Origin of the sequence: Cedecea neteri, from assembly GCF_000758325.1 — a bacterium.
GTDB lineage: Bacteria > Pseudomonadota > Gammaproteobacteria > Enterobacterales > Enterobacteriaceae > Cedecea > Cedecea neteri_B.
Genome location: NZ_CP009459.1, coordinates 2,751,647 through 2,977,149, shown reverse-complemented (window position 1 = coordinate 2,977,149; position 225,503 = coordinate 2,751,647). Strand labels below are relative to the sequence as shown.

The 225,503-nt window shown below is 55.1% G+C and carries 227 protein-coding genes, 3 tRNA genes, 1 other RNA gene, 1 pseudogene and 1 other annotated feature (2 of these 233 running past the window's edge); of the genes and pseudogenes, 114 read left to right on the top strand and 118 right to left on the bottom strand.

The window, feature by feature from the left end:
• Positions 1–321: the 5' portion of an oxidoreductase gene (locus LH86_RS14095; protein WP_039302441.1), read on the bottom strand. 720 nt of this gene lie to the left of the window's left edge; only the first 321 of its 1,041 coding nucleotides appear in the window; it begins with the start codon at positions 319–321; the stop codon falls past the left edge of the window.
• Between the two features lie 356 nt (positions 322–677).
• Here LH86_RS14095 and ydgT point away from each other — a divergent pair, with 356 nt between their 5' ends.
• From ydgT to gstA, 11 genes are all read left to right on the top strand, one after another.
• The gene (ydgT, locus tag LH86_RS14090) at positions 678–893 is read left to right on the top strand and encodes a transcription modulator YdgT (protein ID WP_039306197.1); all 216 of its coding nucleotides are present in this window, start codon (positions 678–680) and stop codon (positions 891–893) included.
• Positions 894–970: 77 nt separating this feature from the next.
• On the top strand, positions 971–1,411 hold the full coding sequence (locus LH86_RS14085) for a DUF2569 family protein (protein WP_039302439.1): 441 nt from the start codon (positions 971–973) through the stop codon (positions 1,409–1,411).
• A gap of 77 nt (positions 1,412–1,488) precedes the next feature.
• Positions 1,489–2,070: an electron transport complex subunit RsxA gene (gene rsxA / locus LH86_RS14080; protein WP_008456422.1), complete on the top strand. Its 582-nt coding sequence runs from the start codon at positions 1,489–1,491 to the stop codon at positions 2,068–2,070.
• Positions 2,070–2,648, top strand: a complete 579-nt coding sequence (gene rsxB / locus LH86_RS14075; RefSeq protein ID WP_008456423.1) for an electron transport complex subunit RsxB — start codon at positions 2,070–2,072, stop codon at positions 2,646–2,648. The genes rsxA and rsxB overlap by 1 nt, the downstream gene beginning before the upstream one ends.
• Positions 2,641–4,812 carry an electron transport complex subunit RsxC gene (rsxC, locus tag LH86_RS14070; protein ID WP_039302435.1) on the top strand — a complete coding sequence of 724 codons (2,172 nt, stop codon included), beginning with the start codon at positions 2,641–2,643 and terminating at the stop codon, positions 4,810–4,812. The genes rsxB and rsxC overlap by 8 nt, the downstream gene beginning before the upstream one ends.
• Positions 4,813–5,865: an electron transport complex subunit RsxD gene (gene rsxD, locus LH86_RS14065; protein WP_039302432.1), complete on the top strand. Its 1,053-nt coding sequence runs from the start codon at positions 4,813–4,815 to the stop codon at positions 5,863–5,865.
• A gap of 9 nt (positions 5,866–5,874) precedes the next feature.
• A complete protein-coding gene (gene rsxG / locus LH86_RS14060; RefSeq protein WP_039302429.1) occupies positions 5,875–6,501 on the top strand; it encodes an electron transport complex subunit RsxG in 627 nt (208 codons plus the stop codon).
• Entirely contained in the window at positions 6,498–7,187 is a 690-nt protein-coding gene (locus tag LH86_RS14055; RefSeq protein ID WP_008456427.1) for an electron transport complex subunit E, read from the top strand. Before rsxG ends, LH86_RS14055 begins: the two co-directional genes overlap by 4 nt.
• Positions 7,187–7,822, top strand: coding sequence for an endonuclease III (nth, locus tag LH86_RS14050; protein WP_008456428.1), 636 nt, complete (start codon positions 7,187–7,189; stop codon positions 7,820–7,822). Before LH86_RS14055 ends, nth begins: the two co-directional genes overlap by 1 nt.
• Positions 7,823–8,428: 606 nt before the next feature.
• Positions 8,429–9,934: a dipeptide/tripeptide permease DtpA gene (dtpA, locus tag LH86_RS14045; protein WP_039302426.1), complete on the top strand. Its 1,506-nt coding sequence runs from the start codon at positions 8,429–8,431 to the stop codon at positions 9,932–9,934.
• Positions 9,935–10,043: 109 nt separating this feature from the next.
• Positions 10,044–10,646 carry a glutathione transferase GstA gene (gene gstA, locus LH86_RS14040; RefSeq protein ID WP_039302425.1) on the top strand — a complete coding sequence of 201 codons (603 nt, stop codon included), beginning with the start codon at positions 10,044–10,046 and terminating at the stop codon, positions 10,644–10,646.
• 46 nt (positions 10,647–10,692) lie between these two features.
• Here gstA and pdxY read toward each other — a convergent pair whose 3' ends face one another.
• From pdxY to anmK, 5 genes are all read right to left on the bottom strand, one after another.
• Positions 10,693–11,553, bottom strand: a complete 861-nt coding sequence (gene pdxY / locus LH86_RS14035) for a pyridoxal kinase PdxY (RefSeq protein WP_039302424.1) — start codon at positions 11,551–11,553, stop codon at positions 10,693–10,695.
• Between the two features lie 78 nt (positions 11,554–11,631).
• Positions 11,632–12,906, bottom strand: a complete 1,275-nt coding sequence (tyrS, locus tag LH86_RS14030) for a tyrosine--tRNA ligase (protein WP_039302415.1) — start codon at positions 12,904–12,906, stop codon at positions 11,632–11,634.
• 138 nt (positions 12,907–13,044) lie between these two features.
• Positions 13,045–13,701: a pyridoxamine 5'-phosphate oxidase gene (gene pdxH / locus LH86_RS14025; RefSeq protein ID WP_039302412.1), complete on the bottom strand. Its 657-nt coding sequence runs from the start codon at positions 13,699–13,701 to the stop codon at positions 13,045–13,047.
• A gap of 57 nt (positions 13,702–13,758) precedes the next feature.
• A complete protein-coding gene (gene mliC, locus LH86_RS14020) occupies positions 13,759–14,082 on the bottom strand; it encodes a C-type lysozyme inhibitor (RefSeq protein ID WP_039302410.1) in 324 nt (107 codons plus the stop codon).
• Positions 14,083–14,173: 91 nt separating this feature from the next.
• Positions 14,174–15,298, bottom strand: a complete 1,125-nt coding sequence (gene anmK / locus LH86_RS14015) for an anhydro-N-acetylmuramic acid kinase (RefSeq protein ID WP_039302407.1) — start codon at positions 15,296–15,298, stop codon at positions 14,174–14,176.
• Positions 15,299–15,590: 292 nt separating this feature from the next.
• Here anmK and LH86_RS14010 point away from each other — a divergent pair, with 292 nt between their 5' ends.
• Positions 15,591–16,055 (top strand): glycine zipper 2TM domain-containing protein, encoded by a 465-nt coding sequence (locus LH86_RS14010; RefSeq protein WP_008456437.1) that lies wholly within the window; start codon positions 15,591–15,593, stop codon positions 16,053–16,055.
• A gap of 41 nt (positions 16,056–16,096) precedes the next feature.
• On the opposite strand, the gene LH86_RS14005 is transcribed toward LH86_RS14010, so the two are convergent.
• From LH86_RS14005 to slyA, 8 genes and pseudogenes are all read right to left on the bottom strand, one after another.
• A complete protein-coding gene (locus LH86_RS14005) occupies positions 16,097–16,993 on the bottom strand; it encodes a transporter substrate-binding domain-containing protein (RefSeq protein ID WP_039302406.1) in 897 nt (298 codons plus the stop codon).
• A 1-nt stretch (position 16,994) separates the two neighbouring features.
• Positions 16,995–17,768, bottom strand: coding sequence for an amino acid ABC transporter ATP-binding protein (locus LH86_RS14000; RefSeq protein ID WP_039302403.1), 774 nt, complete (start codon positions 17,766–17,768; stop codon positions 16,995–16,997).
• A complete protein-coding gene (locus LH86_RS13995) occupies positions 17,752–18,678 on the bottom strand; it encodes an amino acid ABC transporter permease (RefSeq protein ID WP_039302400.1) in 927 nt (308 codons plus the stop codon). Before LH86_RS13995 ends, LH86_RS14000 begins: the two co-directional genes overlap by 17 nt.
• A gap of 9 nt (positions 18,679–18,687) precedes the next feature.
• On the bottom strand, positions 18,688–19,197 hold the full coding sequence (locus LH86_RS13990) for a GNAT family N-acetyltransferase (RefSeq protein ID WP_039302397.1): 510 nt from the start codon (positions 19,195–19,197) through the stop codon (positions 18,688–18,690).
• Between the two features lie 10 nt (positions 19,198–19,207).
• A pseudogene (locus tag LH86_RS22825) lies at positions 19,208–21,474 on the bottom strand (NtaA/DmoA family FMN-dependent monooxygenase).
• A 47-nt stretch (positions 21,475–21,521) separates the two neighbouring features.
• Positions 21,522–22,643, bottom strand: coding sequence for an amidohydrolase (locus tag LH86_RS13975; RefSeq protein WP_039302388.1), 1,122 nt, complete (start codon positions 22,641–22,643; stop codon positions 21,522–21,524).
• Entirely contained in the window at positions 22,640–23,641 is a 1,002-nt protein-coding gene (locus tag LH86_RS13970; protein WP_039302385.1) for an MsnO8 family LLM class oxidoreductase, read from the bottom strand. Before LH86_RS13970 ends, LH86_RS13975 begins: the two co-directional genes overlap by 4 nt.
• A gap of 218 nt (positions 23,642–23,859) precedes the next feature.
• Positions 23,860–24,306 (bottom strand): transcriptional regulator SlyA, encoded by a 447-nt coding sequence (gene slyA, locus LH86_RS13965; protein WP_039302383.1) that lies wholly within the window; start codon positions 24,304–24,306, stop codon positions 23,860–23,862.
• 176 nt (positions 24,307–24,482) lie between these two features.
• On the opposite strand from slyA, the gene LH86_RS13960 reads away from it, so the two are divergent.
• The 3 genes from LH86_RS13960 to LH86_RS13950 are packed head-to-tail and all read left to right on the top strand — an operon-like array spanning position 24,483 to position 27,602.
• The gene (locus LH86_RS13960; protein ID WP_039302379.1) at positions 24,483–24,719 is read left to right on the top strand and encodes a DUF1656 domain-containing protein; all 237 of its coding nucleotides are present in this window, start codon (positions 24,483–24,485) and stop codon (positions 24,717–24,719) included.
• Between the two features lie 4 nt (positions 24,720–24,723).
• Positions 24,724–25,581 (top strand): HlyD family secretion protein, encoded by an 858-nt coding sequence (locus LH86_RS13955; protein ID WP_039302375.1) that lies wholly within the window; start codon positions 24,724–24,726, stop codon positions 25,579–25,581.
• Positions 25,581–27,602: an FUSC family protein gene (locus tag LH86_RS13950; protein ID WP_039302372.1), complete on the top strand. Its 2,022-nt coding sequence runs from the start codon at positions 25,581–25,583 to the stop codon at positions 27,600–27,602. Before LH86_RS13955 ends, LH86_RS13950 begins: the two co-directional genes overlap by 1 nt.
• 3 nt (positions 27,603–27,605) lie before the next feature.
• On the opposite strand, the gene LH86_RS13945 is transcribed toward LH86_RS13950, so the two are convergent.
• Positions 27,606–28,502, bottom strand: a complete 897-nt coding sequence (locus tag LH86_RS13945; RefSeq protein WP_039302368.1) for an aldo/keto reductase — start codon at positions 28,500–28,502, stop codon at positions 27,606–27,608.
• 55 nt (positions 28,503–28,557) lie between these two features.
• The gene (locus tag LH86_RS22125) at positions 28,558–28,797 is read right to left on the bottom strand and encodes a DUF1289 domain-containing protein (protein ID WP_008456463.1); all 240 of its coding nucleotides are present in this window, start codon (positions 28,795–28,797) and stop codon (positions 28,558–28,560) included.
• A 236-nt stretch (positions 28,798–29,033) separates the two neighbouring features.
• Between LH86_RS22125 and LH86_RS13940 the strand changes: the two genes are divergently transcribed.
• The 5 genes from LH86_RS13940 (at position 29,034) to rnt (ending at position 32,694) form a co-directional block, all read left to right on the top strand.
• Positions 29,034–29,606 (top strand): phosphoethanolamine transferase domain-containing protein, encoded by a 573-nt coding sequence (locus LH86_RS13940; protein ID WP_231562692.1) that lies wholly within the window; start codon positions 29,034–29,036, stop codon positions 29,604–29,606.
• A 71-nt stretch (positions 29,607–29,677) separates the two neighbouring features.
• Complete coding sequence (locus LH86_RS13935) at positions 29,678–30,277, top strand: TetR/AcrR family transcriptional regulator (protein ID WP_039302366.1); 600 nt, start codon at positions 29,678–29,680, stop codon at positions 30,275–30,277.
• Between the two features lie 53 nt (positions 30,278–30,330).
• Entirely contained in the window at positions 30,331–31,428 is a 1,098-nt protein-coding gene (locus tag LH86_RS13930; protein WP_039302363.1) for an alkene reductase, read from the top strand.
• A gap of 88 nt (positions 31,429–31,516) precedes the next feature.
• Positions 31,517–31,924 (top strand): lactoylglutathione lyase, encoded by a 408-nt coding sequence (gene gloA, locus LH86_RS13925; RefSeq protein ID WP_039292495.1) that lies wholly within the window; start codon positions 31,517–31,519, stop codon positions 31,922–31,924.
• Positions 31,925–32,034: 110 nt separating this feature from the next.
• The gene (gene rnt, locus LH86_RS13920; protein ID WP_008456473.1) at positions 32,035–32,694 is read left to right on the top strand and encodes a ribonuclease T; all 660 of its coding nucleotides are present in this window, start codon (positions 32,035–32,037) and stop codon (positions 32,692–32,694) included.
• A 41-nt stretch (positions 32,695–32,735) separates the two neighbouring features.
• On the opposite strand, the gene LH86_RS13915 is transcribed toward rnt, so the two are convergent.
• Positions 32,736–33,080, bottom strand: a complete 345-nt coding sequence (locus LH86_RS13915) for a Grx4 family monothiol glutaredoxin (RefSeq protein ID WP_008456474.1) — start codon at positions 33,078–33,080, stop codon at positions 32,736–32,738.
• A 360-nt stretch (positions 33,081–33,440) separates the two neighbouring features.
• On the opposite strand from LH86_RS13915, the gene LH86_RS13910 reads away from it, so the two are divergent.
• Positions 33,441–34,289 carry a C40 family peptidase gene (locus LH86_RS13910; protein ID WP_039302360.1) on the top strand — a complete coding sequence of 283 codons (849 nt, stop codon included), beginning with the start codon at positions 33,441–33,443 and terminating at the stop codon, positions 34,287–34,289.
• Positions 34,290–34,625: 336 nt separating this feature from the next.
• Positions 34,626–35,207: a superoxide dismutase [Fe] gene (gene sodB / locus LH86_RS13905; protein WP_039302357.1), complete on the top strand. Its 582-nt coding sequence runs from the start codon at positions 34,626–34,628 to the stop codon at positions 35,205–35,207.
• A gap of 90 nt (positions 35,208–35,297) precedes the next feature.
• Here sodB and LH86_RS22600 read toward each other — a convergent pair whose 3' ends face one another.
• Positions 35,298–35,387, bottom strand: coding sequence for a YnhF family membrane protein (locus LH86_RS22600; protein ID WP_008456477.1), 90 nt, complete (start codon positions 35,385–35,387; stop codon positions 35,298–35,300).
• A gap of 292 nt (positions 35,388–35,679) precedes the next feature.
• Here LH86_RS22600 and purR point away from each other — a divergent pair, with 292 nt between their 5' ends.
• Entirely contained in the window at positions 35,680–36,705 is a 1,026-nt protein-coding gene (purR, locus tag LH86_RS13895; RefSeq protein ID WP_039292484.1) for an HTH-type transcriptional repressor PurR, read from the top strand.
• Here the strand turns inward: purR and punR are convergent.
• Positions 36,702–37,640, bottom strand: a complete 939-nt coding sequence (gene punR / locus LH86_RS13890; protein WP_039302354.1) for a DNA-binding transcriptional activator PunR — start codon at positions 37,638–37,640, stop codon at positions 36,702–36,704. The genes purR and punR overlap by 4 nt on opposite strands.
• 114 nt (positions 37,641–37,754) lie before the next feature.
• On the opposite strand from punR, the gene punC reads away from it, so the two are divergent.
• From punC to LH86_RS13875, 3 genes are all read left to right on the top strand, one after another.
• Positions 37,755–38,957: a purine nucleoside transporter PunC gene (punC, locus tag LH86_RS13885; RefSeq protein ID WP_039302351.1), complete on the top strand. Its 1,203-nt coding sequence runs from the start codon at positions 37,755–37,757 to the stop codon at positions 38,955–38,957.
• Between the two features lie 296 nt (positions 38,958–39,253).
• The gene (gene cfa, locus LH86_RS13880; RefSeq protein WP_039302349.1) at positions 39,254–40,402 is read left to right on the top strand and encodes a cyclopropane fatty acyl phospholipid synthase; all 1,149 of its coding nucleotides are present in this window, start codon (positions 39,254–39,256) and stop codon (positions 40,400–40,402) included.
• Between the two features lie 226 nt (positions 40,403–40,628).
• Positions 40,629–42,020 (top strand): glycoside hydrolase family 1 protein, encoded by a 1,392-nt coding sequence (locus LH86_RS13875; protein WP_039302346.1) that lies wholly within the window; start codon positions 40,629–40,631, stop codon positions 42,018–42,020.
• Between the two features lie 57 nt (positions 42,021–42,077).
• On the opposite strand, the gene LH86_RS13870 is transcribed toward LH86_RS13875, so the two are convergent.
• Positions 42,078–42,722 carry a riboflavin synthase gene (locus LH86_RS13870; protein ID WP_039302343.1) on the bottom strand — a complete coding sequence of 215 codons (645 nt, stop codon included), beginning with the start codon at positions 42,720–42,722 and terminating at the stop codon, positions 42,078–42,080.
• Between the two features lie 237 nt (positions 42,723–42,959).
• On the opposite strand from LH86_RS13870, the gene mdtK reads away from it, so the two are divergent.
• The 4 genes from mdtK to LH86_RS22595 all read left to right on the top strand — a co-directional run bounded on the left by mdtK (position 42,960) and on the right by LH86_RS22595 (position 44,999).
• Positions 42,960–44,333: an MdtK family multidrug efflux MATE transporter gene (mdtK, locus tag LH86_RS13865; protein WP_039302340.1), complete on the top strand. Its 1,374-nt coding sequence runs from the start codon at positions 42,960–42,962 to the stop codon at positions 44,331–44,333.
• Positions 44,334–44,487: 154 nt separating this feature from the next.
• A tRNA-Val gene (locus LH86_RS13860) sits at positions 44,488–44,564 on the top strand.
• Between the two features lie 17 nt (positions 44,565–44,581).
• Positions 44,582–44,658 (top strand) — tRNA-Val (locus LH86_RS13855).
• Positions 44,659–44,858: 200 nt separating this feature from the next.
• Positions 44,859–44,999: a hypothetical protein gene (locus tag LH86_RS22595; RefSeq protein ID WP_096754119.1), complete on the top strand. Its 141-nt coding sequence runs from the start codon at positions 44,859–44,861 to the stop codon at positions 44,997–44,999.
• A 34-nt stretch (positions 45,000–45,033) separates the two neighbouring features.
• On the opposite strand, the gene LH86_RS22820 is transcribed toward LH86_RS22595, so the two are convergent.
• Both LH86_RS22820 and LH86_RS13845 read right to left on the bottom strand, forming a co-directional pair.
• A complete protein-coding gene (locus tag LH86_RS22820; RefSeq protein ID WP_231562736.1) occupies positions 45,034–45,249 on the bottom strand; it encodes a Rid family hydrolase in 216 nt (71 codons plus the stop codon).
• 246 nt (positions 45,250–45,495) lie between these two features.
• A complete protein-coding gene (locus tag LH86_RS13845; RefSeq protein WP_039302336.1) occupies positions 45,496–46,428 on the bottom strand; it encodes an alpha/beta hydrolase in 933 nt (310 codons plus the stop codon).
• Positions 46,429–46,500: 72 nt separating this feature from the next.
• Between LH86_RS13845 and LH86_RS13840 the strand changes: the two genes are divergently transcribed.
• Positions 46,501–47,424 carry a LysR family transcriptional regulator gene (locus tag LH86_RS13840; protein WP_052045584.1) on the top strand — a complete coding sequence of 308 codons (924 nt, stop codon included), beginning with the start codon at positions 46,501–46,503 and terminating at the stop codon, positions 47,422–47,424.
• 36 nt (positions 47,425–47,460) lie between these two features.
• On the opposite strand, the gene LH86_RS13835 is transcribed toward LH86_RS13840, so the two are convergent.
• Complete coding sequence (locus tag LH86_RS13835; protein ID WP_039306188.1) at positions 47,461–48,561, bottom strand: FAD-dependent oxidoreductase; 1,101 nt, start codon at positions 48,559–48,561, stop codon at positions 47,461–47,463.
• 216 nt (positions 48,562–48,777) lie between these two features.
• On the opposite strand from LH86_RS13835, the gene LH86_RS13830 reads away from it, so the two are divergent.
• From LH86_RS13830 to LH86_RS13820, 3 genes are all read left to right on the top strand, one after another.
• Positions 48,778–48,854: transfer RNA gene (locus tag LH86_RS13830), tRNA-Val, on the top strand.
• 371 nt (positions 48,855–49,225) lie between these two features.
• Positions 49,226–50,638, top strand: coding sequence for a pyruvate kinase PykF (gene pykF / locus LH86_RS13825; protein WP_039302333.1), 1,413 nt, complete (start codon positions 49,226–49,228; stop codon positions 50,636–50,638).
• A 308-nt stretch (positions 50,639–50,946) separates the two neighbouring features.
• Positions 50,947–51,183, top strand: a complete 237-nt coding sequence (locus tag LH86_RS13820) for a major outer membrane lipoprotein (RefSeq protein ID WP_008456504.1) — start codon at positions 50,947–50,949, stop codon at positions 51,181–51,183.
• A 66-nt stretch (positions 51,184–51,249) separates the two neighbouring features.
• Here LH86_RS13820 and ldtE read toward each other — a convergent pair whose 3' ends face one another.
• The 7 genes from ldtE to sufA all read right to left on the bottom strand — a co-directional run bounded on the left by ldtE (position 51,250) and on the right by sufA (position 57,879).
• A complete protein-coding gene (ldtE, locus tag LH86_RS13815; protein ID WP_039302331.1) occupies positions 51,250–52,248 on the bottom strand; it encodes a L,D-transpeptidase LdtE in 999 nt (332 codons plus the stop codon).
• Positions 52,249–52,357: 109 nt separating this feature from the next.
• Positions 52,358–52,774 (bottom strand): cysteine desulfuration protein SufE, encoded by a 417-nt coding sequence (gene sufE, locus LH86_RS13810; RefSeq protein WP_039302329.1) that lies wholly within the window; start codon positions 52,772–52,774, stop codon positions 52,358–52,360.
• A gap of 11 nt (positions 52,775–52,785) precedes the next feature.
• Entirely contained in the window at positions 52,786–54,006 is a 1,221-nt protein-coding gene (gene sufS / locus LH86_RS13805) for a cysteine desulfurase SufS (protein WP_039302327.1), read from the bottom strand.
• On the bottom strand, positions 54,003–55,283 hold the full coding sequence (sufD, locus tag LH86_RS13800; RefSeq protein WP_039302325.1) for a Fe-S cluster assembly protein SufD: 1,281 nt from the start codon (positions 55,281–55,283) through the stop codon (positions 54,003–54,005). The genes sufS and sufD overlap by 4 nt, the downstream gene beginning before the upstream one ends.
• Positions 55,258–56,004 (bottom strand): Fe-S cluster assembly ATPase SufC, encoded by a 747-nt coding sequence (gene sufC, locus LH86_RS13795; protein WP_008456510.1) that lies wholly within the window; start codon positions 56,002–56,004, stop codon positions 55,258–55,260. The genes sufD and sufC overlap by 26 nt, the downstream gene beginning before the upstream one ends.
• 16 nt (positions 56,005–56,020) lie before the next feature.
• The gene (gene sufB, locus LH86_RS13790; RefSeq protein ID WP_008456512.1) at positions 56,021–57,502 is read right to left on the bottom strand and encodes a Fe-S cluster assembly protein SufB; all 1,482 of its coding nucleotides are present in this window, start codon (positions 57,500–57,502) and stop codon (positions 56,021–56,023) included.
• Between the two features lie 8 nt (positions 57,503–57,510).
• A complete protein-coding gene (gene sufA / locus LH86_RS13785) occupies positions 57,511–57,879 on the bottom strand; it encodes a Fe-S cluster assembly scaffold SufA (protein ID WP_039302323.1) in 369 nt (122 codons plus the stop codon).
• 385 nt (positions 57,880–58,264) lie between these two features.
• Here sufA and LH86_RS13780 point away from each other — a divergent pair, with 385 nt between their 5' ends.
• Positions 58,265–59,905, top strand: a complete 1,641-nt coding sequence (locus tag LH86_RS13780; RefSeq protein WP_039302321.1) for an ABC1 kinase family protein — start codon at positions 58,265–58,267, stop codon at positions 59,903–59,905.
• A 42-nt stretch (positions 59,906–59,947) separates the two neighbouring features.
• Here the strand turns inward: LH86_RS13780 and LH86_RS13775 are convergent, their stop codons facing one another.
• The 3 genes from LH86_RS13775 to LH86_RS13765 all read right to left on the bottom strand — a co-directional run bounded on the left by LH86_RS13775 (position 59,948) and on the right by LH86_RS13765 (position 64,381).
• Positions 59,948–60,772 carry a CPBP family intramembrane glutamic endopeptidase gene (locus LH86_RS13775; protein WP_039302318.1) on the bottom strand — a complete coding sequence of 275 codons (825 nt, stop codon included), beginning with the start codon at positions 60,770–60,772 and terminating at the stop codon, positions 59,948–59,950.
• A gap of 145 nt (positions 60,773–60,917) precedes the next feature.
• Positions 60,918–61,328: a 1,4-dihydroxy-2-naphthoyl-CoA hydrolase gene (menI, locus tag LH86_RS13770; protein WP_008456522.1), complete on the bottom strand. Its 411-nt coding sequence runs from the start codon at positions 61,326–61,328 to the stop codon at positions 60,918–60,920.
• The gene (locus LH86_RS13765; protein WP_039302315.1) at positions 61,325–64,381 is read right to left on the bottom strand and encodes an FAD-binding and (Fe-S)-binding domain-containing protein; all 3,057 of its coding nucleotides are present in this window, start codon (positions 64,379–64,381) and stop codon (positions 61,325–61,327) included. The genes menI and LH86_RS13765 overlap by 4 nt, the downstream gene beginning before the upstream one ends.
• Positions 64,382–64,584: 203 nt before the next feature.
• On the opposite strand from LH86_RS13765, the gene ydiK reads away from it, so the two are divergent.
• Entirely contained in the window at positions 64,585–65,703 is a 1,119-nt protein-coding gene (ydiK, locus tag LH86_RS13760) for an AI-2E family transporter YdiK (RefSeq protein WP_039302312.1), read from the top strand.
• An 890-nt stretch (positions 65,704–66,593) separates the two neighbouring features.
• Positions 66,594–66,700, top strand: an RNA gene (gene rprA, locus LH86_RS22120) — antisense sRNA RprA.
• Here rprA and LH86_RS13755 read toward each other — a convergent pair.
• Positions 66,697–67,464 carry an alpha/beta hydrolase gene (locus LH86_RS13755; protein WP_052045583.1) on the bottom strand — a complete coding sequence of 256 codons (768 nt, stop codon included), beginning with the start codon at positions 67,462–67,464 and terminating at the stop codon, positions 66,697–66,699. The two genes, rprA and LH86_RS13755, sit on opposite strands and share 4 nt — an antisense overlap.
• Before the next feature lie 143 nt (positions 67,465–67,607).
• Positions 67,608–69,770 carry a TonB-dependent siderophore receptor gene (locus LH86_RS13750; protein WP_039302309.1) on the bottom strand — a complete coding sequence of 721 codons (2,163 nt, stop codon included), beginning with the start codon at positions 69,768–69,770 and terminating at the stop codon, positions 67,608–67,610.
• Between the two features lie 151 nt (positions 69,771–69,921).
• Between LH86_RS13750 and LH86_RS13745 the strand changes: the two genes are divergently transcribed.
• Positions 69,922–71,484, top strand: a complete 1,563-nt coding sequence (locus LH86_RS13745) for an alpha/beta hydrolase-fold protein (RefSeq protein WP_039302306.1) — start codon at positions 69,922–69,924, stop codon at positions 71,482–71,484.
• 81 nt (positions 71,485–71,565) lie between these two features.
• Here LH86_RS13745 and ppsA read toward each other — a convergent pair whose 3' ends face one another.
• Positions 71,566–73,944, bottom strand: a complete 2,379-nt coding sequence (ppsA, locus tag LH86_RS13740) for a phosphoenolpyruvate synthase (RefSeq protein WP_008456532.1) — start codon at positions 73,942–73,944, stop codon at positions 71,566–71,568.
• A gap of 327 nt (positions 73,945–74,271) precedes the next feature.
• On the opposite strand from ppsA, the gene LH86_RS13735 reads away from it, so the two are divergent.
• The 8 genes from LH86_RS13735 to LH86_RS13700 all read left to right on the top strand — a co-directional run bounded on the left by LH86_RS13735 (position 74,272) and on the right by LH86_RS13700 (position 82,383).
• On the top strand, positions 74,272–75,105 hold the full coding sequence (locus LH86_RS13735) for a pyruvate, water dikinase regulatory protein (protein ID WP_039302302.1): 834 nt from the start codon (positions 74,272–74,274) through the stop codon (positions 75,103–75,105).
• Positions 75,106–75,275: 170 nt separating this feature from the next.
• Complete coding sequence (gene aroH / locus LH86_RS13730; protein WP_039302299.1) at positions 75,276–76,322, top strand: 3-deoxy-7-phosphoheptulonate synthase AroH; 1,047 nt, start codon at positions 75,276–75,278, stop codon at positions 76,320–76,322.
• Between the two features lie 187 nt (positions 76,323–76,509).
• Positions 76,510–76,674: a hemin uptake protein HemP gene (hemP, locus tag LH86_RS13725; RefSeq protein ID WP_039302296.1), complete on the top strand. Its 165-nt coding sequence runs from the start codon at positions 76,510–76,512 to the stop codon at positions 76,672–76,674.
• A 103-nt stretch (positions 76,675–76,777) separates the two neighbouring features.
• A complete protein-coding gene (locus LH86_RS13720) occupies positions 76,778–78,757 on the top strand; it encodes a TonB-dependent hemoglobin/transferrin/lactoferrin family receptor (RefSeq protein ID WP_039302293.1) in 1,980 nt (659 codons plus the stop codon).
• An 11-nt stretch (positions 78,758–78,768) separates the two neighbouring features.
• Positions 78,769–79,800 carry a hemin-degrading factor gene (locus LH86_RS13715; protein WP_039302290.1) on the top strand — a complete coding sequence of 344 codons (1,032 nt, stop codon included), beginning with the start codon at positions 78,769–78,771 and terminating at the stop codon, positions 79,798–79,800.
• The gene (locus LH86_RS13710; protein ID WP_039302287.1) at positions 79,797–80,612 is read left to right on the top strand and encodes a heme/hemin ABC transporter substrate-binding protein; all 816 of its coding nucleotides are present in this window, start codon (positions 79,797–79,799) and stop codon (positions 80,610–80,612) included. The genes LH86_RS13715 and LH86_RS13710 overlap by 4 nt, the downstream gene beginning before the upstream one ends.
• A gap of 35 nt (positions 80,613–80,647) precedes the next feature.
• Positions 80,648–81,607 (top strand): FecCD family ABC transporter permease, encoded by a 960-nt coding sequence (locus tag LH86_RS13705; protein ID WP_052045582.1) that lies wholly within the window; start codon positions 80,648–80,650, stop codon positions 81,605–81,607.
• Positions 81,604–82,383 (top strand): heme ABC transporter ATP-binding protein, encoded by a 780-nt coding sequence (locus tag LH86_RS13700; protein WP_039302282.1) that lies wholly within the window; start codon positions 81,604–81,606, stop codon positions 82,381–82,383. Before LH86_RS13705 ends, LH86_RS13700 begins: the two co-directional genes overlap by 4 nt.
• Here the strand turns inward: LH86_RS13700 and selO are convergent, their stop codons facing one another.
• The 18 genes from selO to LH86_RS13615 form a co-directional block, all read right to left on the bottom strand.
• A complete protein-coding gene (gene selO / locus LH86_RS13695; protein WP_039302279.1) occupies positions 82,384–83,829 on the bottom strand; it encodes a protein adenylyltransferase SelO in 1,446 nt (481 codons plus the stop codon).
• 64 nt (positions 83,830–83,893) lie between these two features.
• The gene (locus LH86_RS13690; protein ID WP_039302277.1) at positions 83,894–84,625 is read right to left on the bottom strand and encodes an EAL domain-containing protein; all 732 of its coding nucleotides are present in this window, start codon (positions 84,623–84,625) and stop codon (positions 83,894–83,896) included.
• A gap of 168 nt (positions 84,626–84,793) precedes the next feature.
• Positions 84,794–85,768, bottom strand: coding sequence for a LacI family DNA-binding transcriptional regulator (locus LH86_RS13685; RefSeq protein WP_039302274.1), 975 nt, complete (start codon positions 85,766–85,768; stop codon positions 84,794–84,796).
• A gap of 126 nt (positions 85,769–85,894) precedes the next feature.
• Entirely contained in the window at positions 85,895–86,356 is a 462-nt protein-coding gene (locus tag LH86_RS13680) for a C40 family peptidase (RefSeq protein WP_008456552.1), read from the bottom strand.
• A 76-nt stretch (positions 86,357–86,432) separates the two neighbouring features.
• On the bottom strand, positions 86,433–87,179 hold the full coding sequence (gene btuD / locus LH86_RS13675) for a vitamin B12 ABC transporter ATP-binding protein BtuD (RefSeq protein ID WP_039302270.1): 747 nt from the start codon (positions 87,177–87,179) through the stop codon (positions 86,433–86,435).
• Position 87,180: 1 nt separating this feature from the next.
• A complete protein-coding gene (locus LH86_RS13670) occupies positions 87,181–87,732 on the bottom strand; it encodes a glutathione peroxidase (RefSeq protein ID WP_039302267.1) in 552 nt (183 codons plus the stop codon).
• A gap of 26 nt (positions 87,733–87,758) precedes the next feature.
• Positions 87,759–88,739, bottom strand: a complete 981-nt coding sequence (btuC, locus tag LH86_RS13665) for a vitamin B12 ABC transporter permease BtuC (RefSeq protein WP_039302265.1) — start codon at positions 88,737–88,739, stop codon at positions 87,759–87,761.
• 102 nt (positions 88,740–88,841) lie between these two features.
• On the bottom strand, positions 88,842–89,801 hold the full coding sequence (locus LH86_RS13660) for a helix-turn-helix domain-containing GNAT family N-acetyltransferase (protein WP_039302262.1): 960 nt from the start codon (positions 89,799–89,801) through the stop codon (positions 88,842–88,844).
• A 134-nt stretch (positions 89,802–89,935) separates the two neighbouring features.
• Positions 89,936–90,235 carry an integration host factor subunit alpha gene (gene ihfA, locus LH86_RS13655; RefSeq protein WP_001229265.1) on the bottom strand — a complete coding sequence of 100 codons (300 nt, stop codon included), beginning with the start codon at positions 90,233–90,235 and terminating at the stop codon, positions 89,936–89,938.
• A gap of 4 nt (positions 90,236–90,239) precedes the next feature.
• A complete protein-coding gene (gene pheT / locus LH86_RS13650; protein ID WP_039302260.1) occupies positions 90,240–92,627 on the bottom strand; it encodes a phenylalanine--tRNA ligase subunit beta in 2,388 nt (795 codons plus the stop codon).
• Positions 92,628–92,641: 14 nt separating this feature from the next.
• Entirely contained in the window at positions 92,642–93,625 is a 984-nt protein-coding gene (gene pheS / locus LH86_RS13645; protein WP_039302257.1) for a phenylalanine--tRNA ligase subunit alpha, read from the bottom strand.
• Between the two features lie 60 nt (positions 93,626–93,685).
• Positions 93,686–93,809, bottom strand: a sequence feature (Phe leader region).
• On the bottom strand, positions 93,760–93,804 hold the full coding sequence (gene pheM, locus LH86_RS22590) for a pheST operon leader peptide PheM (RefSeq protein WP_106120997.1): 45 nt from the start codon (positions 93,802–93,804) through the stop codon (positions 93,760–93,762). Its footprint overlaps the feature before it by 45 nt.
• A 240-nt stretch (positions 93,810–94,049) precedes the next feature.
• Positions 94,050–94,406 carry a 50S ribosomal protein L20 gene (gene rplT / locus LH86_RS13640; protein WP_000124850.1) on the bottom strand — a complete coding sequence of 119 codons (357 nt, stop codon included), beginning with the start codon at positions 94,404–94,406 and terminating at the stop codon, positions 94,050–94,052.
• Between the two features lie 44 nt (positions 94,407–94,450).
• Positions 94,451–94,648, bottom strand: a complete 198-nt coding sequence (rpmI, locus tag LH86_RS13635; protein ID WP_006118955.1) for a 50S ribosomal protein L35 — start codon at positions 94,646–94,648, stop codon at positions 94,451–94,453.
• Between the two features lie 91 nt (positions 94,649–94,739).
• Positions 94,740–95,282, bottom strand: a complete 543-nt coding sequence (infC, locus tag LH86_RS13630; RefSeq protein WP_071530481.1) for a translation initiation factor IF-3 — start codon at positions 95,280–95,282, stop codon at positions 94,740–94,742.
• A 3-nt stretch (positions 95,283–95,285) separates the two neighbouring features.
• The gene (gene thrS / locus LH86_RS13625; RefSeq protein WP_039302254.1) at positions 95,286–97,214 is read right to left on the bottom strand and encodes a threonine--tRNA ligase; all 1,929 of its coding nucleotides are present in this window, start codon (positions 97,212–97,214) and stop codon (positions 95,286–95,288) included.
• A 258-nt stretch (positions 97,215–97,472) separates the two neighbouring features.
• Positions 97,473–97,727: a hypothetical protein gene (locus LH86_RS13620; RefSeq protein WP_039302251.1), complete on the bottom strand. Its 255-nt coding sequence runs from the start codon at positions 97,725–97,727 to the stop codon at positions 97,473–97,475.
• Between the two features lie 124 nt (positions 97,728–97,851).
• The gene (locus LH86_RS13615; RefSeq protein WP_039302248.1) at positions 97,852–98,610 is read right to left on the bottom strand and encodes a DUF481 domain-containing protein; all 759 of its coding nucleotides are present in this window, start codon (positions 98,608–98,610) and stop codon (positions 97,852–97,854) included.
• A 291-nt stretch (positions 98,611–98,901) separates the two neighbouring features.
• Here LH86_RS13615 and pfkB point away from each other — a divergent pair, with 291 nt between their 5' ends.
• The 3 genes from pfkB (at position 98,902) to LH86_RS13600 (ending at position 101,171) form a co-directional block, all read left to right on the top strand.
• Positions 98,902–99,831, top strand: coding sequence for a 6-phosphofructokinase II (gene pfkB, locus LH86_RS13610; RefSeq protein ID WP_039302245.1), 930 nt, complete (start codon positions 98,902–98,904; stop codon positions 99,829–99,831).
• Positions 99,832–99,930: 99 nt separating this feature from the next.
• Entirely contained in the window at positions 99,931–100,212 is a 282-nt protein-coding gene (ghoS, locus tag LH86_RS13605; protein WP_039302242.1) for a type V toxin-antitoxin system endoribonuclease antitoxin GhoS, read from the top strand.
• A gap of 98 nt (positions 100,213–100,310) precedes the next feature.
• Entirely contained in the window at positions 100,311–101,171 is an 861-nt protein-coding gene (locus LH86_RS13600; RefSeq protein WP_039302239.1) for a fructosamine kinase family protein, read from the top strand.
• Positions 101,172–101,207: 36 nt separating this feature from the next.
• On the opposite strand, the gene LH86_RS13595 is transcribed toward LH86_RS13600, so the two are convergent.
• Positions 101,208–101,744: a YniB family protein gene (locus LH86_RS13595; protein ID WP_039302235.1), complete on the bottom strand. Its 537-nt coding sequence runs from the start codon at positions 101,742–101,744 to the stop codon at positions 101,208–101,210.
• Between the two features lie 168 nt (positions 101,745–101,912).
• Here LH86_RS13595 and hxpB point away from each other — a divergent pair, with 168 nt between their 5' ends.
• From hxpB to LH86_RS13580, 3 genes are all read left to right on the top strand, one after another.
• Entirely contained in the window at positions 101,913–102,581 is a 669-nt protein-coding gene (gene hxpB / locus LH86_RS13590; RefSeq protein ID WP_039302232.1) for a hexitol phosphatase HxpB, read from the top strand.
• A 121-nt stretch (positions 102,582–102,702) separates the two neighbouring features.
• The gene (locus LH86_RS13585; RefSeq protein WP_039302229.1) at positions 102,703–103,293 is read left to right on the top strand and encodes a metal-dependent hydrolase; all 591 of its coding nucleotides are present in this window, start codon (positions 102,703–102,705) and stop codon (positions 103,291–103,293) included.
• Between the two features lie 132 nt (positions 103,294–103,425).
• The gene (locus LH86_RS13580; RefSeq protein WP_039302228.1) at positions 103,426–104,817 is read left to right on the top strand and encodes an L-cystine transporter; all 1,392 of its coding nucleotides are present in this window, start codon (positions 103,426–103,428) and stop codon (positions 104,815–104,817) included.
• A gap of 45 nt (positions 104,818–104,862) precedes the next feature.
• Here LH86_RS13580 and cedA read toward each other — a convergent pair whose 3' ends face one another.
• A complete protein-coding gene (gene cedA / locus LH86_RS13575; RefSeq protein ID WP_008456606.1) occupies positions 104,863–105,099 on the bottom strand; it encodes a cell division activator CedA in 237 nt (78 codons plus the stop codon).
• Positions 105,100–105,249: 150 nt separating this feature from the next.
• Positions 105,250–105,591: an osmotically-inducible lipoprotein OsmE gene (gene osmE / locus LH86_RS13570; protein ID WP_008456607.1), complete on the bottom strand. Its 342-nt coding sequence runs from the start codon at positions 105,589–105,591 to the stop codon at positions 105,250–105,252.
• Positions 105,592–105,858: 267 nt separating this feature from the next.
• On the opposite strand from osmE, the gene nadE reads away from it, so the two are divergent.
• From nadE to cho, 3 genes are all read left to right on the top strand, one after another.
• A complete protein-coding gene (gene nadE / locus LH86_RS13565) occupies positions 105,859–106,686 on the top strand; it encodes an ammonia-dependent NAD(+) synthetase (RefSeq protein ID WP_039302225.1) in 828 nt (275 codons plus the stop codon).
• A 66-nt stretch (positions 106,687–106,752) separates the two neighbouring features.
• The gene (yddG, locus tag LH86_RS13560; protein ID WP_039302223.1) at positions 106,753–107,643 is read left to right on the top strand and encodes an aromatic amino acid DMT transporter YddG; all 891 of its coding nucleotides are present in this window, start codon (positions 106,753–106,755) and stop codon (positions 107,641–107,643) included.
• Positions 107,644–107,709: 66 nt separating this feature from the next.
• A complete protein-coding gene (gene cho / locus LH86_RS13555) occupies positions 107,710–108,573 on the top strand; it encodes an excinuclease Cho (protein ID WP_039302220.1) in 864 nt (287 codons plus the stop codon).
• Between the two features lie 29 nt (positions 108,574–108,602).
• Here cho and hutH read toward each other — a convergent pair whose 3' ends face one another.
• The 8 genes from hutH to LH86_RS13515 form a co-directional block, all read right to left on the bottom strand.
• Entirely contained in the window at positions 108,603–110,147 is a 1,545-nt protein-coding gene (gene hutH, locus LH86_RS13550) for a histidine ammonia-lyase (protein WP_039302218.1), read from the bottom strand.
• A gap of 262 nt (positions 110,148–110,409) precedes the next feature.
• A complete protein-coding gene (gene ves, locus LH86_RS13545) occupies positions 110,410–110,955 on the bottom strand; it encodes an environmental stress-induced protein Ves (RefSeq protein ID WP_008456615.1) in 546 nt (181 codons plus the stop codon).
• A gap of 474 nt (positions 110,956–111,429) precedes the next feature.
• Positions 111,430–111,915, bottom strand: coding sequence for an ATP-independent periplasmic protein-refolding chaperone Spy (spy, locus tag LH86_RS13540; protein WP_039302215.1), 486 nt, complete (start codon positions 111,913–111,915; stop codon positions 111,430–111,432).
• Positions 111,916–112,249: 334 nt separating this feature from the next.
• A complete protein-coding gene (gene astE / locus LH86_RS13535) occupies positions 112,250–113,215 on the bottom strand; it encodes a succinylglutamate desuccinylase (protein ID WP_039302212.1) in 966 nt (321 codons plus the stop codon).
• Between the two features lie 10 nt (positions 113,216–113,225).
• Positions 113,226–114,557: an N-succinylarginine dihydrolase gene (gene astB / locus LH86_RS13530; RefSeq protein ID WP_039302209.1), complete on the bottom strand. Its 1,332-nt coding sequence runs from the start codon at positions 114,555–114,557 to the stop codon at positions 113,226–113,228.
• Positions 114,554–116,032 carry a succinylglutamate-semialdehyde dehydrogenase gene (gene astD / locus LH86_RS13525; protein ID WP_039302206.1) on the bottom strand — a complete coding sequence of 493 codons (1,479 nt, stop codon included), beginning with the start codon at positions 116,030–116,032 and terminating at the stop codon, positions 114,554–114,556. The genes astB and astD overlap by 4 nt, the downstream gene beginning before the upstream one ends.
• Positions 116,029–117,063, bottom strand: a complete 1,035-nt coding sequence (gene astA, locus LH86_RS13520) for an arginine N-succinyltransferase (RefSeq protein ID WP_039302203.1) — start codon at positions 117,061–117,063, stop codon at positions 116,029–116,031. The genes astD and astA overlap by 4 nt, the downstream gene beginning before the upstream one ends.
• Positions 117,060–118,280: an aspartate aminotransferase family protein gene (locus LH86_RS13515; protein ID WP_039302201.1), complete on the bottom strand. Its 1,221-nt coding sequence runs from the start codon at positions 118,278–118,280 to the stop codon at positions 117,060–117,062. The genes astA and LH86_RS13515 overlap by 4 nt, the downstream gene beginning before the upstream one ends.
• A 444-nt stretch (positions 118,281–118,724) precedes the next feature.
• Here LH86_RS13515 and xthA point away from each other — a divergent pair, with 444 nt between their 5' ends.
• Positions 118,725–119,531: an exodeoxyribonuclease III gene (gene xthA, locus LH86_RS13510; RefSeq protein WP_039302198.1), complete on the top strand. Its 807-nt coding sequence runs from the start codon at positions 118,725–118,727 to the stop codon at positions 119,529–119,531.
• 78 nt (positions 119,532–119,609) lie between these two features.
• Positions 119,610–120,278, top strand: a complete 669-nt coding sequence (locus tag LH86_RS13505; protein WP_039302195.1) for a TVP38/TMEM64 family protein — start codon at positions 119,610–119,612, stop codon at positions 120,276–120,278.
• Positions 120,279–120,308: 30 nt separating this feature from the next.
• On the opposite strand, the gene LH86_RS13500 is transcribed toward LH86_RS13505, so the two are convergent.
• Positions 120,309–120,737: an organic hydroperoxide resistance protein gene (locus LH86_RS13500; protein WP_039302192.1), complete on the bottom strand. Its 429-nt coding sequence runs from the start codon at positions 120,735–120,737 to the stop codon at positions 120,309–120,311.
• Between the two features lie 184 nt (positions 120,738–120,921).
• Between LH86_RS13500 and LH86_RS13495 the strand changes: the two genes are divergently transcribed.
• The 5 genes from LH86_RS13495 (at position 120,922) to LH86_RS13475 (ending at position 126,385) form a co-directional block, all read left to right on the top strand.
• A complete protein-coding gene (locus LH86_RS13495; RefSeq protein ID WP_231562691.1) occupies positions 120,922–121,608 on the top strand; it encodes a TVP38/TMEM64 family protein in 687 nt (228 codons plus the stop codon).
• Between the two features lie 51 nt (positions 121,609–121,659).
• Positions 121,660–122,817: an ABC transporter substrate-binding protein gene (locus LH86_RS13490; protein ID WP_081943013.1), complete on the top strand. Its 1,158-nt coding sequence runs from the start codon at positions 121,660–121,662 to the stop codon at positions 122,815–122,817.
• Complete coding sequence (locus LH86_RS13485) at positions 122,814–124,388, top strand: ABC transporter permease (RefSeq protein WP_052045581.1); 1,575 nt, start codon at positions 122,814–122,816, stop codon at positions 124,386–124,388. Before LH86_RS13490 ends, LH86_RS13485 begins: the two co-directional genes overlap by 4 nt.
• Positions 124,388–125,011 (top strand): ATP-binding cassette domain-containing protein, encoded by a 624-nt coding sequence (locus LH86_RS13480; protein WP_039302187.1) that lies wholly within the window; start codon positions 124,388–124,390, stop codon positions 125,009–125,011. Before LH86_RS13485 ends, LH86_RS13480 begins: the two co-directional genes overlap by 1 nt.
• A gap of 84 nt (positions 125,012–125,095) precedes the next feature.
• A complete protein-coding gene (locus tag LH86_RS13475) occupies positions 125,096–126,385 on the top strand; it encodes a sulfurtransferase (protein ID WP_039302184.1) in 1,290 nt (429 codons plus the stop codon).
• A 181-nt stretch (positions 126,386–126,566) separates the two neighbouring features.
• Here LH86_RS13475 and LH86_RS13470 read toward each other — a convergent pair whose 3' ends face one another.
• Positions 126,567–127,193: a CDP-alcohol phosphatidyltransferase family protein gene (locus LH86_RS13470; RefSeq protein ID WP_039302180.1), complete on the bottom strand. Its 627-nt coding sequence runs from the start codon at positions 127,191–127,193 to the stop codon at positions 126,567–126,569.
• Entirely contained in the window at positions 127,194–127,760 is a 567-nt protein-coding gene (locus tag LH86_RS13465) for a carboxymuconolactone decarboxylase family protein (protein WP_039302177.1), read from the bottom strand.
• Positions 127,761–127,830: 70 nt separating this feature from the next.
• On the opposite strand from LH86_RS13465, the gene LH86_RS13460 reads away from it, so the two are divergent.
• The gene (locus LH86_RS13460; protein ID WP_039302174.1) at positions 127,831–128,241 is read left to right on the top strand and encodes a pyrimidine (deoxy)nucleoside triphosphate diphosphatase; all 411 of its coding nucleotides are present in this window, start codon (positions 127,831–127,833) and stop codon (positions 128,239–128,241) included.
• Here LH86_RS13460 and LH86_RS13455 read toward each other — a convergent pair.
• The 3 genes from LH86_RS13455 to selD are packed head-to-tail and all read right to left on the bottom strand — an operon-like array spanning position 128,207 to position 131,447.
• Positions 128,207–128,452, bottom strand: coding sequence for a YnjH family protein (locus tag LH86_RS13455; RefSeq protein ID WP_231560128.1), 246 nt, complete (start codon positions 128,450–128,452; stop codon positions 128,207–128,209). The two genes, LH86_RS13460 and LH86_RS13455, sit on opposite strands and share 35 nt — an antisense overlap.
• Entirely contained in the window at positions 128,409–130,403 is a 1,995-nt protein-coding gene (locus tag LH86_RS13450; protein ID WP_039302172.1) for a DNA topoisomerase III, read from the bottom strand. The genes LH86_RS13455 and LH86_RS13450 overlap by 44 nt, the downstream gene beginning before the upstream one ends.
• 3 nt (positions 130,404–130,406) lie before the next feature.
• Complete coding sequence (gene selD / locus LH86_RS13445; RefSeq protein ID WP_039302169.1) at positions 130,407–131,447, bottom strand: selenide, water dikinase SelD; 1,041 nt, start codon at positions 131,445–131,447, stop codon at positions 130,407–130,409.
• Positions 131,448–131,676: 229 nt separating this feature from the next.
• Between selD and phoC the strand changes: the two genes are divergently transcribed.
• Positions 131,677–132,426 carry an acid phosphatase PhoC gene (gene phoC, locus LH86_RS13440; protein ID WP_039302167.1) on the top strand — a complete coding sequence of 250 codons (750 nt, stop codon included), beginning with the start codon at positions 131,677–131,679 and terminating at the stop codon, positions 132,424–132,426.
• 46 nt (positions 132,427–132,472) lie between these two features.
• Here the strand turns inward: phoC and LH86_RS13435 are convergent, their stop codons facing one another.
• A complete protein-coding gene (locus tag LH86_RS13435) occupies positions 132,473–133,024 on the bottom strand; it encodes an NAD(P)H nitroreductase (RefSeq protein WP_039302165.1) in 552 nt (183 codons plus the stop codon).
• 232 nt (positions 133,025–133,256) lie between these two features.
• Between LH86_RS13435 and sppA the strand changes: the two genes are divergently transcribed.
• From sppA to LH86_RS13415, 4 genes are all read left to right on the top strand, one after another.
• Positions 133,257–135,107 carry a signal peptide peptidase SppA gene (sppA, locus tag LH86_RS13430; RefSeq protein WP_039302162.1) on the top strand — a complete coding sequence of 617 codons (1,851 nt, stop codon included), beginning with the start codon at positions 133,257–133,259 and terminating at the stop codon, positions 135,105–135,107.
• A gap of 97 nt (positions 135,108–135,204) precedes the next feature.
• Positions 135,205–136,221, top strand: a complete 1,017-nt coding sequence (gene ansA, locus LH86_RS13425; RefSeq protein WP_039302159.1) for an asparaginase — start codon at positions 135,205–135,207, stop codon at positions 136,219–136,221.
• 9 nt (positions 136,222–136,230) lie between these two features.
• A complete protein-coding gene (gene pncA, locus LH86_RS13420) occupies positions 136,231–136,866 on the top strand; it encodes a bifunctional nicotinamidase/pyrazinamidase (protein ID WP_039302156.1) in 636 nt (211 codons plus the stop codon).
• A 205-nt stretch (positions 136,867–137,071) separates the two neighbouring features.
• Positions 137,072–138,346 carry a glycoside hydrolase family 18 protein gene (locus LH86_RS13415; RefSeq protein WP_039302153.1) on the top strand — a complete coding sequence of 425 codons (1,275 nt, stop codon included), beginning with the start codon at positions 137,072–137,074 and terminating at the stop codon, positions 138,344–138,346.
• 48 nt (positions 138,347–138,394) lie between these two features.
• On the opposite strand, the gene LH86_RS13410 is transcribed toward LH86_RS13415, so the two are convergent.
• Together LH86_RS13410 and msrB are read right to left on the bottom strand one after the other, a co-directional pair.
• Complete coding sequence (locus tag LH86_RS13410) at positions 138,395–138,676, bottom strand: YeaC family protein (protein WP_039292230.1); 282 nt, start codon at positions 138,674–138,676, stop codon at positions 138,395–138,397.
• A 39-nt stretch (positions 138,677–138,715) separates the two neighbouring features.
• On the bottom strand, positions 138,716–139,129 hold the full coding sequence (gene msrB / locus LH86_RS13405; protein WP_039302150.1) for a peptide-methionine (R)-S-oxide reductase MsrB: 414 nt from the start codon (positions 139,127–139,129) through the stop codon (positions 138,716–138,718).
• A 344-nt stretch (positions 139,130–139,473) separates the two neighbouring features.
• On the opposite strand from msrB, the gene gapA reads away from it, so the two are divergent.
• Both gapA and LH86_RS13395 read left to right on the top strand, forming a co-directional pair.
• The gene (gapA, locus tag LH86_RS13400) at positions 139,474–140,469 is read left to right on the top strand and encodes a glyceraldehyde-3-phosphate dehydrogenase (RefSeq protein ID WP_008456666.1); all 996 of its coding nucleotides are present in this window, start codon (positions 139,474–139,476) and stop codon (positions 140,467–140,469) included.
• Positions 140,470–140,552: 83 nt separating this feature from the next.
• Positions 140,553–141,443: a D-hexose-6-phosphate mutarotase gene (locus LH86_RS13395; protein ID WP_039302147.1), complete on the top strand. Its 891-nt coding sequence runs from the start codon at positions 140,553–140,555 to the stop codon at positions 141,441–141,443.
• A gap of 98 nt (positions 141,444–141,541) precedes the next feature.
• Here LH86_RS13395 and LH86_RS13390 read toward each other — a convergent pair whose 3' ends face one another.
• A complete protein-coding gene (locus LH86_RS13390) occupies positions 141,542–142,288 on the bottom strand; it encodes a MipA/OmpV family protein (RefSeq protein ID WP_039302144.1) in 747 nt (248 codons plus the stop codon).
• A gap of 424 nt (positions 142,289–142,712) precedes the next feature.
• Here LH86_RS13390 and yeaG point away from each other — a divergent pair, with 424 nt between their 5' ends.
• Both yeaG and LH86_RS13380 read left to right on the top strand, forming a co-directional pair.
• Positions 142,713–144,647: a protein kinase YeaG gene (yeaG, locus tag LH86_RS13385; protein ID WP_008456669.1), complete on the top strand. Its 1,935-nt coding sequence runs from the start codon at positions 142,713–142,715 to the stop codon at positions 144,645–144,647.
• Positions 144,648–144,718: 71 nt separating this feature from the next.
• Positions 144,719–146,002 carry a YeaH/YhbH family protein gene (locus LH86_RS13380; protein WP_039302141.1) on the top strand — a complete coding sequence of 428 codons (1,284 nt, stop codon included), beginning with the start codon at positions 144,719–144,721 and terminating at the stop codon, positions 146,000–146,002.
• A gap of 99 nt (positions 146,003–146,101) precedes the next feature.
• Here LH86_RS13380 and LH86_RS13375 read toward each other — a convergent pair whose 3' ends face one another.
• The 3 genes from LH86_RS13375 to LH86_RS13365 all read right to left on the bottom strand — a co-directional run bounded on the left by LH86_RS13375 (position 146,102) and on the right by LH86_RS13365 (position 149,285).
• Entirely contained in the window at positions 146,102–146,851 is a 750-nt protein-coding gene (locus tag LH86_RS13375) for an SDR family oxidoreductase (protein WP_039306177.1), read from the bottom strand.
• Between the two features lie 385 nt (positions 146,852–147,236).
• Positions 147,237–147,965 carry a MerR family transcriptional regulator gene (locus LH86_RS13370; protein WP_039302138.1) on the bottom strand — a complete coding sequence of 243 codons (729 nt, stop codon included), beginning with the start codon at positions 147,963–147,965 and terminating at the stop codon, positions 147,237–147,239.
• Positions 147,966–148,094: 129 nt separating this feature from the next.
• Positions 148,095–149,285 carry a diguanylate phosphodiesterase gene (locus LH86_RS13365; RefSeq protein ID WP_039302135.1) on the bottom strand — a complete coding sequence of 397 codons (1,191 nt, stop codon included), beginning with the start codon at positions 149,283–149,285 and terminating at the stop codon, positions 148,095–148,097.
• A 307-nt stretch (positions 149,286–149,592) separates the two neighbouring features.
• Here LH86_RS13365 and ycgZ point away from each other — a divergent pair, with 307 nt between their 5' ends.
• The 3 genes from ycgZ (at position 149,593) to LH86_RS13350 (ending at position 150,597) form a co-directional block, all read left to right on the top strand.
• Positions 149,593–149,844 (top strand): regulatory protein YcgZ, encoded by a 252-nt coding sequence (gene ycgZ, locus LH86_RS13360; protein WP_039292160.1) that lies wholly within the window; start codon positions 149,593–149,595, stop codon positions 149,842–149,844.
• Between the two features lie 158 nt (positions 149,845–150,002).
• Positions 150,003–150,281: a hypothetical protein gene (locus LH86_RS13355; RefSeq protein ID WP_039292158.1), complete on the top strand. Its 279-nt coding sequence runs from the start codon at positions 150,003–150,005 to the stop codon at positions 150,279–150,281.
• 37 nt (positions 150,282–150,318) lie between these two features.
• Complete coding sequence (locus LH86_RS13350; RefSeq protein ID WP_039296691.1) at positions 150,319–150,597, top strand: biofilm development regulator YmgB/AriR family protein; 279 nt, start codon at positions 150,319–150,321, stop codon at positions 150,595–150,597.
• A 53-nt stretch (positions 150,598–150,650) separates the two neighbouring features.
• Here the strand turns inward: LH86_RS13350 and LH86_RS13345 are convergent, their stop codons facing one another.
• Positions 150,651–151,076 carry a GNAT family N-acetyltransferase gene (locus LH86_RS13345; protein ID WP_039302132.1) on the bottom strand — a complete coding sequence of 142 codons (426 nt, stop codon included), beginning with the start codon at positions 151,074–151,076 and terminating at the stop codon, positions 150,651–150,653.
• Positions 151,077–151,180: 104 nt separating this feature from the next.
• On the opposite strand from LH86_RS13345, the gene LH86_RS13340 reads away from it, so the two are divergent.
• A complete protein-coding gene (locus LH86_RS13340; RefSeq protein WP_231562690.1) occupies positions 151,181–151,627 on the top strand; it encodes an NUDIX hydrolase in 447 nt (148 codons plus the stop codon).
• Here the strand turns inward: LH86_RS13340 and LH86_RS13335 are convergent.
• Positions 151,624–152,427: a phosphotransferase family protein gene (locus LH86_RS13335; RefSeq protein ID WP_039306171.1), complete on the bottom strand. Its 804-nt coding sequence runs from the start codon at positions 152,425–152,427 to the stop codon at positions 151,624–151,626. The two genes, LH86_RS13340 and LH86_RS13335, sit on opposite strands and share 4 nt — an antisense overlap.
• Before the next feature lie 93 nt (positions 152,428–152,520).
• Here LH86_RS13335 and LH86_RS13330 point away from each other — a divergent pair, with 93 nt between their 5' ends.
• On the top strand, positions 152,521–153,024 hold the full coding sequence (locus LH86_RS13330; protein ID WP_039302129.1) for a YbaK/prolyl-tRNA synthetase associated domain-containing protein: 504 nt from the start codon (positions 152,521–152,523) through the stop codon (positions 153,022–153,024).
• On the opposite strand, the gene yoaI is transcribed toward LH86_RS13330, so the two are convergent.
• The gene (yoaI, locus tag LH86_RS22815; RefSeq protein ID WP_231562689.1) at positions 153,025–153,129 is read right to left on the bottom strand and encodes a small membrane protein YoaI; all 105 of its coding nucleotides are present in this window, start codon (positions 153,127–153,129) and stop codon (positions 153,025–153,027) included.
• Between the two features lie 149 nt (positions 153,130–153,278).
• Here yoaI and LH86_RS13325 point away from each other — a divergent pair, with 149 nt between their 5' ends.
• Complete coding sequence (locus LH86_RS13325) at positions 153,279–153,725, top strand: DUF441 domain-containing protein (RefSeq protein WP_039296685.1); 447 nt, start codon at positions 153,279–153,281, stop codon at positions 153,723–153,725.
• Here the strand turns inward: LH86_RS13325 and LH86_RS13320 are convergent.
• The 4 genes from LH86_RS13320 to LH86_RS13305 are packed head-to-tail and all read right to left on the bottom strand — an operon-like array spanning position 153,706 to position 156,824.
• Positions 153,706–154,401 carry an amino acid ABC transporter permease gene (locus LH86_RS13320; protein WP_039302127.1) on the bottom strand — a complete coding sequence of 232 codons (696 nt, stop codon included), beginning with the start codon at positions 154,399–154,401 and terminating at the stop codon, positions 153,706–153,708. The two genes, LH86_RS13325 and LH86_RS13320, sit on opposite strands and share 20 nt — an antisense overlap.
• The gene (locus LH86_RS13315; protein ID WP_039302125.1) at positions 154,398–155,150 is read right to left on the bottom strand and encodes an amino acid ABC transporter permease; all 753 of its coding nucleotides are present in this window, start codon (positions 155,148–155,150) and stop codon (positions 154,398–154,400) included. Before LH86_RS13315 ends, LH86_RS13320 begins: the two co-directional genes overlap by 4 nt.
• Entirely contained in the window at positions 155,147–155,965 is an 819-nt protein-coding gene (locus LH86_RS13310; protein ID WP_039302123.1) for an amino acid ABC transporter ATP-binding protein, read from the bottom strand. The genes LH86_RS13315 and LH86_RS13310 overlap by 4 nt, the downstream gene beginning before the upstream one ends.
• Before the next feature lies 1 nt (position 155,966).
• On the bottom strand, positions 155,967–156,824 hold the full coding sequence (locus LH86_RS13305; protein ID WP_039302120.1) for an ABC transporter substrate-binding protein: 858 nt from the start codon (positions 156,822–156,824) through the stop codon (positions 155,967–155,969).
• 294 nt (positions 156,825–157,118) lie between these two features.
• Here LH86_RS13305 and LH86_RS13300 point away from each other — a divergent pair, with 294 nt between their 5' ends.
• Positions 157,119–158,654 carry a methyl-accepting chemotaxis protein gene (locus tag LH86_RS13300; RefSeq protein ID WP_039302117.1) on the top strand — a complete coding sequence of 512 codons (1,536 nt, stop codon included), beginning with the start codon at positions 157,119–157,121 and terminating at the stop codon, positions 158,652–158,654.
• Here LH86_RS13300 and LH86_RS13295 read toward each other — a convergent pair.
• Entirely contained in the window at positions 158,644–159,444 is an 801-nt protein-coding gene (locus tag LH86_RS13295) for an AraC family transcriptional regulator (protein ID WP_039302114.1), read from the bottom strand. The two genes, LH86_RS13300 and LH86_RS13295, sit on opposite strands and share 11 nt — an antisense overlap.
• Positions 159,445–159,542: 98 nt before the next feature.
• On the opposite strand from LH86_RS13295, the gene LH86_RS13290 reads away from it, so the two are divergent.
• On the top strand, positions 159,543–160,745 hold the full coding sequence (locus LH86_RS13290; protein WP_039302111.1) for a CynX/NimT family MFS transporter: 1,203 nt from the start codon (positions 159,543–159,545) through the stop codon (positions 160,743–160,745).
• 22 nt (positions 160,746–160,767) lie between these two features.
• Positions 160,768–161,508 (top strand): class I SAM-dependent methyltransferase, encoded by a 741-nt coding sequence (locus LH86_RS13285; RefSeq protein ID WP_039302108.1) that lies wholly within the window; start codon positions 160,768–160,770, stop codon positions 161,506–161,508.
• 704 nt (positions 161,509–162,212) lie between these two features.
• Here LH86_RS13285 and LH86_RS13280 read toward each other — a convergent pair.
• Complete coding sequence (locus LH86_RS13280) at positions 162,213–162,920, bottom strand: CTP synthase (RefSeq protein ID WP_039306168.1); 708 nt, start codon at positions 162,918–162,920, stop codon at positions 162,213–162,215.
• A 162-nt stretch (positions 162,921–163,082) separates the two neighbouring features.
• On the opposite strand from LH86_RS13280, the gene LH86_RS13275 reads away from it, so the two are divergent.
• Together LH86_RS13275 and LH86_RS13270 are read left to right on the top strand one after the other, a co-directional pair.
• On the top strand, positions 163,083–163,586 hold the full coding sequence (locus LH86_RS13275; RefSeq protein ID WP_039302105.1) for a DUF523 domain-containing protein: 504 nt from the start codon (positions 163,083–163,085) through the stop codon (positions 163,584–163,586).
• Positions 163,583–163,936, top strand: coding sequence for a DUF488 domain-containing protein (locus LH86_RS13270; RefSeq protein ID WP_039302103.1), 354 nt, complete (start codon positions 163,583–163,585; stop codon positions 163,934–163,936). Before LH86_RS13275 ends, LH86_RS13270 begins: the two co-directional genes overlap by 4 nt.
• Here the strand turns inward: LH86_RS13270 and LH86_RS13265 are convergent.
• Positions 163,930–164,235: a hypothetical protein gene (locus tag LH86_RS13265; protein ID WP_008456716.1), complete on the bottom strand. Its 306-nt coding sequence runs from the start codon at positions 164,233–164,235 to the stop codon at positions 163,930–163,932. The genes LH86_RS13270 and LH86_RS13265 overlap by 7 nt on opposite strands.
• A 93-nt stretch (positions 164,236–164,328) precedes the next feature.
• Positions 164,329–165,207, bottom strand: coding sequence for a LysR family transcriptional regulator (locus tag LH86_RS13260; protein ID WP_039302100.1), 879 nt, complete (start codon positions 165,205–165,207; stop codon positions 164,329–164,331).
• Positions 165,208–165,339: 132 nt separating this feature from the next.
• Here LH86_RS13260 and LH86_RS13255 point away from each other — a divergent pair, with 132 nt between their 5' ends.
• Positions 165,340–166,188, top strand: coding sequence for a Vmh family MBL fold metallo-hydrolase (locus LH86_RS13255; RefSeq protein WP_039302097.1), 849 nt, complete (start codon positions 165,340–165,342; stop codon positions 166,186–166,188).
• An 81-nt stretch (positions 166,189–166,269) separates the two neighbouring features.
• On the opposite strand, the gene LH86_RS13250 is transcribed toward LH86_RS13255, so the two are convergent.
• From LH86_RS13250 to LH86_RS22110, 6 genes are all read right to left on the bottom strand, one after another.
• The gene (locus LH86_RS13250) at positions 166,270–167,379 is read right to left on the bottom strand and encodes an SDR family oxidoreductase (protein ID WP_008456721.1); all 1,110 of its coding nucleotides are present in this window, start codon (positions 167,377–167,379) and stop codon (positions 166,270–166,272) included.
• A 360-nt stretch (positions 167,380–167,739) separates the two neighbouring features.
• The gene (locus LH86_RS22115) at positions 167,740–167,898 is read right to left on the bottom strand and encodes a YqaE/Pmp3 family membrane protein (RefSeq protein WP_008456722.1); all 159 of its coding nucleotides are present in this window, start codon (positions 167,896–167,898) and stop codon (positions 167,740–167,742) included.
• A 338-nt stretch (positions 167,899–168,236) separates the two neighbouring features.
• Entirely contained in the window at positions 168,237–168,590 is a 354-nt protein-coding gene (locus LH86_RS13240) for a DUF1304 domain-containing protein (protein WP_197061682.1), read from the bottom strand.
• 40 nt (positions 168,591–168,630) lie between these two features.
• Entirely contained in the window at positions 168,631–168,846 is a 216-nt protein-coding gene (gene fumD / locus LH86_RS13235; protein WP_039302094.1) for a fumarate hydratase FumD, read from the bottom strand.
• Between the two features lie 99 nt (positions 168,847–168,945).
• The gene (locus LH86_RS13230; protein WP_039302091.1) at positions 168,946–169,377 is read right to left on the bottom strand and encodes an ASCH domain-containing protein; all 432 of its coding nucleotides are present in this window, start codon (positions 169,375–169,377) and stop codon (positions 168,946–168,948) included.
• A gap of 70 nt (positions 169,378–169,447) precedes the next feature.
• On the bottom strand, positions 169,448–169,789 hold the full coding sequence (locus tag LH86_RS22110) for an antibiotic biosynthesis monooxygenase family protein (protein ID WP_071842833.1): 342 nt from the start codon (positions 169,787–169,789) through the stop codon (positions 169,448–169,450).
• A gap of 115 nt (positions 169,790–169,904) precedes the next feature.
• On the opposite strand from LH86_RS22110, the gene LH86_RS13225 reads away from it, so the two are divergent.
• On the top strand, positions 169,905–170,219 hold the full coding sequence (locus LH86_RS13225) for a hypothetical protein (protein WP_039302088.1): 315 nt from the start codon (positions 169,905–169,907) through the stop codon (positions 170,217–170,219).
• Between the two features lie 67 nt (positions 170,220–170,286).
• Here the strand turns inward: LH86_RS13225 and LH86_RS13220 are convergent, their stop codons facing one another.
• Together LH86_RS13220 and LH86_RS13215 are read right to left on the bottom strand one after the other, a co-directional pair.
• Positions 170,287–170,559 carry a hypothetical protein gene (locus LH86_RS13220; protein ID WP_039302085.1) on the bottom strand — a complete coding sequence of 91 codons (273 nt, stop codon included), beginning with the start codon at positions 170,557–170,559 and terminating at the stop codon, positions 170,287–170,289.
• A gap of 141 nt (positions 170,560–170,700) precedes the next feature.
• Positions 170,701–170,898 (bottom strand): hypothetical protein, encoded by a 198-nt coding sequence (locus LH86_RS13215; RefSeq protein ID WP_039302082.1) that lies wholly within the window; start codon positions 170,896–170,898, stop codon positions 170,701–170,703.
• A gap of 252 nt (positions 170,899–171,150) precedes the next feature.
• Between LH86_RS13215 and LH86_RS13210 the strand changes: the two genes are divergently transcribed.
• Complete coding sequence (locus tag LH86_RS13210) at positions 171,151–171,396, top strand: DUF7661 family protein (protein WP_039302080.1); 246 nt, start codon at positions 171,151–171,153, stop codon at positions 171,394–171,396.
• A 250-nt stretch (positions 171,397–171,646) separates the two neighbouring features.
• On the opposite strand, the gene LH86_RS13205 is transcribed toward LH86_RS13210, so the two are convergent.
• Positions 171,647–172,006 carry a DUF4406 domain-containing protein gene (locus LH86_RS13205; RefSeq protein WP_039302077.1) on the bottom strand — a complete coding sequence of 120 codons (360 nt, stop codon included), beginning with the start codon at positions 172,004–172,006 and terminating at the stop codon, positions 171,647–171,649.
• 10 nt (positions 172,007–172,016) lie between these two features.
• Positions 172,017–172,601 (bottom strand): GDP-mannose pyrophosphatase, encoded by a 585-nt coding sequence (locus tag LH86_RS13200; protein WP_039302074.1) that lies wholly within the window; start codon positions 172,599–172,601, stop codon positions 172,017–172,019.
• A gap of 106 nt (positions 172,602–172,707) precedes the next feature.
• Between LH86_RS13200 and LH86_RS13195 the strand changes: the two genes are divergently transcribed.
• Positions 172,708–173,463 carry a DeoR/GlpR family DNA-binding transcription regulator gene (locus tag LH86_RS13195; protein ID WP_039302070.1) on the top strand — a complete coding sequence of 252 codons (756 nt, stop codon included), beginning with the start codon at positions 172,708–172,710 and terminating at the stop codon, positions 173,461–173,463.
• Positions 173,464–173,538: 75 nt separating this feature from the next.
• On the opposite strand, the gene LH86_RS13190 is transcribed toward LH86_RS13195, so the two are convergent.
• Complete coding sequence (locus LH86_RS13190; protein ID WP_039302067.1) at positions 173,539–174,447, bottom strand: LysR family transcriptional regulator; 909 nt, start codon at positions 174,445–174,447, stop codon at positions 173,539–173,541.
• Between the two features lie 103 nt (positions 174,448–174,550).
• Between LH86_RS13190 and LH86_RS13185 the strand changes: the two genes are divergently transcribed.
• The 3 genes from LH86_RS13185 (at position 174,551) to LH86_RS13180 (ending at position 176,642) form a co-directional block, all read left to right on the top strand.
• Entirely contained in the window at positions 174,551–175,741 is a 1,191-nt protein-coding gene (locus LH86_RS13185) for an MFS transporter (protein ID WP_039302064.1), read from the top strand.
• A gap of 69 nt (positions 175,742–175,810) precedes the next feature.
• Positions 175,811–176,017, top strand: a complete 207-nt coding sequence (locus LH86_RS22585) for a hypothetical protein (protein WP_156107026.1) — start codon at positions 175,811–175,813, stop codon at positions 176,015–176,017.
• Between the two features lie 79 nt (positions 176,018–176,096).
• Entirely contained in the window at positions 176,097–176,642 is a 546-nt protein-coding gene (locus LH86_RS13180; protein WP_039302061.1) for a cysteine hydrolase family protein, read from the top strand.
• 113 nt (positions 176,643–176,755) lie between these two features.
• Here LH86_RS13180 and LH86_RS13175 read toward each other — a convergent pair whose 3' ends face one another.
• Entirely contained in the window at positions 176,756–176,965 is a 210-nt protein-coding gene (locus LH86_RS13175; RefSeq protein ID WP_039302059.1) for a DUF6434 domain-containing protein, read from the bottom strand.
• A 339-nt stretch (positions 176,966–177,304) separates the two neighbouring features.
• Between LH86_RS13175 and LH86_RS13170 the strand changes: the two genes are divergently transcribed.
• Positions 177,305–178,930, top strand: coding sequence for an ABC-F family ATP-binding cassette domain-containing protein (locus tag LH86_RS13170; protein ID WP_039302056.1), 1,626 nt, complete (start codon positions 177,305–177,307; stop codon positions 178,928–178,930).
• Between the two features lie 352 nt (positions 178,931–179,282).
• Positions 179,283–180,212: an acyltransferase family protein gene (locus LH86_RS13165; RefSeq protein ID WP_071842832.1), complete on the top strand. Its 930-nt coding sequence runs from the start codon at positions 179,283–179,285 to the stop codon at positions 180,210–180,212.
• 169 nt (positions 180,213–180,381) lie between these two features.
• Here the strand turns inward: LH86_RS13165 and icd are convergent, their stop codons facing one another.
• Positions 180,382–181,632, bottom strand: a complete 1,251-nt coding sequence (gene icd, locus LH86_RS13160; protein WP_039292075.1) for an NADP-dependent isocitrate dehydrogenase — start codon at positions 181,630–181,632, stop codon at positions 180,382–180,384.
• 107 nt (positions 181,633–181,739) lie between these two features.
• Between icd and rluE the strand changes: the two genes are divergently transcribed.
• The 9 genes from rluE (at position 181,740) to LH86_RS13115 (ending at position 190,125) form a co-directional block, all read left to right on the top strand.
• Positions 181,740–182,405 carry a 23S rRNA pseudouridine(2457) synthase RluE gene (rluE, locus tag LH86_RS13155; RefSeq protein WP_071842867.1) on the top strand — a complete coding sequence of 222 codons (666 nt, stop codon included), beginning with the start codon at positions 181,740–181,742 and terminating at the stop codon, positions 182,403–182,405.
• Complete coding sequence (locus tag LH86_RS13150) at positions 182,402–182,731, top strand: lysozyme inhibitor LprI family protein (RefSeq protein WP_039302047.1); 330 nt, start codon at positions 182,402–182,404, stop codon at positions 182,729–182,731. The genes rluE and LH86_RS13150 overlap by 4 nt, the downstream gene beginning before the upstream one ends.
• Positions 182,732–182,744: 13 nt before the next feature.
• The gene (locus LH86_RS13145; protein ID WP_039302044.1) at positions 182,745–183,218 is read left to right on the top strand and encodes an NUDIX hydrolase; all 474 of its coding nucleotides are present in this window, start codon (positions 182,745–182,747) and stop codon (positions 183,216–183,218) included.
• A 41-nt stretch (positions 183,219–183,259) separates the two neighbouring features.
• A complete protein-coding gene (mnmA, locus tag LH86_RS13140; protein WP_039302041.1) occupies positions 183,260–184,369 on the top strand; it encodes a tRNA 2-thiouridine(34) synthase MnmA in 1,110 nt (369 codons plus the stop codon).
• Positions 184,370–184,391: 22 nt separating this feature from the next.
• Entirely contained in the window at positions 184,392–185,021 is a 630-nt protein-coding gene (hflD, locus tag LH86_RS13135) for a high frequency lysogenization protein HflD (RefSeq protein WP_039302036.1), read from the top strand.
• 16 nt (positions 185,022–185,037) lie between these two features.
• A complete protein-coding gene (purB, locus tag LH86_RS13130) occupies positions 185,038–186,408 on the top strand; it encodes an adenylosuccinate lyase (protein ID WP_039302033.1) in 1,371 nt (456 codons plus the stop codon).
• A 380-nt stretch (positions 186,409–186,788) separates the two neighbouring features.
• Positions 186,789–187,460, top strand: coding sequence for a two-component system response regulator PhoP (gene phoP / locus LH86_RS13125; RefSeq protein WP_039302030.1), 672 nt, complete (start codon positions 186,789–186,791; stop codon positions 187,458–187,460).
• Entirely contained in the window at positions 187,461–188,930 is a 1,470-nt protein-coding gene (gene phoQ, locus LH86_RS13120; RefSeq protein ID WP_039302027.1) for a two-component system sensor histidine kinase PhoQ, read from the top strand.
• 73 nt (positions 188,931–189,003) lie between these two features.
• Complete coding sequence (locus LH86_RS13115; protein ID WP_039302024.1) at positions 189,004–190,125, top strand: cupin domain-containing protein; 1,122 nt, start codon at positions 189,004–189,006, stop codon at positions 190,123–190,125.
• A gap of 66 nt (positions 190,126–190,191) precedes the next feature.
• Here the strand turns inward: LH86_RS13115 and LH86_RS13110 are convergent, their stop codons facing one another.
• The 3 genes from LH86_RS13110 to LH86_RS13100 are packed head-to-tail and all read right to left on the bottom strand — an operon-like array spanning position 190,192 to position 193,901.
• Complete coding sequence (locus tag LH86_RS13110; RefSeq protein WP_039302021.1) at positions 190,192–191,220, bottom strand: ABC transporter ATP-binding protein; 1,029 nt, start codon at positions 191,218–191,220, stop codon at positions 190,192–190,194.
• The gene (locus tag LH86_RS13105; RefSeq protein ID WP_039302018.1) at positions 191,208–192,920 is read right to left on the bottom strand and encodes an ABC transporter permease; all 1,713 of its coding nucleotides are present in this window, start codon (positions 192,918–192,920) and stop codon (positions 191,208–191,210) included. The genes LH86_RS13110 and LH86_RS13105 overlap by 13 nt, the downstream gene beginning before the upstream one ends.
• A gap of 3 nt (positions 192,921–192,923) precedes the next feature.
• Entirely contained in the window at positions 192,924–193,901 is a 978-nt protein-coding gene (locus LH86_RS13100) for an ABC transporter substrate-binding protein (protein WP_039302014.1), read from the bottom strand.
• Positions 193,902–194,403: 502 nt separating this feature from the next.
• Here LH86_RS13100 and LH86_RS13095 point away from each other — a divergent pair.
• Together LH86_RS13095 and LH86_RS13090 are read left to right on the top strand one after the other, a co-directional pair.
• A complete protein-coding gene (locus LH86_RS13095; RefSeq protein WP_039302011.1) occupies positions 194,404–195,255 on the top strand; it encodes a hypothetical protein in 852 nt (283 codons plus the stop codon).
• A gap of 371 nt (positions 195,256–195,626) precedes the next feature.
• Positions 195,627–198,053 carry a DUF3772 domain-containing protein gene (locus LH86_RS13090; RefSeq protein WP_039306163.1) on the top strand — a complete coding sequence of 809 codons (2,427 nt, stop codon included), beginning with the start codon at positions 195,627–195,629 and terminating at the stop codon, positions 198,051–198,053.
• A 93-nt stretch (positions 198,054–198,146) separates the two neighbouring features.
• On the opposite strand, the gene LH86_RS13085 is transcribed toward LH86_RS13090, so the two are convergent.
• Together LH86_RS13085 and LH86_RS13080 are read right to left on the bottom strand one after the other, a co-directional pair.
• Positions 198,147–198,677 carry a hypothetical protein gene (locus tag LH86_RS13085; protein WP_039302009.1) on the bottom strand — a complete coding sequence of 177 codons (531 nt, stop codon included), beginning with the start codon at positions 198,675–198,677 and terminating at the stop codon, positions 198,147–198,149.
• 320 nt (positions 198,678–198,997) lie between these two features.
• Entirely contained in the window at positions 198,998–199,234 is a 237-nt protein-coding gene (locus LH86_RS13080) for a hypothetical protein (RefSeq protein ID WP_039302005.1), read from the bottom strand.
• A 126-nt stretch (positions 199,235–199,360) separates the two neighbouring features.
• Here LH86_RS13080 and LH86_RS13075 point away from each other — a divergent pair, with 126 nt between their 5' ends.
• Positions 199,361–199,738 (top strand): hypothetical protein, encoded by a 378-nt coding sequence (locus LH86_RS13075; RefSeq protein WP_039302003.1) that lies wholly within the window; start codon positions 199,361–199,363, stop codon positions 199,736–199,738.
• A gap of 1,009 nt (positions 199,739–200,747) precedes the next feature.
• Entirely contained in the window at positions 200,748–201,938 is a 1,191-nt protein-coding gene (locus LH86_RS13070) for a hypothetical protein (RefSeq protein ID WP_197061681.1), read from the top strand.
• Between the two features lie 513 nt (positions 201,939–202,451).
• Here the strand turns inward: LH86_RS13070 and pepT are convergent.
• Positions 202,452–203,678: a peptidase T gene (pepT, locus tag LH86_RS13065; protein WP_039301999.1), complete on the bottom strand. Its 1,227-nt coding sequence runs from the start codon at positions 203,676–203,678 to the stop codon at positions 202,452–202,454.
• A gap of 284 nt (positions 203,679–203,962) precedes the next feature.
• Between pepT and potA the strand changes: the two genes are divergently transcribed.
• Genes potA through potD form a run of 4 tightly spaced genes read left to right on the top strand, consistent with a single transcriptional unit; the run spans position 203,963 to position 207,771 of the window.
• Positions 203,963–205,099, top strand: coding sequence for a spermidine/putrescine ABC transporter ATP-binding protein PotA (gene potA / locus LH86_RS13060; protein ID WP_039301996.1), 1,137 nt, complete (start codon positions 203,963–203,965; stop codon positions 205,097–205,099).
• Positions 205,083–205,940 (top strand): spermidine/putrescine ABC transporter permease PotB, encoded by an 858-nt coding sequence (gene potB, locus LH86_RS13055; RefSeq protein WP_039301993.1) that lies wholly within the window; start codon positions 205,083–205,085, stop codon positions 205,938–205,940. The genes potA and potB overlap by 17 nt, the downstream gene beginning before the upstream one ends.
• A complete protein-coding gene (gene potC / locus LH86_RS13050; protein ID WP_008453392.1) occupies positions 205,937–206,728 on the top strand; it encodes a spermidine/putrescine ABC transporter permease PotC in 792 nt (263 codons plus the stop codon). The genes potB and potC overlap by 4 nt, the downstream gene beginning before the upstream one ends.
• Complete coding sequence (gene potD / locus LH86_RS13045; protein WP_039301991.1) at positions 206,725–207,771, top strand: spermidine/putrescine ABC transporter substrate-binding protein PotD; 1,047 nt, start codon at positions 206,725–206,727, stop codon at positions 207,769–207,771. Before potC ends, potD begins: the two co-directional genes overlap by 4 nt.
• Positions 207,772–207,941: 170 nt before the next feature.
• Here potD and cobB read toward each other — a convergent pair whose 3' ends face one another.
• From cobB to lolC, 5 genes are all read right to left on the bottom strand, one after another.
• Positions 207,942–208,763, bottom strand: a complete 822-nt coding sequence (gene cobB / locus LH86_RS13040; RefSeq protein WP_039301989.1) for a Sir2 family NAD+-dependent deacetylase — start codon at positions 208,761–208,763, stop codon at positions 207,942–207,944.
• Positions 208,764–208,766: 3 nt separating this feature from the next.
• Complete coding sequence (gene nagK, locus LH86_RS13035; protein ID WP_039292009.1) at positions 208,767–209,678, bottom strand: N-acetylglucosamine kinase; 912 nt, start codon at positions 209,676–209,678, stop codon at positions 208,767–208,769.
• Positions 209,679–209,771: 93 nt separating this feature from the next.
• The gene (lolE, locus tag LH86_RS13030; RefSeq protein WP_039301986.1) at positions 209,772–211,016 is read right to left on the bottom strand and encodes a lipoprotein-releasing ABC transporter permease subunit LolE; all 1,245 of its coding nucleotides are present in this window, start codon (positions 211,014–211,016) and stop codon (positions 209,772–209,774) included.
• Positions 211,016–211,720 (bottom strand): lipoprotein-releasing ABC transporter ATP-binding protein LolD, encoded by a 705-nt coding sequence (gene lolD / locus LH86_RS13025; protein WP_039292004.1) that lies wholly within the window; start codon positions 211,718–211,720, stop codon positions 211,016–211,018. Before lolD ends, lolE begins: the two co-directional genes overlap by 1 nt.
• The gene (gene lolC, locus LH86_RS13020; RefSeq protein ID WP_039292001.1) at positions 211,713–212,912 is read right to left on the bottom strand and encodes a lipoprotein-releasing ABC transporter permease subunit LolC; all 1,200 of its coding nucleotides are present in this window, start codon (positions 212,910–212,912) and stop codon (positions 211,713–211,715) included. The genes lolD and lolC overlap by 8 nt, the downstream gene beginning before the upstream one ends.
• Positions 212,913–213,146: 234 nt before the next feature.
• Here lolC and LH86_RS13015 point away from each other — a divergent pair, with 234 nt between their 5' ends.
• Entirely contained in the window at positions 213,147–214,211 is a 1,065-nt protein-coding gene (locus LH86_RS13015) for an acyltransferase family protein (protein ID WP_039301984.1), read from the top strand.
• Between the two features lie 41 nt (positions 214,212–214,252).
• Here LH86_RS13015 and melB read toward each other — a convergent pair whose 3' ends face one another.
• A complete protein-coding gene (gene melB, locus LH86_RS13010) occupies positions 214,253–215,683 on the bottom strand; it encodes a melibiose:sodium transporter MelB (protein ID WP_039301982.1) in 1,431 nt (476 codons plus the stop codon).
• An 84-nt stretch (positions 215,684–215,767) separates the two neighbouring features.
• Positions 215,768–217,123, bottom strand: a complete 1,356-nt coding sequence (gene melA / locus LH86_RS13005) for an alpha-galactosidase (RefSeq protein WP_156107069.1) — start codon at positions 217,121–217,123, stop codon at positions 215,768–215,770.
• Between the two features lie 248 nt (positions 217,124–217,371).
• Between melA and melR the strand changes: the two genes are divergently transcribed.
• The 3 genes from melR to ldtC all read left to right on the top strand — a co-directional run bounded on the left by melR (position 217,372) and on the right by ldtC (position 222,986).
• On the top strand, positions 217,372–218,298 hold the full coding sequence (melR, locus tag LH86_RS13000; RefSeq protein ID WP_039301974.1) for a transcriptional regulator MelR: 927 nt from the start codon (positions 217,372–217,374) through the stop codon (positions 218,296–218,298).
• A 116-nt stretch (positions 218,299–218,414) separates the two neighbouring features.
• Entirely contained in the window at positions 218,415–221,861 is a 3,447-nt protein-coding gene (gene mfd / locus LH86_RS12995) for a transcription-repair coupling factor (protein ID WP_039301971.1), read from the top strand.
• 150 nt (positions 221,862–222,011) lie between these two features.
• Positions 222,012–222,986: a L,D-transpeptidase LdtC gene (ldtC, locus tag LH86_RS12990; protein WP_039301968.1), complete on the top strand. Its 975-nt coding sequence runs from the start codon at positions 222,012–222,014 to the stop codon at positions 222,984–222,986.
• A gap of 105 nt (positions 222,987–223,091) precedes the next feature.
• Here ldtC and bhsA read toward each other — a convergent pair whose 3' ends face one another.
• Positions 223,092–223,349 carry a multiple stress resistance protein BhsA gene (bhsA, locus tag LH86_RS12985; RefSeq protein WP_008453418.1) on the bottom strand — a complete coding sequence of 86 codons (258 nt, stop codon included), beginning with the start codon at positions 223,347–223,349 and terminating at the stop codon, positions 223,092–223,094.
• A 247-nt stretch (positions 223,350–223,596) separates the two neighbouring features.
• Between bhsA and LH86_RS12980 the strand changes: the two genes are divergently transcribed.
• Complete coding sequence (locus LH86_RS12980) at positions 223,597–224,232, top strand: TetR/AcrR family transcriptional regulator (protein ID WP_039301964.1); 636 nt, start codon at positions 223,597–223,599, stop codon at positions 224,230–224,232.
• Between the two features lie 30 nt (positions 224,233–224,262).
• Here LH86_RS12980 and LH86_RS12975 read toward each other — a convergent pair whose 3' ends face one another.
• Together LH86_RS12975 and LH86_RS12970 are read right to left on the bottom strand one after the other, a co-directional pair.
• Positions 224,263–225,153, bottom strand: coding sequence for a siderophore-interacting protein (locus tag LH86_RS12975; RefSeq protein ID WP_039301960.1), 891 nt, complete (start codon positions 225,151–225,153; stop codon positions 224,263–224,265).
• A 15-nt stretch (positions 225,154–225,168) separates the two neighbouring features.
• Positions 225,169–225,503, bottom strand: partial view of an MFS transporter gene (locus LH86_RS12970; protein ID WP_039301955.1) — the 3' portion only. It continues 877 nt past the right edge of the window; only the last 335 of its 1,212 coding nucleotides appear in the window; its start codon lies off the right edge, out of view; it ends in the stop codon at positions 225,169–225,171.

Genomic DNA, 225,503 nt, shown 5'->3' with positions numbered 1-225,503 from the left:
CAGCTCCCGCGCCTGAGATAGCGTGACGGTAAAAGGCTTATCAACGACAACGTGTTTCCCGGCTTCAAGCGCCGCTTTGGCCAGCGGGAAGTGGGTATCATTCGGGGTAGGAATAACAATCAGATCGATGGCGGGATCTTTAAACAAGTGCTGAGGATCGGACACAACCGTCATCCCCGGCCAGTCAGCGTGTACTTTTTCAGCATCGCTACTGGACACTGCGGCGAGGATCATTCCTGGCGTACCGGAAATCAGCGGCGCATGAAAAGTCTTGCTGGCATACCCGTAACCGATAAGCCCGACGCGGATGGTATCACTCATGTGTTTTCCTCTCTTTAATGAACTCCGGCATTTCACCTTATCCCCCGGCGGGCGACAACCGCAAGTTTCTGGATTGCGCATAGCCCAGGCATAATACCGCCATTATTGCTAATCATCCTGACAGTTATTATGGCTTTAAATAACCGTCATCATTGAGCCAGAACGGCCAGGGTAAATTAAAATTAAGGAGATTTTATGTATTCCAGAGCGTGATATTCCTGGCCATTGCAAAGAAAACTCCTAATTGTTCCGTCGAGTAATAATAGCGCTAAGCCGCGACCGCGTTTGCGATTATCATCGCCTCTCATTCCGCCGACCGTGATTAATTGATACCCGCCATGGAAAATGCAACAACTCTGAGTGCCCTGGACTACCTGATGAAATTCCGCAAAATAAGCTCGCAGGAAAATCTGGAAAAGCTCTTTGATCACCTGAATTACACCCTGACCGACAGTCAGGAAATCATGAATATGTACCGTGCGGCCGATCACCGCAGGGCCGAACTGGCCTCCGGCGGGCGCCTTTTTGACCTCGGATGCGTGCCGAAAACGGTCTGGCGTTACGTTGTATAGCCGCTGCCGGTAGCATTAGCGGCAAAATCCCTTATAATCCCCCGCTTTATTCACCTTATTTAAAATCGGGAGGACACATGACGACGCCCCAACCCCCGCGCATTGCTGGCTGGCTTCTTGCCCCTTTGGCCTGGCTACTGATGTCGCTGCTCAGCAGCTCGGTGGCGCTGTTAAGTTTCCTGATGATGATTTTGTCCCCGGCAGCCCGCGAGGCGCTGGGCAGTGCAGACGCTAAAACGACGCTGCTGTTTAGCCTGTCCGTGGGCTGCGCGATGGCGATGTGGGCTTATACCCTCTGGCTGACTATCGCGTTCTTTAAGCGCCGCCAGAATGTGGTTCGCCATTATATTTTGTGGTTGCTGCTCACCGTGCTGCTGGCGATTAAATCCTTCGCATTTTCGCCGGTCAGCGACAAGGTCGCGGTTCAGCTGCTGCTGCCTTCTCTGCTTGCGGCCGCGTTACTGGTGCCTTATTTGAAGCGTTCGAAGCGAGTGAAGCAGACCTTCATTAACCCGTAATAACCCTATAGATAGCCCGTTGTCGCCGCCCGCCGATTCGTCGATAATAGGCGGCTTTTTTTGTTTCAGGTCGAATCATGTCAGATTATTTGCTGCTCTTTGTGGGTACCGTACTGGTCAATAACTTCGTGTTGGTGAAGTTCCTTGGTCTGTGTCCGTTTATGGGGGTTTCCAAAAAACTGGAAAGCGCCATCGGCATGGGGCTGGCGACCACCTTCGTGATGACGCTCGCCTCTATTTTTGCGTGGATCATTGACGAACTTATCCTGGTGCCGCTGGACCTGATTTATCTTCGCACCCTGGCGTTCATCCTGGTTATCGCGGTTGTCGTGCAGTTCACCGAAATGGTAGTGCGTAAAACCAGCCCCGCGCTTTATCGCCTGCTGGGGATCTTCCTGCCGCTAATCACCACCAACTGCGCCGTACTCGGCGTGGCATTGCTCAACATCAACCTGGGCCATAACTTCCTGCAGTCTGCGGTGTATGGTTTTTCCGCCGCGCTGGGTTTCTCGCTGGTGATGGTGCTGTTCGCGGCCATTCGCGAGCGCATGGTGGTAGCCGACATTCCTGCTCCGTTTCGCGGCAACGCTATCGCGCTGGTGACCGCAGGCCTGATGGCCCTTGCCTTTATGGGCTTTAGCGGGCTGGTGAAGTTCTGATGACAACGTTGTGGATGGCCATTATTTCGGTCACGCTGATGGGGCTGCTGTTTGGCCTGATCCTTGGGTACGCCTCTCGCCGCTTTGAAGTAGAAGAAGACCCGATTGTTGACCGCATTGACGAACTGCTGCCCCAGAGCCAGTGCGGCCAGTGCGGTTACCCAGGCTGCCGCCCTTATGCAGAGGCCGTTGGCAACCAGGGCGCAAAAATCAATCTTTGTGCGCCGGGCGGCGAAGCCGTAATGCTTAAAATTGCCAGCGCCCTGAACGTAGAACCCCAGCCGATTGACGGCGACGCCACCGCCGCAGAGCCGGTGCGCATGCTCGCCGTGATTGACGAAGCAAACTGCATCGGCTGCACAAAATGCATTCAGGCCTGCCCCGTTGACGCGATTGTAGGCGCAACCCGCGCCATGCATACCGTGATCAGCGACCAGTGCACAGGCTGTAACCTTTGCGTCGACCCTTGCCCTACCCGCTGCATCGACCTGATCCCCGTCAGCCCGACGACCGAAAGCTGGAAATGGGATTTGCAGACCATCCCGGTGCGTATGATCCCGGCGGATAACCATGCTTAATATCTTCAATCGCTTTAAAAAAGACAGAATTTGGGACTTTGACGGCGGCATTCATCCGCCAGAGATGAAAACCCAGTCTAACGGCACACCGCTGCGCCAGGTTCCTCTGCCCTCCCAGCTCGTGATTCCGCTGAAGCAGCACATCGGCGCGGAAGGCGAACTGTGCGTCAAACCCGGTGATTATGTCCTGCGTGGCCAGCCGCTGACCCGTGGGCGCGGCCGTATGCTGCCGGTACATGCTCCAACCTCCGGCACCATTAAAGCTATTGAGCCACACTCAACAGCGCACCCTTCTGCCCTCGCCGAACTTAGCGTCATTCTTGATGCCGACGGTGAAGACCGCTGGATTGAACGAGACGGCTGGAGCGACTACCGCTGCCAGAGCCGTGAAGCCCTAATTGAACGCATTCACCAGTTCGGCGTGGCCGGGCTGGGCGGCGCGGGGTTCCCGACCGGCAGCAAACTGCAGGGCGGCGGTGATAAAATTGACACGCTGATCGTGAACGCCGCCGAATGCGAGCCCTACATTACCGCCGACGATCGCCTGATGCAGGATTGCGCCGCGCAAATAATAGAAGGCGTGCGCATTCTGGCCCATATTCTGAAGCCACAGCGCATTCTTATTGGCATTGAGGACAACAAGCCGCAGGCTATTTCGATGATGCGGGCGGTGCTGGCCAATAGCCACGATATGCAGCTGCGGGTCATCCCGACGAAATACCCGTCCGGCGGCGCCAAGCAGCTGACGCAGATTTTAACCGGCAAGCAGGTGCCCCACGGGGGCCGTTCGTCCGACATTGGCATTCTGATGCAGAACGTCGGCACCGCGTATGCCATTAAACGTGCGGTCATCGACGGCGAACCACTCACCGAGCGCGTCGTCACTTTAACCGGTGAATCAGTCACTCAGCCAGGTAACGTCTGGGCGCGCCTGGGCACGCCGGTCAGCCACCTGCTCAGCTTCGCGGGTTTCCGCCCAGGGCAGGATCAGAAAGTGATCATGGGCGGGCCGCTGATGGGCTTCACCCTGCCGTGGCTGGATGTGCCAGTAGTAAAAATTACCAACTGCCTGTTGGCCCCGTCTCCGGCTGAAATGGGCGAACAGGAAGAAGAACAAGGCTGTATTCGCTGCAGCGCCTGCGCGGACTCCTGCCCGGCCGATCTGCTGCCGCAGCAGCTGTACTGGTTCAGCAAAGGCCAGCAGCACGACAAAGCCAGCGCCTACAACCTGTCGGACTGTATCGAGTGCGGGGCCTGTGCCTACGTTTGCCCGAGCAATATTCCGCTGGTGCAGTACTTCCGGCAGGAAAAGGCTGAAATCCGTGAAATTGAGCTGGAAGCCAAACGTACCGTTGAGGCTAAGGCTCGCTTTGAGGCACGTCAGGAAAGGCTGGAGCGTGAGAAAGCCGCTCGCCTGGAACGCCATAAAAACGCGGCGGTTCAGCCAACGGCCAAAGATAACGATGCCATTCAGGCCGCACTTGCCCGTGTAAAAAGCAAAAAAGCGCAGGCCAGCGATGAGCCTATCGTGGTGAAAGCAGGCAGTAAGCCGGACAATAGCGAAATGATTGCCGCCCGCGAAGCCCGTAAAGCTGAAGCGCGCGCACGCCAGGCAGAGAAAGCGCTACAGGCGGAATCGGCGACCAGCATCGAAACCGATCCGCGTAAGGCTGCCGTTGAAGCCGCGATTGCCCGTGCTAAGGCTCGCAAAGCGGCGTCAAATGCAGAAAGCACTGAGCCAGTAGCCGCTGAACAAGAAGCCGTTGACCCGCGCAAGGCCGCCGTTGAAGCCGCCATCGCCCGTGCTAAGGCCCGCAAAGCGGCGCAAAATGCAGAAAGCACTGAGCCAGCAGCCGTTGAGCAAGAAGCCGTTGACCCGCGCAAGGCCGCCGTTGAAGCCGCCATTGCCCGCGCTAAGGCTCGCAAAGCTGCGCAAAACGCAGAAAGCGCTGAGCCAGCTGCCGTTGAGCAAGAAGCCGTTGACCCGCGCAAGGCCGCCGTTGAAGCCGCCATTGCCCGCGCTAAAGCTCGCAAAGCGGCGCAGAGAGCGGAAAGCGAACAATCAGCCCCGCAAGAAGAACAAGATCCACGCAAAGCTGCAGTGGCTGCGGCAATTGCCCGCGTTCAGGCGCGTAAAGCCGCTCAGATGTCTCCAGAGGAATAAATGGTTTTTAAAATCGCAAGCTCCCCGTTTACCCATAATCAGCGCAGCACCGCGCGGATAATGATGCTGGTTTGTCTCGCAGCCCTGCCCGGCATCGCGATGCAGTGGTACTGGTTTGGCTGGGGAACGCTGATTCAGGTTGTGCTGGGGATCGTCAGCGCTATGGTCGCCGAAGCGCTGGTGCTGCGTCTTCGCAAAAAATCCGTACAAAACCACCTTGCCGATAACTCGGCGCTGCTGACCGGCCTGCTGCTGGGGATCAGTATTCCGCCTCTCGCGCCGTGGTGGATGGTAGTTGTCGGGATGGTGTTTGCGATCATCATTGCCAAACAGCTTTATGGCGGCCTCGGCAATAACCCGTTTAATCCGGCGATGATTGGCTACGTTGTGCTGCTGATTGCTTTCCCGGTGCAGATGACCTCCTGGCTGCCGCCGCAGTCCATCGCCGCCAACGTACCGGGTTTTGTTGACAGCCTGCAGGTGATTTTCCACGGCGCAACCGCTACGGGCGGCACCATGGATACGCTGCGCATGGGCGTGGACGGCATCAGCCAGGCCACGCCGCTGGACACCTTCAAAACCGGCCTGCACGCGGGCCATTCCGCAGAGCAACTTCTGAGTGCGCCAATCTATGGCGGCGCGCTGGCGGGCCTCGGCTGGCAGTGGGTTAACCTGGCGTATCTGGCGGGTGGTCTGTTCCTGCTGTGGCGCGGCACCATTCGCTGGCATATCCCGGCGGGCTTCCTGGTGACTTTGGTCGTCTGCTCCACGCTCGGCTGGGTTATTTCCCCGGAAAAATGCCTGTCGCCGATGGTGCATCTGTTCTCAGGTGCAACCATGCTCGGCGCGTTCTTTATCCTGACGGATCCGGTCACCGCCTCGACGACCAACCGTGGCCGACTGATTTTCGGGGCGCTGGTTGGCCTGCTGGTCTGGCTGATTCGCACTTACGGCGGCTACCCGGACGGCGTAGCATTCGCCGTGCTGCTGGGTAACATTACCGTGCCGCTGATCGACTACTACACCCGCCCTCGCGCGTACGGCCACCGTTAAGGAGACGCTATGTTTAAAACAATGCAAAAGCATGGCGTAGCCCTGGCGCTGTTTGCCGCCCTGTTTACCGGACTGACGGCGCTGGTCAACGAACTCACCAAACCAACAATTGCCCAGCAATCGGCGCTGCAGCAAAAAATGTTGTTTGATCAGGTGATTGCCGATGACGTCTACGATAACCCTATTCAGGACAGTTGCCTGGTGGTGAAGGACTCCCCGCTCGGCAAAGGCGCCCGCCATATTTATGTCGCGCGTAAAGGCGATAAGCCCGTTGCCGTTGTTATGGAAGCTACCGCGCCGGACGGCTATTCTGGTGCTATACAGATTCTGGTTGCCGCCGATTTTAACGGCACCATCCTCGGCACCCGCGTGACCGAACACCACGAAACGCCGGGGCTTGGGGATAAAATAGAACTGCGTCTCAGCGACTGGATCACCCACTTTGCTAATAAACGCATTCAGGGCAGCAATGACCCGAGCTGGGCGGTCCAAAAAGACGGCGGGCAGTTCACGCAATTTACCGGGGCAACCATTACCCCGCGCGCGGTTGTCAATGCCGTTAAGCGCGCTGGCCTGTTTGCAGAAACCCTGCCTGCTCAGCTCAACGAATTGCCGGCCTGTGGAGAACAACAATGAGCGAAACAAAACGCGTCCTGGTAAACGGGCTGTGGAAAAATAACTCGGCGCTGGTTCAGCTGCTGGGCCTTTGCCCGCTTCTGGCCGTCACCTCCACCGCCACCAACGCCCTTGGGCTTGGGCTGGCGACCACGCTGGTACTGACGCTGACCAACGGGACAATTTCCGCCCTGCGCCGCTGGGTGCCCGCTGAGATTCGTATTCCGGTGTACGTGCTGATCATCGCCTCAGTGGTCAGCATCGTGCAGATGCTGATCAACGCTTATGCATTTGGGCTCTACCAGTCGCTGGGGATCTTTATCCCGCTTATCGTTACCAACTGTATCGTCGTCGGGCGGGCCGAAGCCTACGCTGCAAAAGCCAGCGTGCCCTATGCCGCGCTGGATGGCTTTGCCACCGGGCTGGGCGCGACCAGCGCGATGTTTGTTTTAGGCTCCATTCGCGAGATTATTGGTAACGGCACCCTGTTTGACGGCGCGGACGGCCTGCTTGGTAACTGGGCGAAAGTGCTGCGCATTGAAGTTTTCCATACCGACACGCCTTTCCTGCTTGCCATGCTGCCGCCGGGCGCCTTTATTGGCCTGGGTATGCTGTTAGCGATAAAATACCTCATTGATGAAAAAATGAAGGCTCGTCGCGCCCGCGAAAGCGCCGCCGCCGTAGCAGGCAATGCAGAGAAGGCTTAATGAATAACAGCAAGCGCGTTGAGATCCTCACCCGCCTGAGAGACAACAATCCTCACCCTACAACCGAACTCAATTTCAGCAGCCCTTTTGAGCTGCTGATTGCGGTTCTGCTTTCCGCTCAGGCCACCGACGTCAGCGTCAACAAGGCGACGGCAAAGCTTTACCCTGTTGCCAATACCCCTGCGACGATGCTGGCGCTTGGCGTAGACGGCGTAAAGGAGTACATCAAAACCATCGGCCTGTTTAACAGCAAAGCGGAGAATGTGATCAAAACCTGCCGCATGCTGCTTGACCTGCACGGCGGCGAAGTCCCTGAGGATCGGGCGGCGCTTGAAGCACTGCCGGGCGTAGGCCGTAAAACCGCTAACGTTGTGCTGAACACAGCCTTTGGCTGGCCGACGATTGCCGTAGATACGCACATCTTCCGGGTGTGTAACCGCACCCAGTTTGCTGCCGGGAAAAACGTCGAGCAGGTAGAGGAAAAACTGCTGAAGGTGGTTCCGGCAGAATTTAAGGTCGATTGCCATCACTGGTTGATCCTCCACGGCCGCTACACCTGCATCGCCCGCAAGCCGCGCTGTGGCTCATGCATTATCGAAGATCTCTGCGAATTTAAAGAGAAGGTCGACGCCTGATAGCCTCGCCCGGTCCTGCACCGGGCATCCTCTGCACTTCCCTGCCTATTAAACACCCGAGTTGCACACTTTTATCCCATGGATAACGCGGTACGATTTTATATTGTTCGTTGATTAATCGGCTAACCAGGTTAATCGTTTTTTTGCGATAAGAAATTTCTATAAATTTGTGATCTGCATCACTTTGATAACTTGAGGTTGCAAAATGGTAACGAAATCACCACTAACGCATTGCTATCGTTAGCAATAATGGATCTACGGCCATACAATAGGCCAGACATATTGAATATAGCGGTCATTAACACTGCATTTCAGCTTTAAAAGCAGAATATATAACTATAATGTTAAAAAATCGCTTTGAAAAAAGACAAAAAATCGTTAATAAATGAATTGGTAAAATTTAACGCTGAATAACAATTCACCTGATGGCGTATTATCTTGTCATGGATATATGTAACAGATCATTACAAACCCCTTGCCTGCAACCCCTGGATAGTGAACATTACCCCCCGTTTTTCCTTCCTAATAACAAGAAAAATGCTTACCCATGCGGTAAGGCATAAGCAAGCCCCTTAATTAAAGCGGGATGTAAAAAAAGAGGTATATGTGTCGACTGCAAACAAAGAACCAGCAGAAAGCGTTAGTCTAAACGCCTTTAAGCAACCTAAATCGTTCTACCTGATTTTCTCTATCGAACTCTGGGAGCGTTTCGGCTATTACGGCCTGCAAGGCATCATGGCCGTTTACCTGGTCAAAATGCTGGGCATGTCCGAAGCGGACTCCATCACGCTGTTCTCCTCCTTTAGCGCCCTTGTTTATGGCCTGGTCGCGATTGGCGGCTGGCTGGGCGATAAAGTCCTCGGCACCAAACGCGTTATCATGCTCGGTACCGTCGTACTGGCTATTGGTTACGCCCTTGTTGCCTATTCCGGCCACGACGTGAGCGTGGTGTATATCGGGATGGCGACCATCGCCGTAGGTAACGGCCTGTTCAAGGCTAACCCTTCCGCGCTGCTGTCAACCTGCTATGAGAAAGACGATCCGCGTCTGGACGGTGCATTCACCATGTACTACATGTCCATCAACATCGGTTCCTTCTTCTCTATGCTTGCTACCCCGTGGCTGGCTGCACAGTACGGCTGGAGCACCGCGTTCTCCCTGAGCTTCGTGGGCATGCTGATTACCCTGGTGAACTTCATCTTCTGTAAGAAGTGGGTGAAGAATTATGGCTCCAAACCTGACTTCGCACCGGTACATTTCGGCAAGCTGATGGCAACCATCGCAGGCGTTGTGGTGCTGATTGCCGTGGCAACCTGGCTGCTGCACAACCAGGGCATTGCTCGCGCCGTGCTGGGCGTTGTGGCCCTGGGTATCGTTATTATCTTCGCGAAAGAAGCTTTCGCGATGAAAGGCGCCGCTCGCCGCAAGATGATCGTGGCCTTCATTCTAATGGTTGAAGCTATCGTCTTCTTCGTGCTTTACAGCCAGATGCCAACCTCCCTGAACTTCTTCGCTATTCGTAACGTGGGCCACGAAATTCTGGGCATCACTTTCGAAGCCGAACAGTTCCAGGCGCTGAACCCATTCTGGATCATGATTGGTAGCCCGATTCTCGCCGCTATCTACAACAAAATGGGCGACCGCCTGCCGATGCCGCACAAGTTCGCTATCGGTATGGTGCTGTGCTCCTTCGCCTTCCTGGTTCTGCCGGTCGGCACGAAGTTCGCTAATGAAGCGGGTATCGTTTCCGTGAACTGGCTGATTCTGAGCTATGCGCTGCAGAGTATTGGGGAGCTGATGATCTCCGGCCTGGGCCTCGCAATGGTGGCACAGCTGGTACCACAGCGCCTGATGGGCTTCATCATGGGCAGCTGGTTCCTGACGACTGCGGGTGCCGCAATTATCGCCGGTAAAGTTGCAGGCCTGATGGCGGTGCCTGAAAACGTGACTGACCCACTGCAGTCTCTGGAAGTGTACGGTCGTGTCTTCATGCAGATCGGTATCGTCACCGGCGTGATTGCCGTGCTGATGCTGCTGACCGCGCCGAAGCTGAACCGCATGACGCTGAGCGAAGACAAAGCCGAAAAGGTTAACGAAACCGCTACCGCGTAATTTCTCCAGGAAAAATGATTATTTAGCCGCCGGCCTCACAGCTGGCGGCTTTTTTTTTCCCGGTGTCCGCACTAACATAAGTTATCTTAGCGCCCTAAAGGAGTTCGTCATGAAACTGTATTTCAAGCCCGGTGCCTGTTCCCTCTCCCCACACATTATCCTGCGTGAATCTGGCCTGGACTTTTCGCTGGTGAAAGTTGACCTCGCGAACAAACGCACCGAAAACGGTGACGATTTTCTCGCCATTAACCCTAAAGGACAGGTGCCCGCGCTGGTGCTGGATGACGGCTCTCTGCTGACCGAGGGCGTGGCTATCGTGCAATACCTGGCGGATAAAGTGCCTGACCGCCATCTGCTGGCCCCGGCGGGCAGCATGACTCGCTACCACACGCTGGAGTGGCTGAATTATGTGGCAACCGAGCTGCATAAAGGTTTTTCCCCGCTGTTCAACCCGGCGACGCCCGAAGAGTTCAAGGCCGTGGTTCGCAAGCAGATGGAGAAAAAATTCCACTATGTGAACGAATCGCTGCAGGACAAACAGTGGCTGATGGGCGCCCGCTTCACCGTGGTGGATGCCTACCTGTTTACCGTGCTGCGCTGGGCCTATGGCCTGAAGCTGGACCTGGCGGGGCTGTCAAATATCGAAGCCTACGTTGAGCGCATGAAGGCGCGTCCGGCGGTGTCTGCGGCGCTGACCGCCGAAGGGATTTAAGTTAGCCCTGGATAGCAAAACGCCCTCAAATGAGGGCGTTTCTGTTTCAGAGCTTCACCGCGGTGAAATAGTGTTCGGGTTTGGCAATCCCGTCCTGAGCCGCGACCAGCTGCAGTTCGTACTCTTCCATGCGTTTGGTGACAACCATAATGTCGTACACCGCCGCCGTCACATGCTCCAGTGCTTCACGCAGCGTTGCACCCTGCAGCAGCTTAACCAGCAGCAGGCCGCTGGTCACGTCACCCACGCCAACCGGCTGGCGTTCGCCAAAGTCCACCAGCGGGCGATGGATGTGCCAGGCTTCTTCCGCCGTCACCAGCAGCATTTCAAAACGGTCCTGCTGATAGCCTGCACGTGCCAGGTGTTTCACCAGCACAATTTCCGGCCCTTGAGCAATCAGCTCCCGTGCAGTCGCCACGGCTTCATCCACGCTATTTACGCTGTGGCCGCTGAGGATTTCCAGCTCAATCAGGTTCGGCGCGATGATATCGCTGGCAGGCATGGCGTAGCGTGTGTGGTATTCCGCCACGCCAGGCGCCACGATGCAGCCTTTCTCCGGGTGGCCCATCACCGGGTCACAGAAGTATTTCGCCTTCGGGTTAGCCGCTTTTACCTGACGCACAATGGAGAGAATATGTTCGCCCTGCTCCGCCGAACCCAGATATCCGCTCAGCACCGCATCACAGCGCTCCAGTTGGCCGATGTTCGCAATTCCCTGCACAATCTCGCTCAGATGGCTGGCGGGCATCACCGTGCCGGTCCATTGCCCGTACTGCGTGTGGTTGGAGAACTGTACCGTGTTCAACGGCCAGACGTTGGCGCCCAGGCGGCGCATCGGGAATTCGGCGGCGCTATTGCCGGCGTGACCAAATACCACGTGGGACTGGATGGCAAGAATATTTTTCATTTTCTACTCGGGTATCGCCAGGTGTTGTGCTTGCTAAAAAAAAGCACGGCATAAGCCGTGCTTTTCTATTCCGATAACTTATTTCCAGCAGACGAGGCAGTAGTTCTTTTTACCACGACGCAGCAGAGTGTAACGGTTAAACAGAATGTCGCCTTCGGTGAAGGTGTATTCCGGGTCAGACTGTTTTTCACCGTTAATGGTGATTGCGTTCTGCGAGATGGTTTTACGCGCCTGGCCACGGGATGGCTGCAGCTCGGAATCCACCAGCGCCTGTTGCAGATCGGCACCGCGCTCCATTTCAACCATCGGCACGCCGTCCTGAGCCAGTTGCTCAAAGTCGGCTTCGCTCAGTTCGCTCAGGTTGCCGTTAAACAGGCTGGCGGTAATGCGCTTGGCCGCGGTCAGACCTTCTTCACCGTGCACCAGACGGGTGACCTGCTCGGCCAGCACGTACTGGGCGCGAGGTGCAGCCCCGCTGTTTTTGTCTTCTTCTTCCAGGGCATTGATCTCTGCAATGTCCATAAAGGTGAAGAACTTCAGGAAGCGATACACATCGGCATCCGCAGTGTTGATCCAGAACTGGTAGAATTTGTACGGGCTGGTTTTCTTCGGATCAAGCCAGACCGCGCCGCCTTCGGTTTTACCGAATTTGGTGCCGTCGGATTTAGTGATCAGCGGTACAGTCAGACCGAAAGCCTGCTGCTGGTGCAGACGGCGAGTCAGATCGATACCGGAGGTGATGTTACCCCACTGGTCAGAACCGCCAATCTGCAGCACCACGCCGTGCAGTTTGTTCAGGCAGGCGAAGTCGTAACCCTGCAGCAGGTTGTAAGAGAACTCGGTGAAAGAGATCCCTACATCGTCGCGGTTCAGACGCTGTTTTACCGCTTCTTTGTTAATCATCTGGTTAACAGAGAAGTGCTTGCCGATATCACGCAGGAAGGTCAGCACGTTCATGCTGCCGAACCAGTCGTAGTTGTTTGCGGCGACAGCGGAATTATCACCGCAGTTAAAGTCGAGGAACGGCGCAACCTGGCGGCGGATTTTTTCCACCCACTCCTGCACGGTATCCTCGGTGTTCAGCTTACGCTCAACGGCTTTGAAGCTTGGGTCGCCGATAAGACCGGTGGCGCCGCCCACGAGGGCAACCGGCTTATGGCCTGCTTCCTGAAAGCGTTTCAGGCACAGCAGTGGAACCAGATGGCCCAAATGCAAGCTGTCGGCGGTCGGATCGAAGCCGCAATAGAGTGCAATTGGCCCTTGCGCCAGTCGCTCTGCTAACGCATCCTCATCCGTCACCTGGGCCACCAGGCCCCGCTCTTGCAATTGTTTGATCAAATTGATGTTCGACATCAAATTCTCCATCTCTAATACGACTGCACCTTTGCCGGTACACGGCTTTTCGCCCACTGGCGAAAGAATTCATTTTGAGGGGACATAGAATAAAGCGCTGACACCTTCAGTACCAGCGCTTAAGATGAAAATCCTGACTTACGGTGCGAGGCGGTCTATTTTCCAGGCAGTTCCGTCACGCTGGTAAAGGAAGCGGTCGTGCAAGCGATGTTCCCCCCCCTGCCAGAACTCCATTTGATCGATGCTGACGCGGTAGCCGCCCCAAAAACTCGGCAGCGGCACTTCGCCCTGCTGGAATTTCTGTTTCAGCTCAAGGAATTTGCTTTCCAGCACGCCGCGCGCGGATATGCGGCTCGATTGCTTCGATACCCAGGCACCTATCTGGCTGTCCTTCGGGCGGCTGTGGAAGTATTTCAACACTTCGATGGTGGATAACCGCTCGGCGGTGCCCTGCACCATCACCTGGCGCTCAAGCATATGCCACGGAAAATGCAGGCTGACGCGGGGGTTGTGTTCGATGTGGTGCGCCTTGCGGGAGCCCAGGTTGGTGTAAAACACCAGCCCTTTTTCATCAAAATGCTTCAGCAGGACAATGCGTTGATAGGGTTGGCCGTTTTCGTCCACCGTGGCCACAACCATGGCGGTCGGATCGGCAAGTTTGGCTTCACAGGCCTGAGCCAGCCAGCGTTCAAACAGCGGCAGCGGCGTGTCGGTGAGATCGTGGCGGCGCAGGCCACCTTTGGTGTATTCGCGGCGCAAATGCGCAATCTGTTGCAAAGAGTCGTTATCAGACATGGCGTTACATCAGGCTATCCTCGGGTGGAGCTATTGTGCTCTCCACCCTGAGAAATCTCAACGTTTGGCCGTCTGTAGCAGGCAATTATTCAGCACGATCGTGTCTTTGCGATAGACGGTTGCGCTGTCGCCCTTCGACCAGAAGACGTAAACACCGTCGGTGTAGCGCGCGCCGGAGGCGGAAAGTCCCTGCGTCAGGTTCAGCATCTGGTTGTCGTAGACGAAACTAACCTGCTGCTTGTCGTTATTCAGCTTCACGGTGAGCGGCTTTTCATCGCACTGATACGCCAGCGTATCGGTATGCATTCTTTCAAGAAAAGCGTTGTAGTAACTACAGCCGGCGAGCAGCATTGGCAGGGTGGCAACGAGCAGTTTTTTCATCTGAGTATCCTGAATATCTTCTTATCCCTGGAGGGCCAGCGCCCTCCTTTTCGCTTTTAGTTTAGCGGCTGCGGGATGAAGATAATTTCAGTTAACTCTGATTATGCCGAGGATTTGCCGGATAAATGGCGCCAAGGATGGTCGGCTCAGAGGCACCTGTTACCGAAGGCAGGTTGCCCGGCAGGCCGGACATTGTGCGATAAGCCAGCCAGGCAAACGCCAGCGCTTCCATATCGTCCCCGCTGATCCCGGCCTCGTCTGTCGTCGTCACTTCCGTGCCCGGTAATAGCGCAGTGAGGCGTGCCATCAGTAGCGGGTTACGGCTGCCCCCGCCGCAAACCATAAGGCGTTCACAGCCGCCGCTCAGGAGTACCTGCTCAGCGATGGTTGTCGCGGTCAGCTCAGTAAGCGTGGCCTGCACATCTTCTCCGGCGAGCGCCGGGAACATTGCAAGCTGGCGTTCAAGCCAGCCGTAGTTGAAGTATTCGCGACCCGTACTTTTGGGCGCGGGTGCAGCAAAGTAAGGGTCACTCAGCATTTGCTGCAATAAAGGAATAACGACTTTGCCGCGGCTCGCCCATTCGGCGTCTTTGTCATAACCTTTTCCACGCTGCCGCCAGATCCACGCATCCATCAGCATATTGCCAGGCCCGGTGTCGTATCCTCTGACCGGCTGGTCTGGAATCAGCAATGAGAGGTTGGCGATACCGCCGATATTCAGCACCATTCGGCGTTCAACCGGATGCGCGAGCAGCGCCTGGTGAAACGCCGGCACCAGAGGCGCGCCCTGCCCACCAAGCGCCATATCACGGCGGCGAAAATCACCGACGACGGTAATTCCGGTCAGCGCGGCAATATGGTTGTTGTCGCCAATTTGCAGAGTGTGGGCGGCCTCACCCTGTGGCTCATGCCAGACGGTTTGCCCGTGGCAGCCAATAGCAGTGACGTCTTCAGGCCGCAGCCCTTCGCGCTTAATAAGGATTTGCACCGCTTCGGCGAACAATTTTCCGAGCCGGTTGTCCAATTGGCCTAGCTGGGACAGCGTGAGTTGCTGCCCCTGGCAAACGGCAAGAACCGCGTTTTTGATGGCCAGCGGCATCGGGTGGCTGTAGCTCGCCTGCTGAACGACCAGATGTTCGTCGATAGCAGCCAGCACCACATCGATACCATCCAGACTGGTGCCTGACATCACGCCTATATAACGACCTGACTTCATCCGTCACTCCTTATTCTCGCTGGGGCTATAAATTAATTTGGTTAAACTAGCACGCAATATTATGATTTATTAATATTTTTAATTAATAATCTGTGTCAGCTGCAGCAGCAGGCGGTCGGGCATTTAAGCAAAACTCTTACAGCGCAGCGGTTTAATTGTTGTTAAAGACATTTGATTTACTATTTTTACAGGATTGTTGTAGAACAAACATGAACTATGGCCAGGAATTGCCATATAATTTAGCCATAACGGATGCTCACTGAGCGTTGATGGGTTCACAGGAGAGGTACAAATGATTTCACGTATTTTGGCAGTTTCACTGGTTGCTTTCACCCTTGCTGGCTGCGCCAACGAAGGGCTGTCTGGCGATGTTTACAACGCGTCTGAAGCAAAACAGGTAAGAACCGTGACCTACGGGACCATTACCCACGTTCGCGCGGTCACCATCAAAGGTAGCGACAGCAACAGCACCATCGGGGCTATTGGCGGTGCGGTACTGGGTGGTCTGCTGGGTAACACCGTCGGCGGCGGCACCGGGCGTACTCTGGCAACCGCAGGCGGCGCTGTAGCCGGTGGCCTGGCGGGTGATGCCGTCGGTGGCGCAATGGGCAACAGCAAAGGTGTTGAGCTGGAAATCCGTAAAGATGACGGCCAGACCATCATTGCCGTGCAGAAACAGGGTGACACCCGTTACTCCGTTGGCCAGCGTGTAGCCATCTCCGGCAGCGGCAACAACATCACCGTTGCACCTCGCTAAGACAGCGCTAAATGATTTAAGGCCCGCATAGCGGGCCTTTTCTATTGGTAAGTAATCCCGGGCGGATTCACTTCCGACTGCGCAACTTCTTCTCCCTGCTCTCCCCACCGCGCAAGCACCTGCTGGTACTCTCCCCGCTGAATAGCGCCATCCAGCGCCGCCTGTAGGGCGTACACCAGTCCGTTGCCCTTTTTCGTTGTCGTCGCCACATAGGCCTTTTTCGGCCCCAGCCCGACTACCCGCGTGGTGCCAGTTAACGCGGCTTTATAAGCCGTAATTGACTGTGGCCCAAAGAACACGTCGGCCCGGCCAGACTGTATATAAAGGTTGGCCGAGGCATCGTCGGTCACATACACAGGCAAGGCAGGCTCGCGCCCGGCACTTTCGTTTTCTGCATTCCAGCCAAGCAAAATACGCTCCTGATTGGTCCCTGACCCGACGATAACTTTTCGCCCGGCGAGATCTTCTGCCTTAATGACAGACTGAATCGGGCTGCTGGCCTTCACCGCAAAAGAGAGCGAGTCCACGCGGTAGGTGGCAAAATCAAATTTCTCTTTCCGCTGCTCCGTCACGGCAATGTTTACCAGCGCCACGTCATAGCGCCCGGAGGTGATGCCCAGCGGCCAGTCTTCCCACGCAGTCGGGACCAGCTTCAATTTCAGGCCCAGGCTACCAGCCAGCAGACGGGCAATGTCCGGGTCGCTGCCTATGCGCGTACGGTTGTCGCTGGCGAGCAGCGCCAGCGGTGGAGAATTAAGCGCAGAGATCGCCACCGTCAGCGTGCCAGGTTCGACGAACCGAAAACCTGCGGGGATTTTGGCAATCGCCTTTTCATCCCGAGTCACGCTCAAAGGCTTTTCATTGGCGACAAGGTCAATATTCGTCTGCGCGGACAAAGCGGAAAAAGAGACCAACAGCGCAATAAATCCATATTTCATATCACAGCACCTTCGATAAAAACTGACGGGTGCGCGGGTGCTGCGGGCGATTCAACACTTCGTCGCTGCTTCCCTGCTCAACAATCTTGCCGTCGACCATAAACACCACCTGATCGGCCACTTCCCGTGCAAAGCCGATTTCATGTGTGACGATTACAAGCGTCGTGCCCGAACGGGCCAGTCTTTTAATCACGTCCAGCACTTCGCCAACCAGCTCAGGGTCGAGCGCTGACGTTGGCTCATCAAACAGCATCACCCGAGGGCTCAGCGCCAGCGCGCGGGCAATGGCAATGCGCTGCTGCTGCCCGCCGGATAAGTGCCGCGACCAGGCATCGGCTTTGTTGCGCAGCCCGACGACGTCCAGCAGGTCATACGCACGCTCAATCGCCTCTTTGCGGCTCAGTTGTTTATGGGCCACCGGCGCTTCAATCAGGTTTTCCAGCACCGTCATGTGGGGAAACAGATTGAAGTTCTGAAAAACATAGCCCACGTTGGCCCGCTGGCGCAGGATTTCCTTTTCTTTCAGCTCGTACAGTTTTTCTCCCTTAAGACGGTAACCAATATAATCGCCGTCAATCTGGATGTAGCCTTCGTCCACCCGCTCAAGGTGGTTGATGGTGCGTAACAGCGTAGATTTACCGGAGCCGGATGGCCCGAGGATCACCGTCACCGTGCCAGGCGGGATCTCAAGCGAAACATCATCCAGCGCCTTATGGCGACCGAAATATTTGCTGACGCCGGTAATGGAAATATGGCCGTTATGAGAGGTTGGCATGGACCGGCTCCTGGGCAACGGGGGCTGTGGACGGCGCAGCGCTGCGGACGGTGCGCGTTTGGTTGATGGCGGAGCGACGTTCGCTGCGGGCCAGCGAGCGTTCAACCAGGTACTGAATCAGCGAGAGTACGCTGGTGATCACCAGATACCAGACGGCCGCCACCATCAGCAGCGGGATCACCTGCTGCGTACGGTTGTAAATCATCTGGATGGTATAAAACAGCTCCGGCATCGCCAGCACGTAAACCATCGCCGTGCCTTTAGCGAGGCTGATTATTTCGTTGAACCCGGCGGGCAGGATCGTGCGCAGCGCCTGCGGCAAAATAATCCGCACGGTACGTCGCCACGCGGGCAGACCTAACGCTGCGGCGGCTTCATATTGCCCGTGATCCACGCCCAGAAAACCACCTCGAACAATCTCTGCGGTGTAGGCGCTCTGCACCAGCGTCAGCCCCACTACTGCCGTCGAAAACTGCCCCAGCACGTTAATCGTGTCGTAGCTGCCCCAGACGATGCTGGTGAAAGGCACGCCAATCGACAGCGTGTCGTACAGGTAAGAGAAGTTGTAGAGCACGATCAGCACGACAATCAGCGGCAGGGAGCGAAACAGCCAAATGTAACTCCAGGCGAGGCTGCTCAACAGCCAGGAAGAAGAGAGCCTTGCCAGCGCGAGCAAGCCCCCGAGTACCACGCTCAGCGCCGTGCCCAGCAGCGTTAACAACAGCGTTTGTCCTAACCCCTCCAGAATGACCGGATCAAAAAACCAATGGGCAAAAACACCCCATTCCCAGCGAGGGTTAAACGCGACGGATTGCACCACCACCGCCAGCACAAACAGCGCAATCACTGCCCCCACGGTGCGCAGCGGGTAACGCGCGGGCACCACTTTAATGGTTTCAGACGTTTTCATCGTCACTCCTCAGGCCGTTTTACTCAGGCTTTCCAGCGCTAAGATTTTGGTGAACCGTAGCCGCCCGTCGTAGGGCGGCAGGCTGAACGTTTCGGGGTCAACCTCAAGGCTGAACTGCGGATCGTAGCCTTCGCTCAGATAAAGCCTGACGGCCTCCGGCTGACGAAAGCCGGTGGTGAGGTAGATACGGCTGTAGCCAGCCTGAAGGGCCAGACGCTCCAGCTCGCGAACCACCCGACCGGCCAGGCCCTGCTTGCGCAGCGTACTTTTCGTCCAGATACGTTTGATCTCGGCAGTTTGCTGGTCATAGGGCTTGTAGGCGCCGGTGGCAATAATTTCGCCCTCGCGCTCCAGCACGATAAAAATGCCCTGCGGCGGCAGATACCATTCGGTCAGCTCCACTTCGGCATCACGGGAGAAAAAATCCCCGTAGCGGGCAGCATACTCGCCAAACAGGCCGCTAATGATCGGTTGCAGTTCAGGCGCTTCCGGGGACAAAACGCGAAAATGTTCACTCATACACGCTTCCTCAATCACCTAAACCGGCAGGGTTAACTTCCGAGGCAGGAATACGCTCCACGCCTTCACCCCAGCGCTTTAAAACTTTGTCGTAGTCGCCCTGTTGAATCGCGCCGTTGAGCGCCGTCTGTACAGGTTCCACCAGGCCGCTGCCTTTTTTCAGCGTCACCGCAATGTGTGCCGCTTTCGGCCAGCCGCCGTCCACGCTGCCCACCAGCTTCGTTTTACCAGTCAGCGCCGCTTTCCATGCCCCGGTAACGTTAGGCCCAAACCAGGCATCGGCTCGCCCGGACTGCAGCGCCAGCGTCAGCGCGGCATCATCTTTGGTGTACACGGGCGTAAACGGCTTCAGCCCTTTTTTCTCGTTTTCCGCATTCCACGCCAGCAGAATAGCTTCCTGGTTGGTGCCGGATCCCACGACAATGCGTAATCCGGCGATATCTTCCGCATGGGTGAGCGATTTAATCGGGCTGCTGGAATTCACATAAAAGCCCAGCGAGTCTTTGCGGTAGGTGGCGAAATCAAACTTCTCTTTGCGATCTTTGGTGACGGTAATATTGCTGATCGCGGCATCATATTTCCCTGATGCCACGCCGAGCGGCCAGTCCTCCCAGGAGGTCGGAACCACGTTCAACTCCAGCCCAAGGCTGTCGGCAACCAGGCGGGCAATGTCAACTTCACTGCCGAGCAGGGTTTTATTGTCATCAGAAAAAACCGTCAGCGGCGGCGAATTCAGCGCCGCCACTGCCACGGTAAATTTACCGGGAACGGCAAACCGATAATCTTTGGGCAGTTGCGCGATGGCCTGAGGATTTTTAGCAGTATTGATCGGCGCCTTGTTGGCTTCCAGACTCACGCCGGTGCCGTTGATGGTCACCTCGTTCGCCCAGGTAAGCGGCGTCCATGCCAGCGCGATAGCCAGCAGCAGGGATGTTTTTTGCATAGTTTTTCTCTTTATTTGTTTTATTTGCCGTAGCGATTTTCGGGTTGCGCAAGGTCAAAACTCTCACGCAGCGTGGTGCCGGGGTATTCGGTGCGAAACAGGCCGCGCGCCTGAAGTACCGGTACAACCTGCTCCACAAAACGCGGGAAAGTGTCCGGGGTGCCGCCCTGGATAATGAATCCGTCGGCCGCTCGCTCGTCAAACCACTGCTGCAGGCCGTCCGCCACCTGTTCCGGCGAACCGGAAAAACGCGGCCTTGGGCTGGCAGCTTCAAGCGCGACCTGGCGCAGGGTTAAGCCGCGCTCGCGGGCGTTGCGTTTGATCTCATCGGTGGTGCTGCGGAAGCTGTTCTGGCCCAGATCGCCGATATCGGGAAAAGGCTCGTCCAGCGGGTACTGGCTAAAGTCATGGTGTTCGAAATAGCGGCCGAGGTAATTCAGCGCATCGGCGATGGACACCAGCGAGGCCGTGGTCTGGTATTGCCGTTCGGCGTCCTCGGCATCCGTGCCAACGATGACGCTCACGCCCTGGAAGATGTGCAGCGAGTCAGCCTCTCGGCCTTGCCCTTCCAGCTGGTTTTTCACATCCCGGTAAAAGGCTTTTGCCTCATCGAGCGATTCATGGTGAGTAAAGATGGCATCGGCATGTTTTGCCGCCAGTTTTTTGCCGTCTTCCGAGGCTCCGGCCTGGAACAGAATGGGCCTGCCCTGCGGCGTGCGGCCAATGTTCAGCGGCCCCGCGACCTGGAAAAAATCGCCCTGATGATTGAGCGCGTGCAGCTTTTCAGGGGCGAAGAACTGTCCGCTTTCTTTATTGCGCACAAAAGCATCATCTTCCCATGAATCCCAGAGCCCTTTCACGACGTCCAGATATTCATCGGCGATGCGATAGCGCAGCGCGTGTTCAGGATGCTGGGTTCTGGAGAAGTTTTTAGCCGAGCCCTCCAGCGGAGAAGTGACCACGTTCCAGCCTGCGCGGCCGTTGCTCAGATGATCGAGACTCGCAAACTGGCGCGCTGTGGTAAAAGGGTCGCTATAGGACGTCGACAATGTTCCCACCAGGCCCAAATGTTTCGTCACGCTCGCCAGGGCGGATAATACCGTCAGCGGCTCAAAGCGATTTAAAAAGTGCGGGATAGATTTTTCGTTAATATAAAGTCCGTCGGCCACAAAGATAAAATCCAGCTTCCCCTCTTCCGCTTTAAATGCCGTTTGTTTGACGAATTCAAAATTAATACTGGCATCAGCTACCGCAGCAGGATGGCGCCAGGCCGACATATTGCCCGACGCGCCATGTAATATCGTACCCAGTCGTAATTGTCGTGTTGCAGACATGCTTCATCCTTATGCAGATCGTTAAAATCCGCCGTCGCTGATTAGAGTTAAAGTTGTTGTAGCGCCGATTGGGCTAACCGGGCGAAATAACGGGCTGCGGGTTCAATCAGTCTTTCATCGGGGTCGAAAGCCGGATGATGAAGCCCATAGCGGCTGTCGCTGCCGATGCTGACAAACGCGCCGGGAATATGCTGGAGATAAACCGCAAAATCCTCGCCGCCCAAATGCAGGTCGGCATGATGCGTGGCGTAACCTTCCGCGGCGGCAACTTCGCTGGCAAAGGCCGCCCAGCGCTCATCGTTAACCAGCGCGTCAGGCCCCAAATGCCAGATGACGTCGATTTCCGCCCCAAAGGCGCGGGCAAGACCGGCCGCAATCTCAATCACGCGAGCTTTAACTGCCTCTCGCACGCTGGCGCTGTGGGTGCGCAGCGTACCTTCCAGTTCAACGCTTTCTGGCAGCACGTTCCAGGTGTTACCGCCCGCAATACGGGTAATGCTCAACACGGCTGAATCCAGCGTGTTGACCTCCCGGCTGGTGATACTTTGCAGCAGCGTCACCAACTGGCTGGCGAGCAAGATGGCGTCCTGGCCTTCATGCGGGCGCGCCGCGTGGGCTCCTTTGCCCCGCACCTGAATGACCAGCCGGTCAACGTTGGCATAGAACGGGCCGCCGCGAGTGGCAAACGCCCCAACCGGCAGGTTTGGCTCATTGTGCATACCAAAAATGGCGGAGATCCCCTCCAGTACGCCGGCCTTGACCAGCGTGGTTGCCCCGCCGAAACGCTCCTCCGCGGGCTGAAACAGAATGCGAACCCGGCCGTTAAGCTGCGCTTCGTGCTGCTTAAGCAGCAGTGCCGCGCCCAGCATCACGCTGCTGTGAACGTCGTGCCCGCAGGCATGCATCACGCCCGGATTCTGCGAACTAAAGGCCACGCCGCTGGTTTCTTCAATAGGCAGCGCGTCGATATCGGCCCGCAGCGCAATGGCGTTCTCACCTTCGCCAATCTCCGCCACTACGCCAGTTTTTAGCGAATACGGCAGCAGGCGGATACCGGCGCTTTGCAGCCAGTCGCGGATGCGCGACGTAGTTTCGACTTCTTCAAGGGACAATTCCGGGAACCGATGCAGTTCGCGGCGCCAGTCGATCAGTTGTTGAGCAAACGTCATACAGCCACCTCCGTTACCGTATGCGCTTCTGCCAGCAGTTGCAGCGAAGCCAGGCGTTCAGAGCCTTCTGCCACCGGCGTATCAATAATAAATTCATCGATGCCGTACTCTTCGTGCAGCGCCTGAAGCGCTTCCCGCACCGCTTCAGGCGTGCCTTTTAACAGCGAAGGCTCACGCCGCGTCAGGCTACGCAGCGCACTGCCTGACTGGCGGGCAAAGCTGTGGGCCTGCTCTTCGCTTGCCACGCTCACGCGCTGGCCGTTTTCCAGTTCGACGCCCCAGATTTCAACCTGCCGGGCAAGTTCATCCGCGCGCCCGGCATCTGGTGCCACGATAGCCTGCACGGCCACCACGACGTCGCGGCGGCTGTTCTTTTTCCAGTCTGTCACTACGTCGCGCAGCAGCGTTTTATCGCCATTTAAATGGGCGGCAAAAACAAAGTTCCAGTCCAGGCTGGCCGCCAGCCGGGCACTTTGCAAGCTTGCACCTAATAAAAACCCTTCCGGGCGCTGGGCCGGTAGCGGCGTGGCGCGAACGCTTTCGTCCGTCGCGGGTTCGCGTCGCGAGAGCCAGTCGTCGAGCTGTGTGAGCTGTTCATCAAAGCTGCCTTTTACCGCCGGCGATTGCCCGTGCTGCAGCGCCTGCGTCGAAAGCGGTAACCCCCCCGGCGCTTTACCGACGCCGAGATCGATGCGGCCAGGCGCAAGGGACGACAGCAGATTGAAGTTTTCAGCCACTTTGTAAGGGCTGTAGTGCTGAAGCATCACGCCGCCGGAGCCCACGCGAATCCGGCGCGTCTGCCCGGCAATCCAGGCAATCAGCACTTCCGGCGAAGGGCTGGCGAGCTGGGGCGTGTTGTGATGCTCGGCCAGCCAGAAGCGGTGATAGCCCCAGGTTTCTGCCTGCTGCGCGAGATGCAGCGTACGGGCCAGGGCATCCGTCGCGCTGTCGTTGGGCGCAAGCGGGCTTTTATCCAGGATACTGATGCGATAAGACATAATGCAGGCTCATTGTTAAAAACATGCCTGCATTATTAAAAGCGGGAGACAGCGGTGAGAAACAATTAATTTACATTTAGACTTCTGAAATAGAGATAAACAAACTCACACGCCTGCTCAACTATTTGCTACCGGGTGAATATTTTCCCGGGAGCGGATCGTCAGGTAAAAAAAAGCCCCGCTGGATAAGCAGCGAGGCTTTGGTTCAACCGGGGAGATTAATCCCGGGCCTGCAGTTCAATAATATTTTGCTCAAGCCGACTGATCAGGCTGCTTAACAGCGCCTGCTCTTCGCGAGTAATACCCGACAGGATTTCTCCCCGCGTTTCGTTAATTACGCCTTCCATTTTTTCAATGATAGGCGCGGCCTGCTCGGTCAATTTAATCCGTTTTGCCCGACGGTCGTTTGCACAGGTTTTGCGCGAGATTAACCCTTTTTCTTCGAGTTGATCGAGCGTACGAACCAGTGATGGCTGCTCAATGCCGATCGCTTTAGCCAACTGAATCTGTGACTGATCTGGCGGCAGCTGATGAATATTATGCAGCGTTACCCAGTGTGTCTGTGTCAATTCCAGAGGTTTCAGGCGATGGTCAATTAGCGCACGCCAGATGCGTACCAGGCGGGCGAGATCCGAACCTAATGGCGATGGCGATTCCAATTTCATCTCCTTATAATTAGCTTGCTAACTTATTATACTGATTTTAGACTATTGTGCAGGCATTAATTGTTAAAAACAAATCCCTTACTTTCACTGAAGTTATGCAACCAGCTATACTTTTATTCTACATCTAAGTGAGGGGAAACGGCAGCTACCCCCGTTTTTTAAAGGATTATCACTACGTGAGTCTCACTTTTAGCCCCTCCGGCTTCCCGCTTCAGGATCTTGTGGTCGGGGCATCGGTCTACTTTCCTCCGCTGTTCAAGGCCGTGTTTGTCGGCTTTTTTATCTGGCTTGTCGTCCACCGTTTGCTGCGCGACTGGATTTACTCCGGTGAGATCTGGCACCCCACGCTGATGGACTTATCCCTTTTCGCGCTGTCCGTCAGCGCCGGCATGGCTTTTTTGGTGATGTGGTAACGCAATGAATCTCAAAACAATAAAGTACTTTTCTACCCTCATCGTTTTTGCCGCTGCGCTGCTTGCAGGCTGGCTGTTATGGAACTATTACATGCAGTCGCCCTGGACAAGGGACGGTAAAGTGCGCGCCGAACAGGTGAGCATTACGCCACAGGTGTCCGGGACCATCGTTAGCCTGAGCGTGAAAGACAACCAGTTCGTGAGTAAAGGCACGACGCTGTTCACCCTCGACGCCACGCCTTACCACATTGCGGTACTGAATGCCGAGGCGCAGCTGGCGAAGGCCCAGTCCGATCTGGCCAAAGCCAGCAACGAGGCAAACCGCCGCCAGAATCTGCCCCGCAACTACATTTCCGCCGAAGACATGGACACCGCCAACATTAATGTCAAAGCGATGCAGGCGGCGGTGAAAGTCGCCCAGGCCACGCTGGAGCAGGCCCAGTGGCAGCTTTCACAAACCACGGTGACCGCACCGGTGGACGGCTGGGTCACGAACCTGACCTCCCGCATCGGGAATTACGCCAGCGAAGGCAAGCCGGTCTTCGCGCTGGTAGACAGCCACTCGTTTTACGTTGTGGGCTATTTCGAAGAGACCAAGCTACGCCGCATTCAGCCGGGTAATGCCGTGCAGATCGTGCTGTACAACGGCAACCAAAAACTGAGCGGCAAAGTAGAAAGTATTGGCCGCGCGATCTACGACCAAAGCATCGAAAGCGACAGCGACCTGGTCCCGGACATTAAGCCGAACGTGCCGTGGGTTCGCCTTGCACAGCGCGTGCCGGTGCGCATTAGCCTGGATACTATTCCTGAAGGCGTGACGCTGGTGTCGGGCACCACCTGTACCGTTAGCGTTCAGCCCTGATGAATCTCAGTTTTCTGGCGTGGCATAACACGCCGTGGGGAAAAGCCACCGGCGGGCAATGGCGCTATGCGCTGCGGAACGCCATTGCGATGGGCATGGCGCTGGCCATTGCCTACGGCCTGAATCTGGATGAGCCCTATTGGGCGATGACCTCCGCCGCTGTGGTGAGCTTCCCCACCGTTGGCGGCGTAATAAGCAAAAGTCTGGGGCGTATTGCGGGCAGTTTTATCGGGGCTGCGGCCTCGTTAATGATTGCCGGCAACGCGCTGAACGATCCCTGGCTGTTCACCTTCGCCATGGCAAGCTGGCTGGCGCTGTGTACCTGGGCCTCCAGCCATTTTCAAAATAACGTGGCCTACGCGTTCATGCTCGCCGGGTACACCGCCGCCATCATCGCCTTCCCGATGATCAATACCGTGGAATCGACGGAGCTGTGGGACATCGCCCAGGCCCGCGTGTGCGAAGTGGTGGTCGGGATATTGTGCGGCGGCTTTATGATGATGGTGCTGCCCAGCACCTCGGACGGCAGCGCCCTGGTCAGCGCCCTGAAGAACATGCACGCCAGGCTGCTCGAACACGCCAGCCTACTCTGGCAGCCGGAGACGACCGATGCCATTCGTACCGCGCATGAAGGGATTATCGGCCAGATCCTGACCATGAATTTGCTGCGTATTCAGGCCTTCTGGAGCCATTACCGCTTCCGTCGGCAGAATAACCTGCTGAACTACCTGCTCCACCAGCAACTCCGGCTGACCAGCGTGATATCCAGCCTGCGCCGAATGCTGCTCAACTGGCCGGAGGCACCCGCCAATATCTGGTCGGTGCTGGACAGCCTGCTGCGGGAGCTGGCAAAGCCCAACGCCGATAAATACACCGTCGCCAGGCTGCTGCAGCAAATCGCCCCCCATTCCCAGGACGATTATCGCCATCAGGCATTCTGGCACCGCCTGCGCTATTTCTGCTGGCTCTATCTCAACAGCAGTCGCTGGCTACGGGAACTGGAAAACGCCACGCCGGTGTCGGTGATTACGCCGCCCGAAGCCCCGCCGCTGGCGCGTCATACCGACAATGCCGAAGCGCTGTGGAGTGCCGTGCGCACTTTTGCGACGATCGTCCTGACCGGCGCCTGGTGCATCGGTACCCAGTGGGAGTCCGGCGGCGGCGCGCTGTCCCTCGCCGCCATTAGCTGTGTGCTCTACTCTTCGGTCGCCTCGCCGCTCGGCTCGCTCACGCTGCTGATGCGCACTCTGCTTTGGCTGTCGCTGTTCAGTTTCCTGGTGAAATTTGGCCTGATGATTCAGGTCACCCAGCTGTGGCAGTTCCTTATTTTCCTGCTGCCGCTGCTGCTCACCATGCAGTTGCTGAAACTTCAGCAGGCGAAACGCGCCGCGCTTTGGGGGCAGCTCATTGTCTTTATGGGATCGTTTCTGTCGGTCAGCAATCCGCCTGTGTACGACTTTGCCGGGTTTATGAATGACAACCTCGCCAAAGTCCTCGGCGTGGGCATTTCATGGCTGGCTTTTTCGGTGCTGCGCCCCAGCTCCGACACCCGCCGAAGCCGCCGCCATATCCGGGCGCTGCGGCGCGGGTTTATCGACCAGCTCAGTCGCAAACCGCAGCACAGCGAGAGCCAGTTTGAGTCGCTGGTGTACCACCACATCAGCCAGCTTAGCAGCAGTAAAGAAGAAGCGGCCCGCCGCTGGCTTCTGCGCTGGGGCGTGGTGCTGCTCAACTGCTCGCACGTGGTCTGGCAGCTGCGCGGGTGGGAAACACGCTCCGACCCGCTGTCGATGGTCAGAGACGTTTGCCTGCACACGCTACGGGATGTGATGAGTGAACGAGGTGTGCTGCAAAGGCCGCTGACGGAATCACTGAAAGAGCTGCAAAGAATGTGCGACACGCTGTCGCACCATCACGACCCGGCGGCGCGGGAACTGGCGGGAATTATCTGGCGGCTTTACTGCTCGCTGTCCCAGCTGGAACAGGCACCGCCTGCCGGAACCCTGGCAGACGGTAAGTAACGATTAAGGCACGTCGTAGCCGAGCGCGGCCTTACGAATGCGGAACCACTGCTGACGGGTCATCTCCAGAGACAGCGAGTGGATGGCAGAGCGCACGCGCTCGATTTTGCCGGACCCGATAATCGGCAGCGGTGAGGACGGCAGACGCATTACCCAGGCATAAACCACCTGCTCGATGGTGTCGGCCCCAAGCTCTTCCGCCACTTTCTGCAGCTCGGCGCGCAGCGGCTGGAATTCATCGTCATTAAACAGACGGCCGCCGCCAAGGCAGGACCACGCCATCGGACGAATGCGCAGCTGCTGGAGCTGGTCCAGCGTGCCGTCCAGCAGCAGCGGCTGGTGCACCGGCGAAAGCTCAACCTGGTTTGTTGCCAGGGTGAACGGCAGGCGAGACTGCAGCAGCGAGAACTGCGCCGGGGTAAAGTTAGACACGCCGAAGTGGCGCACCTTGCCGCTGTGATGCAGCGCGGTGAAGGCTTCCGCCACTTCGTCGGCGTCCATCAGCGGGTCCGGGCGGTGGATCAGCAGCAAATCCAGATAGTCGGTGGCCAGTTTTTTCAGCGAGCTTTCTGCACTGCTGATGATGTAATCGCGATCGGTAATGTAGTGGCCAAGAGCATTTTCAGGCTTCGCCGTGGTGGCGATACCGCACTTGGTGACAATCTCCATTTTGCTGCGCAGATGCGGCACCAGACGCATCGCTTCACCGAAGGCCGCTTCACACGCGTAACCGCCGTAAATATCGGCGTGATCCGCCGTGGTGATCCCCATCTCAACGTGCTCTTCAATAAAGCTCGCCAGTTCGCGCGCGGACATGTTCCATTCCATCAAACGCCAGTAGCCCATCACCAGGCGTGAAAACTCCGGACCCTGCGGGGCAATCGTAATACGCTGTACCATAAAAAATAACCTCAAAAAGGGAAAAAACTGCCCCGAGTATAGCGGTGCGGAATGATTAAAACAGTGAGGGCTGCTCAGGTTCTTCAGGAGAATTTGGCTTGTTTGCTCGTAACTTGCGCAATAAGCGCTGGCGGCAGAGACGCAGTACGTCCTGCTTTTGGGCATCGCTCATTTGCTGCCACTGGAAGCGCTCGTCCCGGCTGCGCATGCAACCACGGCAGAAGCCTCGTTCATCCGACTGGCAGATCCCGCGACAGGGGCTTTGAATGGGGAAGAACTCTAGCTGTTCGGACACTAACCCGCCTCATTAACGACTTTGCATCAATTGAAGCCTGACTCTGCCCCGGATGCAAGCGGGGCGGCTAAAAAATCACCCTTTATCGGAAAGCGACTGAAAATTAAGGTTCAGCTAATCTTCTCTCTCTACTCTGGCAAATATTCTGTTTTGTCTTCACGGCTTATATGAACTTTTTGAAAAAGTTACAGTGTAACGATTCGCAATTTAACCTTTGCTGCGCCTTTTTCTTCACATTGATCAATGCTCTTTTTATCCACCGCAGCTGGCAGTTAATTGCCCCGGACTCGCTCCGTAGCTGGTTATTTGCCGCTTCCGTGCCGCTGGTACTGTTTTGCGCCTGGCTGACGATTTTCAGCGTGGTGAATCTGCCCTGGCTGCGGAAACCCGTCCTGGTGTTTTTGGTCATCGGCTGCGCGGCAAGCAACTATTTTGTGTTCACCTACGGCGCCGTTATCGATAAAAACATGATGGTCAACGTGTTTGGGGCAGATGCTCAGCAAGCCAAAACATTCGTCACACCTCAGTTGGTGAGCTGGCTGGCCCTGCTGGGGATTATCCCCGCTCTTTTGCTATCCCTGGTGAAGGTGCAGCCAGCGCGTTGGTGGCATACCGTGCTGACTCGTCTGGTCAGCATTCTGGCCGGTCTGCTGGTGATAATCCTCGTCGCCTCCGTGTTTTACAAAGACTACACTTCGCTGTTCCGCAGCAATAAAAACGTGATGAAAATGGTGACGCCCGCAAACTACATCAGCGCCATTAGCCGCTACGGCAAAAAACGTTGGCTGGCTGACGTCCACAAGGAATAATGCAACTGCGGTCACAAAAAAGTGCTCGCCCCCTATTGCATTAGACTGACTGGTCTACTACATTTGAGCGCATGAATCGACATCCTGAACACGACACTCGCGAACATCTCCTCGCCATTGGCGAGCGGCTGTGCCTTGCCCGGGGCTTTACCGGCATGGGGTTAAGCGAATTATTGCGCACCGCAGAAGTGCCCAAAGGCTCTTTCTACCACTACTTCCGCTCGAAAGAAGCGTTTGGCGTGGCGATGCTGGAGCGCTATTACCAGGCTTCTAATCTGCGCGTGGCGGAACACTTTTCGCACGGCGAAGGCAATTATCGCCAGCGCCTGCTGAAGTGGTACCAGGACATGCTGAGCTACTTCTGCCAGAGCGGGAACCTGAGTAACTGCCTGATAGTGAAACTCTCAGCAGAAGTCTGTGACCTTTCGGAAGATATGCGTGGCGCGCTGAACAACGGCGGCTCGCAGGTCATCTCCCTGCTCGCCGATGCGCTGGCGAAAGGCCGCAGCGAAAAAAGCCTGCGCTTTGAAGGCGAAGCGCTGGAGCAGGCCATGGTGCTGTACTCACTGTGGTTAGGCGCCAGCCTGCAGGCAAAAATTTCCCGCAGCGCGCTGCCGTTGGAAAGCGCGTTAGCACACGTAAGGATCCTATTGGCAGAACCTGTCGCCTGACAGGTTTTTTATTTACTGAATTACTAGACGACCGGTCTACTTGAGGAAAAACCATGTCAGCAGATAAACTGTTTACGCCGCTCAAAGTTGGCGCTATTACCGTACCAAACCGTATTTTTATGGCTCCGCTGACGCGCTTGCGCAGCATTGAGCCGGGCGATATTCCAACCCCGCTGATGGGCGAATATTACCGCCAGCGCGCCAGTGCCGGGCTTATCATCAGCGAAGCAACCCAGATGTCCGCCCAGGCTAAAGGCTACGCTGGCGCTCCGGGCCTGCACAGCGAAGAGCAAATCGCCGCGTGGAAAAAAATCACTGCGGGCGTGCACGCGGAAAAAGGCCACATGGCGGTGCAGCTGTGGCACACCGGCCGTATTTCCCACTTTACTCTTCAGCCTGGCCAGCAGGCTCCGGTCGCGCCTTCCGCGCTGAGTGCCGGAACCCGTACCTCGCTGCGTGACGAAAACGGCAACGCCGTTCGCGAAGATACTTCCATGCCTCGCGCGCTGGAACTGAGCGAAATTCCAGGCATCGTGGACGACTTCCGCAAGGCGATTGGTAACGCTCGCGATGCGGGCTTTGATCTGGTTGAGCTGCACTCCGCCCACGGCTACCTGCTGCACCAGTTCCTGTCCCCTTCTTCTAACCACCGTACTGACGAATACGGCGGCAGCCGTGAAAACCGCGCTCGCCTGGTGCTGGAAGTGGTTGATGCCGGGATCAAAGAATGGGGCGCCGATCGTATCGGGATCCGCGTGTCGCCAATCGGTTCGTTCCAGAACGTGGACAACGGCCCGAACGAAGAAGGTGACGCGCTGTACCTGATTGAAGAGCTGGGTAAACGCGGCATTGCCTACCTGCACATGTCCGAGCCGGACTGGGCGGGTGGCGAACCGTACACCGAAGCATTCCGTGCCAAAGTCCGCGAGCGTTTCAGCGGTGTGATCGTTGGCGCAGGTGCTTATACCCCGGAGAAAGCAGAAGATCTGATCGGTAAAGGCCTGATCGATGCGGTCGCGTTTGGTCGCTCCTTCATCGCCAACCCGGACCTGGTGGCTCGTCTGCACAAAAATGCCGAGCTGAACCCACAGCGCCCTGAGTCCTTCTACGGCGGCGGCGCGGAAGGCTACACCGACTACCCAACCCTGTAACTCCGCTGTTCCTTTCATTGATAGCGGCGCGCAAACGCCGCTATACTCAACGACTCCAGAAATAACTGTCTCATTCGACGAGGATTTTATGCGTCTACTTCATACCATGCTGCGCGTTGGCGACCTGCAACGCTCCATCGAGTTCTACACCAAAGTGCTGGGCATGAAACTGCTGCGCACCAGCGAAAATACCGAGTACAAATACTCTCTCGCGTTTGTCGGCTATGGCGATGAAAGCGACACGGCGGTTATCGAACTGACTTATAACTGGGGCGTGGACAGCTATGAGCTGGGCACCGCTTACGGCCATATCGCGCTGAGCGTGGATAACGCCGCCGACGCCTGCGAACGCATTCGTAATAACGGCGGCAACGTGACCCGTGAAGCCGGCCCGGTAAAAGGCGGCACCACCGTTATCGCTTTTGTTGAAGATCCGGACGGTTACAAAATCGAGCTGATCGAAGAGAAGCATGCGGGTAAAGGTCTGGGTAACTGATTTTCAGACGATTAGCGTCAAACAAGGGGCGTGTTGTGCGCCCCTTACTGCAACACTCCCCGAAATTTGCCATAATGCGCGCTGCATTTTCCCCGTATTAAGAGAAGCTGATGTCAGACAACACGCAATTGCATGGCCTGTGCGACCGTTTTCGTGGTTTTTATCCGGTAGTGATCGACGTTGAAACCGCAGGTTTTAACGCCAAAACTGATGCATTACTGGAAATCGCCGCCGTTACCCTGAAGATGGATGAAGACGGCTGGTTATCCCCCGACGAAACCCTGCACTTCCATGTCGATCCGTTTGAAGGTGCGAACCTGCAGCCTGAAGCCCTGGCGTTCAACGGTATTGACCCGCATAACCCCCTGCGTGGTGCCGTCAGCGAATACGATGCCCTCCACGCGATTTTCAAAACCGTGCGCAAAGGCATTAAAGACAGCGGCTGTAGCCGGGCGATTATGGTGGCGCACAACGCCACGTTCGACCACAGCTTTATGATGGCCGCCGCTGAGCGCGCATCATTAAAACGTAACCCATTCCACCCGTTTGTGACGTTTGATACCGCGGCCCTGAGCGGCCTGGTGCTGGGGCAAACCGTGCTGGCAAAAGCCTGCATCGCCGCAGGCCAGAAGTTTGACAGCTCGCAGGCCCACTCCGCCCTGTACGACACCGAGCAGACCGCCCTGCTGTTCTGCGAAATCGTCAACCGCTGGAAGCGCCTCGGCGGCTGGCCACTGCCGTTGGCAGACGAGCCTGAATCTGAGGCATAAAAAAAGCGACCTAAGGGTCGCTTTTTTACTGGCAGGCGAGATTACTCTGCGCCTGGCTCTTCAGATTTGTGCTTCTCTGCGGTCTCTTTGATCAGTGCCTGCAACTCACCACGCTGGTACATCTCGATGATGATATCGCAGCCGCCGACCAGCTCACCGTCCACCCACAGCTGCGGGAAAGTTGGCCAGTTGGCGTATTTTGGCAGTTCAGCGCGGATGTCCGGATTCTGCAGAATATCCACATAGGCGAAACGCTCGCCGCAGGCGGACAGAGCCTGAACGGCCTGAGCGGAGAAGCCGCAGCTCGGCAGCTTCGGGGAACCTTTCATATAGAGAAGAATCGGGTTCTCAGCGATCTGGCGTTGAATTTTTTCAATAGTGCTCATTGTCTTGCTTCCTCAAACCTTGATACGGCAATAGCCTGCCATTGTAGCCAGTTGCGCCCCGGGCAGAAAACACCATTTTTCTCAGGGTTTTTCTTCTAGCCCCGGCGAGCAAACATACTTTAAGAATAACACTTTTACGGCGCGCGAAAATGAGCAATTTGCTTCATTCGAGATCAATTAAACAGCGGATAACACCCTGGAATGGTTAATTTTTTAGCTATAGCTTCCACTTTTGGCCGTTAAATAGTATTTGCCTATTAACATTATCGGCTTTTATGCATTAGAATCGTCGGGTTTCGCAAAAATCATACGCAGGCATGATGGTTAGCATCGTGCCTTCATTTATCAGGGGATTGACGAGTGGCGCGGATAAATAAAATCTCTATCACGCTATGTGCTCTGCTATTTGCTTTGCCCTATACACCTTTGGCGCAGGCGTCTGAGCACGTCCGCCATCCTGTTGCACAAAAAGGCCATCCGGCAAAGACAACAACCAGTAAAAGCAACAAGGGTAAAGAGAAAGCAAAACCGAAGGTCAGCACAGCCTCCACCAAAAAGAAGTCCGGTAAAAAAGACACCTCACCGGCAAAAGCCAAAGTGGCTAAACGCACCACCACAGGCAAAAGCAGCACCCTCGCTAAAACCAGCAGCAAAAAAACCTCGCAGAAATTAGCCCTACAGCCAGCCTCCGCCACCGTTGCCTACACTGAAAAATGCACCCATCGTAAAGGGCATAAAAAGCAGTGCGTTAAGGTGAAGTCGGAAAAAAATCTGACCATCGCGCAGGCACATAAAGTACGCGTGCAGAAAGCGCAAAAAACGGCTATGAACAAGCTGATGGGACAAATTGGTAAGCCGTATCGCTGGGGCGGTACCTCCCCACGCACCGGTTTCGACTGCAGCGGGTTGATTTATTACGCTTATAAAGATCTGGTGAATATTCGTATTCCACGCACCGCCAATGAAATGTATCACCTGCGAGATGCCTCTTCCGTTGACCGTGGCGAACTGGAAAGCGGCGATCTGGTGTTCTTCCGTACTCAAGGGCGCGGCACCGCCGATCACGTTGGCGTTTACGTTGGCAACGGGAAGTTTATTCAGTCCCCACGCAGTGGCCGCGATATTCAGATCACCTCCCTGAGCGAAGATTACTGGCAGCGCCACTACGTGGGTGCCCGCCGGGTGATGACGCCAAAAACCATTCGTTAGTCTTATCCACGCCCTTTCGGGCTAATCAGACTGATTAAAATGTTAACAGCCCGGCAACGGGCTGTTAATTGCTGCTGACAAAGAGGGAAAAAGCGTGGTTTTTCCCTCTTTGTGGTTATCAGCTAAAAATCAATAAATTGATTTTCCTCGTTTATTTTAAAACGTCACCGGGTATTTATTTCATCACAGGTAGCTTGTCAGCAGTCTGAGCAGCCCGGCAACGGGCTGTTTTATTTTGTTGTTTCATTTCGCTTTTTCACTCACCTGTAATTTGCTAACCTTATAACCACACAAATTGTAGTTATATTGTGAAACAAAATAACAAGGAGTAAAGCAATGTCGTTCGAACTACCCGCCCTGCCCTATGCTAAAGACGCGCTGGCACCGCATATCTCAGCCGAAACCCTCGAATATCACTACGGTAAGCACCACCAGACCTACGTCACTAACCTGAACAACCTGATCAAAGGCAGCCCGTTTGAAGGCAAAACGCTGGAAGAGATCGTGAGAGGATCTGACGGCGGTATTTTCAATAACGCGGCTCAGGTCTGGAACCATACCTTCTACTGGCACTGCCTGGCGCCGAATGCCGGTGGGGAGCCGACCGGTGACGTGCTGGCCGCCATCAACCATACTTTTGGCAGCGTGGAAGCCTTTAAAAAGCAGTTCACCGAAGCGGCCATCAAAAACTTTGGCTCCGGCTGGACCTGGCTTGTGAAGAATAGCGACGGTAGCCTGGCTATCGTCTCGACTTCTAATGCAGGAACTCCGCTGACAACTGAGGCAAAACCGCTACTGACCGTGGACGTGTGGGAACACGCTTACTACATTGATTACCGCAACGCGCGCCCGGTTTATCTCGACCATTTCTGGGCGCTGGTGAACTGGAAATTTGTTGCGCAAAACCTGGCGGGCTGATTTCTATCGGTTACTTACGAAGTAGGAAGGTGACGTTTTTCTTCCTTCATCTATATATGATAAGGGCCGCTTTTCGCGGCCCTTTGTAAATCAGTGCAGGACGGCGGTAAGTGCTCCGGCAACAATCAGACTCAGTACGATAACCGTAGTCACCACGGAAAACTTCAGATCGGTACTCATTGCAAGCTCCTTTTATTTCCCTACAAAGTGTATGTGGGGTGATTTTCCCACAATTAGCGATAAAAATCCTGCTGGATTTGCGCAGATATCGGTTTTCCCTCTTCCACTTTGCCCCGGGATAAGCCAAAATCCTTCGCTAATTTACCGCGTATCGCCCGGCAACGCCCTCCTCCCGCTGTATGTCGCATCCCCGACAGGCCTGCAACCAACGTGTTGCCCCAGGAGTTAGCGAAGGCAAACGTTTAACATATGAGTTATCAGGAGTTTACGATATGGTCTGGAGTGACATCTAATGGCAACGATTAAGGACGTAGCGAAGCGCGCAAACGTTTCCACTACCACTGTGTCACATGTCATTAACAAGACCCGTTTTGTGGCGGAAGAGACGCGCAATGCCGTTTGGGCAGCCATCAAAGAGCTGCACTATTCACCGAGCGCCGTGGCGCGTAGCCTGAAGGTCAACCACACCAAATCTATCGGCCTGCTTGCGACCTCAAGCGAAGCCCCTTATTTTGCGGAAATTATTGAATCCGTTGAGAACAGCTGTTTCGCCAAAGGTTACACCCTGATTCTGGGCAACGCGCACAACAACTTTGAAAAGCAGCGCGCTTACCTGTCCATGATGGCGCAAAAACGCGTGGACGGGCTGCTGGTCATGTGTTCCGAATACCCTGACACACTGCTTTCAACCCTGGAAGAGTACCGCCATATTCCGATGGTGGTGATGGACTGGGGCGAAGCCCGCGCAGACTTTACCGATTCCGTGGTCGATAACGCCTTCCACGGCGGCTACCTCGCGGGTCGCTACCTGATTGAACGCGGCCATCGCGATATCGGTGCTATCCCGGGTCAACTGGAACGTAACACCGGCGGCGGCCGCCATGCAGGGTTCCTGAAGGCGCTTGAAGAAGCCAATATCAAAGTGCCTGATAACTGGGTAGTTCAGGGTGATTTCGAACCGGAATCGGGTTATCGCGCCATGCAGCAGCTGCTTAACCAGCCGCATCGCCCTACCGCTGTTTTCTGTGGCGGCGATATTATGGCGATGGGTGCGATTTGCGCCGCTGATGAAATGGGGCTGCGCGTGCCGCAGGACATTTCTATCATCGGCTACGACAACGTGCGCAACGCCCGCTATTTCTCTCCGGCGCTGACCACTATCCACCAGCCGAAAGAGCGCCTGGGCGAAACGGCGTTTAACATGCTGCTCGACCGTATCATTAATAAACGCGAAGAGTCGCAGACGATTGAAGTTCATCCGCGTCTGATTGAACGCCGCTCGGTGGCCGACGGCCCGTTCCGCGATTACCGCCGCTAAGCCTCTTCGGGGGCCGGGAATACGTTACCCGGCTCCTGCAACCACTCCTGATTCATCGTTTCACTATCGCCCAAATAGTCCAGCAACCAGCTCAGCGCGGGCGAAGCATCATCCTGCCGCCAGGTCAGGCAGCAGGCCGCGTCCGGGAATGGATTTTCCAGCAGCAGCTCTTTCCAGTCTCCCCTGACGAGCCACGGCTGGGCAATGTGCGTTGGCACCATACCAATGCATAATCCCGCCGTCAGGCAATCCTCCCCCGACGCCCAGTCCGGTACCACCACGCGGCGCTGGTTGTCGAGCAGCCAGGTAATGCGCTTGGGAAGTGAACGGGAGGTATCTTCCAACACCAAAGACGGCCAGGGGCGAATGTCATCATCCAGAATGATACCTTCCCGTTGCGCAAGCGGATGGCCAGCGGAAACCACGCAGCGCCAGCTAAGCGCCCCCATGTCCCGAAATGCGTAGCGCCCCCCGACCGGGATCGCCTGCGTGGCGCCAATCGCCGCCTCAACTCGCCCGTCGGCCAGCGCGTCCCACACGCCGTTGAACACTTCCTGGGAAACCCTTAATTCGATATCCGGAAAATGACGATAAAAATCCAGCACCAGCTGGCGGGTTCGCTCAGGTTTAACGATATTGTCTACTGCAATAGACAGATGCCCGCGCCAGCCGTTGGCTATCTGCTGGCACTGCTGGCGCGTTGCCATCATTTTTTTGATAACAGATCGGCCTTCTTTGAGAAAAAATGCCCCGGCGGCGGTCAGCTCAACGTCCCGATGACGCCGTTCAAACAGCGGCACGGCCAGCCATTCTTCAAGCTGCCGTACCGTATAGCTGATGGCAGACGGCACGCGATGCAACTCCTGGGCCGCACCGCTAAAGCTGCCGTTTCGCGCCACGGCATCAACCACTTCCAGCGAATATTCAGACCACATATTTCTGCCTGCAAAAAATTTGAATGCAATTTGCAAATATTAGCGTTTCACAAGCGGTTTTGCACTCCGTAGACTCCTGCCCCGTTAACCTGCTATCAAAATCAAGAGTGAAATATGCAACCATCAAAGGGATTTCTTATCTGGCTTGCGGGGCTGAGCGTGCTGGGTTTCCTGGCCACCGACATGTACCTGCCCGCCTTCGCCGCCATTCAACAAGATCTGGGTACCACCGCCTCCGCCGTGAGTGCCAGCCTGAGTCTGTTCCTCGCCGGCTTTGCTTTTGCCCAGTTGATGTGGGGCCCGCTTTCCGACCGCTTCGGGCGTAAGCCTGTGCTGTTGATTGGCCTGGCCATGTTTGCCGCCGGCTGTATCGGGATGCTTTGGGTGCAGGATGCCACCACGCTGCTGGTGCTGCGCTTTATTCAGGCCGTGGGCGTCTGCTCGGCCGCAGTTAGCTGGCAGGCCCTGGTGACCGACTATTATCCTGCCAACCGCGCTGGCCGTATTTTTGCCACCATCATGCCGCTGGTCGGGCTTTCTCCGGCGCTGGCCCCGCTGCTCGGCAGCTGGCTGCTGAACCATTTTGAATGGCAGGCCATTTTCGCCGTGCTGTTCGTGGTCGCTTTGCTGTTGATGATCCCCACGCTGCGCCTCAAGCCCCGGACTCAGCACCACGAGCAAACCGAAGACAATAAAGTCAGCTTCTTCTCTTTATTACGTTCCCGCGTTTACGGCGGCAACGTGCTGATTTACGCCGCCTGTTCCGCCAGCTTTTTCGCCTGGCTCACCGGCTCGCCGTTTATTCTGAATGAGATGGGCTACAGCCCCGCGGCAATAGGCCTGAGCTACATGCCGCAGACTGTCGCTTTCCTGGTCGGGGGCTATGGCTGCCGCAGCGCGCTGCAAAAGTGGAGCGGCAAACAGCTGCTGCCCTGGCTGCTGGCCCTGTATGCCCTGAGCGTGGTAGCCACCTGGGGCGTAGCGGTGAGTGGCCATGCTGACCTGACGCTGCTGCTTATCCCGTTCTGCGTGATGGCCGCGGCGAACGGTGCCATCTACCCTATCGTGGTTGCCTCTGCCCTGCTGCCTTTCCCACAGGCAACCGGGAAAGCCGCAGCGCTGCAAAACACCCTGCAGCTTGGGCTTTGCTTCCTGGCAAGCTTAATGGTTTCCTGGCTGGTCACGACACCGCTGCTGACCACCACCAGCGTGATGCTGGCGACAATCCTGCTTGCCGGTCTGGGCTATGCCCTGCAGCACACGGCCCAACGAGAAGCACAAAACAAGGGCCACAGCGAGTTGTCCCGCGCACAGTAACCTGCATGATAATGTGAATGTTGTGTGATTAGCTTGCTAACAATATTCCATTGAACCCTCAATTAAACGGGCTTATAGTAATTGCGGTTCTACTATAAGTCTTATCAATTTTATTTTGCGGGAGCCGGAGCGCTTTCGTTTTTCCATGGATGGCCTTTCAGTAAGGGAGAATCCCCCCTTTCTCTGTTCTACGTCGGATATCAGGCACGCGGAATTTTCCGTGAGAGTTCTCACAAGCCGAGAATAGCGTCTACGCTGTTTTAAGGTTCTGATCACAACAAGGTGATGGAGAAGCTATGAGTTCATCGTGTATAGAAGAAGTGAGCGTACGAGATAACGAATGGTATCGTATCGCAAATGAAATGCTGAGCCGGGCAGGCATTACCCTCAACGGCCCAAATCCTTTTGATATTCAGGTCAAAAATCCAAACTTTTTTAAACGCGTTCTGCAGGAAGGTTCTCTCGGCCTTGGTGAAAGCTATATGGACGGCTGGTGGGAATGCGAACGGCTGGATATCTTTTTCACCAAAGTCCTGCGTGCCGGACTGGAAAACCAACTGCCCCACCATTTCAAAGATACCCTGCGCATTGCGGCGGCAAGACTGGTTAATCTGCAGTCTAAGAAACGCGCCTGGATAGTCGGTAAAGAGCATTACGATCTTGGCAACGATCTGTTCAGCCGGATGCTGGACAAGCACATGCAATATTCCTGCGGTTACTGGAAAGACGCGACAAATCTCAGCGACGCGCAGGATGCCAAGCTCAAAATGATCTGCGAAAAACTGCAGCTTAAGCCCGGCATGAAGCTGCTGGATATCGGCTGCGGCTGGGGCGGTTTGGCCGAGTTTGCTGCGCGCAACTATGCCGTATCCGTCTTTGGCGTGACTATCTCTGCGGAACAACAAAAAATGGCCCAGGAGCGGTGCAAAGGTCTGGATGTCACCATCCTTTTGCAGGATTACCGCGATCTGAACGAACAATTTGACCGCATTGTTTCCGTCGGGATGTTTGAGCACGTCGGGCCTAAAAATTATGCCACCTACTTTGACGTTGCCGACCGCAACCTCAAGCCGGACGGCATTTTCCTGCTGCACACAATAGGTTCTAAAAGGACCGACAATAATGTCGATCCGTGGATCAATAAGTACATTTTCCCCAACGGTTGTCTGCCGTCGGTGCGGCAGATTGCCGATGCCAGCGAGCCGCATTTTGTGATGGAAGACTGGCACAACTTCGGTGCCGACTATGACAAAACGCTGATGGCCTGGTACGAACGTTTTCTGGCAACCTGGCCTGAAATCGAAGGAAACTATTCTGAGCGCTTTAAACGGATGTTTAGCTACTACCTGAATGCCTGTGCAGGTGCCTTCCGGGCACGTGACATTCAGCTCTGGCAGGTTGTTTTCAGCCGGGGCATTGAGCACGGCCTGCGCGTACCACGCTAAAATAAACCCGGTGAATGCCGGGTTTTTTCTTTTTCAATTGTCTCTCCTTGCGCACCGATGTGATTTACCTCACATGTTTAGTCCTGTCTGCGCTTAGCGGCTTGATCTGCTTAACAGATATCATTTCCTGGGATAGAAACCGGTTTCATCAATCACAGACAATCATGACATTAGCCGCATCAATGATTGCCTGCCGGAGATGGCAGGTCAGACCGTGAGGACAACGATGAAATACGCATTTCCTGAGCATTTCTGGTGGGGCAGCGCAGCCTCCGGCCCACAAACCGAGGGCGAAGCGCTGAACTTTGGCAAATCTGAAACCATCTGGGACCGATGGTTCGCCGAGCAGCCTAACCGTTTCCACCACGGCGTCGGGCCGCAAAACACCTCAACTTTTTATCAGCGCTGGAAGCAGGACATCGCCCTGCTGAAAAAACTCAATCACAATACTTTCCGCACCTCCATTTCCTGGGCTCGTCTGATTCCCGACGGCACGGGTGAAGTTAACCCGCTGGCGGTTGAGTTCTATAACCAGGTGATTGACGAACTGTTGGCTCAGGGCATTAAGCCGTTTATCAACCTGTACCACTTTGATATGCCGATGGTAATGCAGGAAAAAGGCGGCTGGGAAAGCCGTGAAGTGGTTGATGCCTACGCTGCCTACGCCAATACCTGTTTCGAGCTTTTCGGCGATCGCGTGAAGCACTGGTTTACCTTCAACGAGCCCGTTGTTCCGGTTGAGTGCGGCTACCTCTATGATTACCACTACCCTAACGTGGTGGATTTCAACCGAGCAGTAACCGTCGCCTACCACACCATGATTGCCCATGCGAAAGCGGTTAAGGCTTACCATGCCCGCAACGATGACGGCCAGATTGGTATCATTCTCAACCTGACGCCTTCTTACCCTCGTTCGCAAAACCCGGCTGACGTCAAAGCGGCAAATCTGGCCGACCTGATGTTTAACCGCAGCTTCCTCGACCCGGCACTGCGCGGTGAGTATCCTGCTGACCTGGTCGCGTTCCTGAAAGAGCATGATAAACTTCCAGCCTGCCAGCCTGAAGACAAAGCTTTGCTCGCCGCGGGCGTCGTAGACTTACTGGGGATTAACTATTACCAGCCGCGCCGCATTAAGTGCCGTGATACGCTGGTTAACCCGGAAAGTCCGTTTATGCCGGAGTGGTTCTTTGAGTCCTACGAAATGCCGGGTCGTAAAATGAACCCTTACCGCGGCTGGGAAATTTACGAGCGTGGGATCTACGATATTCTCACCAACCTGCGTGAAAATTACGGCAACCCGGCCTGTTATATTTCAGAAAACGGTATGGGCGTTGAAAACGAGCAGCGCTTTATCGACAACGGCCAAATCAACGATGATTATCGGATTGATTTCGTCCGCGATCACCTGAAGTGGCTGCATAAGGGTATCAGCGAAGGCAGCAACTGCCTTGGTTACCACATGTGGACCTTTATCGATAACTGGTCGTGGTGTAACGCCTACAAAAACCGCTATGGCTTTGTGTCGCTGGATCTTAATACCCAGCAGCGCACGATTAAGAAAAGCGGCGAGTGGTTTATGAAAACCGCCGCCGAAAACGGGTTTAACGAAGAAGATTAATCCTGGTTAAGAACGAGAGACGGGGCCAAATGGCCCCGTTTTTTATGGCTAGAGTATTTACTCGCCGGCAGGAAGCGCCGCCGCCATGGCCGCCTCACGGCTCGCCAGCACGCGCTCCACGGTGTCGACAATCGCCTGGGTCTGCGGGTCAATTTCAATGTTCACGCGCTGCCCCAACTTTTTAGCACCAAGCGTAGTGCGCTCAAGCGTTTCAGGGATCAGGTGCACGCAAAAACGCGTGGCGGTTACCTCGCCCACCGTCAGGCTAATCCCGTCGATGCCCACATAACCTTTATAGAGGATATATTTCATCAGGGTCTTATCCTGAATCTTAAACCAGATTTGGCGGTTATTTTCTGAGGTCAAAATTTTTGAAATTTCGGCCGTAGTCATAATATGACCAGACATTAAATGCCCGCCGATTTCGTCGTTAAATTTGGCTGCCCGCTCGACGTTCACGCTGTCGCCCACGCTTAGTTCACCAAGATTGGTGATGCGCAACGTCTCTTTCATTAAATCAAAGCTGACGTGATTGCCGTTAATTTCGGTTACGGTCAGGCAGCAGCCGTTATGCGCCACCGAGGCCCCGGTTTCGAGGTCTGGCAGCATTTCAGTCGGCATATCAATCACGTGAGTGCGGAAATTCGGTTTCTCATCGATGGAAACCAGGGTCGCCGTGCCCTGCACAATACCTGTAAACATCTAAAAACTCCTGGCAATTCGCAGGCGGTAACGCTACCGCCATTAACAGACATTTTCGCACTTTAGCAGTTGGAAAATCAGCTTGCCAGTGCGGGGCGTGCACTGACTCTATTTTTGACTGGCGTATAAATAAACTCCCGCTACAATAGACTGGTTATTTCCCCAGTTCATCTTCTTGCTGCCTGTTTTGGCGGCTTTTTTAGTCTCTCATACATATAAAAATAATCAGGTGTAATCATGCAGAAGTACCTCACCGAAGCTCGCCAGCTCCTTGCCCTCGCGATACCTGTCATCATCGCGCAGGTCGCTCAAACTGCAATGGGATTCGTCGATACCGTAATGGCCGGCGGCTACAGCGCCACCGACATGGCCGCCGTGGCTATCGGCACCTCCATCTGGCTGCCCGCTATTCTGTTCGGCCACGGGCTGCTATTGGCCTTAACGCCAACCGTTGCGCAACTCAACGGTTCGGCACGCCGCGACCGCATTGCGCACCAGGTTCGCCAGGGGTTCTGGCTGGCTGGCATGGTTTCCGTGCTGGTGATGGTGGTGTTGTGGAACGCGGGCCATATCATCCACGCCATGCACAATATCGACCCTGAGCTGGCGGATAAAGCCGTCCGCTATCTCCGCGCGCTATTGTGGGGGGCGCCGGGTTACCTGTTCTTCCAGGTAGGACGTAACCAGTGTGAAGGGCTCGCCAAAACCAAGCCGGGTATGGTGATGGGCTTTATCGGCCTGCTGGTCAATATTCCGGTTAACTACGTCTTTATTTATGGTCATTTCGGGATGCCCGAACTGGGCGGCGTGGGTTGCGGCGTGGCAACGGCGGCGGTGTACTGGGTCATGTTCTTCAGCATGCTTTCCTATATGAAGAAAGCCCGTTCGATGCGCGACATCAAAAACCCGGAAGGTTTCAGCAAGCCGGACTGGGCGGTGGTCAAGCGCCTGAGTCAGCTCGGGCTGCCGATTGCCCTGGCGTTGTTCTTTGAAGTTACGCTGTTTGCCGTTGTCGCCCTGCTGGTTTCTCCTCTGGGTATCACCGACGTTGCCGGGCACCAGATTGCCCTCAACTTCAGCTCGTTGATGTTTGTACTGCCGCTATCGTTGGGGGCCGCGGTGACCATTCGCGTCGGTTTCCGTCTTGGTCAGGGCTCAACTCTGGATGCACAAATCGCCGCCCGCACGGGGGTTGGCGTGGCCATTTGCCTGGCAATGTGCACCGCAATGTTTACCGTCATTTTCCGGGAACACATTGCCCTGCTGTACAACGACAACCCGGCAGTTGTCGCGCTGGCGGCGCATCTGATGCTGCTGGCGGCAATTTACCAGATCTCCGACTCAATCCAGGTGATTGGCAGCGGCGTTCTGCGTGGCTACAAAGATACGCGCTCGATCTTCTTTATTACATTCATCGCGTACTGGGTGCTGGGGCTGCCAGGTGGCTATATTCTGGGGTTAACCGACTGGGTCGTCGAACCGATGGGCCCAGCCGGGTTCTGGATCGGCTTTATTATCGGTCTGACTTCCGCGGCGATTATGATGATGCTGCGTATGCGCTGGCTGCAGCGTCAGCCTTCCGTCACAATCCTGCAGCGCGCCGCACGTTAATTAAACAACAGTAGCCGCATCCGCGGCTACTTTCTCTCCATTCTGCGCAGATGCTCGGCAATCGTGTGAAATCTGGAATAAAATTGCGAGTTTTCCCTTGCAAGCCCCGAGGTGTATCGCTAATATTCGTCCCCGCTGTCGCCAAGACAACAATGCGTTCATAGCTCAGTTGGTTAGAGCACCACCTTGACATGGTGGGGGTCGTTGGTTCGAGTCCAATTGAACGCACCATTTTCAAATATATCAGTGCGTCCGTAGCTCAGTTGGTTAGAGCACCACCTTGACATGGTGGGGGTCGGTGGTTCGAGTCCACTCGGACGCACCATATTTGCTAAAGCAGTTCCCTTCTTTAATTTGTTTTTCTTCAAGCTGATAAATTCCAAATCGCATTTTTACACGCAAGCACGTAGCGCATGAAAACGTCATTTTTAGCGTTTTGAGCGTCCGGCAGTGTTTTGGGATGCGAAAGCCCGAAAGGTTGCATATCATAAAGCGAGTTATTCACTAAACCACGACAGGTGACTTATGGAAATCGATCTCGATAATCTGGTGTTTTCCGGGTTAGATGAAGCCGAAGCGCGCAACGCCGAGCGCCAGGAAGACGCAGACAAAAAAGCTCAGGCCGTTGTGGCCGATGATGACTGCGGCGACGCCTGCAAAATCTGATAAAAAACCGGCTTACTCAGCCGGTTTTTTTATGTTACGCCGTTCTTCTCACGGCAATACATTTCACTTCCACCAGCAGCCCCGGACGAGCCAGTTCAGACACGCCGACGCAGGTCCAGGCACAGTGCCCTCGCGGAAACAGCTCGTCTTTCACTTCACGAAAAACATCCATATGTTCTTTCATATCTACATGGTAAGTGGTCATTTCCACAACGTCTTCAAAGCTGCAGCCCGCGGCCTGAAGGACCAGATGCAGGTTTTCCCAGCAGGCCGTAAACTGCGCCCTTGGTCAGCTATCACCTGTAAATCAGGCGTACGCCCAACCTGCCCGGCACAATAAACCGTGTTACCTACCACCACCGCTGGCGCATAACCCGCCCGTTCAGCAAGTACTTGCATGGACGGTGGCATAATAATCTCTCTGTCTGACACGACTGTCTCTCCCAATAATTTATAGGCGCGCAATTCGCACGCCGGCAGATGAATTATTCTTATATCACCCGATGTTGGCCGGGTTTAGCGCATCTTCGAAGAATCTTATCGCGTTTCGCAGTGCCTGGTCTGCCTCCGGTAAGATCCCCGCAAACAAATGCCAGACGTGAAACATTTCCGGCCAAACTTCTAGCGTGGTGCGAACCCGGCTTTCGCTCATGTGGGATGCAAGGCGAATAGCATCGCTCAGCATCACTTCGTTTTCACCAACCTGTATCAGCGTGGGAGAAAGGCCTTGTACATCGGCAAAAACCGGAGAGGCATCCGGATGTGTAGGCAGCTCTCCGGCAAGGAAACTTCGCGCCAGTTGGTTCAGGAAAGCGACGCTGCATAAAGGATCCAGCCCATCCCTGACCATTGCAGACGTGCCGCTATGCGTTAAGTTAGCCCACGGTGAAATAGCCACTGCGGCGGCGGGTAATGCCAGGCCAGCATCGCGCGCTTTACGCATCAGCGTGACAACCATCGCCCCACCGGCAGAATCCCCCGAAATCATCAGCGATCGCGGGTTTGCCCCCTCCTCAAGCAAGGCTCGGTAGGCCTGAAAGACATCATCAATTGGCGTCGGGAAAGGAAACTCAGGCGCCTGACGATAATCTACCGCATACACTTTAGCCTTCAAGGCGCGAGCATAACGCCCGGTTAATCCCCGATATGCTTCTACCCCACCGTGAACGTAGCCTCCACCATGAATATAAATCATCACCCGACCCTCAATGACTTCCGCAGGCGTGACCAACATTGCACCAATGCCGCCCAGGCTGACATCAGCAAAGGTTGCGCCCTCCACGGCAGGGAACAACTCATCCAACTGCCTCACATAGTCAGCCCGAACCTCTTTCCAGTCAGCATCAGACTGGCCATATACCTTCTTCACAACCGGCCCGGCGGCTTTTATCCAGCCCTTAAGGGCTGCCTGTGCATTATCAGGAAGCATTTCTTTCTCCATTGTCTACTGTGATTAAACAAAAAAGATTATGCTTAATGATTTGACGAAAGAGGTTCGCCAATGCCGCTCCACCCAGGCACTAAAAACCATTCAGACCTCGATCTCGGCAGCCTGCGAGTTTTCGTGGCTATCGCGGAAAGCGGGAGCTTTGTCGCCGGAGGAAAGGCGCTGGGGTTAACCCGCTCAGCCGCAGGTAAAGCGATTGCACGCCTTGAAGCGCAGTTGGAAACACGACTATTTAATCGCACAACGAGAAGCGTCGCTCTGACCCGCGATGGCTACGGTTTTTATGAACGCTGTGCGCAGATTTTGCAGGATATTGAAGAAGCGGAAGCCAGTGTCCGGCAGAATTTTTCCAGCCCCAGCGGAGTGCTTCGGCTCAGCGTCCCGGAAACGTGGGGCAAAGTCGTGCTGCTACCTTTTCTGAAGGACATCATGGCGGCCTACCCGAGACTGGATATTGAAGTCAATTTCACCGACCGCGTGGTGGACCTCGTCGCGGAGGGGGTCGATCTCAGCCTCCGGCTGGGTGATTTACCGAAAGATTCGCAGCTTATTGCTCGAACCGTGCAGCACATTCGCCCTCATCTGTTTGCTTCCCCGGACTACCTGGCCAGTTCAGGTATGCCGGGTTCGCCGGAAGATCTTCACCTGCACCAGCGGCTGATTTACGGCCTGAGCCCTCAAACGACAAACTGGACGCTGTTCACGGCCAGCAATGAGAGCGTGGTGATTGAAGGGCACAGCAGGATCCGCTTCGACAGCGGAGAGGCTATTTGCGCCGCCGCTGTGGCAGGCTTAGGCATTGCTTTTCTGCCAGCTTTTCTCGTTGCCCGGCATGTCGCAGAGGGCACACTGGTGCCTGTACTGCCTGAATTAGGCGGCACGCCACTGAGCGTGAACGTGGTGTACCCTAATCGGAAAAATCTGGCAGCCAAAGTGAGGCTGTTTATCGACAGCCTGGTGAAGCATATGGACCATTAACAACATCCCGATGAAATGATTTGGGGATTACAGGCCCTAATCCTGCGATCCTAACCCCGTGAATAACGCCATCAGTTCCCGCGGCGCATCAGCCGCAAACCCCATGGCAAAATTCGCGGCAGACTCCTGCTGAAAACGAACGGTTCGTGCAGCCATTGCCTCCTGATAGACCTTAAAAGCATCCTCCAGGCTGGAAGGCTGGGAAATGATGGCATGGGCGAGATCGACGGCATCCGCCATCGCCAGATTCACGCCCTCCCCGGCAAAAGGCGACATAACATGCGCGGCATCACCAATCAGGGTCACATTTCCCTCTGCCTCCCAGAACTCCCCGGTAGGTAACACATAGATCGGCCTGGCAACCAGCGGCCCCTCACTGTTGACTAACATCTCGCGGTAGCATTCGCCCCAGTCACGGTAGTGTTCAGCCAGTTCATCACGAGTAAAGGTTCTGCGCGATTGCGCTTCCGGTACGGGAATGGCGGCATAGGCTGAAATCTCGTCTCCAGGTTCACAGTGAGCCATGATGCCCCGGCCTTCACTCAGAGCAAACAACGAGCCCTTGTCCACCAGCGCTTTCACAGCAGGATATTGCTGGCTTACGTTCGGGTAGCGCAGCTCAACAAAAGTTATCCCGGAATAAAGCGGTTTCTGAGCCGTTAACAAAGGCCTGACCTTCGACCACGCACCGTCAGCTCCCACCAGGGCATCGCAAATATGCGTGCTGCCGTCATCCAGCTTAAGATGAAAGCCTGTTCCTTTTGGTTCAATGGACGTGACCCGGCTGTTCCAACTGATGATCCCCTCAGGCAAGGCCTCTACCACTAGCTTGCGCAACGCGCCACGGTCAACTTCCGGGCGGGAGCCATCACCTTCATCCTGATACAAGATATGGCCGTTTTTATCACGCATCAGCGTTGCATCCGCCCCCTCCAGCACCAGAGCCATTGCGGCTTCATACAATCCCGCCGCTCGAAGTGCAGGTTTACCCGTGCCTTCGTTCAGATTGAGCATGCCACCCTGATGGCGTGAATCCAGAGAAGCATCGGCCTCAAGGATGCAGACCGCAATACCCTGGCGGTGCAACATGTAAGCCAGCAGCGGCCCTGCCACGCCAGCGCCAATAATGGTTATCATAAAAATGCCTCTGACTGTCGGAGAGGAAACGGTTTTATCAGCAGCCAGATTGAAAAGCCAGCCAGAACAAGCAATAAAAAGCTCAAACATTCACCGGACAGTCTCGACGGGGCTTGTCAACATCCCGATCGCCCGTCATAATGTTGTCTCTTCTCGCTAAAGAAGATAAAACAATAATTAATTCAGTAGGTTATTGTTTTATAAACCGCATTAAATGCGTTCATAGCTCAGTTGGTTAGAGCACCACCTTGACATGGTGGGGGTCGTTGGTTCGAGTCCAATTGAACGCACCATTTCTTTTTGTTTTCATCATCTCTGAAAACGCTCAAACATCTGGCAACGCCCTGATAACAACTCGCTGTAAAACTGTGCACTCCGTCGCTGAATCAACGGTTTTGATTCCTTTTCCAGCCAGATTTATCTATACTACGCCCGTTCTTAACTTGAATGGTTTCAGCTCATTGGACTCCTTTTTTATACAACAACATCGTCTAACGCTTTCCCCTGCTGAACCACAAGCACACTTTCCTCTGCACGCTTTATTTCTGTCACCTATCCTTACCAGGTGCCACTTTCAACACCACAGTATTCTTTTAAGCTCCGGCAGCCCGATCTCCCGGAACACGATTTCAACATTCCTCCTCAACTTATAGATAAGACTGTCATGAAAAAGACTAAAATCGTTTGCACCATCGGTCCAAAAACCGAATCCGAAGAGATGCTGACTAAAATGCTCGACGCGGGCATGAACGTTATGCGTCTGAACTTCTCCCACGGTGACTATGAAGAACACGGTCAGCGCATCAAAAACCTGCGCAACGTCGTCGCTAAAACCGGTAAAAAGGCCGCTATCCTGCTGGACACCAAAGGGCCAGAAATCCGTACCATCAAGCTGGAAGGCGGTAACGACGTCTCCCTGAAAGCAGGCCAGACCTTTACCTTCACCACCGACAAATCCGTGGTTGGCAACAGCGAAATCGTCGCAGTGACCTACGAAGGCTTCACCAATGACCTGACCGTGGGCAACACCGTTCTGGTGGACGATGGTCTGATCGGCATGGAAGTCACCGCCATCGAAGGCAACAAAGTTATCTGTAAAGTGCTGAACAACGGCGACCTCGGCGAGAACAAAGGCGTTAACCTGCCGGGCGTGTCCATCGCACTGCCAGCGCTGGCTGAGAAAGACAAACAGGATCTGATCTTCGGCTGCGAACAGGCCGTTGATTTCGTCGCAGCCTCCTTCATCCGTAAGCGTTCTGACGTGGTTGAAATTCGTGAGCACCTGAAAGCCCACGGCGGCGAGAAGATCCAGATCATCTCCAAAATCGAAAACCAGGAAGGCCTGAACAACTTCGACGAGATCCTCGAAGCGTCTGACGGCATCATGGTTGCTCGTGGCGACCTGGGCGTTGAAATCCCGGTGGAAGAAGTTATCTTCGCGCAGAAGATGATGATCGAGAAATGCGTTCGTGCACGTAAAGTGGTTATCACCGCAACCCAGATGCTCGACTCCATGATCAAAAACCCGCGCCCTACCCGCGCAGAAGCCGGTGACGTTGCTAACGCCATCATCGACGGCACTGACGCAGTTATGCTGTCCGGTGAGTCTGCAAAAGGTAAATACCCGCTGGAAGCTGTGACCATCATGGCAACCATCTGCGAGCGTACCGACCGCGTGATGACCAGCCGCCTGGACAACAGCAACGACAGCCGCAAACTGCGCATCACCGAAGCCGTTTGCCGTGGCGCTGTTGAAACCGCAGAAAAACTGGAAGCCCCGCTGATCGTGGTTGCGACCCAGGGCGGTAAATCCGCTAAAGCCGTACGTAAATACTTCCCGAACGCGACTATTCTGGCCCTGACCACCAACGAAGTAACCGCGCGTCAGCTGGTGCTGAGCAAAGGCGTTGTTACCCAGATGGTGAAAGAAATTGCCTCCACCGACGACTTCTACCGCCTGGGTAAAGAAGTGGCGCTGGAAAGCGGCCTGGCTCGTAAAGGCGACATCGTGGTGATGGTTTCTGGTGCGCTGGTCCCAAGCGGCACCACTAACACCGCTTCAGTGCATGTTCTGTAATTGACTTGTTAACAATTTAATTACTCAAAAAGCGCCTTAGGGCGCTTTTTTTATATCACTTACCGTCAGATCTTAATAAAAATGCAAATCGGATTTTACTATTTAAGCTCACTTTTAATTAAGATGAATCCGATGAAATTCCCCTGTTTTCTCTCTTTTTTTTAACTTTCCGGCTCCGTTCGGTGCTTCTTTGAGCGAACGATCAAATTTAGGTGTATTCCCGACAAAAAATTATTCTCATCACAAAAAAGTTTGTGTAATACTTGTAACGCTACATGGAGATTAACTCAATCTAGAGGGTATTAATAATGAATCGTACTAAACTGGTACTGGGCGCGGTAATCCTGGCTTCTACTATGCTGGCAGGTTGTTCTTCTAACGCTAAAATCGATCAACTGTCTTCTGACGTTCAGACTCTGAACGCTAAAGTTGATCAGCTGAGCAACGACGTGAACGCAGTGCGTTCTGACGTTCAGGCTGCTAAAGACGACGCCGCTCGCGCTAACCAGCGTCTGGACAACCAGGCTCACTCTTACCGTAAGTAAGAGTCACTGGTATAAAATGGCGCACAATGTGCGCCATTTTTTTTGCCCGTTATTTATCCCCACCAGCTACTGTGTCGCGCTCGTCGCCTCTTCCGCATTTACCACGCCATTCCTCGCCGATTGCCCCCCTATCGTTGCCGCAGGTGTTTGCCCTGCAGATACCACAACGGGATACCCCGCACGCCTGTAAAGCGCCTTCTCCACTAACGCTTTCTCCACGCCGCTAGCGGCCCGGAACTCGCTAAAGCCAGCGGGGAGCGCGTAAGGCATAGTTTGCGTGTTCTGCTGCTCATCCTGAGAAAGCGGCCGATGGACTTCGACATAGCGAACGCCGTTTGGCTCAACGGAGAATTTCACCGGATCGTTAATCACCCGCACCGTCGTACCGGTTCTCGTTTGTTCAAACAGGGCTTTTATGTCGGGGGCATTCATCCTGATACAGCCGGAGCTGACGCGCAGCCCCACGCTGTCCGGCGCGCTCGTACCATGGATCAGGTATTCACCATTGCCGTAGGCCAGCCGCATGGCGAATCTCCCCAGAGGGTTATTAGGCCCGGCAGGCACGACAGGTGGCAGCTTGATCCCTTTTTCCAGGGAGCGCTGACGAATACCGGCGGTAGGTGTCCAGGTAGGATTTGGGATCTTTTGCCCAATCCTGGTGGTCATCAGCGGCGTTTCCAGCCCCTGCAGACCAATCCCAATCGGGTAAACCTGCACAATGTTTTGCCCCGGCGGGAAGTAATACAGCCTCAGCTCAGCCAGATTCACCACAATCCCCTCACGCGGCACGTCCGGTAGCAGCAACTGGCTGGGGATGGTCAGCACCGTGCCGGGTTTAGGCACCGGCGCAATAGTATTATTGGCCTCCAGCAGCAGCATCGCGCCAGTGTCAAAACGCCGGGCAATGGCCTGCAGGTTGCGATCGCCTTCCTGTACGGTATAAGTCTGGTTTTGGCCAATCAGGCGGCTACCTTCCGGCGGTAAGGGATAATCAAGGGCTAAAGCGGGCTGAATGGCGCTTAGTGCACCGATGATGGCTAGTGTGAGTAAAGACGCGTATTTCATACTTTTTATTCCTGTAGTCGCACTGGCGGGCGCCAGCAGGCTGAAAGACAAGCGAGGCAGAAAACCGCCTCGCAAAACAGGACCATAGGTATGATTAAGTTTAGCTAACTTAAATGAGATTGGTGGCTTGGTTGCGAATTGCGCGAATCATCGCTTCCAGCCCCTGAGAGCGGGACGGCGTCAGATGCTGTGCGAGCGCCATTTTTTCAAACCACGGGCGCACATCAAACGCCACGATATCCTGCGGCGTCATCTGCTGATAGAGAATAAATACGATGGCGATCAGCCCCTTAACGATAGCGGCATCGCTGTCGCCCTCAAGCGTAATCACCCCGTCGGGCTGCTGGTGCATCACTATCCATACCTGGCTCTGGCAGCCCTGAATAATATGCTCCGACTTGTGCTGCTCCGCCGCCAGTTCCGGCAGGCGGCTGCCCAGCTCGATAATGTAGAGATACTTCTCTTCCCAGTTCGCACAGCGGCTGAAGTTTTTTAGCAGTTTGTCTTTATCCGGCAGCGTGGCCATGACCGTCTCCGTTATCCTAACAGGCTGTGGATGCGCTGCAGTCCGGCGACCAGGCGATCCACTTCTCGTTCGGTATTGTACATGGCAAAGGAGGCGCGGCACATGGCCGGTACGCTGTAGAACGCCATCAGCGGCATGGCGCAATGGTGTCCGGTGCGAACCGCAATGCCGTAGTTGTCGAGGAAGCTACCGACGTCATAGGCATGATGTTTCCCGAGATTAAACGCCAGCACGCCACGGCGCTCTGCAGGGCCGTATACGGTGAGATCGGGCACGGCCTGCAGCGCGTTTTGCGCGTAGCGCATCAGGTTGCGTTCATACTCGCCAATCGCCTCCATGCCCAGCCCTTCAACGTAGCTCAACGCTGCCCCAAGGCCGATAATGCCAGCCGTGTTAGGCGTCCCGGCTTCAAAGCGCCACGGGGCTGCAGCGTAAGTCGTCCCTGCCGTCAGGCTGACGGTAGCAATCATTGAACCACCGCCTTCCCACGGCGGCATATCCTGCAGGATGTTTTCTTTCACATACAACACGCCAATCCCTGTTGGCCCGTAAATCTTGTGCCCGGAGAAAAGATAAAAATCGCAGTCCAGCGCCGCCATATCCGTGGCGTGGTGCATCACCGCCTGAGCACCATCCACCAGCACTTTGACCCCCGCCTGATGCGCGATAGCGATCATCTCCTTCACCGGGTTTTCGGTACCGAGCACGTTAGAAACGTGGGCAATTGCCAGCAGTTTTGTTCGCTCATCAATCAACGTCGGGAAGACTTCAAGCTGCAGCGTGCCATCCTGGTTGAGTGGAATAACACGCAGCTCTGCGCCGGTACGCTCACATAGCATCTGCCACGGCACGATGTTAGCGTGGTGCTCCATGGCGCTGATGATGATGTTATCCCCGGCCTGAACGTTGGCGTTGCCCCAGCTGTTGGCTACGAGGTTTATCCCCTCGGTGGTGCCACGCACAAAGACAATCTCTTCTGGCTTAGCGGCGTTGACGAAACGTGCAGCCTGACTGCGCACGTTTTCCATCAGCGTGGTCGCTTCCGCGCTCAGAGTATGAATCCCCCGGTGCACTGCGGCATACCCATTGCGATAAAACTCAAGCTCTGCGTCGATGACAACCTGCGGCTTCTGCGCGCTGGCCGCGCTGTCCAGATAGGCCAGCGGCTGGCCGTTGACCTCACGGCTCAGGATCGGAAAATCAGCCCTGACCTGCTCGATTGAAAAACTCATGCCTCGCCCCCTGCAAAGCGCCGGGCGATACGTGCCAGCACCTGCTGTTTTAAGGCCTCGTCGCGAATACTTTCGGTAAGCTCTGCGACAAAGGCGAAAATTATCATCTGCTGCGCAGCCTGTTCGCTGATACCACGGGAGCGCAGGTAGAACATCTGTTCGTCATCAATGCGCCCAATGGTCGCGCCATGGCTGCACTTCACGTCATCGGCGTAGATTTCCAGCTGTGGCTTGGTGTCCACTTCTGCCAGGCGGCCAAGCAACAGGTTGTTGTTGGTCATCTGCCCGTCGGTTTTGATCGCGTGCTGAGCCACTTTGATCATGCCGTTAAACACCGCCCGGCCTTTATCACGCACGATGGTTTTGTGCAGCTGGCGGCTGTTGCAGTAGCCCTTGTTGTGCTCAAGCCAGGTTCGGGTGTCGCACACTTCGTTATTTACCGGCAGCGCCAGGCTGTTGATGTGCAGCTGGTTGTTCTCGCCGTTAAGCTGCGTGCTGGTATTGTGGCGCAGCACCGCGGCCCCCAACAGGAAGCTGTGGCTGCTCACCGTCGAGTCCTGCTCAATCAGCAGGTCGTTGTGCGCAAAGTGATAGCTGGCGGCATTTTCAAACGCCAGCTTGTAGTGGCTAAGCTGCGCGTTAGCGGCCACTTCGGCGGTAAACCGTGCACCGGTGAAATGCGCCGCCTCGTCAAGGCTGACGAAGTGCTCGATCACCGTGGCCTGAGCGCCCTGCTCAAGGATCAGGTGGTGACGGTAATGCGCCGTCGTCATCTCCTGCGCCGCGCTTCCGCGCGTGACGTGCATTAGTAACAGCGCTTTTTCAGGCTGCGTGTTACGCGCCACGCGGATATGCGTCACGGTCTCCGCCAGGCTTTCCGTCAGATGCAGGAACACTTCGCCCTGAACGGGCGCGGGCAACGTCTGGCGGTTATCGTCGATGCTAATGACAAAACCGCTGTCGGCAAGGTCATCGCTCAGTTCGGCGCTGAAACGTCCGTCAACAAACACCAGCCGCAGCGCGTTTACGGGCAGAGCAAGCTCGTCACGCTGTTGCGCACTTAAAGGCGACTGAGGCGCAAAGACAAACTGGTTGTTCAGCAACCCGTCGAGCGGCGTGTATTTCCAGTTTTCATGCTTACGCGTCGGCAACCCGAGGCGCAACAGCTGCTGCATATGCTGCTGAGCCACCTGCGAGCGGCCAGTCCCCTGGGATTCAAACAGATGATGCCACTGCTGGAGCGCGTTGCCGTTACTGCTGTTCGGTAAGCCAGCCATAACCCTGCTCCTCCAGTTGTTTCACCAGGCTGAAATCGCCAGATTTAACGATGCGCCCCTGATACAGCACGTGAACAAAGTCCGGCTTGATGTAGTCGAGGATGCGCTGGTAGTGGGTGACCACGATAAATGAACGCTTGCCGTCGCGCAGGGAGTTAACGCCTTCGGCAACAATCTTCAACGCATCGATATCCAGCCCGGAGTCGGTTTCATCGAGAATACAGAGCTCTGGCTCCAGCACCGCCATTTGCAGAATGTCGTTGCGCTTTTTCTCGCCGCCAGAGAAGCCAACGTTCACCGAACGAGTCAGCAAATCTTCCGGCATTTGCAGCAGTTTGATTTTCTCTTCCATCAGATCCTGGAAATCAAAGCGATCCAGGGACTCAAGGCCCCGGTATTCCCGGACCGCATTCAGCGCGGTTTGCAGGAAGAACTGGTTGCTGACGCCGGGAATTTCCACCGGGTACTGGAAGGCCATAAAAATACCTTCCCCGGAGCGGTCTTCCGGCGACAGTTCCAGCAAATCCTTGCCGTTGAACTGCACCGAACCACCAGTCACTTCATAGTCCTCACGCCCGGCAAGCGTGGCGGATAAGGTACTTTTCCCGGAACCGTTTGGCCCCATGATGGCGTGGACTTCGCCCGGCTTCACTTCAAGGTTTAAGCCACGCAGGATCTCTTTGTCCTCAACGCTGACCTGTAAATCTTTAATGCTTAACATAGTTTTCCCTTAATCCTTAACCGACGCTGTGTTCGAGGCTGATGGCTAATAATTTTTGTGCTTCCACCGCGAATTCGAGCGGTAACTCTGAGAACACGTCTTTGCAGAACCCGTTGACGATCATCGAGATGGCGTCGTCTTCGCTGATCCCACGCTGCAGGCAGTAGAACAGTTGATCTTCACCAATGCGGGACGTGGTGGCTTCGTGCTCCAGCTGTGCCGTGTTGTTGCGGCACTCCACGTACGGGAAGGTGTGCGCCCCGCTGTCCGGCCCGATCAACATCGAGTCGCACTGGGTGAAGTTACGGGCGTTGGTCGCGGTGGGCATGATTTTCACCAGGCCACGATAGCTGTTCTGGCTATGGCCGGCGGAGATCCCCTTCGAGATGATCGTCGATTTGGTGTTCTTGCCGATGTGGATCATTTTCGTGCCGGTGTCCGCCTGCTGATGGCCGGAGGTCAGCGCCACGGAGAAGAACTCGCCGATGGAGTTGTCGCCACGCAGGATCACACTCGGGTACTTCCAGGTGATGGCGGAGCCGGTTTCCGACTGCGTCCAGGACATCTTGCTGTTCTCACCTTCGCACAGCGCGCGCTTAGTCACGAAGTTCAGGATGCCGCCGGTGTTGTTATCCCCCGGGAACCAGTTTTGCACCGTGGAGTACTTCACTTCCGCATCGCGGTGAATAATCACTTCCACGACTGCCGCGTGCAGCTGGTAACTGTCGCGTACCGGCGCCGAGCACCCTTCTATGTAGCTCACGTAGCTGCCTTCATCCGCCACCAGAATGGTGCGTTCGAACTGACCGGTTTTTTCCGCGTTGATACGGAAATAGGTGGACAGTTCCATCGGGCAACGCACGCCTTTCGGGATGTAAATAAAGGTGCCGTCGGACGCCACCGCGGCGTTAAGCGCGGCGAAGAAGTTGTCGTTCGACGGCACGACAGTACCCAGGTATTTTTTGACCAGTTCCGGGTAATCGTGGATCGCCTCACCGAAGGAGCAGAAGATAATGCCCTGTTCAGAGAGTTTTTCACGGTAAGTGGTTGCGACGGAGACGGAGTCAAAAATGGCATCGACCGCCACTTCGCTGCCTTCGCGCACCGGCACGCCCAGTTGCTTAAACGCGTCTTCGACTTCGTTAGTCAGGAAGGCGTTAGGCGGCTGCTGAACCGCGCCGGGCTGTGAGGCACAGGTATCGTCGCAGCTCCCACAGGAAGGCGCTGAGTAATAGCTGTAATCCTGGTAATTCAGTTTGTCGTAATTCGCCTTCAGCCAGTGAGGCTCTTCCATTTTTAGCCATGCATGGAAGGCATTGAGACGAAACTCCAGCATCCATTCGGGTTCGTTACGACGGGCAGATATTGCCCGAACCACCTCTTCATTTATGCCCTTCGCCAGCTGCTCGGTCTGCAGCTCGGTGAAAAAGCCCTCTTTATAATTGAGGTTGCCGGTCCAGGTTTTGACATCGTCAGTTGCTTCAGTATTACGAGACATAGTACCGCCTATACCCCAAAGCTTTCGCCGCAGCCGCACTCGTGCTGCGCTTTCGGGTTATTAAATTTAAAGATCTGATTCAGGCCTTCACGCACGTAATCCACTTCCGTGCCGTCGATAAAAGGCATGGCGGAGAGCGGCACCCACAGGCGCGCGCCGTCAAACTCATAGACCAGATCGTCCGGCTTCGGCTCGGTGACCGTGTCCAGCACGTAGCCAAAGCCCGCGCAGCCCGTCTGTTTGATACTCAGGCGGATACCCTTGAGCTCGGGTTGTTTGGCGGCCAGATCGCGGATATGCGCGCTGGCGGCCGGGGTCAGGGTCAGCCCCTGCCAGGTAAAATCATTGGGATCAAAGGAACCGGTTTGCACATCCATTCTTCACCTCATTATTCTCTGCGCCCGAAGGCCGATACCCTTATGTTAATGATAACAATTATCAATACAACGTTATGAAAACAGGGGTATTCGCGAAACGCTGGTTTTTTGGGCGTCTTTACTAAGGATAGACCGTCCCGAAACTCTTGCAGATGGCGAAAAGAGCTGTTTAACCCACTGGTGCAAAAGGAAATATCAAAGATGAAAAACGCCTGAGCCGGGCACGACAAAAGATGTATAGAAAATATCTATTTATGTGATTGGAAACGCACTGAATGCGAAATTCGCCGCGAAAAGTACCAGTAATTTTCAGACATTCCACGGCGAAATTCTCACTTCTGATTTATCAACTATTCTCCTGATAAAGAAAAGGGAGCTTAGCCTGATGCTGAAAATGATTATGGTCACCGCCCGCGATCGCGTGAGGCTGCAGGAAATTATCGGCGTTTTCCTCCGCTATGGATTGCAGGACATTGTGCGCTTAATGGGCCTGTCCTCACTGCATGACAAAATACGGGGCGGCAGCCAACACGATGCTTTACCGATACCGCAGCGCCTGTGTGCGGCGCTGGAAGAGCTGGGCCCGACGTTCGTTAAGCTCGGGCAAATCCTCTCGACCCGCAGCGACCTGCTTGATCCCGCCTGGACGGAAGCGCTTAGCCAGTTGAACTCGAGCGCCAGCCCTCTGCCCTGGCCGCAGCTTGAACCCTTCGTGGTGGCAACGCTTGGGGCTCCGCCTGCGGAGGTTTTCGCCGCCTTTGATGAAACCCCGCTGGCCAGCGGCTCGATAGCGCAAATTCACCGGGCCACGCTGAAAAACGGCGACGAGGTTATCGTCAAAATTCAGCGCCCCGGCATTGAAACAACCCTCAAGGCCGACCTGCGTTTACTGCGTTACCTGGCGGAAAGCCTGGCCCGGCAGAGCGCGGCGCTCGCTCGCTTTCAGCCGGTGATGCTGGTTCGTTATCTGGAAAACGCCCTGAATCAGGAGCTGGATTTTTGCCACGAGGCGGCCAACGGGGAAAAGTTTTATCAGTTTTTCGCCGACACCGACGACGTCGTCATTCCCAGGATTTATTGGTACTGGTGCCACCCTGCGCTAATGGTTCAGGCATTTTTGCCCGGCGTGGCGCCGGTTGACGGCCAACAGCTTGCCGCCGCCGGGTTTGACGGCCCCTTGTTGGCGCGTAAAGGCGCGACGGCATTTATCAATATGCTCTTTGAACTGAGGGCTTACCACGCAGATCCGCATCCCGGCAACGTCATGGCCCTGGCTGGCAACCGGGTCGGCTTCATTGATTTCGGCATGGTGGGAAGCCTGAGCCAGACGCGGTGCGACGAGCTGTTATCGCTGATTTATGCCATCAGCGAGCGTGACGCCAGCGGTATTGTCGATGCCCTCATCACGTGGAGTGGCCAGGAGGCATTAGATCTGACCGAATTAGAACTTGCAGCCACCTATTTTCTGCAAAAACAGGGCAACCTCCCGCTACAGTTGGGAAAAGCGCTGACCGATATGCTTTCCACAGCCCGAGAATTTGAGCTGCTACTTCCGCCGGATTTGGTTTTGTTGTTTAAGGCGCTGATTACCGCGGACGGTGTGTTGCTGAGAATGGATCCGCAGTTCGACATTATTCGCATTCTTCGCCCGGTGATTAAGCGGGAGATATTAAAACGCTATACCCGCCTCGGGAGCCGCAGGCGCCTGCTTAAACTTGGCAACCAGCTTCTGGAGGGGGGAGATTCGCTGCCACAGACCCTGCGTCTGGTGATGCAAAGGCTACGTCACGGTAAGTTGCACGCGGACATTAACGTAGAGAACATTAACCAGCTTGGAAAGTCGCTGGAACGAGCGGCTTCGACGCTGGCGGTCGCCATTGTTTTAGCCGCCCTGACGATGACGATCGCGCCGTGGCTGTTCGGGCTGAACTGGACGCTGTTTGGCATCCCATTTTTCCCTGTACTCAGCTTGTTGTGCGCCCTCGCGGGAAGCGCATGGCTGGTTATTCGGTTGTTAAGGCGGTGAGATTTTACGACATCGGAGCCAGGTTCCGATGTCGTAAAAAGATTAGTGCACAGAATGCTGCAGCACCGGATAGGTAAACAGCAATAAATGGGTGATATTCAGCCCGACGTGAAATGCCACGGCAACCCACAGCCGCCCGCTCCACATCCACGCCAGGCCGTAAATAAGCCCCGCCAGCGCGGCAAAAACAATCAGCAGCGGCCCACCGGCGAAATGGAGCCCGCCGAATATCGCGGCTGAAATAATTAGCGCCATGACCGGAGGCATAAAGCCGGATAAACGCTGCTGGAGGTAGCCCCGGAATAGCGCTTCTTCCGCCAGGGAAACAAAGAAAATATTCGCGAACAGGAACGGCAGCAGCCATTGCGGGAAATGAGGCTCAATCTTTAAGCCACCCAACGCTACCGCCAATAACAACAGCCCTGGGATCAAAGCAACCAGCAGGATCCACCCGGGCTTACCAGGCTGATATTTCGGCTCGCTGACAAACAGCGATTTCATCCCCACCAGCAAAATAAAGGGCACCAGCGCTTTGTCGAAGTTGTAATACATGGAGAAAGGCGCACTTTGCGGCCCGGCACTCACCGAGTCCAGCACCTTTGGATTATGGAAACCGGGAATAACATGGATGGTCAGCGCTACCGCGGCGGCGACAAGCAAAAACTCAAGCACGTAGCGCACGGGCTTTGCGTTTGCGGTTTTTAAATAAGCGACGGCAAGCACGGCGATTACCGCCAGTGAAGCCAGTGCCCGCCAGTCGAGTACGCCGTCAACGGCCCCCCATATCACCGTCGCCAGTAATAATCCGAAGGAAATCTTTTTATTAAATTGTAATACCAGTAAGGCTGCTGCCAGCAATATCCACATCGTTTGTCCTTAAGCCTGAAAATATCCTGAGGCAGGCTTTTTAGCAAAATGGAGGGTGGATATATAGTTTTTTAAGGAAATAATAACAAATTAAAACAATCCCACATCCCCAAGGGCTGAACGTGGGAATATTTTAGCCGTTGTTTTACACCACCGCCGTGGTCAGGCGGGAGGTACAGCACAGCTGGTCTTGCTGATCGTAGATATCAATTTGCCACACCTGATGACGACGCCCCGCATGAACTGCGCGACAAACGCCGCGCACCACGCCTTCTCGCGCCGAGCGAATGTGGTTGGCGTTCACCTCCAGCCCAACCACCTTCTGGTCGCCTTCGGTGCACAGGTAGCCCGCCACGGAACCCAGCGTTTCCGCCAGCACCACCGACGCGCCGCCGTGCAGCAGGCCAAACGGCTGCCGGGTGCGCTCGTCCACCGGCATGGTGGCCTCAATTTCGTTGTCGTCAAAACGCGTAAATTCAATGCCTACATGGCCAACCATATTGTTCGCGCCCATTTTATTGAGCGCGGCAAGCGTGGCTTCACGTCGCCAAATCATCCGATAATCTCCAGAAGAGCCTGTAATGGATGCCGTACGCCGTTGCCCTCAACGCGCTTGACCTGGCTGCGGCAGGAGTAGCCGGTTGCCAGACAGCGGTTGCGCGGCAGGCGCTGCATCGCCTGATGCCAGGAGAGTTCATAAATGCCCAATGAATTGGCGAGATTCTTCACCTCATGTCCGTAAGTGCCCGCCATGCCGCAGCAGCCAACGCTCACGCTTTCGAGTTTCGCGCCAAAACGAGCAAAAATACCGGCCCACTGATTCGGTGTCGCCGGTAACGCCGTTACTTCGGTACAGTGGCCAAAGAGGTACCATGCTTCTCCTCCCGCGCCCTGCACTTCCCGTTCTTTCAGTGCAGTCTGGAGCCATTCGTGCACCAGTTGAACCTGAAAATCACCGCGTTCTTCGCCTAATGTCTGTTTATATTCATCCCGGTAACAGAGGACCAGCGCCGGATCGACACCGACCATCGGCATACCCAGTTTCGCAATGCGGTTCAGGAACTCAGACGTTTTACTCGCCGTGCGCGCAAAACGCTGCAGGAACCCTTTAATGTGCTGGGCTTTACCGTTCGGCGAGAACGGCAGCACCACAGGTTCAAAGCCTAGCTTATCCGCAAGCTTAATAAAATCAGCCACTACCTGAGCATCGTAATAGCTGGTGAACGGATCCTGCACCACCAGCACCGTTTTGGCTCGCTGCTCATCGGAGTAACGCTCCAGCTGTTCCAGCGTGACGTTAGCGGAGCGGTGCCCAACCAACTGCTGCTGCAGCGTCGGCGTGGACAGCATAGGCAGGTCGACCATGCCGATGTGCCTGCGGGACAAACTCTGTACCCACGGCTGGCTCATAAAGAAGTTAAAGGTTTTTGGCGCGCGCGCCATCAGCGGCGCATAGCTCTCCACCGAGGCCACAACGTGATCGCGCAGCGGGCGCAGATAGCGCGTGTGGTAAAGCTGCAGGAAACGAGAGCGGAACTCCGGCACGTCGATTTTAATCGGGCACTGGGTGGAACAGGCTTTACAGGCCAGGCAGCCGGACATCGCCTCTTTCACTTCGTGGGAAAAATCGTACTCGCCTTTGCTGGCATGCCACGAGTTGCGGGTACGCTCAATAAGACCACGCAGGCTGGCACGCTGCTCCGGCAATTGCTTCTCAAGCTGGAGCGGATCAACGCCGCGCTCGGCCAGCAGCCGCAGCCATTCACGAGTCAGCGTGGCTCGCCCTTTCGGGGAGTGAATACGGTTGCTGGAGATCTTCATCGACGGGCACATCGGGCTTTTCACGTCGAAGTTAAAGCACAGGCCATTGCCGTTGCACTCCATCGCCCCGCGCCAGGAAGTACGCACCGCAATCGGGATTTGCCGGTCAAACGTCCCACGCTTAACGGCATCGACCTGCATCATCGGGTCGTCCACGCCGAGCGGCGGGCAAATTTTCCCTGGGTTCAGCCGGTTAGCCGGGTCAAACGCGGCTTTAATACGGCGCAGTTCTTCATACAGCGTTTCACCGAAGAAGGCCGGGCTGTACTCGGCGCGGAACCCTTTGCCGTGCTCGCCCCACAGCAGGCCACCATATTTTGCCGTCAGTGCCACCACGTCGTCGGAGATGCTTTTCATCAGCATTTCTTGCTGCGGGTCACACATATCCAGCGCAGGGCGAACGTGCAGTACACCCGCGTCAACGTGGCCAAACATCCCGTAGCTCAGGTTGTGGCTGTCCAGCAGCGCGCGAAACTCCACGATGTAATCCGCCAGATGCTGCGGTGGCACGCAGGTGTCTTCGGCAAACGGAATCGGTTTAGCCTGGCCTTTGGCGTTCCCCAGCAGGCCAACGGCTTTTTTACGCATGCCGTAGATTTTTTCGATACCGGCCAGCTCATCACAAACCTGCCAGCCAATCACCCCGCCCTCGCCTGCGGCCATCAGCGCATCAAGACGAGCACAAAGCTCAGTGACCTGGCCGTCGATAAGCGCCTGGTCATCCCCGGCAAACTCAACGATATTCAGCCCGAGCATCTCTTTGTTCGGCACATCGGTGATCAATTCGCTGACCGAGTGCCAGACGATATCTTCCCGCGCCAGGTTCAGGACTTTAGAATCGACGGTTTCCACCGACAACGCCCGAGCGTCCACCATAAAGGGCGCGTTACGCAGGGCTGAATCGAAGGAGTCGTACTTGACGTTCACCAGCCGACGCACCTTCGGCAAGCGGGTGATATCCAACTTCGCCTCGGTGATAAAGGCCAGCGTCCCCTCGGATCCGGTAAGAATGCGGGTTAAATCGAACTTGCTCAGATCGTCATTAAAGACGTGGCGCAGGTCATAGCCGGTAAGAAAGCGGTTTAATTTGGGGAATTTATCGATAATCAGCTCGCGCTGCTCGCGGCAGCGTTCAAGCACGGTGCGGTAGATTTTCCCGCTCGATGTCTCTTCGCGGCCCAGCTCTTCGGCAAGCCCTGTCGCCATCTGGTGCGTGTCCAGAATTTCACCGTCCATCAGCACGGCACGCACGCCCAGCACATGATCGGAGGTTTTACCGTACACCAGCGATCCCTGCCCGGAGGCATCGGTGTTGATCATCCCTCCCAGCGTGGCGCGGTTACTGGTCGACAGTTCCGGGGCAAAGAAGTAGCCGTGCGGCTTCAGGAACTGGTTGAGCTGGTCTTTAATGACACCTGCTTCCACCCGCACCCAGCCTTGCTCCGGGTTGATTTCGATAATGCGATTCATGTAGCGGGACATGTCCACCACGATGCCGCCGTTCAGCGACTGCCCGTTGGTGCCGGTGCCGCCGCCGCGCGGGGTAAACACCAGGGATTTAAAGCGATCTTCGGAGGCCACGCGGGTAATCAGCGTGACGTCGGCAGTTGAACGAGGGAAAAGCACCGCATCCGGCAGCAGCTGGTAAATACTGTTGTCGGTCGCCATGGTCAGGCGGTCTGCGTAGCTGGTGGCGGTGTCGCCGGTAAAGCCCTGTTGCTCCAGTGATGCTAAATAGCTGAGCACCAGCTGAACGACGCCAGGTGCCTGAGAAATTTGTGGGATCATTGACGGGTCGACCCTGTGTTGCTTAGTAAGAGTTATCGTTTGCGTGTCTGTTTTGTTTTTATCATATTCCGTCGCGATTTGCGGCTGTTATTTCAGATAACGCGAAGCGAAATGCGCCTGTCAAAAATCGAGGAAATACATCATCATTAAATTATCGCCATGCGAATTTAGCGCGGGTGCATTTTATTGAGGTGATTCTTCCTATGATCAAAGTCAGTCAGCCAAAGGATCTGCTGCAGATCCTGCTGTCCGTGCTGTTTATTTCGGTGATGATTCTCGCCTGTCTGTGGATCGTTCGCCCGTTTGTTTTAGGCTTCGCCTGGGCGGGAACCATTGTCATTGCGACCTGGCCGCTGCTCATCAAATTGCAACAGCTGCTCTGGGGTAAACGCTCCCTTGCGGTGCTGGTGATGACGCTGCTCCTGCTGATGCTGTTCGTTATTCCGATTGCCATGCTGGTGAACAGCCTGGTGGACAACAGCGGCCCGGTGATTGACTGGGCGACCAAAGGGCATATGGTGCTGCCGACCTTTGAGTGGCTGCACAGCGTCCCGCTTATCGGCGATAAACTTTACAGCGGCTGGAATACGCTGGTGAGCAGCGGCGGCAGCGCAATTATGGAGAAAGTGCGGCCCTATATCGGTACCACCACCAGTTGGTTCCTCGGCCAGGCCGTGCACATTGGTACCCTGCTGGTACATCTCGGCCTGATGCTGCTGTTCAGCGTATTGCTGTATGCCAAAGGTGAGACGCTGGGGAACGGCATTCGCCACTTCGCCTTCCGCCTGGCGGACAAACGCGGTGATGCTGCCGTACTGCTGGCAGGTCAGGCGATTCGCGCCGTAGCGCTGGGCGTGGTTGTCACCGCGCTTGCACAGGGTGTGCTGGGCGGTATTGGTCTGGCGGTGTCCGGCATTCCTTATGCCGCGCTGCTTACGGTGCTGATGGTGCTTAGCTGCCTGATTCAGCTTGGCCCGCTGGTAATTCTGGTGCCCGCCATTATCTGGCTGTACTGGAGCGGCGATACCACCTGGGGGACGGTGCTGCTGGTATGGAGCTGTGTCGTTGGCACCATGGATAACGTGATTCGTCCGGTGCTTATTCGCATGGGCGCGGACTTGCCGATGATCCTGATTCTCTCCGGCGTTATCGGCGGCTTGATTGCCTTCGGGATGATTGGCCTGTTTATCGGCCCGGTGCTGCTGGCGGTTTCTTATCGCCTGATTTCGGTCTGGATGCACGAGGCGCCTGCCCCACAGGACGATCCGCAGGAAGTGGTCGAACTGCTTGAGGAGCAGGAGACGCTGAATGTGAAGAAATAAAGGCCTGGGAGGGGCTGGGGTGTTCATATTCGCTCAAATTCTCTATGTAGATAGTATCTAAGATTCCGTTCACTTCCAGCCCTGTTTCATATGTCATCACAGAGTCAGTGAACGTCTCAGGGGAATCACCGTCATTCCCCTGAGAACCCGGACTCCCGGCCAAATAAATCGACCGCTGAAGCGGCAGACCTCCGTCTTATCTCCCAGTCCTGGGTCGGCTGAGATGCGTTCCCGACGCTCTCAGCCTCCGGCCGCTCCCGGCGTCCGGATCCTGGCCAGTCGGAGAGAAAACGGAGGCGATTTAAGCCGGAACCGTGCCTCGCTTTATGTTCAGCACTGGTTTAAACCGCAACATCGCTTCTGGTTTTTTTACCCTCACCCTGACCCTCTCCCTGGAAGGGAGAGGGAATAGATTGCGTACTGTTCTGCCTGTTGTTTTCCCCCTCGCCCCTTTTGGGGAGAGGGCCGGGGTGAGGGGAAGAGGTGTTCCCGGTTCTTTCTCAACGACCCCGAATGTTTGGGTGATAGCCGGTGGGTTTACCGCTTTAGCGGCGATGAGCTCGCCGGGCGCCGGGGGTTGTCAGGGGGCATGGCGGAATGCCCCCTGATACGTTCACGAAGTCCGTAGTGACATGTAAAACAGCGCTGGAAGTGAACGGAACATCCACTACATCTCTATAGGAACTTTTTTAACTACAGAATAACTCGCCCCTAAAGCAGTGACTTAACGCAAATGGTTAATAAGTCTAATCAATAACGCCTTTTTTCTTCTCTATTCCAGCCATTGAAGCCCCCACTCCGGGCTATGCTGTCTCAAGTTATTTACCTTCTGTTAACGATTGAGACGAATCTGAGTGACGCCACTTAGCGAGATGCCTACTATTTAACTCACGGTTATGAATCAATACGTTGATTTATAAACATCGAAATCCCCTGAGTGAAACAACGAATTGCTGTGTGTAGTCTTTGCCCATCTTGAAGATGGGCTTTTTTTTATTCTGATTTCGCAAAGTGATTGATAAGCGCCCCATGCAGAACCAGCGGGGCGACAGTCAGGTGGCTCTGCCCTTCTACCAGCGTAAAATCAACCCGGGTCGGGGCTTTGGCTATCAAGGCATTAGCCAGTTCACGATTGCCGTCAACCATCGCTCGCTGACCACGGTGTTTTAATAGCGTGGCACGCTTCTCCTCCGGCAGTCTGGCCTCCTGCGGCTGCAGCGACTGTTCATAGCTCCCCACAGAGAGCGATAGCTGAGCATTTCCCTTATCAGGCCGCCAGTTTTTTGCCATTCGTAGCAGATAGCGGTCGTTCCACCACACCGAAGGGCTTGAGGCGTAATAATGCTGGAAAGCATCCGGCGAGGTCATAAACAGCCAGGTCGTGAAAAGCCCGCCATAGGAGTGCCCAAAAATCGCCTGCCGCTGCGGATTGATTCTCCACTGTTTTTCGACCCAGGGCCGAAGCTCTACGTCAATAAACTGCCAGAACTTCTGTGCCTCGCCGGGTGTTCCTGGCGGATAAGTGCCTCCCGCCGGATTAGGCTCCAGCACGACTTTATCCACCGCAGGACGATAATCTCGCTCCCGACGGCTGTTTCCTGGGTAGTCAATCGCCACCACTACGCCCGGCGTTAACGGGCAGCGCTCGCAGGTCAGGCGCTGCATCAGCGACACCGCACTGGGGAAAACGGACTCACCGTCCAGAAGATAAATCACCGGCCACCCTTCTTTCGGGGCTTCACCTTCAGGCCAGGAAACCATAATTTTATACTCACCGTTTTCCGGCGAATGCAGACTGTGTACCAGCGTATTCGCCAGCGTGTAGGGCTTATCTTCGATGACCGCTGCCCCGAGGGGGCAGCGAGTGCGATAAGCGCCATAAGCAGATAGCGCAAAAGTTCTCCTTACCAGCGATAGCTGACGGTGGCGGTTAAGGTGCGGCCAATGCCGTAGAAACAGGCCGAATCTGACGCGCAGGACGCCACGTATTTTGTGTCCGCCAGGTTGTTGACGTTGAATTGCAGGGCGGCGCCTTTCAAATCAGGGCTCACCTCTCCCAGTTCGTAACGCAGCATGGCGTCATAGAGATCCACGGCCGCCACTTTAAAGGTATTTTTCGCATCGCCATAGCTGGTCCCGATGTAGCGAACCCCGACACCTGCCGTCAGGTTTTTCAGCAGGCCTTCAGGAACAGTGTAACTGCCCCACGCCGACGCCATATGCGTTGGAACACGCGCGGGCGTTTTTCCTTCGGTGCCAGCCACGGTGGTGCTCACGGTTTCCGCGTCCGTCCAGGTGTAAGAGCCTATCAGGTTGAGGCTGTTAAACAGCGTGGAATGCACCTCCGCCTCCAGGCCTTTAGAACGGATTTCACCGGCATTTTCGAACCAGCCCAGCGCGCTGTTGTAGGTCCCGACGTTTGTCTGGCGAAGATCGAACAGCGCCAGCGTCATGAAGGTCTCTTTCAGTGGCTGATACTTCAGGCCCACTTCAGTCTGCTTGCCCAGGCTTGGGTCGAACGGTGCAGCGCCTGGCGCGCGGTTGGTCTGCAGATTTGGTTCAAACGAAGTGCTGTAGCTGATATACGGCGACAGGCCGAAATCAAAGGCGTAAAGCAGCCCCGTGCGCCAGGTGAATTTGCTGTCATTCTGCTGCGTCGTTTTGCTTTTTAACCTGTCCGTCGTGCGCACTTCGGCCCAGTCATAACGCCCGGAGAGCAGCAGTTGCCAGTTATTCCAGCTGAGCTGATCCTGCAGGTAGACGCCCGTCTGGTCGAGATTCTGCTGGTCGTCGTTCACCGCGCTGAAGGTGCTTTCGTCCACATTGAGGCCGTACACCGGTTCCGGCCAGTACAGATCGTATTTCGCCCCAGTGCCGCGGCTGAGCTGCTGCCGATCGTGGTCAGATTTGTAATCCAGGCCGCCTAACAGCGTATGCCCCAGCGCGCCGGTATCAAACTGTGCCTCAAGCTGGTTATCGATGCCAAACTCATTGGTATCACGCGTTTCTCGCTGCGCACGGCGCGAAAGTAGCGTGTCGCTCTTCGAGGTGGAGTACACGAGGTAACGGTACTTCTGTTTGATGCTGGCGTAACGGGCATTCTGGCGGAAGGTGAGGATATCGTTGAAGCTATGCTCGAACTCATAGCCCACCATTGTTTGCTCACGCCACGACTGGTCGTAACTGGGATCGCTGACGTTAAAGTCCAGCGGAATATAGCCCGCCGCGGTTTCCGTCACCAGGCCTGCGGCAGGCAGGAAGTTACGATAGCCCGCCTTCGGGTCTTTCTGGTAGCTGGTCAGCAAAGTAAAACGCGTTTGATCGTTGGGATACCAGGTCAGCGCCGGCGCAATCGCCATGCGCTGCTCTTTGTAATCAGCAACCTGGCTGTGCTGCGTGCGTGCGATGCCGTTCAGGCGATAAAGCACCCGATTATCGTCGCTTAGCGAGCCGCCAAAATCAAAAGCCCCCTCGGCCAGATGCTGGTTGCCTGAGCGCAACTGCACTTCATGTATCGCTTCCCTTGTCGGGCGCTTGCTGGTCATGCTGATAAGCCCGCCGGGGTTCACCTGGCCGAAAAGCACGGATGCCGGGCCGCGCACCAGTTCCACGCGCTCAAGCAGCCACGGATCAAACGTCCCGGTCTGGGAGGATGCCGTCGCCCCATAGCTCAGTCCGTCGAGATACTTAGGGACATAGCTGAAGCCACGCACAAACACCTCGTCGTTGCGGTTCGAACTGCCCCGATACTCCGTCAGCACCCCGGCCGAATAGCGTAAGGCCTGCGACACGGAGGTGACATCCTGCGCGTTCATTTGGTCGCGGGTAATCACCGAAACCGACTGCGGCGTTTTGAGCAAATCAGCCGCTGTTTTGGTTGCAGATAACGTTTTTGTGGCCACCATCCCCTTAAGCGGCGCAGAAGGATCCTCGCTAACCGAGCCAGTGACAATCAGCGTTTCCTCGCTGCCCTGCCGCTCCTGCGCCTGAACGCCGTTTCCCATCCCCAGGGCACTGAATCCCATCAGCCAAAGGCCGCGGGATACCTTATTATTTTTAAAGTGCATGACCGTAACATCCCATGTGATTAGGTGAATTAAGTTCGCCTTTTTCTCCTGTTACGTTTTGTCGTAAAACGCAACGAATCGCAATGTTATTGCAAATCAATATCATTTGCATTAGCGTGTATGCACTTTTTTATCAGGATTGATAAGCACGATGAGAGCCGCGTGGAGCGCATTAATGTTGGGACTTTGTTCAGCGTCGGCGATGGCCGCGACCTGTACTTTTACCGGCAGCCAGGGTGAGCAGGATGGGAAGTTCGACGCCAGCGGCGAAATTTGCTTTGGCCTTCCGGCGCTGGGTGAAAACTACGCCAACGTCCGGTTGAGTGGCGTGACCGACGCCAGCCTGATGGACAGCAAAGGCAGGCTCTGGCGTTCGCTGGTGGAAAATGGGCCGGTGGATGGCAAGCATAATCCGCTTTTTGCCCTGCCCGTCGGTCAGCCTTCTACGCTGGTGCTTCGCGGTGAGCCCGGCAGACGCTGGCTGTTCCGCTGGCAAATTCGTGAAACCGTGCCGCTCAAACGCAACGACCAACAATCCCCGGAAAGCCCGGCGCTGCTGGCGCTGGAGCAGGCTTTAAGCCACGGCGAAACCACCGAAGCCTTCTGGCAGGAAAGGCGTGAACAGGGAACGCCGCTGGTCGAGCCCATCGATGCCAGCCGTAAACGCGTGACGTTCCTGTGGCGAGGCGCGCAGGGCAACGTGTTTGTGCTCGGTTCACCGGCCGGTGACCATGACCCGATGTTCCGCCTCGGGCAGTCCGACGTCTGGTATCGCAGCTATGTGGTACCGGCTGATACGCTAATGCAGTACAAACTTGCCCCCGACGTTCCTCTTGTTGAAGGCACCGCGCGCGAGCAGCGCCGGGCGATTCTGGTATCGGCTCAGACCGACCCGCTTAACCCGCAGTTCAGCCCCGCAGGAAAAGGCGACCGCTGGAATCGTTTCTCACTTTTAGATCTGACCGCCCACCGCTATTTTACCCCGCAGGCAACCGCCGAGCCGATTCGACAGGGCTCCCTGGTTCGCTATCAGGTAGAAAGCAAAAAGCTGGCAAACCGTCGGGAAGTCACCGTCTACCGGCCACGCGGCGGGCAACCCGCCCGCTGGACGCTGATGCTGTTCGATGGCCGTATGTACCAGGATCGTTATCACCTCGCCAATGTGCTGGATGGTCTGATAGCCCGTCATGCCCTGCCGCCGGTTAACGCCGTGTTTATCGACAGTCTGGACGGTGAGCGACGGGAAAAAGAGCTGCCGCCCAATCCCGATTTCGCCGATTTTATGGCCGAAGAGCTGGTGCCGTGGCTGCGCCGTCAGGGCATCACCACTCCGGCACAAAAAACCATCGTGGCAGGCTCCAGCTACGGCGGTCTGGCATCGTCCTGGGTGGCGCTTCGCCATCCTGAAGCGTTTGGCAACGTGCTGAGTTTGTCCGGCTCTTACTGGTGGGCACCCGAGGGCGAAGAACCCGGCTGGCTTACCCGTCAGTATCAGGCCTCCCCGCGCTTGCCGGTGCGATTTTGGCTGCAGGCGGGGCGCTTTGAAAGCAAAGGCGCAGACGGCGGCATTTACCGTAATACTCAACAGCTTGAAGCCGTGCTGCGTGAAAAGGGCTACGAAGTGAGCTTTAATCCCTGGTCGAGCGGGCATGATTACGCCGCCTGGTGCGAGGCCATTATTACCGGTATGAAGGAATTGATTAAGCGGGGATGATAACCGCCCGGTGAACTTCCCAATGCAAGGCAGGAAGACACCGGAGCAGTTCCCTCTCTTTTTACGGAGAGGGGTTTAGCGTTACTTATTCAGTTCGGCAAGGCTGAGCCAGGTTTGCACCACGGTATCCGGATTCAGGGACAGGCTGTCAATCCCCTCTTCCATCAGCCAGGCGGCAAAGTCTTCGTGATCGGACGGCCCCTGGCCGCAGATCCCCACGTATTTACCCTGTTTCTTCGCCGCTTTGATCGCCATCGACAGCAGTGCTTTCACCGCGTCGTTGCGCTCGTCAAACAGTTCGGACACCACGCCAGAGTCGCGATCCAGACCCAGCGCAAGCTGCGTCATGTCGTTCGAGCCAATGGAGAAGCCGTCAAAGTATTGCAGGAACTCATCCGCCAGCAGGGCGTTGGACGGGATCTCGCACATCATGATGATCTTCAGCCCGTTCTCGCCGCGCTTCAGGCCCTGACGTTCCAGCTCCTCAACCACCGCTTTTGCCTGGGCAACGGTACGCACAAACGGCACCATCACTTCGACGTTGGTCAGGCCCATTTCATTACGCACGCGCTTCATGGCCGCACATTCCAGCGCGAAGCAGTCACGGAAACTGTCTGCCACGTAGCGACCAGCCCCTCGGAAGCCCAGCATTGGGTTCTCTTCTTCCGGCTCATAACGTTCGCCGCCCACCAGGTTGGCGTATTCGTTAGATTTGAAGTCAGACAGGCGCACGATCACGCGCTTCGGCCAGAACGCCGCGCCCAGGGTTGCGATCCCTTCGGTCAAACGACCGACGTAGAACTCAACCGGGTCGTCATAGCCTTTCATCATCGTGCGGATTTCCGCCTGCAGCGCGGGCTCCTGCTGGTCGAACTCCAGCAGCGCGCGCGGGTGGACGCCAATCATGCGGTTGATGATAAATTCCAGACGCGCCAGGCCAACGCCTTCGTTCGGCAGGCAGGCGAAGTCAAACGCCCGATCCGGATTGCCAACGTTCATCATGATTTTCAGCGGCAGATCCGGCATGGCATCAACCGTGGAACTTTTCACGGTGAAATCGAGGATCTCCGCGTAAACGTAGCCGGTGTCGCCTTCGGCACAGGAAACGGTCACGTTCTGGCCGTCTTTCATGCGCTCGGTGGCATCGCCACAGCCCACAACTGCCGGGATGCCCAGCTCGCGCGCGATGATGGCCGCGTGGCAGGTACGCCCGCCGCGGTTGGTAACGATCGCCGCCGCTTTTTTCATGATCGGTTCCCAGTCCGGATCGGTCATGTCGGTGACCAGCACGTCGCCCGGCTGGATGCGGTTCATTTCGCTGATATCGTGGATCACTTTTACCGGGCCCGCGCCGATGCGGTGACCAATCGCGCGGCCTTCCGCCACGATCTGCCCCTGCGCGTGCAGCTGGTAGCGTTCCATCACCTGGCCCTGAGAACGCACGGTTTCCGGGCGAGCCTGCACGATGAACAGCTTGCCAGTATGACCGTCTTTGGCCCACTCGATGTCCATCGGGCGGCCATAATGTTTTTCGATTTGTACCGCCTGCTTAGCCAGTTCCTGAATCTCTTCCTGGGTAATACAGAAACGGTCGCGGTCGGCTTCCGGCACGTCTTCAATCCGCACCTGCTTGCCGTGCTCCTGCGTTGGAGCGTAGACCATGCGGATTTTTTTCGAGCCCATGGTGCGGCGAACGATGGCCGGATTACCCGCCTCAAGCGTTGGCTTGTGGACGTAGAATTCATCCGGGTTTACGGCACCCTGCACCACCATTTCACCCAGGCCCCACGCAGCGGTGATAAACACTACCTGATCGAAACCGGATTCGGTATCAATGGAGAACATCACCCCGGAAGAGGCGAGATCGGAGCGCACCATACGCTGAACGCCTGCAGAGAGCGCCACGCCACGATGGTCGTAGCCCTGGTGCACGCGGTAGGAGATAGCCCGGTCGTTAAACAGCGAGGCGAAAACGTGTTTCACCGCCACCAGCACGGCATCATAGCCCTGCACGTTGAGGAAAGTTTCTTGTTGCCCGGCAAAGGATGCGTCCGGCATGTCTTCCGCAGTGGCAGAAGAACGCACCGCAAAAGAAGCTTCGGCATCATCGGAGGAAAGCGTTTGGTATGCTTCACGAATGGCATGCTCCAGCTCAGGCTGGAAAGGCGTGTCAATAATCCATTGGCGAATCTGCGCCCCGGCTTTCGCCAGTTCGCTCACATCGTCAATGTCGGTTTTATCCAGCAGCTCGTAAATACGCTGGTTCACGCCGCTCTGGTCGAGAAACAGGTTAAACGCCTCGGCGGTGGTCGCAAAACCGTTCGGGACGGAAACGCCCATACCCGAAAGATTGGTAATCATTTCACCCAGGGAGGCATTTTTGCCTCCGACCCTGTCTACATCATTCATGCCGAGTTGGTTATACCAAAGCACCAGCGGTGACGAGCCGTTATTGGACATCGAAACAATCCTTTTTTAAATGAATGGGTACAAGAAACACCAGACTTCGTATTTAGCTTTGCATATTCTGAGGGGGGAATGAAACCAGTGAATCGTTCAAGCAAAATAAAATATGACATTTTCGGATAGATCCGCTCATTTCATAAACCATTGATTATCATATAATCCTCACAATTCAGATGGGTATAGTATTGATTTGAATATATTTCCGATGGTTTATTAAATTTAAAAACGCTATTTCACTTTTTAAATTAAGATTAGCGCTACTCGGAATCCCTTGTTTTACTTTATGCTTTAGGAAAACCGGTTCCCCGCTCAGGAATAAAAATGGATAATTCAGTCGATCGTCAGGTATTTTGTATTTCCGATGGCACCGCCATTACCGCAGAGGTACTTGGTCACGCGGTCATGTCACAATTCCCGGTATCTATCAACAGTATTACGCTGCCGTTTGTTGAAAATGAAAGTCGCGCAAAAGCGGTAAAAGAGCAGATCGACGCTATTTACCAGCAAACCGGGGTGCGTCCGCTGGTGTTTTATTCCATCGTGCTGCCCAATATCCGCGACATCATTATGCAGAGCGAAGGTTTCTGCCAGGACATCGTGCAAACGCTGGTTGCGCCGCTGCAGCAGGAGCTAAAACTCGACCCGACCCCCGTCGCCCACCGAACGCACGGCCTTAACCCCGGCAACCTGACGAAATACGACGCCCGTATTGCCGCCATTGATTACACGCTGGCGCACGACGATGGCATTTCGATGCGCAATCTCGATCAGGCGCAGGTCATTTTGCTGGGCGTGTCCCGCTGTGGAAAAACCCCGACCAGCCTGTACCTCGCGATGCAGTTTGGCATTCGCGCCGCGAACTACCCTTTTATTGCCGATGACATGGACAACATTCAGCTCCCGGCCGTGCTTAAACCGCTGCAGCACAAGCTTTTTGGCCTGACCATCAACCCTGAACGCCTGGCCGCCATTCGTGAAGAACGGCGTGAAAACAGCCGCTATGCCTCTCTCCGCCAGTGCCGTCTGGAGGTCGCCGAAGTGGAAGCCCTGTTCCGTAAAAACCAGATCCGCTACCTGAACAGCACCAACTATTCTGTTGAAGAGATGGCGACCAAAATTCTCGATATTATGGGGCTGAATCGCCGCATGTACTAAGAAACTAGTACAAAAGACCAAGCGTGTATGCTAGGGTGTACAGACTGCGGTGGGGCAATCCTTTCGCCAAAGCTGGCCGAATGTTGAAATCGGTCAGCTTTGGTTTATTGTGATCCCCATCACTTCCCGGTAAATCTGCCGCAGAGAAGACAAAATTTCTGAGACACCCAATGAACAAAACAGATGAATTGCGAACCGCGCGCATCGACAGCCTGGTGACACCGGCTGAGTTAACCGAGCGCTTCCCGGTTTCCGCTGAGGTAGCCCAGCACGTTACCGCCGCACGCCGCCGGATAGAAAAGATCCTCACCGGCGAAGATAAGCGCCTGCTGGTGATCGTCGGCCCTTGCTCGATCCACGATCTTGACGCCGCGATGGACTATGCTCGCCGCCTCAAAACGCTGCGTGAAAAACATCAGGATCGTCTTGAGATCGTGATGCGCACCTATTTCGAAAAACCCCGCACCGTGGTTGGCTGGAAAGGGTTAATTTCCGATCCTGAACTGAACGGCAGCTACCGCATTAATTATGGCCTCGAACAGGCCCGCCGCCTGCTGCTGCAGGTCAACGAGCTGGGTGTCCCTACCGCAACAGAATTCCTGGATATGGTGACCGGGCAGTACATCGCCGACCTGATTAGCTGGGGCGCGATTGGCGCACGCACAACCGAAAGCCAGATCCACCGCGAAATGGCGTCCGCACTCTCCTGCCCGGTCGGCTTTAAAAATGGCACCGATGGCAATACCCGCATTGCGGTGGATGCCATTCGCGCCGCACGTGCCAGCCACATGTTCCTCTCCCCGGATAAACAAGGGCAGATGACGATTTACCAGACCAGCGGCAACCCTTACGGCCATATTATTATGCGCGGCGGCAAGCAGCCGAATTACCACGCGGAAGACATTGCCGCGGCCTGCGATACGCTGGGTGCGTTTGACTTGCCTGAACATCTGGTGATTGATTTCAGCCACGGTAACTGCCAGAAGCAGCACCGCCGCCAGCTGGATGTTTGCGAGGATGTTTGCACGCAAATTCGCAATGGTTCTCGGGCGATTGCCGGGATCATGGCGGAAAGCTTCCTGAAAGAAGGGACGCAGCAAATCGTCGCTGGCCAACCCCTGACTTACGGGCAGTCAATCACCGATCCTTGCCTTAACTGGGAAGATACGGAAACGCTGGTCGCGATGCTGGCTCAGGCCACTGACAGACGCTTCTGATTCAGGCTACCGGCGGGAGCTGAATAACCCGCCGGATATCATAGCATTACGCTTCACGACAACTCGCCCGCCAGGAAATTCCCTGATTCACACAATTATTACAAATAATGCTTGCTGCTGATTCGGCTTTTTCTGATAATGATTCTCATTGTTACACTGATTGTCATTTGTAAACAGAGTGAAGCGTATGGACAAACCATTCACCCCCGCCCGCCCACAGCCCGCGACAGAGCCTCGCCAGGTTGACAGCAAAGCATTGCTAGGTGCCGATGGCCGCGTTGTTATCGTCCATGAAGGGCAGCAATATCTGTTACGCCAGACTCAGGCCGGGAAGCTGATCCTGACCAAATAAATTAAACAAACCGTTCCCCACACCCAAACGGGGAAATTAGCCAGCCACCCAGGTCATCCCCAGGCAGCCAGCGCTTTCGTTATTCCTTATGGAGAGTTGCGCTATGCCTTGCACCAACACAGCAGGATTTCGTCTGTCTGTACTCACGTTAGCCGTATTTACCGCCCTGCCCGCTTTCGCGAAAGACGAACAAATGACCGTGGTTGCCACCGGTAACCAACGCAGCACTTTCGAAGCCCCGATGATGGTGAGCGTTATCGACGCGAATTCGCCTGAGAGCCAGACGTCCACTTCCGCCGCTGACATGCTGCGCAAAGTTCCGGGGATCACCATCGACGGTACCGGGCGCACCAACGGCCAGGACATCAACATGCGCGGTTACGACCGCCGCGGCGTGCTGACGCTGGTCGATGGCATTCGTCAGGGCACCGACACCGGCCACCTGAACAGTACTTTCCTCGATCCCGCGCTGATTAAACGTATTGAAGTTGTGCGTGGCCCGGCAGCTCTGCTGTACGGCAGCGGCGCGCTGGGCGGCGTTATCTCTTATGAAACCGCCGACGCCGCCGACTTGCTTTTTGACGGGCAAAACAGTGGCTTCCGCGTCTTTGGCACCGGCGGTACCGGCGACCACAGCATCGGCATGGGCGCCAGCGCCTTTGGCCGCACCGACAACCTGGACGGCGTTGTCGCCTGGTCCAGCCGCGATCGTGGTAACCTGCGCCAGAGCGACGGCGAAACGGCGCCAAATGACGAAAACATTGGCAACCTGCTGACCAAAGGTACCTGGTATATCGATTCGGCACAGTCGCTGTCCGGCTCCCTGCGTTATTACAATAATAATGCTCAGGAACCGAAAAACCCGCAGACGCCGGATGCCTCAGCCTCCAGCAACCCGATGACCAATCGCTCCACCATTCAGCGCGACGCGCAGCTGAAATACCACCTCGACCCGCAGGATAACGACTGGCTGAACGCGACCGCGACGGCCTACTGGTCCGAAGCTCGTATCAACGCTGAAACTCCTAACCAGGGCGGTGAATTCCGTAAACAGACGACCAAAGGCGGCAAGCTCGAAAACCGCAGCCGTCTGTTTAGCGACAGCTTCGCGGCTAACCTGCTGACCTACGGCAGTGAATATTACCGTCAGGAACAGGCTCCTGGTGGCCTGACGACTGGTTTCCCTCAAGCGAAAATCAACTTTGGTTCCGGCTGGCTGCAGGATGAAATCACCCTGCGCGACCTGCCGATTTCTATCCTGGCCGGGACGCGCTATGACAACTACAGCGGCAGCAGCCAGGGCTATAAAGACGTGGATGCCGACAAGTGGTCATCACGCGGGGCGGTGTCTGTCACCCCAACCGACTGGCTGATGCTGTTTGGTTCCTATGCTCAGGCGTTCCGTGCGCCAACCATGGGCGAAATGTACAACGACTCCAAGCACTTCTCTATCGGCACTCGTTACACCAACTATTGGGTACCAAACCCGAACCTGCGCCCGGAAACCAACGAAACGCAGGAATACGGGTTCGGTCTGCGCTTCGACAATCTGGCCATGGCTAACGATGGCCTGGAATTCAAAGCCAGCTACTTCGACACCAAAGCGAAGGATTACATCTCCACCACCGTGGACTTCGCCAAAGCGACCACCATGTCCTACAACGTGCCAAAAGCAAAAATTTGGGGCTGGGACGTGACCGCGAAGTACACCGCCGATCTGTTCAGCCTGGATACCGCCTATAACCGTACCCGCGGTAAAGATGAAGATACCGGCGAGTACATCTCCAGCCTGAACCCGGACACCGTCACCACCACCCTGGATATCCCTGTGTCACACAGCGGCTTCTCCGTGGGCTGGGTCGGCACCTTCGCCGAGCGTTCCACCCATATCAGCAGCTCCTATGCACAGCAGCCGGGCTACGCGGTCAGCGATTTTTATGTCAGCTATAAAGGGCAACAGCAGCTGCGCGGTTTAACCACCACGCTGGTGTTTGGTAACGCCTTCGATAAAGAGTACTGGTCACCGCAGGGTCTCCCGCAGGATGGCCGTAACGGTAAAATTTTCGTGAGCTATCAATGGTAAAGGAGTTATTCATGAGTCAGCGTTACGACAGCTGGATCCAGCTTAAGCAAGAGCACCCGAAAAAATATGCACGGGATATCGCCAAACTGATGCAAATCAGCGAAGCGGAACTGACCCATGCCCGCGTCGGACACGACGCATGGCGCCTAAATGGCGATGTGAAAGAGATCTTCGCCGCGCTGGAAGCCGTGGGTGAAACCAAGTGTATCTGCCGCAACGAATATGCCGTTCACGAGCAGGTAGGCCGCTTTGAGAACCAGCACCTGAACGGCCACGCCGGGCTGGTGCTGAACCCTCGTGCGCTGGATCTGCGTTTGTTCCTGAACCAGTGGGCGAGCGTGTTCCACGTCCGGGAAGAGACCGCACGTGGCGAACGTCAGAGCATTCAATTCTTTGACCATCAAGGCGACGCGCTGCTGAAGGTGTACACCACCGACAACACTAATGTCGAAGCCTGGAGCGAAGTCCTGACCCGTTTCATCCACACCGACAACCCGGCGCTGGCAATCAAAGCCGTTGAAGAAGCGGTGATGACGCCAACGGTTGAGGCCGACAAAGTGGACGCGGAATGGCGGGCAATGACCGACGTGCACCAGTTCTTCCAGTTGCTGAAACGCCACCAGCTGACTCGCCAGCAGGCTTTCCGTCTGGTGAAAGACGATCTGGCCTGTCGCGTAGACAACGAAGCGCTTTCCCAGTTACTGAACCAGGCGAAAGAAGACGGCAACGAGATCATGATTTTCGTCGGCAACCGCGGCTGCGTGCAGATCTTCACCGGTGAAATCCGCAAAGTGGTCCCGATGGAAAACTGGGTCAACGTCTTCAACCCGGAATTCACCCTGCACCTGATGGGCGATACCATTGCCGAAAGCTGGGTGACCCGTAAACCGACCGCCGACGGCCACGTGACCAGCCTCGAGCTGTTTGCCGCCGACGGCACGCAAATTGCCCAACTGTATGGCCAGCGTACCGAAGGCCAGCCGGAGCAAGAGCAGTGGCGTCTGCAGATTGAAGCCCTGATCGGCAAAGGGTTAGCGGCATGAAACGCCTGCTACTCGCCATCCTCGCCCTGCCGTTAATGGCAGGTGCGGCCGAGCGCGTGGTAACCATCGGTGGCGATGTCACCGAGATTGCCTGGGCTCTGGGTGCGGGTCAGGATGTGGTGGCTCGTGATAGCACGAGCCTTCATCCCGATGCCGTGAAAAAACTGCCGGATGTGGGCTACCTGCGCCAGCTTAATGCCGAGGGCATTCTCGCCATGCGCCCAACGCTGGTGCTGGCCAGCGCTCAGGCTCAGCCTTCCATGGCGCTGAAACAAGTAGAAGCCAGCAAAGTGAAGGTGGTTACCGTCCCGGCGGAAAATACTCTCGAGAGCATTGATGCCAAAGTGGCCGCCGTGGCTACCGCGCTGGGTAAAACGACCGAAGGCGACAAGCTTCGCAAAACGCTTCACGACCAGCTAGCGGCCATCCCGGCCAAACCGCTGGGCAAAAAAGTGCTGTTCATTATGAGCCACGGCGGAATGACTGCCATGGCTGCCGGGCAGGAAACCGCTGCGGATGCTGCGATTCATGCCGCCGGGCTGGACAATGCCATGCAGGGCTTCAAGCGCTACCAGCCTCTGTCCCAGGAAGGCGTGATCGCCAGCAAACCTGATCTGATCCTGGTTACCACCGATGGGGTGAAAACCCTCGGCGGGGAAGCTAACGTCTGGGCGTTACCAGGGCTTGCACAAACGCCAGCCGGGAAAAATAAGCAGCTGATGGTCGTCGATGACATGGCGCTACTCGGTTTTGGGATTGATACCCCACAAACGATCCTCGACCTGCGCAAAAAAGCGGAGCAACTGCCGTGATACGCCGACCTCTGCCTCACCATGCCCTGTGTCTGATGGGGCTGGTTTTGCTGGCAATGGCGCTTATTGCCTCTAACCTCGGCGCCATGCGGCTGTCCGTGGCCGTGCTGTGGCAGGCGCATGACGACACGTTGCGCGACATCTGGCTCAACATCCGTCTGCCGCGGGTGCTGCTGGCGGCGCTGATCGGCGGCGCTCTGGCGCTGTCGGGCTGCGTGATGCAGGGGTTGTTCCGTAACCCGCTTGCCGATCCGGGTCTGCTTGGGATCAGCAGCGGGGCCGCGCTGGCGGTGGGTCTGTCGATTGTCATGCCGCTGGCTCTGCCGGCGGTTTTGGCGCTTTATGCCCCTATGCTGGCGGCGTTTGTCGGTAGCCTGGCGGTAACGCTGGCGATTTTCCTGCTTAGCCGGAAAGGCAGCAACAGTTTATCTCGCCTGCTGCTGGTAGGCATCGCCATCAATGCGCTGTGCGGCGCGGCGGTTGGCGTGCTGTCGTGGATAAGCAATGACGCTCAGCTACGCCAGCTCTCTCTGTGGGGCATGGGGAGCCTGGGCCAGGCGCAATGGTCCACGCTGCTCGCCACCGCGTCGCTTATTCTTCCCGCAAGCCTGGGCATCTGGCTGCTTTCAAAGCGCCTGAACCTGCTCCAGCTTGGTGATGAAGAGGCACATTACCTGGGCGTGGATGTCAAAACCACTCAGCGGCATTTGCTGATCCTGAGCGCCTTGTTGGTTGCCGCGGCGGTGGCCATCAGCGGCGTTATCGGCTTCGTTGGTCTGGTCGTCCCGCATCTGGTACGCATGTGGCTAGGTTCAGACCATCGCTGGCTGGTGCCCGGCTCCGTACTGGCCGGCGCCATGCTACTGTTGGTCGCCGATACCCTGGCGCGAACGATTGTCGCCCCTGCAGAAATGCCGGTTGGCCTGTTGACCAGCCTGATAGGCGGCCCCTGGTTCCTGGCGATGATCTTTCGCAGCAAGGAGAGCGCGAGATGAATGAAGTTCTGTCCACGCACGATATTTCGCTGAAGCTGGGCCACCGTTATCTGATTGATAATGTCAATGTCAGCCTGAGACCGGGTGAAGTTGTGGCGCTGATTGGCCCGAACGGCGCGGGCAAATCCACGCTGCTGCGGCTATTAACCGGGTTTCAACAGCCTGACAGCGGGCGCGTTGCGCTGGCGGGCCAGGATTTGAATCAGTGGTCTAACGAAGCCCTTTCCCGCAAACGGGCGGTGATGCGCCAGCAAAGCAGCATGGCCTTTAGCTGGACGGTGGAAGATGTGATTGCCATGGGTCGCGCGCCCTGGCCGCAGGCGTCAACGGCCAGCGTCGTGGCGGAAGTCATGGCGTTGACCGGGTGTGAAGATCTTAGCGGCAGGGATTTTTGCCGCTTATCCGGCGGCGAGCAGCAGCGGGTGCAGCTTGCCCGGGCGCTGGCGCAGCTCTGGTGCGACGGGCAGCCTCACGGCTGGCTGTTTCTGGACGAGCCTACGTCGGCGCTGGATCTCTACCACCAGCAGCATGTGCTGCGCCTGCTGCGTCGCCTGGCGCAAACGGGGACGTTATCGGTTTGCGTGGTGCTGCACGATTTAAATCTGGCGGCACTCTGGGCCGACCGTATCGTGCTGTTGCATAAAGGCAGGCTGGTCGCGGACGGGACGCCTGATGAAGTGCTGGAGGAACAAACGTTACAGCGCTGGTATCAGGCCGATCTGCGGGTGTTCCGACATCCGGAGCACCCGGTTCCACAGGTAGGCCTGCGCCAGTAATCAGCTTGAACAGCTGACTTCCAGCCGTTTTCCCCAGTCAGGTGGGCGCTGAGTCATCTCATCCTCACGATCGGAGAACGGCTGGAGCAGCGCCTCGTGGAGTTTCGCCAGTTCACCAGTATCTCCCTTTTCGGCGGCTTCGATTGCCCGCTGCGCCAGCCAGTTGCGTAAGACAAGCGCCGGGTTCACCGCCTGCATTTTCTGCTGGCGTTCTGCATCACTCACCTGCTCCGCCTGAAGCCGCTCACGATAGCGCCCGAACCAGGCATCAAAACTTGCCCTGTCGATAAACTCATCCCGCAACGGTGACGCCGCGCTAAGCTGTTCAGTCATGCTCAGCATACGGAAAGTGCGCGTGTAATCACTGCCTTCTTTGCTCATCAGGGCGAAGAGCTCACTCAGGATTTGGTTATCGGCCTGCTGTTCGGTAAACAGTCCCAGTTTGGCACGCATCCGCTGGCCAAAAGCACGCATGATGGCCGGCTGATAGCCGTCCAGAATCGCGTTCAGTTTAGCGGCAGTAATAAACGGAGACAGCGTCTGCGCCAGGCGCTGCAGGTTCCAGAGCCCTACCGCAGGCTGGTTGTCGAAGGCATACCGGCCCTGGTAGTCGGAATGGTTGCAGATAAACTCAGGCTGGTAGTCGTCGAGGAAGCCATACGGGCCGTAGTCCATGGTCAGACCAAGAATCGACATGTTGTCGGTGTTCATTACCCCGTGGGCAAAGCCTACCGTTTGCCAGCTGGCAATTAGCGCGGCGGTACGTGCCACCACGTCGGTAAACCACAGCTCATAGCGATCATCAAGCCCCTGCAAATGCGGCCAGTGGTGACGAATGGCGTAATCGGCAAGCTGCTGAACTTTTTCCGGCTCGCGGCGATAGTAAAAATGCTCAAAATGCCCGAAACGCAGATGGCTTTCGGACACCCGCAGCAGCATTGCCCCCTGTTCAACCGTTTCACGCTGTACCGGAGTATCGCTGGTGACTATCGTTAATGCGCGCGTCGTCGGGATGCCTAAAGCATGCATGGCTTCGCTGGCAAGAAACTCCCGGATAGTGGAGCGCAGCACGGCCCGGCCATCACCCATGCGTGAGTATGGCGTCAAGCCTGCGCCTTTGAGGTGCCAGTCAACCCTGCGCCCGTCCGCCAGCTGCTGCTCACCCAGCAAAATACCTCGCCCGTCCCCCAACTGCCCGGCCCAGACGCCGAACTGGTGCCCGCTATAAACCTGGGCGAGCGGCTGCATGCCAGGCAGCAGCGTTTCCCCACTCCAGATCCCCTGCTGTGGTGCAGCAAAAAACGAGGCGTCAATCCCCAGCTCGTCAGCCAGCGGCTGGCTGTGATAAAGCAGCCGGGCATTTTTCAGCGGCGTGGGGGTTAATTCGCTGTAGAACCCCGGCAGCTCATCGTGCCAGGTATTCAGAAAAGCTAAAGTATTGGTCATGGTTCCTCCGCCCGACAGTGTAGCCCCAGTAATGCATTTTAAACACGGTCGGGCAGCAGGGGCTTTAGTGAACCAGGCCTTCATGAGGGGGGAAAAGTGAGGCCAGTTCCTCCGGCGGCACCAGCGGCCAGAGCTTACCCTGCATAGCTGCAAAGCCTAAACCCTGCGCTTTACGCCGCGCGCTGGCGGAATCTATCCCGGCAATCAACAAAGCCTGACAAAACGGGGAAACCTGCCCAATAATGGCAAGCATAAAGGGCGAGAAAGTGCGGCCTGGAAGCTGTTTCTGAACAAAAAAGCGATCCATGATTACATGCCGGAACAGGCCATCGAAAATAGATTTTGTGGTGGCATCGCCTGCACCAAAGTCAGCCAGACCGAGTGGGAAACGTTCAGCCATCCAGGCCAGTCTTAAATTCATTTTGCCGCTATTTAAATCAGGAAAGCTTTCACTAATCATTAATTCAATAAACGGCAAAGCCTTTAGCCGGATATATAAATCCTGGTTGTTCATTAGCGCATCAATAATAGTTTCATTAATATGAACCCAGACAACAAGTTGCCGGGTGATAAAGAAATTTTGATGTTTTTCTATTTTCGTTAATTTTTCTCTAAACAGTTCGAGATGCTGTTCCGGCGCAAGCTGAGGAATTAACAATTCAGTTGGAATACGAACCGGCACGTCTGCACCCACGAAGTTAGCAACGATTTCGACGCCCAAAATGCTATCGTCCGGCCTGACGGCGGGGCGATAGTAGAAATGAGAACAATAAACACTATCAAGTGAAACAATCATTTTGCCAGCCCTGTGGATTTCTGGTTGGACGGCAGAGAGATACAGCGCCAATCCGAAAATAGTCGGATAGCTGCTATCGCTGTGAATTTCACACTCATCCCTGAAACGTTTAAGCTTTATGTTTTAATAACTTTTAGCTTATCCTGGATATCCGTACATAGCCAGTTTTTAACGTAAATTACGAACGGAATCACGAGCAATGATGCAAGGTAAAAAAGATTCATTCTCACAATGCTCATTCAGTAATTTACGCGTCGCGTAGCGGGCCATATCGCCTATTGGGAAATAAACGCTGGTTAATGCAGGGCGAACAAATGCCGCACGATCGCCACTGTCATAACAAATAAGGGATATATCCAGAGGAATGCGTAAACCCCGCTCCGTAATGGCCAACATCGCCCCGACGGCCATCTCTTCGTTACAGCAATAAAGGGCGCTGATTTTATATTCATCCAGCAAGGCCGAGGTTTGCCGATAGCCGCTGGGCATATCGTATTCCCCTTCCACCACTGCGACCGGGGTTATGCCCTGTTCTTCCATGGCATCAAGAAAACCCTGGCGTCGTAAGAGGCTGGAGGCGCGCTGGGTCGGCCCATGCAGGCAAGCAATCGCCAGATGGCCGGCATCCAGCAAATAGCGGGTGGCCATGTGGCTAGCAAGACGATGATCGAAGACCACGCAGCGCGAGCTTAATGCGGGCACGTCTCTGTCGAGGACGATAAACCGGTTACCTCGTTCCGCCAGTTGAAGCAGCGTTTCGTCCGCGATGGCACGGACATGGAGGATCAAGCCATCACAGCGCAGATTGTAGAGCCGCTGAATGGCATTGCGCTCGTTCTCTTCTACGCCACGCCCCTGCGTTACCAGGAGTTGCTTGCCGTGGGATTCAGCTTCGCTTTGCACCATATCCATCAGCGCCCCGAAGAAGCCCCCGGTGTAAGATGTGGTCACCAGACCAATAGAATGGCTCTGGCTGGACGCTAGCGCTCTGGCTGCAGGATTGGGAGAATAGCCCAGTTCAGCAATCGCAGCTTCCACTTTAACGCGGGTTTGCGATTTGACCTTAGTGTCGCCATTCACCACGCGGGATACGGTGGCGCGGGAGACGCCGGCGTGGGCAGCAACATCTTCGAGGGTGACCATGAAACAATCCTTAGCGGGAAAAGCACAATGCATCCCGATATTACCTGATATTGCTAATATCGTTGACGTTGCCCGCAGATTTGCGGGAACGGTCACGATTTTCAGTCAAGAAAAAAACAGGAAAGGCTATATGCGGCGGGCTTGCCAGAATTTTTTCCGCCAATAGACGTTGTCCAGAGAGGAACGCATGACGCCGCGACTGGTAGACGCGTGAATAAACGTGTTGTCGGTATCATAAATACCGACGTGCAGGCCGCTTTCGCCCGAGCCGGTTTTGAAGAAAACCAGATCGCCAGGCAACAGGTCGTCCTTATCGATTTTTGTGCCGATTTCTGCCTGCTCGCTGGTCATGCGCGGCAGCATCAGATCGAACCTGTCGCGGAAGGTCATCAGCACGAAGCCGGAGCAATCCACGCCGCGCCGACTCATGCCACCATAGGTGTACGGCGTGCCGTGCCAGCTGCGGAGCTGATCGTTTAGCTGAGCGATAACGGTGATGGAATCGGAAAGCCTGGCGTTCGGATGAGGAGCATTATGACTACATCCCACCAACACTATGCATGCCACTGCAATAAGCCACAAACGCATTTTCAGACAACTCCCGGTCTTGCTGTTTCCAGTAATTTAGCCTGCCGCCCGGAATTATTGCAAGCTTTCCACGATGTTATAACGGGATTATCAGCATACTGTGCCCTTCGATGCGCAAAAGTCGGAACGGCATTTGGTAAGCTGCAGCTAAATTTTTCGGCGTCAGCACTTCATCCTTCGACCCCTGAGCGACCATTTTCCCCTCACGCAGGAGCCACACTTTATGAGCATGACGCAGGCTATGGTTCAAATCATGGCTGCTCATCACTACCGCAATTCCAGCCTCACTGAATGCATGCAACAGGCGATCTAACGCGGCCTGCTGGGCGACATCAAGGCTGTTCATTGGTTCATCGAGCAACAACAGCTGCCCTTCGGGATTGACCGAGGGGTCAATCTGCAGCAGCACGGCAGCAAGGCGAACGCGCTGCCATTCACCGCCGGAAAGCTGATTGACCGACCTGGTCAGTTTGTCTGAAAGCCATAGCGACGCCGCCAGACGCAGCATTGCCGATTCGGAATCAGGCGAGGATTGATGCAGCTGCAGGTAATGCCAGACGGGCATGGCAAAAGGAGGAAGCTGCTGCTGGTTTAGCCAGGCCCGGCGCCGGGAAAGCCCGGCAGGCAACCAGTCGTCAAGCTGCTGCTGATTAAACATAAGGCTGCCTTGCCCGGCGCTTAATCCAGCCATCCGCGTGAGCAGCGTGCTCTTGCCTGCCCCGTTCGGCCCGACTAGATGGATAAGTTCTCCGGGCTCCACCGCCGCAGATATTGGCCCAACCCGGCCCGCGACGGTGACGCCTGTCAGCTGCAGCAGGGGCAACTTATTTAGCCAACGCCTGTTTAATGGCGTCCAGCACCACGGGATCTTCCGGCGTCATGTCCGGAGAGAAACGCTGAATCACTTTGCCATCACGGCCAATGAGGAATTTTTCAAAGTTCCACAGGATGTCGTCAGGGTAAAGTGGGCCACGCCCTTTGCTGCTCATTCTCTCCAGGAAACCACTGCCTTCCGGTGCAACGGCTGCCGGACGCGCATCAATCAGCTTTTGATAAAACGGATGGCGGTGCTCGCCGTTGACATCGATTTTGCTAAACAGCGGGAACGTAACGCCGTAGGTGGTGCTGCAGAAGGTTTTAATTTCTTCGCTGCTGCCAGGCTCTTGCCCCAAAAACTGATTACATGGGAAACCGAGCACGCTGAACCCCTGGGCTTCAAAGTCTTTCTGCAGGTTTTCCAGTTGTTCATACTGCGGCGTCAGACCGCATTTGGAAGCGACATTCACCACCAGCAGCACTTTTCCCTGCCAGCTCTCCAACGTGGTGTGTTCACCGTCAATGGTGGTGACTTCGGTATTCAGAACATTGCTTTGCATATCATCCTCTTCCTCTGTGAGCCGAATTAACGTCCGGCTTTCAATAATAGCCAGATAAACACCGGCGCGCCGAGCGTCGCGGTGACTACGCCAATGGGCAGCTCGGCAGAACTAAGCGCAAGCCTTGCCACCACATCCGCCCCGGTTAAGACCGCGGCCCCTGCCAGCGCGCTGGCAGGCAGCAAAACGCGATGATCGGTTAACCCCGCGAGTCGGAGCATGTGTGGGATCACCAGACCGACAAATCCAATCGCTCCGGCAAGCGCCACGCTGACGCCAACCAGCCAGCCGGTAGCCACAACCAAAATATTGCGCCATAGCCAGACGGAAAGTCCCAGCTGCCGGGCTGAGTTTTCACCGAGCGCCATCAGGTTGAGCGGCGCATGCTGTCGGCACAGCCAGACCACCACCGGCAGCAGCGTCACCATCAGCCAGCCCTGACGCCAGTCCACACCGCCAAAGCCGCCCATCATCCAGTACATTAGCTGACGCAAGTCGAGGCTGGAGCTAAAGTAGACCGCCCAGGTCATCAGGGCGCTACAAATAATGCCGAGGGCGACACCTGCAAGTAATAGACGACTGGTAGAGAGATGACGACGGGAAAAACGTAACAGAATAAGAGTGATCGCTAAGGCACCGAGGATGGCACACAGCCCCAGCGCCCAGCCTGGCAGCATCCCCTGCCCGAGCAGCAGGGCAACAACCAGCGCGACGCCAGCGCCGTTGGAAACGCCCAATAAACCGGGTTCAGCCAGAGGATTTTCAAACAGCGACTGCATAACTGTGCCAGTTACGGCCAGCGCCGCACCTACCAGCAGGACAGCAAGCGTTCGCGGCAAGCGAATTTGCCAGATGAAGAGCCGCGCTTCATCATTCCACCAGGACAGAGGGGAAAACCAGACATCCCCGGCGCACAGGCTCAAGACCAGCATAGCCACCGTGGCAAAGACCAGGGCAACTAGCCAGCGCCGCTCAAATCTGCGTTGTCTGGTTACAAAATTCAGCATTCCGTAAAGGCTCCCCCTGCCCCGTTTATGCGCCTGATTTTACTGGGAGTTCGCCGAAGAGAACAAGCAAAGAAAAGACCTTAATAGCCTGCTTGTCCCGAATTACTTTTCTGCGGGCCGTTTGCGCGTGAATTGCTGCTCCAGCATTGAGCTTCCCCATTGCTCGCCCTGCCATTCCCGGGTTAGCTCGAATCCCATCGACTCATAAAGATGGCGAGCTGCATTCAGGCCGCTAAAAGTCCACAGCTGCACGGCGGAAAACCCATACTCATCGCAAAAGCGCATGGCCTCACGTAAAAGCGTTCGCCCGATACCGCTGCCACGGCACTCATCGTCGAGAATAAACCAGCGCAAATGGGCTTCTTGATTGCCCAGATCTTCACCATCGATGGATACAGAGCCTACGATTTTGCCATTGCGGCAGACCACCCAGATGCGGTTACACGGGCGATCCAGCCGCCCTGAAAACTCCGCCAGCCCGGCGGCAACTTTCCCTTCAAAAAAATGGCCGAAGTTATAGTGCCTTGAGTAATAGTTAGCGTGCATTTCCGCCACGCGGCCAATTACGCCAGGCTGATATCCCGTCATTATCTCGAATTCTTTTCTTCCCTCGTCGCCCGTAAGCTCATCACGACAGGCTTTTAGCGCCTGAGCATAGTTGGACAGGCCATCAGCTACAGATTGCTGCGCCTGATCATTCAGATGCACCAGAGCCTTCTCTACGCGCATTCTGCCGTACTGGTGGATTTCCCTGACCGTTTGTTTACCCAGGGTGGTCAACTGGAGCCGCCTGGCTCTGGCATCTTCGTCTGAAACGCTCTCGAACAACTCTCCCGCCTTTCGCAGTTTGCCTATCATTCGGCTGACGCTCGACTTCTCCAGGCCAAGAACCTGAACCAGATCGGCGGCAGTAACGTTCTTGCGTGAATCAATTTCCAGCAAAGCATGAACTGCAGAAGCAGAGTAGTTCGTGGCGGCAAGCGTTGAGTTCAGAAAACCAAGCTCGCGCACAACCTGGCGCGACGAGGCGCGTATAGATTCGATAAGGGTGCTGTCAGACATGATCGATACCGTTGAAATATGGTTGTACAATACAACCATTTGAGAGAAATGTTTGTCAAGCGCATGTCGTTAAGCCATGGGATTTAAAAGCAAAAGAAAAAGGCCGCGAATGCGGCCTTTTTTGTTAACTCAGGTTACTCGTCTTTTGGCGACGCGTTTTCAACCCGACTTTTTAGCTTCTGACCAGGTCGGAAGGTCACCACACGGCGCGCCGTAATGGGAATATCTTCACCGGTCTTCGGGTTGCGCCCGGGACGTTGGTTTTTATCGCGTAAGTCAAAATTACCAAAGCCCGAGAGTTTAACCTGCTCACCGTTTTCCAGAGCGCGACGGATCTCTTCGAAAAACAGCTCTACCAGCTCTTTGGCATCTCGTTTGCTAAGCCCAAGCTTATCAAACAGATATTCTGACATTTCAGCTTTTGTAAGCGCCATACGTTCAATCCCTCAATGATGCCTGGAATCGCTCTTTTAATGCCTCTACACATTTTGCAACGGTAGCGGCCATCTCCTCTTCTTCGAGTGTACGGCCCGTATCCTGAAGGATAAGGCTTATGGCCAGGCTCTTGTAGCCATCGGCTACGCCCTTGCCACGGTACACGTCAAATAAGTTTACGCCAACTACCTGATTTGCGCCAACTTTCTTACACTCGGCCAAAACATCTGCTGCCGGGACGTTTTCAGCCACCACAACAGCGATATCGCGGCGGTTTGCCGGGAAGCGGGAAACGTCCTGCGCCTCAGGCACCACGCGGTCTGCGAGCTTGCTCCACAGCACCTCGAACACCACTGTGCGGCCGTTAAGGTCCAGTTTACGCTCCAGCTCCGGGTGAACAACACCAATGAAACCAATGCATTCACCTGCTAAATAAATGGCAGCACTTTGCCCAGGATGCAAGGCCGGATTTGCCTGCGCTCTGAATTCGATGTCTGAAAGTTTACCGGTCAGGGCCAGAACGGACTCCAGATCGCCTTTCAGATCATAGAAGTCAACGGTGTTGCGCGCCAGATCCCAGTGTTCTTCATAGCGGTTGCCACAGATAGCCCCCGCCAGCATAAGATCCTGACGAATCCCAAGGTCTGCCTGAGTATCAGGCACAAAGCGCAGGCCTGATTCGAAAATTCGCACGCGGCTTTGCTGGCGATTCTGGTTATAAACCACGGTGGTCAGCAGGCCACTCCACAGCGACAGGCGCATAGCGGACATGTCGGTAGAGATCGGATTAGGAAGAATCAGATTTTCTTCCCCCGGGTGCAGAAGCTGCTGAATTTTTGGGTCGACGAAGCTGTAGGTAATGACTTCCTGGTAACCTTTGTCCACCAGCATGGTTTTCACACGCTTCAGAGAAAGATCGGCTTCGCGATGGGTGCCCATCACCAGGCCTGCCTGTACCGGACTGTTTGGAATACTGTTGTAGCCGTAAACGCGGGCCACTTCTTCCACCAGGTCTTCTTCAATTTCCATATCGAAACGCCAGCTCGGTGCCACCGCAGTCCACTGCGCCTGACCTTCGGTCACTTCGCAGCCCAGACGACGCAGAATGTCGCTGACCTTAGCGTCTTCGATGTGGTGACCAATCAGACGGTCCAGTTTGCTGCGACGAAGGGTAATCGTGGCGCGTTTAGGCAGATGCGCTTCGCTTGTGACATCGATAACCGGGCCAGCTTCACCGCCGCAGATATCCACCAACAGGCGAGTCGCTCGCTCCATCGCTTTATACTGCAGCGCAGGATCGACGCCGCGCTCATAGCGGTGGGAAGCATCGGTATGCAGGCCATGGCGGCGCGCACGACCGGTGATGGACAGCGGACTGAAGAAGGCACATTCCAGCAGCACGTTCTGGGTTTCGTCGTTAACACCTGAATGCTCACCGCCGAAGATGCCGCCCATGGCCAGGGCTTTATTGTGATCGGCAATAACCAGGGTGTCAGCATTGAGCTTAGCTTCGCTGCCGTCCAGCAGGACCAGGGTTTCGCCCTCTTCCGCCATACGCACTACGATCCCGCCTTCAATGCGGTTCAGGTCGAAGGCGTGCATAGGCTGACCAAGCTCCAGCAGCACATAGTTGGTCACGTCAACCACCGCATCGATGGAACGGATACCGCAGCGGCGCAGCTTCTCTTTCATCCACAGCGGCGTTGGTGCCTTAACGTTGATGCCTTTCACAACGCGGCCCAGGTAACGTGGGCAAGCTTCTGCGGCATCTACACGAATTGGCAGCGTGTCATTAATCGTCGCGGCAACAGCGGTAATTTCTGGCTCAGCCAGAGGCAGCTTGTTCACCACCGCCACGTCGCGAGCTACGCCGATAATACCGAGGCAGTCGGCACGGTTTGGCGTGACGCTGATTTCGATAGTGTTGTCGTCCAGCTTCAGGTATTCGCGGATGTCGGTGCCGATTGGTGCGTCCGCTGGCAGCTCGATGATGCCGTTATGATCGTCGGAAATACCCAGTTCGGAGAAGGAACACAGCATCCCTTCGGACGGCTCGCCGCGCAGTTTGGCCGCTTTGATTTTGAAATCACCCGGCAGCACGGCGCCTACGGTCGCCACGGCGACTTTAAGGCCCTGACGGCAGTTTGGCGCGCCGCAGACGATATCCAGCAGGCGATCGCCGCCGACGTTAACCTTTGTTACGCGCAGTTTGTCGGCGTTCGGATGCTGACCGCATTCGACCACTTCCCCAACCACAACGCCGTGGAAAGCCCCTGCTACGGCGTCGACGCCGTCAACTTCAAGCCCGGCCATGGTTATCTGGCTGGAAAGTTCGTCACTGCTGTTGGCTGGGTTTACCCATTCGCGTAACCAGAGTTCACTGAATTTCATTGGATATCCCGCCTTTATTTGAACTGTTTGAGGAAACGTAAATCATTTTCGAAGAATGCACGCAGATCGGTCACGCCATAGCGCAACATGGTCAGACGCTCCATGCCCATACCGAAGGCGAAGCCGGAGTAAACTTCCGGATCGATGCCCACATTACGCAGCACGTTCGGATGCACCATGCCGCAGCCCAGCACTTCCAGCCACTTGCCGTTTTTACCCATCACGTCCACTTCAGCGGAAGGTTCAGTGAACGGAAAGTAGGACGGACGGAAGCGAATCTGCAGGTCTTCTTCGAAGAAGTTATTCAGGAAGTCGTGCAGCGTTCCCTTCAGGTTGGTGAAGTTGATGTTGGTATCAACGATCAGGCCTTCCATCTGATGGAACATCGGGGTGTGGGTCTGATCGTAGTCGTTACGATAGACGCGGCCCGGGGCGATAATGCGAATTGGCGGCTGCTTGTCTTTCATCGTGCGGATCTGCACGCCTGAAGTCTGGGTACGCAGCAGACGGGTTGCATCAAACCAGAAAGTATCGTGGTCCGCGCGCGCCGGGTGGTGGCCAGGAATATTCAGCGCATCGAAGTTGTGATAGTCATCTTCGATTTCAGGGCCGGTCGCTACGGTGAAGCCCAGCTCGCCGAAGAAGCTTTCGATACGGTCGATGGTGCGGGTTACCGGGTGCAGGCCACCGTTTTCAATCCGGCGACCAGGCAGAGAAACGTCGATCGTTTCTGCAGCCAGACGCTCGTTCAGCGCAGCACTTTCCAGGTCAGCTTTACGGGCGTTCAGGGCTTCCTGAACCTGCTCTTTAGCTTCGTTTATCACCGCGCCCGCAGCCGGACGCTCTTCCGGTGGCAGTTCACGCAGGGTGGTCATCTGAAGGGTCAGGTGTCCCTTCTTCCCTAAATATTCGACGCGTACATTATCTAACGCGGCAACATCCTGGGCATCGTTTATGGCTGCTTTGGCACTGGCAACCAGCTCTGCGAGATGTGGCATGGTATTCCTCTTATGCCGGCAAACTGCCGGGGTAGTTGGTCTGATTCGAAAACGAAACGCAAAAAAAAAGCCTCCAGACAGGAGGCTTTCGGCGCTGTTTTTCGTTTCTTTTCTTACGCGCAAAGCCCCCTGAGTCAGGCGCTAAAGTAAAAAAAGAAGCGGAAAATAGCAGCATTCATGCTTGCAGTTACCTTGTTTTGACAAATTTCGCTTTGGCTATTGAACGAGCTACGGCGTTGAAAGTCAATAATTTGATTGTGTTATGCCCTAATAATTCGATTTGTAGTAAGGCGACAAGCTCGGTTATCCCCGGGAGCTTACTTAAGTAAGTGACTGGGGTCAGCGAGTGCAGTTAACGCAGCTACAGATTGAAGTATGACGGGGATAAATTAAAAGAGGGAGCAAGCTCCCTCTTAAAACTGGCTTATGCCAGAGCTGCTTTCGCTTTCTCAACCAGGGCAGTGAATGCCACTTTGTCGAATACGGCGATGTCAGCCAGGATCTTACGGTCGATTTCAACAGAGGCTTTTTTCAGGCCGTTGATGAATTTGCTGTAAGAGATACCGTTCTGACGAGCTGCAGCGTTGATACGTGCAATCCACAGCTGGCGGAACTGACGTTTACGTTGACGACGGTCGCGGTAAGCGTACTGACCAGCTTTGATAACAGCCTGGAAGGCAACGCGGTATACGCGAGAACGCGCACCGTAGTAGCCTTTAGCTTGTTTGAGGATTTTTTTGTGACGAGCACGTGCGATTACACCACGTTTTACGCGAGCCATTTAGCTCTCCTGTTTCTATTCTGAATTAATTAAAAAAAGTTTACTTATGCGTACGGCAGGCAAGCGACAACCAGGCCCAGATCCCCTTTGGAGACCATGCCTTTCGGACGCAGATGACGTTTACGTTTGGTAGACTTTTTAGTCAGAATGTGACGCAGGTTAGCGTGCTTACGCTTAAAACCGCCAGAAGCAGTCTTTTTGAAGCGCTTAGCGGCGCCGCGTACTGTTTTGATCTTTGGCATTTCAATTTCCACTTCGCATTGTTAATAAAACGAACCAGTAGGCGAACAAAACCCGCGAGGCCGAAGCCCCGCGGTCTGTTACTTGATGGCCTTACTGTTTCTTCTTCGGAGCAAGCACCATGATCATCTGGCGGCCTTCGATCTTCGTTGGGAAGGATTCGACCACTGCCAGTTCACTCAGATCGTCACGGACGCGGTTAAGCACTTCCATACCAATCTGTTGGTGTGCCATTTCACGCCCACGGAAACGCAGGGTGATTTTGGCTTTGTCTCCGTCTTCCAGAAAGCGAACCAGGCTGCGGAGTTTTACCTGATAGTCGCCATCATCGGTACCAGGTCGGAATTTAATTTCCTTAACCTGAATAACTTTTTGCTTCTTCTTCTGTTCCTTAGAAGATTTGCTTTTCTCGTAGAGGAACTTGCCGTAGTCCATGATGCGGCAAACAGGCGGCTCGGCGTTTGGACTGATTTCAACTAAATCAACCCCAGCCTCTTCGGCTTTTTCTAAAGCTTCATTCAGACTGACAATACCAATCTGCTCGCCATCAATACCGGTCAGACGAACCTCAGTGGCACGAATCTCTCTGTTAATGCGATTAGGACGCGCCGGTTGAACTCTTTTTCCGCCTTTAATACTTTATTCCTCCAGTTGATGAAGATTGCGGCTGCGAATTTCTTGCTGCAGCTTTTCAATCAATTCGTTGACGTCCATGCTTCCCAGGTCTTTGCCGCGGCGGGTACGAACGGCAACTTTGCCTGCTTCGACCTCTTTATCGCCACAAACCAGCATATAAGGGACACGACGTAACGTGTGTTCACGGATTTTAAAGCCTATCTTCTCATTTCTCAAGTCTGCTTTTACGCGAATGCCCGCATTTTGGAGTTTACGAGTCAATTCGTTAACGTATTCTGCCTGGCCGTCGGTGATATTCATTACCACCGCCTGCACTGGAGCAAGCCAGGTTGGGAAGAAACCAGCAAACTCTTCGGTCAGAATACCGATAAAGCGTTCCATTGAACCTAAAATGGCGCGGTGAATCATTACCGGCACCAAACGCTCGTTATTTTCGCCAATATAGGAGGCGTTCAAGCGGGTTGGCAGGGAGAAGTCAAGCTGAACGGTACCGCACTGCCATGCACGATCCAGGCAGTCATACAGCGTGAACTCAATTTTCGGGCCGTAGAATGCACCCTCACCCGGCTGATAGTCAAACGGGATATTGTTTTCCTGCAGCGCAACGGCCAGATCCGCTTCCGCGCGATCCCACATTTCGTCACTGCCGATGCGTTTTTCAGGACGGGTAGACAGTTTCACCACGATTTTCTCGAAACCGAAGGTGCTGTACATGTCGTATACCATACGGATACAGCTGTTTACTTCATCGCGAACCTGCTCTTCAGTACAGAAGATGTGGGCATCGTCCTGAGTAAAGCCGCGCACGCGCATCAGGCCGTGCAGCGCGCCCGAAGGCTCATTGCGGTGGCAGCTACCAAATTCCGCCATACGCAGCGGCAGGTCGCGGTAGGACTTCAGTCCCTGGTTGAAGATCTGCACGTGGCCCGGGCAGTTCATCGGTTTGATGCAGTATTCACGGTTCTCGGAAGAGGTGGTGAACATCGCGTCTTTATAGTTGTCCCAGTGGCCAGTTTTTTCCCACAGGACGCGATCCATCATGAACGGACCTTTCACTTCCTGGTACTGGTACTCTTTCAGCTTGGAACGAACGAACACTTCCAGCTCGCGGAAAATCGTCCAGCCGTCGTTATGCCAGAACACCATGCCCGGCGCTTCTTCCTGCATATGGTACAGGTCAAGCTGCTTGCCGATTTTACGGTGATCGCGCTTGGACGCTTCTTCCAGACGCTGCAGATAAGCATTCAGCTGCTTTTTGTCCGCCCAGGCGGTGCCGTAGATACGCTGCAGCATCTTGTTGTTGCTGTCACCGCGCCAGTATGCACCGGAGGTTTTCTGCAGCTTGAAGTGATGGCAGAAACGCATGTTTGGCACATGAGGCCCGCGGCACATATCCACGTATTCTTCATGATGATACAAACCTGGTTTGTCATCATGGCTGATGTTTTCATCAAGAATGGCAACTTTATAGTTCTCACCGCGATTGACGAAAGTCTCACGCGCTTCCTGCCAGCTCACCTTCTTCTTGATAACGTCGTAATCTTTCTCAGCGAGCTCGTGCATACGCTTCTCGAGCAGCTCAAGATCTTCCTGCGTCAGGGTGTGGTCCAGATCAACGTCGTAGTAGAAACCGTTGTCGATAACCGGGCCGATCGCCATTTTGGTGTGCGGCCAAAGCTGCTTGATGGCATGACCCAGCAGGTGAGCGCAAGAGTGGCGAAGAATTTCCAGACCCGCTTCGTCTTTAGCAGTGATAATGGCGAGCTTCGCATCGTTTTCGATAATATCGGAAGCATCAACCAGTTCACCGTTTACGCGGCCAGCAATACACGCTTTGGCAAGACCTGGACCGATGTCCAGCGCAACGTCCATTGGGCTAACGGGTTTGTCGTAATGGCGTTGGCTGCCATCAGGAAGAGTAATAACAGGCATGTTAAGTCCTTATCTGCAGTGGTGACCCGCACGAAAGATCACATACAGTAGAGAAATTGGATTTAGAACAACTCGTTGCGTAACCATTTGACCAACAATCGCCGAATTGGTACGCAGTCTGGTGTACAAATGAAAAATGGCATCGCTGCCATCTCACCTGAGCTGTAGATGGTAACACTAACGTAAAGGGGAATACATCCCTTGTTACCAGGAACAGGCTTGATAAATAAGGCTACCATCTGCCCTTTTCAAGGCGTGTTATGCCGCTTTGCTTTTCTCTTCCACCAGCACCAGCGGGCATTTTTTTACCTTACAGGCCTGGGTGTATGCCAGTTCGCAAACCGCACAAAGATCCCTGAGTTCCGACTCATATTCGTATTCCATAAAATAGCGAAAAGTCCCGCCGCCGGACTCAGTGCGCCAGAATCGCTGCGGCTCCAGAATTTCATCAAGCTGCCTGAAGGTCAGGGCTGAAGGGTTATGAAACCCTACTCGTACGCGATAGATAGTCATGCACGATTATTCTCAGGGCACGATGCAGTTTGCCAGGCGGTTTTGGTTCTCAAAAAGATAGGAAAAAACGAAGAACGGATATACGAGGAAAAAACAAAGCCGGATAGTATCCGGCTTCTTAATCTTACATCTTATACCCGAGCGTAATTTGCGTACGTCTGTCGGTATGGTTTGGTGCAGTAGACGGCGGATCGGAGTTCCAGGTCACGTTATAGCCTACTTTCAGGCCAAAGTGCTCGCTGATGGCCACATCCAGCGCCGTTTCGGAGTTCACCGTGGTGTCGTCACTGCCCAGCACGGACACGCCCTGAATAAACTTAGCGTTGTCGGTCAGCTGCCAGTTGTAAGTCGCAGACGCATAGCCCAGCGCCTGAGTCTCGTTGTTACCATCGGTAAATTCGTCGTAACGTACACCTGGACCGAATTCCACACGCAGACTGTGAACCGGGCCGTTCAGCAACTGGCGACCATAACCCGCGGTGAAAACATCGCGCGCATGGTAGCCGTTGTAGCGGTCAGTCAACCAGCTTGCCTGACCAAAGATATAGTCATAGTCAGTCATGTTGTAACGACCACGCCCACCCGCTGAGTATTTCTCAGAAGAGCGCACATCGTTGGAAGAGGTGTTGCTGGCGGTACCCCAAATTGACCAGGCGGTAGCCGTGTTGTACCAGGTCATATTGGTGTTAGCAGTCAAGTTGGAACTTTTGGTATTGCCTGCCTGCGCAAGATAGCCTGCATTCAGATTACCTTCGAAGGGTTTCTTCGCGGTAGTCGGGTCATCCATGACAGTAAATACTGAGTCATCTGCCACTGCGAAGTGGCTAAAGAACGCTCCACCGGTGAGTAAAAGTGCAACCGGCACTGTCTTTAAAAGCTTCATTTATTAATCCGTACAACACAAAAAAGAAACCATTAAGGTTCCGGAATCTTTCCTCGGGATCAAATCGAAGCCGCCCCGGAAAGGTTACAAATTATAAAAACTCCGCAATAACATAGCAATGGATTCTTGTTTCATTTTTTGTATAAGAGAGCTCTTAAAATATCTTTATTTTCATAAGGATACGAAGGTTATGGTTTTTGGATAATCATTCGATAAATCATGATTTTAATTAACATTTCACTTCCCGCTTCGGTGCTACGCTTTAGGACAATGGCTAAAAAAGGAGGAGACATGACCGCTATTTTTACACTCACCCTCGCCCCTTCGCTCGACAGTGCCACCGTCACGGCGCAAATCTATCCTGAAGGGAAACTTCGCTGCACCTCGCCCATCTTTGAACCCGGCGGCGGCGGCATAAATGTTGCCCGTGCCATTGTGCATTTGGGAGGACACGCCACGGCGATATTTCCGGTTGGCGGCGCGACTGGCCAGCACCTTCGTGACCTGTTGCTTGAAGAGCATGTCACCGTGGACACTGTGGGAGCGAAAGACTGGACCCGTCAAAACCTGCACGTTCATACCGAATCTACCGGCGAACAATATCGATTCGTGATGCCTGGAGCCGCCCTGACGGATGATGAATTCCTGCAACTGGAGCAAAAATCCCTCGCCCTTCATTCCGGCGATATTCTGGCGATCAGCGGTAGCCTGCCGCCGGGCGTTGATCTCAAAAAGCTCTGCCGCCTGGTAAAAATGGCTCAGGAGAAAGGCATACGCTGCATTGTGGACAGCTCGGGAGAGGCGCTGAAAGCCACACTCGCGTTAGGCAACATCGAACTGGTGAAACCAAACCAAAAAGAGCTGAGTGCTTTAGTTCAGCGTGAACTCACCCAACCTGACGATGTGCGTGCTGCTGCGCAGCACCTTGTCGACAGCGGCCAGGCAAAACGCGTAGTGGTTTCTCTGGGAGCACAGGGAGCCCTGGCGGTGGATGCACACGAATGCGTGCACGTTGTGCCGCCGCCGGTCAAAAGCCAAAGTACCGTCGGCGCCGGAGACAGCATGGTTGGCGCCATGACGCTCAAGCTTGCGGAAAACGCGCCTCTGCTGGATATCGTTCGCTATGGCGTGGCTGCCGGCAGTGCCGCAACGCTGAACAAAGGTACCCGCCTCTGCTCGCTGGAAAATACGCAGAAAATCTACGCCTGGCTACGAGGCTAACGTTTCGTTGCAGAATAAACTGGCTGCCACAGGGCGAGAATATCGCCATTCCGGCAGCATGAACTATGCTAAAACCTTCAGGATAACAACGGGGTGACTATGAGCGATGTTGAACGCTATGTGATCACGGTGCAATTTGAGGAACAAAGCCTGGCCGACATCAACGAGCTGAACAACCAGCTCACCCGCGGCGGCTTCACCCTCACGCTCATCGATGATCAAGGCAAAATTCACGAACTTGGCCCGGGCAGCTTCGGGCTAATCAGTCCGCTTGATGAACAAGAAGTTGAAGCGCTGGCCAGAGGGCTGGGAAGCGTAGCGCTTGGCACGGAGCCTGACGTCGTCGTTACCCGCTGGGAAACCTGGCAGAAACAAAAGTAAGTACTGGCCGGGGTTGTGCGTCAGCGCGTGTTTTTGCCCGGCAAACGGCGATAAGCTATTGATTGCAGTGTCTACCAGCAAACCTGGGGAGAAAAGTCATGTGGCAAGCCATCCGTCATTTGTTAAGCGAGCAGTTGGGCGAAGCAGAGATTGAACAGCGCACTGAGCTACCCGGCGGCGAAATTCACGCGGCATGGCATATTCGTTATGCGGGCCACGAGATCTTCGTCAAGTGCGACGAGCGTGAAATGCTGCCTATCTTCACGGCAGAAGCCGACCAGCTAGAGCTCCTGTCGCGCAGTAAAACCGTCAGAGTCCCCAGGGTCTGGGCGCTCGGCAGCGACAGAGATTACAGCTTCTTGCTGCTGGAATATCTGCCTTCTAAACCCCTCGATGCCCATAACGCGTTTCTCCTCGGTCAGCAGTTGGCCCGGCTTCATCAATGGAGCGACCAGCCGCAGTTCGGTCTCGACTTCGACAACGATCTCTCCACCACCCCACAACCCAATGCCTGGCAGCGACGCTGGTCGACTTTCTTTGCCGAGCAGCGCATTGGCTGGCAGCTGGAAATGGCGGCGGAAAAGGGCATCGACTATGGCGATATTGATTTGATCGTTGATTTTGTCCAGCAGACGCTGGCCTCGCATCAACCTCAGCCTTCCCTGCTGCATGGCGATCTCTGGTCAGGCAACTGCGCCCTCGGGCCTGACGGGCCTTTTATTTACGATCCCGCCTGCTACTGGGGGGACAGGGAATGCGACCTGGCCATGCTGCCGCTGCACAACGACCAGCCGCCGCAAATTTACGACGGGTATCAGTCCGTCTCTCCTCTTCCGGCAGGCTTCCTCGACCGCCAGCCTATTTACCAACTTTATACCCTGCTTAACCGGGCGATTCTGTTCGGCGGGCAGCACCTCGTGACGGCGCAAAAAGCGCTGGAGAAAGTGTTAGCGGCGTAAAAAGCAGGCCGCGCCAGAACAGCGTGGCCCGTTATTTTATAAAAAGCCGAGCAGCTTGAAGAAGAAATAGCCCACCACGATGACAATCACCGGCAGGACATAAAGCGGGAAAATCTGCAGTAAGATCGTGTGATGCGGCACAACCACTTTCGCATCTAGCTGCGCTTTGCTGAGTCCATCCGGCCCTTTCGCCTGTTCAAGAATCAGCTGATCCTGCACGCCCTCGCGCAGGAATTTTGCCTGGCGGCTCATGCGGGCCCCGGAGTCCTGCAGCGCCAGACCGATGAAAATCAGCGCAAATATCACCCAGAAGAAAACGTTCACCTGGCCGTTAAAATCCGGCAGCGGCGAGTTGTACCAGAAGAGATTCAGGAACGGCGTATTGAACCGCATCATCTCAATCATCACGTGGGCGAAATCCATCATCACGGCGTCAATGCCCGGCTGTTTTTCGCTGTGCTGATACATAAATTTCAGGACGGAAATCACCGTCGACAGCAGCGCCGGAATAAAAATAATCCAGCCCGCCACGCGCTTTAAAATCGCAATGCGTCCAGCTTGTTGATACGTCATGCACTCCCCTTTATTAGGACGTAACGTTATACGCACAAAGTCTACCCTGTGTGGCGCTATTTCGCCTGAGCTTTGCGGGCTAAATTCGCAAAAGCGGTAGCTTCGGGCTTCGTTTCCGGCTAAAGATACACAAACATTTTATTTTGACGAACAGAAAGGAGTCGTTTTATGGCCGAAACACGCCAAATCCTCGCGGCAATTTTTGATATGGATGGGCTGCTGATAGATTCCGAACCGCTTTGGGATCGTGCGGAGCTGGACGTGCTGGAGAGCATCGGCGTCGATATTACGCGTCGTCACGAACTGCCCGACACGCTGGGATTGCGCATCGACCTGGTGGTCGAACTTTGGTATTCACGCCAGCCGTGGACCGGACCATCGCGCGAGGAAGTGACCGCGCGCGTTATCGAACGTGCTATTGCGTTGGTTGAAGAACAGCGCCCTCTGCTGCCAGGCGTTGTTGAAGCGGTGAAGCTTTGCAAAACGCTGGGCCTGAAGGTTGGTCTGGCCTCCGCATCTCCGCTGCACATGCTGGAAAAAGTGCTTGAGATGTTCGACCTGCGCCAGTATTTCGACGCGATTGCCTCCGCCGAGCATTTGCCTTACAGCAAACCGCATCCGCAAGTGTACCTGGATGCTGCCGCGAAGCTGGGGATCGATCCGCTCTCCTGCGTGACGCTCGAAGACTCCGTCAACGGCATGATCGCCACCAAAGCGGCCAGAATGCGCTCCATTGTGGTACCTGCCGATGAGAACGTTGCGGACCCGCGCTGGTGCCTGGCAGACGTCAAACTCCCTTCTCTGGTTCAACTGACCGAAACAAGCCTGAAAGGCTAAACCTGTCGGGCGGTTCAGGCCGCCCATCTTCCTGACAAAATGTTACACCGTCACCTCTTCCGAATACTGTACAAAAACCCTATACTGGATGAATCGACAGTCTCTTCATTCAGGTTGTATCATGACGGCGGAAGGCCACCTGCTCTTTTCTATTGCCTGTGCAGTTTTTGCCAAAAACGCCGAACTGACGCCCGTCCTCGCCCAGGGCGACTGGTGGCATATTGTGCCGTCCGCGATTCTGACCTGCCTGTTGCCGGACATTGACCACCCCAAATCCTTTCTGGGCCAGCGGCTAAGCTGGATCTCAAAACCGGTGGCGCGAATGTGCGGCCACCGGGGATTTACCCACAGCCTGTTTGCGGTGTTCGCCGGACTGGCGCTGTTTTACCTCAAGGTGCCAGAAAGCTGGGTCATTCCGGCCGATGCGCTGCAGGGCATGGTGCTGGGTTACCTCAGCCACATACTTGCCGACATGCTAACGCCTGCCGGCGTGCCGCTATTGTGGCCGTGCCGCTGGCGTTTCCGTTTCCCCATCATTCGCCCACAAAAAGGCAATCAGCTTGAGCGCGCCCTGTGCATGGCGCTGTTTGGCTTTGCGGTATGGATGCCCCAGAGCCTGCCCGAAAACGGTGCAGTGCGCTGGTCTTCGCAGATGATAAATTCGCTGCAAACCACCTTTAATAGCTTTATAACTCACCAGTCTGAGCGTTAAACAACCAATATCATTCATTTGGTAATAATCAATTCCTTTTGAATATAAGCCAACGTCCTGCCATCTGTTACGCTTTGCAACATAACGGTCGCCCCTGCGCGGCCGCGTGACAATAAATCAGGAGATACGGGGATGAATTTTCCACTGGTAGCGAACATTGTGGTGTTCGTTGTATTGCTATTGCTGCTGGCGCAAACCCGCCATAAGCAATGGAGCCTTGCCAAAAAAGTGCTGGCAGGTCTGGTACTGGGCGTGATCTTTGGCCTGGGACTGCACACCATTTATGGTTCTGACAGCGCGGTGCTGAAAGATTCCATTCAGTGGTTTAATGTAGTCGGTAACGGCTATGTGCAACTGCTGCAGATGATTGTTATGCCGCTGGTCTTCGCCTCAATCCTGAGCGCCGTAGCCAAACTGCATAACGCTTCTTCGCTGGGGAAAATCAGCGTTCTGTCTATCGGTACTCTGTTATTTACCACGCTGATTGCCGCGCTGGTCGGGGTACTGGTCACCAATCTGTTCGGGCTGACCGCTGAAGGCCTGGTGCAGGGCAATGCAGAAAACGCCCGTCTGGCGGCAATTCAGTCCAGCTACATTGGTAAAGTTGCAGACCTGACCGTCCCACAGCTGATCCTCTCCTTCGTGCCGAAAAACCCGTTTGCTGACCTGACCGGTGCCAACCCGACGTCTATTATTAGCGTGGTGATTTTTGCTGCCTTCCTGGGCGTCGCGGCGCTGAAGCTGCTGAAAGATGATGCGCCAAAAGGCGAGCGCGTCCTGGTGGCTATCGACACCCTGCAAAGCTGGGTCATGAAGCTGGTTCGCCTGGTGATGCAGCTGACGCCATACGGCGTGCTGGCGCTGATGACCAAAGTGGTGGCGGGCTCAAACCTGCAGGACATCATCAAACTGGGCAGCTTCGTGGTAGCGTCTTACCTTGGTCTGGCAATTATGTTTGGCGTTCACGCCGTTCTGCTGGCCTTCAACGGCGTTAGCCCGGTGAAATACTTCCGCAAAGTCTGGCCAGTGTTGACCTTCGCGTTCACCAGCCGCTCCAGCGCGGCGAGTATCCCGCTGAACGTGGAAGCGCAAACCCGCCGTCTTGGCGTGCCAGAATCCATCGCCAGCTTCTCTGCCTCCTTCGGCGCAACCATTGGCCAAAACGGCTGTGCGGGCCTCTACCCGGCGATGCTTGCGGTAATGGTGGCTCCGACCGTCGGGATTAACCCGCTGGATCCTGTCTGGATTGCAACGCTGGTAGGGATTGTGACCGTTAGCTCCGCAGGCGTGGCCGGCGTGGGCGGTGGTGCAACCTTCGCTGCGCTGATTGTTCTGCCCGCGATGGGGCTGCCGGTAACGCTGGTCGCACTGCTGATTTCCGTTGAGCCGCTGATTGATATGGGCCGTACCGCCCTGAACGTGAGCGGGTCGATGACCGCAGGGACCATTACCAGCCAGTTGATGAAGCAGACCGACAAAGAGATTCTGAACAGCGACGATGAAGTGGAATTAGCCCACCGTTAATCTGAACTGAAAAACAAAAAGGCCGCTATCACTAGCGGCCTTTTTTTATACTTCGTTTTCCTGCCGAACCTGTTTTGCCCAGCGCTGTGCCGATTCGGGCAAAGTAAACGGCGGTGACTGGCGGAAGGCATCACCCAGTAAAACAAACGCTACATACTGCCCGCGCAGCAGATAAACATCTTTAAACCCGTCGACTCGCCACGCATGAGAAGGCGGCGCAGGCTCCACGCGGGGCGTGTAGGTAATGATTGGGCGTGTATTCGGTTGGCGCAGTGGTTTCATAGGCAACGGGATTGGAAATGAATTAGTGAACAACCTCACCATGATAGCGGATCTCACCCTTCTTCGTCGCCCCCTCTTCTCTGTCTCAGCCCGTAAGGCAAAAAAAGCCCGGCGCAGAGACTGCAGCCGGGCCCTTTACAACGAGCTAGCTTAGGCTTTAGGTGCCTGCGGGTCGGTGTCGTATTCGGCACAGGTCTGGTAGCCGGAGTTCATCACCCGACCGGTGTCATCCAGTGCAACAAAGTAGGTTTCAGCTTTGCCGTTACGCTGGCCCAGAATATAGGTCTGGCAGGTGCCTTTGGCGTGGATCATGGTGATTTCGGAAGACGGTTTACCCGCAATCTGCTGTACCTGAGCACGGGTCATGCCTTTTTTAACATCTTTGACCACCGGCTCAGTCACCAGATCTTTGGTACGATCGTAAGCGGTACACCCTGCCAGCATAGTCATTACCGCTGCCGCGCCTAAAAATCCTGCAAATTTATTATTCATAATTATCCTCATCAATGAATGTATTGATCCTGCGTGTTAGATAAGCCTGGAATATAAAAGAACATTTTTCAACTCGTTAGCCTTAACACGCGAAAATTCGGACAAAAGGAGTATTCATAAGAATCCTGTCTGGTTTGCAGGAAAACTCGCCGCCTGCGGGCCGGGCAAGTCTTTGAGCCTTGTCGTTTTAGGCGCAACAGGGTAAGTTTTAGGGCAGTTAAATTTTGCGGCCTGCACGTTGCAGGTAAAGCTTATTGGAGGGGTTAAATGGCTCTGCAACAAGAGATTATTCAGGCACTGGGCGTCAAGCCACAGATCGATGCCACCGAAGAGATCCGCGTCAGCGTTGATTTTCTGAAAACGTACCTTAAAACCTACCCGTTTATTAAATCTCTGGTGCTGGGGATCAGCGGCGGCCAGGACTCCACTCTGACAGGCAAACTTTGCCAGCTAGCCATTAGCCAACTGCGTGAAGAAACCGGCGACGATAGCTATCAATTTATCGCCGTGCGCCTGCCGTTTGGCGTGCAGGCCGACGAGCAAGACTGCCAGGACGCCATTGCATTTATCCAGCCGGATCGCGTGCTAACGGTGAACATCAAGGGCGCAGTGCTTGCCAGCGAGCAGGCGCTACGCGAGGCGGGTATCGAACTGAGCGATTTTGTTCGCGGCAATGAAAAAGCCCGCGAGCGCATGAAAGCGCAGTACAGCATCGCCGGGATGACCAAAGGCGTCGTCGTGGGGACTGACCATGCCGCGGAAGCCGTTACTGGCTTCTTCACCAAGTATGGCGACGGCGGCACTGACATTAACCCTATTTTCCGCCTCAACAAACGCCAGGGCAAACTGCTGCTGAAAACGCTGGGCTGCCCGGAACATTTGTACCTGAAGGCCCCTACAGCCGATCTCGAAGACGATCGCCCTTCACTGCCGGATGAAGCAGCCCTGGGCGTAACCTATGTACAAATTGACGATTATCTGGAAGGTAAAACCGTTCCGGCTGAAACCGCAAAAATCATCGAAGGCTGGTATCTGAAAACAGAACACAAGCGCCGCCCGCCGATTACCGTGTTTGATGATTTCTGGAAAAAATAGTCAGAAACAGCTTTGCGTAAGCAATTTTTCAGGGCGGCACAGTGCCGCCTTTTTTACAGGATGGACATGGACACCTCTTCGCAACGCGCCACGCTTATCGGCCTTATCGCAATCCTGCTCTGGAGTACCTCCGTTGGTCTGTTGCGCAGCATCAGCGAGCACTTTGGCGCAGTCGGCGGCGCGGCCCTGCTCTACACCGTCAGCGCGCTGTGTCTTTGCCTCGTCCGGGGCTTACCCAAAATACGCGAACTGCCACCCCGTTACCTCTGGGCTGGTGGGCTGCTCTTTGTTAGCTATGAAATAAGCCTGGCGCTTTCAATTGGGTACGCGCATACCCGCGTCCAGTCCCTGGAGCTGGGGATGATCAATTATCTCTGGCCCTGCCTGACCGTCTTTTTTGCCCTGTTTATTAATGGGCAGCGTAGCAACCTGTGGCTGTGGCCCGGGCTCGCGCTTTCCCTTGCCGGGATTGTGCAGGTGATGAAAGGTGACGGCGACTGGTCGCCTCTGGTGATGTGGCACAATATTCTCGATAACCCGCTGGCCTATGGTCTGGCTTTCGCCGCCGCCGTTATCTGGGCGCTTTACTGCAACCTGACGCGGCGCTGGAGCGAAGGCAAAAGCGGCGTCAGTCTGTTCTTCTGTGCCACTGCGGTGGTGCTGTGGTTTAAGTTCGCCTTTGTTGAACACCCGGAAATGCACTTCACCCTGTCTGGCACGGCGCAGTTGCTGTTTATGGGGATTTCCACCGCCGTCGCCTACTCAGCCTGGAATATTGGCATTCAGCGGGGAAACATGACGCTGCTCGCCACGGCGTCCTACTTCACGCCGGTGTTATCGGCCCTTCTCGCCACGCTGTGGCTGGGCCTGCATCCCGGCTTTGCTTTCTGGCAAGGCGTACTGATGGTTGTGGGCGGTTCTCTGCTCTGCTGGCTTGCCACCCGACGCTATGGTTAAGGGCGATTCCCTCTTCACCTTCACGGCTGCTATACTGGTGAAATAAACAGTACCCAGGAGTCCGATGTGGTCAGGCGTGCAAATACGTCGCGGCTAGAGTTTGAAGCCGCGGCGGTCTATGAATATCCAGAGCATCTCAGGCCGTGGCTTGATGATCTGCCCAAAAAACCCGGCGTCTATGTTTTTCACGGTGAAAGCGACGTTATGCCGTTGTATATCGGCAAAAGCGTCAATATCCGCACGCGCGTGATGTCCCATTTTCGTACGCCTGATGAAGCCGCGCTCTTGAGGCAGTCTCGCCGGATTACCTTTATCCGCACCGCCGGCGAACTCGGGGCGCTGCTGCTCGAAGCGCAAATGATCAAAGAGCAACAGCCTCTGTTCAACAAACGCCTGCGTCGTAACCGCCAGCTTTGTTCCCTGTCTCTCCTGGGGGAGACACCGCAGGTTGTCTACGCCAAAGATATCGATTTCTCCCGTCAACCGGGCCTGTACGGGTTGTACGCGAACCGCCGGGCTGCGCTGCAAACGCTGCAAGGGCTAGCCGATGAGCATCGCCTCTGTTACGGCCTGCTGGGCCTGGAGTCACTGAGTAAGGGCCGGGCCTGTTTTCGCTCAGCGCTTAAACGCTGCGCCGGAGCCTGCTGCGGGAAAGAGACTCAGGCCGAACATCACGCCCGCCTGGTTCAGGCTCTTGAACAGGTGCGCCTGATTTGCTGGCCATGGAAAAGCGCCGTCGCCATCGTGGAACACAGCCCGGAGATGACCGAGTATCACCTGATCGATCACTGGTTTTATCTTGGCTCGGTGCAGCAGTTAAATGACGCGACAACCCGCCGTCAGCCGCCGGAGGGCTTTGATAACGACGGCTATAAAATTCTCTGTAAGTTGATGCTGAGCGGGGAATATGAGGTGATAGAACTGAAGTAGACTCCCCTCAAAGAGAGGAGTCTAAAATACTATGCCACCGACGAAGGCAGAAGCTTCATGATAGCCTCCGGCCAGCCGTCGCTGCAGCCCCAGAGGCGCATTCGCTCGATATCCGGCGCCAGCAGACGGTCTTTTTCCAGGAATGCCACGCGCTCGCGGATATCCCCGAAGACCTTTTCAAGCAGCGGTGAGCTGCGCAACGGCCGGTGAAACTCGATGCCCTGAGCAGCGGCCATCGCCTCAATCCCAACCACTGCCGCAGTGTTAAAGCACATGGAACCCAAACGACGAGCCGCATAGGTCGCCATCGAAACATGGTCTTCCTGATTCGCAGACGTTGGCAGGCTGTCGACGCTGCCAGGATGGGCGAGTGATTTATTCTCGGAGGCCAGTGCCGCAGCGGTAACCTGAGCAATCATAAAGCCGGAGTTAATCCCGCCCTCTTTCACGAGGAACGGCGGCAAGCCTGAGAGTCCAGTGTCCAGCAACAGCGCCAGACGACGCTCCGAAATCGCGCCAATTTCCGCCACCGCCAGCGCGATAATATCGGCGGCAAAAGCGACGGGCTCCGCGTGGAAGTTGCCGCCGGAAATCACTTCTCCGGTGTCGCTGAACACTAGCGGGTTGTCCGAGGCGGCGTTAGCCTCAATCTGCAGAACACGCGCGGCATGCCGCAGGTTATCCAGACACGCCCCCATCACCTGTGGCACGCAGCGAATGGAGTAAGGATCCTGCACGCGGCCACAATGCGCGTGGGAATCAACAATTTTACTGTCGGCCAGAAGCGCAGTGACCGCCGCAGCCACATCAATCTGCCCCGCCTGGCCACGAGCCTGGTGGATACGCGCATCGAACGGCTTCACGGAGCCTTTGATAGCCTCCAGTGACAAAGCTCCCGCCACCAGCCCGGCAGCAAACACTTTCTCGCCCTCAAACAGCCCGCGAAGCGCAAGCGCCGTCGAAACCTGAGTGCCGTTGAGCAGCGCCAGGCCTTCTTTTGGCCCCAGCACCAGCGGCGTAACGCCTGCCAGTTTCAAGCCCTCAACGGCAGGGATCTGTTCGCCGTTCACCCTGACATTCCCCTCCCCGAGCAACATCAGCGACAGGTGCGCCAGCGGGGCCAGATCCCCGGATGCCCCCACCGAGCCTTTCTCCGGGATCACCGGCATTACGCCCGAGTTGAACAGTGCAATCAGGCTGTCAATCACCAGCAGGCGAACGCCGGAATGCCCGCGTGACAGGCTGATAATTTTGCTGGCCATCACCAGCCGGACCACATCATCCGGCAGCGCTTCGCCGAGCCCCACGCTATGAGAAAGCACCAGATTACGCTGGAGTTCAGCCAGATGATCGGTGGCGATGGTGGTTTGCGCCAGCTTGCCAAAACCGGTGTTAATGCCGTAGACCACGTCGCCGTGGGCAACAATAGCTTCTACCGTACCGAGCGCCCGCTCAACGGCGGCAACCGCCCCTGGGTCAAGCCTGAGCAGCACGTTTCCATGGTAGATCTCGCGCAGAGTGGCCAGTGAAACGGAACCTGGAGTGAGACTGCATAGCTTCTTTTGCGTTGACATGTCAGCATCCTGTTTGCATCGGGTTTTTGTCTATATTTGTATATACAACTTAACTAATAAACCAAATAATCCGCCAGCGGGTCATAGGACTTTTTTATCGAACGGTGAGCCGGATCGCGCTTGTGAAATTTATCCAGCACGGGATGCTACAGGACGTTTACAGGGAGGGGAAATGGAGAGAGAAACCGCAACAAAACAGCCGTTTCTGAGGATAAGTAGCAGAAAGAAAGTAGATTGCCCGGTCATTTTCCGGGCATTCAGTCTACAAATAAGTAATTTCGCTAAACAACAGCTGCCCTTCGTTTTTTAGCAATCGCAGCGTGTGGCTGCCTTCCTGCCACCAGGCGCCCTGGTCCGGTGAAAGCAGCTTATCTTCCAGCTGCCACTCCCCGCTCAGGACGTACACAACGCCGCCCCGGGTACCGAAAGTAGTAAAGGTTCTGTCCGCCACCCGCACCTGGGCCCGGCAACGGTCCCGGCGTGTCATGACGTTAAAGTCCATCGACATGCCGCGAGTCAGTTCAGCTTTTACGGGCTGTTCACCGGCAAAAGTAAAAGGCTGATGGCGCTTGAGCGTATGCCTGAACGCCTTTCCGCCGTCGAGAACAACCTCACTCCCCTCCAGCAGAGTCATCACCCGGTCAACCTGCGGAAAGACGGGAAACTCACCGTTGTGAGCCAAAGAGGCGATGCTGGCGCGCCAGTTGAAATCTCGCGTCGCGGGCGGAAAACAGCATATTTCTCGCGTTTCCCCGGCGCCGTTGCGCCAGAGGTTAACCGGCACCTTTCGTATATCAAAGAATTCCATCACCACTCCTGAGGACGCACGGCATCCGTGCACCCTGGCATTAGCTCTTTAAATTGAGCGACCCCAAAGGAAGATCTCCGCCCGGCGGCCAGCTCATCAGTTCTCTGTTTTGTTCGTCAGATCTTTGCCTGACGCCAGTGTTATCGGCAGCCGTGGCCGGTTGCTGTAGCCCTGGTTCTATTTTTGTGACAATGATTTAGCGGCTTTTTTGTCGGGAAGCAAAGTAAATTTATCGCCCTCAATACCGGGCGGTAAAATCTGCGGAGTGAGCTGCAATTTTTAATGTAAGTTGCTGAAATTGAGTATTTAAAAGGGCTTGTCCGGCCGACGTGATTATTGCCAGGCGGTATTATTTAAGTCGAGAGAAAGGGAAATAGTGGGGCAAGGTGATTAAACGAGAAAACCGCCGATCCTGTTCACAGCGTACCTCGCTATTGTGAACAGGACCGGCGGTCTTAATTTAGTTGCTCAGGCTTACTGAGCAGCTGGCATTTTACCTTCATGCGCTGGACGTTCTGTCAGACGCTTCTCAAAATTCGCATTAAACTGTTTTTTCTGATCCGGCGTCAGGATGTTGTAGATTTTGTTCTGGGTTTGCAGATGCGCCAGCATGCGCGCTTTATTCTGCTCTGCCATTTTATCGACCTGCGCCTGTGCTTTGGCCTGGTCGAAGCTGTCGCTGGCAATCACGTCGTGCATCGCGCGGCGTTCGTCAACGGATGGGCGCTGCATCTTGCCGCGCTGCTCTTTCATAATGTCTTTAATTTGCTGTTTCTGCGCATCGGTCAGGTTCAGGTCTTTGAACATCATCTCGTGCATCGGGCCGCGCATCATTTTATGGTGCATCATCGGGGCATCGGTTTGTGGAGCCGCAGCCGGGGTTGCGTCCGCAGCATGCGCCAGGTTTGCGGCGCCCAGAGCCAGGGTAGAAGCGACGAACAGTGCAGTTAATTTACGCATATTTTTAACCTTCTCTTTTCATTAAATTGACGACTCGCTTAAAACGACGATGTCGTGTTGACGAGAATGAGTTTACGAGTCTTATCGTCAAGGAGACGGTGGCATCCGTAAATCATTGAAAGGATATAAAACAAGAATGCATCAATTATGAAGAAAATAAGGATTAAGGCGGGGAATAGTGCAACCAAATATAACAACACACTGATTATAAAGACAATATGAAGAGTGTACAGCAATCAACCTGACGAATAAACCCTGTATCCAGGAATTATCCGTAAATAAATTAACAACACGAAATGATTAAGCAGCTCAATTATTCAGAGCTGCTTAAAGTTTAAATTTCCTCTAGCATCAGCCCCGCTCTCAGCCCCAGCGCCACATCCGGGTTGGGGAATAAAACGTACTCTTTTTCACCGGCAACGACATAACGCTTCTCACCATCTTCAGCCAGCAGCGTGCCCTTCGAAAACGCGGTAAAGTTCTGCGTTTGGCCGGACATGTGCAGCACAAATTTCTCCGACTGCCGGGTGATTTGCTGTGCCACGCGGTAACGCAGCGGCTCCACCTCCATGGTCGGTGGCGCCGCCCCGCTTAATAACGCCGAGATGGCTTCTTTGGTTACCGCAAACTGGCCATGATCGTTCTGCCCAAACGGCCTGGCTTTTCCCAGCTCCAGCGTGCAGCTCAGCGCCCCAAAATGCTCGCTGCTGAAATGGCTAAAGGTGCCGCCGGGCTTTTGGTGAAACACCAGCGCCTGCAACCCGGCGCAGCCCAGCCAGGTTAAAAAGCTCTCGCTATAAGGCAGCGGCCTCGCCGGAAGCACGCCAAACCGGGGATGATAAGAGCCACGAATGGCGGTATGCATATCCAGATGCCAGCGGGTTTGCTCCTCACTTCGCGACCAGAATTGCTCGAGGGCATGTTCAAGCCTGGCCGCACGTTGGGTTTCTACGCTTTCAGGAAACTGCTGCCACCGCCCGCCAAACATTCGGTTCATATCGCTATGGGTATAACGCTTATCCACGCGCAGCGCCGCTGGGTTACCCAGAATAATCATCGTGCGCCACTGCAGCGGAAGCCGCCCCGCGATCAAGCTGTTGGTCAACTGGCCAAGGATCTCCACCGGGGCGGTTTCGTTGCCGTGGATCCCGGCCGATATAACCAGTGCTTTCCCCGTCGTCTCATGTGGCGTCAACGTCAGAATACCTTCGTCCCACCAGCGCCAGCTGAGGTGAGCATTCTCTCCGGAGGTTTGTTCAGGCGCCTTGCCGGCCAGCGTCTGCGCCAGAAAATCAATCATTCTTTCTCCCCTATTGCTGGAACGGGTACACCGAGCCTAAATCCAGAATGCGCGTCAGTTCATCCAGCGCTTCACGCCCCTCGCGCAGCAGCTGCGGGTCGGCTAAATCAGCCTGGGTTAAACGGTCGCGATACCAGCGGTCAACCCAGCCATTGAGCGTCATAAACAGCGTGTCGTTCATCATCACCGCCGGATTAACCGCTTTAAGCTCTTCATCCGTCAGCACTACTCTCAGGCGCAAACACGCCGGGCCACCGCCGTTAGCCATACTTTCCCGCAGATCGAACACCTGCAGCTCACGGACAGGGTTATCCGCCTCCAGCAGTTGGTTAAGGTAGCGCCAGACGCCGGGATGCTGGCGAGACTCTTCCGGCAGCACGAGCGTCATGCCGCCGTCGGCGCGGCTCAGCAGCTGACTGTTGAACAGATAGGTCGAAACCGCATCGGCCACCGAAACCAAATCGTCCGGGACTTCCAGCGCAGTAAAACCAGGGACTTTTTCGCGCAGACGCTGATAAAGCCCTTGCTGATCCACAAACGCATGCTGGTGGCAGAACAACACCTCGCGGTTAGAGACCGCGATAACATCGTTATGAAAAACGCCCTGGTCGATCACTGCCGGGTTTTGCTGAGCGAAGATAACTTGCTCAGAACGCACCTGATTCAAACGCGCCACGGCCTGGCTGGCCTCCAGCGTCTGACGGGCAGGATAACGGGCCGGGGCCTGCCCGCTTTTCGAATCTTCACGACCATAAACAAACAGCTGCACGCCCGGCTCGCCATACTCGCCGCCTAAACGGTTATGGTTGGCGGCGCCTTCGTCACCAAACAGCGCCACCTGCGGCAGCGCGCCATGCACCGTAAAACGCCCGGTATCCCGGAACATCGCTCGCAGCACGCTTTCTGTCGTCGGTGCTTCACTGGCGCGGTGGAATTTATTGTTCAGGTTGGCGACGGTGAGATGCACTTTGCCGTCCTGCGTATCGGCTGACGGTGATACCGTCGCCGCATTCGCCACCCACATCGAAGACGCCGAACTGGCGGCGGACAGCAGCTGAGGAGCCTGCCGAGCCGCGCGCTCAACAACCTGCTCGTCGCTGCCGCTAAAGCCTATCTGGCGCAGCACGCCAATATTCGGCCGCTCCTGCGGGGCAATCACGCCCTGCGGATACCCCGCGTCCGCCAGCGCTTTCATCTTCAGCAGCCCCTGTTTTGCCGCCAGCTTTGGGTTAGACACGCGGAACTGGTGCTTCGTCGAGGCTTCATTGCCGAACGACAGCCCGGCGTAATGGTGGGTCAGCCCCACCAGTCCGTCGAAGTTGGCCTCACGCGCGCGCTTCATGGCTGCTCCTCACGGCTGAAATCCAACCCCGGACTCAGGGTTGGCGGTAGCGCGAAGCTCGTGCTTTCCAGCGAAGCCATCGGCCAGGCGCAGTAATCCGCCGCATACCAGGCGCTGGCGCGGTGGTTACCCGAAGCGCCCACGCCGCCGAATGGCGCAGTGCTGGCAGCGCCGGTCAGCGGTTTATTCCAGTTCACGATCCCGGCTCTGGCTTCCAGTAAAAGCTGGTCAAACTGTTCACGGGACGGAGAAATCAGCCCGCTCGCCAGGCCATAGCGCGTGTCGTTCGCCATCCGAATCGCATCGTCAAAGCTGTTATAGCGGTAAATCGCCAGCAGCGGGCCAAACACTTCTTCATCCGGCACGTCAGCCACACCGCTAAGCTCAACGATGCCCGGCGTCAGTAAAGAAGTGCCTGGCCGAATCATTTTTGGCTCAAGCAGCGGTTTACCGCCGCGGGCAACGTGAGCCTGAAACGCGGTCAGTACCCTTTCAGCCGCCTGCACCGAAATCAAGCCGCCAATAAACGGTTGTGGCATAGCGTCCCACTCCCCCGGCTGCAGACGGGCAGAAACCTCAACCAGACGGCGAATAAACGTATCACCCTGCTCGCCCTGCTTCACCAGCAGACGGCGGGCGCAGGTGCAGCGCTGCCCGGCGGTGATAAACGCTGACTGGATAGCCACGTGCACAGCCCCATCGATATCCTGCGGATCTTCGACGATCAGCGGGTTGTTCCCGCCCATTTCCAGGGCGAGGATCTTCTCCGGCTGCCCGGCAAACTGGCGGTGAAGGTGGTAACCTGTGCCCGCGCTGCCGGTAAATAGCAGCCCATCGAGCGCCGACTGATTAGACAGCGCCTCGCCGGTTTCGCGCCCGCCCTGTACCAGGTTCAGCACGCCAGCGGGTATGCCCGCTTCTTCCCAAAGCTTCATCACCTGCTCACCAGTGCGCGGCGTCAGCTCACTCGGTTTAAACACCAGGGTATTACCGGCCAGCAGTCCCGGCACAATATGGCCGTTGGGCAAATGACCCGGGAAGTTGTAAGGGCCAAAGACCGCCAGCACGCCATGAGGACGATGGCGTAAAGTAGCCGCCCCGTCCGGCATCGCGGTGTGCGTTTCGCCCGTTCTGGTGTGGTAAGACTTGATGGAAATAGCAATCTTATTGACCATCGCGGTCACTTCGGTGGCCGCTTCCCAGCGAGGTTTGCCGGTTTCTTGCGCAATTGTTTCAGCGAGTGCAGTTTTATTCGTCTCAAGCAGACCTGCAAAACGCTCCACAATCTCCTGGCGTTCCGCAAACGGGCGTTTCGCCCAGGCAGGAAACGCCGCGCGAGCCGCCCGGCAGGCTTCTTCTACCTGCGTTTTATCCGCCACCAGCCCTTCCCACAGCAGCGAGCCGCTCACCGGGTTATGTTTTAACAGCGCTTCGCCACGGCCCGGCACCCATTGTCCATTGATCCAGTTAGTCATACTTTTTTCTCCTCGGGGCACAGGCGCACTACGCGCACGGTATCGCCGCTGGCGCACTTCAGCGCGTCGGCAGTTGCAGCATCAATAACCAGTTTCTCGCCTTTCGGATCGGCTTTGATCAGCATCACGCGGAACTGGTGGTAATTTTCATTGGCGACCAGGCAAACGGGCAGTTCGTCGGTAGCGGGCTGGCCTACCGCGACGGTTTGCAGTCGGCTCTTGCGGATCGCCCGCACGCGGTCGATATCGCACTCCAGCGTAGGGCCGCCGTCGAAGATGTCGACATAGTTACGATAGCGGAATCCTTCGGCTTCGAGCACGGTGCGCGCTGGCGCCGTTTGCGGATGCACCTGGCCGATCACCGCCTGTGCCTCTTTGGACAGGAAGTCGGTATAAATCGGGTGTTTTGGCATCAGCTCGGCAATAAAAGCTTTCTGCCCGGTGCCACATAAGTAGTCGGCGCGAGCGAACTCCATAGAGAAGAAGCGGTTCCCAAGGCTTTCCCAGAACGGTGAATGCCCATGTTCATCGATTACCCCGCGCATCTCGGCAACCACTTTGTCGTTGAAGCGCTCGCGGAAAGCCGCCATAAACAGGAAACGAGACTTGGATAACAGATACCCGTTACCCTCTTTACGCCAGGCTGGGTCGAGGAACAGCGTGCAAAGTTCGCTCGCGCCAGTGTGATCGTGGGTGAGAAACAGCGTGGGCAGCGCGTTGTAGATATTCAACTCTTTGGAGGCATGAACCAGCGTCCCGACCCGGTAGTTGTACCAGGGATCGTTCAGGCCCACGGCCACCTCAATGGCGCAAATCCCCACCATCTGGCCACTGCTGGTATCTTCCAGCACAAAAACATAGCCCTGATCGCCCTTCGGCAGCCCGCCCTGCCAGGTCTGCAGCGAGCGTTCGATTCGGTCGGCCAGCGTTTTTTCATCGGCGGGGAGCGAGGTCAGCCCGCCGCCGGTTTTCCCGGCAAGCTTAAGCAACCCCGGCAGATCGCCCCGTTCAATCGGGCGGATGACCATCATGATGAAACTCCCGCAAGGAAGCGTTCGCAGGCGCGCTCGAAGCGATCCAGGCCCAGCTGAACTTCCGCCTCACTGACGATGAGCGCTGGTGCAAAACGCAGCACGTTAGCCCCGGCAATCAGCATCATCAGGCCTTCCTGGGCGGCAGCCTGCAGAATAAGTTTCGCTTTACCGGCATGTTCAGGGCGCAGCGCACAGCCGATCAGCAGCCCCAATCCGCGCACTTCGCTGAACAGCTGATGCTTCTGGTTAATGTGGTTCAGGCGCTCAACAAACCAGTCATGCCGCTGTTTCACGCCATTGAGCACCTCAGGTGTATTGATGATTTCCAGCACGCGACCGGCAACCGCAGAGGCCAGCGGGTTTCCGCCGTAGGTGGTCCCGTGGGTGCCAACCACCATCACTTTGGCAAAACGATCGGTGGTCAGCAGTGCGCCAATCGGGAAGCCGCCGCCCAGCGCTTTGGCCGTCGAGAGCACATCCGGCGTCACGCCATAATGCATATAGGCATACAGAGAACCCGTGCGGCCCACGCCGGTTTGCACTTCATCAAAAATCAGTACCGCGTTGTGTTTGTCGCAAAGTTCGCGCAGCCCCTGAAGGAACTCTGGTGTCGCTGGAACGACCCCGCCTTCACCCTGCATAGGCTCGACGATCACCGCGCAGGTTTCGTCGTTAATCAGGTCACGGGCTGACTGCAAATCGTTAAACACCGCGTGGTTAATCTGCGGCGGCAGCGGCGCAAAATCCTGAGAATAAGCGGGCTGGCCACCGGCCGTGACGGTAAACAGCGTGCGGCCATGGAACGCATTCTTGAACGCGACGATGCCGCTTTTCTGCGCGCCAAAATTATCATGGGCATATTTACGTGCCAGCTTCAGCGCCGCTTCGTTGGCCTCAGCCCCTGAGTTACAGAAGAACACTTTCTCCGCAAAGGTGGCGTCGATGAGCTGCTTCGCCAGCTTCAATACCGGCTCGTTGGTGTAGCCATTGCCGGTATGCCAGAATTTTGCCGCCTGCTCCTCCAGCGCTTTACGCATTTCAGGGTGAGCATGCCCCAGGGCGTTAACCGCGATGCCACCGGCAAAGTCGATGTAGTCTTTTCCCTGCTGATCCCACAGGGTGGAACCCTCGCCGCGAACCGGAATAAAAGGCGCAGGGGCGTAAACCGGCATCATCCATTCGTCGAAATGTTGGCGTGTAATTGACTGCGACATAGTGACCCCTCACGGTAAACAAAAAGTTTATTAAATGTTAAATAATTGAGTGTTTGCGCTGTAAATGTAGATTGCAGGCATCGTGCCAGCCAGCGATAAAAATGCATAAACCGAAGGGTAAAACGAAAAATCAATAACTTAAAAACACTCACTATTCACTTAAAGTGAATATTTAGTGCATAGTTTTAACGTTCCGCCTGATTCGCGACACGAAAACAAGAAATATTATGCAGTGGTAAAATATAATGCTGGAATTGTGATCGCCTTCGGGATTTGCCTGCCGTTTTCGCCCCCTTTTTGCGCATCGAGATCAATTTTGGTGCAAATGTTGCTTTATTTTTGCCCGTCAAACGCGCCTATGGCAGCGATTAGCTTCAGCGCAGCAACCTGCGCCGTTTTCTGCTACCATCCTGCAACAATTAACCTGACAACCTGGCAGCGACTATGAAATTTGTCTCTTTTAATATCAACGGCCTGCGCGCCCGTCCTCATCAGCTTGAAGCCATCGTGGAACAGCATCAGCCGGACGTTATTGGTCTGCAGGAAACCAAAGTGCACGACGATATGTTCCCGCTGGAAGACGTGGAGAAACTCGGCTATCACGTGTTTTATCACGGCCAGAAGGGCCATTACGGCGTGGCGCTGCTGACCAAAGAGAAACCGATTTCGGTACGTAAAGGCTTCCCGACTGACGACGAAGACGCCCAGCGCCGCATTATCATGGCGGAAATTCCGTCTGAATTTGGCAACCTGACGGTGATTAACGGCTACTTCCCGCAGGGCGAAAGCCGCGATCATGAAACCAAATTCCCGGCCAAGACTAAGTTTTACCAGGATCTGCAGGACTTCCTGCAGGGTGAACTGCGCCCGGAAAATCCGGTGCTGATCATGGGGGATATGAATATCAGCCCGACGGATCTCGACATCGGAATCGGCGAAGATAGCCGTAAGCGCTGGTTGCGTACCGGAAAATGCTCGTTCCTGCCGGAAGAGCGTGAGTGGATGGCTCGCCTGCTCGGCTGGGGCCTGGTGGACACTTACCGCCACGCTAACCCGGAAGCACAGGACAAATTCTCGTGGTTTGACTACCGTTCAAAAGGCTTCGACGATAACCGTGGCCTGCGGATAGACCTGCTGCTGGCAAGCCAGGGGCTCGCGCCGCACTGCGTGGCAACCGGGATCGACTACGAGATTCGCGGCATGGAAAAACCGTCCGACCACGCCCCTGTTTGGGCGCAGTTTAAGCGGTAAGGGAAATACTGAAGGTAGACACATCTTCAGACAAGGACAGCGAGATGCCGTTTTTCCCCCTGACGAGGCGCGAACAGAATGCGTAAAATCCTGTTTTTGCTGCTGGCCACGCTGGTCATCTCGCTGTTAATCCTGCTGCCGCCGGGGACCCTTAGCCTGGCGACGCTGCAGAAATATCACGCCCAGCTCACTCTCTGGCACGCCGAGCGCCCGGCGCTGGTGATGAGCGCCTTCTTCCTCGGCTATTTCCTGATTTCTGCCCTTTCCTTCCCCGGCACGCGCATTATGACCCTGATGGGCGGTGCGCTATTTGGGCTGGTCGAAGGCACCGTGCTGGTTGCCACGGCGGCAGCCAGCGGCGCAACCGTGGCGATGTTGCTGAGCCGTTACTTCTTGCATGACTGGGTACAGCGGCGCTTTGCCACCACAATGGCGAAGATCAACGAGGGCATTAAGCACAATATTACGCACTGCCTGTTTGCCCTGCGCCTGGTGCCGGTTCTCCCCTTTTCTATCATCAACCTGCTGATGGGGCTGACGCCGATTTCCGCCGTTCGTTTCGCGATAGTCACGCTGCTTGGCCTGCTGCCGTCTATCGTGCTGTACATCAGCACCGGCCGCCAGCTTAGTCAGATAGAAAGCCTGCGGGACATTATTTCCCCCACCATGCTACTGCTGTTTGCACTGATTGGCCTGCTGCCGCTCGTGTCCCACTGGCTGATAAAAAGAACCCGCTTAAAAAATTAAACGCCTCCGATCATCGAAGGCGTTTTGTCGCTAGCCCTGCGAAAGCAAGGTCACGTCAACATTCCCGGCAATCGCTCGCGAGTAAGGGCACGTTGCGTGGGCAGTTGCCAGCAGAGTTTCCCGCTGCACCTCGCTCAGTCCGGGCAGCCTGACGTGAAGCGTTACCGCCAGTGCAAACTGGCTGTCGTTATCGACTTTCCCCAGCGAGACACTGGCATCCACGGCGGTTTCTTCCGGAATGTGGATAGCCAGTTTTTTCCCCGCCAGCCCAATCGCCCCCATAAAGCAGGCGGAATAACCGACGGCAAAAAGCTGTTCCGGGTTTGTGCCCGGTTTGCCGGACCCCGGCGTGCTTAGCTGTACATCCAGGCTGCCGTCATCAGAGCGCCCGTGTCCGCTGCGCGCGCCAACGGTTGTGGTATGGGCGGTATAAAGCACTTTCTCGAGTTTGCTGGACATGGTGATTCCTCAATCGTGGGTAAGAAGAGCCGCCATTTAACCGCCGCGATGTATCTGCAATATGTTCTCCGGCTGGCCAAAATGTATAACTCTGTATCCGCTTCATGACCTGGCTCAAGCAAGCTGTCACAGCCCCTCCGCTATACTCCACGCCTTTACGGCAGCGGGTGCTGGATGAAGATGGATGAGCAAAATAAACGAGGTGAGCGTGCGTAAGGGTATTTTTGCGCTGCTGATCATCATGGCGGGGCTATTTCTGTATCTGCTTCCTCCGGGCACCCTAAGCCTGTCGGCGCTGCAGCACTCGCAGGCTGAATTTGCGCGCTGGCACGCACAGCACCCAATATTGGCGATTGTGGCTTTTTTGGGCTGCTACTTTCTTACCGCCGCCTTTTCCATTCCCGGTGCCACTCTGCTCACGCTGCTGGGCGGGGCTATCTTTGGCCTGGTGTTGGGCACCTTGCTGGTCGCCCTGGCGGCCACCGCAGGCGCAACCGCCGCGATGCTAATCAGCCGTTATCTGTTGCGGGACTGGGTGCAGCGCCGCTTCTCACGCATGATGGAAAAAGTGGATCTGGGCATACAGCGCGACGGCGGTCATTACCTCTTCGCCCTACGGCTCGCGCCGGTCTTCCCTTTTGTGCTGGTGAATTTATTAATGGGCCTGACGCCAATAGGCGTCGTTCGCTATGCCGCGATCAGCCTGCTCGGCATGCTACCCGCCATCCTGGTCTACATTAACACCGGCAGGCAGCTGAGCCAGCTGCAAAGCCTGGGCGATATTCTCTCCCCCGGCATGATGCTGATGTTTGCTCTATTAGGGCTATTGCCACTGGCCGCGCGCTGGCTGGTCAGACGAACCGCCCCATAACACGCTGAGGACTTTCTCTTGCAACGATTAATACCTGGCATACGGGCGCTGATGCTTGCTCTGACGCTGCTCGGCTTTAGCGCCGTGGCACAATCTCAGGACTGGCAGAATATTCGCCAGCAGGCCAACGGCCAGACAGTTTACTTCAACGCCTGGGGCGGCGATCCCGCCGTTAACAGCTATCTGGACTGGGTCAGCCATGAAGTAAAAACGCATTATGGCGTGACGCTTAAAGTGGTGAAGCTGGCGGACGCGGCCGATGCGGTGAGGCGCATTCAAAGCGAAGCGGCCGCGGGCAGAAAAACCAACGGGTCGGTAGATCTGCTTTGGGTTAACGGCGAAAACTTTAGCGTGCTCAAGCAGGTGGGTTTGCTCAGCGAAAACTGGGCCGAAAACCTGCCAAACTGGCAATATGTTGATGTGAAAAAACCTGTGCGGGAAGATTTTTCGGTACCGGTTGACGGGGCTGAGGCGCCCTGGGGAAGCGCACAGCTGATGTTTATCGGTGATAAGCTACGCACGCCAGCCTTCCCGCAAAATGCAGAACAACTGCTGGCCTTCGCCAAAGCCCATCCCGGCAAGCTCAGCTACCCTCGCCCGCCCGATTTTACCGGCACGGCGTTCCTTGAACAGCTTTTGATTGTCTTGACCGAAAAACCGGCCGCGCTGAAAACGGCCCCGGATCCCGCCACCTTCGGGCAAGTCACCGCCCCGCTCTGGCATTACCTTGACCAGCTTCATCCTTTCCTTTGGCAAAAAGGTAAAACGTTCCCGCCGACGCCGGCGCGCATGGATCGTATGCTGGCCGACTGCGAGCTGCTGCTGTCTGTGACTTTCAACCCGGCGCACGTCGACAATCTGATCGCTCGCCGCCAGCTCCAGCCGTCGGCAGAATCCTTTGGCTTTAGCAATGGCATGTTGGGTAACGTGCATTTTGTCGCTATTCCAGCGAACAGCAGTGCCAAAGCCGGAGCGCAGATCGTGGCTAATTTCCTGATGTCTCCGGCAGCGCAAATCCGCAAAGCTGACCCGGCTGTCTGGGGCGACGCAAGCGTGCTGAGCAGCCACGCGCTGCCGCCACCGGACAAAGTACAGCTTGAGGATCGGGTGCCCAAAAGCCAGCACCCGGTGCCTTTCCTGGCGGAACCTCACGCCGCCTGGGTTAACGCGCTGGAGCAAGCCTGGCTTCAGCGCTACGGGTCGCGATGAGCCGCGGCTTTACGGTTGCCGGAGCACTGGCGGCGGGTCTGGTGTTTGTGCCGGTGCTGCCGGGGCTTGCCCTGATAGTGCCGCCATTATTACAAGGTGAAACCTGGCTTGCCTTCTGGCAGGACTCACAGTGGCCGGAAGCCTTAATGACTACGCTGGTTTCAACTACTCTCAGCGTGGGCGGTGCGATGCTGCTGACGTTAATCATTCTCTGCACTCTTTATCCCGGCGAGCGCTGGCAGCGCTATCTTCAGCGCCTGCCGCTGCTGCTGGCCCTGCCGCACGTCGCCCTCGCCAGCGGCTTTTTCTTTCTGTTTTCCGACAGCGGCTGGCTGGCACGCCTTTTCAACCTTTCTCTGCCGCCGGATAACTATGGCATTGTCCTCGGCCTCATGCTGGCGTTAAAAGAAGCCTGGTTCTTACTGTGGTTCTCAGCCTCGCAGCTACATAGCGAACAAATGCACCAGCAGATAACGCTTGCCAGAACGCTCGGCTACGGCGAGCTACAATCCCGTCTCTATGTGCTGGTGCCGCAGCTCTTGCCGCGCCTGGGCTGGGCTTTAGTGGCGGTGACGGCATACAGCCTTTCGGTCGTGGACGCCGCGCTGATTCTTGGCCCCGCCAATCCGCCCACTTTTGCCGTGCTGGCCTGGCAATGGCTAACGGACAGCGATATCTCCCGCCAGCACATGGGGCTGGCAGCATCCTGTCTGTTGCTGCTGATACTCGGGGCTTTTGCTATTTTCGGGCGTTTGGTGTGGGCAATGATAAAACGGCGGGTCGGGTGCTTTTCAGGCAAGCGATATGCCCTGAATCTGCCCTCGGCGGGCGTGGTGACCACCGGTTCACTTTCCCTGTTTGGCTTTACGTCCATCGCAATACTCATCCTTTGGTCCTTAGCTGAAGGCTGGTTCTCTCCGGCGCGATGGCCTGAAAGTTTAACCCTTAGCGGCTGGCAGCAGGCTGAACTGACGCCCGTCTGGACAAGTTTTGTGGCCGGGCTTATCAGCGCTTTGCTCGCCCCGATCGTGACAATATTGTGGCTCAAAGGCTGCCCGCGCCGGTACGATCGCTGGCTGTATCTGCCGCTGCTGCTGCCTGCGCTGCCGCTGGCCGCCGGGCAGTATCAACTGTTGCTCAGGCTGAACATGGAAGGAAGCTGGGCCGCGCTTATCTGGAGCCATTTGCTGTGGGTCGTGCCTTATACGCTGTTGATCCTTGCCCCGGCCTGGCAGCGGATCGACGCGCGCCAGGTGCTGACGGCGCGAACTTTCGGCTGGTCGCCGGGGAAAATCCTCTGTCTCATTCAGGTTCCGCTGCTCGTCCGGCCTTTGCTGGCAGCGCTGGCGGTCGGTTTTTCGGTCAGCATCGCGCAATATTTGCCTACGCTTTACGCCGGGGCGGGCCGGTTTGCTACCGTCACAACGGAAGCCGTGGCGCTCAGCAGCGGGGGCGATCCACAGCAGTTTGCAATCCAGGCCTTGCTGCAAATGCTGCTGCCGCTGGCCGTATTTTTCGCCACAATCTCAGCCAGCCGCCAGGCTGGCACCCACCGAAAAGGATTGCGCTAATGCTGAGCGTGCGAAATTGTTCCCTCTCCCGTAACGGCGAACCGCTGCTGGCGAATATCAGCTTTGACGTTGCGCCGGGCGAGATTGTTACGCTGATGGGCCCGTCTGGCGTGGGTAAATCGACGTTTCTGAACTGGATGATCGGCGATTTAGCCCCAGTGTTTAGCGCTCAGGGCACACTACGGCTTAACCAGCGCAGCCTGACGTTTCTGCCAGTTGAACAGCGCCGAATCGGCATTTTGTTCCAGGATGCGCTGCTATTTCCCCACCTCAGCGTTGGGCAAAATCTGCTGATGGCAATTCCCGCCTCAGTCGTTGGGCGCTCGCAGCGGCAGCGTGTTGTTTCGGAGGCACTGGAAAGCGCCGGGTTGCCCAGCTATGCCCGCAGAGATCCGGCTACGCTCTCCGGCGGGGAACGAGCGCGCGTCAGCGTCCTGCGAACCCTGCTGGCTGAGCCTGAAGCCTTATTGCTCGATGAGCCCTTTTCCCGCCTCGACCTGCCGCTGCGCCAGGGCTTTAGAGAATTTGTCTGGCAAAAAGCAAAACAGCTCAGACTGCCGGTCGTGCTGGTCACTCACGATGAGCAGGATGCGCCGGCCCACGGCCAGATTATCCGGCTTTAACCCATCGAACATGAGGTATCGCAAAGAAGCCAGTGCCAGCGAGGACTAAACTTGCGGCTCTTTTGCTATCCTTCAGGTTATTAGATGAAACGTGTTTCTCAGCTAACCATTGCCCTGCTGCTTGCCGGGCTGTCCCAGGTCACTTTTGCCGCCGCGATGCCCACTGAAATGAACCTCTCCAGCGTAAAAGCCGAAAACGGTGCGGTAATTGATACTCGCCCGAGTGCGTTTTACAACGGCTGGCCGCAGGCCTTAAACGGCAGCGGCGGCCATGAACCCGCCGCATTGAATCTTTCGGCCTCCTGGCTGGCGCTAATGAGCGATGAACAGATTTCAACGTGGGCTAAGCAGCATCAGTTGACCAAAGACGGATTAATGGCGCTGTACGGGGACGACGCTCGGGCCGTGAAAGCTCGTTTAGAAAAACTGGGCTTTACGCAGATTTCAATCCTGAAGGACGCCCTGCAGGATCCTTCCCGCCTGCAAAAGCTGACGCATTTTGAGCAGCTGGTGTACCCGCAATGGATCCATGATTTACAGAATAAAAAACCGGTCACCGCCTCCCCTGCCGGAGACTGGAAAGTGATTGAAGCGGGCTGGGGCGCGCCGAAAAAATACCTGCTCAGCCATATTCCAGGCGCGGGCTACATCAACACCGAAGAGGTGGAGAGCGAGCCGCTGTGGAACAAAGTGTCCGACGACAAGCTGAAAGCCATGCTGGCGAAGCACGGCATCCGACACGATACAACAGTCATTTTGTATGGCCGTGACGTTTACGCGGCAGCGCGCGTGGCGGCGATCATGCTGTACGCCGGTGTGAAAGATGTCCGCCTCCTGGACGGGGGCTGGACAAAGTGGAGCGCGGCGGATCTGCCCGTTGAACGTGGCCTGCCCAGCCAGACGACACCAGCCCCCGACTTCGGTGCCCCGATTCCCGGCCAGCGTCAGCTGATGCTGGACATGGAACAAGCGCGGGCGCTGCTGCACCGCAAAGACGCTTCTCTGGTCAGCATTCGTTCCTGGCCGGAATTTATCGGCACCACCAGCGGGTACAGCTACATCAAGCCCAAAGGCGAGATTGCGGGTGCCCGCTGGGGCCACGCGGGCTCTGACTCCACGCATATGGAAGACTTCCATAACCCGGACGGCACCATGCGCACAGGGGACGATATCACCGCGATGTGGAAAAGCTGGAATATCAGGCCGGATCAGCACGTTGCGTTCTACTGTGGAACCGGCTGGCGCGCCTCCGAAGCGCTGATGTACGCGCGGGCAATGGGCTGGAAGAACGTTGGCCTGTATGACGGCGGCTGGTACGAATGGAGCGCGGACCCTAAAAATCCTGTTGTCAGCGGCGAGCGTAAACCGAACTGATGCTGATTTGAGGACTGCGCCCCTCACCCTAACCCTCTCCCCAAAGGGGAGAGGGGATAAATAGTACGTGTATTCTCCCCCAGAGTGAAATTGTTCTCTCCCTCATACTTTTGAGTACTCCCCCCAGACTGGAACTGTTTTCTCCCTCTCCCCCTTGGGGAGAGGGTCGGGGTGAGGGGTTTCAATCTGCCGATTTCTCCTGCCGTTTTAACGTCTTATACCCACCCCAGACGCGGTTGAACGTGGTCAGCCAGCACAGCGCGCCGAAGCCCCACGCCAGCCAGACAAACCCACCCGGAAACAGACAGCCAAGCACAAACAGCAGGAGAGTTTCGCTGCCTTCCGTCAACCCCCCCAGATAATAAAACGACTTATGGGCGTAGCCTGGGTTCGTGATATCGTGCTTATGCGCCAGCGCAGCAAACGCCAGAAAGCTGCTACCGGTGCCGATAAACGAAAACAGCAGCCACGCACCGGCGAGCGCGTTTTGCACGGGATCCGCGAGAATAAAACCAAACGGCACAAGGGCATAAAAAAGAAAATCCAGCGTAATATCGAGGAAGCCCCCCGCATCGGTTAGCCCTCTCCGTCTCGCCAGCGCGCCGTCCAGGCCATCAAGTAGCCGGTTAAAGACAATCGCGACCAGCGCCGGGAGATACCATTGCAGCGCCAGAAAAGGCAAAGCAAGCACGCCAATCGCAAACCCTGCCAGCGTCAGCCTGTCCGGCGTGATAGCGGGCTTATCGAACACGCTCACCAGGCGATTCAGCGCGGGTTTGATGCGAGGGTGAAGATAGCTGTCGAACATCTAGCGTTTTTCCTTTGTCGGGCATAAACCCTGGGAGGGGATATCCAGCGCGGCGTTAAAGCGAGCCGAAAGGTTCTGGAAGGCAATCAGCGCGGTCAGCTCGGTCCCAGCCTGGTCGTTAAAATGCTGTTTAAGCATGTTTTTTAACTCGTTGGTCACCTGCGGCGGCGTGGCGGTCATTGCTTCAGCGTAGGCCAATGCGACCCGTTCTTTCTCGTTAAACAGGGATTCATTTTGCCAGTTGGCCACCGCCAGCACTTTATCCATCGACTGGCTACGCTCTGCAAGGCGCAGGCTATTGGCGTCGATGCAAAATTCGCAGCTACATAACTGCGATACCCGGGTCATCACCAGCGAACGGGTCACAGGGTCGATTTTTGCCCGGCGTCTTTCCAGAAAACCGACAAACAGCGCCACCAGCCAGAACAAATACGGCAGACGCCCCCACCAGCGGGTTGGGTTTAACACCGCACCAAAATGTTTCTCCTGCATCGCCACAATCGGGCGCAGGCTTTTGGGCAGCGTTTTAAGGGGTGCAATCCAGGGCTCGCTTTTCGTTTCCATCATTCAGTTACTCTTTTGCTGGCATGTCAGGGCGAGTATTATGCCACGCCAGCCCCACAGAGAATGGACACCCATGTTAAAAAACCTTGATGTTGTCGCGGCTATTATCGAGCGCGAAGGCAAAATCCTGCTCGCCCGTCGCGCTGAAAATGGCGATCAGCCCGGCCTGTGGGAATTTCCTGGCGGGAAAGTAGAAACGGGGGAAACGCAGCCCGAAGCGCTGGCGCGGGAGCTACTGGAAGAGCTGGGAATTACCGCGCAAATTAGCGGCTACGTGGCCAGCCATCAGCGCGAAGTGAGCGGGAGAATGATTCATCTGCACGCCTGGCATGTGGACACCTTTCGCGGCGAACCAGGCGCCCATTGCCACAGCGAGCTGGTCTGGTGTGAACCGCCGGAGGCGCTTGACTATGCCCTCGCCCCGGCGGATATCCCGCTACTGAAAGCGTTTATGGCTTCACGCGGCGCCAGACCAGCGGATTAGTCCCTAAGACTTTGTCATCACGCTGGCACTGCAACAAAATACCTTCCGTTTTCACCACCGCCCCTTCGGAATAGTTTTTGTTTTCATAAATACAGCACTGGTTGCAGGGTGGCGTCTGCGGCTGATTGCTGTTGGTGAACACTTCCGGTGGGATCACCACGTCAACGTCAGGCTGACGGGGCTGCACCGCCATCGCTGGCAGACTCATCATTAGCCCCACGACGGCGGCGAGCAGGCTTTTTACTGGCATCATCACTTCCCTCTTTTTTGGCCCAACGTTTTGCTTTTTTTCCGTCATCCTGGGCTTTGATGCCCTTAAATGCGTGGCGTACCGGCGTGGTTCGCGCCTGATGAATCAGGTCATAAAGCGTTTGCACCAGCGGCTGCATAAAGTCCTGATAGCGGCACTGCTTTTCGCTGATTTGCGTTAGCGTTGATTCCCAGTGCGCGGTCATGTCCGGCCTGGCGGCCAGCTCCGGCAGCGAGTGGATCAGCGCCCGCCCGGCTTCCGTAGAATGAATATAGCGCCCTTTCTTGACCAGGAACGCGCGTTTGAATAACAGTTCGATGATCCCGGCTCGTGTCGCCTCGGTGCCTAATCCGTCCGTGGCGCGCAGGATCTTTTTCAGATCTTTATCCTGCACAAAACGCGCAATCCCGGTCATCGCGGAGAGCAGCGTCGCGTCGGTAAAGTGGCGCGGCGGCTGAGTTTGCCGTTCCACCACTTCGCCATGCTCACACAGCAGCTCGTCGCCTTTAGCGACCACCGGCAGCGGTGTGCCGTCATTCTCTTCATCACGCTCTTTATTGCCCAGCAGCGCACGCCAACCCGCTTCGGCAAGGAAACGCGCTTTGGCAATAAATTTGCCTCCGGCGATATCCAGATCGATGGTGCATTTGCGGAATACGGCGTCGGCACAGAACTGCATTAGGTATTGACGGGCGATCAGGCCATAAACTTTAGCCTCATTTTCATTTAATGAAATTGAAGTGCTCCGGGCGGTCGGAATAATCGCGTGGTGGGCGTCCACTTTTTTATCATCCCAGCAGCGGTTACGCAGGTCAGCATCCACCGCCGGCTGCGGCAGCAAATCTGGCTGATGTACGCCGATGGCGTTCATCACCGCATGCCGTCCGGCAAAGTGCTCTTCGGGCAGATAGCGGCAGTCGGAACGCGGATAGGTGATCAATTTGTGGGTTTCGTAGAGCTTCTGGCAAATATCCAGCACGTTCTGGGCGCTCAGCCCAAAGCGTTTCGCCGCCTCAATTTGCAGGCTCGACAGCGAAAACGGCAGCGGTGCAATTTCCGATTCCCGTTTATCGTTATAGGCCGTGACCAGCGCCGGATGGCCGTTGATACGCGCCACGACGTGCTCCGCGAGCTTGCGGTTCAGCAATCGGCCTTCTTCGTCCTGATGGGGTTCGCAGGATTCACTCGGCTGCCACACCGCCACAAAGCGCTCGTCCGCTGGCGTCACGATGTGGGCTTTCACTTCGAAATAATCTTTGGCGACGAAATTCTCGATCTCTTCATCGCGGCGCACGACCAGTCCCAGCACCGGCGTCTGGACGCGGCCCACGGACAGCACGCCCTGGTAGCCCGCATTTCGCCCGAGAATGGTGTAGGCGCGGGTCATGTTAATCCCGTACAGCCAGTCAGCACGGGCGCGGGCCAGCGCCGAAACGCAAAGCGGAATAAACTCGCTGTTGGCGCGCAGACGGGAAATCGCCCGCTCCACGGCCTGTGGGTTAAGGTCGTTGATCAGGCAGCGCTGCACCTGCAGGCGCTTTTCTGGTGCCAGCTGGAGGTAGTCCAGCACTTCGTCCACCAGCAGTTGCCCTTCACGATCGGGGTCACCCGCGTGAACCACTTCGGTGGCCTGAGCCAGCAGCTTTTTAATCGCGTTAAGCTGTTTAGTCACGGAGGGGCGAGGCTGAAGCTGCCACTTTTCCGGCACGATAGGCAAATCAGCAAGGTTCCAGCGGGCATATCGCCCGTCGTAGGCGTCCGGCTGCGCCTGCTCCAGCAGGTGGCCAATACACCAGGTCACCACCTGGCCGTTGCCGCATTCGATAAACCCATCGCCGCGACGATGGGGCTTAGGCAGCACGTCAGCAATGGCTCGTGCAAGGCTTGGTTTTTCCGCAATAAACAGCCGCATGAATTAACGGATCTCGATCATTGGGCGGCCAGCGCGGGCATCTTTCAGTTCACCGATAGCGCTAAGCTTAATGCCGTTGCGCTCGGCAGCCGCGAAAACTTCGGCTTCGGCATCAGCACGAACGGCCAGCAGCAGGCCGCCGGAAGTTTGTGGGTCGCACAGCAGGTTACGCCATGCTTCAGGCATCTCGCCAATCAGTTGACCGTAGCTGGCAAAGTTGCGGGAAGTTCCGCCGGGCACGCAGCCCTGCTCGATGTAGCTTTCCACGCCCGGCAGTTTTGGCACACATTCGTACCACACTTCCGCCTGAACGCCCGCCCCTTCGCACATTTCGCTCAGGTGGCCCAGCAGACCAAAACCAGTGACGTCGGTCATCGCGGTCACGCCTGCAATGTCGGCAAACTCCGCGCCGACTTTGTTCAGTTGGCACATGGTTTCTGCCGCCAGGCCTTTGTGCTCTGGCAGCAGTAGGGATTTTTTCTCGGCGGTGGTCAACACGCCAATGCCCAGCGGTTTAGTCAGGTACAGCTTACAGCCGGCTTCGGCAGAGCTGTTTTTCTTCACTCGCTCGGTTGGCACGACGCCGGTTACCGCGAGGCCAAAAATCGGTTCAGGGGCGTCAATCGAGTGGCCACCGGCCAGCGAAATCCCCGCCTGCTGGCAGACAAAACGCCCGCCTTCGATAACCTCACGGGCAATTTCCGGTGCAAGCGTATTAATCGGCCAGCCGAGAATAGCGATCGCCATGATCGGTTTCCCGCCCATCGCGTAGATGTCGCTGATGGCGTTGGTCGCCGCGATGCGGCCAAAGTCGAAGGGATCGTCCACGATTGGCATGAAGAAGTCAGTGGTGCTGATGATACCGGTGCCGTTGCCCAGGTCGTAAACCGCCGCATCGTCGCGGGTTTCGTTCCCCACCAGCAGATTAGGATCGACAAACTTCGCCTGCTCGCTGTGCAGGATGGTTTCCAGCACCTTCGGGGAAATTTTGCAGCCGCATCCTGCGCCGTGGCTGTACTGGGTCAAACGAACGGTTTGCTTCATGGACTTTTCCTTTCTTTGCCAAATTCTGTACCCAATATGGTAGCGCTCAAACTCCCTGGTGGTAAGTCTGGCAATCCTAATTCGCTCGCCGTTGCTCACTATGCAGGCAATACGGACGTTTTGTGAAGCCAGGCCGCATTTTGCCAATACGCTCTTTTACTCGAATATGACAGAAATGTTACAACCATCTGGCAACTCACTGGACAACTAACGCAAGTAAGGAATAAAAATGAAAAAGCGTGTATTAGCCTTCTGTATTGCTGGCCTGTTCTCCTCTGCGGCCTTTGCCCTTGCCCCTCCGGGAAATGACGCCACCACCAAGCCCGACCTTTATTACCTGACCAACGCCCAGGCCATTGACAGCCTGGCGCTGCTGCCACCGCCGCCGGAAATCGGCAGCATTGCGTTCCTGAACGATCAGGCGATGTATGAGAAAGGCCGCCTGCTGCGCGCCACCGAACGCGGCAAACTGGCCGAAGAAGATGCCAACCTGAGCGGCGGCGGCGTGGCTAACGCTTTCTCCGGCGCGTTTGGCTCGCCAATTACCGAAAAAGATGCGCCGGAACTGCACAAGCTGCTGACCAACATGATTGAGGACGCCGGCGACCTCGCCACGCGCGGCGCAAAAGAAAAGTACATGCGCATTCGCCCATTTGCCTTCTATGGCGTGCCGACCTGTAATACCAAAGAGCAGGATAAGCTGTCGAAAAATGGCTCTTATCCGTCCGGGCATACCTCAATTGGCTGGGCCACCGCGCTGGTGCTGGCGGAAATCAACCCGCAGCGCCAGAACGAGATCCTGAAACGCGGCTTTGAGCTGGGGCAAAGCCGCGTAATTTGCGGCTACCACTGGCAGAGCGACATTGATGCCGCTCGCGTCGTGGGGTCTGCCGTAGTGGCTACGCTGCATACCAACGCCGCCTTCCAGCAGCAGCTGCAGAAAGCGAAAGACGAGTTTGCGAAACAGCAGAAGAAATAAGACGTGAAGTCCCTGCCGGGTAGATGCCCGGCAGGATGACGCTCAATCAGAAGTGAGACACAAACGCTGACGTGTCCGGAGTACTGATAGTCGTGGATGCTTTCAACTGCGGCGTGCCCAGGTAAAGGAAGCCCACCACTTTGTCCTGCTCACGGCCACCCAGACCTTCGCGAACCATGTCATTTTCTGTCCACGCGCCGCTGCGCCAGATGCCGTTAAAGCCCTGAGCCACCGCCGCCATCTGCATCGCCATCACCGCACAACCTGCGGAAACCACCTGCTCCCACACCGGTACTTTATGATTAGCATCGCAATGTGCGACCACGGCAATGATTTGCGGGGCGCGGAACGGCGATGTACGCGCCTTTTCAACGCTTTTTTCGTCCATGCCAGCGGCAATGGCTGCTTTCTCTAAAAGCTGAGCAAAGCGCTCGCGCCCTTCCCCTTCAATAACAATGAAGCGCCACGGCTGGAGCGTACCGTGGTCCGGCGCGCGCATCCCGGCACGCAGAATGTTTTCCAGCACTTCACCCGCCGGAGCCGGCTCGGCCAGGCGGGACGCGCTACGGCGGTTAATCAAAAGTTCAAGTGCATCCATTTAAAAGCCCCTTACTGACATGAAATGACTGGCAAAGCGCGGAGGTTGCCCCAGTCCGTTAAATGATTTTCATTCACAAAATTAACACAGCCGTAGTTTTTGTTACAGCGCCGCCCCGATTTCCTGCTGACATTTCCTCGCCCTCTCTTTAGGATAGCCTTTACTTTCGCCGCTTTAGCCAGCTTCATTGCGGCGTGCGGGTAATACCCCTGTTGAAGGTTATGGAGAAAACATGCGCACCATTGGGCGATTTATTAGCGGCTTTTTTAAGTGGACCTGGCGTCTGCTTAATTTTATTCGGGAATTTATTCTCAACTTGTTCCTTATCCTGCTGATCCTGGTCGGTGTCGGCATCTGGATGCAGGTAAAAAGCACGCCTGCAGAGCCTGCGCGCGGGGCGTTGCTGCTGGACATCACCGGCGTGGTGGTAGACAAACCGTCGGTCAGCAATAAGCTGGGCGTGATTGGCCGCCAGTTGGTGGGCGCCAGCTCTGATCGTCTGCAGGAGAATTCCCTGTTCGACATCGTCGACGCCATTCGTCAGGCAAAAGATGACCGCAACATCACCGGCATCGTGCTGGATCTGAAAGATTTCGCCGGGGCCGATCAGCCTTCAATGCAGTATATCGGCAAAGCGCTGCGCGAGTTCCGCGACGGCGGCAAGCCGGTTTATGCGATGGGCGACAGCTACAACCAGAGCCAGTACTACCTGGCAAGCTTTGCCAATAAAATCTGGCTCTCGCCGCAGGGCATGGTTGACCTGCACGGGTTCGCCACTAACGCGCTGTATTACAAAACCCTGCTGGATAAGCTGAAGGTCTCGACCCACGTCTTCCGCGTTGGCACATACAAATCAGCGGTTGAACCGTATATCCGCGATGATATGTCCCCTGCCGCCCGCGACGCTGACAGCCGCTGGATTGGCGAGCTGTGGCAAAACTACCTGAATACCATCGCGGCCAACCGCCAGATCACCGCTCAGCAGGCTTTCCCGGGCGCTCAGGCGCTGCTGGATAACCTGCAGAAGTTAGGTGGCGATACCGCAAAATATGCCCTGGACAACAAGTTGGTGGACGAGCTGGCAAGCAGTGCAGTCGTGGATAAGGCGCTGGTGAAACAGTTCGGCTGGAGCAAAGCGAACAAAGACTTTAGCTACACCAGCATTTACGACTACACCGTGAAAAAACCGTCTGAACAAGGCGATGCCATCGCAGTGATCTTCGCCAACGGCGCGATCATGGACGGCGAAGAAACCCCAGGCCAGGTCGGCGGCGACACCACGGCGATGCAGATTCGTGAAGCGCGTCTGGATCCGAAGGTGAAAGCCATTGTCTTCCGCGTGAACAGCCCTGGCGGCAGCGTCACTGCGTCCGAAACCATCCGTGAAGAGCTTGTCGCTGCGCGGGAAGCCGGGAAACCAATTGTGGTTTCAATGGGCGGCATGGCAGCATCCGGTGGCTACTGGATTTCCACCCCGGCGAACTACATCATCGCCAACTCAAGCACCCTGACCGGCTCAATTGGTATTTTCGGCGTCATTAACACCGTTGAAAACACCCTTGATGCGATTGGTGTGCATACCGACGGTGTGTCAACGTCGCCGCTGGCTGATGTGGCCGTAACCAAGAAGCTGCCGCCTGAAGTGCAGCAGATGATGCAGCTTAGCATCGACAATGGCTACAAGCGCTTTATTGGCCTGGTGGCGGCTTCCCGTAAGAAAACGCCGGAGCAAATCGATCAGATTGCTCAGGGCCACGTCTGGACCGGGGAAGATGCCAAAGCCAACGGCCTGGTGGACAGCCTGGGTGACTTCGACGATGCCGTCGCCAAAGCCGCGGAGCTGGCGAAGCTGAAAAGCTGGCACCTGGCATTCTGGCAGGATGACGCGACCTTCACCGACATGGTCTTTAACGCCATGACCGGCTCGGTACGCGCCGCGCTGCCGCAGGCTATTCAGGCTTATCTGCCAGCCCCGCTGGCCGATGCCGCGCTGGCGGTCAAAGCCCAGAATGACAAATTCGGCACCATGAACGACCCGCAAAACCGTTACGCCTTCTGCCTCACCTGCGGCGATGTGCGTTAATTTACTCAAATGCATCAAAGCCCGGTTAAACCGGGCTTTTTTTTTCCGCCATCCTCTCTATACTCTGCCGCAAATATCGAAAGCCTCGAGCAAAACTATGCCAAAGAAATCTATCTACGTTGCCTACACCGGCGGTACTATCGGGATGCAGCGTTCAGAACACGGTTACATTCCTGTTTCCGGCCACCTTCAGCGCCAGCTGGCGATGATGCCTGAATTCCATCGCCCGGAAATGCCGGACTTCACGATCCACGAATACGATCCGCTGATGGACTCTTCGGACATGACGCCAGAAGACTGGCAGCACATCGCCGACGACATCAAAGCCCACTACGACGAGTATGACGGCTTCGTGATCCTGCACGGCACGGATACCATGGCGTTTACCGCCTCGGCGCTCTCCTTCATGCTGGAGAACCTCAGCAAGCCGGTGATCGTCACGGGGTCACAGATCCCGCTGGCGGAGCTGCGTTCTGACGGGCAAATCAACCTGCTCAATTCGCTGTACGTGGCGGCTAACTACCCGATCAACGAAGTGACGCTGTTTTTCAACAATCGTCTCTATCGCGGGAACCGCACCACCAAAGCTCATGCTGACGGCTTTGATGCCTTTGCCTCGCCTAACCTTGCGCCGCTGCTGGAAGCCGGGATCCACATCCGGAAGCTGAACACACCACCGGCTCCACACGGTGAAGGTGAGCTGATTGTTCACCCGATCACGCCGCAGCCGATTGGCGTGGTCACCATCTATCCGGGCATTTCTGCCGACGTCGTGGGCAACTTCCTGCGTCAGCCGGTGAAAGCGCTGATTCTGCGATCTTATGGCGTGGGAAATGCCCCGCAGCAAGGCGCGTTCATTAAAGAGTTGCAGGAAGCCAGCGCGCGCGGCATCGTGGTGGTTAACCTCACGCAGTGTATGTCCGGCAAAGTGAACATGGGCGGCTATGCCACCGGCAACGCGCTGGCGCAGGCCGGCGTTATCAGCGGGTTCGATATGACGGTAGAAGCGACGCTCACCAAGCTTCACTACCTGCTGAGCCAGGGCCTGGATGCTCAGGCGATCCGTGATGCGATGTCGCAAAACCTGCGTGGTGAACTCACTCCTGACGAATAAGGAACGCCAATGGCGCAACGTGCGTTGCTGTTGATTGATTTGCAAAACGATTTTTGTGCCGGTGGCACGCTCGCCGTCCCGGAAGGCGACTGCACCGTTGAGGTCGCTAACCAGCTTATCGGACTGTTTAACGCCCGCGGAGAAAACGTGGTTGCCACTCAAGACTGGCACCCGGCAAAGCATGGAAGTTTCGCCAGTACACAAGGCACTGCACCTTTTTCTGAGGGTATGCTTGACGGCCTGCCGCAAACCTGGTGGCCCGATCACTGCATTCAAAACAGCGAAGGGGCGAAACTTCACCCGCTGCTGAAGGCTTCCGGCGTCGATAAGATCGTCTATAAAGGCCAAAATCCGGCTATCGACAGCTACAGCGCGTTTTTCGATAACGGCCACCGGCAGCAAACCGAGCTGGATGCCTGGCTACGCGAGCACGACATCCGCAGCCTGGTTGTGTTGGGGCTGGCAACGGATTTCTGCGTGAAATTTACCGTGCTGGACGCGCTGGAGCTGGGTTATGAAGTGACCGTCATAACCGATGGCTGTCGCGGCGTGAACCTGCAACCCCAGAGCAGCCTGGAGGCATTCCAGGATATGGCGGTTGAGGGCGCTACGTTAATGACCTTCGCCGATTTTACCTGCCAATAATTGTAGGGGCGGCCCCTCGCCCCACACTGTTGTATCGATTCCGCTCACAATCTACGCTTTTTTTGCTCGCCCTCACCTGGGAGCGCTCTCATAATCATATTCAGTGAATTTATTCAGCACGTTAGCTGATTTCGCTTTCCGCCGTTTTCGTCTGTTAAGCGTGGCCGGGGAGCTTTAATGTTGTGCCCGTCAAAGAGGAATCATTATGTCATTCACACGTAAAATGTTACCGCTGGTGGCCGCGGTGACGCTCGCCTGCAGCGGCGTTGCGCAGGCTGAATCTTTGCTTTCCGTGGGTTACTTCAACGGCGGCGGCGACGTCACTGCCGGTCCCGGTGGGGATATCAATAAGCTTGATGTTCGCCAGATCACCCACCTCAATTACTCCTTTGGCCTGATTTATAACGACGAGAAAGGCGAAACCAACGAAGCCCTGAAAGACTCGTCAAAACTGCATCAAATCTACCTTTCCCCGAAAGTTGTCTCCGACCTTGAAACCCTGCCGGCACTGCGGAAACAGAATCCACAGCTGAAAATCTTGCTGTCCGTTGGCGGCTGGGGCGCTCGCGGTTTCTCTGCCGCAGCAGCAACGCCTGAAAACCGTGCGGTGTTTATCCGCTCCGTGCAGGAAGTGATGGACAAATATGGCCTGGATGGGATCGATCTCGACTGGGAGTTCCCGGTAAATGGCGCGTGGGGCCTGGTGGATAAACTGGACGCAGACCGCGATAATTTCACCGCACTGCTGAAAGAGCTGCGTCAAGCCGTGGGTGATAAAAAACTGGTTACCATTGCCGTCGGGGCCAATGCCGAAAGCCCGAAAAGCTGGGTTGATGTAAAAGCCATTGCGCCGGTGCTGAACTACATCAACCTGATGACCTACGACATGGCGTACGGCACACAGTACTTCAACTCGAATCTCTATGATTCGAAAAAGTGGCCGACCGTGGCGGAAGCCGACAAGTACAGCGCGGATTTCGTGGTCAATAACTACCTCGCAGCCGGGCTGAAACCGCAGCAGATGAACCTCGGTATCGGCTTCTATGGCCGCGTACCTAAGCGCGCCGTAGAGCCTGGCATTGACTGGTCAAAACCAGACGCGCAGAAAAACCCGGTCACACAGCCCTACTTCGGCGAGCGCGAACTCGAGCTGTTTAAAACCGGGCTGGGCGTGGATCTGACGAAAGACACTTACGTCAAATACAACGACCTGGTGAAGAAAATGCTGAACGATCCGCAGAAGCGCTTTACCGAAGAGTGGGATGACGACGCGAAGGTGCCATACCTGACGCTGAAGTCTGCTGAAGGGAAACCGCTGTTCGCCATTTCCTACGAGAATCCGCGTTCGGTGAAAATTAAAGCCGAGTACATCAAGGAGAAAGGTTTAGGAGGCGCGATGTTCTGGGAATATGGCGCAGATGACAACAACCAGTTGGCAAAACAGCTCGCCGAATCGCTGGGTATCGATCACGCTAAGTAGCGGTTAACGCAGAAAAACGAAGGGAGACCAGCGAGTCTCCCTTTTTGTTTATTGCAGCTTCATCGTCACAAACGGCGCAGGCTCAATGCCAAACTCCGCTTTCAGCTGCTGCTTGCTCTTCATCACCATCTGGCCGTTAGTGTCGATAGTCATGTGCTGCGCGTCCGTGTTGTGGCGCGCCTGCCATAGCATCACCAACTGGAGACTGTTGTCTTTTTGCTCCTGGGTCAGCGCCACGCCATCGGGCCACTTTCCCAGTTCGACCGCGGTCGCCAGGCGTTGATAAATCTCCGGCGTCATCACGCTCAACATTTCATCCAGATTGCTCATTTGGCACCCCGTCGCGGAATAATTAGCTGAATCGATTCTTCAACCTTCAACCTGCTCACCGTTTTGCCCGTCGGTGAAGCTCAGAGAGGCCGAATTAACACAATACCGCTCCCCGGTCGGCTGCGGGCCATCCGGGAACACATGCCCCAGGTGTGCATCGCAAGTGCCGCAGCGGATTTCAACGCGCTCCATGCCGTGGGAATTATCGGTCAGATAGCGGATAGCATCGGGGCTGACAGGCTCATAGAAGCTAGGCCAGCCGCAGCCTGAGTCGTATTTTGTTTCCGAAAGAAACAGCGGGGCTTCACACACCAGGCAGTGATAAATCCCGTCACGCTTGTTATGCAGCAAACGCCCTGAATACGGCGGTTCAGTACCGTGCTTCTGGGTCACGTAGTATTGCATTTCGCTGAGGTTTTTCTTATTTGAATCAGGGGGTAATTGATTAGACATAGGCGTACATCTCGGTCAGTTCAATTGGGACAGCTCACGGCGCTATTCTAACAAAAAATTAACAACGCCGTGCTGCTTTTTGTTCTAAACTTAGCCCTGAAATTCTGGCACGGCACAAAGCGTGACGTGAGTCACATTATTGTTGGGACTGGCGTTTAAAATCCCCCGCATCGTCCCCATTTGGATTTAAGCCCAAAAGGAAGCGTGAGGCGTTCAGTCGTACAAACCCTGGCCACAGGATTGATTTGTCGCAATGATTGACACGATTCCGCTTGACGCTGCGTAAGGTTTTTGTAATTTTACAGCCAACCTTTTATTCACTAAAAAATAGCTGGTGGAATACTATGACTATCAAAGTAGGTATCAACGGTTTTGGTCGTATCGGCCGTATCGTTTTCCGTGCTGCTCAGGAACGTTCTGACATCGAAATCGTTGCAATTAACGACCTGTTAGACGCTGACTATATGGCTTACATGCTGAAGTACGACTCAACCCACGGTCGTTTCAACGGTACTGTAGAAGTTAAAGACGGCAACCTGGTTGTTAACGGTAAAACTATCCGTGTTACCGCAGAACGTGACCCGGCTAACCTGAAGTGGAACGAAGTGAACGTTGACGTTGTTGCTGAAGCAACTGGTCTGTTCCTGACTGACGAAACCGCTCGTAAGCACATCACTGCTGGCGCGAAAAAAGTTGTTCTGACTGGTCCTTCCAAAGACAACACCCCAATGTTCGTTCGCGGTGCTAACTTCGAAAAATACGCAGGCCAGGACATCGTTTCCAACGCATCCTGCACCACCAACTGCCTGGCACCACTGGCTAAAGTTATCAACGACAACTTCGGTATCGTTGAAGGCCTGATGACCACTGTTCACGCAACTACCGCAACTCAGAAAACCGTTGATGGCCCGTCTCACAAAGACTGGCGCGGCGGCCGCGGCGCAGCTCAGAACATCATCCCTTCTTCTACCGGTGCTGCTAAAGCTGTAGGCGTTGTACTGCCAGAGCTGAAAGGCAAACTGACTGGTATGGCGTTCCGCGTTCCAACCCCTAACGTATCCGTTGTTGACCTGACTGTTCGTCTGGAAAAAGCTGCTTCTTACGAAGAAATTAAGAAAGCAATCAAAGCTGCTTCCGAAGGCGCAATGAAAGGCGTTCTGGGTTACACCGAAGATGACGTAGTTTCTACCGACTTCAACGGCGAAGTACTGACTTCCGTGTTCGATGCTAAAGCGGGTATCGCACTGAACGACAACTTTGTGAAACTGGTTTCCTGGTACGACAACGAAACTGGCTACTCCAACAAAGTACTGGATCTGATCGCTCACATCTCCAAATAAGTTGAGATGAGTATCTGATCCTAAAGGGCGACTTCGGTCGCTCTTTTTTTTGCCCCAAATCACCAGGACTAAGGAAAAAAGAAATGATTAATAAAATTTTTGCACTTCCGGTCGTCGAACAAATTACCCCTACCCTTACCCGCCGCGTCAACGATGAGCTGGACGTCATCGTCGTTGATCACCCGCAGGTGCGGGCATCTTTCGCGCTCCAGGGTGCACACCTGCTCTCCTGGCAGCCTGCCGGCGAAGATGAGGTGCTGTGGCTGAGCGACATCACGCCGTTCCATAAAGGCAAAGCGCTGCGCGGCGGCGTACCGATTTGCTGGCCGTGGTTTGGTCCGGCGGAACAGGCTGGTCTGCCAGCGCACGGTTTTGCACGCAACCAGCCGTGGACGCTGAGCGCGCACAACGAAGACGCCAACGGCGTAGTGCTGACCTTTGAGCTACATAACAATGCAGAGACGCTGAAGCTGTGGCCACATGAATTCACGCTGTATGCCCGCTTCAAACTGGGCAAAACCTGTGAAATCGAGCTGGAAGCACACGGTGAGTTCGAAACCACTTCCGCCCTGCACACCTACTTCAACGTCGGCGACATCGCGAACGTGAAAGTCAGCGGCCTGGGTAATCCGTATATCGATAAGGTGCTGAATGAAGCCGCAGGTCAGTTGACTGACGGCGTACAAACGTTCCCTGACCGCACCGATCGTCTTTACCTGGAGCCAGAAGAGTGCAGCGTCATTCACGATGCAAGCCACCTGAAGCGCACGCTGAACGTGGTTCATCACCATCATTACAACGTGGTGGGCTGGAACCCTGGCCCGGCGCTGTCCGTTTCGATGGGCGATATGCCGGATGACGGCTACAAAACCTTCGTCTGCGTAGAAACCGCCTGTGCATCTAAAAAGCAGAAAGCCAGTGCGGAAAAACCGACTCGTCTGAGTCAGACAATCAGCGTGGCGAAGAAAGGCTAAGCGCCTTTCACCAGCTTAGGGCAAAGGCGGCAAGCCTCTGCCCCATAGAAAAGCAAACGGGGCGCCAGCGCCCCGTTTTAGTGCGTAAGTTGCACCAATTAGAAGCTGTAGTTCACACCCGTCAGCAGCACACCGGTCCAGTTGCTGTCGACCATTGGGCTGTCGGTCACTTCTTTGGACAAACGCATATAGCGGCCCATACCGAACACGTTCCAGTCGGCGTTCAGCTTGTAGTTGACGGACAGCTCAACATACGGCGACCAGCTGTTACCCGCGTCGTACTCATTCAGGCCGCTGCGGTTGGATTCCTTGCCGCTCACGCCATAGTAGTAGTCGTTTTGATTCTTGCTGTCCCAAACGATACCAATCCCCGGCGTCACCGTCAGGCTATCCGCGTTGTAGCGGTACAGCCAGGCAGTATCCCAGGTGATGCCGTTGCTGTTGTCGAGGATATCCCCGGCCAGCACGGTACGCAGGAAGCCATAATCGGTGTTATGTACCCAGGACAGGCCAGCCATCACGGTAGAATGACGGTAGTCCAGCGCACGCATGCTGTCGTAGTTGCTGTCTTTCGGCCTGAAATGCAGCGGCGAATAGTAGGCGGTTACGGACAGCTTGTCGGCCTGGTCATTCCACAAATAGTAACCCGCGTTAAAACCGCGGAAGTAGAAATTGTCACCTTCATAGCCCAGCAGAGGTGCCGGGTAGACGCGGTTCTGGTCACCTTTGTAAGGGTTTGGCGAAACCAACGCCCCCGCACCGATAGACCACGGGCCCTCTGCGTGCGCAGCGGTAACGGAGGAGGCAAGCAGTACGCCTAATGCGAGAAGTTTGAATTTGGTCACAATCCTTTCAGTCCTTTAATCAAATAATCAGCGCAGGAAGTGTAACCGCCCTTGGCTCCCATCCCAAATAATTTACTTAGTCACAACCTTCAACCAACTTATTAGCATCCCGCCATCAGATGACGGCGGATTTTCAGCTTTATGTCAGCCAGATGAAAGCGAACCCTGTCGCTTATCTCAAATACGAAATTTTTAGGATGAGTTATTGATATGTCATTGAAATTGAGCGTTGGCCGTATGCAAGTTTTGCAAATGCCATCTACGCTTTATTTTAGGAAGGTGAATCGCTGAGACGGCAGCGTGAGCGCCCGGTTTCAACCTGGCACAAGGGTTGCTGTTCATTTAGCAGACGTCTTCCGGGGAGCCTCTATTACACATACCAACGGCTCTTTAACCTGTGCTAAAAACGAAAGGACGGCATGCCATGAATATATTCGATCACTATCGCCAGCGTTATGAAGCTGCCAAGGACGAAGAGTTCACACTGCAGGAATTTCTTGCTATCTGTAAACAAGATCGCAGTGCCTACGCGAATGCGGCAGAACGGCTATTGACGGCCATTGGTGAACCAGTGATGGTAGACACTGCCACAGAGCCACGGCTGTCCCGTCTCTTTTCAAACCGGGTGGTTGCCCGTTATCCGGCGTTTGAAGAGTTTTATGGCATGGAAGAGGCTATCGAGCAGATCGTGGCCTACCTGAAACACGCGGCCCAGGGGCTGGAAGAGAAGAAACAAATTCTCTATCTGCTGGGGCCGGTGGGCGGCGGTAAATCATCGCTGGCCGAACGCCTGAAAGCCTTGATGCAGCGCGTCCCTATTTACGTGCTGAGCGCCAATGGCGAACGCAGCCCGGTCAACGACCATCCGCTGTGCCTGTTCAATCCGCAGGAAGACGCCTCCATTCTGGAAAAAGAATATGGCATCCCTAACCGCTACCTCGGCACCATCATGTCGCCGTGGGCAGCCAAACGCCTGAGCGAATTTGGCGGCGACATCACCAAATTCCGCGTGGTCAAAGTCTGGCCGTCCATTCTGGCCCAGATTGCCATCGCCAAAACCGAGCCCGGCGATGAGAACAACCAGGACATCTCTGCGCTGGTCGGTAAAGTGGATATCCGCAAACTGGAACATCACGCGCAAAACGACCCGGATGCTTACGGCTATTCCGGGGCGCTGTGCCGGGCCAACCAGGGCATCATGGAATTTGTGGAGATGTTTAAAGCGCCCATCAAGGTGCTTCACCCCCTGCTGACCGCCACCCAGGAAGGGAACTACAACGGCACAGAAGGCATCTCCGCCCTGCCGTTTAACGGCATTATTCTTGCGCACTCGAACGAATCCGAGTGGGTTACCTTCCGTAATAACAAGAACAATGAGGCCTTCCTTGACCGCGTGTACATCGTCAAGGTGCCTTACTGCCTGCGCATCTCGGAAGAGATCAAAATCTACGAGAAGCTGCTCAACCACAGCGAACTGTCCCACGCGCCTTGCGCCCCGGGCACCCTGGAAACGCTTTCTCGCTTCTCTATTCTGTCGCGCCTGAAAGAGCCGGAAAACTCCAGCATCTACTCGAAAATGCGCGTCTATGATGGAGAAAGCCTGAAAGACACCGACCCGAAAGCCAAGTCCTACCAGGAATACCGGGACTACGCCGGGGTCGATGAAGGCATGAACGGGCTCTCAACGCGCTTCGCCTTTAAAATCCTCTCCCGCGTGTTCAACTTTGACCACGTTGAAGTGGCGGCGAACCCGGTTCACCTGTTCTACGTGCTGGAGCAACAAATCGAGCGCGAGCAGTTCCCGCAGGATCAGGCGGAAAAATATCTGGAATACCTGAAAGGCTACCTGATTCCGAAATATGCGGAATTTATCGGCAAAGAGATCCAGACCGCTTATCTCGAGTCCTACTCAGAGTACGGGCAGAACATTTTTGACCGTTATGTCACCTACGCTGATTTCTGGATTCAGGATCAGGAGTACCGCGACCCGGATACCGGCCAGCTGTTTGACCGGGAATCTCTGAACGCGGAGCTGGAGAAAATTGAAAAACCGGCCGGCATCAGCAACCCGAAAGATTTCCGTAACGAAATCGTCAACTTCGTGCTGCGTGCCCGGGCCAATAATAATGGTCGCAACCCAAACTGGACCAGCTACGAGAAGCTGCGCACGGTTATCGAGAAGAAAATGTTCTCGAACACCGAAGAGCTGCTGCCCGTTATCTCGTTCAACGCCAAAACCTCCACCGACGAGCAGAAGAAACACGATGATTTTGTCGATCGGATGATGGAGAAAGGCTACACCCGCAAGCAGGTTCGCCTGCTGTGTGAATGGTATCTGCGGGTTCGTAAGTCTTCTTAAGGGAGTTTCATGCAGGTCACGCCGGGCGGCGTGGCCTGTTTGCGCACCTGGCATAAGCAGTTGGGGGAACTATGGCCTACTTCATAGACAGGCGGCTTAACGGCAAAAACAAGAGCGCGGTCAACCGCCAGCGCTTCTTGCGCCGCTATAAGGCGCAGATCAAACAGTCGATTTCCGGGGCCATCAACAAGCGTTCGGTGACCGACGTGGACAGCGGCGAATCCGTGTCCATCCCCATTGAGGATATCAACGAACCGATGTTTCATCAGGGTCGCGGCGGCCTGCGCCATCGCGTCCATCCCGGCAACGACCACTTTGTACAAAATGACCGCATTGAGCGCCCTCAGGGCGGAGGCGGTGGCGGTGGTAGCGGCCAGGGTCAGGCAAGTCAGGACGGCGAAGGTCAGGATGAATTCGTCTTCCAGATTTCCAAAGATGAATATCTCGACTTACTGTTCGAGGACCTGGCGCTGCCTAACCTGAAACGCAACCAGCACCGGCAGATCACCGAATTTAAATCTCATCGCGCCGGTTTCACCTCGAACGGCGTCCCGGCCAACATCAGCGTCGTTCGCTCGCTGCAAAACTCGCTGGCGCGGCGCACGGCGATGAGCGCGGGTAAACGCCGTTTGCTGCACGAACTCGAAGAGACCCTCGACACCGTCAGCCGCAGCGAACCTGCTCAGCTGCTGGAAGAGGAGCGTCTGCGTAAAGAGATTGCAGAGCTGCGGGAAAAAATTGCCCGCGTGCCGTTTATCGACACCTTCGATCTCCGCTACAAGAATTACGAGAAACGCCCGGAACCTTCCAGCCAGGCGGTAATGTTCTGCCTGATGGACGTCTCCGGTTCGATGGACCAGGCGACAAAAGACATGGCCAAGCGCTTTTATATCCTGCTCTATCTGTTCCTGAGCCGGACCTATAAAAACGTGGAGGTGGTTTATATTCGCCACCATACCCAGGCGAAAGAGGTGGACGAACACGAGTTCTTTTACTCACAGGAAACCGGTGGGACCATTGTTTCCAGTGCCCTGAAGCTGATGGATGAAGTGGTGCAGGAACGCTACGATCCGGCGCAGTGGAACATCTACGCCGCGCAGGCTTCGGACGGCGACAACTGGGCAGACGACTCGCCGCTGTGCCATGAGATCCTGGCGAAAAAACTGCTGCCGGTGGTGCGTTACTACAGCTACATCGAAATCACCCGCCGGGCGCACCAGACCCTGTGGCGCGAGTACGAAAATCTGCAGGCCACCTTCGATAACTTCGCGATGCAGCACATCCGGGATCAGGATGATATTTATCCTGTGTTCCGGGAACTGTTCCAGAAACAGACTTCAGACTCTCATAGCTAGTTAATAAAATCAGTATGTTATAAGATAAAAACCTGTTGCCAAACGGATTCAATTGGCAACAGGTTCATGCATTTCTAAAGTCAATGTTCAAACGGCTTTCTATTTAACAGCAGCATTTCCCCCGTCGGCAAACAGGGCTGAACCAGCCACAAAACTCGACATATTACTCGCCAGAAACAGTGCGGCGCTGGCTATCTCTTCCGGCTGTGCCAGACGTTTCAACGCGTGCAGCCCCGCAGCCCAGGCTTTCTGATGCTCATCACCAGCCATTCGGGTTTCCGTTCCTCCAGGCAGCAAGGCATTGGCACGGATGCCTTGCCCGGCATAATCTGCGGTAAGGCCCTTCACCAGCCCCATCAGCCCGGCCTTAGCCGCCGCATATGCGGCCATTCCCGGCAGACCTACGCTGGTACCGACGAAGCTGGAGATAAAAATAAGAGAACCCCCACCTCGTTTGAGCATCAACGGGATCTGGCTCCGGGCACCGAGATAACCCGCTGTCAGGTTAACGGTCAGCGTATGCTGCCATTCGTCAGGGGCGATCTCTGCCAGTGGACGGATAGCGCCCGTTGTACCGGCATTATTGACCGCAATATCGATACCGCCGAATGCATCAGCAGCCAGGGCGGCGATTGAAGCATGCGTTTTCTCTTCGCCTGCGTCCCCGACAAAAATCCTGACATCACTGCCAACGGAACGAAGCTCCGCCGCCAGCGCATCCAGCGGTGCCTGACTCCTCGCATTCAGAATCAACGAAGCGCCATGCTGAGCAAACAAAATAGCAACAGCCCGTCCAATACCTTCCGAGGCGCCAGTAATCACAGCGACTTTACCTTCAAGTAATTTCATCACTTTCCCCATTTCATTAATGAGATTCCGAAACTCATTTTGAATCTTCTGTTCATTTTCTTGATGCGTGTCGCCGTTTGATTTCAGCGGCTTATCCGTAAGCCTATGTCCAGGCTATGCCATAAAAACTCTGTTTCTTGCTTTTTAATTAACTTATTGATGGATAAATGCGTTATGGCGGGCCCGGCAAAACCGGATAGGGTGCGCGAAATGACAAGCCTTCAACATTTGGAGAAGGCGTTTTGGAAGTTTTTAAGGCTATCCCACGTTGAGAGGTGTGCCTGAAACGGATCGGTTTGCAGCGGATAAGGAAAAGCTTAAAACCGGCGCTTCACCGGCTTTTTATAGAAAACGGGGGAATAACCTGAATCAGGCTGACGCCTGCTTATTGATGGAGTTCAATGTCGTATCCCCACTGCTTCCAGTGGAGGATCTGTTCTTGCTGGGCGGCCAGTAATGCTTTTCCCGTCCATAGAAAAATAGGCTGCCCAGGAAAAAGCTCCGGACGCAAGGTTTCCACCGGCTCGGCAAATACGTTCACGCTCAGACCTCTGCGGGACAAACGCCATGCTTCCAGCCATAACGCAGCCCGATCGTCAGTCTGCCAGCCAATCAGCAGGATTTCTTCGCCACTCTGGCTCTGCACCTCTGCCAGACTTTGGGCGCAATGGCGGATCAACACGCCATCCAGCAGGCTGCGCATCAACAAAGCCGTGGATTCATCCTGGCTGAGTTTTTGCCTTACAGGGAGTAAGAGGTTATCAATTAGCAGGTCAGCACTGTGCTCCCGGCTCAGAGAAATAATTTTCTCACGCAGCTTTGTCGGATTAACTTTCCTGACCAGAAGCATCATTTCTTCTTGCAGCGTCAACCACAGCTGCTCTTCGGGCACATGATTACGCTCCAGCAGGGCTTTTACTTTGCCTACTGAAACGCCTTTGCTCATCCAGTATTTGATTTCTTCGATGCGCTGGATATCCGCATCATCAAACTGTCGATGTCCCCCCTCGCTTCGCTGGGGCTTCAGCAAGCCGTAACGGCGCTGCCAGGCACGCAGGGTGACCGGGTTGATGCCACATCGCTCTGCCACATCACCGATAGTGTAATAGGCCATAGTGTCCCTCCCCGTACACAGATCCCACGTCTCCATTGAAACATCAGTCAATCTGTTCAATGTGTACAATTTTTTTACGAGTTGTACAAGTGAAATCTGATCCCTTTGAGACACGACCTGCGGCAAATATCACAGCTCTGCTTTACGCTCCGGCCAGGCAATACGGAAATCTCCGTGGCCGCAGGGTTTAGCAAACAAATCCCCCTGAAAATGAGAAATACCGGCAGCCTCGAGCCACATCCACTCTTCCGGTTGCTCAATACCCGTGGCTGAAACCGCGATTTCAAGCGAGGCGCAGCATTTGATTATGGCCTGGATAATCGCCTGCTGTGGCCCACTTTTATGAATCCCCCGAATCAGCGCCTGATTAATTTTAAGCCTCTCAGGCTGAAACTGTGCCAGCAGCTGCAGCCCCGCAAAGCCGACGCCAAAATCATCAATCGCAAGCTTGATACCGGCCGATTTAAGCTGCCTGATAGCATCGGTAAACGCATCCATCTGCGGCATAATTTCGCTTTCGGTAAACTCAATAACCACCTGCTCGGGAACAAGTCCTTTTGCCCCGATATCCGCCAGCATTTGTTCCACGGCGTCAGGAATCATGACCAACGTCATCGGCAGCAAATTAATACAGAGCGTTTGCAAGCCAATATTAGCGGCGCATGCTGCGGCAAAAGCAGCCTTCGCATTCAGCAGCTCAGCCTGGTAAACATCGCCCCCTTCCTTTGCCGCTGGATTAGCGTCCGTGGTCAACACCTCTACTGCCGCTACAGTACGAGCCATTGGATCAACAATCGGTTGAAAAACTATCTTTTCATGCAGCGTTTGTTGACTTGATACCGGATGACCTGGCTCATCAAGAATAAATTCCCACGCATCACGCGGAGGGATTTCAAAATAGTTCTCTTTTTCCGTCGATTCGATAAAGGTCCGGAAAAAACGTAAGGCCCGGTCATCGTAAGCCAGTTGATATCGGCTAGTCCCTTTTTCCAAAACGACCTGCAAGACATCGTTTTTATCATGCTCTCTTAAATCAAAAAGCTCCATCCCCACTCGCCCAAAGCGACGGGCTGGGGCGTAATCGCAAAGCAACTCAACAATGTTGTAATGGCGCTGGTCTTTACAAATAGCGTGATAAATCTTCTGCACGCCCTCTTCCGGGCCTTCCAATAGTTGAAAGAAATGCCTGCCGTTGAAAAGCAGAATTCCCGTCACATTAGCGTCAATATTTTTTGTATTTGCCGCGGAAACCATCGCCTCCAAAACCTCAAACGGCGTGCTGGCGTGGATGTGGCTACGGTAGATAACTGTCGTGAGCATGGCGGGTTCCAGCGAAAGGTTAAGGGATTAACTTAACAGATCCCCGCCCTGACGTCGCCACAAACTCAACAAAGACTAAACAACTTAACAACATGGAGTGTTTTGCTCGTCATTTACCTTTAAGCAGTATGTACAATTTTATGTATCAGTAAACCAAAAAATAAAACAAATAAGATATTGATAATAAATGATTAGCACTTTTAGTCAAAAAATAGCAAGCGAAGTAATACACTTTTATGTACAGTTTTTATAGCAATTGCATAACTTAATTAACATCTTGCAAAGTGTGAACTTACAGGAGCGATTTATGCGACAGAACACTTTTACACCAGGCCAGAACAGCGTAGAAAATGATATTACTCGCTATTTCAATGGCGTAGCGCCGCTGTCTCAGCAGGAAACGATGGGGCAAATCGTGCTCGAAATTCTCAGTGATGGGCGCAACCTGAACAGAAAAGCGATCTGTACGAAATTGCTTTCTCGCCTGGATCGCGTTTCTGAACCGGAAGAAGAAAAGCATTATCAGGCTCTGCTGGGCATGCTTTTCACTAGCCAGTAAACAACCAGCCCGGAGTTCTCACAGAGCAATGCTTACGCTCCCTGGCGGGAGAGAAGCCCTGAAGTATAAAGACTAAGTTCTTCCTCATTCTCAGACTCCGGCTAATGACTTCATGCCAGCGGTATTGACCCCATGGCGAGGAAATCAGGAGTGACAAAGTGAAGAGAAGCGACGATGAACAATTAACGGACGAGATTATCGGCGAAGCCGCGCTGTCGTTGCTAAACAGCGCCAGCGCAATCAACACCCGAGCTTTAATTGCAAGATTAGAAGCGATGCTTATATCAGAGCAGACGCCACGGCGACGTAGGGTTTTGCAGAACGTTATCGCTGAAATCGAGGGCAACCTCTCGCGGTCTCTGGCAGAAAAGACAGAAAAAGAAGCGCGTTCAGGCGCAGCTGAGACGAAACAACCTAACGCAAAAAATGTCCACTAGCGGCCCATGGCCAACAACTGAAAAACGGTGAATGACTATGACACAGCTAATTTCCAATACCTCTGCAATGCACACCGGAATCGTAGATCACGCATTATCCGACTTTATAAGAAGCACGGCAGACCGGCACGCGGAAGAAAATGCGGCCATCAGTCAGGCTGTCACCGCTATTTTGTCTGCCAATAAGACTGTTTCCAATAAAGCTATTATTATCTGGCTGGTTGACGCACTCGAAACGACTCAAGATGTCGTCATGTGCGACGTATATCGCAATGCTTTAGAGATTGTTGTCGGTCACACCGTGGATGACATTTAAAAAGTGCGCGGAACGTTGAGGGCCGGCCAGAACCGGCCTTTATTATTTTTGCATTACAGCGTCTTCTTCATAAAGAAACGGCTGGTGCCTTCGGGCAAGCAGTCGATTTTGCCAAATGCCTCCCAGCCATGTTTGCGGTAGAAATCCGGGGCCTGAAAACTGATGGTATATAAAAAACCGGCCACACAGCCGCGCCTGCGCCCTTCTGCTTCAAACGTCCTCAGGATCTCACTGCCTAATCCATGCGCTCTTAACTCAGGCGGTAAATAAAACAGATCGATAAACAGTACGCCGAGGGACGAACGCCCCAACATCCCACCAACGACCTTCCCGCTCTCAGGACTACGAACCACAACCGCCAGCGGTTGGCGATCGTTTATCCCGCTCATCGCATCGTTAAACTCACCGAGCCCCGCTTCGATGGGCAGCGAATACTCCTCGCTGATTTGATCAGAAATTTCTAGTTTGAAACCCGACATCGCGTACCTCACTGACATTGCCCATTGTCACCCTACCAGTTCTTGCGTTGAGCCTGGCCAGAAACACTGTATATATTCACAGACCACAAAAGCAAGAGTCGAAAATGATGAAAAGAGAACGCTACCAGCTTTCCGTCGCCGTATTTGTCGTCCTGCGCCGCAACGACGAAATTTGTCTCATCCGCAGAGCGAACACCGGCTGGATGGACGGCTTCTATAGCCTGCCCGCAGGCGGTCTTGAAAGCGGTGAAACGCTGCTTAATGCCGCAGTCAGAGAAGCCCACGAAGAGACGGGAGTGATCATTGAGGCCGTAAACCTCAGGTCGATTCACTCGATGCATGTTAAAACCGAAGATAGTTCCTGGATAGGCCACTTCTTTCTCTGCTCTTCCTGGCAGTGCGAGCCTTATATCGCCGAGCCGGATAAGCACGCGGAACTGCGTTGGGTGAATATCCGGCAATTACCGGTCAACACCGTGCCCTATGTGAAGCAGGCCATCACCGCTATTATCGACGGTGAAATCTATTCAGAGTATGGCTGGCTAAGCTAAGCGAACGTAGAGCGCCATAAATGCCGGGCCTGTGGCAGCCAGGCCGGCAAGTTAACCTGATACCAGTCCAGATACCGGGTTAACATTTGCGGATGTCTTTGGGAAAGAAGATTCAGCACTTCTACCACCAGCCAGGCTTTAGCCAAAAGCACATGACGTGTCAGGTGTGACCTCGACCACTGAGGTGCCACTTGGTGATATCTCGCTACCATGAGGTGAATACTGGCCGGTTCCCCCATTCCTTTAATCAGAGGCGCTAAATCTATCGCCGGGCTCCCACGGCCAAAGCGCTCCCAGTCAAATAAAACTAACTCGCCCCCGGCTCGGCGTCCCCAGTTTCCGGCATTTGAATCCCTCGACACCCATTGCTGCGGCTCAAAGAGCACATCACTGTGAGCTTTGAAATGATGCAACATTGCTTCGAGCTCTGGGGGAAATTTCAGCAGGCTTAGTGCCAACTCCATTTGATCATCCCTCCACTGATGCCGCCTGAAAATTCCTGAGGGTTTCATCTGGCAATGATGGAGCGACGCCAGCTTCTCATACAAATCGGGGGAGGCAGTCAGCGTTTCCAGCGAACAAGGCTGCGGGATAAATTCGATGATCAGCCGTCGTGTCTGGCGATTAAGGGAATAAACGTCGGGAATGCCAGGCCCCTCCGCCCTGAACACGGAGGCATGGTACTGATAAAAATCGAGTTCAACCTCGGATGCATTTCGCTTTTCAACGGCAGGTTTTCCCTGAAAAACGCATTCACACACGAGGGCATTTCCCATCTGCGTCAGTACATTATTAGCCATCTTTTGCCCGAATTTTTGCATGTCAGATAACTATTATCGCGATAGGATGAAAATTCAAAGCAGAGACTTAGAAAGACGACAAGAGGCAGTACAATGACATCCCACGCAAAAGGCGAAGACGTCCATCAGCAACTTATCGATTTATTACAGCAGCAACAGGCTCGTTACCGTGTAGTAAACCACGTGGCGGCAGGGAAATGTGAAGAGGTCTCGGCGATCCGCGGCACAGAGCTTGGCCAGGGCGCAAAGGCGCTGGTCTGCAAAGTGAAAGGCAACGGCGTCAAGCTGCACGTGCTGGCGATTCTGGCGGCAGACAAACAGGCGGATCTGAGCCTGCTGGCGCAGCATCTGGGCGGCCTGAAAGCGTCGCTGGCAAGCCCGGCGGAAGTGGATGAGTTAACGCGATGCGTGTTTGGCGCTATTCCGCCGTTCAGCTTTCACGCTCAGCTGCGGCTGGTGGCCGACCCGTCTATTTTCGAGCGTTTTTCGGAAATTGCCTTCAATGCAGGGTTGCTGGAAAAGTCAGTGGTGATGGATACACAGGATTACTTGCGCATTGCGCGCCCGGAGCTGGTCGATTTTCACCGCCCCGAATAGCTACCCGAAGCGTTCGAGATAAAGGACAGACAGCACCAGTACCGAAGCGATCCCGAAGAACGCGGCAGTGATGCAAATCGTGTCGAATAACGCTGGATCGCCCATCCTTTTCTCCTGTAAGCCGTTTCCTGCTGTCATATCGCTTAATTGTTGACCACAAAAATGACAAAATGATGAACGGCCACAGAGTCGCTGTCGCCATTCACCACAACAATAAAAGTTAAAAACCTCTTATTTGGCAAGGATATATCATGATTTTTGACCCTACACTCTTGATTCTTCTGGCCCTGGCTGGATTAGGTTTTGTCAGCCATAACACCACCGTCGCGGTTTCCATCCTCGTGCTGATTATTGTGCGCGTAACCCCGCTGAACACTTTCTTTCCGTGGATTGAGAAACAGGGCCTGACGGTGGGGATCATTATTTTGACCATCGGCGTGATGGCCCCGATAGCCAGCGGCACTCTGCCCGCCAGCAACCTGATCCACTCTTTCACCCACTGGAAATCGCTGGTGGCGATTGTCGTCGGGGTGGCGGTTTCATGGCTCGGCGGGCGCGGCGTGACGTTGATGGGCAGCCAACCGGGTCTGGTGGGCGGCCTGCTGGTCGGTACCGTCCTTGGCGTCGCCCTGTTCCGTGGCGTCCCCGTTGGACCGCTGATCGCCGCCGGGCTGGTTTCCCTTATTGTGGGTAAGCAGTAGCGCCCTGCCGCTGCCAGCGGTGAATGCGCCAGGCCAGCGCGCTGCACAGCAGGTAATAGACCAGGCCGGTAAAAATAAAAATGGCTGCCGGGTAAATTTGCACCCGGCTGTTGACCTGCCCGGCCACGGTTGTCAGCTCCGGCACGTTGACGATAAACGCCAGTGACGTGTCTTTGATAAGCGAGATAAACAGCCCGGCAAACGACGGTAAAGCGTTGCGCAGCGCCTGGGGCAGCAGGACCAATCTCAGCGTTTGCCACGGCGTAAAGCCATCGGCAATCGCCGCTTCATTTTGCCCCTTCGCCAATGCATTCAGCGCCGCCAGCGTGGTGTACATCACCGCAGCAGACGTAAACCAGGCCAGCGCCAGCGTGACGGTAAATGGCCCCGGTAAATCACGCCCGGTAATGGCGGGTAGCAGGAAATAAAGCCAGAAGATCACAAAAATCAGCGGAATGCCGCGGATCAATTCGGCCCAGAGGAAAAGCAGCCGCCGCACAATACCGCTGTAGCGCCAGGCAGCGCAGGCCAGCAATAAACCCAGCCCCAGGGCAAGCACGCCAGCGCCTACGGCCATCATCAGGGTTAGCAGTACGCCGCCCGGCTCTCCCTGAGCCATTCTTCCCCACAGCAAATAGTCGAGGTTGTCCGTAATAACCGAAATGTTAGCGATCATGCTATACCTCCGGTTTTACGTGGCCCGCGTTTCCCTGGCGCAAAGCATGTAAACAGCCCGCTCATTGCCAGCCCCAGTAGCAAATAAAGCACCGTGCCTGCGGCAAAAGCCCCCAGCGCGTGGGCGTTGTAGCTTTCAATGCGGCGTACCTGACTGGTGAGTTCGGCAAAGCCGATACCCGTGGCCAGCGAGGAGAGCTTCATCAGGTTGAGATATTGCCCGACCACCGGCTGCCAGGCGTTAACCACGCCCTGGGGTAGCAGCACGGTGCGAAAAAGCTGCCACTCAGAAAAGCCCTGAGAAAGCGCGGCCTCGGTTTGCCCCTTCGGCACCGCCTGCAACCCGCTGCGGATCTCCTCCACCAAAAATGCCGAGGTGAACACCCCTAGCCCCCATGCGGCGCAGAGAAATTCCGGCGTCAACCACCAGACGCCGCCGGGCAGTTGAGACCAGCTGTGATCGTCGTTAATAAACCCACGCCAGCTCTGCGGCAGCGCGTTCCACGCCGCGAAATACCAGAAAAGGAGCTGCACCAGCAATGGCGTATTGCGAAAAACAGAAACCCAGCTTGCGGTGATGTAGCGCCCCGCCCGGCCACCGGCAAGCCTTAGCCCCAACAGCAGCACGGCAAACAGCGTCGCAATCATCATCCCGGCGAGCGTCACCCATGCGGTAGTCAGCAAACCGGAGATAAGCCAGGCTCGCGGCGCCCCACTTAGCACGCCCGCCCAGTCAAAGTAGCTGTTCATGATTCGGCCCCGGCATGCAGCGGGTCGAGTACCTTTTGCAGAAAACGACGGGCGCGGGGATGCTGCGGCGAGCGGAAAAACTGCGCCGGGGCCGCCTGCTCGAGGATCGCCCCGCCGTCAATAAACACCACGCGGTCGGCAATTTCACGGGCGAACTGCATCTCATGCGTGACCACAATCATGGTAATGCCGCTGTGGGCGAGATCTTTCATCACCTGCAGAACTTCACCGATCATCTCCGGATCAAGGGCCGAAGTCGGCTCGTCAAACAGGATAATTTGCGGCGACGACGCCAGCGCCCTGGCAATCGCCACGCGCTGCTGCTGCCCGCCGGAAAGCTGCGCCGGATAATGCTGCGCTTTGTCTGCAAGGCCGACCCGGGCCAGCAGCGCCAGAGCCTGCTGATGCGCGGCCTCACGCTTCCAGCCGTGAACGTGAGTTAACGACAGCGTAATGTTCTGCTCGGCCGTAAGGTGGGCGTAGAGGTTAAACTGCTGAAACACAAACCCGATTCGGCTTCGCAGGCGGCGCAGCATAGTGTTATTCAACGTTCGGGTAGGTTTACCATCGATAAAAATATCGCCATCGCTAAGGGTTTCGAGCTGGTTGATGAGCCGTATTAGCGTTGATTTCCCCGAACCGGACGGGCCGCAAATCGCCACCACTTCTCCGGCCGCGATGGTCAGGTCTATCTCGCGCAGGACGGAAGTTTCACCATAACGTTTACTCGCTTTGCGAAATTCAACGCTGGCGGACTGCAGATGCAAAAAATCCGCAGCCGAAGCTGCGGACAAATGAGGCGGTCGTTTAAACATATTATTTGGCTACAATTTTAAAGCTGCGCGGCTGCGGGGTTTTGCTGTCGGGGCCAAACCAGGCGTTGTAGATTTGCTCTGCCTGGCCACTTTGTTCCAGCTTCACCAGTTCGTCGTTAACCGCTTTCAAAAGGGCAGGCTCCCCTTTCTTCACGCCAACGCCAATCTCTTCCTTGCTCAGCAGATCCGGCAGAATTTTAAACTTCGCCTTATCCGGCGCTTCGGCCAGCAGCCCGGCAAGAATAGTGCTGTCCTGAGTGATAGCCTGGACGTTACCGTTGCGCAGCGCGGTAAAAGCCAGCGGGATATCATCATAAGAAAGCACTCGAATTGACGGGAAACGCTGCACCAGCGCCTGTTCTCCGGTGGTGCCTTTTACCGCACCCACGCGCCCTTTCGCGTAATCCTCAAGCTTATCCGGTCCGGAAGCCGGGACCAGGAACTGCTGTCCGGTCACAAAATAAGGGGTAGAGAAATCCACCACCTGGGCGCGTTCCGGCGTAATCGTGATATCCGCCACGATAAGGTCGACCTTACCGGACTGCAGGAGCGGAATACGGTTCGCCGGGTTGGTGGCCACCAGCTCAAGCTTAACGCCTAAGGATTTAGCCAGTGCTTTCGCGAAATCAACGTCATAGCCCACGATGTCGTGCGTTTTAGCATCTATAGAGCCAAAAGGTGGATTTGCGTCAAAAGTGGCCACTTTAACCACCCCCGCTTTTTGAATATCCGCCAGCTGATCTGCGTGAACCGCGGCGGAGGCCAGGCCGGACAGGGCCAGAACCCAAGCAGAGAGCGTTAATTTACGTTGCGCTATTGTGTGTGAAGTTGTGTGCGTTAAAGCCTTTACCTGTGCCATTGATTTTCCTTGTTATCCCGTCTGTGAGCGAGCTATGCCTTTACGCTCGCACAAGCGCCTTTCCCTCGCCAATGCTTAATCCTGCATTGCATATGCAGAAAACATATTAGCTAATCCCGAGTTAAATCTTTTACTTATAGATTTAACAAATAATTGAGTTAAGTGATTATTTTAAAAATAAAAAATTGGCGATTTATGGCATAAGTTTGTGACTCACCCGGTAGTTTTCAGATCTGGCGAAAAAGTTTCCCTTCTCCTGGGCCGATAAGCTTTTCAAATAATAGGAGAGGCAAAATGAAATCACTGGCTCACAATTTGTTGTTATTAATTTGCTGTTCGATTTTGATGTCCGCCCTGGTTACCGCCATTTCACTCTACGGCAGCCACCGAAGTGCCCAAAGTACGGAAAGCGGCCTGCTGGCAAAGGATCTGATGTCTGACATCAAGCCTGCACCGATTTACCTGATTGAACTGCGGCTGGTGCTTTCGCGCGTGGTGGAAGGCACGCTGAGCGTCGATCAGGCCGATGCCGAAATTAAGCGCCTCAGCGCGCAATGGCACCAGCGAGTTGATTACTGGAAGGCCGCCCTGCCGCCTGAGCTGCAGCAGAACCTGCTCGGGGAGCAATACCAGGCCGGGATGGCGATGATCAAAGATGCCAATGACCTGGTGGAGCTTATTCGTTCGGGCGCACCGACGCCGCTGTTTGAAAAGCTGAAGGCGGCCGATAAAGACTTTTTCGCCCACCAGAAAGGCATTGAATCCTTTGTCAAAGCCTCCGCCGAGTATGCCGATAACGCCGTAGAAAAAGCCCAACACAGCAGCGCTAACTCCACCCAATGGCAATTGATTGGTTCCGGGGCCGCGGTACTACTGTTACTGGTGGTCGGTTGGTGGGTACATCGCACGATTTTCCGTTCGCTGGGTGGCGAGCCGAGTGAAGTGGCCGAGATTGCTAACGCCGTGGCCTGCGGGGATCTCACCCGCGAAGTGAAAGTGCGCGACGGCGACAGAACCAGCGTCATGGCCGCGATGGAAACCATGTGCCAGCAGCTCACCATGGTCATCCATCTGGTGCACGAAAGCAGCAACCAGATCTCCACCCGCTCCAGCGAAATTGCCAGCGGCAATATTGACCTGGCCTCCCGCACCGAAGAACAGGCCAGCGCGCTGGAGCAAACGGCGTCGTCGATGGAAGAGATGACCGCCACGGTGAAACAAAACGCAGAGAATGCCCAAAGCGCCAGCCAGTTGGCCAATACCGCCTCGAGAAGCGCGGAACAGGGCGGCGCGGTGGTGGCACAGGTCGTGGAAACCATGGACGGCATTTCAAGCTCCGCCAACAAAATCACCGACATCATCGGCGTTATCGACAGCATCGCTTTCCAGACCAACATCCTGGCGTTGAACGCGGCGGTAGAAGCCGCCAGAGCCGGTGACCAGGGGCGCGGTTTTGCGGTTGTCGCCGGAGAGGTTCGCAGCCTGGCCCAGCGTAGCGCCAGCGCGGCCAAAGAGATCAAAGAGCTGATTGAAGACTCGGTGAATCAGGTGGCCAGCGGCAGCCGGCTGGTAAACGAAGCGGGCAAAACCATCAATACCGTGGTGCAGGACGTGAAGCGCGTCGCCGCGCTGATGGTGGAGATTACCCACGCCAGCGATGAGCAAAGCAGCGGTATTGAGCAGGTCAGCACCGCCATCAGCCAGATGGATGTCACCACCCAGCAAAACGCGGCGATGGTGAACCAGGCCTCCGGGGCGGCTGAATCGCTGCTGGCACAGACCTATGAGCTGAATACCGCCGTGTCCCAGTTTAAGCTGGCTAGTCTGTAAAATCGTCCCCGCCCAGGGTGCTTAAATAGCGTCCTGGTGTGGTGCCTAGCGCCTTTTTAAACATGGTAATAAACGCCGTGGTGGAGTCGTAACCGAGCGACTCCGCCACATTTTGCACGGTCATCCCGCTAATCAAATAACGCAGCGCCACGATGAGCTGCATCTGCTGCCGCCAGCGTAGAAAACTCAGCCCCGTTTCTTTCCCCACCAGCCGGGCAAGATTGCGCTCGCTCATCGCCATGTCGTCGGCCCACTGCGCCAGCGTTTTCTTCTCCTTCAGGTTTTTCGCCATACTGTCCGCCATCGCACGTATTTTCGGGTGCGAGGAGATCGGGAGCTGGAGCTGCTCCACCGGTTGATTAGGCAGCTCATCAAACAGCACCTGCACCAGCCGTTGAATGGGCGCGCAGTCGAGATGTTCATGGGGAACGTTGGACAAACGCAAAATCAGTTCCCGCACCAGCGGCGAGATCTTCAGCGCGCAGCATTCCTGCGGCATGGCGACCGCATCCGGTTCAATAAACAAAAAGCAGAGCCGCGCGTCTGCCGTCACCCGGTTGCTGTGCGGCATTTGCCCCGGCACCCACACCGCATACTGCGGCGGCACCATCCACATCGAGTTGGTGACTTCGCTGGTAATACCGCCGTGGAGCGCCAGAATCAGCTGCCCTTTTCGGTGGGTGTGAATGGGCTTTTCGTTATAGGTTTGCGCGGCGCGGATGCGAAACGCCAGCGCGGGCGTCACGATGCTGTCCGGGTCAAACCCTTCGAGATCCAGGTCACGTTCCATAGCATGTCCGAATTTAGCGATAATCTGTCATTTTAGCTTGATTCGTAAAAAGGCAGAAGCGTGTATCTTTGCCTTACCGTTTTTCAGGACACCAACACATGACTTCCACGACTTCAGCGAGCAAAAAGAGCCGCGCTCTGCTTCTGCTCGGCATTCTGATGATTGCCACCACCCTGCGCGTTACTTTTACCGGCGCAGCACCGCTGCTGGATATGGTGCGCGATGCACTTGCGCTGTCCACCGCGCAGATCGGGATTTTAACTACCCTGCCCCTGCTGGCCTTTGCGGTTGTTTCCCCGCTTGCCGCCGGGATCGCCCGCCGCTTTGGCACCGAGCGCAGTCTGTTCGGCGCGTTGCTAATTATCTGCGCCGGGATTGCTTTGCGCTCCGCCGGCCACGCCGCGCTGCTGTACATCGGCACGGCCATCATCGGCTGTGGAATCGCTATGGGCAACGTGCTATTGCCCAGCCTGCTTAAGCGTGACTTCCCCGGCCAGGTTGCTAAACTCACCGGCGCTTACTCGCTCACGATGGGCGTGGCCGCCGCACTGGGCTCGGTAATGGTGGTGCCGATTGCCCTGCACGGCTTCGGCTGGTCCGGTGCCATGTTGTCGCTGATGATCTTCCCGCTGCTGGCGCTGATTATCTGGCTGCCGCAGCTTGGCAGCAGCACGGTAATGAACCTTTCCGGCAACCCGGCGCTGCACAGCCGCGGCATCTGGTCCTCGCCGCTGGCCTGGCAGGTCACCCTGTATCTGGGCATTAACTCGCTGGTCTATTACGTGATTATCGGCTGGCTGCCTTCTATTCTGATCAGCCACGGCTACAACGAAGCCGAAGCCGGGTCGATACACGGCATTCTGCAGCTCGCCACCGCCATTCCGGGATTGTTTGTGGGTCTGATCCTGAGCCGTCTGAAAGACCAGCGGGGGATTGCCGCGCTGATGGCGCTGCTGTGGTGTCTGGCGACGCTCGGCCTGTGGCTGCTGCCCGCTTTCTCCATCTTCTGGGTATCGCTCGGCGGGTTTGGCTCCGGCGCGGCGATGATCCTCGGGCTCTCATTCATTGGTATGCGCACCGGTTCTGCTCATCAGGCGGCGGCGCTGTCCGGCATGGCGCAGTGCGTCGGTTATCTTCTGGCCGCCTTTGGCCCACCAGTGATGGGTAAAATTCATGACATCACCGGCAGTTGGGCGATACCGTTATTAGGCTGTGCGCTACTTTCTGTCGTCATGGGCGTCTTTGGGGCTTATGCTGGACGCCAGAAAGAGATCGGCGCGGCGGAGAAAGCCGCGGCCTGAACAGACTAACAAGGAGGATCGTATGGCATCATCGGCACCGCAGAACATTTTTGACGACCCGGTATTTTTTGAAAATTACCGTCAGCTAAGGGAGCAGGACTCCGGCCTTAACGGGCTGCTGGAGATCCCCGAGCTTTATTCCCTGCTGCCTGCGCTGGATGGCCTGAAGATCCTCGACCTGGGCTGCGGCTTTGGCGACTTTGCCCGCTTCGCCCGCGCTCACGGGGCGGCAAGCGTGACGGGGTTTGATATCTCGGAAAAGATGCTCGCCCAGGCGCGCGCCGCAACGCAGGACGCAAACATCAGCTACCACCATTTACCGCTGGAACAATTCTCGCCGGAAGGTGAAACCTGGGACCTGGCGATTTCGTCGCTGGCGTTGCACTACATCGAAGATTTCGCCCGCCTGAGCAACACTATCTTTGCTTCGTTAAAACCCGGGGGGCAGTTTATCTTCTCCGTAGAACACCCGATGTGCACCGCCTTCCCGGTGGGCTGGCAGCCCTATAAAGAAGAAGTTATCTGGCCGGTGAATCACTACCACCAGCAAGGTTTACGCCACACCAACTGGTTCGTGGAGGATGTGCAAAAGTACCACCGCACCACGGAAACCTATGTGAATACCCTGCTCGACAGCGGTTTCGCCCTCACCCGAATGCTGGAAACCAAGCCGACGGCAGAAACCCTGGCCCAGCACCCGCGTCTGGTAAAAGAGATGCGCCGCCCGGCCTTTTTGATTCTTCGGGCGACGAAACCTCGTTAAAGATAAGGTCTACGATGCGATTTACGTTGGAACCCGAGCCTCGCTTTATGTCTGGCACTTGCTTCAACCACAATGTCGCTTCTGTTTTTTTACCCTCACCCTGACCCTCTCCCTGAAAGGGAGAGGGAATAGATAAAGCTTTCTGGAAGCACTTTCCACGACATCTGTTTTCTCCCTCTTCCTCTGGGAGAGGGAATGGATAAAGCTCTCTGAAACCACTTTCCACGACATCTGTTTTCTCACTCGCCCTTTGGGAGAGGGAATGGATAAAGCTCTCCGGAACCACTTTCCCCGACGTCTGTTTTCTCACTCTCCCTTTGGGAGAGGGAATGGATAAAGCTCTCCGGAACCACTTTCCCCGACGTCTGTTTTCTCCCTCTCCCTTTGGGAGAGGGAATGGATAAAGCTCTCCGGAACCACTTTCCCCGACGTCTGTTTTCTCACTCGCCCTTTGGGAGAGGGAATGGATAAAGCTCTCCGGAACCACTTTCCCCGACGTCTGTTTTCTCCCTCTCCCTTTGGGAGAGGGAATGGATAAAGCTCTCCGGAACCACTTTCCCCGACGTCTGTTTTCTCCCTCGCCCTTTGGGAGAGGGAATGGATAAAGCTCTCCGGAACCACTTTCCCCGACGTCTGTTTTCTCCCTCTCCCTCTGGGAGAGGGTCGGGGTGAGGGCTGTAACCAAGCGCCCCGATATCCCGAATTTATCTCTCAGCGGCGGCCAGGAAAGCCTCAACCAAAGGAGACGGTTTGCCTTTAAGCGCATTTCGCTCATGCTGGAACAGCGTCGCCACAAAGAACGGATGTTCCTGAAGTTCAACCGCGCGAATCTCGCCCTGCTTATCCCAACCGGTCGGCTTCAGCGGTTCGCCGGCAAGCGCAGTGGCAAACAGCTCCGCTATACCGTAATTGCAGTGGTAGCCCTCTTCAATCTCCGTCTTGCCATAGGCGCGCCCAACCGTAGAGTCGGCCAGCAGCGCGATCTTGTCTGAAACCTCCACCAGCGAGCAGCTCAGGCGGCCAATCACCAGCCGCCCTTCGCTCGCGGTTTCCGCATGGCCCGCATCTTCCCAACCGAGCACGTTACGCGCATATTCCACCACCGCATACTGGAACCCGGCGCAGGTGCCGAGGAAAGGCACGCCGTTCTCCCGCGCAAAGCGAACGGCAAGGTAAGCAGCATCTTCATTCAGATAAGGGCTGGAAGGCACGCACCAGATTGCGTCGTAACCCACCAGATCTTCGGGGCTGGTCACTTCCAGCGAGGAGACCCAGTCATAATCCGCGCTGACGCCAAGCGCGGCAGCCGCATTATCTAACGCCTGAGGAATGGCCTGGTGTGCAATCACCGCGGGGTTATAATCACCGACAAGCGCAATACGTAAAGTGGATTTCAACTGTGAGTCTGACATGCTTTGGTTGGCCTTATGTTTGAGGGAAGAGAACAACATAAGGAATGATAGAGTAGGCGTTTTGCTTTGCGCTGGCAACCGCAAAAATTGGCAGTCTTTCGCCTCTTTCCGCCGTGGCAAACAATGTAGTAACGTGTCAGGTTCACTTCATCGAAGAAGAATATGAAAGCAAAAATACTGGTTAGCGCCTGCCTGATGGGGTTTCAGGTTCGCTATGATGGCCGAGAAAAATCACAAACTGGCGCGGCCCTCGCCCGACTACAGGCCGAAGGCCGCCTGGTTATCCACTGCCCCGAACTCGCCGCCGGGCTACCAACGCCGCGTCTCCCCGCAGAGCTTAGCGGAGGCAATGGTGAAGCTGCCTTGCTAGGCCGTGCAGCCATACTGGAAAGCGACGGCAAAAACGTCACCGAACCTTACCTTCTTGCCGCCTGGCTCGCGCTTGAAACCGCCCGCGATAATAACTGCCAGTTTGCTATTCTTACCGACGGCAGCCCGACCTGCGGCAGCCAGAAAATTTACGATGGCCACTTTGCAGGCAAAACAATCCCGGGTCAGGGGGTTGCGGCAGCACTGTTGCGTCAGCACGGCATCGAAGTCTTTGCCGACCACCAGATTCCGCTGTTGCTCAGCAGGCTTGAGGCCGTCGAAAAGGAGCAGGCATGATCCGCTGTAAACGCGTCTATGAAGCCCCGTCTGATGATGACGGCTACCGAGTGCTGGTGGACAGACTGTGGCCGAGAGGGATGAAAAAAAGCGACCTGCTCTACGATGAATGGCCGAAGGAACTGGCACCCTCAAGCGAGCTACGCAAAGCCTTTCACAGCGAAACTATTGATTTTTCCGCGTTCAGCAAGCTTTACAGGCAAGAGCTTGGGCAACATCTGGACGCAGCCCAGGCGCTTGCCCGACACGGCGAAAGCGGCACGCTGACGTTGCTGTATGGCGCAAAAAATACCGACCAGAACCATGCCCTGGTGCTGGCCGACTTTTTGCGCCACTGCCGGGATCAGTAGCTGAGGTGGAGTTCGTCTTCCTGCGGGGAAAAATCTTTGTCCAGCGGCATTAAATGTTCGGCACGCACGAAGGCGTAGCCCTGGCGGCCATCAAAAGCGATAACCTCTCCGGTCACCAGCCAAAGCGGGTAGTTTGCCTCCGGCGGAAGCTGTGTTACCACACCGGTCACCGGATTAACAAAGCGTTCTCCTGGCTGGCACAGCCCGAACAGCTCTACCGCTTTACCTATATTCACCCGCCCGGCGGCGGTACGAGCGCCGATGATCATCGCCAGGCTGCCCGGTTTTAATTGAAACATTGCTGCTCCCCTTACTTTTTCGCCGCGAGATCAGAACATTCCTGGCGCAAAAAGTAAACGGCATGGCCACCTGTAACTAAGGTTTTTCTTAAATTATTTTGCCAGCCTGTCCGACAGCGCCGCCAGAAACAGTCTCAATGCAGCGGGCAGATAGCTTCGGCTCCGGTATATACCGTAGATCCCCATCGATCGCGGCGGATAAGCCTCAAGCACTTTAACCAGCTCCCCGCTCTCAAACCGTGGCTGAGCATCCTGAACCGGCAGCATCGCAATCCCCACGCCGTCCGCTACTGCGTCCATCAGCACGACGGAATCATTGGCGCTGAAATTACCGCTCACCTCCACGTTCAGCGGGTCGCCGTTTTCATCCACCATTTGCCAGATGTTGCGCAGAAAATAGCTATATTGCAGGCAATTGTGGTGCTCGAGATCGCCCGGCGTACGAGGCATTCCCCTTTGCTCAATGTAAGAAGGCGAAGCATACAGCCGGGAGTCACATTCCCCCAGACGACGGGCGATAATATTAGGATCGAGGTCGTTGGTGATGCGAATAGCCAGATCGATACGCTCCTCAATCATATTCACCGCCTGACTGCTGACGTGCAGCTCAACCCTCACATCCGGGTAGTCGCGCAGGAAATCAGACAAGAAAGGCACGATGTAATACCGGGCGCCAAACTGTGAGCAGGCCACCCGCAGAGTACCCGAAGGCAAATCCTGCTGCTTCTGCGCCGCAATACTTTCCGCTACCTCGTTGAGCGCCCGGGTTTGCTGCAGCACCCGCTCACCCGTCGGCGTTAACGTCAGCTTGCGGGAAGAACGATGCAGCAGCCGCTCCCCCGCCCAATGTTCCATTTGCTCGAGATAGCGACTCACCATTGGCCGGGACATATTTAACGCCCGAGCCGCGGCGCTCAGGCTGCCCAGCTCGCAAATGCGGGTATAGACTTTTGCAGCAATGATCCTGTCCATTCTTTCACCCATCTGTTCGATTTATGAAACTCATCTTACCTGAATTAGGCCATTACGATTCACAAAATGCAATTTACACTGTTTCTCATTCCCAAACGGGCTTATTCATTCAGTTAATCAGGATAGAAAAAGATGAAGACACAGACCCTGGCCGCGGCCACCCTTTTGTTCACCAGCGCTAGCTTTGCTGCTCCGCTGACGCTCGACGTCTACAACCCGCAGGACAAAGGCGTTTTCCCGGTCACCTCTACGCTGATTAGCGGCCCAACGGAAGCCACGCTGGTCGATGCCCAGTTCAGCGTTAAAGACGGCGAAGCACTGGTGAAAATGATTCAGCACAGCGGCAAAAAGCTGACCCGCGTGCTTATCACCGCCGGTGACCCGGATTATTACTTTGGCCTTGAGCCGATTGTTAAGGCCTATCCGCAGGTAAAAATTGAAGCCACGCCGCTGGTTGTGGACCATATCAACAAAACTAAAGCAGAGAAGCTCAAATACTGGGGCCCGATTCTGAAAGACGGTGCGCCGAAAGAAGTCTTCGTGCCACAGGTAACGCATGAGACAACCTTCACCGTCGACGGTGAAAAAATTGAGCTTCGCCAGCCTGCTTCTCACGCGGCGTATCTGTGGATCCCGGCCAATAAAACCATTCTCGGTGGCGTGGGCGTCAGTTCCGGCATTCACGTCTGGACCGCCGATTCCCAGACCAAAGCAGCTCGTCAGGAGTGGCGTGATGTGCTGGATGAAATGGCGGCTCTGAAGCCGAAACGCGTGATCCCAGGTCATTACATCGGTAAGGTCAAACCAGGCGCGGCCCCGGTAGTCTTTACCGGCGACTATTTAGCCGACTTTGAACTGGCGCTGAAGAAAGGTAAAAGCGCCCCGGTCATTGCTGAGATGAAGCAAAAATATCCGGGCCTGGCCGATGAAAGCTCGCTTGAAATGAGCGCCAAAGTGAATACCGGCGAAATGAAGTGGTAATTCACTAAACGTAAAAAGGGAGCCAACGCTCCCTTTAATTGAATGCAAAAATTGAAAAGGGAGCCTGTGCTCCCTTTTGTATTATTTGAAGTCGACCTTCATCAGCTCGGGAATAGAATAATCCCGGGTGGTTTCCACGCAACGGCTGATGTAATCCACAAAGCGCGGCGGCGGAGACATGCCTAAATCCAGCAGCTTCTCGTTAGAGAAACGCACATTCAGCATAGAGAACTCCCCATACAGACGCATCGCACGCAGCATTAAGCGCTCATTGCACGGCCCGTAAATGGATTTGAAGCTTCTGCGGCTTTTAACCAGTTCGCTGTAATCCACCTGCTCGTAATTGGAGAAGATCGGCGTCTGGTTCAGCGCGCTGGACATCGCTTCATCGATGTCAGCAAAGCGGATGCTGCTCACGTCCCCGGCGGAGATGTGGTAGATCTTCTCTTTCAGCGAGTCGCTCTTCGCTAGCAGCAGGAGCGCCTCTGCGCAATAGTCCACCGGGATAACGTCGATTTTGTCATCCAGGGAGCACATGAATTTCCCGAGCATCAACACCATGCGGAAGACCCAGAAGATGCTGCTGGACGGGCGGCAGCCCTGCTCGCTGTGGCCCACCACGATGGACGGACGAGCGATAACCAGCGGCAGCTGCGGGAACTGCTCGGACATCATGCGTTCGATAGTGGATTTAGACCAGGTGTACTGCACCAGGTGCTCTTCTTCCGGCTTGCTCGACATACTTTCGGTCACCAGCGTACCCGCATCCGGTACACAGGACATTGCGGTGCCGACGTGCAGGAAACGCTGCAGGCCCTTCACCTGGGACATGCGGCGAGCAAACTGCAGAGTGCCTTCCACGTTAACTTTCCAGATCAGCGCATTCTCGCCAAAGGATGCCACCGCGGCGCAGTTAATCACGTGCGTAACGCTGGACAGCCTTTCATCATCCAGAAAATGTTCAGGTTCGGCTAAATCACCCAGTAATATATTTTCCGGGTTAATTTGTGCCAGCTGTGCTTCAGTACAACCAAAATTAGCAAGGTTATTTCTGATTCTGGCCACGCCCTCCTGAGGAGAGTTCGCTCGCACCAATAGCAATACGGTATTGAAAGAGGATTCGGAGAGGGATCGGGCTAAAACCGCGCCGCCCAGGAAACCTGTCGCACCGGTAATCAAAAGTTGACTCATTATTATAACCTCAGGAGTGAAAACACGAGCATAGTAAAATGGCAAAAATAAACGTTTCCTCAATAAAGCGGATTAGCCTTACATAATGCCCAGTACTTTCGTGTAACGGTTTGTACATCCTTGTTTTAAAAGAAAAATCAATAATAAGAAATTAATTTCAGACGTAATTATTTTGGCTATTTATTGATGTCGGGAATATTAAGAAAACCTTAATAGAGGATAAACAAAACCGTTATTCCTCAGTAATCAGGAACTCTTTTTAATTTACAGGAAATAAAAAGCCCACAAAAGTGGGCCAGATAGGGATGAAAAAAGCAGTCATCTTTTCTCACGCGAGGGGCACAACAGAGGCCAGGCAGGTCAATCCCGGGTCTGCACCCAAAACGCATGAATCAGGCCAGGGAAGTAGCCTAGCAGGGTGAGGATGATATTGAGGATGAAGGCCCAGCCAAAACCTTTACCGATAAGCACGCCCAATGGTGGCAGAATAATTGTGAAAACGACTCGCCAAAATCCCATATAAACTCCTGATAAATTAGATTTGTCCATGCTAAAAAAATGCCTTACCTGTAAAGCGTAGACGAATCTCGGAGCTTTGTTCAGCGCGATAATTCTGGAAAATTTAGTTTCATAACTCAACGTTGAAAAAAATATCATGTGGCACTTGCCAACCATAACAACTCAGGATAATTTCTTGCCTTCGGTAGCTTGATGAACCCTCATTCCGCTATCGAAATATGCCTATATTTCTCCTCCGCTGGAGGGGCCGGAACCACTCAAAAAACGATCCGGTCGATCACCAATTATATTAATGATGATAGCCTTATGGTGACCCGGCATTGGCCGGGTTTTTTCGATTATATTCCCGCGAATAATGCAATCAATGCCACTACCGCAGGAGCCGCCTGTACATAAAGTATTTTTTTACTGGCCGTTAAACCACCAAATAAGCCAGCAACCAGCACGCAAATCAGGAAAAACAGTTTAAATTCATAACCGCTGCTCGCCGCCAGCAGTCCATAAATTAATCCCGCCGCTAAAAAACCGTTGTACAGCCCCTGATTCGCCGCCAGGGTTTTCGACTGTTGAGCAAACTCAGGTGACAAACCAAAAGCCTTTCGCCCCGCAGGTTTATCCCAAAGCACCATTTCCAGCACCAGAATATAAAGGTGAATCACAGCCACCAGGCCGATAAGAATATTGGCAATCATAGATTGATTCCTGAAGAGTTATTGAGTCGTCAGACGCCAACTAAACTTCATAGCCCAGCGCCTCGATCACGTGTTCCATCGCTTCGCTGGTCAGCGGGGAACGTTTGATTTTATGATTAGCCAGCATGGTTCTCACCACCCCGGCAATCACGATGTGTTTAGGTTCCTGCCCAAGATCACGCATCTCCAGTACCACCTTGCCCACCACGCGGCACATCTCCTGATACAACAGGTCATCTTTTGCTTTTTTATCCATCTCGCCTCCGGCTTATCTGTTTGATCTTACAGTAGCATTTAACGCCATCGGCGACTAAAAATAGCAAAACAATTTTCACGCTTTTTGGAACAGCTCACGTTACAGGCTATCTTCCTGTGGGATGCGTTCCACCAGCATAAACTCTTCAAAAATTAAGGGCATATCTTCAGAAAACTCGCCATTTCTTTCAAAAAATAGCTGATGTTCACGCCGCCACCAGGAGAGGCTTAAGTCCCCTTCCCCCTCCTTACGGGCCTGATCTGCACTGACCTGTGAAAACTTAAGAGTGATTAAAGACAGCGTCTGGATAACACAAACCGGGTCACCGCTGCCGTTAAGAATAATGCTATATCCGCCGGGGACGGGCGCATCTTCCCCCTTCTCATAGGCAGATGCCGCAGAGCATGTTGCTGTTTTGCGCTCCTTTAAAACTAAATCTACCAGCTCGTCAGCCAGCTCAGGCGAATCGCCGAATGCCCATACCTGAGCATTGGCATATTTCTTTTGGTATTCAGTGAGTCGCTTAGACATGGACTATTTTCCCTCTCCTTTTGGGATTGAAATCCCCCTACGTAAGCCAGAGAACGACATTATTCCGCCTTCAACGTGGGCTTTGAAACTGTGTCGGTCTCAAATAATCCTCTTCAACATGCATTTCAAACAATGTTTTTGACGGGATGGCCAGACAGGCTTGCATTTGCTGGCTCGCCAGATCGTACTCCGGGTGATGGCCATTATTTAGCGGAGAATTTCCGCTTTGGCGCCAGACTTCCCGGGAAGGCCATTGCGCATAGCCTATAAAGTTTCCATTTTGATTTCTGTGCAGACGCGAACCTAAAGAGCCACTTAACCGATAAATCCCTTCGGTTCTTTTCGTCCACGCACGAATAAAAGCCTCTTCCTGGCCTGCTCTGACGACAAACTCATACACTGCAATAAACATGCTAACCTCAGATGCAACTGAACGTATTCTTTATCGTAGAGAAAGACTGAAGAAACATGTCTATTATTGTGCCCTGACATCGAATAATGACATTAACGGAAAAACGAAGATCAATATGAAATATCAGTCTCTGTGGGTGCTTTTATTACTGACGGGATGCGTTTCTCAGCCTCAGCATCAAGGCGTTAACTGGGGGGAAGGAAATTGCCCGCGCCCTGCGGTCGAAAATGTTTCCCCTGACAATACGCTGGTGCTGGAAGACGGTAAAACGCTCAAATGCCAGATCCGGCCTTATGTTTCACGTATGGCCTGCCAGGGCATCACTGATAAAACTGGTGCGGATGGGGTAATTTGCCAGAACAGCGGCGGGAAACAGGTGGCATTCCTGTTTGATGCGAAAGGCATACTCACACAACATCGTTTTTTCTAGCGTATTGGCAGTAAAACGGCTAACGATGAGAGCCTGTTGGCTCTCATTTTTCAAAATGGCAGCCTACTTAGTCCCATTTAAACGTCACGCCGGCCCGGGCGGTGCTGTTGCTGTTATCGCGATCGTATTTAGAATAAGGATCGGACAGCAGCTTTTGGTCACCTTTATCGAGCTTACCGTACATATTCTGGGGCTTCTTCTCTTCGTTACTCAGGCAAACATTACCGTAGCAGCCAGGCTCTTCTGTTGCCTCAGTCCAGACCAACTCCGAAGCGGGTTTATTCCCGGCATAAACGTTAGTGGTCAATAACATAGCGCAGATGATAAGCGTCTTATTCATAAATAATCCCTTTTATGATAATGATAATCAAATGCAATTTTAACATCTTCATGTAACTTGAAGACAATCAGTTTAAAACTGCACATTATTGGCAAAAGCAGTGAAAAAATAGCATGCCAGACAGCGCCCCTGAACACACGCTTACCCCAGGATCAGCACATCAACGGCCCTCTGTACCGCCATATCATCAAGGCCATTGGCATAGAGCTTATGTATCATGTCGGCTATCGACTCCCGGGATAACGTCTCTTTTCTCGCCAGCAGCTGCACGACAGCCGCCCCGATAACCTGCAGTGTTTCAGGATGAAGCTCCTCGGAGGCGTGCTTGTCCTTGTCCATACTCACTCCATAAATGAAAGTCCCTGTCTTTCTAAACTAGCACAAGAGAACTCAGACAAAACTGGGATCTGTTCCTAATCCCCTTCCCTTTTTCAACATCGGCAAATAACCCATTGATACAACTCTGTAACATATCCTGGATTTTTTATGTCTGAATTTTACAAGAGGAGGAATGCCGCCTGAATACGAGTCTGTTCAAGATTCCCGGTAGCGATTATCATTAATAAATATAGGGGCACTCCAGGGGGAAGTATGCTGCACTTTGATGTCTTCGGCAGGCGTTTGGGCATAAAGAAAGTCAGTGAACAATGGCTGCTTTATCGCGTCGACCCTAATGAGGGGAAATATTCCCGGATTTATGACGTGGTTATTCCACCATGGCTAACGGAGCAGGAACTCCCCGGCTGGCTCGGGGATATTTACCACGAAGCGGCGAGTGAAAAGCATCCTGATGTTCGTTTAATTAATGCCGGAGAGTCGTCCCCGGGCAAGATTTAACCCTATAAAAATACCGTATTTTATAAGCAGAAGGATTTGCAAATATCAATCAGGGTCAGGGAAAATATAACGTGTTTAAAATTAAAGCGATTTGTATCGGAACCTTAATTAACGCTTATTTCCAGCCACAGATGATTCACCTCTCAAGTATGTTTGAGAGCAAATGCTGTTTTCATGATTGAATATACTGTTCCTCTCATCGAAGACGCCGCCAGTTGCCTGCACACTGGCAGGCATCTGAACGCCAAAATCATGCCTGCGGGACATCTTCCAGGCGGAAATAAACAGCCAGCCCATGCTTGCGTGCAACCTCGATATCCATATCGGCCCCTTTAGACTTGCCTTCAATGCGATATATGGCATCACATTTTGCGATCAGCCGATGCGCAACCGGGTAAAACATAGACTCCGCAATTTCATCATCAATAGCTTTAGAACCTGCGGCCTTTGCCAGAGGCAGAGCCAGCCATTCGCCAATGACGGGAATGTGCCCCCGCTGGTATACCGTTAACGCGGCATTTTCCAGCCGGGCGAGATTGGCCTCGATAAGATCTTGTTTCCCGTCAGTGCCGCTGCGGTAGGGGCCGGCGATAAGAATGAGTTGTTTCATGCTGAGAACCTCACAGAATACTTTTCAGAGCAACGTGATAAAGCAACATAATGGTTTTACCATCGACGATAAGACCACTTTCAACGGCGCCAAGAGCGGCATCGATGGTCAGCTCTAACACTTCGATATCTTCACCTTCAGCCTCTATTCCGCCGCCCGCGCCAGCCTTGTCGCTAACATCATATTCAGCGATGTAAAAATAGAGTTTCTCCGTTACCGACCCAGGGCTCATGTAAGCCTCGAAAACCTTCTGCACGCTGGAAACGAGAAAGCCCGTTTCTTCTTCAACTTCCGCTTTTATGCGGTTTTCTGGATCCATATTGTCGAGCAACCCTGCGGCAGTTTCGATCAGATAACCACCGTGGCCGTTCATAAAGACCGGAAAACGAAACTGGCGCGTTAAAATGACGGTTTTCCTGTCACGGTTATAAAGCAGGATGGTAGCCCCATTGCCCCGATCGTAAACTTCGCGGCTCAGTCGCTGCCAGTCCCCGTTTCTGCGCTGAATATCAAAGGTATATTTCTTTAGCGAATACCAGTCATCAGACAATATTCTGTCATCGACGATCCGTACTTCTGCACGTTTGGGTTGCATGTTCACTCCTGTTTACGTAGTGTTCGCATCATAAACAGCATCATCGTGCCAATTCAAGATCAATCGTGCAATAACATGCATTATCGTGCACTAGAAGGACTATCCTATGCTCGCTAACCAACGTAAACAGCTTATTCTGGAGCAACTTCAGGCCGAAGGTCAGGTTCTCTCAAAAAATCTGAGTCGCCGATTTGACATCTCAGAGGACACTATCCGGAGAGACCTGCGCGAGCTTGCCGCAGAAGGCCACTTACAACGCGTTCACGGCGGCGCGTTGCCTTCCTCCTCAGCGGTGGCCACTTTTTCTGAGCGTAAATCATTAAAAACTGGTGCTAAAGCCAAGATTGCCAGAAAGGGAGCCGAACTAATTTCTGCAGGCCAGGTAGTGATGATTGACGGAGGAACTACGACATCAGAGCTTATTAACTGCCTCCCCGATGACCTGCGCATCACGGTGGTAACCCACAGCCCCAGCGTCGCTTTAGGCCTGGTAGATAAACCCTTCATTGAAGTGATTTTGATTGGCGGCCGACTCTACAAGCACTCCATTGTCACCGTCGGGGCGGCAGCAATTGAAGGTATCAGCAACATTCACGCGGATATTTTCTTTATGGGCGTGACGGGCATTCACCCCGAGGCAGGGTTAACCACGGGAGATTACGAAGAAGCATGCATAAAACGTGCATTTTCCGGCAGAGCAGCAGAAACAGTTGTGCTTGCGTCACCGGAAAAGATTAACACCGCCTCATCGTTCGTTATTGGTGATGTAGGGTTAATCAACACGGTCGTGATTGACAGCGAAACTGATGAAAACTGGGTAAGCAGTATGGAAACCAAAGGCATCACGGTGTTGAAAGCGTAATACCTTTCCCTGCGGGTTCGTGCCGGATGCATGAAACAAGCTGAGGCGATGAACGAGGAGCCAGCCTTCAGTCACTCAGGATATACGACTCAATTCCTGATGCATAAAATCAATCAGCGCCCTTGTTTTACCGGGCAAGTAACGGCGGTCGAAATAAAGGGCGTACAACTGCAAAGGGGCAGCCTCATGCTCCAACTCAATTTCGACTAACCGGCCATCGTTGATCCAGGGCTGGCAGGCTTGTTTCGCCAGAATGGCAAACCCGACACCCGCTACCGCCGCCCGCCCTGCCATCTCTCCGCTGTTTACCCGGTAATGACCTTTCACCTTAACCGTCTCGAATCCCCCCTTTTTGTTAACGAACTGCCAGGGAGCCCCTTTGAGCGCACTTACCGTGGTAATACAGGGTAATTCTTCGAATTGCTGTATACGAGAAGGCGTGCCATGACGCTGAATGACGGACGGGGCGGCAACAACAGAACAAGGGATCGTCAACAGGTGGCGGGCAATGTAGTCACTGTCATCCATTTGGCCGCGGCTAACAATGATAGCTAAATCCAGATCGTCGCGCAGGGATTCAAACCCGGACAAATTTGTGACACAGCTGATTTCCAGGTCCGGGTGCCGGCAGGCGAAATCGGCAATAACAGACCCGAGCAATGCAGGGCCCAGTTCATTAGGAATACACAGGCGCAATGGGCCTTTGAGTTGCATCTGCCGTAGCGTTAATTCTGTTTCAGTTTGCTCGAGCGCCTCCACCAATGGCTTCGCCCGGGTATAAAGCAGGTGCCCCGCCTGGGTGAGTTTCATATGCCGGGTACTGCGCTCAATGAGCTGCAGATTCAGTTTTTCTTCTAACTGAGAGATACAGCGACTCACGTTGGATGTCGGCATCTCAAGCACTTTTGATGCCCCAACAAAACTTTCTCTTTCCACCACGGCAATGAACACTTTCAGGGTATTAAAATCAAGCGCCGGACGCATCCGTTATCCCATAAATGATAATAATAAGTGCCATTTTTACCACCTAATCACCAGTATTGATAGCCGTTAAACTCAGGCATCTTTCATCCACAGGTTGCCTGTTATGTCAGCGATCACACAGACGTTTAATGATAAGTCCCTCATGCGAATAGCGCTTATCATGGCTTTTGTCCAGTTCACTAACGCGCTGGAATACATGATGTTTAACCCTATCTTTGCTTTTATGGCCGCGGATTTCTCGGTTCCCGTCTCATTCTCCGGCTATGTTTCCGGGATGTATACGCTCGGGGCCGTCCTGTCGGGCATTATTGCCTTTTATTGGATCGGCCGTTTCAACAAGAAGCGTTTTTTAATTACCAATATGTTTCTCCTGGGCCTGCTGACGCTTTTGACTACGTTCACATCCAGTTTTAGCCATCTGCTGGTATTACGATTCTGTGCGGGCCTGGTGGGAGGGACAACAATGGGAGTGGGGATTAGCATATTGATCAATCACGCCCCGGCTAACTTGCGCGGAAAAATGCTGGCAACGGTGATTGTGTCATTTTCGCTAGTAAGCATTGCAGGCATGCCCACGATATTATTTCTGTGTACTCATTATGGCTGGCATGCCGCTTTGTTGTTAATCAGTACCCTGTGTTTATTAGCCTTGCCACTTATTGGCTCCTTTATCCCTCGAGATCCGGCCTCCTGCGACACGTCCCCCGCACTGCCTCTCGATAGAAATACTTTACTGTTCGCTTCGGGTAATGCTCTGGTGCAGTTTAGCCCGATGCTGGTCATCCCGGTTCTGGTGCCATTAATGACCCGGCAGTTGGGGGCTTCACTGGAGCAGTTGCCCTGGCTGTTCTTCGCCGGAGGCATTGCCGGGTACCTGTCTACCAAAATGACAGGCGTGTTAACTTCACATTTTTCTGCTTTGAGTCTGGCGACTGGGTCAACACTCGTTTTTATACTGAGTTTGCTCATCCCTGCTTTTGGCTATTCGTATTCGTCGCTATTTATTATTCTATTTCTGGGCGCCTCTTACAGCCGCCTGGTTTCCTCTTCGGCGCTTACCATTCAGTTTCCAGATGACAGCCAACGAGCAGGATTTGCTTCACTACAGACCTCAATAATGTACCTGATGACAACAGCCGCATTTTTCCTCTCTTCTTTTCTATTTCCCGCTCATGGCATAGCCCTACAGGATATGAACTCGTTGCTGGTTCTATGTGCAATTTCCGCATCAGGGTTCCCCGTTATCGTTATTATTCTGCAAAAGAAGCTGGCTAAACGGATGATTCAGTCTTAACGCCTTATTAGTGAGTAGAGTCGTGGCTGATTACGTGCGGGGCGGACGAAAAGCAAGGGTACCAAGTGTATGACAGCTAAAGTTCAACGTTCTTCAGGAAAATATTTATTGATTACGGTATTTACTCAGTGCTACAAAAAGGCAGTTTTTACCATTACCGTTCCAGATCCCTCACGCAAACAAGAAGATAATAAAATGATGAAGTCAGTTCAGACAACAACCACAGTGACCACCACCACCTTCTGCGGTGTGGACGGATCTGTGACTGGCTTCTGACGAAACAGATTCTGAATCCCCGCCAAACCGGACGGGGAAGAAAATATCTCCGTTCATAACCCCTTGAATGGAGAAAAATATGATGTTATCTGAAGATGCACTTTTAATTATCGACATGCAGCAGGGGCTTTTCCATGGCCCCACTTCCCCGTATTTCTCTGACGCCGTTCTGTTAAATATTCAACTGCTGATTGAAAAAGCCAGGCAGACTCGGGTGCCCGTTTTTTTTGCCCGCCACACCGGCCCCCATGATTCCCCATTCTCAGAGCAAAGTCCGTTGACACAACTGATACCCGAACTGAACGTAAATGCTGAACAGGATGTGGTGTTTATAAAAAAGTATCCCAATTGCTTCCGCAATACTGAGCTTCAGCTACAGCTTATTCAACGAGGTGTTAAACAGCTGGTTATCGCCGGTATGAAAACAGAATTTTGTGTGGACACTACCTGCCGTGCAGCGTCAGGGCTGGGGTTCGGGACCGTACTGATTTCAGATGCGCATACCACAATGGATAACGAATATTTGTCGGCGAGTGAAATCATCAACCATCACAACGTTACGCTGGCTGGACCGTTTGTCACGCTTGCCACAGCGGCTGGCTGGTGCTTTCACTCTGAGAAATGAGTCTTATCTGGGCCGCCCCACGGCGGCTAAAAAACCTAACGTCAGCTTCTGGAATGAAGCTGACGGCCGAGGATCTGAGGGATGGCGTTAAGTGAAAACTAGAGATGCTTTCTCTAGAAGGTATGCCTGCGCTTCCACTCCTCAACGACATCACCTAAATTTTTGGGGACATCGTTTCGTATCCATGCCATAAATTCGCGATCGAATCGAAAACGCGGTCCACACTCATCCATCATGAAACGGCGAACGTTTTGAGTATTTTTGTAGTCTTTATCCACGACAGTAGCGCGTGTTAATACAGAACTGTGCCAGTCGATGTTCACTTGTTCACTCCTGTAGTAAGCAACCGATAACTGCATTAAACTTAACACATTGACGCTGGAATGCTGCGCCAGACACGCACCGGGCCTGGCAATAGGCGTAACATCCCCATTATCTCCATCTGTGGTGACTCATTACTCACTGACCGTTGTATCTAATACCCAGGGCTGGTCGCTGGATGTTATTTGACAGATGGAAATTGGCACTTTTATAATCAGCCCACTTTCACATCTGATTAGAGGTATTCGTCCAATGCGCAATTAATGCCCACCGTCACCTTTGACGGCCTTTATGCAGTTTCCTTCGGGAGCTGTTTTGGTGCATTAATTTAGGGTTATCGCATGACGAATACTATTCTCACGCTCGATCGCGTTTCTTTTGTATTGCCTGATGGCAAACCGCTTTTCTCGAATCTCACTGAACAATTCGACCATCAACATACAGGTCTGGTCGGCCGCAATGGCGTGGGTAAAAGCCTGCTGGCTAAAATGCTGTCAGGCCTGGTTACGCCGGCTTCCGGCCAGCGTAGTTGCTCAGGTCGTGTCAGATATCTGGCGCAGCATCTGACACCGCACCATTATCATAGCGTTGCGATGCTGGCGGGTGTCGACACCCAGCTAGCCGCGCTAGATCGCATTGAAGCAGGCAGCGTCGACCCGGTTGATTTTGACCTTGTTGGTAATCATTGGGACCTTCGCCAGCGATTGCAGGCGCAGTTGGAGTCGGCGGGATTGGGTTACCTATCGCCAGAAACAGAGGTCAACAGGCTCAGTGGCGGAGAAGCCATGCGGGTGGCACTGACCGGCGCGATGCTATCCGAGGCCGATTTTCTTATCCTTGATGAGCCGACCAACCATCTGGATGCTGCCAGCCGACTGACGCTGATGCGGCAGCTGCAACAATGGCCCCGTGGCCTGTTGCTCATCAGTCATGACCGGAAGTTGTTGCAACAGATGGAGCGGATTGTCGAATTATCGTCGCTCGGTTTACGCAGCTACGGCGGTAACTATGATTTTTACCAACAAATGAAAGCACAGGAGACGGCCTCCGCTGCGCAAAACCTGGAACGCATCAAAACCGAGCGTAAGCGTGAAGAGCAGGCATTGCGTGAACAGCGCGAGCGACTTGAAAAACGCGGATCCCGCGGTACCCGCCAGGGCAAGAATGCGAATCAGGCAAAAATATTGCTGGGCCGTCAAAAAGGCCGCAGTGAGGCTTCAGCAGGAAAACAGGTAAAGCAGCAAACCCAGGCGCGGGAGTTACTCAGCCAGCAGGTGCGGCACGCCATAAAGCAAATCGAGGTATCAACCCCCATCGCCATGCACATCACCTCTACATTCGGGACATTACCGCAGAATGTGGCCACACTTGACGAGGTCGTTTTACCTTTCGTTCCAGCCTCTTTTCGCAAGATAACGCTGTCCATTAACGGCGGCCAACGGATCGGTGTTGTTGGTTCCAACGGGTGCGGTAAATCGACATTATTAAGAACTTTAGCAGGTTTGTTGCCGCTGGTGTCTGGTCGCCGCGAGGTCTGGGCTAACACGGCTTATCTTGACCAGCAAATGTCCATTCTGGACCGACAAAAAACGGTACTTGAGCAACTTCTGGCGGTGAACTCGCAGGCGGGGGAATCCCAACTGCGTATGCAACTTGCTCAGCTTGGGCTGGATGCATCTCGTGTGTCATTGCCCTGTGGCGAACTTAGCGGCGGGGAACAACTTAAAGCGGCGCTGGCAATACTGATTTATGCTGACTCACCCGCCAGCTTTTTATTGCTCGATGAACCGAGCAACCATCTGGATATTGTATCCCTGCATACGCTGGAATATTTCCTCAATCAGTATCAGGGCACCCTGATGGTGGTGTCACACGATGAGGTGTTTCTTAACCAAATTGAGCTAACGCATTGGCTGGTTGCGGGGGATAATGGTTGGGAATTATCTAACACGAAGCCGACCGAATGATATTGATTAAGAAAAAATGCATCCAACTGTTTTAGGTCTTTTGGCTCACGGTTTTGATAACCGTTCGAAAGCGAACAAAAAAACGGGAGCTTTCAGGCTCCCGTTGTCACATCACCAGCGGCGCTGATTACCTGCACTTAATGATACCGGCATAAGAAATTGATATTTCAGTAAATTAAACCCCATCATCCCTTCCACGATCGGGGGTGTCGCTCTGAGCAATGCTCGCTGAAGGTCTAAAGTTCTGATTTTATCGATACTGTTGGCACTTGATGAAGTTATTTTTAGCTCTTTCAAACCAATAAATATGTTATCCTCACCCTATCGAGTTGATTAATCTTTAATTAATATTATGAAATACCAAGTATTCAATTATTTAAGAATATTTCTTGCCCTGGAAGTTGTTGTTGCACACACCATTCCAGTTTTTTTTGAAAACATATATTGGCCTGGTTTTGTAATGGCCGTCCCGGCATTCCTTGCGGTCAGTGGATTTTTAGTCCTTGGGAGCTATGATAACAATCCTCAGGTTTTTCCCTTTTTAATTAAAAGGTGTTTGCGAATTTTCCCAGCACTCATAGCCTCCATAATTTTGAGCTGGATTGTTGTTGATCGTGAATTCGCCTTTAACTCTATATTGATGTTTTTAACAGGCGGATTTACAGCATCAACTGGCAATATTCCATTATGGTCATTGATATGGGAATTACTGGCATACGGAGTGTTAATAATCCTGTGGGTTTCAGGAGCCTATAAAAGCAAAATCGCCTTATGCTCTCTGCTTGCAATTAGCATTGGCATTTCCTACTTCATCTGCGCAAAAAATTACCACCCGAAGTATCAAATACTGTCATTCCTCCCCATTTCATTTCTGATTGGAAATATTTTTTACTTAATGAGAAATGTAACAAGGAGGATTCATTTCGGCTACGCATTGTCTTTTTTTATCTTTGTATTAATTCTATTTTCTTCCCCCTGGAGAAATATTCCCATAGCGCCATCAGCGGCAATTCTTCAAGCAATTGCTGTCGTCTGGCTTGGGAGCTCAAACCTTCCACTGCCTGATAAGAAAGTGCCCGATATAAGTTACGGTCTTTATGTCTATCATTATCCCATTATAATATGGATAGGTAGTCTACTTAATCAGATCAATACGCTTTCTGCATTTGCAATAATTGTGGCAAGTTTAGTTTCAGTATGTTTGTCAAGCTGGCACTTCATTGAGTCACCGGTTCTGAATGCAAAAAAAATCATCTTATCCAAATACAAACAACCTGTTTAAAATAGATAGCGTTTATAAAAACGCCATCCTTGGGACTGGCCGGATTAGATAGATACTCAAGGGTACTTTTCCTGAAGAGTTTTGATAACTTATTTTGATAACCATTCGAAAGCTAATAATAAAAACGGGAACCATCAGGTTCCCGTTGTCACATCACCAGCAGCGCTGATTACATGTGTTTAATGATAGCGTCGCCAAACTCTGAACATTTCAGCAGCTTAGCGCCATCCATCAGACGCTCGAAGTCATAAGTTACGGTCTTAGCTTCGATAGCGCCTTCCATACCCTTAACGATCAGGTCTGCCGCTTCGAACCATTCCATATGACGCAGCATCATTTCTGCGGACAGAATGATGGAGCCTGGGTTTACTTTATCCTGGCCTGCGTACTTAGGTGCGGTACCGTGGGTCGCTTCGAACAGTGCGCAGTCGTCGCCGATGTTTGCGCCCGGTGCGATACCGATGCCGCCAACCTGTGCCGCCAGGGCATCAGAAATGTAGTCGCCGTTCAGGTTCATACAGGCGATCACGTCGTATTCTGCAGGACGCAGCAGGATCTGCTGCAGGAACGCATCGGCGATCACGTCTTTCACAACGATTTCTTTGCCGGTGTTCGGGTTCTTGATTTTCACCCACGGGCCGCCGTCGATCAGCTCGCCGCCGAACTCTTCGCGAGCCAGCTGGTAGCCCCAGTCTTTGAACGCGCCTTCGGTGAACTTCATGATGTTGCCTTTGTGCACCAGGGTCACGGAATCACGGTCGTTGGTGATCGCATATTCGATGGCTGCACGTACCAGGCGTTTGGTCCCTTCTTCGGAGCAAGGCTTGATGCCGATCCCGCAGTGCTCAGGGAAGCGAATTTTCTTCACGCCCATTTCGTCACGCAGGAACTTGATAACTTTGTCCGCTTCAGCGCTGTCCGCTTTCCACTCGATACCCGCATAGATATCTTCGGAGTTCTCACGGAAGATAACCATGTCGGTCAGCTCAGGCTGTTTAACCGGGCTTGGGGTACCCTGGTAGTAACGTACCGGGCGCAGGCAAACGTACAGATCCAGCTGCTGACGCAGGGCAACGTTCAGGGAGCGAATGCCGCCGCCGACTGGGGTAGTCAGTGGGCCTTTGATAGCCACGCGGTAGTCACGAATCAGGTCCAGAGTTTCTTCTGGCAGCCAGACATCCTGGCCATAAACTTGGGTAGATTTTTCGCCGGTGTAGATTTCCATCCAGGAAATTTTCCGCTCGCCGTTGTAGGCTTTTGCCACGGCAGCATCCACCACTTTAATCATGGCAGGGGTCACGTCCACACCGATACCGTCCCCTTCAATGAACGGGATCACCGGGTTGTTTGGAACGTTGATTTTGCCATTTTGCAGGGTGATCTTTTTACCTTCCGCCGGAACGACTACTTTGCTTTCCATTCACCTCTCCTTCGAGCGCTTCTGGTTTTTTGTTAATGATTTGTAATTTGCGGGCTCATACTACTGCAATATCGGGCTCGCGCCAATCACTCATGTTTTCCGTTATAATGCGTCAATCCACCCGCGCTGAAAACACTATGAACAAAACTTCTTTTAGGAATCACCAAGTTAAACGATTCAGCAGCCCACAAGCCGCCAGGCGCAAGAAATCTGACGGACCAAAGAAGCTGGTTATCTTCAATAAGCCCTACGATGTGCTGCCGCAGTTCACTGATGAAGCCGGGCGCAGCACGCTGAAGGATTACATTCCTTTACAAGGCATTTATGCTGCGGGGCGTCTCGACCGCGACAGCGAAGGGCTGCTGGTGCTCACCAACGACGGAGCGCTGCAGGCCAAACTAACCCAGCCAGGCAAGCGCACCGGCAAAATCTATTACGTACAGGTGGAAGGCGAGCCAACGGAGGAAGCGCTGAGCGCCCTGCGCAACGGCGTAGAGCTGAACGACGGCCCCACATTGCCTGCAGGTGCCGAGCTGGTTGCCGAGCCAGAGTGGCTGTGGCCGCGTAATCCGCCGATTCGCGAACGTAAGGCTATCCCCACCAGTTGGCTGAAGATCACGCTTTATGAAGGCCGCAACCGCCAGGTTCGCCGCATGACGGCGCACGTGGGCTACCCTACCCTGCGCCTGATCCGCTACGCCATGGGCGACTACACGCTGGAAGGTCTGGCCAACGGCGAGTGGCGCGAAGTCCCCCCGGAGCAACTGAAATGAAAAAGATACTGCTGCTGAGCTTACTTATCGGCTCCACCACCGCGGGCGCGGCAAGTTTTGACTGCGCCAAAGCCAATGCGCCAGATGAAAAAGCGATTTGTGCCCACCGGGCGTTGAATGATAAAGACGTCGAAATGGCCACCAAATATCAGTTCTTAAAAGGGCTGTTTGCCATGGGTGGCCAGGGCGCCATGCAGGATCAACAGCAGGCCTGGCTCAAAGAGCGCCAGAGCTGCGGGTCTGACGTCACCTGCCTGACCACACAGTACAACAAACGCCTCAGTGCGCTGGATGCCATTTACGCCAAAATCGACAAACCGCTTTAACCCAGGAGAAGTGATGTTTAAACCGCACGTCACCGTGGCCTGCGTTGTTCAGGCCGAAGGTCAGTTTTTAGTCGTCGAAGAAACCATTGACGGTAAAGCACTGTGGAACCAGCCCGCCGGGCATCTCGAAGCCGACGAAACGCTGCTTGAAGCCGCGAAGCGCGAGCTGTGGGAAGAGACGGGGATTACTGCCGAGCCGCAAAGTTTTATCCGCATGCACCAGTGGATCGCCCCGGATAACACACCTTTCCTGCGCTTCCTGTTTGCCATCGATCTGGATAAGCAACTGCCGACCACCCCGCACGACAGCGACATTGACCGCTGCCTGTGGCTCGATGCCGAAACCATTCTCAATGCGGCAAATCTGCGCTCGTCGCTGGTGGCAGAAAGCATCCGCTGTTACCAGCAGGAGCCGCGTTATCCCCTGTCGGTACTGGGGGCTTTTAACTGGCCGTTTACAGAGGGTGTCAAGCAGCGGCCTGCGTGATAGAATACGCCGCTTTGAAGTTCAATGTCGTGAGTCTCTCCATGTCTGATAACAGCCAGAAAAAAGTGATCGTCGGAATGTCCGGCGGCGTCGATTCCTCCGTTTCCGCTTACCTGCTGATGCAGCAGGGCTATAAGGTGGAAGGCCTGTTCATGAAGAACTGGGAAGAAGACGATGGCGAGGAGTACTGCACCGCAGCGGAAGATTTAGCCGATGCGCAGGCCGTTTGCGACAAGCTGGGCATTGAACTGCACACCGTTAACTTTGCCGCAGAGTACTGGGACAACGTATTCGAACTGTTCCTCGAAGAGTACAAAGCCGGGCGCACGCCAAACCCGGATATCCTCTGCAACAAAGAGATCAAATTTAAAGCCTTCCTGGAATTTGCCGCTGAAGATTTAGGTGCCGATTTCATTGCTACCGGCCACTATGTACGCCGCGCTGACGTGAACGGCAAAAGCCAGCTGCTGCGCGGCCTGGACGGCAACAAAGACCAGAGCTACTTCCTGTATACGCTGAGCCACGAACAGATTGCCCAAAGCCTGTTCCCGGTCGGCGAGCTGGAAAAACCGGAAGTCCGCCGCATTGCGGAAGAGCTGGATCTTGTTACCGCGAAGAAAAAAGATTCCACCGGCATCTGTTTTATCGGCGAGCGCAAATTCCGCGACTTCCTGGGCCGCTATCTGCCAGCCCAGCCGGGTAAAATTATTACCGTGGACGGCGAAACCGTCGGCGAGCACCAGGGGCTGATGTATCACACCCTCGGTCAGCGTAAAGGCCTCGGCATCGGCGGCACCAAAGAAGGGTCTGAAGATCCTTGGTACGTGGTCGATAAAGACGTCGCCAACAATATTCTTATCGTCGCGCAGGGGCACGATCACCCGCGTCTGATGTCGGTCGGGCTGGTTGCCCAGCAGCTTCACTGGGTGGATCGCGAGCCGCTAACCGCGCCGCTGAGCTGCACGGTGAAAACCCGCTACCGCCAGACGGATATCCCTTGCACGATTACGCCGCTGGACGCTGAGCGCATAGAAGTGCGTTTTGAAGAGCCGGTGGCTGCCGTCACCCCAGGCCAGTCCGCGGTGTTCTACCTCGGCGAAGTGTGCCTCGGCGGCGGCATTATCGAGCAGCGTTTGCCGCTCGTCAGTTAATTACACACAAGGACGCAGCCTGGTGGCTAAAAACTACTACGACATTACTCTCGCGCTGGCGGGCATTTGCCAGTCAGCCCGTCTGGTTCAGCAGTTGGCACATCAGGGTCATTGCGACAGCGACGCGCTTCACGTCTCGCTCAACAGCGTGATTGACCAGAACCCAGGCTCAACCCTGGATGTTTTTGGCGGCAGCGAAACTAACCTTAAGCTCGGGCTTGAAACCCTGCTGGGCGTGCTAAACGCCAGCAGCCGCCAGGGCATGAGCGCCGAGCTGACGCGCTATACGCTCAGCCTGATGGTACTGGAGCGTAAACTCCACGCAGCCAAAGGCGCGATGGACACGCTCGGCAGCAAAATTAATGGCCTGCAGCGCCAGCTGGAGCACTTCGATCTCGAGTCCGACACGCTGTTAAGCGCCATGGCCGGGATCTACGTAGACGTCATCAGCCCGCTTGGCCCGCGTATTCAGGTCACCGGTTCCCCTGCCGTGCTGCAAAGCCCGCAGGTGCAAAGTAAAGTACGCGCCACGCTGCTGGCCGGGATCCGTGCCGCCGTGCTGTGGCATCAGGTTGGCGGTGGCCGCCTGCAGTTAATGTTTTCTCGTCGTCGCCTGACCGATCAGGCCAAACAAATTCTTGCTCATTGTTAACCTCTCAGGAGTTGTTATGGAATTATCCTCACTGACCGCCGTTTCCCCCGTTGACGGGCGCTACGGCGACAAAGTCAGCGCTCTGCGCGCTATTTTCAGCGAATTCGGTCTGCTGAAATTCCGCGTACAGGTCGAAGTACGTTGGCTGCAAAAGCTGGCCGCGCACGCAACGATCAAGGAAGTTCCTGCTTTTGATGCGGACGCAAACGGTTACCTTGATAAAATCGTCGCCGAGTTCAGCGAGGCTGACGCCGCGCGCATCAAAACTATCGAGCGCACCACCAACCACGACGTGAAAGCAGTGGAATACTTCCTGAAAGAGAAAGTGGAAGCGATCCCTGCCCTGCACGCGGTGTCCGAATTTATTCACTTCGCCTGTACTTCCGAAGACATCAACAACCTGTCCCACGCGCTGATGCTCGACACCGCGCGTAAAGACGTGGTGCTGCCGTACTGGCGTAAAATCATCGACGCGGTGAAAGATCTGGCGGTGCAGTATCGCGACATCCCGCTGCTGTCCCGTACCCACGGCCAGCCGGCGACTCCGTCCACCATGGGTAAAGAGATGGCGAACGTCGCTTACCGCATGGAGCGCCAGTTCCGCCAGCTCGGCAACGTTGAAATCCTCGGTAAAATCAACGGCGCGGTCGGCAACTACAACGCCCACATCGCCGCTTACCCGGAAGTGGACTGGCACCAGTTCAGCGAAGAGTTCGTGACTTCTCTGGGCATTCAGTGGAACCCGTACACCACCCAGATCGAGCCGCACGACTACATCGCCGAGCTGTTTGACTGCATCGCTCGCTTCAACACCATCCTGATCGACTTCGACCGCGACGTGTGGGGCTACATCGCCCTGAACCACTTCAAGCAGAAGACCATCGCCGGTGAAATTGGCTCCTCCACCATGCCGCACAAAGTGAACCCGATTGACTTCGAAAACTCCGAAGGCAACCTCGGCCTTTCCAACGCGGTGCTGCAACACCTGGCAAGCAAACTGCCGGTGTCCCGCTGGCAGCGGGACCTGACCGACTCCACCGTGCTGCGTAACCTGGGCGTGGGTATCGGCTATGCGCTGATCGCCTATCAGTCCACCCTGAAGGGCGTGAGCAAGCTGGAAGTGAACCGCGACCGCCTGCTGGACGAGCTGGATCACAACTGGGAAGTGCTGGCGGAGCCGATTCAGACCGTGATGCGCCGCTACGGCATCGAAAAGCCGTACGAGAAGCTGAAAGAGCTGACCCGCGGCAAGCGCGTTGACGCCGAAGGCATGAAGCAGTTCATCGACAGCCTCGAGCTGCCGGAAGAAGAGAAAACCCGCCTGAAAGCCATGACGCCGGCCAACTATATTGGCCGCGCCATTACCATGGTTGACGAGCTGAAGTAATGAAAACGGCCCTCTTCGGAGGGCTTTTTTTTGTCTGCGATTTGCCCCTCACCCCGGCCCTCTCCCCAGAGGGGCGAGGGGGAAAACATGTGACAAAGTACCTTCGTGAGCCCCTCCCTCCAAAAAGCCAAAGGGCAAACAAGTGACAAAGCACCTTTGTCATCCCCTCTCCCCAAAGGGGCGAGGGAGGAAACAAGTGACAAGGTATATTTTTTTATCCCCTCTCCCTCTGGGAGAGGGTTAGGGTGAGGGCCTCCAGCCGAATGGGATTGTTGACTCAGCGTTAATCTCCATAAGGGCATTGTTTATACGAGGTTTATTTCCTGTCATTAATAATTAGCGCTAAACTATCAATACTATGAATGGATTGAGGAAATACAATGCGCGTACTGGTCGTGGAAGATAATGCCCTGCTGCGTCATCACCTTAAGGTACAGCTGCGTGAAGCAGGCCACCAGGTGGATGCGGCCGAGGATGCCAAAGAGGCAGACTATTTCCTGAATGAACATACCCCGGACATCGCGATTATTGACTTAGGCCTGCCGGACGAAGACGGCATGAGCCTGATCCGCCGCTGGCGCAGTCACGACGTAACCATTCCCATCATGGTATTAACCGCCCGTGAAGGCTGGCAGGACAAAGTTGAAGTTCTGGGCGCCGGGGCCGATGACTACGTCACTAAACCTTTCCATCTGGAAGAAGTGGTCGCCCGTATGCAGGCGCTGATGCGCCGTAACAGCGGCCTGGCTTCGCAGGTGATATCCCTGCCGCCGTTCCAGGTCGATTTGTCCCGCCGCGAGCTGTCGATTAACGACAACCTGATCAAGCTCACCGCGTTTGAATACACCATCATGGAAACCATCATCCGCAACGCCGGGAAGGTGGTGAGCAAGGACTCGCTGATGCTGCAGCTCTACCCGGACGCCGAGCTGCGCGAGAGCCACACTATTGACGTGCTGATGGGCCGTTTACGTAAAAAAATTCAGGCTGAATACCCGCAGGAAGTGATCACCACCGTGCGCGGGCAGGGCTACAGGTTCGATCTTCACTAAATGCTGAACATTTTTCGCCATATCCTGCCGCTGTCGCTGCGGGTTCGTTTCTTACTGGCTACCGCCGCGGTTGTGATGGTGCTTTCCCTGGCTTACGGCCTGGTGGCGCTGGTGGGCTACAGCGTCAGCTTCGATAAAACTACCTTCCGCCTGCTGCGCGGGGAAAGTAACCTGTTTTATACGCTGTCCAGCTGGAAGGACGGCAAGTTGCAGGTGGACTTGCCCGACAACATCAGCATCCAAAGCCCGACCATGGCGCTGATTTACGACGAGCACGGCAAACTGCTGTGGATGCAGCGCAACGTCCCGGACGTGGTGCAGCAGATCCAGAAAGAGTGGCTGACCGGCAACGGCTTCCACGAGCTGGAGGCCGACTACGCGACGAGTAGCGCCCTGCTGGACAACGACAAAGACCGCCTCGCCCAGCTAAAAGACATGCACGATGACGAGAGCGACGACGGCTACGAGATGACCCACTCGGTGGCAGTCAACCTCTACCCGGCGACGGCGCGTATGCCGGCGCTGACCGTGGTCGTGGTGGACACTATTCCTATCGAGCTGAAGCGCTCCTACATGGTGTGGAGCTGGTTTATTTACGTCCTGCTGGCTAACCTGCTGCTGGTGGTGCCGCTTCTGTGGCTGGCCGCCTGGTGGAGCCTGCGCCCGATTCAGGAACTCGCACAGGAAGTGCGCGAGCTGGAAATGCATGACCGCGACAGCCTGAACCCGGACACCACCCGCGAGCTGACGAGCCTGGTGCGTAACCTCAACCAGCTGCTGCGCACCGAGCGAGATCGGCACGATAAGTACCGCACCACGCTGACGGACTTAACCCACAGCCTGAAGACCCCACTCGCCGTGCTGCAGTCAACCCTGCGGTCGCTGCGCACCGACAAGATGAACGTCGAGCAGGCCGAACCGGTGATGCTGGAGCAGATCAGCCGCATCTCGCAGCAGATTGGCTATTACCTGCATCGCGCCAGCATGCGAGGCAACAGCGCCCTGCTCAGCCGGGAGCTGCATTCCGTTGCGCCGCTGCTGGACAACCTGTGCTCGGCGCTGAACAAGGTTTACCAGCGCAAAGGGGTAAACATCACGCTGGACGTCTCGCCGGAAATCACCTTTATCGGCGAGCAAAATGACTTCATGGAAGTGATGGGTAACCTGCTGGATAACGCCTGTAAATACTGCCTGGAGTTTGTGGAAGTGACCGCCCGCCAGACCGACGACGCGCTGCACCTGATTGTGGAAGACGACGGCCCCGGCATCCCGGAAAGCAAACGTGCGATGGTCTTCGATCGCGGCCAGCGAGCCGATACGCTGCGCCCGGGCCAGGGCGTCGGGCTGTCGGTTGCCCGCGAGATTGTCGAGCAGTACAACGGTGAGATCCAGACCAGTGCCAGCATTCTGGGCGGCGCGCGCATGGAGGTGATTTTTGCCCGCCAGCAGCCGGAACAGAATGAAGGGTGAAATAGTCCCGTAACCCGGCTCACCATCCGTTATAATCCGAGTCAGGCTCCTCCATCTGCAGGAAGACAATAATATGGATTATCACCTGGATTTAAACTGGCCCGACTTTATTGCACGCTGCTGGCAAAAACGCCCTGTGGTGCTGAAGCGCGGCTTTAAAAACTTCATCGACCCTATTTCACCGGATGAGCTGGCTGGACTTGCCATGGAAAGCGAGGTTGACAGCCGCCTCGTGAGCCACCAGGGCGGCAAATGGCAGGTCAGCCACGGCCCGTTCCAGAGCTACGATCACCTCGGCGAAAACAACTGGTCGCTGCTGGTGCAGGCCGTGAACAACTGGCATGAGCCTTCCAGCGCCCTGATGCGCCCCTTCCGCGCCCTGCCCGACTGGCGCATTGACGACCTGATGATCTCCTTCTCTGTGCCAGGCGGCGGCGTAGGCCCGCACCTGGATCAGTACGACGTGTTTATTATTCAGGGCGTCGGCCGCCGCCGCTGGCGCGTGGGCGAAAAAGTCGCCATGAAACAGCACTGCCCGCACCCGGATCTGCTCCAGGTTGAGCCGTTCGACGCCATCATCGACGAAGAGATGGAGCCGGGCGACATTCTGTATATTCCGCCGGGCTTCCCGCACGAAGGCTACTCGCTGGAAAACGCGTTGAACTACTCCGTCGGTTTCCGCGCCCCAAGCGGCCGCGAGCTGATCAGCGGCTTTGCCGACTACGTGCTGCAGCGCGAACTGGGCGGGTTACGCTATACCGACCCGGACGTGCCTGAGCGCCAGCACCCGGCGGATATTCTGCCGCAGGAAATCGACAAGCTGCGCGAGATGATGCTGGACATCGTTAACCAGCCGGAGACCTTCCACAGCTGGTTTGGCGAGTTTATTACCCAGTCCCGCCACGAGCTGGACGTTGCGCCGCCGGAGCCGCCTTATCAGCCGGATGAGATCTACGACGCGCTGCAGCAGGGTGACAAGCTGGTGCGCCTGGGTGGCCTGCGCGTGCTGCGCGTGGCCGGAGAGGTGTACGTGAACGGCGAGAAGCTCGACAGCCCGCACCGCCCGGCAGTCGAAGCGTTGGCCAGCCACATTAAGCTGGACGCGGAGAAGTTTGGCGATGCGCTGGAAGATCCTTCCTTCCTCGCCACGTTAGCCGCGCTGGTGAACAGCGGCTACTGGTTCTTCGAAGACTAATTCCCTGCCCCGCCTTCGCCGTTTTATCGCGGCGAAGGCGGGATATTCCTGCCAACAGCACAATTGTCACGCCGCATCCAGCCGCCAGCCCTGTAACAGCTGCACATTCACGCTCTGCCGCACTGCCAGCGGCGCAGAATGAAACGCGCTCAACGCCTGCCCGTCCTGCAAACGCAGCTCCAGCAGATAGCGTTCTCCCTGATAAATACAGCTTTCAACGCTGGCGACCGGCCCGCTGCCTGCAATCTGTACATGCTCCGTGCGAACCAGAACCGGCACGGTTTTATCGCGCCCCGGCTGATCCAGGCCGCCATGCAATGCCGCGAGATCCAGACTTTGTATACCTGGCGATACGGTGAGGGACAGCACACTGCCCTGGCCGATAAACCCGGCCACCCAGCTATTCTGCGGCTGCTGATAAAGCTGCTGCGGTGTGCCCCACTGCATCAGCTCGCCCTGGTGCATCACCGCGATATGGCTGGCGAGCGCCATCGCCTCCGCCTGATCGTGCGTGACATAAACAAACGTCGCCCCCGTGCGGCGGTGAAACTCGCGGAAAGTCTGTTCCATGGTGGCGCGAAGATGGCGGTCGAGGTTCGCCAGCGGTTCATCGAGCAGAACCACGCGCGGCTCCGAGACCAGGCAACGTGCCAGCGCCACCCGCTGCCGCTGCCCGCCGCTGAGTTCCTGGGGTGAACGTCCGAAATAGGCCCCAAGTTCCACGATCTCCAGCGCTTCCATCACCCGTTTCTGCCGCGCCGCGCCGTTGACCTGGCGCAGCTTCAGCGGGTAGCCGACGTTTTCGCCCACAGTCATGTGCGGCCACAGGGCGTAGGACTGAAACACCATGCCCATGTCGCGCTGTTCCGGCGGAACGTGGATGCCGCTGTCGGCCAGCAGCTTCTCGCCCAGCCACAGGCGACCGCCGCTCAGCGACTCCAGCCCGGCCACAATCCGCAGCGTGGTGGTTTTTCCGCAGCCGCTCGGCCCCAGCAGGGCGGTAAACGCCCCGGAAGGGATCGTCAGGCTGAGATCCTTCACCACGGCCTGCTCGCCAAAGAATTTGCTGAGCTTGTCCAGCCTTAGCTCTGCCATGGAATCACTCCTTTCGGTAAATAACGGCCCAGCGCGCCGAGCAACAGCATCACCAGCGCGACCAGGCCCACCACCAGCACTGAAATCGCCGAGGCCATCACCTTGTCACCGCTTTCGTCGAGGTTAAACACCACCACGCCAAGGGTTTCTTTCCCGGCGCTCCAGAGCAGCGCGGAGACAGTCAACTCGTTCACCGCCGTGAGAAACACCAGCAGCGCCCCGGCAAAGGCCGCCGGAGCCAGCAGCGGCAGGACGATATGGCGTAACCGTTGGGAGGCGTCCGCTCCCGCCAGGCTCGCGGCTTCCTCCATCGCCGGATCCAGCTGCAGCATGCTGGTGTGAACCGGCTTCAGGCAGACGGTAAGAAAGCGGGCCAGGTAGGCGAAGAAGATAATCGTCAGCGTGCCGCTCAGACTGACGTTCAGCAGCGGCAGCGGGCGCGCAAACAGCAGAATGCAGGCGATGGCCAGCACCACGCCGGGAAGCGTGTAGGGAATATCAATCAGGCTGTGCAGCCAGCGTAAGGGCCGGCTGGGGCGACGCACCAGCAGCCAGGCCAGCGGCAGGCTTAGCGCCATAAGCAGCCCGGCGGCGCTAACGGAGAGCAGCAGGCTGTTGGTCAGTGCCCGCCAGGTGGCGCTTTGCTCATCAAAGATGCCAGTCCAGGCGGCAAACGTCAGCATGTCGCCGTTGAGCGGCACGCCCAGGGTTGGCACCAGCGAGGTCGCGATCAGTGCCAGCAGCGGGGCAACCAGCATCCCGCCCAGCACGAGCGCGAGCAGGATCTCCACCGCCAGCCTCCCCTTCCCGGGCGCAATACTTGCCGCCCGCCCGGCCATGCCGATCAGCGGCAAAGCGTAACGCCGCTGCATAATGCCCTGCAGCGTGACAATGGCGACGGCCAGCACGCCCATCAGCACCGAGAGTGAGGCCACCTCGTTCAGCATCGACGGCCCAAAGCTGGAGAGCGTCTGGTAGATGTAAACGGGCAACACGAAATAAGAGATGGGGATGCCGAGCATCGCCGGGATGCCGAAGTTGCCGAGGGCGGAAACAAAGGCCAGCGCCGCCCCGGCCCACAGCGCGGGTCGGCACAGCGGCAGAATAATGTCGATGAAAACTCGCCAAAGAGAGGCACCGTTCAGCCTCGCTGCCTCAATTTGTTCCTGCGGCAGACTCTGCAGCTGCGTGCGCAGGGTCAGAAACACCAGCGGCGCGTGCTGGATGCCGAGCAGGAAGGCGATCCCCTCCGCCGAATAAAGCGGATTGGGGCTGCCAAACCCCGGCGCCAGACCGAGGCTGTTGAGCAGCACGCTGCCGGGGCCGAACAGCTGCAGCCAGCTCAGGGCCGTGACCTGCGGCGGGATCATCATCGGCAGCATAAAGAGAAACGCCCAGGCCTGGCGGCCCCGGATGTTCATCAGGCCGAGGCAAAACGCAAACAGGCTGCCCAGCAGGAGGGAAAGCAGCGCCCCCAGGCCGCTGGTATACACACTGTGCCACAGTGCGACCCAGGTGTTTGGGTTGCTGAGCACGCGGCCCAGGCTGCTTTGGCCGCCCAGCCGCCAGTCCAGCAGCGCGGAGATCAGCAACTGCAGACTGGGGAGCAGACTTAATAGCGCAATGACGACAATAAGCAGGCGCAGCAGCCCTTTCATCAGGCTGCCGTCGTCGGGGCGGGACAATGCCGGGCTGATCATCAATCAGCGGCTACCGAACAGGTCGGCAAACCGCTTTTTGTTCGCGTCGGTGTCCGCCAGTGCTTTGGCGGCATCAAACGGCATGATTTTGATGCTGTCGCGCGGTGGGAAGCCCCGCGGCACCGGCAGGCTGGCATCGGCAGGCAGGTAGCCCTGTTTCAGCACCAGCTCCTGCCCCGCTTTGGAGAGCACGAAGTCGATAAATGCTTTCGCCGCTTCGGGATTTTTAGCGCCCTTCATCATTGCCACCGGCTCGGTGACAATGCTCACGCCCTCGGTCGGGAAGGCAAACTCAATCGGCGCGCCTTTGGCTTTCTCACGGATCGCCATGTAATCGACCAGCACGCCGTAGGCTTTGCTGCCGGAGGCAATGGCGTTCATCACCGCGCCGTTGCCGCTCTGCGGCATCGCCCCGTTGGCCTTCAGTTTTTCGTAGTAATCCCAGCCCAGCGTCGGCGCACCCATGATCGCGGCCTGATGGATCTGCGCCGCGCCGGAATAAAGCGGGCTTGGCAGTGTGGTCATGTTCTTCAGCTCGGGTTTGAGCAAATCGAGCCACGAAGTGGGCTTGACCGGGGCCTGGCTGTGGTACGCAATGCCGGTGGTAATCAGTTTGGTGCCGTAGTAATAGCCATCTTTGTCATAGAGCTGGGCATCGAAGCGCGCGGCCTCCGGCGATTTGTAGGCCGCCAGCAGGTTTTGCTGCTTGAGGGATTCCATGGTCACGCTGTCGGCAATCAGCAGCACGTCCGGCACTGCGCCCCCGGCCGCCATTTCCGCCTGTAAGCGGGCGGTCAGCTTGCTGGTACCGTCGCGGATCCATTTTACTTCAATGTCCGGGTTCGCTTTTTCAAAGGCGCTGACGGTGGTCTGCGCGTCCTCATTGGGCTGGCTGGTGTAAAGCGTTAAGGTGGATTTTGCCAGGGCAGAAGCACTCATTACTGCAAGCAGCATCGTCAACAACACATGTTTTTTCATCATTTTATGTCCCTTTTTTCCGTTGCGACGATTAAACCAGCCGATTCTGACAAGAGTATGACCGCCGCCAGGCGGGTACTAAAGTTGGCTGGCCCGAAGCACGTTAAGCGTAGCGCTTAATAGCCCTAACAGGAGGAAAACATTATTAACTCCAGTGAGTAATGGACTACTTTTTCATTTGTCACATATTGCCTTAAATTAAATTAACAGCATCAACCCTATTATTTTAAAAAATAAAAAACCAACACATTATATATTTCATCAGCATGGCATTTGATATCAATTAAATAAAAAACAAACTGCATCTGTATCTGACACATATAAAAGCCATGCAGGTTTACCCGATTGCTATAATCATCGAGTGTTTAGCATAACGTTAAACATGGCAAGTAACATATTGCATATATTTAGATTATTTACCCATCTGGTCAAATAAATATATTATATGGAATATTCCGTTTTTATTTGACACACAGCATAAACATCCATTGTGGAGAACGTTGTTATGTTCAATGAAAAAGCGATCGACGCGGCAGAAGCATATTTTAGTCAAATTCACGGTTTGAAAGGGGCTGAGCTCCTGAGTGATAAGCCCCCGCTCGTCCCCGGCCTGTCTCAGGATGGCGCCGTGCAATATCAAACGTACCAATTCAATGACGCCCCCGCTAATTTAAAAAAACAGGTGGAGGCTGGCCGAGTATTAATGGAACGCTTCGTCGGTGTTGCCAGCGCAGCGGTAAATAAAAAAGCCCCTAACAGTGCCGATAAATATAATTATAAAGAGTGGAAAGAAGTCACCCAGCAGCTGATCAATGCCTTCTTCACCGATCCGGTTTCAGGCGATAAAAGTCTGGACACTTCGGTAAAAGGGATTGAAATTGCAAAAACGGTGATTGAATTTGCCTGTAGCGTTATCGCGGGAAATGTCACTGCTTTTGCTGCCTTCCTGAAAGGTTTTGGCGACGGGCTTAGCGCAGAAATGAATAAGACTACCGCCGACTACAATTATCTGTATGCTTATTCCACTCACGATTTATTCAAAGACAACAGCGGCAATATTTTCTATAAGCCCAGTTTCCTGGTCTATGGCACCTATTTTAGCCAGGCGCAAAAGAAAATAGCCACTTCATGCGGATCCTACAATGAAGTGAACCTCAAATTCGGGGTCAATACCGTAGGCGGTACCTTCAAAATTGAAGAGTACTTTAACAACCCCACCTTCAAGAAACGGGTCGATGATTTTCTGGATAAATATGAAGGGAAAGCTATCGACGAGACCGATTCCTACTTCGACGGCATTTTCAATGGTTCTTCCCCGGCGAAAGATTATCGGTTTAAAAAAGAGCATGCCTACTAGCCTGATTGTCTCCCGTCCAAAGATGGCCGGGCATAATGTCGTGAGCAGCCACAGCTGACTTTTCAAGGACGAGCGCCTGTTCAAAATCTCCGTCCTGGAAGGGTTGCATTATGGTCAGCCCCCGTCTGGTGTAAGCCACACCATTCGGGGGCTAATTCTTTTCTAATGTACTTTATTAAAAAATTTAGGACCCCGGCAATGCGGCAGTTGAAAAGGTAAGTGGCACGGGAGTATCACCAGCTCAGGGCAAGGAGAACATTCAGACTGGCAGGATAAGGAACCCCTCTGGCCCGCCGATGATAAAAAATGGCAATCCGATCGCCGTCTGCCCATACTTGGGAGATATTAATAGGGACATTGAGCGCCATCCCATGAGCAAAACTCTGCATACTTTCCTCCTCACCAGCCTGTTATTTGTCGGCCTGTTGCTGACGGCCCAAAGCAGCCTGGCGGCCCCGGCCGAAGACCAGGATCCCAGCCTGAAAGAGATTGCCGGGCAGCTGAAGCAATACAAAACGCAGATAGACAACATTAAGCAACAGGTTTCACAGACCAACACCGACAGCCGGCTGATCAAGCTGTTCGACACCACGCAAAAGCTGGGCGTGGAGGTGGATAGCCTGGCCGCGCTATTGCAGCCGATGCACGACAAAGTGCAGGCTCAGCTGCAGGTGCTGGGGCCTGCCCCGGAATCTGGCGCAGGCAATGAAACCGCCAGCGTGTCCCGACAGCGCAACGCGCTGAACAGCGACAAAAAGCAGATTGATGAGGCCATCAGCACCTCGCAAAGCCTGCAAACCAACATCCGCGCGCTGGGCATCCAGATTAACGATCTCCGCCGCACGTATTTTAAATCTCAGCTGGCGTCGAACAGCGGGAGCATGTTGAGCGCCACCTTCTGGCTCCAGGAAGCCGATACTCAGGCCGTGGATATCCAGCGCTTCAATGCCTTTGGCGATCGGCTGCTGGAAACCTGGCGGGCGGCCTGGGAACCCGAGTGGTTCTGGGGCACCTTCTGGCTGTTCGTGGCCGCGGCCGCGATTGCGTTTTCCGGCTGCTATCTGGTTGAGCGGCTGCTGGTCTGGATCAACATCACCTGGTTGCCGGATGGACGCCTGCGCCGCAGCTTCAACACGCTGGCAAGCACGTTAGTGACCATGTTTACCATTGTGCTGGCACTTTCCCTTGTAAAAAGTGCCTTTTCACGAGTAGCGGAGTTCTCTCCCCAGGTGAGCGATTTTGTCGACGGCTTTGTGCAGCTGGCCGTGTTCTGCTCATTGATTTATGGCGCTGGCCGCGCGTTCCTGTCCCTGAACCGCCCTTCATGGCGGCTGGTGCAGCTCGACGACAGCGTGGCCGAAAGCGTGCGTTACTTCCCGCCGCTGCTGGCGATTCTGGGCCTGCTCATTGGCTGCCTCGACCTGATTAATAATACGATTGGCGCCAGCCTGGGCACCACGATCCGCGCCAACGGGCTGATTGCGGCCGTTATGGCCAGCGTGCTGCTTATCATGATGCTGCGCGTGCAGCACGCCCACCGGCGGCTGGAAAGAAACGGCGAGCCCGCCGAGAAGCGCTCCCGACTCGATGCCTTAGTCTGCCTGCTGGTCATGCTCGCCTCGCTGGCGATTCTGGCTTCGCTGCTGATCGGCTACATCGCCTTCGCCCGCTACCTGACTTACCAGGTCATCTGGTTCGGCATGGTGCTGGTGGCGTTTTTTTATCTGGTGACCTTCGCCACCGACTTTTTTGCCGCCGTGTTTTCACCGCACACCGCCACCGGCCAGGCGATGAAAAAGTCGCTGCGGTTTAAAGACCGCCACCTTGAACAACTGGCGGTGGTGTTTACCGCCTTCACCAAATGCGCGCTGATACTCATGACCATCATCGCGCTGTTTAACGGCACCTTCGGCACCACCACGCCGAGCTTGCTTATCAGCAAGCTGGTGACGATTTTAAGCGGTGACGGGCTGAAACAGCTGCACATCGTGCCCGGCAACTTGCTGAACGCCGTGCTTTGCCTGGTGATTGGCCTGTACATTCTGCGCGTGACCCAGCGCTGGCTCAGCCAGGAGCTGCTGCCCAAAACCATTACCGATATCGGCATTCGCGCGTCGCTGATTACGCTGTTTACCAACGTCGGCTACGTGCTGCTGATCCTCATCACCCTGGCCGCGCTGGGCATTCAGTGGAACAACCTGGCCTGGATTGTCAGCGCCCTGTCGGTGGGGATCGGCTTTGGCCTGCAGGAGATTGTGAAGAACTTTATCTCCGGCCTGATCCTGCTGACCGAACGCCCGGTCAAGGTCGGCGATATGATCGGCATCGGCGGCATTGAGGGCGACGTGCGGCGGATCAACGTGCGCGCCACGGAGATCCAGCTCAGCGACCGCTCGACGATGATCGTCCCCAACTCGCAGCTGATTTCCCAGAACGTGCGCAACGCCACGATGGGCAACGCGCAGGGGGTGGTCACCATCGCTCTGACCTTCCCGACCAATATTGACCCGGAGCTGGTGCGCGATTTACTGCTCAGCGCCTACCAGGACTATGAAGTGATCCTCCCGACGCCTGCGCCGTATGTGCGCTTCAGCCAACTGGGGCCGGAGGGCATTATCCTGAGCGTGACCGGCTACGTCGCCAGCCCGCGTATGGTTGGCTCCAGCAAAAGCGAACTGCTGTTTAATATTCTCAAGCTGTTGCGCAAAAATGAGGTGAATCTTTCCAGCCCGCAGGAAGTTGTTTTTATGAAGCAGCGGGCGAAAGCTTTGGACGATGACGATGAGTTTTCGTCTTAGGTTGAGGCAGATTTCCAGGTTACTTGCCTGACTCTCCGGTGCTCTACCCGCCTTCGCCGTGATTTGTCACAGCGAAGGCGGGACGCCGTTTATTTAGTGCAGGCCCTGCACCAGTTCGCCGCTCATCCACGCCAGCCCTTTCTTCGTGCGCACGAAGCGCGGCGCGGTTAAATTCTCTTCCAGCAGGCTAAACAGCTGACTGAGAAGATCCGTCATCTGTACCTGTTGGGCCTGCCCCAGTTGCTGACCTAACAGCACCTGAGTCACGGCGCAGCAATATTCGCAGAGTACATCTGAATCGGCCTCCGACACGGTGCAGGGCGCCGCCTCTTGCCCCTCTTCCACCGTTAACCGCTCAATGAGGTGCGGCGGCAGCGGATGCGTTAAGACCACCCTCAGCACGTTAAACCCCGCCTGCAAACGCCCCACCAGCGCGATATATTCAGCGTGGCTATGTCTTTCGACTAATTCATCCATCCAGCAGCTGCAAATATGCAGCACATGAAATAAATCGTCCTTTGCGCCCAGCGGCATTTTTAATAACGCTGCGATGTCCATAGCAATAATCGTTTGATCCTTCGTCATTTCCGTGTGCGTGAATGTGTTACTATCGGCGTTAGCCATGATGTGACTCCTGGTTAGTTACGTTGTGGTTAGCCCTCGTCTGGTGTTGGCGCACCTTTCGGGGGCGAATTCTTTTCTTCGGTTACCTTTGATTGCTTTATGGGTACCATCCTCTGTTTTTTGTACTGGATAAGTCAACAGTGGTTTGGTTTAAAATTATTGGAAACCTAAAAAACTCGAGGGGGATCGCGGAAATGTGATAATTGGAAACTTGGGTTGCATTAGGAAATAATTTTCACTTTAGTTACTCTTTTAGGATGCTATTTAACTCTCTCTATTTGTGATACAGAAAACTTTATCTAAATATTGTCCAACAAATATTATTCCCACCCCAATTCCCTGTATGTTTGTTTATCCTGCTCCGGGAAATCCGTTGTATATTCTCCCCAACCACGATAATGATAGTACTGCGTCATGGCTTCAAAGTGGGAGCCAGCCTCGCAGGACCAAACCAATCTGGATCCAGATTCGAGCAATCCGCGAGCTGAATCACCTTGCTGACCGGCAAGGCAAAACAAATCAAGCCCTTCTTCATTTGTCCAAAGTTCATGCATCATGAAATATACTTTCCTGATCTTAAGGTAAACTTTCAATCATAAGTGCGGTTCAATGGTTATATTTATACCAGAAAATCGCTAAAATGAGCATTAACATTAAGCTACATAATCTGCCATGGAAAGAGTATGACATTGTTCGAAGAATGTAGGGCTGCACTTAAAGCCAATTTTACGATTGTTGAAGGCGAACAGCTGAATCTGGCGATGGGTATTTTTCATCAATATCCATGGCAAAACGGAGACATCAAGTGGTCCAAAATGGATTTTATTGATTATGAAATCACGGATACGCTGCTGAACGATGTGGCATTGAAGGACATGTCTGTTTTTGTCATCACCGATGACGCAGATATCCCCGTATTTAAAACCAGGCTAAATTTGGTGATTAGCAATATCTACGATGTGATGGCACTATCTCCTAAACTATTTATTTTTAATGAAGATGTGATGATGAAACCGTTGTTTCCACATTATGTTGTGCGGATTGGGATTGATGGAGAGTAATATGATAATGTTATCACCACCACTCATTTGATTTTAAAAAATAATTTATCACAACAACCACTCATACTATTATATAAATCAAGGTTATCGTGGCGATGAGTGTTCCGATAAAAAACAATAAACATATATCTTTGATGATACCAACTCAGATGCAAGTTCCCCCGAGATAGAATAAATTAACATAAGTATGTATTAAGAACAGAGCCTACCAATATTAGTAGTTGAAATCCAATGGAATTAACCAAGCCTTTCCTATATATTGTCCACAATCCACTTTAAGAGATAAACTAATGAATGATCATCGGCATAGTTAGGAATCAATATTTTTCCATTGTATCTATCCCAAAAAAAATCTAGTTTTAGATAATAACAGTTGCATAATGTCCGTGATATTCATACTTAACCCAGGGCTGTATACGGGGTATGCATCAAGGGTGGCAATAAGTGGAAAATGAGCATGATGCCAAAACACATTAAAGTTTAAATTATAGGAATGGATTGTTAAAATCAAAAGTCAGATATTAAAGCGGCTCATTAAGAGGATAAAAATTAATTTAGTAGTTAAGCAATTGCAATACACAAGAAATACATCAAGCCTCATAATACATAGAAAAAATTCAGATTCAATTTAAAAATAAGGATAAAAGCCAACTATAAACATTTAATAACACAGAATTAAACATAACTATCTATGTTTGTAGGTAGGTTTCCGGCCCAACATCTATTTTATTCATGAAGGACTAAAAGGGATAATACGATCTACCACTATGAGTCACTTGGAAGCGGTATCCTCTGGCCTATTTGGATTGCAAATGGTTTAAGAACTTACACTATCTAGGACACAAGTCAGCCTCAATGAAGGTGCAACCCGAAGCGATCGGCAACCTCTGGTTGGCATCCACTCGATGAGATTGCAAAGTGAACTGGTATCTCTTCACAGGGGCAATGAAAGTATTGGTCAACCACAGCTAAGATTAGCACCCAACTTTTTCAGTGAGGTTCATCCGTAATGTACCGTACAATAAACGTTTATGTTGATAAGTCCAGTTGGCCAGGTGTCGGCAAGATTCCAAGTTTTCCTGCTGCTTTCAGTGCAGGTACTAATAGTTTCAATCTAAACATCAACTCTATGTTATTGATGATTGGTTACCTTACAACACCGACTTCTGTCACTGGTGTTTCGCTTGCAGAATTCTGGGCGTGGGTGAGATATTTGGCAGCGATCACTCCCCAAGATGCGGACCTTCGCTTAACAAGAAGCTATGCAGACCTCGATGCGCATCAGAAAACCATTCTGAGTGATGACTTCGGAATGGGAGTGCCAATGGTCTGGCTGATGAATAATTTATCATTGGTTGAAATTGTCGATGGCCGCTATTTTTTACAGCGCTACGGCGCTAGCCATGGCGCATACCAACATCGCACTGCAAAGCGAGGACCAAACAAAACACCTGATTTTGTTGTGCGTGGCCACGATGGTAACTGGCACATTATGGAATGTAAGGGGACTCAATCTGGTGAGGTTTTCAGGGATCGCCAAATCAATTCAGGCATATCTCAGAAACTTTCAATAATGTTCCCACCCGGATACACAGGCCAAAGATTAGTATCAGGTCTCAGTATTGGTATCGAAGATGGCAATCCGAGTAACCTGAAGATCATTGATCCGGAACCCGAAGATCCTGTAGTAATTACAGAAAATGAATTGGAGTTTGCAAGGGACGCAGCAACTCGTGGCGTAATGGCCAAACTGCTTCGATCAACAGGCTTTGAAACTGCGGCAGAGGCGGTAGCCGCGCCGTTCGGCATGCCACAAGCAATGCCTCCCTCGAGAAATAAAACGGATAAGAAACGTGTAGAGTTTCTTGCAGATCGAGACCGACGCGCACGAGAAGAGTTGCTGGAAGGCACTTTAAAACGTCATCTGTTCGGTGGTAACTATCGAGGTCGAGAGGTCTCTTTCCAGTTACCGAGGCCGATCTATATTCATGACAATAAGATTACAAAAGTTACCGTAAGACAAGGTATCAACACAGAGGCTGTCGATTTGCTCAGAGAGCAGCCAACCATTGAGAGGCTGATCGACCCATCCCTTAACCATTGGGTTAATATGATGGGAGCTAACATTATTCGCGATGACGAGAAAACCGCAACGTTTCAAATCGGAGATATTTTCAAGTCGGAGTTGATTCTTAAATGATGTATTGTTGGCTCACTGCAATTCATATCAGATGAATCGGCTGAACGATGCGGTAATTATTCGTTTGCGTTATGACGTGGAGCACGAACATCACCGGCTATAGTGCCCACGCCCTAGCGCTGTAGCTACAGCAGCCCTAGTAAGTCGAGGTGCGCTGGGCCCTGAAAACGCTTCAGGAGTTGATTTACTTGGGCATGTCAGCCGGAATACATTTGAGCAAAAACCTCACTAATCGGCGGTGTGCATCAAGCGATTATCCGCGCGGAGAAATTCGGTAACTATAAATAATAAAAATGCTGATAGTTATATGCTGAAGAATTCAGAATGTATTTCGACTTAATACAAATTACATCGCTGTTCTTTTGATAAACACTCCCCGCATTTCTAAAGTCCAGCCGATCGCCAACACAGCCAGAAATTAGAGATATTAGAATCAGTAGAAGATTTTTAGTCCCTTAATTAAAAAGGGGCGTCCAGCCCCTTCCCTTTCACTCACTCAAAGCTAAGCGCCCATCACCCCTTCCTCGCCGTCAGCTCAGCGATCCGCACAATCACCGCCACCGCCTTCTCCATCCCTTCCAGGGTCACGAACTCGTGCTTGCCGTGGTAGTTATAGCCGCCGGTGAACAGGTTCGGGCACGGCAGGCCTTTGAAGGAAAGCTGGGCGCCGTCGGTGCCGCCGCGGATCGGCTTCATGATCGGCTCGATGTCGCAGTCGCGCATCGCCTGCTGCGCCACTTCGACAATATAAGGATGCCCGGCCACCTTCTCGCGCATGTTGTAATAGCTGTCTTCTATGACCAGCTCGATATAGCAGTCCGGGTGCAGGCCTTTGCCGACTTTTTTGGCGATCTCCATCATCCGGCGCTTGCGGGCTTCGAACTGCTCGCGGTCGAAGTCGCGGATGATGTAGTGCATCTCGGCGCGGTCGACGGAGCCTTTCATGGTGTTCAGGTGGTAGAAGCCTTCGTAGCCTTCGGTGCATTCCGGGCTTTCGTCCGCCGGGACTTCGGCGTGGATGCGCGCCGCCAGCGACAGGGCGTTAACCATCACCCCTTTGGCGGTGCCGGGGTGCACGTTGTTGCCGACGATTTTGATGGTCACGGACGCGGCGTTGAAGTTCTCGCTTTCCAGCTCGCCCACGCCGCCGCCGTCCACGGTGTAGGCCCATTCGGCGTTAAAAGCGTCGACGTCGAAGAAATGCGCGCCCTTCCCAACTTCCTCGTCCGGGGTAAAGGCCACGCGGATGTCGCCGTGCGGCACGTTTTTGCCTTTTAATACCGCCAGCGCGGTCATGATTTCCGCCACGCCCGCCTTGTCGTCCGCGCCCAGCAGGGTTTTGCCGTCGGTGGTGATCAGCGTCTGGCCCATTAACTGGTGCAGCACCGGGAACATCACCGGGGAAAGGATCTCATCGCCAATGCCGAGCGCGATGTCGCCGCCGCGGTAGTTCTCGACGATCTGCGGGTTCACGTTTTTGCCGGTGAAATCCGGCGCGGTGTCAACGTGGGAGATAAAACCAATGGCCGGGACAGCGTGCCCGACGTTCGACGGCAGCGTGCCCATCACCGTGCCGTGGTCGCTGAGCGTGACGTCCACCAGCCCCAACTGCTCCAGCTGCTCTTTTAACAGGCGCAGGAGCTTCCATTGCCCTTCGGTGCTCGGCACCTGCTTAACGCCGGGTTTGGATTGTGTATCCAGAGAGACATACTGCAAAAAGCGCTCAAGTAATTTATCCATTTAGCCACCCTCGTTTTTAGTGACATCAATTATCAATAAGCCGCATCGGGCAAATATTGCGTCAGGTCACTTTTAGTCGGTTACGGAAAAAAATAGTTTTCGCAGAACCTGACCCGGCCTCAGTAAAATATCCCTTTAACCGTAGACGATAACGGCCACGGTTTCTGGCCATCGGGATTGGCGATCCCGCCGCTTTGCCGTAGAATGCCAGCCCTTACTCAACGTGCCAAAACCCAAGGTGGTTAATCACAAACCCCGTATCCTTCGCTCCGGATACGTCATTTATGGGACAGCGTAAAAAATTGAAAAAACAGCCTCGTTCGCACTCTATGCTGGTCAACCTGGCAGGAGTCGCCAAGCGCTTTGATGGTAAATCCGTAATTTCTGACTTCTCCCTCACCATTAATCATGGTGAATTCCTGACGCTGCTCGGCCCTTCCGGCTGCGGCAAAACCACCGTACTGCGCCTTATCGCCGGGTTAGAAACCGTCGATGCCGGGCAAATCACGCTCGATAATCAGGACATCACCCATGTGCCTGCCGAGCACCGCCACGTGAATACCGTTTTCCAAAGCTACGCCCTGTTTCCGCACATGACGGTGTTTGAAAACGTCGCCTTTGGCCTGCGGATGCAGAAAACACCGGTGGCGGAAATCACCCCACGCGTGACCGAAGCGCTGAAAATGGTGCAGCTGGAAGAGTTTGCCCAGCGTAAGCCGAACCAGCTTTCCGGCGGCCAGCAGCAGCGCGTCGCCATCGCCCGTGCGGTGGTGAATAAGCCCCGGCTGCTGCTGCTCGACGAATCGCTGTCGGCGCTGGACTACAAGCTGCGCAAGCAGATGCAGAACGAGCTGAAAGCCCTGCAGCGCAAGCTCGGCATTACGTTTGTGTTCGTCACGCACGACCAGGAAGAAGCCCTCACCATGTCCGACCGTATCGTGGTGATGCGCGACGGCAAGATTGAGCAGGACGGCACGCCGCGAGAAATTTACGAAGAGCCAAAGAACCTGTTTGTGGCGAGCTTCATCGGCGAGATCAATATCTTTGACGCGACGGTGCTCGAGCGCATCGACGAGCAGCGCGTGCGGGCGAACGTGGAAGGCCGCGAATGCCACATCTTCGTGAACCAGCCTGTGACCATCGGGCAAAACCTGAAGGTGCTGCTGCGTCCGGAAGATTTGCGCGTGGAAGAGATCAACGACGCCCGGGAAGTGGACGGGCTGATTGGCTACGTACGCGAGCGCAACTACAAGGGCATGACGCTGGAGTCCACCGTCGAGCTGGAAAACGGCAAGATGGTGATGGTCAGCGAGTTCTTTAACGAAGATGACCCGGACTTTGATCACTCGCTGGATCAAAAAATGGCGGTGACCTGGGTAGAAAGCTGGGAGGTTGTGCTGGCAGATGAAGAGCTCGCGTAAATTCCAGAATGTGGTGATTGCCACCGTGGTGGGCTGGCTGCTGCTGTTTGTCTTCCTGCCCAACCTGATGATCATCGTCACCAGCTTCCTGACTCGCGATAACGACAACTTCGTGAGCCTGGTCTTCACGCTGGATAACTACACCCGGCTGGCCGACCCGCTATACGCCCAGGTGCTGCTGCACTCGCTGAACATGGCGGCGATAGCCACGCTGGCCTGCCTGGTGCTCGGCTACCCTTTCGCCTGGTTTCTGGCGCGGCTGCCGGAGAAGGTGCGTCCGCTCTTGCTGTTCCTGCTGATTGTGCCGTTCTGGACCAACTCGCTGATCCGCATTTACGGGCTGAAGATTTTCCTCAGCACCAAAGGCTATCTCAACGAGTTCCTGCTGTGGCTGGGGCTTATCGACACGCCGATCCGCATCATGTTCACCCCGAGCGCGGTGATTATCGGCCTGGTGTATATCCTGCTGCCGTTTATGGTGATGCCGCTTTATTCCAGCATTGAGAAGCTGGACAAGCCGCTGCTTGAGGCGGCGCGGGATCTCGGCGCCAGCAAGCTGCAAACCTTCGTGCGCATTATTCTGCCGCTGACCATGCCGGGGATTGTCGCCGGTTGCCTGCTGGTGATGCTGCCGGCGATGGGGCTGTTCTACGTGTCGGATTTGATGGGCGGCGCGAAGAATCTGCTGATCGGCAACGTGATTAAGAGCCAGTTCCTCAACATTCGCGACTGGCCGTTCGGCGCGGCGACGAGCATCACGCTGACGCTGGTGATGGGCCTGATGCTGCTGGTGTACTGGCGCGCGGCGCGCCTGCTGAATAAGAAGGTGGAACTGGAATGATCGGACGCCTGCTTCGCGGCGGCTTTATGTCCGCCATTTACGCTTTTTTGTATATTCCGATCGTCATCCTGATCGTGAACTCGTTCAACAGCTCGCGCTTCGGCATTAACTGGCAGGGTTTTACCACCAACTGGTACAGCCTGCTGATGAATAACGACAGCCTGCTGCAGGCCGCAAAGCATTCGCTGACGATGGCGGTGTTTTCCGCCAGCGCCGCCACGCTTATCGGCTCGCTTACCGCCGTGGCGCTGTACCGCTATCGCTTTCGCGGCAAACCGTTCGTCAGCGGGATGCTATTTGTGGTGATGATGTCCCCGGACATCGTGATGGCTATCTCGCTGCTGGTGCTGTTTATGCTGCTGGGCGTGTCGCTCGGCTTCTGGTCGCTGCTGTTTTCCCACATCACCTTCTGCCTGCCGTTTGTGGTGGTCACCGTTTACTCACGCCTGAAAGGGTTCGACGTGAAGATGCTGGAAGCGGCGCGTGACCTGGGTGCCAGCGAGCTGACCATTCTGCGCAAGATTATTCTGCCGCTGGCGATGCCCGCCGTGGCCGCAGGCTGGCTGCTGAGCTTTACCCTGTCGATGGACGATGTGGTGGTGTCTTCGTTCGTTACGGGGCCGAGCTACGAGATCCTGCCGCTAAAAATTTACTCGATGGTCAAGGTCGGTGTTTCGCCGGAAGTGAACGCCCTGGCCACCATTCTGCTGTTACTTTCACTGCTGCTGGTGATCGCCAGCCAGCTGATTCTTCGCGATAAAACTCAACCTCAGGGGACGTTAAAATGAAAAAATGGCCACGCCACCTGCTTGCTGCGGGCGCTCTGGCGCTCAGCTTCGGCGCCGCGCATGCCGACGACAGCAAGACGCTTTATTTCTACAACTGGACCGAGTACGTGCCGCCAGGCCTGTTGGAGCAGTTCACCAAAGAGACCGGCATCAAGGTGATTTATTCGACCTACGAGTCGAACGAAACCATGTACGCCAAGCTCAAGACCTACAAAGACGGTGCGTACGATTTAGTGGTGCCGTCCACCTACTTTGTGGCGAAGATGCGCAAAGAAGGGATGATCCAGAAGATCGACAAGAGCCAGCTCAGCAACTTTAAAAATCTCGACCCGGATATGCTGAACAAGCCGTTCGACCCGAACAACGACTATTCCATCCCGTATATCTGGGGCGCCACGGCAATTGGCGTGAACAGCGACGCTATCGATCCGAAAAGCGTTACCAGCTGGGCCGACCTGTGGAAACCGGAGTATAAGCAAAGCCTGCTGCTGACCGACGACGCGCGCGAAGTGTTCCAGATGGCGCTGCGCAAACTTGGCCTGTCCGGCAACACCACCGATCCGAAAGAGATTGAGGCCGCGTACCATGAGCTGCAAAAGCTGATGCCCAACGTGGCGGCGTTTAACTCCGACAACCCGGCCAACCCGTATATGGAAGGCGAAGTGAACCTCGGTATGGTGTGGAACGGCTCGGCCTATGTCGCTCGCCAGGCCGGGACGCCACTGGAGATCGTCTGGCCGAAGGAAGGCGGGATTTTCTGGATGGATAACCTGTCGATTCCAGCCAACGCGAAGAACGTCGACGGTGCGCTGAAGCTGATCAACTTCCTGCTGCGCCCGGACGTGGCTAAGCAGGTGGCGGAAACCATCGGTTACCCGACGCCAAACCTCGAAGCCCGCAAGCTGCTGCCGAAGAACGTGGCGGAAGATAAGTCGCTGTACCCGGATGCAGAGGTGATTAAGGCCGGTGAGTGGCAGAATGATGTGGGTGACGCGAGCGCGCTGTATGAGTCTTATTATCAGCGGTTGAAGGCGGGGCGGTAGGTTTACCCTCACCCCGGCCCTCTCCCTGGAAGGGAGAGGGGGAAACAATTGATTTATGCTCGATCCAGTTCCCTCTCCCCTTTGGAAATGTGGGGAAAACAATTGATTTATGCTCGATCCAGTTCCCTCTCCCCTTTGGGGAGAGGGTTAGGGTGAGGGGCTCAGAAGAACTACAATCCCTTCAAAAACTTATCCACAAACTCCGGCACCACCTGGCTCGCCAGGCCGTAATGCTTCTCCTCAAACTCGCTGCCGACCTGGCTTGGCTCCAGATTCAGCTCCACGGTGTGTGCCCCCTGCAAACGGGCCTCATGCACAAAGCCCGCCGCCGGGTAAACGTGCCCGGAAGTCCCAATGGCAATAAAGTAATCTGCAGTAGCAATCGCCTGATAAATTTCGTCCATGCCCAGCGGCATTTCGCCGAACCAGACGACGTGCGGGCGCAGCGCCGAGGAAATCTGGCAGCAGTGGCAGCGGTCTTCCGGGGTGATGTCATCCTGCCAGTCCAGCACCTGGCCGCTGCTGGCGCAGCGAACCTTGAGCAGCTCGCCGTGCATATGGATGACGTTTTTACTGCCCGCCCGCTCGTGGAGGTTGTCGATATTCTGGGTGACCAGCACAAAATGGTCGCCCAGCGCCTCTTCCAGCTTCGCCAGCGCCAGGTGCGCGGCATTGGGCTGGATTTCCGGCTGCTGAAGCTGGCGGCGGCGGTCGTTATAAAAACGCTGCACCAGCGCCGGGTCGCGAGCGAAGCCTTCCGGCGTCGCCACGTCTTCGACGCGGTGCTCTTCCCACAGCCCGTCGGCAGCCCGGAAGGTACGAATGCCTGATTCAGCGGAAATCCCCGCCCCGGTCAGTACAACAACTCTTGGTCTGTCCATCGCTTCCGGCCCTGTCCTGTCTCTGAAAAAGATGCGCTGACGCAAACGTTGGCGCAGCAGGCGTTTGTTCTTCCGAAACCGGCTCAGCCGGTGCTGACGACGAGAAAGCATGACTTACTCCGTGTAGTGGAGGAATGCCGCGCCACGCATACCGCCTGCGTCGCCGTGGCGAGCCTGTTCAATACGCGGCACTGCGGCAACCGGCAGCAGGTACTTCGGCAGGCGTTCCGGCAGTTGAGCGTAGATATCGCTAAAGTTAGACAATCCTCCGCCAATCACCACCAGATGCGGGTCAATTGAGGTCAATAAATTGCCGAGACAGGCGGCCAGCAGCTCCAGGAAACGATCCACGTGCTCGATGGCCTGTTCGTCGCCCTGGCGGTAGCGGGAGATGATCTCTTTCGCGTCCAGCGGTTCCTGATAGAAGTGCTGCCACAGCCAGGCAAATCCGCGCCCGGAGAGGTAGTTTTCGATGCAACCGTTTTTACCGCAGCCGCAGCGGGTGAAGGGAATATCACGCCCGAGGATTTCCAGCGCGTCCACCGGCAGGCGGGTATGGCCGAATTCACCAGTGATGTAGCTGCGGCCGGTGATAGATTTGCCGTTGATGATGATGCCGCCGCCGACGCCAGTGCCGAGGATCAGGCCCATCACCACCGGGTAGTTGAGGAATTCGTCGTCCCAGGCTTCAGAAAGCGCGAAGCAGTTGGCGTCGTTGTCGATGCGCACGTCGCGCTCAAGCATGGCGCTCAGGTCTGCGCGAAGCGGTTTGCCGCTGGCAGCTGGAACGTTAGCAGCATACAGCGTGCCGTCGTCGGTTTCCGGCATGCCCGGAATGCCAATGCCTACCGAGCCGCGGCAGTTAAACTTCTCGTCGGCCTGCGCCACCAGCCCGACCACCGCGTCGAGGAAATTTTCGTAACTGTCATGAGGAGTAGCAACCCGGGCTTCCCAAAGTAAACGCCGCTGCTGGTCGTAAACGCCGAGTGCAATCTTAGTGCCGCCGATATCAAATCCGTAATACATCGCTGCTCCCAATGCCCGCTGTGCTTCAAGCTGCGCCTGGATTCTGCCGGGTCACAGCTCGAATAATGTAGGGCAAATTATAGTTAATTGAATTTATTGTCCGCTTAGCACCCTTGCCGGATCGATATTGCTTGCGCGCCGGGCCGGGTACCAGCTAGCCAGAAGGCTAAGGACCAGCGCCGTCACCAGAACGTAAACCACGTCCAGCCAGTGCAGCTCAGAAGGTAAGAAATCAATGAAATAAATATCACCGGACAGGAAATGGTGCCCGATGAGTTTTTCAATCACGCCGATAATGTTGGTCAGCTGCCACGAAGCCAGCACGCCAACCACCACGCCGCTGACGCTGCCCAGCAGCCCGGCCAGCAGCCCGTACCAGACGAAAATAGCGCGGATCAAGCCGTCTTTGGCGCCAAGCGTCCGCAGCACCGCGATGTCGCTGCTCTTGTCTTTCACCGCTATCACCAGCGTGGAAACGATGTTAAAGCAGGCCACGCCTATCACCAGCACCATCGCCAGGTACATGATGGCGCGGATCATCTGGATGTCGCGGTACATATAGCCGTAGGTATCAATCCAGCTGCTGATACGCACGTAGGAATTAGTTGCCAGCCCCGCGTCACGCACCAGCTGCCGGGCGTTAAACACGTCATTCACCTTGATGGCTATCCCGGTGACGCTATCGCCCATGTCCAGGTAGCCCTGCGCATCCTGCAGCGGCACCATCGCCAGGCTGTGATCCAGCTGGCCACTCAGGGACAGAATACCGGCGATTTGCAGTCGGACACGCTTGGGCTGCATCAGCCTGGTGCCGCCGTCGTTGTTGGGGATCATGATCGACACCCAGTCGCCCTGTTTCACCTTCAGCGCGTCCGCCACGCCTTTGCCCATGATGATTTGCTGCTGCCCGGCCTTGAAGTTCGCCCAGGCATTGTTCTGGACGTACTGTGGCAGAGCGCTCAGCTGCGTTTCCTGCACCGGATCAACGCCCTTCACCTCAACGGCGCGCAGGTTTGCCCCACTTTCCACCAGCCCGGTAAAACGAATATACGGCGCGGCGGCCACGATGCCTTTGACGCCTTCCACCTCGGGCAGCGCCCGCTGCCAGTTGGTAAAGGGCTGGTTCACCGGCTCAATGTCACCGTGAGGCACCACGGCAAGAATGCGGTTTTTCAGCTCGCGCTCGAAGCCGTTCATCGCGCTCAGGCCGACGATCAGTACCGCCACGCCCAGCGCGATGCCTAGCGTGGAGATCACCGAGATCAGCGACACCATGCCGCTGCGGCGTCGCCCACGGCTGAAACGCAGGCCAATCAATAGAGAAAGCGGGGAAGCCATTACTGCGCTCCCATTAACGTCAGATCGCTGGTTAAGCGGCCATCACGCATTTCCAGCTGGCGGGACATGCGTTTTGCCAGCTGCAGATCGTGGGTTACCACCAGGAATGCGGTGCCCTGGCGCACGTTCAGCTCGCCCAGCAGCTCGAAAATACTGTCGGCGTTGCGCGCGTCCAGGTTACCAGTCGGCTCATCCGCCAGCACCAGGCGAGGGTTGTTCACCAGCGCACGGGCAATGGCCACGCGCTGACGTTCGCCGCCGGACAGCTCCGACGGGCGGTGACTGCTGCGGTGATCCAGCCCCACGGCAGCCAGCATCTCCAGCGCTCGCTTCTGCACTTCTTCCGGCTTTTTCTTGCCGATAAGCAGCGGCATCGCCACGTTTTCCAGCGCAGTAAAGTCCGGCAGCAGGTGGTGGAACTGGTAGATAAAGCCCAGCTCGCGGTTACGCAGCTCCGCCTTCGCCGCCGAGGAGAGTTTGCTCATCGCCTGGCCGTTGAACACCACGTCGCCGGAAGTCGGCGTGTCCAGCCCGCCCAGCAGGTGCAGCAAGGTACTTTTGCCGGAGCCGGAGCTGCCGACAATCGCCATTAGTTCACCCGCGTTGATGCTGAAGCTGACATCGTGCAGCACATCCGTTTGCACTTTGCCTTCCTGATAGCGTTTGCACAGGTTGTCACACTGCAACAGGACAGAATTACTCATAACGTAAAGCCTCAGCGGGTTGGGTCGCGGCGGCGCGCCACGAAGGGTAAAGCGTGGACAGCAAAGCAATGGCCATCGCCACAATGGCAATCACCACAACCTGTACAGGTTCAATGGCTACCGGCAGGGCCGCGCCATCAAGCAGGATGCCGATGATCGGCATTAAATTATTCAACTGGCTGGCAAGCAGCGCCCCGAGTAAAGCCCCGAGCAGCGCGCCAATCACGCCCGCACCCGCGCCCTGAACCATAAACACCGTCATAATCTGGCGGCGGGTTAGCCCCTGGGTTTGCAGAATCGCCACTTCGCCCTGCTTTTCCATCACCAGCAGGCCAAGGGAAGTAATGATGTTAAAAGCGGCGACGGCCACGATCAGGCTCAGCAGCAGCCCCATCATGTTTTTCTCCATGCGCACGGCCTGGAACAGCTCGCCTTTGCGCTCGCGCCAGTCTTTCCATTCGGTGCCCTGCGGCAGCGTTTGTTGGCTCAGCACATCGACCTTGAGCGGCTCAGCCAGCCACAGACGCCAGCCGGTGATATTCCCCGCCGGGTAGCGCATCAGGCGCGAGGCGTCCTGCTGGTTGACCAGCATCTGGTAGCCGTCCACTTCGCTGCTGGCGGCGAAGGTACCGATCACGGTGAACAGACGCTGGCTCGGTAAACGCCCCATCGGCGTAAACTGGCTGGCGGACGGCACCATAATGCGAATGGTTTCCCCGCGCTTAACGCCCAACGAGCCGGCGAGCTGCTCACCGAGGATGACGTTATATTGCCCGGCCACCAAATCGGCTTGCTTGACGTTAACCAGGTACGGGGAAAGCGGATCTTTCTCGTCCGGCTGCACACCCAGCATGACGCCAACGCCCACGCTGCGGGCGCTTTGCAGCACCACGTCGCCGGTCGTCAGCGGCGCAATACGCGTTACGCCCTGAAGTTTCAGGGAATCGGCGGGAAGCTGCTGGGGATTAATAGAGCCGGAAGGGGATGTGATCAACGCCTGCGGCATCAGGCCGAGGATGTTGTTTTGCAGCTCACGCTCGAAGCCATTCATCACCGAAAGAACCGTGACCAGCGCCATCACCCCGAGGGTGATACCAATCGTCGACAGCCAGGAGACAAAGCGACCGAAGCGGTCCGCTGCTCGCCCACGCATGTAGCGCAGGCCTATAAATAACGCGACAGGTTGATACATGAAATCCGTCTTGTTGCGGGTTGCCTAAGCAAAGATCCGGGAAGTATACGACACCTCCCCGGCCAAATGAATTCCGTCGACTAAATTATTCCCGTTACATCTCAAGTGCCTGCACCTTTTCCTAAATTTACCAAATCAGCGCCAAAAACAGACAATTGAGGTCGAGATCGCATCGGTTTGACACCAGGATAGCAGGCCCATGACAACTGGAGCCCGTCACGACGCGGATATCGCATGAAGAAAAAGCAACTCTGGATCAACCAAATCAAAGGATTATGCATTTGCCTGGTGGTTATCTACCATTCGGTGATTACCTTCTACCCTCACCTCACATCTCTCGGGCCCGGCCTGAATCTGTATGTCGCCAAACTCTGGGTTTACCTTAATCTCTACCTCGCCCCCTTCCGAATGCCGGTGTTCTTCTTTATTTCCGGCTACCTGATCACCCGCTACATCCATGAAGTGAAATGGCGCGACAGCGTGGACAAGCGGCTGTGGAACATTTTTTACGTACTGCTGCTGTGGGGCCTGATTCAGTGGATCGCGCTGACGCACCTTAACCAGTGGCTGGCACCCGATCTTGAGCGCAATCCGGCGTCTAACGCCGCTTACGCCGACTCGCTGGGGCAGTTTGCTCTCAGCATGGCGAAGGCCAGCACCAGCCTGTGGTATCTCTACGCCCTGCTGGTTTACTTCGTGATGTTTAAAGCCCTGCGCCGCTACCGCATCCCGGTGCTGCTGGCGCTGATGGGCATCAACGTGGTTATCGCCTTTGTGCCGCTGCCGTGGTGGGGGCTGAACAGCGTGGTGCGGAATATGGTGTATTACGGCCTCGGCGCGTGGTTTGGCCCTTTGCTGATGGCCTGGATGAAGGACTTCCGCTTTTCGCAACACCCGTTTGTCTGCGCAGGCATCGCCCTGGGATCGCTGGCGCTTTACTTTGTCAACGTGCCGCTGGTGATTTCTCTGGTGTCTATCGTGGCTATCCTGCGCGGTTTCTATTTGCTGAACGGCTGGCGCGAAGCACGTGAAGACGGCTTCCTGAACGTGGTGGGCTCGAACACGATTGCCATTTACACCACGCACCGCATTTTGATCGAAGCGATAAGCCTGGTGATGCTGGCTAAAATCAACAGCGGTGAGCTTGCTGACACGCTGCTACTGGCGATTCTGCTGGTCTACCCGTTTGTTAGTCTGGGTATTTGTACGCTGGTTGGTCTCGGTTTCCGTAAACTTTCGGTCGCGCTATTTGGCGATCTGTTTTTCTCGCCTCCCGCACAAATCGTCGCCAGCCGGTAAATGCTGCAGCAACCCGCCTGAGCGGGTTGCTTTTCTGTGGATTAAGCCCGGACATCGCGTGTAACAGCTATCGGCATGGCCGGTGTTTCCGGTGACACCGTCGGGGGCGACACTTTGCGATATTTATCCAGCAGGTGGATCTGGATTTTGCGAAGCCGGTCGCCGTTCAGACGATAAAAGCGGAAATAGAGCACCAGGGTGATGGCAAAGAATAACGTCGGCAGCGCAATCATGATGAACTGCATCCCGAGTATTGTGTCAGCCGACTGGGCGACGTTCGGCGCATAACCAATGACGCCTAAAATGACCGCGATAAAGAAGGCTGAAAATGCCGAACCGCCCTTCACCACCATCGTCTGCACCGCATAGGCAATACTTTCGCAGCGAACGTTAAACTTGTATTCACCGTAATCAACGGTATCCGCCACCATAATCACCTGCAGCACCCAGAACAGCGCGGTGCCGACGTTAAGGAATACGCCCGCAAGGCAGATGACCAGCACATTAGCCGAGCCCGCCAGCGCCATCACCAACAGCACGCCCCCGCTGACCATCGGCAGAATCGAAGCCCCCGCCCACAGAATACGGCGGGACAGCGCTTTCGCCAGACGTGGGAACAGTACCAGGGTGAGCAGATTTGCCGCCCCGGCATAAGAAAGATAGTACGGGAACAGATCCGCATTGCCGACGACATAGGTGAAATAGTAAATGGCAAAGCCGGTAATGATATTGGAGGCGACGTTATAGGCCAGCGCCATCCCCAGCAGGCAAGAAAGCTGATCATTTTTGTAGATAAGGGCGAGTATGGCTTTCAGCGACAGTCGGGTACTGTCCGCCGTGGCCTCGTTGTCTGACGAGAAAACCTCATGAACGTTACGCAGCGTGACAATCGTGGAGGCAATAAAGAACGCGATCAGCACCAGCGTGAACATCTGAAAACCAAACCCGCGGTCAGCCCCTCCCACATAGTTCACGAACGGCAGCGTTATCCCGGCAGTCACGAATCCAGCCAGGCTCGCAAAAAAACGCGGGAACGGCACCAGCTGTTCGCGTTCACGCTTATCCAGCGTGATGGTTGGCACCAGTGACCAGAACGGAATATCCATCAGGGTGTAGGTCGTACCCCAGAGGATGTAGGTGATACAGACAAACACCACCTGGGTCGTCCCTTCAAAAAGGTGAGCGCTGAACAGTAAAAACAGTACCAGCGAGTTCGTCAGCGTGCCGAGCAGGATCCACGGCTTAAATTTGCCCCACCGCGATCGCGTGGCGTTCACAATCCAGCCCATCACCGGGTCGTTAAACGCGTTCCAGATTTTTGCCACCAGGAACAGGGTTCCTACCACGCCTACCGATAAACCCACGACATCGGTGTAATAGTACATCAGGTACATGTAGACGATACCGATGGCGAAATCCTTACCAAATGCACCGAATCCGTAACTGAGTTTTGTTGTCAGAGAGATGCTCATAGGGTACCGGGTCACCGTTACCAGCGCCCGCCTTCTGTTATTAGAGAGGTCAACGCCGGGACTTATGCCCGGCGTCGTTTTTTATTAGTGATGCAGCCAGGCTGGCAGCCAGTCTCCGTGCGCGGCGATCAGGTCATCCACCAGCGCATAAATCTCTTCGATGCCCAGGACTGCCGCGGTGTGAGGATCCATCATCGCCGCATGGTAAACGCGGTCACGATTTTCAGTCAGAATGGCCTCGGTCAGCAGCGTCTGAACGTTGATGTTGGTTTGCATCATGGCGGCCAGATGCGATGGGATCCCGCCAACTTTGGTGGGCTGTATACCGTTGGCATCCACCAGGCAGGCTACTTCAACGCAGCTCCCCTGCGGCAGGTTGTCGATAAGCCCGTCGTTACGGACGTTACCGTAAATTACGCTAGGTTCGCCGGTCCAGATGGCATTCATAATGGTGCTGGCATACTCGCGCGAAGGCTTAATATCTATGCGTTCAGCCGTTTTATACTCTTCCAGCTCTTTATGCCAGTTAGCCAGCTGTTCGACGCAGCGTTTCGGGTACTCATCCAGCGGCACTTTATAGCGCTCAATCAGATCTTCACGCCCCGGCTTGATAAACCACGGGGTATATTCCGCAAAGTGCTCTGACGATTCGGTGACAAAATAGCCCAGCTTTTTAAACATCTCATAGCGCACAATATTCTGGCAGCGTTCATTACCGTGAATATTCGGTTTCGGGGCCTGGCCCGCTTCATAGGCTGCGAGCAGTTCCGGATAGAGGTTGACGTGATGCCCCTCTGCGGTTTTGCGTTCCAGCTCAAGATAAAACGCCATATGGTTTATCCCGGCACTGCGGTAGCGCAGCGTGGCCGGATCAATATTCAGATCGCGGGCCAGCTCTTCCGCCGTACCCTGCACCGAATGGCAGAGTCCCACTTGCTTGATATGCGGGTAGCGGGCATACATTGCCCAGGTGTTCATCGCCATCGGGTTAACATAGTTGAGCATCGTCGCATTCGGGCACACTTCGGTCATATCGTCGCAAATCCGCCACAGATGCGGGATGGTACGCAGGGCGCGCATAATGCCGCCGGGGCCGAGCGTATCAGCAATAGTTTGCTCCAGCCCATGACGCTTACACACCTCAAAATCGGTGACGGTACAAGGCTCGTAGCCGCCAATCTGGAACGCAACCACCACGAAATCAGCTCCTTGCAGCGCTGTTTTTTGATCGGTGTGGCAGGTGATGTAGCCGGATGCCCCGGCGGAATCCATCAGTTTGCGCACCACGATGTGTGACTCTTCCAGGCGCGTCTCGTCAATATCCATCAGCGCAATGTGTGCCGACCTGAGCGCTTCGCGATGAAAAACATCGCCCAGAATATTTTTGACGAAGATGGTCGAACCCGCGCCGATAAAGGTAATTTTTGGGGCTGTCATTATCACTCTCCAGAACAGTAGGTAACATCTTCATCGTGGCACGCGCCTCCGGCAAAAACCTCCATCTTCCCCATTGAGCATTCCCGGAAACTCAGATCTGATGTCGATCGCTACAAAATCTGAGTTTTTGGGAATAAATAGACTGAAAAGCAGAGTATCCGGCCTGTTAGCCAGGCTAATATCAATGGAAGAGCCGGAGACTGAATCCGTACTGATGACATGATTCTGATAATTCAGGAAATGGAGTGACGATGAGCGATGAGCCAATTACCTTTCTGCCGCCTGACCCGCATATGTGCAACGGCGATGAGAAGCAGACTCGCAGTCCGCTGTCACTCTATTCTGAATATCAGCGTATGGATATTGAGCTGCGTCGACCGCATGCTATGGCCGCCAGCCACTGGCACGGCCAGGTGGAGGTTAACGTGCCGTTTGATGGCGACGTGGAATATCTGATTAACAACGAAGTGGTGCAGATCAAACAGGGTCATATCACGATGTTCTGGGCCTGTACGCCGCATCAGTTAACCCGCCCGGGCAACTGCCGGCAAATGGCGATTTTAAGCCTGCCCATGCACCTCTTTCTCTCCTGGCCACTGGATCGCGAACTCATTAACCACGTGACTCACGGCATGGTGGTGAAATCACTCGAGACTCAGCAGCTCAGCACCTTCGAAGTCCTGCGCTGGCAGCAGGAAGCCAACAGTCCGAACGAGCAGATCCGGCAGTTGGCGATCGATGAAATTGGTCTGATGCTTAAGCGCTTTAGCCTTTCGGGATGGCAGCCGATTCTGCTCAACAAAACCTCGCGCACCCACAAGAACAGCGTCTCTCGTCACGCGCAATTCTATGTCAGCCAGATGCTGGGCTTTATTGCCGATAATTACGATCAGGCGCTGACCATCAACGACGTCGCAGATCACGTAAAACTCAACGCTAACTATGCCATGGGTATTTTCCAGCGCGTCATGCAGCTCACGTTAAAACAGTACATTACGGTGATGCGCGTTAATCACGTGCGCGCTCTGCTCAGCGACACCGACAAAACCATCCTCGATGTGGCGATGACCGCGGGCTTCCGCTCCAGTAGCCGATTCTATAGCACCTTCAGCCGCTACGTCGGTATGTCACCCCAGCAATATCGCAAGCTCAGCCAGCAGAAACGACAAATGCTCTGAACCGCATCTATCGTTATTTTCAGCGGTTGCACTCGCGCCGCCATCACGGATAATAAGTAGAGAAAATTTATATTATTACCGTGAAAACACGGCTTTCTGGAGAACGCGCGCTGACTATGCCTGAACATGCCCGTTACGACCTACCGAGTAAACCCGCAGAACAACGCCTGCTGGGCGAGCTGACCGGTTCAGCCTGCGCGACCGAAGTCGCCGAAATCGTTGAACGCCATAGCGGCCCGGTGGTGCTGATTGCCCCGGATATGCAGAACGCGCTGCGCCTGCACGATGAAATTACCCAGTTCACCGACAACCTGGTGGTCAATCTCGCCGACTGGGAAACGCTGCCTTATGACAGCTTCTCGCCGCATCAGGAAATCATCTCGTCGCGCCTGTCCACCCTTTATCAACTGCCGACCATGCAGCGCGGCGTGCTGATCATGCCGGTGAATACGCTGATGCAGCGCGTTTGCCCACACAGCTACCTGCACGGCCACGCGCTGGTGATGAAAAAAGGCCAGAGACTGTCGCGGGATAACCTGCGCGCGCAGCTGGAACAGGCCGGGTATCGCAGCGTCGACCAGGTAATGGAACATGGCGAATTTGCCACCCGCGGCGCCCTGCTCGACCTCTACCCGATGGGCAGCGCCCAGCCGTACCGCATTGACTTCTTTGACGATGAAATCGACAGCCTGCGCGTCTTCGACGTGGATTCCCAGCGCACGCTGGAAGAAGTGGACGCCATCAATCTGCTGCCGGCCCATGAATTCCCGACCGACAAAAACGCCATTGAGCTGTTCCGCAGCCAGTGGCGCGACAAGTTCGACGTCAAGCGCGACGCCGAACATATCTACCAGCAGGTGAGTAAAGGCACGCTGCCTGCCGGGATCGAATACTGGCAGCCGCTGTTCTTCAGCGAACCGCTGCCGACGCTGTTTAGCTATTTCCCGGCCAACACGCTGCTGGTGAATACAGGCGATCTGGAGGCGAGCGCCGAGCGTTTCTGGCTGGACGCGAACGCCCGCTTTGAGAATCGCGGCGTGGATCCGATGCGCCCGCTTCTGCCGCCGGAAGATCTGTGGCTGAAAACCGACTCGCTGTTTAGTGAGCTGAAAGGCTGGCCGCGCGTACAGCTCAAAACGGCTTCGCTGGCGAAGAAAGCCGCCAACGTAAACCTGGGTTACCGGGCGCTGCCGGATCTGGCTGTGCAGGCACAGCAAAAAGCCCCGCTGGACAGCCTGCGGAAGTTCCTCGAGTCCTTCACCGGGCCGGTGATTTTCTCGGTTGAAAGTGAAGGCCGCCGTGAAGCGCTGGGCGAACTGCTAGGCCGCATCAAAGTCGCGCCCAAACGCATTTACCGCCTGGAAGAAGCCGAAGGCAACGGCCGCTACCTGATGATTGGCGCCAGCGAACACGGCTTTATTGATACCCTGCGCAACCGGGCGTTGATTTGTGAAAGCGATCTGCTGGGCGAGCGCGTTAGCCGCCGTCGCCAGGACAGCCGCCGCACCATTAACCCGGACACGCTGATCCGCAACCTGGCCGAGCTGCATGCGGGCCAGCCGGTGGTTCACCTGGAGCACGGCGTGGGCCGCTACGCCGGACTGACCACGCTGGAAGCCGGGGGCATTACCGCCGAATACCTGATGCTGACCTACGCGGGCGATGCGAAACTTTACGTCCCGGTTTCGTCCCTGCACCTGATCAGCCGCTACGCGGGCGGTGCCGATGAAAATGCGCCGCTGCACAAGCTGGGCAGCGATGCCTGGTCCCGCGCTCGCCAGAAGGCAGCGGAGAAAGTGCGCGATGTCGCCGCCGAACTGCTGGATATCTATGCGATGCGCGCCGCCAAAGAAGGCTTTGCCTTTAAGCACGATCGCGAGCAGTACCAGCTATTCTGCGACAGCTTCCCGTTTGAAACTACGCCGGACCAGGCCCAGGCCATCAACGCCGTGCTGAGCGACATGTGTCGCCCGCTGGCGATGGACAGGCTGGTGTGTGGCGACGTCGGCTTCGGTAAAACCGAAGTTGCGATGCGCGCCGCATTCCTGGCAGTGGAGAACAACAAGCAGGTGGCGGTGCTGGTGCCGACGACCCTGCTGGCTCAGCAGCACTACGACAACTTCCGCGACCGCTTCGCCAACTGGCCGGTGCGCATTGAGATGCTTTCCCGCTTCCGCAGTGCTAAAGAGCAGACGCAAATTCTGGAACAGGCCAGCGAAGGGAAAATCGATATTCTGATCGGCACCCATAAACTGCTGCAGGCCGACGTGAAATGGCGCGATCTGGGGCTGTTGATTGTCGATGAAGAGCACCGCTTCGGCGTGCGCCACAAAGAGCGTATTAAAGCGATGCGCGCCGACGTGGATATTCTGACGCTTACTGCAACGCCGATTCCGCGAACCCTGAATATGGCAATGAGCGGCATGCGCGACCTGTCGATTATCGCCACGCCACCGGCTCGCCGCCTGGCGGTGAAAACCTTCGTGCGCGAATACGACAGCCTGGTGGTACGGGAAGCCATCCTGCGTGAAGTGCTGCGCGGCGGCCAGGTGTATTACCTCTTCAACGACGTCGAAAACATTCAGAAAGCCGCCGATAAGCTGGCCGAACTGGTGCCAGAAGCGCGTATTGCCATCGGCCACGGCCAGATGCGCGAGCGCGAACTGGAGCGGGTGATGAACGACTTCCACCACCAGCGTTTTAACGTGCTGGTGTGCACCACAATCATCGAAACCGGGATCGATATTCCGACCGCCAATACCATCATCATTGAGCGGGCCGACCACTTTGGTCTGGCGCAGCTTCACCAGCTGCGTGGCCGCGTCGGGCGCTCTCACCACCAGGCCTATGCCTGGCTGCTGACACCGCACCCGAAGGCAATGACCACGGACGCGCAAAAGCGCCTGGAGGCGATTGCCTCGCTGGAAGATTTAGGTGCCGGGTTCGCGTTAGCCACCCACGACCTGGAAATTCGCGGCGCGGGCGAGCTGCTGGGGGAAGATCAGAGCGGTCAGATGGAAACTATCGGCTTCTCGCTCTACATGGAGCTGCTGGAAAACGCCGTCGATGCGCTGAAAGAGGGTCGCGAGCCCTCGCTGGAAGATCTCACCAACAGCCAGACGGAAGTTGAGCTGCGGATGCCCGCCCTGCTGCCGGATGATTTTATTCCCGACGTCAATACGCGCCTGTCGTTCTACAAACGCATCGCCAGCGCCAAAGGCGAGCACGAGCTGGACGAGCTGAAAGTTGAGCTTATCGACCGATTTGGCCTTCTGCCGGATGCGGCGCGTAATCTGCTGGATATCGCCGCGCTGCGCCAGCAGGCACAGAAACTGGGCGTGCGTAAGATTGAGGGCAATGAAAAAGGCGGCACCATCGAGTTCGCGGAGAAAAACCACGTTGATCCGGTATGGCTGATTGGCCTGCTGCAGAAGCAGCCGCAGCATTACCGCCTGGACGGCCCTACCCGACTGAAGTTCTTCCAGGATCTTGAGGACAGAAAAACGCGCATGGAATGGGTGCGTAACTTTATGCGCAGCCTGGCGGAAAACGCCGCGGCCTGACGCCTCTGCGCCTTACCGCCCGGTAAGGCGCAATTTTCTGTGACATTTACACATCCTTTGCAATCCCCAGGATTTCCCGACACGCAGCTCAGCGATAATTGGCGTTTATCTGCCTCAAGAATTAGCCATTAACATCGCAGGGTTTAAGCTATGTTTGCATCGCGTACTTTGTCTTTCCGCCGCTGGTTTACCGCCGCAGCCTTACTGGGCGCTGCGGCCATGGCGCTGCCCGCCAGCGCTAACGATTATCCGCTTCCCGCCGCTAACAGCCGCCTGATCGGCAAAAACCTGTTCCATCAGGTTGAAAACGACGGCGGTTCGCTGGAGGCCATTGCCAAAAAATACAACGTCGGTTTCCTGGCGTTGTTGCAGGCAAACCCCGGCGTCGATCCTTATGTGCCCCGCGCCGGGAGCGTGCTGACTATCCCGCGCCAGATGCTCCTGCCGGATGTGCCGCGCGAGGGGATTGTGATCAACCTCGCCGAACTGCGCCTGTACTACTTCCCTGCTGGTAAAAATAGCGTCACCGTTTACCCGATTGGCATTGGCCAGTTGGGCGGCGACACGCTGACGCCGACGATGGTGACAAAAATTTCCGATAAACGCGCTAATCCGACCTGGACGCCAACGGCCAATATTCGTGCGCGTTACCTGGCGCAGGGGATTAAGCTCCCGGCCGTGGTTCCTGCCGGGCCGGATAACCCGATGGGGCACCACGCGATTCGCCTGGCGGCGTTCGGCGGCGTGTACCTGCTGCACGGCACCAACGCGGACTTCGGCATCGGTATGCGCGTCAGCTCCGGCTGTATCCGCCTGCGTGACGGCGATATCAAAGCGCTGTTTAACACGGTTCCGGTCGGCACTTCAGTGCGCATCATCAACACGCCAATCAAAGCTTCCGTTGAGCCGGACGGCTCCCGCCTGGTTGAAGTTCACCAGCCGCTGTCCAAAGCGATTGATGACGACCCGAAAGTCCTGCCTATTGTTTTGAACGAGCAGATGGCGCAGTTCCGCAACTCACCTAAAACCGATGCGCAGGTGATGGAACAGGCCATGGAGCACCGCTCCGGGATGCCGATCAACGTCAATGCCCATACGGCTGACCAGCCAGTAAACGAAATCTAAGTTCAGGTTTTATGCGTAAAAAAAGGCCCTGTCGAAAGACAGGGCCTTTTGCTTGCAGTGGCATATAACGAATAAGGTCAAACGTATTGAGGGTTAACGTCTGGCTTATTTATAGATGACGGCAGTACCGTGCAGGGTGTTCGGACCGTTAACGGAGGTAATACGGAACGATTTAGCGCCCATAGCATCGGCCTTCGCGGCCAACTGTTCTTCCAGGGAAGAGAGGTTGCTGCCCGCATTGGCGCTGATGGTGCCCACTTTTTGCTGGCCAGCAGGGGTAGCAGAAACTTCAACCGCCGCAAAGCTTGCAAATGAGAGTGAGCTAATAACAGCGGCAGCGAACAGAGTAGTTAAGGTTTTCATGATTCAGATCCTAAGCAGGTGAATGTTAGGTCGTTAAACTTAATTAGTTAACGATCGATAACTAAATCATAAACGTGATCCACATCACACGTCAACACATTTTAATAACGACCGTTAATTAATTAAAAAAAGCGCTATTTTTCATCGTGATAAGAAATAATTATTTTTCATAACGTGGCGCTGGCTACCGCCGCCGATTATTTTTATAATAAGTGTTCACTAATTAGACAGAGGTTAAACGGCAGGTATGGCAACCGAGACATTAAGTTGCAGCAAAAAAAGCCGTGGCCGTCCAAAAGTGTTTGACAGGGAAGCAGCACTCGACAAGGCCATGACACTCTTCTGGCAGCATGGCTATGAAGCAACATCCATGGCACATCTGGTAGAAGCCACCGGGGCAAAAGCCCCAACGCTCTACGCGGAGTTCATCAACAAAGAAGGCCTGTTCCGCGCGGTACTGGATCGCTATATCGCGCGCTTTGCAGCTAAACACGAGGCCTGCCTGTTTTGTGAAGAGCAGACTATGGAAGCCGCGCTGGAGAACTATCTTTCCGCGGTCGCGCAATGCTTTACCGACAAGAGCACTCCTGCTGGCTGCTTTATCATTTGCACCTCATCCGTGCTGGCCGCTTCGTCGGAAGACATCGCCGCGACGATAAAAGCCCGCCATGCCGTGCAGGAACAAACGCTGGTGCGTTTCCTTGAAATACGCCAGCAAAAAGGTGAGATCCCGGCGGAGCGCAATATTCGCTGCCTGGCGAAATACCTGTGCTGCATCATTCAGGGGATGTCGGTCAGCGCCCGCGAGAACGCCAGCTTTGAAGAGTTAATGCAGATTGTGAAAACCACGGTAATGTTAATGCCGCAGTTGAAGAAGATCTGATTATCGGGCGGCCAATGGCCGCCCTTTTCACTAGCGCTCTCGCCCTTTCGCCCAGTAGGCCATAAAGTTGATGGCTTCGTGCTCAACGCCGCGCTCACCGATCAAATGGCGGCGCAGCAGCTTAACCACCGTCGACTCCGCCGCTACCCAGCCGTAAAATTCGTTGCTGCCGGTGGTGGCTTTATCCCACAGCAGTTCACCTTCGGGCTCTTCCTGGACAGCTTCGTGATGGCCGCTTTCCGGCACCCTCGCCTGCATTTTAACCGCCTGAATCAGGCATTCGCCGTGCGTAGCAGAGACGGGTTTGCGCGGCAGCCAGCTGATCTCGGCGAAGCCATAGGCGCTTAAGTCCACGCAGTCTCCCTCGTCCGGCACTTCAAAAAAGGCCTGTATTTTTGGCGGCTGCGCCTGACGAGCCAGCATTTCCAGAATGCCGCGTGCGGCGGGTAAAGCCGTCTCATCGGCAATAATCAGCGCATTTCTCAGCCCGGCAGGCGGCGTCCATTCATAGCCACCGCTGTCTTCCGGGTGGGCGGCGTTCGGGGCCACAATCTGGATAGTATCGCCGGGAACAGAATTGATCGCCCATGCGGAAGCCGGGCCTTCGGTGCCGTGGCTGACAAACTCCACCGTCACTTCCTGCCGCGCAGGATCGACATGCCGCAGCGTATAAGTGCGGATCACCGGGCGCTTCTCTTTAGGCATCCCCTGAGCAATCTGATACCACTGCCCTTCGGCAGGCAGCGACGGCGGCGTTCCGTCTTCGGACGGGAACAACATTTTAATACGCTGATCCGGCGAGTCACATTTCATATGCGCCACATCCGGCCCGCTAAAGACCAGGCTCAGCAGCGAAGGCGACACGGCCGTTTTCCGCGCCAGTTGAACGTTAAACAGACGATAGCCCTGAACTCCAGCCATAACTTTTCCTTACGCTTAAATTGCAGAATGACGTGAACGGTGGCGGCTGCGCCAGATAACGCCGGACACCACGGTAAATAAAACGGCAGCTAAAAAGGCCACCATAATCAGCGCCGCCTCAGCCCCGGTTTTTGATACCAGCGGCACCAGCATGGCGCAAAGCCCGTAGCCCAGAGTGTGGCTGGTCGCCACCCAGCCGGCCCCTGCGCCATCGGCAAGCTTATCGTTCAGCAGCAGCTGATAGGCCGGGGTCGCCAGCGCAGCCCCGAACGACAGTACCGCGCAGCCAACGTAAAACAGCCACAGCTGGACGGAAATCATCATCGCCAGGCCGACGATCATCAACAGCC

Coding starts and splice junctions, on each gene's coding strand:
- LH86_RS14085 (WP_039302439.1), top strand. CDS start 971: ATGACGACGCCCCAACCCCCGCGCATTGCTGGCTGGCTTCTTGCCCCT.
- rsxA (WP_008456422.1), top strand. CDS start 1,489: ATGTCAGATTATTTGCTGCTCTTTGTGGGTACCGTACTGGTCAATAAC.
- rsxB (WP_008456423.1), top strand. CDS start 2,070: ATGACAACGTTGTGGATGGCCATTATTTCGGTCACGCTGATGGGGCTG.
- rsxC (WP_039302435.1), top strand. CDS start 2,641: ATGCTTAATATCTTCAATCGCTTTAAAAAAGACAGAATTTGGGACTTT.
- rsxD (WP_039302432.1), top strand. CDS start 4,813: ATGGTTTTTAAAATCGCAAGCTCCCCGTTTACCCATAATCAGCGCAGC.
- rsxG (WP_039302429.1), top strand. CDS start 5,875: ATGTTTAAAACAATGCAAAAGCATGGCGTAGCCCTGGCGCTGTTTGCC.
- LH86_RS14055 (WP_008456427.1), top strand. CDS start 6,498: ATGAGCGAAACAAAACGCGTCCTGGTAAACGGGCTGTGGAAAAATAAC.
- nth (WP_008456428.1), top strand. CDS start 7,187: ATGAATAACAGCAAGCGCGTTGAGATCCTCACCCGCCTGAGAGACAAC.
- gstA (WP_039302425.1), top strand. CDS start 10,044: ATGAAACTGTATTTCAAGCCCGGTGCCTGTTCCCTCTCCCCACACATT.
- pdxY (WP_039302424.1), bottom strand. CDS start 11,553: ATGAAAAATATTCTTGCCATCCAGTCCCACGTGGTATTTGGTCACGCC.
- tyrS (WP_039302415.1), bottom strand. CDS start 12,906: ATGTCGAACATCAATTTGATCAAACAATTGCAAGAGCGGGGCCTGGTG.
- pdxH (WP_039302412.1), bottom strand. CDS start 13,701: ATGTCTGATAACGACTCTTTGCAACAGATTGCGCATTTGCGCCGCGAA.
- mliC (WP_039302410.1), bottom strand. CDS start 14,082: ATGAAAAAACTGCTCGTTGCCACCCTGCCAATGCTGCTCGCCGGCTGT.
- anmK (WP_039302407.1), bottom strand. CDS start 15,298: ATGAAGTCAGGTCGTTATATAGGCGTGATGTCAGGCACCAGTCTGGAT.
- LH86_RS14010 (WP_008456437.1), top strand. CDS start 15,591: ATGATTTCACGTATTTTGGCAGTTTCACTGGTTGCTTTCACCCTTGCT.
- LH86_RS14005 (WP_039302406.1), bottom strand. CDS start 16,993: ATGAAATATGGATTTATTGCGCTGTTGGTCTCTTTTTCCGCTTTGTCC.
- LH86_RS14000 (WP_039302403.1), bottom strand. CDS start 17,768: ATGCCAACCTCTCATAACGGCCATATTTCCATTACCGGCGTCAGCAAA.
- LH86_RS13995 (WP_039302400.1), bottom strand. CDS start 18,678: ATGAAAACGTCTGAAACCATTAAAGTGGTGCCCGCGCGTTACCCGCTG.
- LH86_RS13990 (WP_039302397.1), bottom strand. CDS start 19,197: ATGAGTGAACATTTTCGCGTTTTGTCCCCGGAAGCGCCTGAACTGCAA.
- LH86_RS13975 (WP_039302388.1), bottom strand. CDS start 22,643: ATGACGTTTGCTCAACAACTGATCGACTGGCGCCGCGAACTGCATCGG.
- LH86_RS13970 (WP_039302385.1), bottom strand. CDS start 23,641: ATGTCTTATCGCATCAGTATCCTGGATAAAAGCCCGCTTGCGCCCAAC.
- slyA (WP_039302383.1), bottom strand. CDS start 24,306: ATGAAATTGGAATCGCCATCGCCATTAGGTTCGGATCTCGCCCGCCTG.
- LH86_RS13955 (WP_039302375.1), top strand. CDS start 24,724: ATGAATCTCAAAACAATAAAGTACTTTTCTACCCTCATCGTTTTTGCC.
- LH86_RS13950 (WP_039302372.1), top strand. CDS start 25,581: ATGAATCTCAGTTTTCTGGCGTGGCATAACACGCCGTGGGGAAAAGCC.
- LH86_RS13945 (WP_039302368.1), bottom strand. CDS start 28,502: ATGGTACAGCGTATTACGATTGCCCCGCAGGGTCCGGAGTTTTCACGC.
- LH86_RS13935 (WP_039302366.1), top strand. CDS start 29,678: ATGAATCGACATCCTGAACACGACACTCGCGAACATCTCCTCGCCATT.
- LH86_RS13930 (WP_039302363.1), top strand. CDS start 30,331: ATGTCAGCAGATAAACTGTTTACGCCGCTCAAAGTTGGCGCTATTACC.
- gloA (WP_039292495.1), top strand. CDS start 31,517: ATGCGTCTACTTCATACCATGCTGCGCGTTGGCGACCTGCAACGCTCC.
- rnt (WP_008456473.1), top strand. CDS start 32,035: ATGTCAGACAACACGCAATTGCATGGCCTGTGCGACCGTTTTCGTGGT.
- LH86_RS13915 (WP_008456474.1), bottom strand. CDS start 33,080: ATGAGCACTATTGAAAAAATTCAACGCCAGATCGCTGAGAACCCGATT.
- sodB (WP_039302357.1), top strand. CDS start 34,626: ATGTCGTTCGAACTACCCGCCCTGCCCTATGCTAAAGACGCGCTGGCA.
- LH86_RS22600 (WP_008456477.1), bottom strand. CDS start 35,387: ATGAGTACCGATCTGAAGTTTTCCGTGGTGACTACGGTTATCGTACTG.
- purR (WP_039292484.1), top strand. CDS start 35,680: ATGGCAACGATTAAGGACGTAGCGAAGCGCGCAAACGTTTCCACTACC.
- punR (WP_039302354.1), bottom strand. CDS start 37,640: ATGTGGTCTGAATATTCGCTGGAAGTGGTTGATGCCGTGGCGCGAAAC.
- punC (WP_039302351.1), top strand. CDS start 37,755: ATGCAACCATCAAAGGGATTTCTTATCTGGCTTGCGGGGCTGAGCGTG.
- cfa (WP_039302349.1), top strand. CDS start 39,254: ATGAGTTCATCGTGTATAGAAGAAGTGAGCGTACGAGATAACGAATGG.
- LH86_RS13875 (WP_039302346.1), top strand. CDS start 40,629: ATGAAATACGCATTTCCTGAGCATTTCTGGTGGGGCAGCGCAGCCTCC.
- LH86_RS13870 (WP_039302343.1), bottom strand. CDS start 42,722: ATGTTTACAGGTATTGTGCAGGGCACGGCGACCCTGGTTTCCATCGAT.
- mdtK (WP_039302340.1), top strand. CDS start 42,960: ATGCAGAAGTACCTCACCGAAGCTCGCCAGCTCCTTGCCCTCGCGATA.
- LH86_RS22595 (WP_096754119.1), top strand. CDS start 44,859: ATGGAAATCGATCTCGATAATCTGGTGTTTTCCGGGTTAGATGAAGCC.
- LH86_RS13845 (WP_039302336.1), bottom strand. CDS start 46,428: ATGCTTCCTGATAATGCACAGGCAGCCCTTAAGGGCTGGATAAAAGCC.
- LH86_RS13840 (WP_052045584.1), top strand. CDS start 46,501: ATGCCGCTCCACCCAGGCACTAAAAACCATTCAGACCTCGATCTCGGC.
- LH86_RS13835 (WP_039306188.1), bottom strand. CDS start 48,561: ATGATAACCATTATTGGCGCTGGCGTGGCAGGGCCGCTGCTGGCTTAC.
- pykF (WP_039302333.1), top strand. CDS start 49,226: ATGAAAAAGACTAAAATCGTTTGCACCATCGGTCCAAAAACCGAATCC.
- LH86_RS13820 (WP_008456504.1), top strand. CDS start 50,947: ATGAATCGTACTAAACTGGTACTGGGCGCGGTAATCCTGGCTTCTACT.
- ldtE (WP_039302331.1), bottom strand. CDS start 52,248: ATGAAATACGCGTCTTTACTCACACTAGCCATCATCGGTGCACTAAGC.
- sufE (WP_039302329.1), bottom strand. CDS start 52,774: ATGGCCACGCTGCCGGATAAAGACAAACTGCTAAAAAACTTCAGCCGC.
- sufS (WP_039302327.1), bottom strand. CDS start 54,006: ATGAGTTTTTCAATCGAGCAGGTCAGGGCTGATTTTCCGATCCTGAGC.
- sufD (WP_039302325.1), bottom strand. CDS start 55,283: ATGGCTGGCTTACCGAACAGCAGTAACGGCAACGCGCTCCAGCAGTGG.
- sufC (WP_008456510.1), bottom strand. CDS start 56,004: ATGTTAAGCATTAAAGATTTACAGGTCAGCGTTGAGGACAAAGAGATC.
- sufB (WP_008456512.1), bottom strand. CDS start 57,502: ATGTCTCGTAATACTGAAGCAACTGACGATGTCAAAACCTGGACCGGC.
- sufA (WP_039302323.1), bottom strand. CDS start 57,879: ATGGATGTGCAAACCGGTTCCTTTGATCCCAATGATTTTACCTGGCAG.
- LH86_RS13780 (WP_039302321.1), top strand. CDS start 58,265: ATGCTGAAAATGATTATGGTCACCGCCCGCGATCGCGTGAGGCTGCAG.
- LH86_RS13775 (WP_039302318.1), bottom strand. CDS start 60,772: ATGTGGATATTGCTGGCAGCAGCCTTACTGGTATTACAATTTAATAAA.
- menI (WP_008456522.1), bottom strand. CDS start 61,328: ATGATTTGGCGACGTGAAGCCACGCTTGCCGCGCTCAATAAAATGGGC.
- LH86_RS13765 (WP_039302315.1), bottom strand. CDS start 64,381: ATGATCCCACAAATTTCTCAGGCACCTGGCGTCGTTCAGCTGGTGCTC.
- ydiK (WP_039302312.1), top strand. CDS start 64,585: ATGATCAAAGTCAGTCAGCCAAAGGATCTGCTGCAGATCCTGCTGTCC.
- LH86_RS13755 (WP_052045583.1), bottom strand. CDS start 67,464: ATGGTTTCCTGGCCTGAAGGTGAAGCCCCGAAAGAAGGGTGGCCGGTG.
- LH86_RS13750 (WP_039302309.1), bottom strand. CDS start 69,770: ATGCACTTTAAAAATAATAAGGTATCCCGCGGCCTTTGGCTGATGGGA.
- LH86_RS13745 (WP_039302306.1), top strand. CDS start 69,922: ATGAGAGCCGCGTGGAGCGCATTAATGTTGGGACTTTGTTCAGCGTCG.
- ppsA (WP_008456532.1), bottom strand. CDS start 73,944: ATGTCCAATAACGGCTCGTCACCGCTGGTGCTTTGGTATAACCAACTC.
- LH86_RS13735 (WP_039302302.1), top strand. CDS start 74,272: ATGGATAATTCAGTCGATCGTCAGGTATTTTGTATTTCCGATGGCACC.
- aroH (WP_039302299.1), top strand. CDS start 75,276: ATGAACAAAACAGATGAATTGCGAACCGCGCGCATCGACAGCCTGGTG.
- hemP (WP_039302296.1), top strand. CDS start 76,510: ATGGACAAACCATTCACCCCCGCCCGCCCACAGCCCGCGACAGAGCCT.
- LH86_RS13720 (WP_039302293.1), top strand. CDS start 76,778: ATGCCTTGCACCAACACAGCAGGATTTCGTCTGTCTGTACTCACGTTA.
- LH86_RS13715 (WP_039302290.1), top strand. CDS start 78,769: ATGAGTCAGCGTTACGACAGCTGGATCCAGCTTAAGCAAGAGCACCCG.
- LH86_RS13710 (WP_039302287.1), top strand. CDS start 79,797: ATGAAACGCCTGCTACTCGCCATCCTCGCCCTGCCGTTAATGGCAGGT.
- LH86_RS13705 (WP_052045582.1), top strand. CDS start 80,648: ATGGGGCTGGTTTTGCTGGCAATGGCGCTTATTGCCTCTAACCTCGGC.
- LH86_RS13700 (WP_039302282.1), top strand. CDS start 81,604: ATGAATGAAGTTCTGTCCACGCACGATATTTCGCTGAAGCTGGGCCAC.
- selO (WP_039302279.1), bottom strand. CDS start 83,829: ATGACCAATACTTTAGCTTTTCTGAATACCTGGCACGATGAGCTGCCG.
- LH86_RS13690 (WP_039302277.1), bottom strand. CDS start 84,625: ATGATTGTTTCACTTGATAGTGTTTATTGTTCTCATTTCTACTATCGC.
- LH86_RS13685 (WP_039302274.1), bottom strand. CDS start 85,768: ATGGTCACCCTCGAAGATGTTGCTGCCCACGCCGGCGTCTCCCGCGCC.
- LH86_RS13680 (WP_008456552.1), bottom strand. CDS start 86,356: ATGCGTTTGTGGCTTATTGCAGTGGCATGCATAGTGTTGGTGGGATGT.
- LH86_RS13670 (WP_039302267.1), bottom strand. CDS start 87,732: ATGCAAAGCAATGTTCTGAATACCGAAGTCACCACCATTGACGGTGAA.
- btuC (WP_039302265.1), bottom strand. CDS start 88,739: ATGCTGAATTTTGTAACCAGACAACGCAGATTTGAGCGGCGCTGGCTA.
- LH86_RS13660 (WP_039302262.1), bottom strand. CDS start 89,801: ATGTCTGACAGCACCCTTATCGAATCTATACGCGCCTCGTCGCGCCAG.
- ihfA (WP_001229265.1), bottom strand. CDS start 90,235: ATGGCGCTTACAAAAGCTGAAATGTCAGAATATCTGTTTGATAAGCTT.
- pheT (WP_039302260.1), bottom strand. CDS start 92,627: ATGAAATTCAGTGAACTCTGGTTACGCGAATGGGTAAACCCAGCCAAC.
- pheS (WP_039302257.1), bottom strand. CDS start 93,625: ATGCCACATCTCGCAGAGCTGGTTGCCAGTGCCAAAGCAGCCATAAAC.
- rplT (WP_000124850.1), bottom strand. CDS start 94,406: ATGGCTCGCGTAAAACGTGGTGTAATCGCACGTGCTCGTCACAAAAAA.
- rpmI (WP_006118955.1), bottom strand. CDS start 94,648: ATGCCAAAGATCAAAACAGTACGCGGCGCCGCTAAGCGCTTCAAAAAG.
- thrS (WP_039302254.1), bottom strand. CDS start 97,214: ATGCCTGTTATTACTCTTCCTGATGGCAGCCAACGCCATTACGACAAA.
- LH86_RS13620 (WP_039302251.1), bottom strand. CDS start 97,727: ATGACTATCTATCGCGTACGAGTAGGGTTTCATAACCCTTCAGCCCTG.
- LH86_RS13615 (WP_039302248.1), bottom strand. CDS start 98,610: ATGAAGCTTTTAAAGACAGTGCCGGTTGCACTTTTACTCACCGGTGGA.
- pfkB (WP_039302245.1), top strand. CDS start 98,902: ATGACCGCTATTTTTACACTCACCCTCGCCCCTTCGCTCGACAGTGCC.
- ghoS (WP_039302242.1), top strand. CDS start 99,931: ATGAGCGATGTTGAACGCTATGTGATCACGGTGCAATTTGAGGAACAA.
- LH86_RS13600 (WP_039302239.1), top strand. CDS start 100,311: ATGTGGCAAGCCATCCGTCATTTGTTAAGCGAGCAGTTGGGCGAAGCA.
- LH86_RS13595 (WP_039302235.1), bottom strand. CDS start 101,744: ATGACGTATCAACAAGCTGGACGCATTGCGATTTTAAAGCGCGTGGCG.
- hxpB (WP_039302232.1), top strand. CDS start 101,913: ATGGCCGAAACACGCCAAATCCTCGCGGCAATTTTTGATATGGATGGG.
- LH86_RS13585 (WP_039302229.1), top strand. CDS start 102,703: ATGACGGCGGAAGGCCACCTGCTCTTTTCTATTGCCTGTGCAGTTTTT.
- LH86_RS13580 (WP_039302228.1), top strand. CDS start 103,426: ATGAATTTTCCACTGGTAGCGAACATTGTGGTGTTCGTTGTATTGCTA.
- cedA (WP_008456606.1), bottom strand. CDS start 105,099: ATGAAACCACTGCGCCAACCGAATACACGCCCAATCATTACCTACACG.
- osmE (WP_008456607.1), bottom strand. CDS start 105,591: ATGAATAATAAATTTGCAGGATTTTTAGGCGCGGCAGCGGTAATGACT.
- nadE (WP_039302225.1), top strand. CDS start 105,859: ATGGCTCTGCAACAAGAGATTATTCAGGCACTGGGCGTCAAGCCACAG.
- yddG (WP_039302223.1), top strand. CDS start 106,753: ATGGACACCTCTTCGCAACGCGCCACGCTTATCGGCCTTATCGCAATC.
- hutH (WP_039302218.1), bottom strand. CDS start 110,147: ATGTCAACGCAAAAGAAGCTATGCAGTCTCACTCCAGGTTCCGTTTCA.
- ves (WP_008456615.1), bottom strand. CDS start 110,955: ATGGAATTCTTTGATATACGAAAGGTGCCGGTTAACCTCTGGCGCAAC.
- spy (WP_039302215.1), bottom strand. CDS start 111,915: ATGCGTAAATTAACTGCACTGTTCGTCGCTTCTACCCTGGCTCTGGGC.
- astE (WP_039302212.1), bottom strand. CDS start 113,215: ATGATTGATTTTCTGGCGCAGACGCTGGCCGGCAAGGCGCCTGAACAA.
- astB (WP_039302209.1), bottom strand. CDS start 114,557: ATGAAGCGCGCGCGTGAGGCCAACTTCGACGGACTGGTGGGGCTGACC.
- astD (WP_039302206.1), bottom strand. CDS start 116,032: ATGACTAACTGGATCAATGGACAATGGGTGCCGGGCCGTGGCGAAGCG.
- astA (WP_039302203.1), bottom strand. CDS start 117,063: ATGATGGTCATCCGCCCGATTGAACGGGGCGATCTGCCGGGGTTGCTT.
- LH86_RS13515 (WP_039302201.1), bottom strand. CDS start 118,280: ATGTCGCAGTCAATTACACGCCAACATTTCGACGAATGGATGATGCCG.
- xthA (WP_039302198.1), top strand. CDS start 118,725: ATGAAATTTGTCTCTTTTAATATCAACGGCCTGCGCGCCCGTCCTCAT.
- LH86_RS13505 (WP_039302195.1), top strand. CDS start 119,610: ATGCGTAAAATCCTGTTTTTGCTGCTGGCCACGCTGGTCATCTCGCTG.
- LH86_RS13500 (WP_039302192.1), bottom strand. CDS start 120,737: ATGTCCAGCAAACTCGAGAAAGTGCTTTATACCGCCCATACCACAACC.
- LH86_RS13495 (WP_231562691.1), top strand. CDS start 120,922: ATGAGCAAAATAAACGAGGTGAGCGTGCGTAAGGGTATTTTTGCGCTG.
- LH86_RS13490 (WP_081943013.1), top strand. CDS start 121,660: ATGCTTGCTCTGACGCTGCTCGGCTTTAGCGCCGTGGCACAATCTCAG.
- LH86_RS13485 (WP_052045581.1), top strand. CDS start 122,814: ATGAGCCGCGGCTTTACGGTTGCCGGAGCACTGGCGGCGGGTCTGGTG.
- LH86_RS13480 (WP_039302187.1), top strand. CDS start 124,388: ATGCTGAGCGTGCGAAATTGTTCCCTCTCCCGTAACGGCGAACCGCTG.
- LH86_RS13475 (WP_039302184.1), top strand. CDS start 125,096: ATGAAACGTGTTTCTCAGCTAACCATTGCCCTGCTGCTTGCCGGGCTG.
- LH86_RS13470 (WP_039302180.1), bottom strand. CDS start 127,193: ATGTTCGACAGCTATCTTCACCCTCGCATCAAACCCGCGCTGAATCGC.
- LH86_RS13465 (WP_039302177.1), bottom strand. CDS start 127,760: ATGATGGAAACGAAAAGCGAGCCCTGGATTGCACCCCTTAAAACGCTG.
- LH86_RS13460 (WP_039302174.1), top strand. CDS start 127,831: ATGTTAAAAAACCTTGATGTTGTCGCGGCTATTATCGAGCGCGAAGGC.
- LH86_RS13455 (WP_231560128.1), bottom strand. CDS start 128,452: ATGATGAGTCTGCCAGCGATGGCGGTGCAGCCCCGTCAGCCTGACGTT.
- LH86_RS13450 (WP_039302172.1), bottom strand. CDS start 130,403: ATGCGGCTGTTTATTGCGGAAAAACCAAGCCTTGCACGAGCCATTGCT.
- selD (WP_039302169.1), bottom strand. CDS start 131,447: ATGAAGCAAACCGTTCGTTTGACCCAGTACAGCCACGGCGCAGGATGC.
- phoC (WP_039302167.1), top strand. CDS start 131,677: ATGAAAAAGCGTGTATTAGCCTTCTGTATTGCTGGCCTGTTCTCCTCT.
- LH86_RS13435 (WP_039302165.1), bottom strand. CDS start 133,024: ATGGATGCACTTGAACTTTTGATTAACCGCCGTAGCGCGTCCCGCCTG.
- sppA (WP_039302162.1), top strand. CDS start 133,257: ATGCGCACCATTGGGCGATTTATTAGCGGCTTTTTTAAGTGGACCTGG.
- ansA (WP_039302159.1), top strand. CDS start 135,205: ATGCCAAAGAAATCTATCTACGTTGCCTACACCGGCGGTACTATCGGG.
- pncA (WP_039302156.1), top strand. CDS start 136,231: ATGGCGCAACGTGCGTTGCTGTTGATTGATTTGCAAAACGATTTTTGT.
- LH86_RS13415 (WP_039302153.1), top strand. CDS start 137,072: ATGTCATTCACACGTAAAATGTTACCGCTGGTGGCCGCGGTGACGCTC.
- LH86_RS13410 (WP_039292230.1), bottom strand. CDS start 138,676: ATGAGCAATCTGGATGAAATGTTGAGCGTGATGACGCCGGAGATTTAT.
- msrB (WP_039302150.1), bottom strand. CDS start 139,129: ATGTCTAATCAATTACCCCCTGATTCAAATAAGAAAAACCTCAGCGAA.
- gapA (WP_008456666.1), top strand. CDS start 139,474: ATGACTATCAAAGTAGGTATCAACGGTTTTGGTCGTATCGGCCGTATC.
- LH86_RS13395 (WP_039302147.1), top strand. CDS start 140,553: ATGATTAATAAAATTTTTGCACTTCCGGTCGTCGAACAAATTACCCCT.
- yeaG (WP_008456669.1), top strand. CDS start 142,713: ATGAATATATTCGATCACTATCGCCAGCGTTATGAAGCTGCCAAGGAC.
- LH86_RS13380 (WP_039302141.1), top strand. CDS start 144,719: ATGGCCTACTTCATAGACAGGCGGCTTAACGGCAAAAACAAGAGCGCG.
- LH86_RS13375 (WP_039306177.1), bottom strand. CDS start 146,851: ATGAAATTACTTGAAGGTAAAGTCGCTGTGATTACTGGCGCCTCGGAA.
- LH86_RS13370 (WP_039302138.1), bottom strand. CDS start 147,965: ATGGCCTATTACACTATCGGTGATGTGGCAGAGCGATGTGGCATCAAC.
- LH86_RS13365 (WP_039302135.1), bottom strand. CDS start 149,285: ATGCTCACGACAGTTATCTACCGTAGCCACATCCACGCCAGCACGCCG.
- ycgZ (WP_039292160.1), top strand. CDS start 149,593: ATGCGACAGAACACTTTTACACCAGGCCAGAACAGCGTAGAAAATGAT.
- LH86_RS13350 (WP_039296691.1), top strand. CDS start 150,319: ATGACACAGCTAATTTCCAATACCTCTGCAATGCACACCGGAATCGTA.
- LH86_RS13345 (WP_039302132.1), bottom strand. CDS start 151,076: ATGTCGGGTTTCAAACTAGAAATTTCTGATCAAATCAGCGAGGAGTAT.
- LH86_RS13340 (WP_231562690.1), top strand. CDS start 151,181: ATGATGAAAAGAGAACGCTACCAGCTTTCCGTCGCCGTATTTGTCGTC.
- LH86_RS13335 (WP_039306171.1), bottom strand. CDS start 152,427: ATGGCTAATAATGTACTGACGCAGATGGGAAATGCCCTCGTGTGTGAA.
- LH86_RS13330 (WP_039302129.1), top strand. CDS start 152,521: ATGACATCCCACGCAAAAGGCGAAGACGTCCATCAGCAACTTATCGAT.
- yoaI (WP_231562689.1), bottom strand. CDS start 153,129: ATGGGCGATCCAGCGTTATTCGACACGATTTGCATCACTGCCGCGTTC.
- LH86_RS13320 (WP_039302127.1), bottom strand. CDS start 154,401: ATGATCGCTAACATTTCGGTTATTACGGACAACCTCGACTATTTGCTG.
- LH86_RS13315 (WP_039302125.1), bottom strand. CDS start 155,150: ATGAACAGCTACTTTGACTGGGCGGGCGTGCTAAGTGGGGCGCCGCGA.
- LH86_RS13310 (WP_039302123.1), bottom strand. CDS start 155,965: ATGTTTAAACGACCGCCTCATTTGTCCGCAGCTTCGGCTGCGGATTTT.
- LH86_RS13305 (WP_039302120.1), bottom strand. CDS start 156,824: ATGGCACAGGTAAAGGCTTTAACGCACACAACTTCACACACAATAGCG.
- LH86_RS13300 (WP_039302117.1), top strand. CDS start 157,119: ATGAAATCACTGGCTCACAATTTGTTGTTATTAATTTGCTGTTCGATT.
- LH86_RS13295 (WP_039302114.1), bottom strand. CDS start 159,444: ATGGAACGTGACCTGGATCTCGAAGGGTTTGACCCGGACAGCATCGTG.
- LH86_RS13290 (WP_039302111.1), top strand. CDS start 159,543: ATGACTTCCACGACTTCAGCGAGCAAAAAGAGCCGCGCTCTGCTTCTG.
- LH86_RS13285 (WP_039302108.1), top strand. CDS start 160,768: ATGGCATCATCGGCACCGCAGAACATTTTTGACGACCCGGTATTTTTT.
- LH86_RS13280 (WP_039306168.1), bottom strand. CDS start 162,920: ATGTCAGACTCACAGTTGAAATCCACTTTACGTATTGCGCTTGTCGGT.
- LH86_RS13275 (WP_039302105.1), top strand. CDS start 163,083: ATGAAAGCAAAAATACTGGTTAGCGCCTGCCTGATGGGGTTTCAGGTT.
- LH86_RS13270 (WP_039302103.1), top strand. CDS start 163,583: ATGATCCGCTGTAAACGCGTCTATGAAGCCCCGTCTGATGATGACGGC.
- LH86_RS13265 (WP_008456716.1), bottom strand. CDS start 164,235: ATGTTTCAATTAAAACCGGGCAGCCTGGCGATGATCATCGGCGCTCGT.
- LH86_RS13260 (WP_039302100.1), bottom strand. CDS start 165,207: ATGGACAGGATCATTGCTGCAAAAGTCTATACCCGCATTTGCGAGCTG.
- LH86_RS13255 (WP_039302097.1), top strand. CDS start 165,340: ATGAAGACACAGACCCTGGCCGCGGCCACCCTTTTGTTCACCAGCGCT.
- LH86_RS13250 (WP_008456721.1), bottom strand. CDS start 167,379: ATGAGTCAACTTTTGATTACCGGTGCGACAGGTTTCCTGGGCGGCGCG.
- LH86_RS22115 (WP_008456722.1), bottom strand. CDS start 167,898: ATGGGATTTTGGCGAGTCGTTTTCACAATTATTCTGCCACCATTGGGC.
- LH86_RS13240 (WP_197061682.1), bottom strand. CDS start 168,590: ATGATTGCCAATATTCTTATCGGCCTGGTGGCTGTGATTCACCTTTAT.
- fumD (WP_039302094.1), bottom strand. CDS start 168,846: ATGGATAAAAAAGCAAAAGATGACCTGTTGTATCAGGAGATGTGCCGC.
- LH86_RS13230 (WP_039302091.1), bottom strand. CDS start 169,377: ATGTCTAAGCGACTCACTGAATACCAAAAGAAATATGCCAATGCTCAG.
- LH86_RS22110 (WP_071842833.1), bottom strand. CDS start 169,789: ATGTTTATTGCAGTGTATGAGTTTGTCGTCAGAGCAGGCCAGGAAGAG.
- LH86_RS13225 (WP_039302088.1), top strand. CDS start 169,905: ATGAAATATCAGTCTCTGTGGGTGCTTTTATTACTGACGGGATGCGTT.
- LH86_RS13220 (WP_039302085.1), bottom strand. CDS start 170,559: ATGAATAAGACGCTTATCATCTGCGCTATGTTATTGACCACTAACGTT.
- LH86_RS13215 (WP_039302082.1), bottom strand. CDS start 170,898: ATGGACAAGGACAAGCACGCCTCCGAGGAGCTTCATCCTGAAACACTG.
- LH86_RS13210 (WP_039302080.1), top strand. CDS start 171,151: ATGCTGCACTTTGATGTCTTCGGCAGGCGTTTGGGCATAAAGAAAGTC.
- LH86_RS13205 (WP_039302077.1), bottom strand. CDS start 172,006: ATGAAACAACTCATTCTTATCGCCGGCCCCTACCGCAGCGGCACTGAC.
- LH86_RS13200 (WP_039302074.1), bottom strand. CDS start 172,601: ATGCAACCCAAACGTGCAGAAGTACGGATCGTCGATGACAGAATATTG.
- LH86_RS13195 (WP_039302070.1), top strand. CDS start 172,708: ATGCTCGCTAACCAACGTAAACAGCTTATTCTGGAGCAACTTCAGGCC.
- LH86_RS13190 (WP_039302067.1), bottom strand. CDS start 174,447: ATGCGTCCGGCGCTTGATTTTAATACCCTGAAAGTGTTCATTGCCGTG.
- LH86_RS13185 (WP_039302064.1), top strand. CDS start 174,551: ATGTCAGCGATCACACAGACGTTTAATGATAAGTCCCTCATGCGAATA.
- LH86_RS22585 (WP_156107026.1), top strand. CDS start 175,811: ATGACAGCTAAAGTTCAACGTTCTTCAGGAAAATATTTATTGATTACG.
- LH86_RS13180 (WP_039302061.1), top strand. CDS start 176,097: ATGATGTTATCTGAAGATGCACTTTTAATTATCGACATGCAGCAGGGG.
- LH86_RS13170 (WP_039302056.1), top strand. CDS start 177,305: ATGACGAATACTATTCTCACGCTCGATCGCGTTTCTTTTGTATTGCCT.
- LH86_RS13165 (WP_071842832.1), top strand. CDS start 179,283: ATGAAATACCAAGTATTCAATTATTTAAGAATATTTCTTGCCCTGGAA.
- icd (WP_039292075.1), bottom strand. CDS start 181,632: ATGGAAAGCAAAGTAGTCGTTCCGGCGGAAGGTAAAAAGATCACCCTG.
- rluE (WP_071842867.1), top strand. CDS start 181,740: ATGCGTCAATCCACCCGCGCTGAAAACACTATGAACAAAACTTCTTTT.
- LH86_RS13150 (WP_039302047.1), top strand. CDS start 182,402: ATGAAAAAGATACTGCTGCTGAGCTTACTTATCGGCTCCACCACCGCG.
- LH86_RS13145 (WP_039302044.1), top strand. CDS start 182,745: ATGTTTAAACCGCACGTCACCGTGGCCTGCGTTGTTCAGGCCGAAGGT.
- mnmA (WP_039302041.1), top strand. CDS start 183,260: ATGTCTGATAACAGCCAGAAAAAAGTGATCGTCGGAATGTCCGGCGGC.
- purB (WP_039302033.1), top strand. CDS start 185,038: ATGGAATTATCCTCACTGACCGCCGTTTCCCCCGTTGACGGGCGCTAC.
- phoP (WP_039302030.1), top strand. CDS start 186,789: ATGCGCGTACTGGTCGTGGAAGATAATGCCCTGCTGCGTCATCACCTT.
- phoQ (WP_039302027.1), top strand. CDS start 187,461: ATGCTGAACATTTTTCGCCATATCCTGCCGCTGTCGCTGCGGGTTCGT.
- LH86_RS13115 (WP_039302024.1), top strand. CDS start 189,004: ATGGATTATCACCTGGATTTAAACTGGCCCGACTTTATTGCACGCTGC.
- LH86_RS13110 (WP_039302021.1), bottom strand. CDS start 191,220: ATGGCAGAGCTAAGGCTGGACAAGCTCAGCAAATTCTTTGGCGAGCAG.
- LH86_RS13105 (WP_039302018.1), bottom strand. CDS start 192,920: ATGATCAGCCCGGCATTGTCCCGCCCCGACGACGGCAGCCTGATGAAA.
- LH86_RS13100 (WP_039302014.1), bottom strand. CDS start 193,901: ATGATGAAAAAACATGTGTTGTTGACGATGCTGCTTGCAGTAATGAGT.
- LH86_RS13095 (WP_039302011.1), top strand. CDS start 194,404: ATGTTCAATGAAAAAGCGATCGACGCGGCAGAAGCATATTTTAGTCAA.
- LH86_RS13090 (WP_039306163.1), top strand. CDS start 195,627: ATGAGCAAAACTCTGCATACTTTCCTCCTCACCAGCCTGTTATTTGTC.
- LH86_RS13085 (WP_039302009.1), bottom strand. CDS start 198,677: ATGGCTAACGCCGATAGTAACACATTCACGCACACGGAAATGACGAAG.
- LH86_RS13080 (WP_039302005.1), bottom strand. CDS start 199,234: ATGATGCATGAACTTTGGACAAATGAAGAAGGGCTTGATTTGTTTTGC.
- LH86_RS13075 (WP_039302003.1), top strand. CDS start 199,361: ATGACATTGTTCGAAGAATGTAGGGCTGCACTTAAAGCCAATTTTACG.
- LH86_RS13070 (WP_197061681.1), top strand. CDS start 200,748: ATGTACCGTACAATAAACGTTTATGTTGATAAGTCCAGTTGGCCAGGT.
- pepT (WP_039301999.1), bottom strand. CDS start 203,678: ATGGATAAATTACTTGAGCGCTTTTTGCAGTATGTCTCTCTGGATACA.
- potA (WP_039301996.1), top strand. CDS start 203,963: ATGGGACAGCGTAAAAAATTGAAAAAACAGCCTCGTTCGCACTCTATG.
- potB (WP_039301993.1), top strand. CDS start 205,083: ATGAAGAGCTCGCGTAAATTCCAGAATGTGGTGATTGCCACCGTGGTG.
- potC (WP_008453392.1), top strand. CDS start 205,937: ATGATCGGACGCCTGCTTCGCGGCGGCTTTATGTCCGCCATTTACGCT.
- potD (WP_039301991.1), top strand. CDS start 206,725: ATGAAAAAATGGCCACGCCACCTGCTTGCTGCGGGCGCTCTGGCGCTC.
- cobB (WP_039301989.1), bottom strand. CDS start 208,763: ATGCTTTCTCGTCGTCAGCACCGGCTGAGCCGGTTTCGGAAGAACAAA.
- nagK (WP_039292009.1), bottom strand. CDS start 209,678: ATGTATTACGGATTTGATATCGGCGGCACTAAGATTGCACTCGGCGTT.
- lolE (WP_039301986.1), bottom strand. CDS start 211,016: ATGGCTTCCCCGCTTTCTCTATTGATTGGCCTGCGTTTCAGCCGTGGG.
- lolD (WP_039292004.1), bottom strand. CDS start 211,720: ATGAGTAATTCTGTCCTGTTGCAGTGTGACAACCTGTGCAAACGCTAT.
- lolC (WP_039292001.1), bottom strand. CDS start 212,912: ATGTATCAACCTGTCGCGTTATTTATAGGCCTGCGCTACATGCGTGGG.
- LH86_RS13015 (WP_039301984.1), top strand. CDS start 213,147: ATGAAGAAAAAGCAACTCTGGATCAACCAAATCAAAGGATTATGCATT.
- melB (WP_039301982.1), bottom strand. CDS start 215,683: ATGAGCATCTCTCTGACAACAAAACTCAGTTACGGATTCGGTGCATTT.
- melR (WP_039301974.1), top strand. CDS start 217,372: ATGAGCGATGAGCCAATTACCTTTCTGCCGCCTGACCCGCATATGTGC.
- mfd (WP_039301971.1), top strand. CDS start 218,415: ATGCCTGAACATGCCCGTTACGACCTACCGAGTAAACCCGCAGAACAA.
- ldtC (WP_039301968.1), top strand. CDS start 222,012: ATGTTTGCATCGCGTACTTTGTCTTTCCGCCGCTGGTTTACCGCCGCA.
- bhsA (WP_008453418.1), bottom strand. CDS start 223,349: ATGAAAACCTTAACTACTCTGTTCGCTGCCGCTGTTATTAGCTCACTC.
- LH86_RS12980 (WP_039301964.1), top strand. CDS start 223,597: ATGGCAACCGAGACATTAAGTTGCAGCAAAAAAAGCCGTGGCCGTCCA.
- LH86_RS12975 (WP_039301960.1), bottom strand. CDS start 225,153: ATGGCTGGAGTTCAGGGCTATCGTCTGTTTAACGTTCAACTGGCGCGG.